We start from the raw sequence: 217,970 nt of genomic DNA, 5'->3' as shown, positions 1-217,970 counted from the left end.
TACTTTCTTATCAGTGTTAGAAAAACCGAGTGAAAAACGCCCGGTCCTTACTTTCACAGGATGTGATGACTTTCGCGTTGCTTGCAGGACATATGCGTACTTAGCGAAGGATCCTTACATACGAAAGCTCCTTTACTCCAAATGCCATTTTGAATCATCAACCTTTTACCGGACAAACCTTTCTTTTCGTTAAGGTTTCCGGTCCTTCATTAAGTAACGAACGAGGAAAATAAGCGGAAATTTTCCGGTTATATACCTCCTGGCGCTTGTTTCACAGGTACATAAGGGTAATTTTTCCGCTTATGCAAAGCAAAATCCTTCATTTTCACGTTTTTCGATTCGATAAGCGGAACTTCTCCGTCTATTTAAGCGATTTTTTCATTTATTTTCTATTTAAGCGGAATTTTTCCGTTTATTTCTTAGGTTAGACGCTTATCTTATCTGATCGCCCAACCGAATCTCATGACCATATCGTCGTACCAACAAGCCAATACGTAAATAGGGGATTTTCTCTTTTCATTCATGCGGGCCATGGATGTTTCTCTATTTGTAAAAAAGCACCGAATAGCCGGTGCCCGGACGTGTTGAGATAAATCACGATCGACTATTTTTACCAATCTGTTCTCTTTTTTCTTCAAGCAAGGCGAACCGATCACGGTCAATGCTGCGGGAGCCGGGAACAGAACCGGTATCTGTATAATAGCCGTGAAAGTCCGACCCGCCGGTTTGGGCGAGGTGGAACTGTTCGGCTAACTGTATTGCTTTCTTCTCGTCTGCTGCGCCGTGGAGCGGGTGAAAAACTTCAATGCCCTCCAGACCGGCTTCGACAAATTCGGGAACGGCGGAGAAGTTGTCGAATTGGCCGGGATGAGCAAGAACCGGAACGCCGCCGGCTCTGCGAATTGCGTGAATCGCGTCGACGGCGTCAAGGTAGTGAACAGGCACAAAGGCAAGCCCAGGCAGAGTCTGATGATCTCCTCTGAAAAATAATTTTTTATAAAGCGGGCCATAAATGGAATCGGTATAGCCATTCAAAATGAGTGCGTGCATAATGTGCTGCTTATAGACACCTGTTCCGTTTTCTGCCAGCTTGGATACTTGCTCCCACGAAATGTGATAGCCCGCCTGAATCAGTTTCCGTGTCATGAGACGGGATGCGTTATGCCGTTCTTCACGCATTGGGCGGCAGAGCGCTTCAAGTGCCGGGTGTCCGGGCGTGACAAAGAGACCGAGAATATGCGCGCGTCGATTCCGTTTATAGTCATAGGCGGAAATTTCAATACCGGGAATGATGTCAATGCCCATTTTATCACCCAGAGCAAGTGCCTGTTCAAGACCGAGTGTTGTGTCATGGTCGGTAATTGCGAGCTTCTCGACGTGCTGCTTATGAGCGATTTTAAGTACATCCTCAATTGAGTACGAGTTGTCGGAACAGTTTGTATGGCAGTGCAAATCGATAATCATGGGTTCAACTCCGTTCTAAAGCTGATGCCGTGCTGCTGAAATCCGAGGTGTTCATAAAACGCATGTGCACCTTGTCGCTTCAAGTCGCTGGAAAGCATCAGTTTGTAGCAGCCTTGATCCGATGCGCGTTTCATGGCGTCCTGCATCATTGTGGTACCGATTCCGAAGCCCTGCGCATCAGGCGTAACGACGACATTTTCCACAATGGCGATTTTAAGGCCGCCATGGCCGAAATTATCGAGAATGATTAAAGAATAAGTGGCAAGAATCTCTTGCGCGGACCATGCGCAAAAGATTTTGTAGTAGGGGTATTGTTTTATTTTCCGAAACAGTGTTTGCGCATCTCTGTGGGACATTGAGCGCTCGCTATCAAGCTCCTGAAGCAGTTCAGCGTAAGTCGGAATGTCAGCGAAAGCAAGTTCTTGAATGGCCACGGTCACTTTTTCTGTGCCTCCTTCATTAATCCATCCTGAAGCTTATACGTACGGTCAACGACGGATTCCATAAAATCCAAGTCATGAAAGATACCGATTAATGTGGTTCCCGCAGCTTTTAATTCATGAATTCGTTCTTTGACCGTTTCTTTCGATGCTTGATCAAGAGATGCTGTCGGTTCATCAAGAAGCAGGAGGCGTGATCTTCTCACCATCGCGCGAGCGAGATTAAGACGTAACTTCTCACCGCCGCTGAACGTTTTCGGATAGGTATCCCACAGCTCTTCCCGCAAATTAAAGTGCGCCAGCATTTCTTTGGCACGCTTGCGTGCGGTCAATCCGTTTTCGCCCATCTCAAGCAATGACTCCATAACAAATTCCAGAGCGGTCATACGCGGCATGATGCTGAGAAATTGAGAGACGTAGCCGATTTCTTCTTTCCGCAGCGTAAGAATCGTGCGATCCGGTGCTTCAGCAAGATTAACCAGTCCATAATGGTCAGAGCTATACCGGATAAGTCCGCCGGTAGGCAAATAAGTGCGGTAGATGCACTTGATTATTGTTGACTTCCCGCTGCCGCTCTGGCCGGTGATGCCGATAAATTCGCCTTTATTCACAGTGAAGGAAATGTCGCGGCAGCCGGTAATTCGTTTTTCCCCAAACTGATGCATCAGAAATGTTTTTTCTAATTGATCGACCTGAATCAGTGCAGTCATCGTCTTTCCCTCCATTTACGAATGAGGCGGATAAAAGCTTGGGGATCGCATAGTTCCTCATAATGTTCTTCAAGCGTTTGCCGATCCCAATCCCACCAGTGGCTGTCTGTGATTTCCTTGATCAGTTCATTGCTGAATCGTTTCCGAATCGGTTGAGCAGGTACACCGGCGACAATTGTGTACGGAGGCACATCTTTGGTGACTACGGCGCCGGCGCCGATGACTGCGCCATTTCCAATCGTTACCCCGGCCATAATGGTTGCTGAATGTCCAATCCAAACATCATGACCGATCGTTACCCAATGGGCACGCCGCCAGTCGAAGACGCGTTGATCGTTCGCGCTTGCTAGCCCGTAGCGGACGCGGCGGTAGGTCAAATGATGCTGGGTGACGCGATCCATTGGATGGTTTCCCGGATTAATCCGGACATGTGACGCGATCGAACAAAATTTACCGATGGTTGCATAGATGATCGTCGCGTCACCGTCGGTATAGCTGTAATCGCCGAAGTCGGTATCTTCCATTCGGGTGTTTGGACCGATGTCCGTCCAGGTGCCGAGTTTGCTGTTGACGATGACTGCACTCAGCGAAATCGTCGATTGTTCGGATAATGTTCGTTCTGCCATAGGGCTCACCTTCCCTCGACAGTTTGCTGCGGCTGTGGTGTCAGGTAATGCATGCGGCAGACCTCTGAGCCGTCGACAAAGACGTGAGTGAGCTGGGGCCTGCTGGTTTCACTGACGCCGACAACAAGCAAATCGGCTTTCTTTCCTAATTCAATCGATCCGATCAACTGGTCCAGATGTAAGGCCTTAGCCGGATTGAGTGTCACCGTGTTAAATGCCTGGGACGCGTGCATTCCGAGCTCATAATGTAATGTAAAGGCGGCATGCAGGAGCGAAGCCGGATAATAATCCGAGCAGAAGATGTCGACAAGTCCTTCTTTGACGGCTTCATGGGCGGATAAGTTATTGCTGTGCGATTTTCCAAGCACGAGATTCGGTGCGCCCATTACGGTGAGCATTCCGAGTTGCCGCGCGTATCGCGCCGCTTCAATCGTAATCGGAAATTCGCTAATGCCTGCCTGCCAGCTGCGGACAATCTCAAGCTTTTCAATCGTGTCATCATCATGTGAAGCGACGGGCACACCATATGCGCTGGCTAATTGTGTCAGCTTCGCAATGCTTTGCGGGTCGAGCTTAGGCAGCTTTTTCGTTTCGTCAATAATTTGCTCTGCTTCTTGTTCAGAATAGTGGCGATGCTCGACCAAGAGGCGCCGCTGAACTTCTAAATCGCGATACTGTCCCTGACCAGGCGTATGATCAGTCAGGGACAACTGATCGATCTTGCCGTTTTGGATCAATGCGGAAACCGCATCCAGTGCATCGATGTTGGCAATCTCGTAACGCAGATGCGTTTTGTGGCGGATCAAGTGCGGGCCACCGGCTAAACGATTCAGCGCTTCAATCAGTGTATATACGGTCTCGTTTTCCCGGCCTTTGCGCACGGTATTCTGCTTCATTAAAGAAACCGCGTGGAAGATGGTTGTGATCCCCTCAGCAGCCAGTTTCTTTTCCAGTTCGGCAAAGGAGAGTTCAATGCTAAAGCGGCTTGTCGGACGCGGTTCAATTTCTACTTCAATCGCATCACTGTGCGAATCAATCAGACCGGGAATCAGCCATTTGCCGCCCGCATCAAGATCTTCATCTTCCACAGTGTCCGGTTCCCCTGGTTCAATTTGAGCGATTCGGTCCTCTTCAATGGAAACATAGCCGTTCTCAATGACTTGATCGGGTAATACGATTCTTGCATGATAGATTTTCATTTTGGCACCTCACAATAAAGAGTGGACGAGCAGCTGAGTATAGGCATGATGCGGATCTTCGAGAATCTGGTCGGTTAATCCGGCTTCGATGCAGCGTCCTTCTTTCATCACCATCGTTCGATCACAGAGCATACGGATGACACCGAGATCATGCGAGACAACAATCATGGCTGTTCGACTTTCTCGTTGGATGCGGCGGATCAGATCAAGGACGCGCGCTTGAACCGATAGATCAAGGCCGGTGGTCACTTCATCCAGCAGCAGAATGGGTGGATGATTAGCCAGTGCCTTGGAAATTTGCACGCGCTGCTGCATGCCGCCGCTGAAGTGGAGCGGGGCTTCATCCATTCTTGTGACTGGAATCTCAACATGATTAAGCAGCTCTTTGGCGCGCGTGCGTATCTCATGTACATTGAATGTTCCGGCGGCAATCAGCTTTTCGGCAATATTTCCGCCGCTTGAGAAGTGCATCCTCAGCCCGATCCACGGATTTTGGTAAACCATCCCCATTAAATGATTGCGAATATAGCGCTTTTGCTGAGAGGATTCACGGAAGATATTGGCCGCCCCATCCTGATAGGTGGCAATAGCCGCTGATCCATCAGTGACCGTATTGTCAAAATAAAGGCATTGGACAAGCGAACTTTTCCCCGATCCGCTTTCACCGACGATTCCAAGAATTTCCCCTTCATAGAGATCAAAGGAAATGTCATTGACTGCCCAGACCGTACCGCAGTGCGGACAATGATTGCTCCCTTCAGGCAGCTGTTCCGAATGGCTGCAGGCAGCGCAGCCTTTGCCGAACTGCTTCGTCAAGTGACGAACGCTGAGCAGCGGGCGGCTTTCATCATGAATCATGGTGTGTGCCTCTTTTCTTGTCTTTTTTGGCAGTTGCCGGTATCGGAACATTGGTAGAATTTCTGTCCGGTTGTTTCATCAAAAATCTCATCGAGGAAGGTATCACTGCTGCCGCATAGCCGGCAGGTACACCCATCGAAATGTTCGACTTCAAATGGAAAATCGTCAAAAGCGAGCGGTTCGACGTCTGTATAAGGCGGAATCGCATAGATTTTCTTCTCGCGGCCGGCGCCGAACAGAAACAGCCCATCTGCACGGTTCAGCTTAGGCAGATCATAGCGGGGAATGGGGCTTGGCGCGAAAATGTAGCGTTTGTGTGCGAGTGCCGGATAGTCGGCGCCGATGCTGATTTTCCCCCATTTGACAATGTCTTCATATAGGCGCAGCCAAATTCCACTGTAATCCATTTCTGCATGCAGCTGCTTTGTTTTACGCTCCTTGGCTTCAACCATTCGAAGCGGTTCCGGCAGCGGTACTTGAAAAATGAGGATTTGATCGGCACGAATCGGCACCTCAGGAACACGGTGGCGGGTCTGAATGAGCGTCGCACGCTCGGAATCGGTTGTGACCTCAGCCTCTGTGCAGGACTGAATCAACTTTTTGATGCTGACGGCATTAACGCTGTCGTCGTTTCCCTGGTCGATCACTTTAAGACAGTCTTGATCGCCGATCAGTGATAGAGTCAGCTGCAGCCCGCCGGTCCCCCAGCCTCGGCCAATGGGCATTTCTCTGGAGGCAAACGGTACTTGATAACCGGGAATGGCCACCGCCTTAAGCGTTGTGCGACGAATTTCTTTTTTTGATCCCTCATCAAGAAAGGCATAATTGTACGTCTGTTTCAAATGTGCCTGCATGGTTGTGTCACTCCTTTGGCGTCTCCGTTTTTTCAGACTCAGCTAGTTTCTGTGTTTGCCGCAAGACATCCAGTTTCGATTGGAAGGTGATATAATGCGGCAATTTTAAGTGAGACACGAATCCGTTCGCCTCAATGCTGTCGACATGGAGAAGAACGAATTCTTCATCTTGGGACGGCGTTTCGCTCTTTGTTTCAAGGCCTTGTTCGAGAATGGCCATGGCGATGGCTTTCGTCTCGTTTTGCCCGAAGGTCACCCCGTAGCCAAGCCTCAGCTTCACATCGCCCTGATCATCACGTTCAAAAGCATTGATGGTTTCGACCTCGGTCAGCATGAACTCACCAAGACAGAGACTTTCGCTGGAGTCAAACGGATAGGCAATGGTGACTTCCACATAGCCGACCCGCAATTCACCGACGGTCGGATGGTTGGTAGTATGGCCGCGCATGCTGCTGTAAGCCAGTGCGGTCATCGCACCGGTCTCTCCGCGAGCCAGAATTTGCAGCTTAGCGGATCTCGGGGCCGGGAAGGTCAGCTTGTCTCGTGTAATATCGAACAAGGCACCTGATGATTTTGGCGGAAACAGCAAGCCTTGTTCGCGAAGCAAACCGGCGACCTTTGGAAAGGAGAGCGGCTGATTTGTATCAAAGTCCGGTATTTGCTTTTTCAATAGATCCTGCAGAACACGTGCCTGTTCATCTTCAAGGGCAAAGTTAAGCAGACGGTGCGTATAATCCATGGTCGGACCGAGCATTTGACCGCCCGGAATATCTTTAAAAGCGGAAGAAATGCGGCGAATGACACGCATTTGACCCGGATCTATGATTTCTGATTCATAGTTTCGCTCAAGTGTGGATCGATACGCACGCATGAGAAAGGCGGCTTCGCAAAGATCACCTTCTGCCTGTTTAATGGCAAGTGCAGCATATTCTGGGGCGTAAAGACCGCCCTCGCTCATCACGCGATCGGTAAGATGACGTAATTGTTTTTCGATCTCAATGGTCTCTAGGCTGTGCGCTGCATCTTTGATTCGGTACCATTGGTTGATCCGGTCGGCTGCCTCGATGGCCTTTTGTCCGCCGGTTACCGCAACATATCCCATTTAGAAACCCCTTCTTTCGATGCGCGTTGTTCTCGGCAGCGCAGCGATCTGTCCCTCATCGTCGAATAAGACGAAATCACAGCCGGTCGGATAGTCACGATTGCGTTCGGAACGTAAGCGCAGCCACTCGATGTTCATGCCTTCTGCGGAAAGCAGGTGCCAGCCATTGATGCCCGGACCGCGCAGGATCATTGGCAGCGCCAAATCATCAGCTCCGGACAGCTTGCGAACGTGAAGGGCGATCGTTGCACTTTTTTCAGGTTCGCTCAGCGTGCCGATGCGGACGGATTGCATGATCGAATCGATTTCATCCATTTCCGGAGGCGAGTCGATGAACAAGTAATCAGCAGCGTCTGAAGCCGTATGACGGCTCCCAGTTGTCCATTCGATCGCGCGCTCTGCATCTTCAGCGTTTAAGTCCTGCGAATAGTAATAGAAGCTGACCTGTTGGTCCAGCAGTGTTTGTGCAAGCGCATAGGTACCGGGTGAACATGGACAGGTTTCCGGGACTCCGCGGAGAAGGTCGGCAATGTCATTGATCTTTCCCGGTCTTGCCATACTGTCAAGTAAACGTCGATACAGTTTTCGCGTGTCGTGAACGTGATGAAAGGTGTTAGCGTTTGTCATTGTATTCCTCCATCGTATCGAAATGGACTTGGGACTGAGCGTTGCGCGCGTATTCCAAAGCTTGCTGCTCTTGAATACGCTGTTCTTCCGCATGAAATTGGGATTCCCATTGATCGAGCACCGGCAGTCCTGCGTTATGTGCTGCGTCGATGACGGCCATACAATAGGCGCGTAGTGGTTGTCTTCCGATAACGATGCCGATTCCCAGCTGTCCATCAACGGATAGGGTACATTCGGTGACGAGTACTTCACCGAGATAAAAGGGTTGACCGGAGACGGAGTCCTTGGCTTTGGTCATGATCAGTGAGGTTTGCGGCTCGCGCTCCACCCGTACTCTCTGTTCCTGTTCGATTTTGTGCGCGATTTCTTCTAATAGAGGAAGCGAGCAAGCGCTCGTGATTCGGCTGAGGTGTTGTTTAGTCATTGTCACCATTGAAAGAGCCTCCCTTTCTTTTTCGCCTACAAGAGCACTGTAACTTATCGATAAGTACGAATCATGAATGTAGTGTAAAAAAAGTGTAAAGTGCCAAGAAGCCTCGACGGACAAACTAATAGAGCGGTGACATGAACGCATAAAGTGAATGCATGCTAGAAATTGATCAAACACCGGCACATATCCCCGCGCAGACGGGAGCGGCTGATTTCAAACGGTTGGCTAGCAACCGGATCATTGGCGATACTTTCGATCTCAAGAATGGGTACATTTTCCGGAATGCCCAGCCATTCCGTATCCTGCCGGCAGGAGCTAACTGCCTGGAGGACAGATTTTGTGCGTAAAGGTTTGATGGTAAAGTGATCGTCAAGCAGTTGATAGAGGGAATGAAAGTCCGTTAAAAAGGTTTCGAGTCCGGTGACACGGCGTGCCGCAAGAATGGTTTGGGTTAAAGAGATGGGCTGTCCTGAAGCATAGCGGATGATGTGCAGATCATAGACTTGATCACTTGAGCGCAGCTGCAAAGTTTGGCATTCCTTTTGATTCGGTTGCCTGATCTGCCAACCGAGCAATTTACCGTCAGCGTGCACATCCTGTTTTTGGAGATTTTCTGTGAAACGGGTTTGCTTGGTAAGCGGATAAGAAATTTCGCGAATGCGCTCCGAAACAAAAAACCCTTTTCCCTGATGAGGAAAAATCAGTCCGAGATGAACCAGTCGCGCGAGTGCAAAACGAATGACATGGTGATTGACCCCGAATTGCGCGCACAGCTCGCGTTCTGATGGCAGTTTATCACCACTTTTAAAGCCGCCGTTGTTAATTTGTTCGGTTAATTTTTGTGCAATATCTGTGTAAAGACCCTGATTTTTGTTCACCTGAGCGAGCGCTCCAATCCTTGATCGACATGGGCTGTCGCTTATTTGCCTAATCATAATTTATCGCCATATAAGGAAGAAAAGCAACGCTAGTTGTTGAATTTTCTAAATCTTTACAATTCATTAAACCTGGGTTAACTTTCTTTACGTTGTTTTGCATTACACTATGTAGGGACAAAGGAACTGAGAGGGGGGCGAAGCTGGTCTCTATGGATGTGCAGCATATTGAGATTGCCGACTACTTTATTCAGGCAATTAGTCAAGGGCTTTATCAAGAGGGAGATCGTATTCCTTCAGAAGCAGAATTGCAGGTTTTGTTTGGCGCGAGGCGGTCGGTTTTGCGTCGTGCAGTCGCACGGTTAGAAGAGACCGGATGGGTGACAACGCGGCAGGGCAAAGGGTCATTCGTCACATCGAGAAAGGTGCCGATCGACTATGAACTTTCATCGAGAACAGCGTTTTCCTCAATCATGAAGGAAAAAGGAATCGTTCCTCGTGCTGCACTTCTGCACTGGGAAAAGCGAGCAGCGAAACAGCGTGAGCAAGATCAGCTGGCGCTGAGCATTGATGAAACCGTTTATGCTTTAGAAATTTTAAGAAGCACAGGCGATGTGCCTTTGTCGATCACGACCACGGTGATGCCGGCTTACTTAGTCCCTGACTTAGAAGCCCATTTAACCGGATTCCATTCTCTGTATGCGTTGCTGTCACGGAATTACCAGCTGCAGCCGAGACGATTAAAATCTATCGTACGTGCGGCGCTTCCGGAACCGCGGGATGCACAGATTCTAAACATTGCCGACCATGCACCCATTCTGCAAATTGAAAGCTTCGTGACGCATCGCGGCGTGGATTTAATGGAATACAGCATGTCCAGAATCCGCGGTGATCTCAATAAGAGTTGTGTTACCTTTTGACTAACTGTCGATTCTCAAGACGATCTAGGATCCTTTGTTTACGAAGTATACGTACCGCTCACTGAAAATGATTTCGGAGGGAACAAAAAGTGAAAAAAGCAGTCATTGGTTTTCTTGTATTGGCACTCCTACTCTTAACTGCCGCATGCTCATCAAATGGAAGCGGGTCAGGAAGCAGCGAGAAAAAAACGATTACGGTAGTTTGGTATCCTAATGAATCCGGTGCGGATATGAAAGATGCTCGCCAAGCACTTGATAAAGTGATTGCCGATGCAACGGGTAAAAAGGTTGTTGACAAATTAACGACGGATTACAACATTGCTATTGAAGCAGTGGCCAGCGGCAATGCGGATATTGGCTTCTTAGCTGCGCAAGGTTACATTGAAGCACATAAGAAAAATTCCAAAGTTGTACCGTTGGTTGTCAACAGTGGCGCTTCAGGAACCTTGAAAGATGCAGTCTACTACAGCTGGTTGGCCGTCAATGCGAAAGATGCGGATAAATACAAAAACGGCAGCAGCTACTCGCTTGAGGGAATTAAAGGCAAGAGAATGTCTTTCGTATCCACGAGTTCCACTTCCGGATTTGTTGTACCGTCATCACGTATTATCGCAAATTTTAAATCGGACAATCTGACTCAGGATGATCTCCAAACCGGCGGCAAGTTCTTCAAACAAGTACTTTTCGGCCAATCTCACCAGGGATCAGCAGTTAATCTATTAAGCGGGAAAGTGGATGTCGCGGCTTTCTGCGATACTGAACTGGAACGCTATGTTGATGTTGCAAGCGGAGAATTTGATAAAGAAGGAACTACTTATAAAGTGAAGAGCGGCGCTGCCGAACCCTTTAATAATCTCGCAGGCAAAGAATTTACCGTGCTCTCTGTGACACCGGTACTGAATGCCCCGGTTGTTATGAATACAGAAACGTTAAGCAAAGCAGACCAGAAAAAGATTCTTGATACGCTTACCTCAGACAAGGTGGCTAATGACAAGGGAATATTCGCTCCTGAAGGCTCTAAAGGAATGTATGCGAAAACAAAGGATGAACGCTTCCTGAAAATCGAGGATTCTTGGTTTGATGAAATCAGAAAACTGACCGAATAAGACTTAGCGAACGAAAAATGAATCGAGGAGTTAGCTATGACGACGTTATTGCAGTTTAAAAATGTCTCCAAGCAGTATGGCAATTCTACTGTGGCGTTATCTGACGTTAACTTCTCCGTAAATGAGGGAGAGTTAGTTTCCATCATCGGTCCTTCGGGAGCGGGGAAATCAACTCTCCTTCGTTGCATCAATCGTTTGATTGATGCAACAAGCGGAGAAATTATTTTTGACGGTGCAGATATGCTGAAAATCAACAAAAAACATGATTTAAGAGCCTTGCGGACGAAAATCGGCATGATTTTTCAAAACTATAACCTAGTGGAACGGCTGAGTGTGTTTGAAAATGTTCTGCATGGACGACTCGGTTACAAATCGGCTTTGGTTGGCGCTCTTGGATTATATAACGAAAATGAAAAAAAGCAGGCAATCAAAATCATTCAATCATTGGGCCTGAATGAACAAGTCTATAAGCGCTGTGATCAACTGAGCGGCGGTCAAAAACAACGTGTCGGCATAGCGCGAGCGCTCGTACAGGAACCAAGAGTCCTGCTTGCAGATGAACCGATCGCTTCGCTTGATCCGAACTCCTCAAAAGTGATCATGGATCATCTGAAAAATATATGTACGACTCTTGGAATTACAGTTTTGGTGAATCTGCATCAGTTGGATGTTGCCTTGAATTATTCGGATCGAATCATCGGTATCAGTGGCGGTCGCGTTGTCTATGACGGTCTGCCTGCCAATCTGACCGATGAGGATATCCGGAGAATTTACGGTTCGGATCCCGAAGCATTGAACCTCATCATTCAAAAGCCGAAAGAAGTGGCGCAAAAAATATGAGATCCAACTTTCTGATGAAAAAACGCCTCTACTCTGGTGGTATTTTGCTGGTCCTCGTGTTGCTTGCTTTTGGTGCCGCGTCAATGACAGAATTCAGCTTAGCCAAATGCTTCAGCTCGATTCCTAAAGCCATTGTGTGGTCGCTCGGCAATTTTTATCCTGTAGCCGACTCATTTGCAAAGCTTCCGGATATTCTCGCAAAATTGCAGGAGACGCTGTTGATCTCCATTGCTTCTGCTTCTGTCGCGGCCATTATTGCACTTGTTTTCGCGTTGATTGGGTCACGAGTGACCAAAATCAACAATTTTCTTGCGGCATTGAGCCGGTTGATTGCGAATATTTTTCGAAATATTGACGTCAGTATATGGGCGCTTGTGCTGCTCTTTTCATTTGGTCAAAGCTCACTGACCGGCTATTTCGCCCTGTTTGTTGCTTCATTTGGTTTTCTGACTCGCGCATTCATGGAAACAATTGATGAAGTTGGCGCGGATACTGTTGAAGCGTTGCGAGCGACCGGTGCAAACTTTTTCTCAATCGTTTTTCAAGCGGTGATTCCGATGAGTGTTTCTCAGCTGATCAGTTGGGTGCTTTTCATGATTGAAACGAATATACGAGCTGCCACTTTGGTAGGGATTCTTACCGGATCAGGAATTGGTTTTGTTTTTGATCTGTACTATAAGAAAATGGACTATCATTCGGCAAGTCTGGTGGTTCTCTCAATTGTTCTATCCATTCTTTTGATTGAACAAATTTCGAATTATGTCAGGAGGGCGATGCTGTAATGGCAATGACTAAAACAGCCGGATCTGTACTGACTAACGGAGGGGTGCCTCCTTTTCAAGGAGGAGAGGGACGGATTAAGATACGGGTCCTTTCAAAAGCCAACATCGCGATCCGCCTGACCATGCTCACTCTTGCCATCCTTACCATCGTTGGGTTTGCAACCTTTAACTACCAGGGCGTCCATTTATTAAAGGGATTAATGAGTACATTGGCTAATTTCAAAACCATTTTTTTTCAACCGCAGTTTGCGCATTTCACTCTGTCTGAAGCCATCTATCAGTTGTTCATCACGCTGTCATTAGGAGTTCTGACCACCTTGATCGGGGCAATTATCGCGTTATTCCTTGGCATGCTGGCTGCAGAAAATCTGTCAAATAAAACAGTGTCCAATAGTATTAAAGGATTTGTTGCTGTTATTCGCGCAGTGCCAACTGTGCTTTGGGTGCTGATTTTCGCAGTATCCGCAGGGCTCGGCAGTGTAGCCGCAGTTATCGGGATGTCTTTTCACTCAATCAGCTATCTGACTAAAGCGTATTCAGAGTCGTTTGAAGAGTTGAATCAAGGAACGATCGAAGCGCTGGAAGGATGCGGCGCGAGCTGGTGGCAAATTGTTTGCCAAGCGGTACTGCCTTCATCGCTTACTTCTCTGATTTCCTGGACGTTTATTCGCTTCGAAATAAACTTCGGTGTCTCAGTGGCCATGGGCGCTGCCGCAGGTGCAGGCGGTATCGGTTACGACATGTTCATGGACAGCGCGTTCTATTATAATCTTCATGAAATGGGCGTTATTACGTATTTAATCCTGATCGTCGCCATGCTTCTCGAATTCATGTCTATAAAAATTAAAAATAAAGTCCGCGCGTGACTGTCTGTAGATTCATCTGTTCAGATTATGTATAGATCCATACATTAAAGTAAACTGTGGGTAAGGCAAATGCATTTACCCCCGAGATTGGGCCTTATAGGCTCATTTTTTTTACCTCATTTCCAGCCATAAATCAGATGAATCTGTTCAGATTATGAACAGATAGAACGATCAGACTGGTTTTGGGTAATTATATGATCTCTATCCCAGAATTTGGGCCCTGTGAAGGGCTCTTTTTTCACAAGTTAAGAAAGCATAAAAAAATTAAAGACTCAAGGAAACGAGTGAAACTAAGTCTTTGCCGTCGCCGGAGACTTGGCAAAGCCAAGCTTTCTAATAAATAAAAAAGGTATAGCGTTTTGCCTTGCCGGTACGACGATAAGGTCATAAGATTCGTTGGGCGATCAGATAAGCGCCCAATCTGAGAAATAAACGGAAAAATTCCGCTTAAATAGAAAATGAACGAAAAAATAGCTTAAATAGACGGAGAAATTTCGCTTATCGCACCAAAAAACGTGAAAATGGAGGGTTTTTCTGTGAATAAGCGGAAAAATTACCCTTATGTATCTGTGAACCAAGCGCCAGGATACATATAACCGGAAAATCTCCGCTTATTTTATTCCGCTGTAAGGAACCTTCGCTAACAATAGAAGAACTTTCGCTAAGTGTAAGGGATCTTTCGTATGTAAGGATCTTTCGCTAAGTACGCATACGTCCTGTATGCAACGCGAAAGTCATCACATCCTGTGAAAGTACGTCCTGTAGGCAACGCGAAAGTCACCGCATCATGCGGAAGTAAGGACCGGGCTGTGCCCGATTTTTCTTACAAGTAAAGAAAGTTTATTATTTTGCACGTTTTCAAACCAATAGACCAGTGTCTTGGCCGAGAATCAAAGCGGAGGTACGAGACGCCTGCGGGATTAGCGTGCCAGCGAGACCCCGCAGATTTCTGCCTGTTTGAGGAGGCTCGCGGTGCGCCCGCGGCAAGCGAGTAACCGAAGCGACGATTCAGCACTGAAAAGACACAAAACCATCACACATGGCTGGAGATTAAGGACCGGGCTGTGCCCGATTTTTCTAATGCTTGTTTTTTCGTACTGCTTTCTGAATAGAAGTCAAGGCACCGCAACCTGAAGAGCCAAACGATAAATTAAATCTATTGTATAACGATAAATTATTATCATGAAAATATATTTGATTTTTGTATAGCCATAACTGATTATTTTTTATTATAATAACTGTGAGTATTATCAGAAGAGTCATAACTAAGAACGTTGAAACACTAGGTTGCACATGTAGGACGAGCCATCGGCTTGGCATCAGAAGATTTTTGAATGGGGGAGGATCCATTGATGAAAAAATTGGAGCAGTATCATTTTTCAAAACGTTTTGACGGTGTGCCGCTGATCGGATCAGCTTTCGCCGGTGAACATCCGGGGTTGATTCCGTTGGCATTTGGTTTTCCGTACCCCAACTCTTTTTCAATTGACGGGCTGGCAGAAGCCGCTGTAAAAGCGCTGAAATCCGAGGGAACAGAAGCACTCCAATATTCCGGCGGACCAGGTCAGAAAAGGATTCTGGAATGGATCAGCGAGCGATCAAAGCTTCGGTCTATCCAAGTTGATACGGATCAAATTATGGTGACATCCGGTTCCAACCAAGGCATTGATTTGGTGGCTCGGACGTTGACTGATCCCGGGGATTCGGTATGGGTCGAAGCACCGGTGTACTTCGGTGCGTTACGTGCATTCTATTTGGCGCAAAATGAGCTTACCGCTTTTCCTGTTGATGAGGCGGGACTGCGTGTCGACCTCATTGAAGAGGCGTTAATTGAGGCTTCCGAGGGTAAACGTCCGATGCCGAAATTTATCTATGTGCTGCCGAACTACCACAATCCGGCAGGAATTAGTCTTTCCGTTGAACGACGCAAGAAGCTGGCGGAGCTTGCCTACACGTACAATTTCTACATCATCGAAGACGACGCTTATGTGGAATTGAACTTTGACGGCGAGTTCTTGCCGTCTATCTATTCGTTCGGTCCGGAGCGGGTGATTTATATGAGTACGTTCTCGAAAATTGTCGCACCCGGTATCCGAATGGCTTGGATAATCAGCGATCCGGAAGTGCTCAACCGGATTAAAATCGTGAAGACAGAAGGACTGACCAGCGTCCTGATGCAGGAAGTAGTCAGCTGTTTCCTTGAAAAGGTGGATTTCGCAGAACATTTGAAACCGCTTGTTGCAGGCTATCGAATGCGTCGCGATGCAATGGTAGAAGCGATCAACGACTTTTTTGGCGACGAGGTATCCTTTGAAAAGCCGGAAGGCGGGTTCTTTCTGTGGCTGACATTCCCGGAGGAAATTGATACTACCCGACTGCTGCATGACGCAGTTGAAGCCGGTGTCAGCTTTGTCGACGGCAAATCCTTTTACTTGGATGGAAAACCGACAAATAATTTGCGACTTGCTTTCAGTTTCTGTGATGAAGCGCAGATTCGTGAGGCAATTCAAACGTTGGCCAAGGTTTACCAAAAGCAGAAGCGTAGCGTTTGTTAATTCAAAGGACTGCACGCATCCTATAGGCTGTTGTCACGAGAAACGCCACTCATCATATCTTAAAAGAGATGGAAGCTATTGATGAGGGGGCGGGTTCTTTATGTATGGTCATGATCCTGCGGACAGAAACATGAATCAGTATCCGAATGGGTATCGGCAGAGGATTACGGCGCAGCAGGCAGCGGAAATTGCTGTTGCCAGAGTTCCGGGCCAGATTATCCATGTCGATCTTGAACTCGATAATCATTTATTAAAGTATGAAGTGTATGTGCTGACTGACCAAGGTATTGTTTATGAAGTGGAGATTGCGTCAAGGGACGGGCGGATACTAAGCGTTGAAGTGGAAGACTAAAAAGGTAATTAGGAAACTTGGCTTTGCAAGCCTTGAAAAGAACGAAGCCAGCATAAAAAAGATGCCGACCCGGTAAAGGGTCGACATCTTTTTTCATTGCCCAATTTCACTTGATATGCGCCTGGTTTGCAGTGCCGACGGTTTGCTTAAGTGAACGTATCTTCTCAAGTTTTGCCTGATGGTTATCTGAGAACAGTTCCACGCAGGAACCGGCGAGAATGAGCAGAATTCCCGACAGAACATTTAGCGTGATTGCTTCTCTCAGAATGAATAAGGCGAGAATCGGTGCCAATGCCGGCTTAATGAAGAAGACCAGCGAAGCAGTCGACGCAGATGTTGCCTCCATTGCGAGAAAGTAAAAGCTGAAGCCGAGTCCGGTGACAAATACACCGAGATAGATCAAGGCCGGCACCGTGTTCCATGAAATGCCCTGCAATACCGGAATATTGCCGAATTGACCAAGACCAACGCTTTGCAGCCAATGAGCGACAAAACCAATCTTGGTAATCAACATCAATACTAACAACTCGGCACTGCCGGTCAGAAAGCTGAAACTGCTCTGAACGACACCATCAAAACCATAGGTCAAGCTTCCTTTTCGGCCGATAATCCCGTACAGAGCAAAAGTAATCGCGGCAAGAAGTGAAAGCGTGATGCCGGTAACATTCGTCAGATTTTCAGGATTGACAATGCAAATCATGCCGATCAGGCTTATCACAAGTGACAAGAGCGACAGTTTCGTCAACTTCTCTTTCAGAAAGAAATGCGCGAACGGAATGACAAATACTGCGTTGCAGCTAAACAAGATAGCGACCGTTGACGCTTTTGAATAAACAATCGCCATTTGAAAAAATGTCATACTGACCACGACGCACATAAACCCTGAGAAGAGAAAGTAGCGTATCTTGCTTTTATCAAGCGTAAATCCGCTTCCTTTCAAGTGCCGAAGAGCAAGCGGTGAAAGAATAATCGATCCGATTAAAAATCTCAGAAAGTTCAATTGCATTGGGTTAAAGTCCGTTGCCACCAGCTTGATGGCAATTTCCATCGTACTAAAGAAGAGTGTGGAAAAAGCAATAAAAATGAGACCTTTTTTCATGATAAAACCTCGATTTCTCACCGTATTTTTAAGGTGATCTGATCGCTTTACTAAGAGCCGCGAAAGACCGGCGTGAGCCACATACAATGAAAACGTTACCAACTAATACTTGCCACGTCTATTTCATCATCTACTAATATAACGCAGATATTAGAAAATGGTAAGTAGTTATCGTAAAATTGGACACTTGGAAAGCAATGGATTTCCTTAAAGAAAATTAGAGCCGAGCTGCATTATTTTGCACGCTTCTTAGCGGAACCTGTGGTAAAATAAGGGTAGCAGGGAATGTTCAAAGGATGTCATCATGAAGGTATAAATCATGGAACATCATTGAAAAACAGAGCTCGTGGTGATACGCTCTTTCGGAACAGACCTGTGCCTAAATGTGAGAAGGCGGTGATTTGATATGTTGTTCTCAAAAATTCTGGTATCCTACGATGATTCGGACTTGTCAAAGAAAGCGCTTCAAAAAGCGATTGATTTGGCACGGATCGACGAAAATACGGAACTTGACGTACTGAATGTGGTGACGGTGCCAACAAATCAGTTCATTGTCGGTGATGTCTATCGCGAAGTTCGCGAATCAACACTTAAGTACGGGCATGAAGTGGTTAAACGAACTGATAAAGTTCTTGATGAACTTCCGAACGCCACGCATACATTTGTTAAAGAAGGTCAACCAGTACGGACAATTCTTGACTTTGCAAGCCAAAATGGCTATGATCTCATCATCATTGGCAGTAGAGGATTGAGCGGGGTCAAAGAATTTCTTGGCAGTGTCAGCCATGGCGTTGTTCAGCGTTCAAAGATTCCTGTATTGATCATCAAGTAACAGGGTACAATGGTTTTAAAAACGAACGAAGCATCTTATCGAGAAGGCGCTCTCTTCTAAGAACAATGAGGGGGCGCCTTTTTCTGTCGCGTATTAATATCAAATTTTAAAGGATGGTTGTCGGTCATGTCTGAGGCAGAAGTGATTAAACGAAGCAAGCACGCGGTAACGCATTCCCTGCTGACAAAAGATTTACGGAAAATCGGGTTAGAGGAGGGGATGACTGTTATTGTGCATGCTTCATTAAGCCGGATCGGTTGGGTTTGCGGCGGGCCATCTACGCTTATCATGGCACTTCAGGATGTGCTGACTCAGGCAGGAACGTTAGTGATGCCGGCGCATAGTGCGGACGTGTCAGACCCGGCAGACTGGGAGAATCCTCCGGTGCCGCAAACATGGCTGCGTGATATCTATCATGAGATGCCGGCATTTGATCCACGCCGGACACCGACATGCGGGATGGGGCGAACGGCTGAGATTTTTCGCTCGTTTCCGGATGTACGGCGCAGTAATCATCCGATTTACTCTTTTTGCGCGTGGGGAAATGGACGGGACGCGCTGCTGGCCCATCATTCGCTCGACAACGGATTGGGAAAAAAATCGCCTCTTGGAAAAATTTACGAACAGCACGGCTATGTTCTGCTTCTTGGCGTCGGTTATGGAAACAACACGTCGATGCATCTAGGTGAATACCTGTCCGGCAAGCTCGAGATCGTCAAAAGATCAAGTCCGGTTCGAGTAAAGGGAAGAAGACAGTGGGTCACCTATCAAGATGGAGATTACCATGAGGAGAACTTTGAAACGATTGGTAAAGCGTTCGAAGCAAGCAGTCCTGGGGCGGCTGAACTGCGTGCCAGACATGTCGGTCAGGCACCTGCCATCCTGCTTTCGCAACGTGCGATTGTCGACTTCACGGCAGATTATTTAAAGGAAAATTATAGATAAAGCGGATATCCGTTTTACTTTTTACACTAACTTAAAAAAAGCGTTATGCTGGCTCAATATAGACGCCTTATTCTTAAGGTATCAAAAGAGTAACCACTGAGGGGATGAAAATCATGGGTGTTAATCAATCAAATGATTTTTCACAAAACGAAGTGTCTGTTAAGTTAAATCGAAAATTGCTGCTGACTAATATTATTCTGACTATATCCATAATCATCAACGTGAAGCTTTTCATTGGCTGATGGTCGATATGCTTTGATTGCTTTTATATAGGTCGCCAACTGAAGCGCGCGGCGTTTACTGCCGATGCAGTTCGCTAAATCCATTTTCAAAGATCCGAGTTTTGGATCTCTTTTTTTTTGCCACGATAATGAAATCACAACGTGTTTCGAATAAACTATATATGTACATGCTATAAATCGACATGTTTCTACCTCGAAGATCATTTCAAAAGGTTTATCAATTCAAAAATAAAAATAAATGGAGTAATAAATGAACTATAAAAAGGTATATGCCGCAGGAACAATGGCGGCTTTATTAAGTTTATCTGCTTGCGCGCAATGGCCATGGACGGATCAATCAAAACATATGCCGACGCAGCAACCAAAGAAGTCCACATCCCAGAGTAACAAGCCAAAAGCAAACGGTAATTCTTCTTCGTCTGAGAAAACCGTGTCTGCGATGAATCAAAGGGGTATCCATGTGGTTGCCGATCCGTCAAATACGCTTGTCTTAGTTAATAAGTACTTTAAATTGCCGGATGATTACGTTCCAAAGGATCTAGTTGATCTGAATGTCCCGTATATTTTCTCAGGACAGTCGGAAAAGAAGAAGATGCAATCGGTTGCTGCAAAACCGCTCAGAGAAATGTTTACTGCCGCAAAGCGCGATGGCATTCAACTTGCCGGCGTGTCCGCATACCGTTCGCATAAAACGCAGGTTGCGCTGTTTAATTATTATGTCCAGAGAGATGGTGAGAAAAAGGCGCTGGACTACAGTGCGCGACCGGGTACAAGTGAGCATGAGACCGGCCTTGCGATCGACGTCTCCGGAAGAAATGGGAACTATGCGGCGACACAGGAATTTGGCAAGACACCCGAAGCTAAGTGGCTTGCACGGCACGCGCAGGATTTCGGCTTCATTGTCCGCTATCCGGAGGGCAAAGAGTCGGTAACAGGATATGAGTATGAGGCGTGGCATCTTCGCTATGTAGGCCTACCCACATCGCAAAAGATGGCGGCAGCGAATCAAACGCTAGAGGAATACGTGAAGGCTGTTCCGGTCAGTGAATGACTTGGTAACGATTCACGCTCATTGAATCCTGCGCTAGGGATAATCTATAGATGTCCGGATCAAATGGACAAAACCTTTACGGTGGTGGACAAAATGAAACAAAGAAACGGACTAATGCCGCTGATCGCATCAATCGGTATCGGAGCAGCATGTTATCAGATGATGAAGCATAATCGGGCCGGACATGCAATTAAAGGCCGGATGGACAAAATGATGCATCAGAAACAAGTGTTTCCTGAGAACAGCTGACTTAGGGAAAAAAGGAATCCAAGTAAGATTTGGGTTCCTTTTTTCTAGTCAAGTACAGAAATGGTGTATTCGAAAATTGACTCGATACAGGTATGCGGAAAAAAAGGTGATGCGCGGCCGTTTGAGCCATGTTATTTTTACAGACGAATATTCTGAATAAAAAGGTTTCTTGTTTTCGCTTTACAAGGCTTGTCATTCTGTATATAATAAAAAACGTCGATTGCGACGGATAGCATGGCCCGTTCGTCAAGCGGTTAAGACACCACCCTTTCACGGTGGGTTCATGGGTTCGAATCCCGTACGGGTCACTTTGGAGGATTAGCTCAGCTGGGAGAGCGTCTGCCTTACAAGCAGAGGGTCATAGGTTCGAGCCCTATATCCTCCACTCCGCCGGTCTAGCTCAATTGGTAGAGCAACTGACTTGTAATCAGTAGGTTGGGGGTTCAAGTCCTCTGACCGGCACCATAAAGTTTACGTTTTTATTTCTGGAGGGATAGCGAAGAGGCTAAACGCGACGGACTGTAAATCCGTTCCCTTAGGGTTCGAAGGTTCGAAACCTTCTCCCTCCACCACTTATATATTTTATATGTGGGCCATTAGCTCAGTTGGTAGAGCATCTGACTCTTAATCAGAGGGTCGAAGGTTCGAACCCTTCATGGCCCATTATTTTTTTCTTTATTTTAGCTTTGCGGGTGTGGCGGAATTGGCAGACGCGCTAGATTCAGGTTCTAGTGCCCTTTACGGGGCGTGGAGGTTCAAGTCCTCTCATCCGCATTTCACTATTATGTATTCTATGAATTAAAATGGGCAACACTTTTTGTACAACCCTTATTTGCGGAAGTAGTTCAGTGATAGAACATCACCTTGCCATGGTGGGGGTCGCGGGTTTGAATCCCGTCTTCCGCTCCATAATATGGGGCCTTAGCTCAGCTGGGAGAGCGCCTGCTTTGCACGCAGGAGGTCAGCGGTTCGATCCCGCTAGGCTCCATCGGAGTATACATATGAAAAATGGGATTTTTGCTGAAGAGCAAAAATCCCATTTTTCATTCTGGTTAAAGGATTAAAGTCTGTTTATTTCATTAGTATCCGTTTACTCCGCATCGATTATTGTTTATTATCGAAAATAAGTCATAATGCGAGAAGGGCGGCGAAATGGTGAAACGGCTTGCAGTTATTGGCAGTAGTGGAGGAAACTTATTTTATCTGGGCGGGAATCAGCCGCTCAATTTATTGGAGGAAATCGATCAGCAATGCAAACGAAACGACTGCCAATTAATGGCTGTACAGTACATCGGCGCTGAGGAATCGCTGGACCGAAATAGGCCTGGGACACGGGCGGCACTCTATACACTGAAAAATGGAAAAATAATTGTGGGATCTCATGCGTATCTAGAGAATATCAACAAGGAAGCAAAAAAGTCAGATGGAGTGATCGCGGAAACTATTAGGAACGGTCAGATCGATGGGCTTATTATGGTTAGCGCAGATCCTTTAGGTGTTAATAGTTGTGCTGTAAAAGCTGCCATAGAAAAAACGATTCCAATCGTCGGCACAGGAGGAACGTCAATGGCATGGGTCGAATCAATCGGCGGTCATGTGGTTGGTTCGTCGGGAACTACAGGGACAACCAATCGAACACGCGCGCTTACCTTGGTTTCATATCTTTGTTCTTATTGGAAGATCACCAGTCGACCCGCCCATATTCAATGGAACAAGCTCAATCTGACCGGTATTTTGACGGCGGGTTTGCCTGCATTTATCGCCCTGGCAATGGTTTATACAGTTGCTGAACGTTTTCCTGCTCAAGAAACAGCTCAGTTGCTTCAACTGGCAATCGCGTGCATTCCTGCTTTGCTTGCTGTACTCTCCGCAAAGCAAATCAGTGATTTAAACGAAGTGACACTGATTGCTGCTTTGCTGGCCGGTTTTTTTGCAAACAATTCCGGTGTTCTGGGCGGAATTGCATCTGGACTGGCTGCAGGTGCTCTTTCCCAATATTTACTCGATGTCTGTACTCGCTGGAAAGTACCAATTACGACAAGTAATTTAATTGCCGGTGCTCTGTCAGGACTAATTCCCGGTGTACTTATTAATCTTGTGCTTGCTCCATTTTTATTGTTTATACAAAATGGACTCGTTCGATTCATTGAAGTGATGGTCAGTTGGAATGGATTGCTGATTGGTGCGCTTTCTGGTTTGCTTATTTGGATGTCTCTATTGAAAAAAGGATACCACGCGCTAATTTTGCCGATTATACTAATCGAAATCGCTCAGACGGGTACGAGTTTTTTTGGTGCTATTGACATGATTTGTCTGGTGGCGACTGCAGCGGGTGTGAATGCTGCAATTTCTGTATTAAACCGTTCGGAGAGAGCGGCAGCAAAAAAAGGATTGGTTATGAATGTTTGTTATGGTACTTTTGTGGAATCAGTCTATCCGTATTTCACAAACAAGGCGATATTTATCAGCACATTGGTATCTGCTTGTGTGAGCGGAATGCTGGCTGGTTGGCTAAACCTGCGAGGTGTTGCTTATGTACCGTTTGTGGTCGCACCCCTTCTATCTCATTCTTTTGTTGTATTCCTATTGGTAATGGTAACGGCTATGGCTCTCTCTTTTATTCTTGTCCTAATCGTGCTGCAAGTGGATAAAAGTACACACATCAATGACTGAAAAGAATGTTTTGTCTAAAAATTCCGTTGACAATTACTGCTGTTCATGAATATAATTATTCACATAATCTAGATTATGAATTAATTGATTAATAATGCGTAATTAGTCCAAGACAAGGGAGGAATATCTTTTATTATTTGTAATTTCAGAAAAATAAGTCAAGGAGAAAAAATAGGTGACTATTTATTTGAATGGTGCATCATTAGACTTTGTCCAGATTGATAAAATAATCACTCATCATGAGCTCGTTGCGATTGATCAAAAAGCAATCCAGCAAATTATGTCAAGTAGGCAGACGGTTGAACGGCATATTCTGGCCGGTGATGTGATTTACGGCATTAATACGGGGTTCGGTAAATTCAGTGATCAATTGATCTCAAATCGTAATATTGAGACGCTGCAGGTTCATTTACTTCGCAGTCATGCATGTGCCGTTGGGGAGGCTTTTTCGGATCGAGTGGTTCGCTTGATGCTTTTGTTGAGAGCCAATGCACTGGCCAAAGGGTATTCGGGTGTTCGCCCGGACATTATTCAAGCCTTAATTGATTGTTTGAATAAAGGAGTCATTCCCGTTGTCCCAAGCCAGGGTTCTTTAGGCGCAAGCGGCGATTTGGCACCGCTTGCTCATCTTGCGCTTGTACTTATCGGCGAAGGAGAGGCTATTTACAAGGGGGAGAAGCTGTCCGGAGCTGATGCGTTAAGCGCCGCAGGGTTATCTCCAATTCAACTAAAGGCTAAAGAAGGATTGGCACTCATTAACGGAACACAGGCGATGACGGCTACGGGTTGTGCCGCGTTCATGGATATGACTCGATTAATGGTGGCAGCAAATCGAACGGCAGCATTAACCTTTGAGGCGCTGCGTGGTGTTGAAGAAGCATTTTGGGATGAGTCTCATCAGGTTCGCGTTTTCCCCGAACAGATTCAGGCAGCGCAGACGATGATGGGCTATTTAAAGGGAAGTAAATTAACAACGCATCAAGGAGATCTTCGTGTACAAGATGCCTATTCACTCCGATGTATTCCGCAAGTGCATGGTGCGATTCAACGCGTAATGAATCGTGTTCAGGAGGATCTGCTGATTGAGATAAACGCTGCGACAGATAATCCGTTAATCTTTGCGCAGAGTGGTCACGTTATCTCGGGCGGGAACTTCCATGGTGAACCAATTGCCTTTGCTATGGACTTTCTTGGAATTGCGGCAGCAGAACTTGCGACTATTTCTGAACGACGTATTGAGCGCATGGTAAACCCTCAATTGAATAACGGTTTACCCGCATTTCTCAGCGCGGAGCCGGGACTACAGTCCGGGTTTATGATTACACAGTATGTTGCCGCTTCTCTTGTTTCGGAGAACAAAGTGCTAGCGCATCCGTCCAGTGTAGATTCGATTCCGTCATCAGCGAATCAGGAGGACCATGTAAGCATGGGAACAACTGCCGCTCGAAAGGCAGTGCAGATAATTGGTAATACACGAAGAGTTGTGGCTATCGAGGCGCTCTGTGCCGCCCAGGCCGCAGATCTCCATGGATCGGAATTCTTAGCAAAGGAAACACATGCTTTTTATCAAGAGATTCGTTCCTTGGTTCCTTTCGTCGTGCAAGATAAGTCTCTTTCAGCAAGTATTGAAAAGTTAGCAGAGGCAATCTAAGTTTTGCCTAAAAAAATGGACAGCCTTAGGAGGAAAAAAATGAAAAAGTCAATTGGATTGCTTGCTGCACTATGTATGGTTTTTCTGATGTTAGCCGGTTGTTCGAATTCAAGTCAAAGTGGAGGAGATTCGGGCAAAAAGTCTGTAGATGTCAAAATGGGTACTGAGGCTTGGATTGGTTACGGTCCGTGGTGGATCGCTGATAAGGCAGGTATTTTCAAGAAGAACGGTATAAATATTGATATCATTATGTTCAAACAGGATTCGGACATTAATGCTGCCTTTGCGTCGGACAAAATCCAATTTGCAAACATTGCTTCACATACAGCAATGAAGATGAAAGCGAATAACGACCTGAATTTAAAGAGTGTTGTTTTTCTAGATGAATCAAAAACAGCAGACGCAATGATCACAAAGAGTAAATACAAAAACTTGGAATCTCTTAAAGGCAAGAAAATTGCATACGAAGAAGGAACAACCTCTGATCTTTTGTTCCGCCAAGCGGTGAAAAGTGCCGGATTGTCCATGAGTGATTTTAAAGTAGTCTACATGGCTGCTTCGGATGCTGGTCTTGCGTTGATCTCTAACAAAGTAGATGCTGCGGTTACTTATGAGCCGTATATTTCCACAATTATTAACAAAGATAAATCGGTACACCGTATCTATTCCGGTGAAGACTCACCTGGCTTAATCAGTGACATGACGGTTGCAAAATCAAATTATCTAAGCAAGAATCCGAAAGTTAAAGCTGCAATGCAAAAAATTTGGGACGAAGCACTAGATTACTGGAAAGAACATCCTGAGGAAGGTAATAAAATTGTAGCTGAAGCTTCAGGTACATCAGCTGATGAACTGCCGACTATTCTTGACGGGATTAAGTTCTTTACTCTTGATGAACAAAAAGAAGATGTCGATTCTGGAAAGCTGAGTAAAAGCTTATCAACTATTAAAGAAATTCTTAAAGGGCAGAAACAGCTAAAGAAAGAAATCGATGTTGAAAAATTGATTGATATTAAGTAAGTGCATACCAGACAGGCAGTTAAGGGAAGCAATACTGTGAAAACGGGTTATGTCAGGTATTAAGAATGAGGATTTTTACGAAGAAAAGTGACACAGGGCATGTTGTGGACATGCCCTGTGTCTTTGGAGGGACATCATGCGATTTAAAATAATATCGGGTTCAGGAATTATCCTCGTCCTTGCTGTCTGGGCGTTTATTACTTATACGGGCATGGTAGGCAGTCTCTTTTTGCCAACGCCGACAGCGGTCATTCTTGAAGCAAGAAAACAGATTGAGGACGGTATTTTCTTTCAAGATATATGGATCAGCTTCTACAGAATTTTAATCGGGTTCTTGCTTGCAACACTTTTTGCGCTTCCGATTGGCGTTATGATGGGGACATCGAAAACATGGAAAGCATTCTGGGAACCGATTGTCGGTTTTGTTCGCTATATGCCCGTTGTAGCGTTCATTCCATTGTCTATCCTCTGGTTTGGCACAAGCGATATGCAGAAATTTTTCATTATCTTTTTCGGCGTGTTTTTTCAGCAGGTCATTATGATTGCTGACAACTGCAAAACCGTAAAAAAGTCAGTGGTTGAAGTCGGATTGACACTCGGACTCAATCGACTTGAAGTGATTAAAGATATTGTGGTAAAAGCGGCGATGCCAAGTATTTGGGATACGTTGAGGACAGTGTGGGGATGGGCTTGGACATATCTTGTTGTTGCCGAATTAGTTGCGGCAACGAGCGGCCTGGGTTTCAGAATTATGCAGGCACAACGCTATTTATCAACCGAAACCATTATTCTGGGCATTTTAACCATCGGCTTATTGGGACTGATTACAGATACTATATTCGGTTTGTTAGCAAAAATGATGTTCCCATGGCATGAAAAAGAAAAAATAAATAATTAATAATTGGAAAATGACCGTTCATCGGTTTATGACAGAACCTTGGAGGAAAATCATGAACGAACATCTATTGACTGCAACGAATATTAATAGAATTTTTCAAAGCAAACAGCGTTCATTCACCGCACTTGATAATATTAATCTAACGATTGGCAATCATGAATTTGTTTCTTTGCTGGGCCCTTCAGGATGTGGAAAGTCTACTTTTTTGCGCTTGGTAGCCGGACTTGACAGTGCGTCTTCCGGATCGTTGCAAATGAATGGAAGCATCCTCGACAAACCTGGGCGCGACCGGGGTGTTGTTTTCCAACAATATAGTTTACTTCCATGGCTCCTAGCTTGGCAAAACGTGGCTTTTGCACTTAAAAAGGAAAAGAACATGCGCAGCGCTGAGAAGAAAGAGCTTGCTTATCATTTTTTGGATCTTGTGGGACTGAAGGGTTTTGAAGAAATCTATCCGTCACAGATGTCCGGAGGTATGCAGCAGCGTGTTGCCATTGCTAGGGCTTTGGTAATTAAACCGCCACTTTTGTTGATGGATGAACCATTCGGTGCACTTGATGCACAGACGCGGCGTGATATGCAGGATCTTTTGGTAACTATTTTTAAAGAAACGCGTTCGAGTGTTCTATTTGTGACGCACGATGTTGATGAAGCGGTTTATCTATCTGACCGTGTTTATATTATGGCTACCAATCCGGGTAGAATTGCAAAACAGATCGATATCCACCTGTCCGACGATAAAGACTGGAGTATTCAGTTATCTGAACCGTTTATTAATTATAAAAAAGAAATTCTGATGGAGTTAAAGCAACAGAAAAAAAACGTATATCAATCTAAATAAGGAGAGGGGTTTCAGAGCAATGCTGACAAAGGAACAGCAACAAGTACTCTCCTGTCTCGATGAAAAAGGACTGATCCATTTTTTGCAACGTCTTGTACAGACAAATAGTGAAAATCCGCCTGGAAACGAACAATCGGTTGCCCAAATAATTGCTGATGAGCTGTATCACTCCGGAATTGATACGGTGAAACAAACAGTTGAAGATAATCGATTTAATGTCATTGCCGTGCGGGAAGGAATGGATAAAGAGAAACTTTTATTTAACGGCCATATGGATACCGTATTATGCGGTGATGTTGAGCGATGGAATGATCCGCCTCTAAGCGGAACCATTATTGGGGATAAGATGTTCGGTAGAGGTTCCGCTGATATGAAAGGTGGACTTGCCGCGCAAATTTTTGCATTTAAGGCACTGGCCTGCAGCGGTATCTCATTTAAACATGGACTGATGTTGACGGCGGTTGTTGATGAAGAAGTCGGGTTTAAAGGCACTCAGGCATTAATTGATAACCATTGGATTGATGACTGCGTCTACGGTGTGGTTGCTGAGCCTTCCTCTCTGCATATTGCCGATTGTTTAAAAGGTGGAATTGAATTTACACTTCGTGTGTACGGGCGGAGCGCTCATACAGGAGTTGCGTCAACAGGTGACAATGCTGTCATTTCAATGACCAAAATGATTGGTGCTATTGAAAAATACAGCAATCGTCTCAAACATCGACAGCATCCTTTGTTAGGCAATCCGACTTGCAATATTGGACGAATAGAAGGCGGGTACGGTGTCACGCTGGTTCCGGAATTTTGTGATATGGCTTTTGACCGTCAGCTGCTTCCCGGTGAACAAATTGCCGAAGTTGACTATGAAATTAAAGACTTGCTGCATCAAACGGCGTCTGAATTTGGGATTCATATGGACTTAGTTCGGACGCAAAGCTTTCCAGCTTGGCAGCTCAGTCACGATGCCGATGTAACTCATTTGCTGCATGGGGCCTATAAACAGTTATATGGTCGCCCGGCAGCATACACAGGATTTAACGGTTACTCAGAAGTGGAATTATTGGCAAGGCACGGGCTGCCGTCACTTATATTCGGACCAGGTGACCTTGCCGTTGCCCATGCACCGAATGAATATATTTCTCTTAAACAGGTGATTGAAGCAGCCAAGGTATATGCGCTGATGGGCTGTCAATTTGTTAGCAAATCATCAAATAAACAAAATTTTTAATTTGTGTAAATTTCTAAAAACTCGTTGACAGTACTGCTTTTCAAGAATATAATTATTCACAATGAAGATCCAATGAATGGATTCATTCATAAAAGCTGAGATTAAACAGATTTGGTACAGGTGATAACTATGGATTTTAAGACGAACAGCAAAGACTTTCATCAGTTGATGGACAAGATTGCCAAAGTGGCTCATGAATCGCCGACTTACGAAAAACTAGCATATACCATCGAGAAAGGGTATAAACATATTATTTTTATGACAGCGTCTGAGGTTGCTGAGCAGGCAGACGTAAGTCAGGGGAGCGTTTCACGTTTTTGCATTGCGTTGGGTTATAAAGGCTATAATGATTTTTTGCATCATCTTCAGCAGTTTGTCCGAAAGGAAATTACGGGACCACAGCGGCTTCAATTTACATCGCATTCAAATAAGAATATCTCAAACATTCTTAAGTTGGAGCATGAAAATATTGATGCACTGGAATCGCTACTTGAGCGTCCGGAGTATAAGAAGATGATTGACCAAATGATTCATGCTGATCAAATCATTCTTTTATCTGCACGAATGTCGGCAACTTTATTGTCTTATACCTACTATATATTGAACAAAATACGAGCCAATGTTACTCAGGTCACACCAGGCACTCCGGCATGGGAGACCCTGGAACTGATGGATCCGGCGCATGTGCACATTTTCTCGTTTGTATTTCCAAGATATCCAAACCAGCTTCTTGAAAAGTTAAAGCATTTGCACCATAAAGGATTTTCTATTTCATCGATCACCGACAGTATTACATCACCTGTTTATGCGGTCGCTGACCCTGTACTAAGTGTTCCGATTACGACATCATCTATTTTCGATATTTACAGTACGCCAATTCTCTTTTTAAACTTGCTGCTTCGGGAAGTGGCGACGGCCACGGACGGATTAGATAAGCGAATGGCAGCATTGGAAGCTTTAGAGAAAAGGGATCAAATTTATTATGAAACGTATCATTATGATGCAACACTAGATTAATTGTGAAACGTTTCATCGTAATAGATCTGCTTCGAAGTGAAAGGGAGGGTGTGTGAATGACTTATAAGACACCACAAGATCTTTATCCTGTTACGGTTAACGAAGAAAGGATTGCTAAGAACATTCAAAATCTGGCGCAATTTGGAATGAATAAGGAGGGGGGGATTGACCGCTCGCTCGGCAGCAAAGCGGATATTCAAGCGCGGGAATGGCTCAAGAAATTATGGGAAACAGAGCTGCAGGCCACAGTAGCCGTTGATCCGGCAGCTAACCTATGGGCGGAATGTGCTGGAAAAGAAACATTGAAACCCATTGTTCTGGGTTCGCATCATGATGCAGTCGCCAATGGTGGGAAATATGATGGAGCGGTCGGCGTGTTACTGGCAACAGAGGTGGTTCAATCCTTAAAGGAAGCAGGCTATAAGTTGCGCCACCCGATAAAAATTGTCTCATTTTCAGCTGAGGAACCTAATCCGTATAATATTTCAACGTTGGGTAGCCGGCTGATTACCGGCGTTCTCGATAGTAAACAAGTTGGGGAGGCAACGCATGCCTACACACACGAAAAATTATCAGAAACTTTAAAAAGATTAGGAGGTGATGTGGCTAACATAGCGAATCATTTACTAACAGACCACGATGTGGGAGCCTTTCTTGAATGTCATATCGAGCAAGGCAGGCGATTGTTAGATAATGGTTTGTCACTTGCTGTCGTTTCAACTATTACAGGCATTTATCGTGAAGAAATTACGATTTATGGTGAAGCCAATCACGCAGGAACAACGGTGATGGAGAACCGTCATGATGCACTGCTGGCAGGGGCGGAGTTAAGCCTAGCCGTCGAACAGGCAGTCATCAAGCAAAGGCGATCCGATGTTGTGGGTACCGTGGGACATTTTGAAATTTCTCCCAACTCGGCGAATATTATTCCGGGTCTGGCTCATTTGACTCTCGAAATGAGAGTATCGAATGATCAAGTGCTTAAGGAGTTACTGGTGCAACTAGCAGATAAGTTCGCCGAAATTGAAAACAAAAGACAGATTATTATTAAAAGACAGATTATTCTTGACCAAAAGGCTGTTCCTATGGACCCAATGATCCGGGCAACCTTGCAACAATCCATTAAAGCATCCGGCGATTCGTATTTAGACTTGCCGAGCATGGCCGGGCATGACTCGGTGCATATGGTTCCTATTGCAAAGACGGGTATGCTGTTTGTTCCCAGCCTTGAAGGAAAGAGCCACTGTCCGGAGGAAGAGACGAGGATTGAAGATATCGTTAAGGCAGGCAATGTACTCATTCGAACAGTGATTGCACTGGATAAGGAGCTCGATTGATATGAAGCTGTACAAACCGTTTTTACTATTTGAAGAAGGGCTGTTTAAACCGGATCGAGCGCTTGTAACCGATGGAGGGAAAATTGTATCCGTAGGAGCATACGAAGTGCTGGTCGCGCGGTATCCCGCTGCAGAAATTATTAGCTGGCCGGATGAAATTATTGTCCCCGGCACCGTCAATGCGCACAATCATTCCTTTCAAAGCCTGTTGCGCGGACTGGCTGCAGATCGACCGTTTCTGGAATGGCGCGATGAGGCACTTTATAAGTACTCGCCATATCTAAAAGCAAAAGATGTATATACCGGAGCCGTTTTTGCTTTTAGTGAGATGATGAAGTGTGGCGCGACGACCGTCAGCGATTATTTTTATGTCCACAATGAGGGGATCGAAAGTGACGAAGCGGTTATTCAGGCAGCTAAAGATGTGGGCATTCGCTTTGTGCTGGCGCGTACCATGTACGACTGGACGGGTGCGCCGACAGGTTATGTTGAATCGATTGATGAGGCTGTCAAAAATGTGAAGTATTTAGCTGAAAAATATGAGAATGATCCAATGGTGTCAATCGTACCTGCCCCGCACAGCTTGCATGCGGCATCCGTGGAGATGGTTAAAGCCGGTCATCGTCTTGCCCAGGAATTAGACTGTAAGTTCCATATACACGTTGCGGAAGAACCTTTCGAGGTGGACCAGGTGCTGCGTGAGCACCACATGCGGCCCGTTGAGCTGCTTGACAAGATCGGCGTCATGGAAGATGGCCGGATGACGGCTATTCATTGTGTTTGGCTAAATGATCATGAGAAACAACTAATGGCCAAAAATCATGCGTCACTAGTCTATTGTCCGTCGAGCAATATGTTTTTGGCAGACGGTATTACAGACATTCCCGCATTGATGGACGGCGGTGTGACGATCGGACTTGGATCTGATGGCGCCTGTAGCAATAATCGCATCAGCGTCTTTGAAGAGATGCGGATGTGTGCCATGCTGCAAAAGGTGAATAAGCTGGATTCACTTGCGGTGAATTATCATCAAGCGTTTGCCATGGGAACGAAGGGCGGTGCTGAAATTTTGCAGTTGCCGATCGGCGAGCTTAAACCGGGATTCAGTGCCGATTTTGTGGCACTGAATCAGAACGATCTTTCCATGCAGCCGATTTCGGAAACGCATGAACAGGTGCTTCCGAATATCGTCTATTCCATGCAGCCGACAGCCATTGATTATGTTGTGGTTAATGGAATGTGCACAGTTGATCAAGGTAATCTGAAAACGCTGAATGAGAAACAGATCGTCCTTAATGTTCAGAATCTTATGAACAACATTAATAATGAAGCGTCAAAATCGTGAACAAAAGAACAACGTGAACACATTTTTGAGGAGGCGATTCCATGCAGTTGACAGTTGAAGAACAAGAAATGCTTGATGGGAAATACGGTAAGGGTACACAGATTGCGATGAAAATTCAAGTTGCGCTCGGAGAAGTTTTTGATGCGCCGAAAATGGTCCCGGTCAGCCGGACGCATGTCGCATTGAGTAATCAGGAAGCGGATCTGTGGTTTGTTGAGAAGCTTGTGAATGCGGGAGCTAAATGCCGGGTATCGCCAACGGTCAACCCGGGCTTTAATCTTGAATATTTTCAATGTATCACGACCATTTCGAAGGAAGACGAGCAAACGATTCGCCGAACGAGACAGGCTTATAAGGATATAGGCGCGACGCTGACTTTTGACTGTACGCCTTATCTTGAAAAAAATGTGCCACGATTTGGCGAAATCACTGCTTTCTCTGAATCAAGTGCAACACCATTTATCAATTCGGTTTACGGCGCAAGAACGAATCGTGAATCGGCACAAAGTGCGCTATGTGCGGCGATTACCGGAAGAACACCGCTCTATGGATTCTTACTTGACGAGAATCGTAAAGGACAGGTACTTGTCGATGTTCAAGCCGACGTGAAAAATGATTTTGATTATCAGCTGCTTGGCTATGCCGTTCCGAAGAAGCTTCAGTTTAAAACGCCGGTTTTCGTAAACCTGCCTACAACCCCCTCTCCGGCAGCTTTGATGAATCTTGGTGCTCAGCTCAATACGGCAGGCAATGTACCGATGTATCATATTGTCGGTGTCACTCCTGAAGCGCGGACTATTGAAGATGCATTTCAAGGGGATGAGCCTGAACGCATCATCACGATCACGCAGGAAGATTTGGATCAAGTACACGCAGAGATTACTGATCCGGTTGGAAAAATTGACTTTGCCTTATTTGGTTGTCCGCATTTCAATCTGAATCAGGTGGCACAGGTTGCAGAATTGGTTAAAGGGAAAAAGCTTGAAGTAAAGCTTTGGATCATGACTTCGTCTTTGACAAAAGAATTGGCCACGCGCATGGGCTACCTTGAAACATTGCAAGCCGCTGGCGGAGATATTGTTGACGATACCTGTATGGACCAACCATGCTGGGAATTTCTTTATGGGAAGAAGGGCGTCACCGACTCCCCGAAATGCGCTTATTATACAAAAAGACGGAATATGCAGTTTGTCATTCGAAAGGTAGAAGATTGCATTGAAGCTGCGATGAGAGGTGAAGTGTCATGAGTGAGACTTATGCATGTCATAAAGTATCTGAGGGTGTCATTGAGGGTGACGTTCTGATCTCAACAGATGATTTCTGTTTTTATCTCGTTGATCCGAAAACGGGTGTCGTCATTGAGAAGAATCATTGCCTGGAGGGTCAGTCAATTGCGGACAAGATTCTTGTTTTTCCAAGTGGAAAAGGTAGTTCTGTTGTTCAGGCGGACGGAATGTATCAGTTGAAAATGACCGGAAAGGGACCGAAAGCTTTAATTATTAAATATCCGGATACGGTGCTCGTAGCCAGTTCGATTATCATGGAAATGCCTGTTGTCGACCGTGTGCCGAATAGTTTTTATGAGCAGGTCAAAAATGGCGACAAGCTCCGCGTTGATGCCGATCAGGGCACACTGACCATTCTATCCTGAACGGAGATGAGCATATGTCTGAATCGCCGCTTTTTCGAATAAAAGGGAAAATTGCGCTGGTTACCGGTGCCGGCAGAGGGCTTGGCAGGGGATATGCGATTGCATTGGGACGAGCCGGCTGCAAATGTATCTGCGTTGGTCGAACGCTTGACGATCTTATTGAAACCAAACGAATGATTGAACAGGAACAAGGCAAGGCAGAAACAGTTGTCCTTGATATTACACAATTTAACCAGTTAAAAGCAGCCATTGATCAAATTGAGGAGCGCTTCGGTCCTATAGATATTCTGGTGAATAATGCCGGGACCGAGATTGCCGAACCTTTTCTGGAGGTCACTGAAGCTCATTACGATACGATCATGGATGTGAACTTAAAGGCCGTTTTCTTTTTGACTCAAGCAGTAGCAAGAAAGATGAAAGTAAGAAAACGAGGAAAGATTATTAATATCGGTTCTCTTGGCAGTGTTATCGGCCTTGCCGGATCATCTGTCTATTGTTCCTCTAAAGGAGCCATTACTCAGTTGACTAAGACAGCTGCTTTGGAATTCGCATCCGAAGGCATTCAGGTGAACGCCATTTTTCCAGGCTATTTTCTAACGGAAATGACAAAGTCCTTCTTTGATGATCCTGAACACAGGGCGTGGATTGAAGATAAAATTCCGCTTGAACGAATCGGAACTGCTGATGATCTGGCAGGGACCCTATTATTTCTTTCCGCTCCCGCCTCTGACTACATTACCGGTCAGTCGATCAGTGTCGACGGCGGCTGGACGGCAGGATAAGAGGCGGATGACCAATGAAGGTATTAAGAAACTATGGAATAGGCGATGTGCGGGTTGAACAGGCTGAACTTCCGATAACGCAAAATGGAGAAGTGTTAATTAAGGTTCACTATGCTGGAATTTGTGGATCGGATCTGCACATTTATCGTAAGGGAATGTTTGTTCAATGCCTCAAGGAAATTATGGGTCATGAATGTGTAGGCGAAGTCGTATCAATGGATGCAGGCGCTTCACTAAAAGCAGGTGACTATGTAGTTTGTGATCCGCGTGTACCTTGTCTCAATTGCTCGGCATGCAAAGAAAATGCGTGGAATCGTTGTGCACATATAGGGTTTATTGGCGAAGTCAGACCAGGATGTTTTGCCGAATACATGGCTGTTCCTGCCGAAAAATTGATTCCGGTTAAAGAGATCAAGCATCTTGAATGGCTGACACTCACCGAACCTTTAGCGGTCGCCCTTCATCTTTGCCGAAGATCTGCGGTTCTCCGCAATGATCAGGTCATGATTTTCGGCGCCGGTCCTATAGGCTTAATGACTTTTTTGTTATTAAGGTATGTTTTTCATGTCACCCAGATTACCGTTATGGATTTGTCTAATCAACGTTTGTCGCTCGCGCAATCATTAGGGGCCGATACGATTTGCATGCTGGAATCATCAGACCAGGCATCCTATGATCTTGTGATTGAGACGACCGGGGCCCCTGTATGCATGGGACAGGCAGTTGGTGTTGCAAAATCAGGGGGCAGGATTTCCGTGGTTGCTTTATATGAGCAAAAAGTCACGATTGATGCAAACCAAATTACTGAAAAAGAGCTGACGCTACGTGGTTCAAGCACATACACCACGGATGAACTACGTGAGGCAGCACGATTAATTGAGGCAAGACATTTGCCGCTGGATAAGTTGATTACACGCATTTCGCAAATTGAGGAGGCACCAATCCTTTTTGATCAATTAGCTAAAGGCGCGCAAGATTGCAAGGTTCTGTTTCAATTATAAAAGGAGAGGATCGGTCTTTTATGGAATGGATCAAGAAAGCAACGGAGAAAACGTATGAACGTGACCAGCAATTAACTGAGTTGGTTTCCGGTATCATCACTAACGTTCGCGTGTCTGGAGATCAAGAATTGATTAAGCTGGCTGAACAGTTCGATCATGTTTCTCTTGAATCGGTAAAAGTAAGCAAAGAAACCGTAAAAGAAGCCTATAAGAAGGTTGACAGCAAAACCATTGATGCTTTGAAATTCGCGGCAAAAAACATTAGCTTTTATGCAGAAAATCAGTATCAATGTTTGAAAGCGATGGAGGTCAGCAGTCCGGTTCCCGGTGTCACTCTCGGTCATCGCCTCATACCGGTTGAACGATGTGGCGCATACATTCCGGGTGGGCGTTATCCGCTGCCAAGCTCAGCATTAATGTCCGTTATTACGGCTAAAATTGCTGGGGTAAAAAGTGTTGCCGCCTGCTGTCCGCCGGCGAAAGACTACGGTACCATTCATCCGGCTGTTCTGGTAGCTATGGATATCGCCGGCGCGGATGAAATTTATGCGGTGGGCGGTGCCCAAGCCATTGCAGCACTTGCCTATGGGACGGAGACCGTGCCGAAGGTTAACCTGATCGTTGGTCCCGGAAACCGTTTCGTGACCGAAGCAAAACGGCAGGTATTGGGTGACGTAGGAATAGATAGTCTCGCTGGTCCGAGTGAAGTGCTGATTCTGGCAGACGAAACATCAAATCCTGACTTTGTTGCCATTGACTTGCTCGCTCAAGCAGAACATGATCCGAATACAAAGACCATTCTCGTCTGTACGAATCGAGAAATGATTGAGGCGGTGCAGCAATCGCTTGAAAAATATTCGGTCGAGCTGGTTACCAACAAAATTGCCAGCCAGTCATGGAAGGATAATGGTCAAATTATCTTGGCAGACCATTTGGATGAAGCCATTGCCATTACTAACAGTATTGCTCCGGAACACCTGGAAGTGCAAACCAAGAATGCTAAGGAAGTAAGTGACCAACTAATTAATTTTGGTTCACTCTTTATTGGTTCGCATGCTCCGGTTGCATTCGGTGATTATGTGTCGGGTACGAATCATATTCTGCCAACAATGGGCACTGCAAGATATTCTAATGGCGTTTGGGTCGGTACATTTATCAAGACATCATTTTATCAAGAAATTACAGAAGAAGGCTGTCTGAATTTATCAGAAGCATGTATGCAACTGGCACAAGTTGAAGGTTTGCATGCGCATGGAAAGTCCGTTGCCGTCCGTGTAGACGCACTTAATAAAAAATTAACAGAATAAAAAAATAATTTAACGTGGGAGGTGATGTCTTGAAACCGCTGATTTGGATTATTGACGAGGAGTGGTCCGATTACACTATAGAACAAGAACGTCTGAAACAGGCCTTTCCAAACTGCATCATTAAGTATTCAGGAAATGATTACCAAAAAGATCTTGACGATTTCGGACGTTACGCTGATGCTATCCTTTGCCAAGTTTATGTCACCCTTGGAGAAGAGACCATTGAGAAACTGGAGAATTGTCGGATTATTGCCATTTATGGCGGCGGGTACGATCGAGTAGCTGTCAATGCTGCCAAATCGAAAGACATTACGGTTACCTATGTTCCGGGTTATTGTGTTGAGGATGTTTCTGATTACGTTATTTCAGCCATCTATTTCTTTAACAAGAACTTACCTTATTACTTGCAGGTAGCAAATAAAGGCCCGTGGGGAGCGCAAGCAGTATCTGTCCTTACCCCGCGTATTGCCTCATCCACCTTGCTCATTATTGGTTTTGGGCGAATTGGACAAAAAGTGGCTGAAAAAGCAAATGCTGCTCATATGCGCGTGCTTGTGCACGATCCGCGACTGAGCGATTCTGATGCCCTCAGCTGCGGGGTAACTAAAGTAACGCTGCATGAAGGTTTACCAGAAGCTGACTATGTGACGCTTCATACGACATACACATCTGAGACCGACAGCTTACTGTCTATGTCCGAATTTAAGCTGATGAAGCCGACCGCGCATGTTATTAATACATCGCGTGGGCGCGTCATGAATGAACAGGATTTAATCGAAGCGGTAAAAAGTAAATTCATTTCCGGAGCAATGCTGGACGTGATTGCCAATGAGCCGCCGACAGGCAGAGAAGCTGTTTTCTCCTGTCCAAATATTTATGTCACACCGCATGTTTCCTATTTATCAGTTGAATCACTGCACACACTCAAGGAACGCGCAGTTGCTAATGTCATCACTGTGTTAAACGGTGGACGATCCAAGGACGCTGTTATCTAAATCTATTTTATAGAATCACTTACTAATAGGAGGGAATTTCATGAAAAAAATCGTTGTGCTCATTCTTGTTGGTCTTATGTCCGCAGCTCTGTTGCTCTCTGGTTGTTCCTCATCGTCAAAAAGCGGAAACGGTGACAGTAAAAATAGCAAAAATCAGTTCAAGGGAACCGTGAAACTGGGCATTTCATCTTGGATTGGCTTTGCACCTATGTATCTTGCAGAAGAAAAAGGACTTTTCGAGAAAAACGGTGTAAAAGTGAAACTGCAGACTATTCAAAGTGCAAGCGACCGACGCACAGCGATGGCAGCAAACCGTATTCAGGGTTTCTTCACGACTGTTGATACACATGTCATGACGGCAGCTGCCAATATTCCTGTTTATCAAGTGCTGGCCCTAGACACATCCAGCGGCGGCGATGGTCTTGTTGCTAAGAAGGACATAAAGTCGTTCGCAGATCTAAAAGGCAAGAAGGTTGCTATTGATACAAGTGGCGGTGCAAGCTATTTCTGGTTTATGTATATGCTCGATCAAAACAAAATGACGATGGATGATGTGCAGATTGTCAATATGAGTGCCGGAGATGCCGGAGCAGCTTTTGTCGGCGGCAAAGTCGATGCAGCAGTTACCTGGCAGCCTTGGCTGACCAAAGCAGAAAAAACGTCTTTTGGTCATGTGCTCCTCTCTAGCGATAAAACCCCAGGATTAATTGTTGATTCACTTGGCCTGCGTAAAGACTTTGTTGATGAAAATCCGAAGCTTGTACAAGGTATTGTTAATGCTTGGTATGATGCGCTTGATTATGCAAAAGAAAATCCTGATGAAGCTGACAAAATTATGGCCAAAAGTATGGGACAGACCGTTAAAGACTTTAAAGCTACTGAACCGGATGTGACTTTCTATGATAAAGCGGGCAATAGTAAATATTTTGGCACAAAGAGTGATCCGGGTCTGATCTATGATGTTACAGACAAAGCAGCAACCTTTTGGAAGAAAGTCAAGCTGATCAGCAAACAGCCGAAGGCGACAGATCTAATTAATGGTGATTTTGTCGGTAAGTAAGACATTTGATTGATCATGATCTCTGTCCATTCTCAGTGGTGGACGGAACTTTTTTTGAGCTACTAATAAGGAGGTTCTTTTCATGCCTGTTCGTCCTGATTCACATTATTCTTTATCCATTTTGAGTGAAGGCCAACCGCTGCCTGACTATCCTGAATTTGTTGAAGGCATTCGGCGTGCACCAGACAGGGGTTATACGCTGAGTCCGCAACAGACTCGTGTCGCATTAAAGAATGCCTTGCGATACATTCCTGAGAACTATCATGAACAAATGATTCCTGAATTTCTTAACGAATTAAAGACCCGTGGCCGCATTTATGGCTATCGATTCAGACCTGTGGGTCGCATCTATGGAAAACCAATTGATGCTTATAAGGGAAAATGTACTGAGGGTAAAGCGTTCCAGGTAATGATCGACAATAATCTCGATTTTGATGTTGCACTGTATCCATACGAATTGGTGACCTATGGCGAAACCGGAAGTGTCTGCCAAAATTGGATGCAGTATCGTTTGATTAAAAAGTATCTCGAAAGTTTGGAAGCAGATCAGACCTTAGTGCTTGAATCAGGACATCCACTTGGCGTTTTTAAAACGAAGCCGGAAGCTCCGCGTGTCATCTTGACAAATGCGTTGATGGTTGGCGAATTTGACAATTTGAAAGATTGGGAGATCGCCGAACAAATGGGGGTGGCCAATTACGGTCAGATGACGGCAGGTGGATGGATGTATATCGGTCCGCAAGGAATTGTCCATGGCACATACAACACGTTGCTTAATGCCGGGCGTGAGAAATTAGGTATTCCAAATGAGGCGGATCTTTCTGGTTATCTATTTATCAGTTCAGGTCTTGGCGGGATGAGTGGTGCCCAGCCAAAAGCGGTGGAAATTGCTAATGGAGTGGGAATTATTGCCGAGGTCGATCAGTCGCGAATCGACACACGTCTCCGACAAGGATGGGTCAATACGGCTTCGGATGATCTCGATAAGATTTTTGCTATTGCTCAAAAACATTTGGACGATAAAACAACTGTGTCAATTGCTTATCACGGAAACATTGTCGATCTGCTCGACTATGTGGTTGACCATGACATCAAGGTTGATTTGTTATCTGACCAAACGTCCTGCCATGCGGTTTACGAGGGCGGTTATTGTCCCAAAGGGCTTACCTTCGATGAACGGACGAAGCTGCTTAGTGAGGATCGCGCACAATTCAATCAGCTGGTTGACCAATCACTGAAGGTCCATTACGCCTGCATAAAAGCTCTGGTTGACAAGGGCACTTATTTCTTTGATTATGGCAATTCCTTTTTAAAAGCTGTCTACGATGCAGGTGTGACAGAAATATCGAAGAACGGTCATGATGATAAAGATGGCTTTACGCTTCCGTCTTATGTAGAAGATATTATGGGGCCGCAACTGTTTGATTATGGTTATGGACCATTCCGTTGGGTTTGCCTAAGCGGAAAAGATGAAGACCTTCGGAAGACCGATGAGGCTGCCATGGCTTGCATCGATCCGGATAGACGCTATCAGGATCGCGATAATTACAATTGGATTCGTGATGCAGAGAAAAATCAACTTGTCGTGGGTACAAAGGCGAGAATTCTGTATCAAGATGCAGAAGGCCGAGTCGCCATTGCACTTAAGTTTAATGAGATGGTCAGAAAGCATGAAGTCGGGCCGGTGATGATCGGCCGTGATCATCATGATGTGAGCGGTACGGATTCTCCATTTAGAGAAACAGCAAACATCAAGGATGGAAGCAACGTAATGGCTGACATGGCCGTTCAATGTTTTGCAGGAAATGCGGCGCGCGGCATGAGCCTTGTTGCCCTTCACAATGGCGGTGGAGTGGGTATCGGCAAATCAATCAATGGCGGTTTCGGGTTAGTGCTCGATGGCAGCGCGCGTGTGGATGAAATCATTAAACAAGCAATCCTTTGGGATGTTATGGGCGGTGTTGCGCGGAGAAACTGGGCGCGAAACGAGCATTCAATGGAAACAGCCGTTGCATTTAATCAGAAATACCAGGGTGAAAATTATTTAACAATTCCTTATTTGGTTAATGAAGAACTGCTCACAAACCTGAGCGGATCTGAAGGCGGAAACAATGACTAAACGAATCATTCTCCATGCATCGGAAATTGCAACTCCGATGGGGACAAAAGCGCGAGCAGGAAAAGAAATGTCTCAGATTAAGATCATTGAAGACGGTGCAATCGTCATTGAAGACGGAATGATTGTTGCTGTCGATACAAGTGCTTCGATCTTGTCTCGATTTGATCTTAATCAATACACAGTAACTGATGCTTCAGGCAAGAGTGTTGTTCCGGGATTCATTGATTCTCATACCCATTTTATTTTTGGCGGCTTCAGACCTGATGAATTTTTGATGCGTTTGTCCGGCAAATCTTATATGGAGATCATGAAAGCCGGAGGCGGTATAGAAAATACGGTTCAGGCAACACGCGCAGATTCTTTTGAATCACTTTTTAATAGCGGCATCCAGCGTCTGAACGGTATGGCTCGTTTAGGCATCACCACAGTTGAGGGCAAAAGCGGATACGGTCTGGATCTGGAAACCGAGCTGCGCATGCTTCGCGTGATGAAAAAATTAAACGCGGATCATCCAGTTGACGTTGTACCCACATATCTAGGGGCGCATGCGCTTCCTCGTGAATTTAAAGCGGACAGTCAGGCGTATCTTCAATTTATGATCGATCAAGTCATACCGGAAGTAGCTAAGGAGCGTTTAGCAGATTTCTGTGATGTCTTCTGTGAGGAAGGTGTTTTCTCCATCGATGAATCACGCCGATTGTTGAATGAAGCAAAAAAATATGGATTTTTGCTGAAGATTCATGCGGATGAAATCGAATCGATGGGCGGAGCTGAACTGGCCGCTGAAGTGGGCACGGTTTCTGCTGATCATTTGCTAGAGGCTTCCGAACAAGGGGTACGAGCGCTTGCTGAACGGGGCATTGTCACGACCTTGCTTCCGGCAACCGCATTCTGTTTAAACAAGCCATTTGCTGATGCACGCAAGATGATTGATGCGGGCTGTGCAGTTGCTTTGGGAAGCGACTTTAATCCCGGCAGTTGCTTTACCTATTCTGTGCCGCTCATTTTTGCACTTGCAGGGATTCATATGCAGATGACCAGTGAGGAAGTGCTGACCGCATTTACACTTAATGGAGCGGCGGCACTGAATCGTTCCGAGACCATTGGCAGCATTGAACCTGGGAAAAAAGCTGACCTAGTCCTGCTCAATTATCCAAGCTACAAATATCTTATATACAATACAGCCATGAATTGTGTCAATACAGTGATTAAGAACGGACACAATGCATTTTGATATCGAACAATTCCCGAAAGGAGGCCATTTGATGGAACCTGATCGTCAAATCAGTAACAATGCGAAAAAATCAAGCACATCGTTGAAAAGACTATTTACGCCGATGGTAAACATCAAACACAGCTTGTATTTGACCTTAGGAGTGGTCGGCTTTGCCTTTGTACTTGCAGCATGGAGCATACTGACGTACGGGGGTATGGTTGACCCTATATTTCTTCCCACGCCAACGGATACCTTTAGAGCTGCAGTCGATCTGTTTACACAACTAAATTTTACTCATGATATATCGGTGACGATTGTTCGAGTTATTATTGGTTTTCTATTGGCAGCTGTGATCGCAGTTCCGCTAGGAATCATGCTTGGCACCTATAAGCCAATAGAAGGCTTTTTGGAGCCGCTCATGTCTTTTGTTCGTTATTTGCCGGCCTCTGCTTTTATCCCCCTTTTCATTCTGTGGATTGGGGTGAGCGAGTCGCAAAAAATAGCTGTCATTTTTATGGGCAGTTTTCCACAGTTAATCCTAATGGTTGCCGCTGCGACAAAAAGTGTCCAAACGGATCTTATCGATGTGTCCTACACGCTAGGTACGTCCCGAGCAGCGGTCTTATGGCGCGTGATTCTGCCGGCTAGTATGCCGAGTATTATGGACTCTTTGCGAATGGTGCTTGGTTGGGCATGGACCTACATTATTGTTGCTGAGTTGGTGGGCGCATCGTCCGGAATCGGATATATGATTATTCAATCGCAGCGAATGCTGAAGACCTCTAATATTTTTGTCGGTATCCTCATTATCGGATTAATCGGTCTGATTTTCGACTATGTATTCAAATGGCTGTCTAAACGGTTGTTTCCATGGCACTAAAGGAGGGGCACAGATGACTGAACAGGCGAAAAAACTGATCATTTCAAATTTGTCAAAGACGTTTAAACAAAAGGAACGGACAATTCAGGCGTTGAGCGACATAAACCTTGAGGTCAAGGATAAGGAATTTGTGTCTATTCTCGGTGCTTCAGGTTGTGGAAAGTCAACGCTGCTGCGTATCATTGGCGGGTTGGAAACGCCGTCCACCGGAAAAGTATCAATTAATGGAAGTGAGATTTCTGAACCGGGCGCTGATCGTGGGATGGTTTTTCAATCGTACACGCTTTTTCCATGGCTCACCGTGCAGAAAAATATAGAATTTGGTATGCGAGAAAAGGGTATACAGGCGAATGAACGAGAAAAGATAGCAAAGGACTATATCGAAATTGTTGGATTACAAGGGTTTGAAAATGTGTATCCGAAAGCGTTGTCTGGAGGTATGAAACAGCGCGTGGCGATTGCGCGCGCATTGGCCAACGATCCTGAAGTGATATTGCTTGACGAGCCGTTTGGGGCGCTGGATATGCAGACACGGAGTTTGATGCAGGAATTGCTTCTAGACGTGTGGCAGAAGTCACAAAAAACGGTCATATTGGTAACCCATGATATTGATGAAGCGATTTTTATGGCGGATCGAGTAGTTGTGATGGAATCGCGACCGGGAAAGATTAAAGAAATCATTAATGTTGCGTTTCCAAGACCAAGAGATTACCATATCAAAACGACGGAGCAATTTCTTAGCTATAAAGCTCAAGCTGTTGAACTGATTCGCAGTGAAACATTAAAAGGTATGAATGCTGTGTAACAAAATAATAAGTTTTAATTTGAATTTGTGATAAATTAGTTGAATCATTATGTCCTTCGATGTAGTATAAGCGCCTGCTTTGCACGCAGGAGGTCAGCGGTTCGATCCCGCTAGGCTCCATCGGAGTATACATAATGAAAGAAGCGATCATTTTGCCAAGAAGCAGATGATCGCTTTTTTATTTCGGGTAAAGAAAGTCGATAAGGTCATAAGATTCGATTGGGCGATCAGGTAAGCGCCCAATCTGAGAATTAGGCGGAAAAATTCCGCTTAATTAGAAAATGAATGAAAAAATTGCTTAAATAGACGGAGAAATTCCGCTTATCGAATCGAAAAACGTGAAAATGGAGGGTTTTTCTGTGAATAAGCGGAAAAATTACCCTTATTTACCTGTGAAACAAGCGCTAGGACGCAAATAACCGGAAAATCTCCGCTTATTTTATTCCAGCCCCACGTTACTTAATCAAGAATCAAAATGATTTATGAACTAGAAATGTCTGTTCAAGACAAGCTTGATGATTCAAAATCGCATTTGAAGCAAGGGAACTTTCGCTAATTACGCATACGTCCTGCAAGCAACGCGAAAGTCACCACATCCTGTGGAAGTATGTCCTGCAAGCAACGCGAAAGTCATCGCATCCTGTGAAAGTATGTCCTGCAAGCAATGCGAAAGTCACCGCATCCTGCGGAAGTAAGAACTGGGCTGTGCCCGGTTTTTCTAACAGTTAATAAAAAATCAAACTGGTAAGTTCTGCGTGCTTTGAGACTTCAAAGCGCGTTCACTCGATCAATTCGTTTGCCGACTTTCTAAATAATGGTGAATCAATCTGATTTTTAGTTATTGGGCGCTCATTTACTGATGAGATCCATAACATCCCGCCGCATGCTCTGGGGAACTTTCTCGGTTGGTTTTCCTATACGGACAAGCATTTGGATCGTTTGACCTTCCGGCGCATACGTGTTGTGAATGCTGTGGTACAACTTGCTCATCTCCGGATATTCTTCCAGAGCTTGGCTGACCGGCTGCACGGCCAAGCCGAGATTGTGTGCGGTTAGTGTTAATCGGCTGTATAGCATGCCGCTCTTCACTTGACTCGCGCGGCTGTTATCGCGAGAGGAAATCATTGCGTAAGCCGGTGTATGGTTAATGGATGTTTTGGTTGATTGAATCATAAGATCGGATGCTGCCTTCTCACTGTTCAAAAAAGGGAAAAGTGTGACAAGGCCCTGCATGAAATAGAGCGAGAATCCGGAAGTTCCTTGCCCTTCAAAAGAAAATCCATAGCGGTAGTTGTTTTTCTGATATTCGTTTGGGCGGAAGATGTCCGATGCCTCTTTCGTGACGCGAGGAACTCCAGCCTCAATGACCGCCCCGTCAATCGCGAAATTTCCAAGTTTTCGCACATTTGCCTTGTCCTGATAAATTTTTGTTGTGATTTGCTCGCCTTCGTTGAGTGATTCTAAAGAATCTACTTGCTGCTTGGTCAATGCGTCTGATTTATAATTCGCTCTGTTTGTATCCGGTAGATATACAGCGTTGAAGAGCGGACTGCGCTGTGGATCCGCCTGTTTTAAAACGACCCTGGCTACAGGCTTATCGGACATACTTTGTGCAAGCTGCTGCTCGTTGTAGTCACCTTTGGGAAACAGGGTAATTGTTACAGGATAGCCGATTTTCTGACCGGCAACCGCTACATAATCTAGAAAAGTGCCTTGAGTGACCATCAACTGGCGTGAGAGGGGATCGGCTTGAGGAGACATTCTTTGCGGATCAGCATACAAATAAAAGGTCATGGGATCATTTTTGTCGAGTTTAATGATCCATGGCTGCATGTTATGGCCGTTTGCCGCCAATAGTCCGAAAGCCGCAAGATGAACGCGCGGATCTTTGTGAAGCTTTGCGTAGCTTTTATCCCAAGGTTGAAGGTACTTTTGCGGCTGTAAAAAACCGCTTGCTAAGAACAGTGTGATGAACGCGAGTAAAAGAAGAGCTGCCGCACATGAAAAAATAATCATCATGACTTTTTTCATCCCTCGTTTTTTCATTTAATCACTACCTCCATTATCGTTGCGGATCGAACGAAGCATTAATTCGAATGCGTTGTGGATCAAAAAATCGGAAGAAATTGAATGATACTTTTGCAAATAGTTCTTTTTAATAAGTGAGTTGTTGAGGACGCCGCTCATACAGGACCACAAGACAACTGCTGTTTGCGTGGTGTCCAGCTCCTCGCGGAAAATTCCTTCGTCCTTTCCCTCACTGATCAGGGCTGCCAATTTGCCAAAGACGACCTCACCAAGCGCGTAACATTCTTCTCTTGATGAATCCGGAACGCTATTCCGGAAATCCGTCATAGCGTTCTCATACGAGAAAATAGTCCGAAAGTAGTCAGGGAAATCCTTGCGGAACCGGTAAAAGGCGTCCGCCATTTCCCTAAGCTTCGCTTCTGCGCGAACGTGTTCTTCACTCGCGTCATCAAGCAGAGCAATTAACTGCTTGTAGCCACGGATCATGATTTCGAAATGAAGCTGTTCTTTGCTGTTGAAATAGATGTAAAGCGTGCGCTTACTGAGCCGTGCTTCTTGGCACAAATCGTCCATTGTTGTACGGGCAAAGCCCTTGGAAAAAAACAGACGCTCTGCGGCATCAACAATTGCGGTTCGTTTCTTCTCCTTTTGCATCACTCTTTTTGATTGCACATGAATCGCTCCTGAATCATAAAAGTAAACTGTTGGTTTACTTTTATTTTCAAAGAAAAACTTGCCCCTGTCAAGAGGAACAAGTTGTTTTGTTAGTTAATCGATACAAAAATTATGGTATAATTTTAATGCTTGACTCAGTTAACAGACTGCACGCAAGCGTTATCGGATGAGCCGTTCATATTGATTCAATAATTGATCGAGGTGATGGCTCATATGCTGGATATTCGGAGAAATAAGAGGTTCATGGATGGCCGCATTCGTCATCATACTGCGCAAGATTTCAATTTTTCCGAGGAGTTCTTGTCTGTCCATATATCCACCTCCATGCTTAGTACTTGCTCATTATAGAATACCCCTATAGACGGATTTCAAACGATCAATCATTTAGGCGGACTGACCGCCGGATTCTTCATTTCTTGAACGAATAACAGCTCATGAACAAGGTAATGACTGAAACTGTTTTATAATTAACTCAACTTTCGCAGAGTGAAAATCCGAAATAACCCTTGATATAACGTACTTTGTGGCCTATTCATTATGTTTCTTGACAAAATAGAAAGACACCTCAACTTTTGGTATAGTGATTTTGACGAAATACACTACCAAACAGAAGAGGTGCCCTCTATATGATAGCGAAAAAAGGTCAAAATAATCAACTACCATTAGAAATAAAAGCAAAATTCGATGAGTTGAAGATTCTAAAACATTTACGTCAGGCAGGAATTCAAAAAGCCTTCGGCTTTTCCAGTGGTTATCTTTTTCAGCTTATTTTTCGTCTGATCTTTACCCAAAGAAATTGGTATCGTTTACTGGAGAGTAATAAAGCAGATGAATTACCAGGCAAGGATGCTGTTTATCGTTTTTTAAACTACCCGAAGTTTGCCTGGCGCCGCTTCCTGACGGCACTAAGCGTATTCACGATTATGAAAGTCAGCCGTTTGACGAGCACCTGCCACACTAAAGTACTCATTCTGGATGATTCATCTTTTTATCGCGACCGCAGTAAGCGCGTCGAACTTTTGGCTCATTGTTTTGACCATGCCAGGAGAAGACACTACAAAGGATTTCGTATGCTGACATTAGGATGGTCCGACGGATCAACGTTCCTGCCCATTGATTTTTCACTCCTTAGTTCAAGCAAAGAAAAGGCAAAAATTAATGATATCAATTCGACGATTGATAAGCGTTGTTCCGGCTATAAAAGACGAATCGAAGCTTTACAAACAGCTCCTGAACAAATCCCTGGGATGGTTAAACGGGCCTTGTTGAACGGAATTGATGCATCCTATGTTCTGATGGACAGCTGGTTTACCCAACAACCTTTGATCAAGGCTTTGACCGATCAAGGTATCGATGTTATTGGTATGGTGAAACCAACGAATCAGCGCTATCGAGTAGGCTCTCAATGGGTTGGATTAAGAACGCTGTATCGACTGTCGAAGCCCGTAACCAGTCACAAAGAAATTTTACGTTCTATTCGTACCACAATGGCTAATGGAGTCCCGGTCAAAGTTGTGTTCGTTCAAAACCGCAATAAACAAAGTGAATGGCTAGCCATCTTAAGTACTGACTGCACACTTACAGAACAGGAAATCATTCGTACGTACGGCATGAGATGGGACATTGAATTATTTTTTAAAGCAACGAAGTCATTTCTTAAGCTTCAAAAAGAGTTCCAGGGCAGATCGTACGATCTGCTGATTAGCCACACAACCATTGTCTTTACAAGGTTTATTCTCCTGTCTTGGCAAAACCGTTGCAGTACAGATAATCGAACCCTTGGTGGTATGTTTTATGAACTCTGTGACGAAATGAATGAACTGGATTGGGCTGTAGCACTGACGCAGCTCATGGATATTCTTCATGACGCCCTAACAAAAACAAAAAAATCAATCAAAAGATGGGTTACTTGTCAACTGACACAATGGATTGAGAGCTTACCCAACTATATCAAGGTTTATCTGCCCAAATTAGGGTGCGAAAGTTGAGTAATTAAGCGACATCATGAAAATCAGTATTATTTGAGGAAACGCCTTAAACTATCAATGAAACTTGGGGCGATTGACTTGCGTATTAAATAATGCTTCAAACGAGAGGTTAAAATGGATCAACAAGAGAAGCGATTGATCAAAAAGGTCAAAAAAGGCGATCAACAGGCATTTGCCGAGTTGGTGGAACGCTATAAAAACAGCGTGTTTGCGATCTGTTTACGCATGGTCGGCAACGCGCAGGAAGCAGAAGACCTGTCACAGGAAGCGTTCATTCGCGCATATAACCACATTGATCAATATGATCATGAACGTAAATTTTCGACATGGCTGTTCCGGATTGCGACCAATCTATCGATTGACTTTTTGCGCCGGAGGAAGAGCAATATTTCGCTTGACGCCGTTGTTCCGGGTACGGAAGGGCTTTCCCTGAACGCGATGCTTCCTGATCAAACAGAACAACCGGAAGAGCTGGCTGTGCGTAAGGAAACCGAGGAAATGGTACAAAATGAGATAAAAAAATTACCGGAAAAATACCGTTCAGCGGTGGTACTTAAATACATTGAGGATTTGAGCTTGAAAGAAATCAGTGAAATTATGGATATTCCGGTCGGTACGGTAAAGACGCGTATTCATCGTGGCCGGGAGATGCTGAGAAAAATGATGATGGCCGGGGGAGGCGATCGAGCATGAGCTGCACGAATAAGAAGTATCTGTCATTAATGAATAAGGTCTTGGATGAAGAGGCAACGGAACGGGAAAAGCATGAACTCTATGAACATCTGGATTCTTGTAATGAATGCCGTGTTCATTTTAATGAATTGACGTATTCGACCGAGTTGCTGCGGCGACTTGCCCACCCTCAATTGCCGGCCGCTTTTACGAAAAGTGTTCTTGATCAACTGCCTGCTGCAAAACGTCATGTGATTTTGCGGTGGGGCAGCCGCCATCCGGTACTGACCGCTGTAGCGATTTGCGCAGTACCTATGTCACTTGTCGTGATCGGCGCCAGACATCAAACAAGAGATAAGAACGACTATGTGCTCGTTAACGTGTCGGGGGATCAGAACTGAGAACGCCCGTTCATTTTTTAACCGCGCAACACATAAGATAGAAAAAGACGAGCCTTAGGTGCACAATAATTTTTTAAGAATGGGTTTACCTAGGGTATATACAGAAACACTAAGATTGTCGATGTAATGATAAGAATGGCTGATTTGGAGGATGAAAAATCATGTCTTTGTGGACTCATGTGAATATTTTAAACTACTTGACAGACATCATTGACATTTTGATTGTCACTTATGTGATTTACAAAGTGATCATGATTATTCGAGGCACAAAGGCAGTTCAGCTAGCGAAGGGTATTCTGGTGATCATCGCGGTCTGGTTTCTGAGCAGTCTGTTCCAGCTTCGAACGTTGGAATGGATTCTGAACAATGCCATAACCTACGGCTTATTTGCGATCATCGTGATTTTCCAACCGGAATTACGCCGCGTGCTCGAGCAGCTTGGGCGTGGGCGCCTGTTCTCAAGAGGAACGGTCGTTGAAGAAGAACATAAACAAATGGCTGAAGCGATTGTCAAAGCTTCTTCTTACATGGCGAAGCGAAGGATCGGTGCTCTGATGTCGATTGAGCGCAAGACCGGTCTCAATGATTATATTGAAACCGGCATCCAGCTGAATGGGAACTTAACTTCCCAACTGCTCATCAATATTTTCATCCCGAACACACCCTTACATGATGGTGCGGTTATTATTCGCGGAAATGAAGTGGCTGCTGCGGCATGCTATCTTCCCTTATCGGAGAGCCCGTTTATTTCCAAGGAACTTGGGACAAGGCACCGGGCGGCAATGGGTGTCAGTGAAGTAACGGATTCGCTGACCGTTGTAGTATCCGAGGAAACAGGGGGCATCACCGTGACGAAAAATGGTGAAATGTTCCGTGATATTAGTGAAGAACGTCTGAAGGAAATGCTCCAGCACGAGCTCGATGAATCGGATAATCAGACGACGATTCGCTGGAATTGGAGAGGAAAGCACAATGGATAAACTTTTGAATAACAATTGGTTTGTCAAAATTGTATCCTTTGTTATGGCGTTGATGCTGTATGCGATTGTCTCAGCCGGTGACGGCACGCCGTCGGGTTCTTCCTCCAATATCGCTGTGAATCCGACGCAGCAATCGGCGATTATAACGTCAAAGTTAGCGATCAAATATGACCAAAATAAATATGTAGTGAGCGGAGCGCCACAGACGATCAGTGTTCGCCTGAACGGGTCCAATGAATCCATTCTTAAGGCGAAACTTCCCAGTACGAAAAGCGTTTACTTGGATCTATCGGGTATGAAGCCGGGTACCTATGACGCTCACGTGCAGACACGCGGATTTCCGTCAGGTCTCACCGTCAAACCGAGTCCGAAGACGGTACGTGTCACAATACAAAAAAGAACGAGCAAAGAGCTTCCTATTGCCATTGATATACTAAATAAAAATTCGCTAGCAGAAGGATACACAGTTGGTGATCCTGTCATGGATACGCAGAATATTACGGTTACCGGCGGCGAGGATACTGTCGATTCGATTGCTTTCGTAAAAGGCGTCATTAGTGTCAAAGGCGCGGATGCGGCAGTAGAAAAAATGATCACCCTGCATGCATATAATAGTAATGGTGATCAAGTAAATGTGACCATTAATCCATCGTCGGTTCATGTCCGTGTGCCCATTGAAAAAGTATCGAAACAATTGAGCATCAATGCGGTGACAACGGGGACACCGGCCAAGGGGTACAGCATTGACTCTATTGATCAGTCCGCAAAAATGGTCACGGTGACTGCTCAAGACAAAGACGCACTTGACCGGATCACCTCTCTTGAACCGCTTTCCGTATCTGTTGACGGATTGAAAAAGGATAAAACAGTTACAGTGAAAGTGGCACTGCCTTCCGGAGCAACAAGGAGCGATCCGGAGAAAATTGATGTGACGGTGCATATCATAAAAGAAACGGATGCGGAAAGTGATGAAAGCAGTGCGGATTCAAGCGCTGATCCAAGTTCTGATTCTAGCTTGAGTACGGACAAACAAACAAAGAAGCTAACGAATATCCCAATTAAGGTGATTGGACTTAAGGATGGCTTGAATGCGTCTTTTGATAAAGAAGACCATGTAAGCGTCTCTGTAACCGGTTCGTCACAGGATCTTGACAAGTTGACAGCTGATGATGTTCACGCCGAGGTAGATCTGGATGGTTTGGATACGGGAGCGCATGAAGTCACTGTCGCAGTTAGTGCCGCAGATGGTCTCGTTGCAAAGGCGACCCCGGGTACGGTCAAGGTGAGCATCAGCTGATGGTGTTGTGAGGATTTCTGCTACTTTCAGAGTGGTTAGAACATCCTTTGACAGAATGCGGCCGTGAGTTTACAATAAAGCGGCGGAATTTGGACGAGGAAAGATAGGAGCGATCGATATTATGACAAAGTACTTTGGAACGGATGGAGTCAGAGGTATTGCGAATCTCGGCTTGACACCCGAATTGGCTTTTAAATTAGGGCGTGCCGGCGGTTATGCATTAACGAAGACGACTGAGCATCCTAAGGTTCTGGTTGGCAGGGATACGCGTATTTCCGGTTATATGCTTGAAGGCGCGTTAATCTCCGGCCTATTGTCTATTGGCGTTGAAGTCATGCGGCTGGGTATTATTTCAACTCCTGGTGTCGCTTATCTGACAAAGGCGATGGATGCTAGTGCAGGCATCATGATTTCTGCGTCACATAATCCGGTCGCTGATAATGGGATCAAGTTCTTTGGCAGTGACGGTTTTAAGCTGAGCGATGAGGTTGAAGAAACGATTGAAGCGTTGCTGGCGAAGGAAACAGACGATCTGCCGAGACCAATCGGTGGCGATTTGGGCACGTCAAGTGACTATTTCGAAGGAAGTCAGAAATATCTTCAATTTTTGAAGCAGACCATTCAGGAAGACGATTTTTCCACAATCAAGATTGCACTTGACTGTGCTAACGGATCGACGAGCGCGCTCGCTCCGCATCTTTTCGCTGATCTTGAAGCAGATATCGTAACTATTGGTACATCACCAAATGGGAAAAATATTAACGAAGGTGTCGGATCGACGCATCCTGAATCCTTATCCACACTCGTTGTTGAAAAAGCTGCGGACTGCGGGCTTGCTTTCGATGGCGACGGTGACCGTTTGATTGCTGTTGATGAACTAGGAAATATTATCGATGGCGACAAAATCATGTACATTTGTGCCACTTACTTGAAATCAAAAGGAATGTTAACTAAAGACACACTGGTTACGACTATAATGAGTAATCTTGGCTTATATAAAGCACTTCAAGCTGAACAGATTGAAACAAAGCAGACGAAGGTCGGCGACCGTTACGTTATGGAAGAAATGCGCGCGGGCGGTTATGCACTTGGCGGCGAACAATCCGGACACATCATCTTTCTTGAACACTCTACTACGGGAGATGGGATGCTGACGGCATTGCAGTTGGTCAGCATCATGAAGGCGACTGGAAAGAAGCTGTCTGAACTTGCGGCAGGGTTAAAAACCTACCCGCAGAAATTGGTGAATATTCATGTCGCTGATAAATTCCATGTGACAGAAAATCCGGAAGTAGCTCAGTCTATTAAAGAAGTTGAAGCGGATATGGCCGGTGACGGTCGGGTACTTGTCCGCCCTTCAGGTACTGAATCGCTGATCCGGATTATGGCCGAAGCACCTACAGCAGAAGCGTGCGATGCGTTTGTCGACAAAATTGCACAAAAAGTCGTTGATGCAGTGGGCGGGGAAATTCAATAAAATATGTTCAAAATATCCGGGGAACGGTAATGAGTTCCTTCTGCTGAACTATAGGACCTTCGAGAAAGAAGGATCTTTCGCTAAGAAAAAGGATCTTCAACTAATCTAGAGGAACTTTCGCTAAATGCGCATACGTCCTATATGTAACGCGAAAGTCATCACATCCTGTGAAAGTACGTCCTGTGAGCAACGTTGAAGTCACCGCATCCTGCGGAAGCAAGGACTGGGCATGCCTGGTTTTTCTAATGCCAATGCAGCAGTTAAGCAACGTTTGAACGGATCGCTGTTGAAATTTCATCAATGAAGTTTATGTTTGTCGGTTACGGGACATGGCATTGCTGAATAGATATATTGAGTAAGAAAAATCCCACTTCAGAGATGATTGACGCACCGATCAGATTAAAGTAGTATGTGGGTAACTCGAGAAGGAAAGTGAGGGGTGGATAACTGAATATGAAGCGCCTGGACTATTCCAACGGACGGACAAGTACGGAATAGTTGACGAGGAGGAGGTTTATCGAAGCATTCGGCGGATACCTCCCGGAACCTTGCAACCGTTAGCACGTGCTCAAACCAGAAAGGCAACTTTCTGTACAGAAGCCGTGCGGCAAGATATATAAGCATTAAAATAAAAAACAAGTGGGGCAAGACTGCCCTATATGATGACGGTGACAACATCTTAAAGTGCACCTTGCCTCACAAGGAGGACATCATCCTATGTGTGGTATTGTAGGCTATATCGGCAATGAAGATGCACGTGACATTTTGCTTAAGGGACTCAGCAATCTTGAATACAGAGGTTACGATTCGGCAGGCATCGCACTTTTAAATGCAGACGGTGTTCACATTTTCAAGGAAAAAGGACGGATCGCCGTTCTTCGCAAATCCGTGGATCCGACCGTTCACGCGACACTTGGTATTGGGCATACACGTTGGGCAACACATGGTGAACCGAACAAACGCAATGCGCACCCGCATCAGAGCATTTCCGGACGCTTCACCCTTGTTCACAATGGTGTGATTGAAAATTACAGCCAACTGAAGGCGGAATATCTGTCCGGTGTTACCATGAAAAGCGAGACGGATACGGAAGTGGTTGTGCAACTAATCGAGACCTTTGCAAACGATGGTTTGAGCACAGAAGCCGCTCTTCGGAAAACGCTGAAGCTGCTCGAGGGTTCTTACGCAATTGCGTTGGTTGACTTGGAAGACAGCGAAACCCTTTACGTTGCGAAGAACAAAAGTCCGCTGCTGATCGGTCTTGGCGACGGCTTTAATGTCGTAGCCAGTGACGCGACGGCGATGATTCAGAAGACGAAACGGTATGTTGAGCTGATTGATGAAGAAATCGTCGAACTGAAGCGTGACCGCTACACGATCATGGATCTCGACGGCAATGAAAAGACGCGTGCGCCTTATACGGTTTCCTTCGATGCGCATGACACGGAAAAAGGTGCTTATGCTCATTATATGCTGAAGGAAATTGATGAACAGCCGGCCGTAATGCGCCGCCTGTTGCAGGAATACAGCGGCAAGGACGGAGTCGTTACGCTCGATCCGACGATTACGAAAGCTGTCAATGCCGCCGATCGGATTTACATCATCGCCTGCGGCACAAGCTACCACGCCGGGCTTGTCGGCAAGCATCTGCTTGAGACGATTGCCGGGATTCCGACCGAAGTGCATATCTCGAGTGAATTCTCCTATAATATGCCGCTTCTGTCGAAAAAGCCGCTGTTCGTCTTTATCTCCCAAAGCGGGGAGACAGCGGACAGCCGTGCTGTCCTTGTCAAAGTGAAAAAGCTCGGTCATCCGACACTGACCATGACGAACGTCGAAGGATCGACCTTGTACCGCGAAGCAGATTACAAGATGCTGCTGTTCGCCGGCCCGGAAATCGCGGTTGCATCAACGAAAGCGTATACAGCCATGATCGCCGTCTTCGCCTTTATCGCGGTTGCTTCCGCTCAGAAGAAGGGAACGAAGTTCGATCTAGATCTTGTTCATGAGATGAGTATCGCGGCACAAGGTATGGAGCAGATGATCGACGAAAAAGCGCAGCTGAAGGAAGTCGCACGCGACTATCTCTCGATCACGCGCAACGCCTTTTACATCGGTCGCGGACTCGACTATTACGTTTGCATGGAAGCATCGCTGAAGCTGAAGGAAGTCTCCTACATCCAGGCGGAAGGCTTCGCCGGCGGCGAACTCAAGCACGGCACAATCGCATTGATCGAAGACGGCACACCGGTTTTCGCCTTCGCAACCCAGAAAAATGTCAACAACAACATTCGCAGCAATGTTGAAGAGGTCGCCGCTCGCGGCGCCCACACATGCATCATCAGCATGGACGGAGTCACGAACCACGCGGACGACCGCATCGTGCTTCCGAAAGTGCACCATGCTCTGACACCACTTGTTTGCGCCGTTCCTCTGCAGCTGATTGCGTACTATGCAGCCCTGCAGAACGAATGCGACGTTGATAAACCACGTAACTTGGCCAAATCAGTTACGGTGGAATAAAAAAGGAACAGGCAAGTACATACTCGTGTACTTGCCTGTTTTTTTTATTAAAATTATTTCCTGAAGATGTCTTTGTTGCGCAGTATAGATGGAGTGCGCAGTATGGAACGGGAAAAGTTAAATCAAACACATCTAAAGTTGGCGTATCCAACGATTTATATAGCAGGTTAGCTGATTATTCAACAGGTGAGCTACTTAATTCGTTATGACCTTTCTTCAATTTGATACGAGTTTCCGAATTCGTTACTACTTTCGATAAATTAGCTACGACTTTGAGCTCATTCATTGCGACTTTTTCGCGATTGGTTACGAGTTTGGGAATTGGTTACGACTTTCGATAAATTATAGAGTTAGTCTAAATAGTGGACATGTCAAAATGGGATTTCGTATGATTAAACTATCCTAAAAAGGGGCGTGTTCAACTATGGCATACGATCGGGAGTATCGGGAATATGTCGCAAAATTGATTGTGGATGACGGGAGGGTTGCCCGCGAAGTTGCCTATGAATTGGAACTGTCCAAGAGTACGGTCAGTCGCTGGGTGAGCGATTACCGAGAGTCGTTAAAACAGAAACATCAACCGTACCGGACACAAAAAGAAATAGAACAACTCCAGAAAGAACAGTTAAAAGAAATTGCACGACTTAAAGAGGAAAACGAAATCTTAAAAAAAGCCATGCACATCTTCACTCAAGGCCGTCAGTGAGGTACAGATTCATTGAAGCTCATCGAGATGAACATTCTGTAGTGTTGATGTGCACTGTCTTGAACGTATCGAAGAGCGGTTATTATAAATGGAGTCGGGGCGAGCGACAGGAAACGAATACCCAGCGGATGCGTAAACGAAAAGAATTACAGCGTCGGATCAAGCAAATCTTTTATCAGAATCACGGACACTATGGCAGTCCACGCATCCATATTGCCCTGTTGCGTCAAGGTTTTATTGTGTCGCAAAAAACGATTGCACGCGAGATGAAAGCAATGGGACTGAGGGCAACGCCAAAGAAGCGATATGTCGCAACCACTGATTCCAGACACGATCTGAAGGTCTATCCTAACCTATTGAATCGTCAGTTCCAACAAAAGGCGCCGAATCAAGCCTGGGTCACAGATATGACCTATATTCGGACACTGGCAGGATGGGTGTATCTGGCTTCGGTCATCGACCTGTTTTCACGGAAAGTGGTCGGATGGTATATGGACGCGACGATGACACAAGATCTTCCTCTGCAGGCACTCAAGTTGGCGATTGAGAAACGTCAGCCAGGTAAAGGACTCATTCATCACTCAGACCAAGGCTCTCAGTACTGCGCCAACGAGTATATCGCTCTGATGAAAAAGCACCAGATGCAGATCAGTATGAGCCGCAAAGGAGATCCGTATGACAATGCTTGCATGGAGTCATTCCATGCGACACTGAAGAAAGATCTCATCTATCGGAGACGCTTCAGATCGCGTGAAGAGGCTATACAGGCGATCAATCACTATATCTATCGCTATAACACATACCGGATGCATTCAAGTCTGGGTTACTGGTCGCCGAACCAATTTGAGAAGATGCATGAGCAAGCAGGGAGCGTCTCATAAATGACCCAAACGGGTTTTCTCATGGACAGTTGGTCCTTTCAACTTTCCATGAGAAAAGCCACACCAAGCGGAGCGCGGTAGGCATTTAGTTAAACTCAGTTTCACATTTTTGTGTCCACTTTATTGACAGAACTCCATTAGCTACGACTTTGAGCTCATTCGTTACGACTTTTTCGTGATTGGTTACGAGTTTGGGAATTGGTTACGACTTTCGATAAATTAGCTACGACTTTGAGCTCATTCGTTACGACTTTTTCGCGATTGGTTACGAGTTTGGGAATTGGTTACGACTTTCGATAAATTAGCTACGACTTTGAGCTCATTCGTTACGACTTTTTCGCGATTGGTTACGAGTTTGGGAATTGGTTACGACTTTCGATAAATTAGCTACGACTTTGAGCTCATTCGTTACGACTTTATCGTGGTTCGTTACGATTCTGGGAAATAGTTACAACTCGTATATTAATAATGTACTCAGTGAGAACTTGTATAAATCTGATCAAATGATTTGGACACCTGGTGATATTCCTAAGATAATGAGTTTAAGGATCATTTGGGTTAATTCCCGTTACTACTGTAGTTTGACTACTTTAAAAGACTGATTCCCGGTGTACGCAAGGGACTCCTTACTCGCAGGCTGTTCATCTCTGATTCTCATTGTCCTGTTTGAGTAGGCAGGACGCGGCTAATGAAGCAGAGAATAAGTTCCGATACGCGAGTGTGCTGGTCGGCGTTCACACTTAGGGATATCCCCAGATGCCCAAGTTATCCTAATTGAGAGGAGGATGGTTGTATCATGACCTATTTTGTTGGTTTGGACGTAAGTTCACTAGATATCAAAGTCTATATTGAAAATGAGAAAGGGAACAAAATAAAAGCTTACCCGATCCCAAACAATCGTCCAGGTGCTCTAAAACTGCGCGACGATCTCATTTCTTTAGCGGAGGATCAACGGGTTGATGCGTACACAATTGGCTTGGAATCCACCTCTGTGTACAGCTATCATCCAGCCATGTTTTTTCATACAGATCCTGAATTAAAGAAGATCGGCTGCACCGTCTATATGCTTAATCCTAAACAAGTGGCCAACTTCAAGAAAAGCTATGCGAATCTGGATAAAACAGATGAGATTGATGCGTTTGTCATTGCCGACTATCTGAGATTTGGCCGTTCGACACTCTCTGTAGTCAAAGAAGAACAGTATATCGCTCTTCAACGACTGACGCGTTCCCGTTTTCTCTTGGTTCAAGAGCTGACAAGAGAAAAACAACATTTTCTGCAGCACCTAAACTTTAAATTCAGCCAGTTTACTCATGACGTTAAAACTTCCGTTTTTGGACAGGCTATTTTGGACTTTCTCAGTGATGAATTCAGCTTAGATGATTTGGTGACTATGCCCTTGGAAAAGCTGGCACTGTACCTTCAGGAAAAGGGAAATCACCACTTTGGGGATCCCAAAAAAGTGGCCTCATCCATCAAAACAGCGGTCAACAATTCCTATCAGCTGAGCCGTTGTGTGGAAGATTCAGTGGATCTTCTCATGAGTACTTCAATTACTCTGATCAGAACGATGAAAGCCCAGATTAAAGCCTTAGAAAAGGGCATTGAGAACCTAATCAAAAGTCTTCCGGTAGCAACGCGAACAATTGATACTGTTCCAGGGATTGGTCCCGTCTTTTCAGCTGGAATCATCGCTGAAATTGGTCAGATTGATCGGTTCCCAAACGAAGCAAAGCTGGCAAAGTATGCCGGATTGTATTGGCATAAACACCAGTCGGGTACTTTTACTGCTGAGGATACCAGACTTTCACGAACCGGGAACGTCTATTTGCGTTATAACCTGATTGAAGCCGCCAATCATGTCATACGCTACGTTCCGGAATACCGAAGGTACTATGAGAAAAAGGCAAGTGAAGTCACCACTCATAAACACAAACGTGCACTCGTTCTAACTGCAAGAAAATTGGTCCGCATGGTTGACGCTCTACTCCGTCACCATGAAGTTTATGCACCGAGTAAAGGGATGACCGGATAAGTCAAAATGACTGTTTCCACTCCCTTATCTATTCCCAGTATTTTACATTTCACACTGGGCTTAGATTAGAGTTCGCCTTTTTATCGATCAATGAACAAATATACTTTACAAAGCACTTGACATAATACCGCAGGTCTTTTCCTCTTTTGGGTTGAAATTCCCCCAGGGATTCGTTCTAATCTCGACTCTTACGCGCTTGTCGCGCATCTTCCGTCAACTATGCAATGTATTTTCTTCAATTATAAGCAGTAAAGAACTTTTTTTGCCTGCAATCTATGGGCGAACAAAGAAATTATTGCATGAGTAAACCACTTTATTTGTATTTACTAATTTTTTCAACTAATAATTCATCATGGTGATGCCATATAATACCCTTTCAAGTAAACGATATCCTTTAAATGTTTACTTCTGAGATTTCTTGTTTGTTAAGAACAAAGTGGGAATAAGCAACACCAAACTAAGGATCAAGGCTAACATGAAACCATTGTGGTAAGCAGTAGTCATGAGTGGGATCGTTGGTGAAAACCTACGCAAAGGAAATCCGAGCGTTAATGGAAAGCGGTTTTTTTCTTCCATTGGTGAAAAGCGGCATATTTCCGGGCAGCATATCCATTGTGAAAAATGCTTCAAATGTAATGAACACGGATTTTGGTGAACTCGTTTCTCTTAGTGCAGAGGTCATACAAAAATTTCGTGAAGCCATGATTGATGGGCCAGAGAGTCTGGCGGCAGAAGCGGCGGTTAATGCTTATAGAGAACTGATAAATATAATATGGATTCCCTGTGATGATCAATCCTTTCGCAAAATCGGATGGGCGTATTTGGTTCACAAAGAAGCGTTGGACCAAAAGTCACCGGGAATTGCAGAGTTTGTATCTAAAGCTATTTTGCATGTGTATCAGTAACCATGCAGGGGGATGAGTACAGTGATATAGCAGAATCATGCTAAATCAATGGTCCTGTTTTTATCAAGTGCTCTGAGATGGAAATACACAGAAGCAATGGGGAAGGGAGATGTCTCTATATGATCGAAAAAATAGTATGGTGGATCCAATACATAATTAATTTCCTTTTTATGCTCTATTTGGCTAGGTATATTTCAAACGCATTTTATTCAACTCCAGGATCTTTTCTAATTAGCATTTTCCTAATCGTAGTTTCTATTATTTTGGCCTATCTTTTAACGATAAGGTTTAAAAACAATGGTTGAGACCCTACAGGCAGTCTTTTCTTTCAGTTTAGTCCTGTTTACTGCCCAGTCCGACATGATTAGCATGCCGACAAAAAACGCTTACTGCTAGCAATAAATCCACATGGAAACTACAAAGCGTTGTCTATGCAAAATTGAAGCATATAAGTACAAAGGGCAAGCATTGAGCAGACAGAGTTTTTGATAAAATATCGCTTTGTGTTTATGATGATCAATAGATCGAGGAGGTAAGTGCTTTGAGAAAATCAACCGCTGTTGTTTTGCTTATTTTTGCGAATCTTTTCTGGGCGGGTAATTATATCTGCGGTAAATTTGTGATTGGTGAAATGGAACCGATTCAAATCAATTTTTTACGTTGGCTGATCGCGGCGGTTATTCTTTTTCCGCTTGCGCAGCTCATTGAGAGACCGGATTGGAAAGCTATTTTTAAGGAGTGGAAGCTATTACTCGTTCTTTCCATACTCGGTATCATTGGCTATAATCTTTTACTCTATGAAGCTCTTTATTTTACGACCTCACTGGACGCAGCTTTAATTAATTCAGTCAATCCGGCCATGATTGCCATCTTTGCAGTATGGTTATTAAAGGAAAAATTAAGTAAAGTCAATGTTCTAGGTTTGATTGTATCGCTGGTTGGTGTGCTGCTGGTGCTTACCCATGGCAATCTTCTGCATGTGTTTGCGGTTGATTACAATGTCGGGGATCTCTTCATGCTCGTGGTGATCATTTCGTGGACCTTTTATACGCTGCTCAGCAATCGAATTAAAGACTTGCCTCCGATCGGGGCAACTGCTGTTACCGTAGCCTTCAGCGTGTTGGTGATGCTGCCGTTTTTCATGTATTCAAATTTCAACTGGTCATTTACTCCTGCAACGGCCACCGGTATTCTCTATCTAGCACTCTTCCCATCTGTGGGGTCGCTGTTATTCTGGAATATCGGCGTACCTATAGTGGGATCAAGTCACGCCGGCATCTTTCTGAATTTGATTACGGTGTTTACCGCGATCCTCAGTATTCTCTTAGGGAATGGAATCAATCTTTTTCAGATCATCGGCGGTCTCGTGGTTGTTCTTGGCGTCTACTTGACCAATAAGAAACCGGGTGAAAAATCTGTTCATCAAGAATTGAATGCGTAAGCCATTGTGACGGTAAGGTGATCAATCCTTAATTCTTGGATAAAGCTGTTGCATCACGTGCAGAAACCCTTCGACAATTGGCGCTATTCCTTTTCACTAGTTTTTCTTAGATCCCTTAAAAAAAATGTTATCTATTTCTTTAATTCCATAAGAAGTGGTTGCATTTTCTTCTGCTTTGGCAGCTGCTTCTCCATAGCGTTCATTGAGCTGATGATCTTCTCGCTCACTTTGTAATTCTTCTACTTGTGCATTTAAAAATTCAATACGATCGACCATTTGCTCATATTTATTCCAGCTCAATAAGGCAGCTTTAATCTCATCATTCATGATTATCGCTAATTTTTCATTTTGGCTTAATTTTTCCAATAAATTTTTTTGTGATAAAGAACGAAGATCCTTTGCGGGCAAAGTTTCCTTTTTTTCAAGTGACTTTGTTGGCATTTTAAATTCCCCTTTCGTAGTCAACAACCCCTTGATACTAATAGTATACAATCTTAGTGTATTATTTACTATATAATATGTGCAAAAAAACGAACAAATATGTATGCAAATAATCGCACAAAAATCTGTTGCTCAGAGGTGTGACTAATGACCGCAAATTGTGCAAGGGCCAATTTGTCTGTGAAGATCTGCCGCATGCTGAAATTCACCTTCTCGACACCGGACACTTCGCACTGGAGACACATGCGCATCAAATCTGGATGCTGATCCGCCATTTTTTAAATAAAATTGATTAAGAAGAAAAGAGTGAAGAGATCAGATACAGATCTCTTCACTCTTTTTGTATGCTCTATGATGTTTCGTTATTGAAGAAGCGCCAGCACCTCTTTAGTTGTTCGTACTTTGCCGATTCGCGGGAAGATACGGGTGATGCAGTGATCATGTTCTTCCTTAGTCGACGCAGTCATCGCATCTTCAACAAAGACTTGCTGATAACCGCGCGCGTACGCTTCCCGCGCTGTTGTATCAACGCCAATACCGGTTGAAATACCGCATAATACAAGGGTATCAATGCCGCGGCGACGCAGCTGCAAATCTAAATCAGTCCCAAAAAAGGCTCCCCATTGCCGTTTGGTTAGTCGATAAGTCTTTTGGAAAGCATCCAGCTCAGGTACATAATGATCCCATCCGTCAGGAAATCTCGATGCGGATCGGTTGGAATCGGTGTGCGGAACAAACCAATCCTTTCCATCAAAAGAAGAGACACGGACAAGTGCGACAAAGGACCCGTTTTTCGAAAATGCGTTCACCAGTTTCGTTGTTTTTTCCACAACTTGTGCACCTGTGTATGGGGCACGTTGGTTGTTCACAATCCCATTCTGCAGGTCAATCACCACTAAAGCTGTCTTATTTTTATTCATTTTCATCGCTCCTTATCCTATATGCTGCGCGCGACTGGGCTGTGCGGCGATTTGCCGGTAGACGCGCCAATAAACCCACAAACCATTCACGAGCAGCAGTGCGGCAGTGACAAAAAAGACCGCACGAATACTTAACCATGCGGCAATCTGACCACCAAAAACAGATCCACCGAAAACACCCAAATACATGGCGGACATACTAAAACCAAATACGCGACCGGTCAGTGCGGTGGGGGTAATTTTGCGAATCATAATATTCACTGAAGGCATTAACCCGCCGGCTGTAAGCCCGAACAGAAATCGGAGCACGATCAATTGCCAGGGCGCGGTGACAAAAGCTTGCGGGATAAAAAGCAGGCCTGCCGTAAAAAGCGCAATCACCATGACTTTATGTGCGCCAATCCGATCGGACAGCTTCCCTAGGCGCGGTGCGGCGATAATATTCGCGAGTCCCGACGCTGAAAAAGCAAGCCCGGACAGCAGTGCGAGATGGCTGCTGTTTGTCAGATGGCCCATGAACACCGTCACAATCGGTTCAACGGAATATAAAGCGATAGTTAAGATAAATGCGGTCACAAACAGGGTAACGGTCAACCCTTTTTCCGGAATTTGATTCCAAATGTCTTTGGCATGACGAACTTTTTTATCGGTTCGCTGGAACGATTCCTTTACAAAGAAAAGCGTGGTAAAAAAGGAAACCATCATCAGTGCACCGGTCATGAAAAACACATTTTGCAATCCAAAATGCTCACTAAGAAATCCGCCGATGAGCGGACCGAGAAGCGAACCAGCTATGTTGGCAGTCGACAAAGTGCCCAGCGCCCATCCGGCATGTTCCTGATCCGTTTGGGTAGCGATCAGCGTCGTACAGGCTGTGCTGTAGCCGGTGATCACGCCTTGCAGAAGACGAAGCCCAATCAGTACGGCGACATTGGGGGCAAACCCCATACAGCCGATCACCATTGCCATACCGAGACTGGCGCGCAGCAGCATAGGCTTTCGCCCAAACTTATCGGCCACCGATCCCCAAATGGGTGAAAAAATGGCAGATAAAATAAAAGTACTGCCAAAAGCAATGCCGGATAGTTGAGCGATTGCTGCCTCTTGATGAATACCAAGATGTCTGATGTACAGCGGCAGCACCGGTGCAATTTGACTCATGCCAATCCCTGTCGCAAACATGCCAAACCAGCATACCACTAAATTTCTTTTCCAAATCGGCATGATCCGAGCCTCCGAGGTTCAAATATAGGATGAATAATCACACCCATTAGTTTAAACGTAGATTGGCGGCTGATCCATGGTTGATCCTGTTATCCATGGACATTTTTGCTGTAATATTCATTTGGACTGATCCCTTCTGATCGTTTAAATAGCCGACTAAAATAAAATTCATCAGCAAAACCAAGCAGATGAGCGACTTCCTTGACCTTGTGATCACCGTCAAGGAGCAGTTCCTTTGCCTTGTCAATTTTCATCTGGTTAAAATAAGCAATAACTGAGTAACCGGTGCTTTCTTTGAAAATCCTAGTCAGGTATGTTGACGACAATTGGACGAGTGCGGCTAACTCTTGCAAAGTAATGTGCTTGGACAGATTTTTTTGCATATAGGCGATGATTGTCTCCACCTTTAATGAGCTTGAATCATTTTGATTTTGCCTTCTGAACTTTTCGCGAATAGTGATGAGCAGTTGTTGCAGCAGGGTCCGTGCGGCAAAAGGATATCCGGGCCTTTTGTTGTCCCAACAGGTGGTCAAGCGTCGAAACAGTGCCTCTATTTCGTAGTAATCGGTTAAGACTTTCCCGGTTTTCCTCATCAATTTTTTTGTGCCTTCATGGATCATCCATTGATTTTGATTCCATACCACTTCCGCGCAGCTGAAATGAACCGATAGAAAACCGCCGGGTCCCGCTTCGGCCGCGAACGTATGATGGAGCCCGGGCTGGATATAACAAAGCAAGCCCTTCTTGATTGAATAATCCCGTTGATCAATGGTTATCATTCCGGTTCCACCGGTAAAAAGAATGAGTTCGTGGTGGGACAGGGTACGACTGATCCTTCGTGGGGCATGCTTCTTATCATCAAATGATCGATGGTTGCAATAATGAATATGGAAAAAAAGTTGGTCGGACACCATGCACGCACCGGCTTTCCGGATTATTTGATTTTTTCCTTAATCGGATGCATGAGACCGCATCAGCGCGACGCGGTAAGGATAAAGTTCGGCAGTCATGATTCCGGCTGCAACAGCTGGATCGGTTTGCATGAACGTTTGCGCCTCTTCGAACGAAGACGTTTCTAAAATGACAATGCCAAATGTCTTTTCATCCAAGCCCTCTGTTTTTCCCGCAAGAATGAGCACTCTTTTTTTCAGTAGCTCTTGTAATCTTGAAAAATGCTGTTCAACCACATCGTTTTCCCGCTTTGTCCAATTTGTTTCATCTAACAAAGAAGGAATTAAACGTAACACATAGATATATTGCTTTCGCTTATCTGGCATTGATGCTTACTCCCTGCATTTGACTTCTGCGATGAATGGGTTCGATCATCGCTTAGATAGTTAACTGCAATTATCCTTTTTCATTATCGAGTCTTTCCTTGATCCACTGGTGAACGTGTTCATCTTTTTCCCTTGCAAGCAGATCTTCGAGTGATTGAACGACTTGCACGCGCATGTTGGAGTCAAATCGATCCCACATTTTCTGAAGCGCCCAAGTGACCGTGCGGCGGATCACGGGACGCGGGTCTTCATCGAGCAGGCGAAGCAGTTCCGGCGCGGCACTCACATCTTTATAATTGCCGAGCGCGACAATTGCATTGCGCTGAATGGGCTTCTTTCCCCGCCAAGAGCCTGACAGTTCGCCGAATGTCTCTTTGAAATCGCGATTAGACAGTGAGAGCAGCGGTATGAGCAGCGGACGGGCAAGTTCAGGATCCGCTTCCATCTCCTCATGAAAATGACTATCCACATCGCGATTGTATGGACAGACTTGCTGACAGGTATCGCAGCCGTAAATACGATTGCCGATTGCTTTTTTGTAGGGTTCCGGCAGTTCCTGTTTGGTCTGCGTGAGATAGGCGATGCATTTCTGACTGTTGAGTTGTCCACCTTGAATCAGTGCACCGGTCGGACAATGGTCGATACAAATTGTGCAGTCGCCGCACAGGTCAGTGGCTGGTTTGTCTGGAGGAAAGGGAATATTGGTCAGCATTTCGCCGAGATAAACATACGATCCGAATTCCTCCGTAATCAGGTTGGTGCTTTTTCCTGCCCAGCCGATGCCGGCACGTTCAGCAACTGCACGGTCTGACAGTTCTCCGGTGTCGACCATACTTTTACAGTGTGCGCCGGGGAGCATGGTAACAAGAAATTCTTCGAGCTTCTGCATGCGATCACGAAGAATGGCATGGTAGTCCTGTCCCCATGAGACTCGGGCAAAAGCGCCGCGGCGCTGGCCCTTCGTGTTTGCCAGGCGCTCGGCCATTTTTTTCGGGTATGCCATGGCGATCGAGACAATTGACTGCGCGCCGTCCATGAGCAGAGTCGGCTCGGTTCTTTTTTCGATATCCTTCTCCTCGAATCCGGACTGATAACCGAGCTCCCGCTGCTGGTAGAGCCGAGCCTTGAGTTCGGTGAACGGATCGGCCGTCGTGAAGCCGATCTTGTCCACACCTATTTCCTTGCTATATGTGATCAGCTGTTCTTTCAGCCTTTGAAAATCCGTCATTTCTTATAAATAATCCTTTCATTTTCTTCCGATAAACGTTTCGCAAGTCTTGCCATATTTATGATTTGGTTCTGAAAATCGTATTGTTGATTTTCGAACTGCTGATCTCATGATAACGTGATTTACGGAAGGTCGCAAATGATTGCCAAACGCCTTCTGTACCATCCATTTTTCGATGATTTCCACGAAAACGGAGTACACCAATAGTTAAAAGAATAGTTTCGAAACGGTGAAAAAGTTTATATTTTATAAATATTTGACTAAAGAAGTTTATAAAATACTCTATTATTATTTTGAATTTTAATTATAATCAATAATTAATCATTTAAATAGTTCAGCTTTTAAACGATCTGTTTCATTCGAAGGCGAAAGGGGTGTTCAGATGAAAACTGAAAGTCGTTATGAGATGTTGTCTTTTCCGGAAAAGATAAACTATTTACGGACTGTGGCCGAAGAAGCAAAAGCAAGATGGAGTTATCCACAGGCGTCAAAGCTAACATTAATAAATTTTACCGAAAATGCAACGTTTTGTTTAGAAGCCAAAAATAAAGAAAAAATGATTATGCGAGTTCAGCGCCTTGATTACACAACGTTAAATAGTGTAAAGACAGAGTTGAGCTGGATTACTGAGTTAGGACGAACGAACCGCCTTTTACTGAATTGCCCGTTACTTTCTCGAAACGGAAAATATGTAGAAGTCATTGAAAATCCCAAAATGAATGAACAGCGATTGGTTGTTTGTTTTAAATACGTTGAGGGGCAAACGCCGGCCGATTCAAGTGATGCGAATGATCAGATTGGCACATTAATTAGTAAAATGGATTGGATTCCGGATACAATCACCATACCTGTTTTTAAATTGGCCGCATTGTTACAACAGAAATTAGGTGGGTTGAAAAAAAGCCCGCTTCGAGTGTCAGATCGTCAGCTTTATCGCATGATTGGGAAGATCGCTGCGACCATGCATACGCGGGCAACCGAGTGGAAATATCCCGATTTTTTTGAAAGAATGGAGTGGAATTTCGATGGCACTTTCGGAAAGAATTGGAATAACTTCTATGGGGTGAGTTATCGCTCACGTCAGTGGTTGTCGCAAAAAGACATTTCAGTTATTGATCATTGTGTCGATTTAATCAAAAAAAGGGTTGAAATGTACGGAAAGACACCAAATCGGTACGGCATGATTCACAGTGATTTGCGAATGGCCAATTTGTTAAAAAAAGGGGATAAAATAACCGTCCTTGACTTTGATGATAGCGGTAAGGGCTGGTTTATGTATGATATTGCCAGCGTTGTTACCTTTATGGAACACCGGACGGATATACCTGAGGTTATAAAAGAAATAATTGACGGATATGAATCGGTGCGTAAGATATCGGATGAAGATAAGCAAGAGATCGGTACCTTTGTTATGATGCGAAGAATCGGTATGTTACAAAGCTTAATCTATCGAATCGGCAGCGTCATACCGGGAAGTGGTGAATCGCAGGTACTTACACCGGAAGTGCTGGCATTTTATGCAAAAGGCACTGCTGTTTTAGCAAAAAAGTATTTGAAAAATTTTGCACTTGGATCGAACCTCACTCCAGTACCTGCAAAGCATCATCGGGCTTATCAATAATAAAAAATAAATGACTGGGAGGATTCGACATGAATAAAACCACGCATGAAATCTATGATGAAGCCTATCAAATTTGGAATCCCGATAGAGTCAATACGTTTCGCCACTTTGGTGTTGAATTGGTCATGGGGGAACGAGAGGGGAGTTACTTTAAAGATTTAGATGGGCACCGTACCTATATTAATATGCACTCTAACGGGGGAGTCTTCAATTTAGGACATCGTAATCCGGAAATTAGAGAAGCATTAGTGAAGGGAGCTGAGGTGGTAGATGCAGGCAATCACTATTTTCCTTCACCGTATAAAAATGAATTAAACGAGAAGCTGCTGGCGGTATCACCGGATAATATGAAGTATGCTTTCGTTCTTAATGGAGGCGGAGAAGCCGTCGATGCCGCAATCAAATTTGCCAGACGGGCGACCAAAAGGTGCCGAGTGATCAGTTTATCATGCGCCTTTCACGGGGCGACGGGGATCGCGATGCAAGCCAGCAACCCCCAAATAGCCGAATCATTTAACATGAAACCGGATCCGGCTCTATATACCCACATTGAGTACAACAATCTTGAACAGTTGGAATCCATTCTTAAGAAAAATGATACTGCGGCTGTAATTATTGAAAGTATCCCAGCTACTGCCGGATTCCCAATGCCGATCAAAAATTATCATAAAAATGTTGAAACACTGTCCCATAAATATGGTGCATTATACATTGCCGATGAGATTCAAACCGGCTTGATGCGAAGTGGTGAAATATGGTGCTGCTGTAAATATGGCGCAACGCCGGATATGATTGTTACCGGAAAAGGATTGTCCGGCGGCTATTATCCAATGTCGGCCGTCATTATGAATGAAGAAGCTGCAAGTTGGATGAAAGATGATGGATTTGCTCATACCTCTTCGTTTAATGGGACAGAACTCGGCTGTATTGTTGCTTCAAAAGTGATGGATATCATCACACGAGAAGATACCATTGCCAATGTTCAAATGCTGACGAATTTCTTTGCTCAAGAATTGCCGAAGATTCAGCGGAAATATGCTGACTTCTTTACCGAAATTAGGCAATGCGGAGTCATTATGGGATTAAAAACGGCACATCCATTCGGCGGCGGAGCACTGATGCTATCACTGCTTAAGCATGGGATTTGGTCAATGATGGCCAACTTTGATCAATCGGTTTTGCAGTTTAAACCTAATTTGTTAATGAAAAAAGAGACGGCCGAAGACGTCATCAGCATTTTGGATCAGTCGATGTCGGACGCGATCAAGATGGTAACAGAAACAGCATCGAGAAATGAATGAATATTAGCAAAACCATTATATCCATAAACTAATTCCAAGTTTTTTTAAAGTAACGGAAAATCAGTCGCTGATTCAATCGAAGCAGAACTTCCGCCTGAAGAAAAAACTTATTCACGAAAATTGATTAATGAAAACTGCTTATTCCTTTTAAGATTTTACGTATGTGGTTCATATCAACCGACATTAAAAATCTGGGAAACAAGCAGTCTCTTAACAAATTGCTCTCATTACTCTGCTCGACCCACGGTTCGTTTTGGATAGCTGTGTTTTTGCCAATATGCCGCAAGATGGAGGAAGAATCGATGAACGGTAAAGTTAAAAAAGAATTATTCAGAACAGTCAAATATTTTTTGCTTGCCTCTTCAGCCGGTGTCATTGAGATGGGTGCATTTACGCTGTTGACGCAGTACGGCCGGTTTGATTACTGGGCGCGATACTTGATTGCACTTGTTCTATCAATTGTTTGGAACTTTACATTAAATCGTCGGTTTACATTTAAGTCGAATAATAATATTCCGGTTGCTATGACCAAAGTGTTTCTATATTACGCTGTTTTTACCCCCGTATCGACATTCGGCGGCAACCATTTGGTCGGCGTCATGCACTGGAATGATTATTTAGTGACGATGATGAATCTAATGATCAATGGTGTAACGGAGTACCTCTTCCAAAGATTTTTTGTGTTTGGCAATTCGATTGACTCACGGGAATTGAGCCATCAGCATGTGAGTACGGTCAATCGTCCATTCTGATTCCAATTCGCGGATAACGATATTGCTGCTCTGCTGAAAAAGCTGCAGAATAATTTTTAAAAGAATATTCGTGACTGATCAGTTCTTTCAACTTTAATTTTGGCAGGAGATTCCGGGTTTCGCAGAGCAACTGTTTGGTGTAGAGAAAAGAACTGGTAAGCGTAATATTCATGGCAAAGAATTTGACAGAATTAATAGAAATATTTTGATTTTGATTGAAATAAACCGTGGTCAATACCGTTCCACCTCTGGCAGCTACATTAAAGGCTGTCGAAATAAAATTCGGCTGACTGGAAGTAATTGCTACCTTTTGAAAGCCGATGAAATCGGAAATTCTAAATAGTTCCGTTTCAAGGTTTTCATTGAAAGCATCAATGACGTAATCGGCTCCGAACTGTTGAGCGAGGTCCCGGTTATGTTTTTTAGCGTCTACAACAGTAACCGTACGAGCACCGAGTGTTTTTATCAATTGAAGCAGCACCAAACCATTAAAATCACCGCCAAAAATGCAAACACTGTCATCAGCGATTATATGTAACTTTTGTACGGCCATGTATACGACTGCCACGGGTTCGAGAAGGCAGCCGATGTCAAAAGTCGCTGCCGGGGGAAGAGAAATAATTTGGTTGGCATTCCAGACGACTACATCACAGAGCGTGCCACTGTTTACATCCAATTGCAGACAATTATTTTCTTGCCCCTTTTCACAATAAAGACAATGACCGCAAAATTTCACAACGGTGCCCGTGACCTTTTGCCCGACATGGAAACCGTTTGCTCGTGCATGACCGCCCAAGTCTGTAATAACGCCGGCCATCTCGTAACCGGCAATGCCGCCTTTGGCATAAAAATCCCAGGAACGTTTCATCCTTAAATCTTGAATGCCGATTGTATTGTACATCACTTTAATTTTTACATCATCGTCGCCTTCAATCGATGGTTCCGGAACCTCTATAAAATTCATCATGCCGTTTTCGTTAAGCCAAAGTGCCCTCACAAGTAAAGCGCCCCTTCGAAATTTTTATTTTTACGAAATTCAACGGCTGTACAGCCAACATTGCTTTTGAAAAACTTACTGAAATATCCGACATTTGTAAAACCCAGCAATCTTGAAATATCCGAAACGGTGCGGCTGCTAAATGTCAAGTAATATTTAGCATATTGCAAGCGAAGCAGTTGAATGGTTTCCAATATTGTATAATTGAACTGATGTTTAAAAACACGATTCAAATAAATTTTATTTAAACAAAGATCTTTGGCAATTTGATCAAGCGACCATCCGGCAGAATAGTTTTTACATATTGATTGAACCGTTAAAGTTAGTGTTTTCTGCAGCACTGGCGACTGATAGTGAATCGGCAGCAGCAAATGAGAATGCAACAGGCCGTCCAATTCGCTTTCGACAGACTGGTATAGCGAGAAGTCAACACGAGCATGAATCAGTTTTCCCCAAAATTCAATAAAGGTCCTGACATATGCGAGTGCCTTTATACTCCAACTGTCTTTAATAAGGTGTAAATAAATATATTGCAGCAAATGTTCTGCTAAAGAAGTGTCGGCTGTAAGAAGCGCTTTGAGCAATTGACGGCACTGCTCATCTAAATGTTGCAAGGTTAATTTATGCATGTTCAAACTGGATTTATCTGATACATTTATCATTTTACCGCTGAAAAACGGACTGTTTTTTTGATAGACCTTGAGCATCGAACAATTCTCGCCAAATTGCTGCCAATTAATATTCTTTTGATAAATAAAGGCAGAATCCAAACCGAACAGGCTGGTACTCAATTGGCCGAGAAAATTTAAGCTAAAGTCCTTTGTGATACTAGAACGGCTGATATAAAATAAGGCTTCATTTGAGGTGTGAAAAATCTCCATAACTTTACAGGCCGGAGCTGCCTGATGAATGAATGATTGTAATTTGTTTTTCGTAATCGACTGATCGCTTGCGTAAGTTTTAATAAAAGCCAAGTAATAGGTATCCGGATGAACCTCAAGGTGATGGGTACCATGCCAGTTAATTGATAGTTTTAAACGATCTTGACGCATTGTTTCTGTATGAAGGACAATATGATTTAGAATATTGGCGAACATCTTTTTGTTAAAATATTTGTTGTCGAGGTAGATATACTGGTCGTCCTTAACAGGAGGTTGCTGCCTTTTATTACTTAAGAGAAGGATCGTATAATGCCAGCGACATTGTTTAAATTGCTCAATAATATTTTCGTACGGCAACAATACCGATGTATCCATAATCACAATGTCGGCGTGATTGCGGTAAAAAGAATCATAGGCGTCCGTGCTAAATGGTACGACATGGATGATCAGCAACGGATTATCTTGTAGCATTGTCCATAATCGTTTGAGCGTGATTCTATTTTCCGAAATGATGACCATATGATACATCTTAAATCACCCTATGATATTTCTATCATTTTAAAATTTTTAAAAAAATTATAACATAAATATTGGATTTTTAGTATTAACTTTTAACGTTCGCAAGTTTTAAAATGTTTGTGATCTTGCTCTGAAAATTGTATTGGTGATTTTCGAACAGAGACATGACCTTCGTTCATTACATGGAATACCAATGAATGCGTTGGTTATCGCACTATCGCACAGTAAAGCCAATATATTGTATATTGTAGCGAATACCGGAATTCAGAACGAACCAAATGAATGATCAAAAGGAATAGTGAAACAGCCTCTAGAGAACAGAGAATGCTCTTCATTGGGCAATGTACTTCGTGAAAGCTTATTCTCTAATGTCATTTGTTGAAGCTCATCAACCGTCTATTTGCTGCATTGAGTTCTTCTTCGATTAATTCGTGACCCATGTCAAAGTATTTAACGGTAATATCTGCTCCTGAATGTTTCAATCGTTCACTATCTTTTTTGATACGATCTAAAGGAATAAGAGGATCCTTTGTTCCATGGGAAACAAATATTTTTTTGTGATTTAACATGGGAATATTCAAATGAGTTGGAATGAGATCAGAAAGTATGATCAGTCCTGAAAACATCTCAGGGTTGTTTAAGAAAACGGATTAGGCAAACATGGCTCCTTGGCTCAAGGCGCCAAGAAACGGTTTTTGTTTTAGATGTACAAGACTTAAGAATTGGGAAAACAAGCGAATAGAAGAACACAGACTTTCTTTATTTGGCGCGATAGAATTTTGTTCAAGTTCAGATTTTAGCCTCATTTTTCATATTACTAGGATTGTGGTTGACCAATCTGTTATTCAAGTGAACCTTCAGCACTTGTTTTTTCTATATCAGCCAAAAAGCGTTCTGTTTCCAAAACCAGTTGTTCTGGGCAGCACCAGTGCAAATAATGATTACCGTCAAGGCTGACAAGTCTTGATAAGCTGTTTTTACTTAAATAACCGGAGTGTTTAAACGCTTGTGTTCTTTCTTTTGTTGAGAAGAGGAGCGTAGGAAGGATGCCGGATATTTTCTTACCCTTTATTTCTTTAAGACTTTCCAACAATCGTTGGGTTGCATCGATTAAATTTGCGTTGAACACTTTTTCTTTTGATAGTTCCAAATCTCGTTTTGCATCTTCCGCATTTAAATATGGATTCTGCATTCCTGTTGGATCTACAGCGGACAGTTCTTTTTCTTTTTCTTCAGTAGATAGTTGATTAAATGCCTCGGCAGCTTGTAAAAAACCTGCATTTTCTTGAGGGTTTGCTTGAAGGACTTCATATGTAGTGGGTTCAATGCCAACAAATCCGATGATTTGCTCCGGGAAGTGAAGATAATAATCAAATCCATAGAAGCCACCAATACTATGCGTGAACAGAACAATCTTATGTAAATTAAATGTTTTTATAACATTATTTAATTCAGCGCGTATGTTCTCGATTGTTCGAGGGGCTGTTGTTATTTCACTTAAACCGTAGCCAAGATAGTCCAAAGTTAAGATCCCATACTTTTTAGGAAGACGGTCAATGACGGCTTTAAAATTATAATAGGCATTAGTCCCTCCGAAGCCCTCTAGAAAGACAAGTGTTGTGGCATTTTCCTTTGCTTCTCGATAATAGTAGCCCATTTTTCCATTATCAGTTTCAATCATGTGATTCATGTAGGATTCTCCTCATAGATTGTCTTTTTTTAGTTGAACATACAAGCGGCTCAATATGTGTTCATTATACGCTTCTTTTTGCACGATACTGATAATGCTAAAGTTTCTTAATACTTATTATTCATCATGATCTGACAAAATCGCTAAAGGACTATTGACTTTGAATCTTGAATGGTACATCTAACAGGTATATGCGAGAGGTGATCGGATTTGAGGATAAAGCTTATCGTGATCGGAGTAATTTTTACTGTGTTCATCGTGACTCTCTATATCTTTGAGAGTGGAAAGAAAATCCATTCACAGGCTGCCAATGAAATACAAAAGAACAATACGAAGAAGATGCAACAAGTCTTCGTGCCAAAAAGTGTTCCTGCGGGGAATCAAAGCGATTATACGATCCATCTTTCGATGAAAAAGGGGGGAACGTTTCATGTTAATGCACGTGTAGAAATCAAAAACACGTCCTCGGATTCATGGGATAAACTGGTGTTTTACTTCATTCCTAATATGTTTACAAAGAAAAATGATCCTTCTGCGGTGCAACCGGCAACCAACCGTTTCAATACAATAAAAGTCAATGGCCTATCGAATTCATACCGTTTGGCCAGAGATAAATTAAGTATTCCATTAAAAACGAAGCTGCGCACAGGTGAACAAACGACTGTATCCTTTTCATATGTATTCACCGTTCCTAAAGGCGGAAAACGATTCACACAGCGGGATGGGAACTTTTATCTAGCACAATTCTATCCGATGATTGCAACTTATCGAAATCACGCCTGGAATGCTGCACCCTATCAATTGATCAATAATGAAACGTACCATACTACGTTCAGTGATTTTAATGTGACTTACGATATCCCCCAAAAATATACACTGGTCTCATCGGGCGAAAAAGACATGTTCCCAAGTAAAAGCAAAGGCACTTTTTCTGTTAGAAAAATCAAAGAAGTCTTTATTGCCCTGCTAAAAGAACCCTATGTGACAACGGTTAAAGAAGACAACACAATAATTCGTATTTTCGGCTTTAATAAAGAGGAATGTGAGGAAATAAGAACGGAAGCGGCTTCGGCGTTTAAGTATTATGAGCACAAAATTGGACGTTATCCATTCGGGCAACTTGACATCGTTCTAGGTGGACTAGGAATGGAGTATCCGGGAATTGTTACAGCGGGTTATTTGCATGATTTCCTTTTAGATTTGGATTCACTAAAACGAGAAGTCGATCACGAAATTGCCCATCAATGGTTCTATGGGGTCGTCAGCAATGATCCGTACCATGATGGTTGGCTGGATGAAGGCATGGTCACTTTTGCGCAAGGGCTGTTGACTGTCTATCGATCAAAGAAAGTCATTGACTACACGTACATTGACAAAATGGTGAAAGAATATAACAAATATCCAGTGAATTTGCCGTTGGATCAATATCCTCCCACCCTAAGGAGTACCTATATTTATGGAAAAGCGAGTTCAGCGCTTTTTGAACTGTTTAAACATCGCGGAGGGCGGGAAGGAGCAGAGAAATTTTTAAATACGTATTACCATTATTATCAATATAAAGAAGTGGATTCAAAAGAATTCATGCGCTTTGTGAGGTACTATTTTAATGTAAGAGACAATTCCATTTTTAAGAATTGGTTAACTTACTAGAATGATGAGCTCGCACCAATTTTGAAGCGGATCACGAATGCGGATTAATGCTCTAGCAATAAAAATTAGTCCAGTAACCAACTGGGCAGTCAAAAGTTCTAGGCTCTTAAGAAATCATTAATTCGTCCTGTAACTCAGGTGTTTCCTGCTTTTCTCGAATTATTTGCGTTATGGCTAAATGCTGATTTCGGGCAAACCGTTGAAAAATCGTCTGACGTAAATGAGCCATAATGGTTGCTTCTGAAGCTGCTCCCTTGGATGGGGTTCGTAAAAAGCGAAAAAGATTCTTTTGTCTCTTCGTGTCATGACGCAACGCAATCATCTGAAGCAAGCCCATCGCGATGCAGTGGCACATCATGGATCCTTCAATCGCTTTGACCGTTTGAACAATCCGTTTTTGTGCGCGGTCTTCGGTTATGTGATCCAGCGGATCGGGTTCATCCGATTTGCGATAACGGTTCAGTTTGGGCATCGAACGGCTCCAAAAATGATAGGCAAAAGCACCGAGTGACTGTTTCATCGCTCGAAAAGTAGTTTCGGTGGTAAAACGCCAGGCATAAAGCCGGATGATGGCCTCCGGTTCTAAGGATTGATCCGTGCTGGCAAGAATCGAACGGCGTCCACCCATCACAACGAGCACAAAACGCAGTTCTTGATACAGTCCTTGCCCCCAAAGCAGATCAAGGCAGAGATAAGAGACCGTCTCTTTTTTCCCATAAAGAGACAGACGGGTCGTTTGAAACTGGTTCTCCTGCGTTTCAAACAGTGTGCTTACATGCACTTTGGTTCCTTTTTTCCGTGGACGTCCCCGTCCGCCCGTTTGAACGGGGTGTTCATAAGCCACGCAGGAGGTTTTTGCTTTCGTCACCAGATCCAGTTGCGTGCTTCCTTCCTGATTCCGTTGATTCAACCGACGAAGTGCAGGTACAGACAAGAAATAACGGTCAAGTAGAAACAACGCACGTCCCAGCACCCGAGCGGCTGAAAATCCTTGATCAATCATTTGCACCACGTGGGAGTCTTGATTTTCATCGCACGTTTCCCATTGACGAATCGTCTGGACACCATCATGAAGGCGAAGAAAAAGAGGTAGGCAGAACAACTTTCCAGCGTTTCCGATCAGGATGCCCACAGAACCCCAGAGATGTCCAAAGATGAAGGCGGACTTGGATACATCCTCGGACTCTTGAAACAATTTCTTCACAGCGGGCATGTAGCGGGCTTCTTTCGCCTGTTTGACGCCATCGCCAACGAGAACCACGGCGCCCGCTTCATGCTTGAGCGGCGCAAACTTGAGCACCACGCGCAGCCACTGTTGCCGTAGTTCGCTCAAAGACCATGCGGAAGAACGAAAGAAATGAATCATGGACTCATAACCCTTCGGGTTTAGGGACAAGTCACGAATCACCGAAGTGATTCCGAGACAGTCAGAACGTATCATCAAACCGATAATGATCACAACAAACCATTGAAACGTAGCGAATCTATGGAAACAAGAACGGAAGAACAGAAGTACAGAATCAATAAATTTTAACATGGCACTAGTCAATCGCGAAGGAACACGATAGAATAAGAACTACGATAACCCTTGGCGATTTTATCCTCTCTTTTGTCGTAGAAATAGAGGATACCATAAAATCCCATTTAAGGGTTATCCTTTTGTTTATTCACACAGAACTTTTCACTCTCCAGTAACCAAATAAACCAAAATAATCGAATAAATAGAGAAAACTGGATTAGGCATATGAGCTTTATGCCTATCTTTGTTTATTAATGTATATAATAAAAATGGCAGTTATCTGTGCGCTAACACGGATAACTGTCTGGGCTCTAGAAGCTGCTTTAAGAGCAGCGCATCACCATACAGCTTAATGATCAGATAGTCCGCCTTCTAGCCTGCCAGCTTGTGGGACGGATTATTTTTTGTTGCTCTTTGCGATGTAGCTGAGTAATGCCAGGAAAAGTCATACCGATCGTGCAATCGGGTCGAGAATGCTGATGTCCGTACCGAATTTGCACATGGCGTCACAGTCGCATTGCAAATCTGAGAATAAAAGATAAGACATGACGGATTTTAAGGATTGTTCTTTAGCGAATGATGGGCGCATTAACTGCGCTTTAATTTCTTTTTCACGCTTGTTAGGGGCGACTAGGAAGAGTCTGCATGCTTGGTCGACGGACAATGACAAATCATAGAGTCGGAGGATGCCGGAATAAATGGGGGTGCTCTTTTCCACTTCAAATCCGCTGACAATCTGATCATTCTGATTCAGCCAGAGTACATCAATCAGTGATACGGTATCAAAAACGCTTTTACTTAGGTCCGTGATCGGCAGGGCGGGAAGCGAGTATTCGCCGAGCTTTTTACCGTTATATTCGCGCTTATGGTCGTTTTGGGCGATCCACACGTGATAGCCCAGTGCGCGTCCCAATCGTGCTAAATGGTATTGCATTTCGCTGTGCGTATTTTCTTCGATCTGGTCATCAAGGACTTGACGATGCCTTTTTTTCAATCCTTTTAACCGCTTTTCATTTTCCGCAGCCAGAACTGCGTCAACATTTTCGGGCAGGATGAGCCGACCCGATCCAATTTCAAACAGCAAACCGGCAAAAGCGCCTAAGTCTTTCGACAAGCGTACCTTTTGATTTGTCGCCAAGATGTCCTCTCTCATTTCAAGATAAGCCATCCAGGAACCGAGTTTAAGCTTTTTATGAAATAATGTATTGAACCCGCGAACGATTGCCGTATTGAAAGGTGGAAAAAGGGTGGGGTGAAGAAAGTAAATAATATTGGCAACCGCAGGACCGAGGCTTTGATCTTTAATTGATCGAGCTTCACGATCTCGTCAAAAATCTGGTTTGCATGATTGGCGTGCAGACAAGCATTAAGAAACCTTCCAAAAGCCAGCTGGTTCTCCGGGTTCTCATAGATATCGGGAATGCGCAGTTTCGGCTTCCAAAAAAACGGATGTGCCGCGCCTTCGAACACTTGCTTCTGCTCGGAGATCGCCGAAACGACTGTTTCCAAGCTCGATCCCTTGAAATCGTTGCCAAAAGTGCGTGCTTCCATTTCACTAATGACCTTTCTAAGTCCCTTCTTGATTGTACGGAAGGCCTTGAGGCGGTCTTCATTATTCATAAACCATGTATGATAGACCGATTCTCGATCTTCAATGTATGCCCCGGTGAGCTTATCCAGTTCTTCATGCCCCAACGTATTTTCCCCCAATAGTAGCTATGATTCTATTATACCTAATACCGTCTATGAGAAGAACGTTATTATTTTGTCATTATATTGTTATCGAAATAGGTCTATTTATGTCACATTCAATTGCTATGATGAAGACATAAGATCCCGCTAAGGCGATTTGCCTGAAGCGATAAAAATAGAGAAAATACATAGAGGGGAAAGGGATCCATGCATCGTAATTACATACATACAGCATTAGCGCTGGGGCTGATGCTTCCTTTAATTATGGGCTACGGCGTCACAGAGGTACATGCCTCATCGGATCAGCAGCTCTTTGAGAATCAACACCAACAAGATGTGGTGATCAAACAACTTAAAGCTGCGGACCATCAAGTGAAAAAGATCAAGGCAGCGGTGGACACCAAACAAGATCAACTCGCTGAAAATCGTGAAAAGTCAAAATGGATGGGGGAAGAAATCCAACGGCTGAACAAGCAGATTGATAGCAGAGACAAATTATTGAAAAAGCGGTTGCGAACCATGTATCTCAATCAAGGTTCCACGAATTACCTTGATGTTCTGCTCGGTTCGGAGAGCTTCGGAAATTTCATTGATCGAGTGTTCGCTCTAAAAACAATCACCGAAAACGATCAAAATATGCTGAGCGATCAAAAGAAAGACAAGGCGGATCGGACCACGAATCGGCGGGCACTGATTGAAGAAAAAAATCAGCTTGAGAACGGTTTGGCAGAATTAAAGGATTTGAAAACCAAGCTTCTCGAAAAAGAAAAAGATCAACGCAGTCAATTGGCATTATTGAAAGAAGAGGCATCGAAAATAAAAGAAAAAGAAATGGATAAAGATGAAGAGAAAGAAGTTGCGGAAGCGCAAAAGCAGTCAATAAATATTGATAATGTTTCTGACAGCGATGTCGCATTTATAAAACCGGCTCAAGGCTATATCTCTTCCGGATTCGGCAATCGTTCCTTTGACAACAGCTTTCATCCGGGGATTGATATCGCCAATAGCGAGGGAACACCGGTACAAGCAGCTGCCGACGGCGTCGTTTTCAGAGCGTACCATTCGTCCAGCTATGGAAATACAGTCATGATTTCGCATAAATTCAATGGAAAATTATTTACGACCGTTTACGCACATTTAAGCAGTTATCAGGTTGCAACAGGCGCGCGCGTTGCTAAAGGCCAGACGATTGGCAAGATGGGCAATACGGGCGAATCGTTTGGCTCGCATCTGCACTTTGAACTGTATGAGGGACCTTGGAATCCGCCGCCGCATAACGGCGCTGTTGATCCGATGACGTTTATTCAGTGAAATGAGAATGCGCGCGCATTATCGCGTATATCAAGTGAACGAATAGGTATGTTCATAGCGATCTATGAACAAAAAGCATCTCCGCGGCAGCTTAGCCGTCTGAGGGTGCTTTTTTTGTACGGATAAAAGCGTTGACAAATATATCGTCAAACGATATAACGTATTTCGATATAGAAGGAGTGGTTTGACTTGCCGGAAAGCAACGAACGAGGCGCACTGACCGAGGCGGTTTTTTATATTTTGCTGTCACTCTATACCCCGCTACATGGATATGGCATCATGCAAAAGGTAAAGAGTATGAGTGCGGGGCGCGTGGAACTTGGAGCGGGGACACTTTACGGTGCGATCAATACACTTCAGCAGAAAGGGTGGATTGAGCCGTTCTCACCTGAAAAATTATCTAGAAAAAAGGAATATGTGATTACGAGCCGAGGCAAAGAAATGGTCCGGGAAGAATTAGATAGACTTAAGGAACTGCTTGCAAATGGAGAGCGAATCGCAGGGGGGCGCAAAAAATGAAGAAAGTCATCTATAAGTTTATTTGGAACTACGAAAAAGAAGAACAGTGGTTAAACGAAATGGCTGATCAAGGTTGGGGACTCTCTCGTTTTTGCGCGGGACGTTATACTTTTGAGTCCAGTGAACAAGGTAAATATCGTTACCGGATCGAATTATTGCAAAACGGTCCAAAAGACCCGAAAAGCAGATCCTACCTTCAATTTCTCAAGGATGCCGGCATTACGTGTATCGCAACGAGTTTTAACTGGGTGTATTTAAGAAAAATAGCGGCTGACGGACCGTTTAACATGTATTCAGATATTGACTCAAAAATTACGCACTACAAAAGAGTCAATCGTTTGTGGATGACCTTGATGGTTGCGGAATTGATTGTTGCCGTCTCTAATTTGTTGATTGGGTTTGATGTTCAACGGTTAAGCTGGGTTAATTTTTCTAGCTGCATCCTGCTCTTTATACTCTCCGGAATATTTGCATGCCTCTGCGTTGGTCTAACCCGAAAAATAAAACGATTGGAATCCGAACGCATTGTGCATGAGTAGGTGGGGTTTTAAAAATATTTTAAAATGGGATCCCCCCCATGTTGCTTATGAATGAGAAAGAAGCCAGGTGAGAAGAACGGATACTACTGAGATCATCAAGGGAATGAGCAATTCCCTGATCAGCAGGTGTCGCTGTTCTTCTCGCTTTTTTTGTGTCAATCCCCGTGGTGCCACCTCTAGGTGCAGCAGAACGACTATACGCGTCATCCGCATGAAAAAAGCTGCCATCATCGATCTCCCCTCAAACTTTTGAGTTGAACATTATTTCAATTAGATTTAAAATGTACATACATTTTTAAATCCGGGGTGATGAAATGACTATTAACCGACCCACATTTATGAATAATTGTATCTACTTTACTGCGAGTCATTTATTTCGTGAACTTGAGCGGCTAGCCAGTGAAACTTTTGCGCCAACCGGTATGGCGCCTGCTTACACATACATGATGTTAATGATCAGCACAAATAATGGACTGAGCATGACGGAGCTGGCAGACGCATTCGATTATGAGCAGTCAACCCTTTCGCGAATGGTGCAAAAGCTTGTGTCACGTGGCTGGATTGAAAAGAAGCGCCATGGCCATCAAACGCACTTATATCTCTCGACAAGCGCCGCGGATATTTTACCTGTGATGGAAAGTGCACTGAATCATTTTCGTGAGCTAAGTGATGAGATGATGGGTGGACGTGCAGAAAAGCTGCAAGCTTCCCATGCAATGCTGACAGCTACCGAGCGAGCACGGACACAGCTCATCATTGAGAAACGAGGCTGTTAATGATGATTAAAGAACATCGCTCTTGGTATGGCACCATTTTGCTTATTGGTTTTTTGGTCTTACTGGTATCTTCCGGAGTCAGAGCTTTTCCGTCTACACTCGTTTTGCCATGGCAACAGGATTTTGGTTGGAGTCGTGGTGGGATTTCTGCGGTCATTGCTACAGGAACGCTATTGTTTGGTCTTATTGGACCATTTTCTGCTGCCTTTCTTCAGCGTTATGGTGCACGACGAGTGGGCAGTGCGGCATTGCTTATTCTTGCACTGGTAACCTTTGCTTTACCTTTTATGAAGACGATCTGGCAAGCCGAAATCTTAGTGGGATTGATATCGGGAACAATGACAGGAGCGGTGGCAGATGTTTACGGCATCTATATCGCAAACAACTGGTTCATGAAAAATCGCGGATTTGTGTTGGGAATCTTTACTGCCAGCTCATCAGTGGGTCAATTAATTGTATTGCCTATTCTTGCGGGAATGATCGACACGCAAGGGTGGCGTCAAACGGCATTAGCGGTAGCTGCTTTTATTGTTGTTGTCTTATTCATGATCTTTTGGTTGATGCGTGACTACCCGTACCAGGTCGGACTGTCACCATTTGGCAGTCGTGTTCAGGTGGCGCCTGTTTATCCAAAGATAAGTGTCCAAGCTGTCTTATTGCAACCCTTGCAAGCGTTGCACAATGCGGCTAAAAGTAAAGTCTTTTGGTTATTAGCAATCCCCTTTTTTGTTTGCGGGGCTTCGACATCCGGCTTAATTGGTGTCCATTTTATCGCAGCCGGTCATGATTACGGGATGTCAGAAGTGAATGTAGCCAACATAATGGCATTAATGGGTATATTTGATATTATCGGTTCGCTGACCGCTGGACTCTTAACGGAAAAATTTGATTCACGCTACATTCTCATGACCATGTATGGGTTAAGAGGGCTTGATTTATTTCTATTACCCATTGCGTTCACTCAAGGGGGGACTTTACTCATTGCTTATGCCATTCTATTTGGTTTTAGTTGGAATGCAACCGTGTCGCCGACCATTAAATTAATTGCGGACAATTTTGGTATTAAAGAATCCGGAATGCTTTTTGGCTGGGTCTTTGTCCTCCACCAAATTGGGGGTGCTTTAATGGCTTATACCAGTGGTGCGATGCATGACATGGCGCATACTTATGTGATGGCTTTTGGTATGGCTGGCATCATATGTCTGGTCGCAGCCATGATGGTTTTCATTGTACCCAAGCCTGTTAAGCGATTTTCATCTTTCAGTACACGTTAAAGTGCATGAATTGTTACTGATGATCGCTGAAAGTCAAGGCTAAGTAAACCTGCGAAGTCTAAAGAATTCGTCCTGTAGTTAAACGGACATCGAGGTGTGGGAAAGGAACTGAATGCAAATTGCCAAATAGCAATTGAAGCGTATAATAATATATAAATAAGATAGACTGGTGATAGGCATGGAGGCTTGTCTGACTCATGATTAGCGCGATCGCTTATGATCGATGCCTACTTACAATCGCCAATGATTAAAAAGGACGAACGTTTTAGTGAATAAAATTAGCGAAGCACGCGTAAAGATACGACCAAGACTAAGAGATCTGTTAAATGATCAAGAAATGACGCAAAAAGAACTGTCCCTTCTTACAGGAATTGCGCCAAGTATTCTCTCCAGATTTGATGATCAAAAAAGTCATAAAGATGAGCACTTGTTTTTAATTGCCGAAGCATTGGGACGAACGGTTGAGGAACTTTTCAAAATTGAGAAGGGGGCATCCTAATATGAGTTCAACGATTAGATCAAGCAAGCTATCTCAAGCCATGAGTGCAGCAAAACACTCGTTAGCATTAGAAGGACTGCATGTTACTCAAAAAGAAGAAGCGGATACACGCCGAGTTATTGAGGGAACCATGAGTATGGATGATCTTATCCAGAAGGTTAAAGAAGAGGCACATGCATAATCATCAATCCAGGTATTGTTATCCAGGTACGGATGTACTTATTAACAAACTGGATATACGTGATCAAGAAAAATTGGAACAGGCAGAACGACGACTTACTCACGTTCGTCTGACTCAATTACAACTCAATCCGATTAATGGACAGTGGGATCTATCCCATCTTCAGCACATCCATAATTATCTTTTTCAAGATATTTATCCTTTTTGTGGAGAAATTCGCAATGAAAGTATTTCGAAAGGAACGTTTACTTTCTGTGTTCCTCAATATATTGATCAACAAGGAAGCGTTTTATTTAAAAAGCTTAGGGACGATCACTTTTTAAAGGGATTAGTCAAAGAAGTAATGTGTAAAAAACTAGCTTTTTACTTTACGGAGATCAATATTTTGCACCCATTTAGAGAAGGAAATGGCCGTACTGAACGTGAATTTCTAAGAACACTCGCCTATAAAAACGGGTACACCCTTGATTGGAACAGGATTGATCGAGAAGAATTAATGCAAGCAAGTGTCGAATCAACCGTTCATGACGAGGCATTAATTCCAGTGATGAGAAAAATGATCGTCGAAAATAATCCAAGCCTTAAATTAATGGATGACTGGCTAACGATAAAAAAGTCCAATCGTTAACAAGTTGTATCCTTCAGATGAATGACCGTATGATTAATGCCTCTATAATGTTATCCGCCTGTTTGTTAGCGGTGGTTATCCTTTCTCGCTGTCCAGTCTTTCTTTCATCCACTGGTAAACCTTTTCATCTTTTTCTCTTGCAAGCAACCTTTCGAGTGATTGAACGACTTGCGCGCGCATGTCGGGGTCAAATCGATCCCACATTTTCTGAAGCGCCCAAGTGACCGTGCGGCGGATCACGGGACGCGGGTCTTCATCGAGCAGACGAAGCAGTTCCGGCGCGGCACTCACATCTTTATAATTGCCGAGCGCGACAATCGCATTGCGCTGAATGGGCTTCTTTCCCCGCCAGGATCCTGACAGTTCGCCGAATGTCTCTTTGAAATCGCGATTAGACAGTGAGAGCAGCGGTATGAGCAGCGGACGGGCAAGTTCAGGATCCGCTTCCATCTCCTCATGAAAATGACTATCTACATCCCGATTGTATGGGCAGACTTGCTGACAGGTATCGCAGCCGTAAATTCGGTTGCCGATTGCTTTTTTGTAGGGTTCCGGCAGTTCCTGTTTGGTCTGTGTAAGATAGGCGATGCATTTCTGACTGTTGAGTTGTCCACCTTGAACCAGTGCACCGGTCGGACAATGATCGATACAAATTGTGCAGTCACCGCACAGGTCAGTGGTTGGCTTGTCTGGAGGAAAGGGAATATTGGTCAGCATTTCGCCGAGATAAACATACGATCCGAATTCCTCCGTAATCAGGTTGGTACTTTTTCCTGCCCAGCCGATGCCGGCACGTTCAGCAACTGCACGGTCTGACAGTTCTCCGGTGTCGACCATACTTTTGTATCGAGCACCAGGGATGGTGTCAACCAGAAAGTCACCAAGCTTTTCCAACGCTTTGCGAAGAATCATATGGTAGTCCTGTCCCCATGAAACTCGGGCAAAAGCACCGCGACGCTGGCCCTTCGTGTTTGCCAGGCGCTCGGCCATTTTTTTCGGGTATGCCATGGCGATCGAGACAATTGACTGCGCGCCGTCCATGAGCAGAGTCGGTTCAGTCCTCTTTTCGATATCCTTCTCCTCGAATCCGGACTGATAACCGAGTTCCCGCTGCTGGTAGAGCCGAGCCTTGAGTTCGGTGAACGGATCGGCCGTCGTGAAGCCGATCTTGTCCACACCTATTTCCTTGCTATATGTGATCAGCTGTTCTTTCAGCCTTTGAAAATCCGTCATTTCTTATAAATCCTTTCATTTCCTATTGCGAAACATCGAGAGACTTGTCCCGATTGCTGTTCTGCCCCCATGATAGCGTGATTGGCAAATGCACGCAAATTAATGGGTGAAAATGCTAGCGAGCGATCATTTTGTAAGGATGGATGATTTTTAATCCATCCTTTTTTCTGTACCCTTTACTCGATGTTCTCTTTCATTTGTCATTATATTGTTATCGAATCATGTCTTGTTGTGTCACATTATGTTGTTATGATGTGACTATAAATCATGCTAAGGGTATTCGCCTGAAGCGATATAAATAGAGCAGAATACTAGAGGGGAAAGGGATCATGAATCGAAAATACATACACACAGTAGCGTTAGGACTGGTGCTTTCCTTAGTCATGGGCTATGGCATCCCCGAAGCACATGCAGCACAAGGTCAGCAGCCTTCTGAGAATCAGCGACAACAGGATGCGGTGATTAGCCAGCTTAAGGCTTCGGATCATCAAGTGAAGAAGATTAAGGCAGCGGTGGATGCCAAACAAGACAAACTCGTCGAAAGCCGTGAAAAATCGAAATGGATGAAAGAAGAAATCAATCGGTTGGACAAGCAGATCGACAGCAGAGATAAGTTATTGAAAAAGCGGATTCGAACGATGTACGTCAATGAAGGATCTGTGAACTATCTTGATGTTCTGCTTGGTTCAGAGAGTTTTGGTAATTTCATAGATCGAGTATTTGCTTTAAAAACAATCTCGGAAAACGATCAAAACATGTTGAACGATCAAAAGAAAGACAAGGTGGACCGGGCAGCAAACCAACAGGCGCTTATTGACGAACAAAGTCAGTTGAAGAATCGTTTGGCAGAATTAAAGAATCTGGAAACTGAGCTTCTTGAAAAAGAAAAAGATCAACGCAGTCAATTGGCGTTATTGAAAGAAGAAGCATCGAAAATAAAAGAAAAAGAAATGGAAAAAGATGAAGAAAAAGAAATTGCTGAGGATCAAACACGTGCGCTAAACAGGCAATCAACCGAGTTTGAAAATCTGTCTGACAGTAAAGCAGATTTCATAAAACCGGCCCAAGGCTATATCTCTTCCGGATTCGGTAAACGTTCCTTTGATAACGGTTTTCATCCGGGGATTGATATCGCCAATAGCGAGGGGACACCGGTAAAAGCCGCTGCTGACGGTGTTGTTTTTCGAGCGTATCATTCATCTAGTTACGGAAACACGGTCATGATTTCACACAAAATCCATGGAAAATTATTTACGACCGTTTACGCGCACTTAAACAGTTATCATGTCACAACAGGAGAACGGGTGATTAAGGGACAGGATATTGGCGGAATGGGGAATACAGGCGAATCGTTTGGCTCACATCTGCACTTCGAACTGTATGAAGGCCAATGGAATCCGCCACCGCATAACGGCGCTGTCGATCCGATGACGTTTATTCAGTAGAAGGATTTGGAAGAAACGAGAGGGATTTTTTCATTCCTCTCGTTTTTCATTATTCAAAGGAAAGAGTCGCAGAATCATTGATCTAAACAACTTATGGGTTTGAGGATCTTTTCTGAAGGGTATAATTTAGTTTTTAGGAGGGGGAACAACATGAACGTTTTCGCAGATTATTTATCGCATATTGATAACCCGCAGCACCGAGCCCGCACGGAAGAAGTGTTGACGTGGGTAACAAAGAAATTCCCCAACTTAGTGCCGGTAATAAAGTGGAATCAGCCGATGTTCACCGATCACGGAACCTTTATTATTGGCTTCAGTACATCCAAAAAACATTTGGCTGTCTCCCCCGAACTTGCGGGGATTGAGCATTTTTCTGCTGACATTGTACAGGCCGGTTACGATCATACCAAGATGTTAATTCGCTTCCCGTGGGATCGCCCGGTTGATTATGGATTGCTTGAGAAGATGATTGCATTTAATATCGCAGACAAAAAAGAGTGTACGACCTTTTGGTGAAAGTAACAAAATTGAATGGTCTTGTATAATCACTAAAAAAAGATCCCTTTTCTGCACTATATAGGTTTTTAGGCCATATTACTGAAAAAGGGATGAGTGGAAGATGCTCTTGATAAATAAACGTATTTTTTGATTGGTTGACAGTCGGTTTTAGTTCTCGTCATGAATGAACGGAACGCGGTGAAAGGGATAAATGTTCACTTCATCGGAATTCAGATTCTCATTAAATAAATGAACTGCTGAAATTTGCTGACAATCATACCCTTGATAATAGCAGGTGCCTGATTCGAGGCACATGGCCGAAGTGTAGAGGGTATAATCCTCCGCGTCTTCAGGGCTGACAACTGCCCCTTTAGGAAGAGAACAGTTTGATAATACATGAAACAGACCGGTAATTCCATTTGATTCATTGTCGATACCTGTAAGGTTCTGTTTTAAGAAAGCTGCTCGAACAAATCGGGATGGCGGCGTAAAGTCGCCCGGCAGTCCGAATGAACCTGATCCCTGGCTAAAGGCGCTTAATTTTAAATCAGCCCACTGAGCAGGATCAAACTGGTGCGATTGAAGTCCGATGTATTGTCTTAAATTTTGCAGATGCCAGTCAAATTCAGGGCTGTTTGTCATTACGCCAACCGGATTGTCATAGATTTGAACACCCTTGCCGGTCGGTTCGATGACGATGCATGATCCGGATTTATCCGATAAAATCCAATGCAGCGGAGGTGTAACACCCAATTCAGGCAGAGGAACATTTAAAAAGGTAACATTAGCCATGGCTTCTTTAACCGCTTGGACCGAATCAAATTGTGTCAGACACCAAAGCACAAAATCCTGAGGCGGAAGATTTGTTTTGTTTCTTACTGCTTCATTGCCATAGGACGCAAAGCCGGGTAAATAGAGTGTGGCACAGGATAAACCCGACTCATTCAATCCATCGGCTAGTGTGACTTTGCCTTGCTGATGGCTCCCCATACCGACGACTCCCTGCTTTGCTGTAATCGTCTCTTTCGTTGTATTGACCCATTTATAGCGGCGAGGAGTCACGATGACACTTTGGTTTAAATCCATCGTGAAATCCATAGTTCTACCAAATAAATGATTACCGTCTTTCGTTTGCAGCGTCAGACTCGTACACATGTGTTAACCGCTCCTTTGAGTTAGAATCTGTTCTCTTACTTAACAGTTTACATGGCCTTATTTGTTAAGTAAAATTAATATTAATTAATTTTTGATTAAGTAAAAGTTAATGAATAGGTGGTAATAGAGTGAATTTTGAACAATTGAAGATTCTAACCGTACTGGCTCAAGAGCGACAGTTCTCCAAAGCGGCGAACCGATTGCATATGACGACTTCAGCTGTCAGCCAGGCGGTAACCAAACTTGAAGCTGAGCTGGGAATGACACTGTTCCAACGCTCACGGAAGAATTCTTCTCCGACAACAGACGGTCAGTATATTATCAGAATCGCGCATATTATTCTCGAAAAGAAACAGGAGATTTATGACTATACTTTGGATCGGCACCAACTTTCCAAATTAAAAATAGAAATAGGCGCTATTCCGGGGATCATTGATCATTTGGTTCGCGCGCTTGAACTGCTTCAAAATGAATTTCCTCTAATAGAGATTGAAATAATTGAAATGAATACACAAGAGCTAATTAAGACACTGAGAGAAGGCAAACTTGATTTTGCCTTGCTCGGTTTTTCGGACTCGCTACCGAACTATCATCTGCCCTTTGGCCTGATAAAGCTGACTGACGGAGATTACTTTTTTGCCGTGAATCAGCAGTCACCGTTAGCAAAATATAAACAGTTAACCTATGCGCAGGTTGTTCACTATCCTTTTGCTCTTTATCGGGATAATTTTTTATTAAATTACGTGAGTCATATTGAAAAGAACACACATCAATCAGTTCGGGTATTATTCAAAACGAATAATATGAATGCCATTATCAAGTCGGTAAGTCAGAATATGACGATCACATTTGGGCCATATTATTCTCTATTTGACAGCTTTTATGATGGTTTGCAGCAGCACGTTAAAATAATTCCGATTGAGAAGGATTCTGAGGTGCTGCCCACCTATTTATGGTTTCTTTGTTCGAGAGATCCATCATTGGCATCTCTAAGCCAGACATTACTCACGCTAGTTAAACAGGAACTTCGGATTTTTCAATAAAATCCAAACTTCTTTCGATTAATAGTAAAATCAAACAATTTTCTTGCACTTTATATTCTGAATAGCTTGACAAGTGAAACAAACAAAAGCATAATGACTCTAATAACAAGGAAACTAAAAATACTAAATTAGTTTCCTTGTTATTATCTACGCTAAAATGAAAATCTGAGTGAATTATGTTCAGTTTAATGCGTGTCTTAGTACGCCATAAGCACATAAAAAGATAAAAAGTGAGGTAACTATGAAAAAAAATATTGTAGATGTAGCGGCACAACTTATCGCTAAACATGGCTTGAAGAAATTTACCGTGGACGAAATTGCTTCAGAACTTAAGATAAGCAAGAAAACGATTTATCAGCATTTTCAGAGTAAAAATGAAATTATTCATGCGTATTTTGCGGCTTACATTGAAAGTGACAAGAAGAGTACGGAAGAAGCACTTACCATGAATCACTCCATTTCTCAAAAAATTCATAATATTGTTTATACCAGTCATCAGTATCGGCTTCCTATCGCAGTATTAGAAGAAGCAAAACACTTTTATCCTGATGAATGGGCATCCATTGAAGAATTAAGGCAATTCAAATTGGATGCTACACAAACATTATTGAATCAAGGCATTAACACAGGGATATTCAAACCTGACCTAAATCTGGCAATATTATCAAAGCTGATTGAAAAAACCAGCACGATGTTTATGGATTATGAATTTCTACTAGAGAATCGCTTGAAACCAAGAGAGGCTATTGATGAGGCGCTAAATATGATTTTCGATGGAGTAATAAGGAATGAGCATCGCCTACAAAAATGAGTCGACCTGATCATTATCGTTACTAAGCCGCTAAAGTGGGATTTGTAAGGATGATTTTTAATAGATGATCCACCGATAGACACCACTTAATTACGAAATTCAAATTATTGGGGGTAGGAAAATGCATTCAAAGAAACTTTTTCCCGGCTGGCTGATCGTTGTCGGGGGATTCCTAATCATGGCCACTTGTTATGCGATTTTCGTCAACTGCTTTAATCTTTTTTTGGTACCTATCACAAAAGATCTTGGCATTACAAGAGCGCAGTTCAATGCCAACTCAAGCATTGCCGCAGTCGTAGGTGTGCTTGCCTCATTACTGGTAGGAAAACTTGTGGACAAACACAGCGCGCGTTCTATCGGTTTCTTCTGTGTTTTAATCACAGTCATTGCGATGATCTGTTGGGCATTTGTCACACAGCTTTGGCAGATGTATTTACTTTCTCTGGTGATCGGATTCAGCGTTGTGTCGGGGACGCGTTTATTGATTTCAATTCTTGTTGCCAACTGGTTTGATCAAAAACGTGGACTTGCCATTTCCATTGCGCTTAGTGGAAGTGGGGTCGGCGGCGCAGTCATGAGTCAAATTATATCCGTTATGATTGCCACGCATGGTTGGCGTCCAACATTTCTAATTTTAGCGGTGATCACACTTTTGTGCAGTATGCCGCTTACAGCGACGATATTCAGAAACAAGCCTTCAGATATCGGTTTAAAGCCGTATGGAGCAGATGGTAAGGAAGAGAAGGACATCGATCAAAAAAGAACGAATCAAGTTGTTACGGGTATTGATCAGAGAATGGCGGTTCGCAGTGTCGCATTTTGGATGCTGATGATTGGTTTCCTTTTAATGGGGTTGATCAACGGAGGAGTCATCATCAATATGTCAGCAAACTTTATTGATGCTGGTCATACGACAGCGTTTGCAACCAATATTGTTTCCATGCAGATGCTTGTTCTAATCATTGCGAAAATAGTTCTTGGTGCTTTGTATGATCGCTTTGGAATTCGTACCGCAACAATGGTTGGCAGCATAACCACAATTCTCGCAACTGTCTCATTGCTATTTGGCCATACGATGGTGGCGCCGTATCTGTTTGCTCTCTTCTTCGGGTTTGGCACATGTCTGGGCACGGTCGCACCGCCTTTGATGGTAGTTAATGAATTTGGAAAAAAGAGTCTTGGCACCTTGGTCGGCTACGTCACAGCGATTGAAATGCTGGGTGTGGCCATTGGTGCGCTCATTCTTGGCGCAATCTACGACGCTACCGGTGCTTATACTCTCGGTTGGATGATCCTGTCTGTGATTGGCATGTTTATGACGGCGGCATTAGTTCTTTCAATTGGAATGTCAAAAAAATTGATCACCGGATTACAAACAATAAGCGACTCACTGGAACAGTAAGGAACATCTACGATTACTCAGCATGAGCAACGCAATGAGATCATGGAGGCATAATAAAATGAAAGAACGCACTATACATGCGCTATGCTCGATCTATGGATGGCTTCTAGGAGACAGTGCCTATTATTCTCATGAAACAGAAGGCAATTTTCGATGCAGATTGCAGACAAGCTGTGGTGGGCCTATAAACGCTATATCCATCAGGTGGAACATGCACAGAAGGGAAAAGGAATCGAGGAGCATTTCGCTCGGCAAAATCTACATTTTGATCCGTCGAAGAGACTCGTTGAAGAATGTGCTGTTACGTTCTCGGCAGGAGGTGATCTCATGTCGAAGCCATTTCTTACCCGCGAGAGTGCTCAACATGTGTGGGATGAAATCTCCAACTTTTATTTCGATGCGGATATAGTCTACGCCAATCTTGAGTCCCTGATTACGCATGCTAATAGTAAGTATACGTTACCGCAACGAAAAACGACGCCGTCCATGAACAATTCTCCTGAGATGCTGGAGGTGTTTTATCGTGGTGGAAAGGGAATCACGTTCTTTGGAACAGCAAACGACCATTGCATGGATATGGGAACGGAAGGTCTTGTAGGCACACTTGATCTTTTAGATGCACACAATTGTGTGCATACGGGCACGGCGCGGACTGAATCTGAACGCGACGATCTATTAATCATTGAAAAAAATGGCGTGCGCATCGCTTTTTTAGCTTACACATTTTCACTTCACTTAATGGGAAAAACACGCCGTCTAACAAACCATATATGGCGAACTACATCCGTCTCAATACACCAAATGTGGATCTTTCGCTTATCCAAAAGCAGATCGAAAGGCGAAGCTGAACCGAAAAGCCGATGTTGTGGAGTCTGGAGTATGAGCTCTATCCAACCCAAACGGTCATGCGAACCGCGAGAAGCCTAGCTACGCTGGGTACCGATGTGATTATTGGAAATCATCCACACTGCATTCAACCGATTGAACGGCTGCGCGCTTTGGATCCACTTACTAATTGTGAAAAAGATTCTCTTGTCGTATACGCTCTGGGCAATCTAATCGGAGATGCGGGATGTCCCGGCAACTGGAATTTAGCTAACCTGATAAAACTGCGTTTTTCCAAAGGCAAACAACAAGGAAGACAATCGACTTTTATAACGGATTTAAATGTAATGCCACTGTATGCCACGGCCAGGCGAGAGGGAGAACGCTATGCAGATCATCGACTGTTATCAATGCAAAAATTGGTAAAGGACCTTCGCGCCGGCAGGAATCTGTACGGCTTGGATGAAAATGAAGTGTTTCGTCTGGAGTACAGGATGCTGCGTGTGCTCGGCCCCGCAATTATGGCAAGCAACACGTCAGCACTGCCAAAAGATACAGTGGATGAATGAACAAGAGAACATCTAAATTCGTCATCCAATGCCTGTTCGATTCACTTCTCGCTCATTTGTTCAGTGGGAAATTCTGTGATTCGGGTAGATGTGGACTTAACAAAAGAAATGTTTGTTTTTTTAGAGAGGAGATTAATTATGGACAGAGAAGAAAGAAAATCTATGGAACATTTGCTTAAATTTTTTACAGGGATGGATGAAGAAAATATTAAAACGGCATTGAACCCTTTCTGTAACGGAACTTGGGAACTGCCTGATACCAGTAATTATGAAGAAAAGAGGTTTGTGGAAAATCTGTTTAACCAACTAACAAAAGTGGATACAAAAGTGATTGCCGAGACACTGAAAGCTGTACTTAAAGAGGGCCAAAATGGGGAACCGGACGTTAGAATTCTTGATCCGGATTTTGGAATCCCGCCGAATAGCGATGTAGATAAGCGAAAACTGGCTAGGGCAGCGGTCCTCCTTTGCAGTTATATCTTTTATGATCAATTCCATTATCCACAGCCACAAGTTGGAGAATATGATATTGCAGGTAGTAAGTTCGAAAAATTGAAATGGCTGTATCGTTATTGGTTCAACCAATTGGAAGTTGCAGAAAGGGGATCTGGATTAGAAGAATATTTTAGAGTTCAAAACTTGGATTTTACACTGCAAGATTTCAATGTGGAATACGAAGTTTCCTTAACCTCAGCCGGTGATCTTCTCGCAGTTGATGTGCTAACTCCTGAGAATACGCCACATTTGTTTGACGGAATACAAGATTTCTATCGTTCCGCAGATATAGTCTGCGCAAATCTTGAATCGACTGTGGACAAAGATCGTCCGATTGGACGCACTCAGGAGAAAGGGCAGCCGGCAAGGATGAATACCAGTGAGGCAATGTTCTGGAAATTCCGCAAAGAAGGCGGCATCAACTATTTTAGCACAGCGAATAACCATGCTCTTGACTGGGGGGAGCAGGGAGTGTTAGCTACTTTGAATGTACTAAAGCAATCTGGAGCTTATCACTCTGGAACCAACAATAATTTGACGGAACAAGAGGATGTTCTGGTTATTGAGAAAAACGGCATCAGAATCGCCATGCTCTCGTACACCTTTGATGTAAATGGAAACAAATGTCCGGATGGTAAAACATATTTGGTTAATGAAGTTCGTTTTAACGATGAGGAATGCGACCTGTCAATGGTTAAAAAACACGTTGCTCGAGCCAAAGAAAAGAAAGCGGATCTCATTATAGCCTGTTGCCATTGGGGGTGGGAGTTTGAGATGTATCCGCATAATAATATTGCACGTGTGGCGAAAAGAATTCTGGCAAGTGGTGTAGACGTTATATTGGGCAATCATCCGCATGTCAGTCAACCGATGGAGCGTACCTCATTATTGGATAAATCCCTTGATTATCCCAACGGCCTAATCGTTTATGCTTATGGGGATTTTGTCAGCTACCACCCGGAGAGTAGAAACTCCAAGATCGCCTACATGACCAAATTTGATATTGTTAAAGGAAGATTTAGATCAAACGGGACTACAGAAACACGAATCACCAACTTAAAGATGCTTCCAATTTATATCCTTAACGAAAAGTTGGCCGATGGAAGCTATGACTGCCGTATTCTTAAATTTAAGGATGTTTATGAAAATCCCGAAAAATATAGACTGACAGAATTGGAAAAAAAACAGTTACCACATTTGAATGATGTTGTTCTTCATGATATTCTGCTGCCCAAGGAACATGATGGTTTATTAGTCGAGTAAAGGTAAGTATGTCACTAGCGTTGCTTCAAGTATTCTCGTGCAAAAATAGCTGAGGGATGGATAATTTCATTGATAAGGTAGTTGAATGCATAGAGAACAGGAAACGATTCACGAAGCTAAAGCAGTATAGTCCTAGCATTTTACCAGATGAGACCACGGGGGTGATCCTCTATGGTCTTTTTATTATCCGATGATTACTTTGAAAAGATTAAATCTCTATAGGGACAATCATAAGAAGGTGACCCTTGGAGAAAAGTTTGCTAGTTCAAAGATCAAGTGACAGATAACCTACAACAGTTTGTTATTCCTTCCTCCATTCCTCTGCCTGTTCTTTTACTAAATTGATGAATGCTTGGTTAGCGGGAGACAGCCATTTGTTTTTATGATAGATCATCTGCGTCTTAATCCGTTCGTCCTTGGTAAGAATACAGGTCAGTTCATGATTGATCCATTCTATTTTCACAGTAATTAAAGGTAAAAAAGAAACGCCTAATCCACACATGATGCACTGTTTCAATGCTTCGACACTCCAGAATTCAAGCGTATTCTTTGGAAGATAATCGTGGGCTTACAGCATTTCTTCGAAGATGTAGCGATAGGCACATCCGCGGTCGGTATATAAAATGACTTCATCAGCAGGAATAAAGTCTATCATGTTTTTTCCTGCTCTATTGGCTTGCTGATTTGAGAGGACGAGAGCCATCTTTTCAGTTACCAGAGGTACGCAGCATAAGTCTTCATTAGTGATCAACTTTTCCATGAGAAAAGCAAGATCCAATTGGGAGCTTGCAGGGATTGAGCATTTTTCTGCTGACATTGTGCAGGCTGGTTATGATCATACCAAGATGTTAATGCGCTTTCCGTGGGATCGTCCGCTTGATTACGCATTGCTTGAGAAGATGATTGCATTTAATATCGCAGACAAAGCAGATTGTGCAACGTTTTGGCGGAAGTAAAAAAAGATCCCTCACTTCAGCACGGAGCTATAGTGCTGAAAAGGGACGGTGAGTGAGTACATAGAGAACAGGAAACTATTCACTAAGCTAAAGCAGTATAGTTTCTAGTCCTCTTCCCGTTCACTCGAGTCCTCAATAAAATTACTCAACTGTCTCATCATCGTTCAATATTTCACTCAAGGTATACATAGTTAACGTCATTTGGCTCTTGCCCCGGAACAAGCAGGAATGATTCACCCTTCTGATGAAATTGTGCAGGCGGTTATGATCGCCCCTGCCACTGACTCACCTTGGTATAAAAAAAGATAGGGATGAGTCTTTTTCTCCGTTTTTAATGGATAACCTTAAAAGTTAGGAATTTGTTGATTCTCCACCATCTACATGAAGAACTTGCCCAGTAACATGCCGAGAATCATCGGATGCTAAATAAACAAAGGTAGGGACGACTTCGAATGGTTGAGCCATGCGGTTAAATAAATTCGTTCCGTGCAAGGCGTTTACATCAGAAGAAAAGCTCGCCGGAATAAGAGGAGTCCAAACACGACCAGGTGCGATGGCATTGACACGAATCTGACGTTTGGCAAGGCTTTTTGCTAAAGAACGGGTCCAGCCAACAATGGCTGCCTTTGTAGCCGAATAATCAATTAATAACGGTTCACCTGCGTAGGCGACCACAGAGGCAGTTCCAATAATTGAACTTCCTCCTTTTAAGTAGGGAAGTGCAGCTCTTGTTGTATAAAAATGGGAATAAATATTCAATTTAAAAGTTTCATCAAATTGTTCGTCCGTAATATCAGTAAGATCATTTTGCTGAAACTGAACCCCGACATGATTACACAATACATCTAGCTTCCCAAAGGTTTTAATGGTTTCGTGTACAATGTGCTCACATTGTTCTTTTTTTCGAAGATCTCCCGGTAGTAGTAGACAGCTTTGGCCAAACGCTTCAATTCTTCTTTTTGTTCGTTGGGCGTCTTCGTGCTCATCTAAATAAGCAATCACAACATTTGCCTCTTCTTTTGCAAAAGCAATCGCTGCTGCTGCCCCCATTCCACTGTCACCACCAGTAATAAGAGCCACTTTATTTTTTAATTTGCCACTTCCTTTATAATGGGGGTTTTCAATAATGGGTCTTGGAACCATTAAATCTTCAAGTCCAGGTTGTCTCAATTGTCTTTGCTCCGGTTGAGTCAAGGGTACCTCTTCATATCGAGTGATTTTTCCATACACAGGATAATGCGGATATGGATCTTGCTTTTTATTGTCTTCAAACCATTTTTGATAAGCACGAATTTGCTCAAGTTCTTCCGTAGATAATGAGTGATGGTGTTGCGGGTTATACTCATTTTGATTGTTCATAACGAATGCCTCCTCCATTTCATAGGCTATGATTAGCCATTTTCTTATGTGAAGAAAAGCTGGCTGACTGTTTATAAACGAAGGAGGTGACAATAAGATGCGCGTCGAATTTATGCCTCAGGTCACACGTTTATTGGAAAATGTAGAAACTGAATTATCGTTCGATTATTTACAGTATAGCTGGACCACCCCAACTATTGCTGTTAGACCCCCTTACTATAGCCATCCCGTCTATAAGCCATATTATCCAAACCTATAATGCGATCTATCAGTGGGCTCTTTCTGCTGTTAAGGTGAGGGAGTATTAGTTAATCCAAAACTGGGCTGAATCCATAGGGATTTAGCCTTTCTTACACGTTAAGAAAGTATAGCGTTTTGCCTTGCCGGTACAACGATAAGGTCATAAGATTCGGTTGGGCGATCAGGTAAGCGCCCAATCTGAGAAATAAACGGAAAAATTCCGCTTAATTAGAAAATGAATGAAAAAATTGCTTAAATAGACGGAGAAATTCCGCTTATCGAATCGAAAAACGTGAAAATGGAGGATTTTTCTGTGAATAAGCGAAAAAATTACCCTTATTTACCTGTGAAACAAGCGTCATGATGCAAATAACCGGAAAATCTCCGCTTATTTTATTCCGGCCGCGTTACTTAATTAAGGACCGGGCGCTTTTTGCCCGGTTTTTCAAATCACGATTGGTCTTAATCAAACGTTTGATTTATTCGGTGCAAATGATAGGGCACAAGTTACCTTTTTCCGCCCTTATGGTGACATAGGTGATCACCCGATTGAGAATGAGTCCGAACCCAATGCAAACAGCTGCAGTGATTCGTCCATTGCTGCTAGCCAACCAGTCTTCAATTAGAGGCAGTCTTGAAAGGATTCCGATCAGATCCATAATATAAACTGGGGGCAGAAATGACCACATCCTCTGCATTGTTCTTCTTTACATCATGCACTGCCAAGCGTATAATAACCTCGAAAATTAAATCATTCTTTATTCGCTGAATCCGTCAGGAGCGGGGGAACCAACTTTGTGATGCTGGGCATCACTTGGGGTGAATCCTTCAACGTAAGGACGGGCTACTCTCATGGTCCGAATCCGACAGCTAACTTCGTAAGCGTTAAGAGAGAGGGTGTGAACTGATGATCGAAAATTAATTCGACCGCGGGGATGATTCTCTGTGGTCTTTTTGTCGTTTCATTTTTTAATGAAGTGCCCGTGATTGGTACAGAAAAAAATATTTTTTCGAGGAGATCAATTAACTAATGGATAGTAAAATGAACCAACGCTTGTCGATGGGTGGGATGTTGGTTACTTTGGGGATTGTCTATGGTGACATTGGTACGTCACCATTGTACGTGATGAATGCGATTATTTCGGATGCTGGGAAAATGCAGTATGCCGTACCCGACTATATCATTGGCTCAATCTCATTGATATTCTGGACACTTATGATCATAACAACAGTAAAATATGTCCTCATTGCGATGCGCGCAGATAATAATCATGAAGGTGGCATTTTCGCTTTATATGCTTTAATTCGCAATCGCGCCCGTTGGCTGACCTTTCCTGCACTCATCGGTGGCGCTGCGCTCTTAGCGGATGGAACGTTAACACCGGCTGTGTCTGTAACATCAGCGATCGAAGGGTTAAAAGGGCAGCATATTGGTCCACTTGAATTTAGTGATCATCAATTCGTTGTCGTACTCATTGTGACGGCGATCTTATTAGGCCTGTTTTTGATTCAGCACTTTGGAACAGAGGTAATCGGGCGGTCCTTTGGGCCAATGATGCTTCTATGGTTCGTTTTTATCGGTGTCCTCGGTTTTATGAATATGCTGAGCCATTTAGAAATTTTAAAAGCACTGTCTCCAGTTTATGCGATTCAATTTCTCTTTAGTCCGGTCAATAAAGCAGGCATTTTTATTCTCGGCAGTGTCTTCTTGGCAACGACAGGAGCGGAGGCGCTTTACTCGGACATGGGCCATGTTGGAAAGAAAAATATTTATGGCAGCTGGCCTTTTGTGTCTCTTATGCTGATGCTTAACTATATGGGGCAAGGCGCGTGGGTGATCGGTCATTACCAAAGTGCTGCTTATCGTAATCTTCTTGATGTTAATCCTTTTTATGAAATGCTTCCGCATCAAATAAGATTATTTGCCATTGTGCTTGCGACCTTGGCAGCAATCATTGCTTCGCAAGCGTTGATTACAGGCAGTTATACATTAGTAAATGAAGCAATTGGCTTAAAGTTTCTGCCTCGAATGTTGATTAAACGTCCGAGTAACACGCGGAGTCAAATGTATATTCCAACTGTTAATTGGTTTTTGTGTATCAGTACACTCATTATTGTCTGGTTATTTCAAACCTCACAGCATATGGAAGCCGCTTATGGGTTAGCAATAACCATAACCATGTTGATGACCACCTTGCTGCTGTTTGCGTTTATCAAGAGCAGGCTTAATCAAGCAGTTGCTTTTGGGATGGTTCTATTCTTTGGTTTGATTGAGGTTCTCTTCCTGATGGCAAGCCTCGTTAAGTTTGTCCATGGGGGCTACTTGACACTTTTAATTACACTATTGATTCTTTCGGTTATGGTTGTTTGGTATTTCGGCAACAAGCAGCGTGAAAATTATGAACGCACAAGTGAATATGTTTCGTTATTGGATTATCGTAAACAGTTAGTTCAACTGAGTAAGGACAGCACGGAGCCGCTTTATAGTACGAACTTAGTTTATATGACCAAAATTGGTCCACATTACAGCATTAAACGGAAAGTCCTGTATTCAATTCTTGATAAGCGACCGAAACGGGCAAAAGTGTATTGGTTTGTAACGGTTAATGAAACGGATGCCCCGTATGAGAACCAGTATACGGTAGATATGCTGGGTACTCGTAATATCATTAGTGTACAGCTCTATCTGGGCTTTAAGAATTCACAACATGTTAATATTTATGTTCGGCAGATCGTTAACGATCTTATTGATGAAAAAGTCATTGATACGCAATATCCTAAATACACAACGCTTAAAAATAGGCGTGTCGGTGATTTTAAATTTGTTGTCACCACGGAGCAGTTAATGGATTTAGCGACAGATCCAAAGATGAATCGCTGGGATCGTTTATTGATCGGAGGTCGTATCTTTCTACAAAATATCACGACTTCCCCGGCTATTTGGTACGGGTTAAAATTTAGTGAAGTTGTTGAGGAAGCCGTTCCTTTAGTACTTTATAATCCGGAAGTTTTACGCTTAGATCAAAAAGGAATTCGCCATGCGGTTAAAGATACGAAAAAATAAGGTGAACTATGGCATTTGAGAAAAAGCCAAACTAATAAAAAACGAGAGGAATAAAAAATTCCCTCTCGTTTTTTTTAGCTTCTTTTACATGAAATCCTCTTACATCGTCTCAGAACAGCTTGTTTTTCAACGATGTGATCTCATCCGGATGCATACCAACTTGCTGAAGATAGTCTTGGACCGTACCATATGTTTCAAAGAAATGATTCAGTGTCGTTTCCATGTACTCCATATCGGAGCGACCGGTAAAATCCGGAAGCTCCGGGTGATGATACAGTAATTCGCGTATTCTGAGCCGCAAATAGGTATAGGAAATTTGATAGTCTGCGAGAATGTCGCTGATGCCGACACCGGCAATAAGAAGCAGCAATGCGGCTACAACACCGGTACGGTCTTTGCCGACATAGCAATGGATGAAAACGGCGCCTTTTTGCCGAATGATGATACTGAGAATCCGTTTGATCGCGGGAAAATCAGCAAGCATCTCTGCGTACAGCAAGGGGACTTCGGCTTTCGAAGCAGGATTGCGATTGCCAAATGCAAATGGGCAATGAAAATAATTAAAGTCGGCGGATCGTTCAAAGGCGCTTGGCAACCGCTCTATTTCCGGTTTTGAACGGAAGTCGAGCGCTGTTGTGACGCCAAAGTTTTTCAATAGCACTGCATCTTCCGGGCTGAATGACTCCGGTACATCACTGCGGATGATCCTTCCGAACGCTGTAATCCTGCCGTCATTTGTTAGATAACCGCCTAGATCCCGCGTATTCACCGTGCAGGAAAGGGGAATTCTTCGTGTTGGCATGACTGTACCTCACTGGTTCTTATCTAGATTAAGGTATTCCGTGCTCATTATATCACGGTGGGAGTAGTCCATTTATCAATCGTGTGTTTGGCAGTGATCTAGAAAACTAACTTTGCTAATCCCAAGAGAGCGTATCGCCCCTCAAAGGGGTTGTTAGAGATCCAATGAAAGATCCCCGCTCTGGGGCAACTCGTATGCTGTCACTAAATTAGAATCGTTACCTTTTATGGAAACGGGGTTTTTCCAGCAGAACAGAGAGAACTGGGCTATGCTAAAATAGCAACGAGGCTACTGGTTTATTTGGAGGTGTCTTGCCATGAAAAAAATAAATAGGCTCGTGCTTTGTGTTACGATCATTGCTTTAATCACGGGATGTGGACAAGATCATGCAAACGATGAAACAAAGTCCAAACCATCCGATTCGACAGCGAAGAAAGTCATGCAAGCGAGTCAAGAATCGTCATCATACAATAATTCCTCTGTCACGGAATCTTCATCCAGTCAAAAAACGACCATCGAAAGCTCAACTTTAACTGTTGCTTCGACAGGTGCATTGTCGGGCGAAAGTCAAGAAGGATCAGCGTCAAATGATTCAGCAACCAACAGTCAAACGTTCGTAGCCAATGCGGATGAAGCAGTTAATGTATTGAAGACCCATTTAAAAGAAGGACAAGATTCGGATATTCAGTTCGAACCGCTGGATGTGCATAAGAAAAAAGATTCAAGAGGCTACTATTATCTCATTCGAGAAGAATCGAAAGAACTTCTTGAAAAAGGCGGCTCCGGGACAGTCGGGATTTACAAGGTATATGATGACGACAATTATCAATTAAACGAATGACAATCGTTTGCTTACCGCCAACGAGGACATGAATTTGTATAGTCTGCGCCCCTTTGGTATTGTGAAAGCAAATCCCCAAAATTCCCCATAAATTAATAGAGGGAGTCCTTTCTTTGAAAACGGTAGTACTTAGTGTATGCGGGTTCATAATGATCGCCTTGATCATGACTCTAGTTAATTACGAAAATCTGATCAGCTTCATACCGGTACGCAGTCACAGTCAGGTCACTGGTGCGCAGGAAAAGCCTAAGCAACCGCAATCTGAGCCGCTGCGTCCTGTCACGAATGACACGATAAGCTACACGTTACAGAATAATGCGTTGAACATAACTTATGACAATGGGAAGAGCTGGGTCAAGGTTCCTGTTGAACAAGCTCAATTATTTGCCGGAGAATATAACGGAAACAAGCAGGAATTGATTGACGGGAGCTATCTGCTAACCAAATATCGAACGGCATTCCTGCATTCAGCAGGTTCGAACCCGAAAAATAAAAGAATTGTGTTCACCTATTCTCTTGATCAAGGAAAAACGTGGCACCATTCCACTGTAACGGCCTCTTTTACAGCTTTGCGATTTAGAAAAACAGCTTTTATAAATGAACACTTCGGCTATGTCATCATATCTGGTGATCGAACGATGTCTCAGGAAAGTTCAAGAGTCTTTTTAACACAGGATGGAGGACGCAGCTGGAAGGAAACCGCTTCTACAGGGGTTACGCAGTTAATTTCAGATGGCGGTTTTGTCAATGAATCTACCGGATTTTTGTCCTATGGAACCATTAATCCTGAAAATCCGGAGCTTTACGTGACAGAAGATGGAGGAAAGTCCTGGTCGAAGGCTGTGTTTACAATGCCCCAAAAATATCTCAAGATCTTTGTTACAGCGGAAATTCCAACAAGAGAAGGAAATCGCTTGGCCGTTCTCGTGAACCAAGGTCCAAATGGCGATTATGAAGGCGGAAAAGTGAACGGAAAGTTCATTTCAGAAAATAATGGACGAACATGGACTTTTTCCGAGGAGGTACAGCCGGATGAAAATCAACAGGAATAAATGGACGACGGTCTTGGGCTGGTGCTCATTATTGCTCGCCATCGGCTTTTTTGGTTTGCAGATTGGCTATTTAGTCATGCACCGTTTTTTTCAAGTAGAGTATATCGATAATCAACTCTTCTTTATTATCAACTGCTTGTGTTTTTTTGGAATCACAGTGTGCTCACGCGAAAAATGATATGGATTCTTTCCGGCGCGGCCATTCTGTTTTTCATTGTGAATGGAGTTCTGCTTGTTGAAAACAGTCAGGAAACCAACAACATAACCAGCATATCGCCTGATTGGAAGCATGTATTCGTTGTTAAAGAAAATCCGGCGACCGGAGCAGCTATTTATTATCGGAGCTACTATGGAATTTTTTGTCGACCTAAGCAGGTCCTTCCCTATAGAGTGAATGATCGGTATAAACTCAAATGGTTAGCGAATGATAGTGCCGCGCTGACGTACACAGGTGCAAATGATAAGATTCAGCAATTCATTGGTACGTACGGAGATCGCGGCGGGGGCAGATCTTACTATTATGTGGGTGCGGAAATTCATGGACAATGGCAGGGTGGAAGCGCATTAGTGATCAGCAACACAAAAGGCATTTCAGTTACTGAAGCTGGCACGACCGAATTATTTCAATGGGACAGTATCGTTCAGTTTGGCACTCTGGCTGTTGTGCTGAAGAGAGAGGATCAAGCCGTGTGGACGTTGTCATTAAATAAAGATTTTGAGATTCATTCGGACGCTTCTGAACCGGCCACCGGAACCATCCGTTTGTACCGCGCGACAATGGAAAACAATGAGCCGTTAACGCTGCGCAATGAGCCATTGAACTAGTATCCGTTCAAGAAATTCATTTGTGATAAATTTCCAATCTAGTAAAATGGTTTTTTACATCAATGATCTTATAGCTCAAATAACCTATGATCAATGGGGACAACTAGGGTTAAGCGGTCTTTAATAGAATGAATGTCAAAGTAATGGAAGAATAATTCATTGACAACCTTAAAACATACTATTACCATAGGGTATATAGTTTTTGCAGTGCTAAATCGTGATCAGAGGTGAGTGTAAGATGAAATTAGTTTCAATGATGCTAATGTGTTGTGTCCAATTCATGTGTATGAATCTAAATGGCTTTGTACGGCGCAGATCCATTGGTATCGAATTAACTGAGGCTGATTTCACTTGATAGTCACCCTTTACGAGTGAAAAAGTATTTTCGATTACAAACTATGGATGAATACGTCGTCTCTAAGCCCAATCAGCTTTAAGACGATTTTTTGTCCCATTGTTTAAGGAAACGATTAAAACATATCGTTTAAAAACTTATAATATTCAAAAAATAACTATCCGTTTTGATGAAATTTGTTTACAATAGTTAAAATAGACAGATTATTTTTTGGAAATGAACAGCGTTGCAGAAAAAGCGCTAGTGAGCGAAAAGAATTGATCGTACGCGATATGATAGTTCGTAGATAAGGCTAGCGTTCATCATGTTACTAAATATGTTTTCAATAAGTTAATTGTGGAGGGATATAGAGATATGACAAAGTCTTTATACGCCATTGGTGGCGGACAAATGGTTGAAGCGATCATTCGTGCGTCATTAAAGAACCAGGCGATTTCAGCGGATACAACACAGATTGTAGATATTAGCCCGAATCGGGTGCGCTACTTAGAGGAAAGCTACCACGTGACTGCAGACACAGAATTTCGACCTGAAGCGTTAGAAACTGCGGATGTTGTGCTATTGGGCGTTCGCCCGCAAGATGATTGGGCAGCAATTGCCAAACGGATTGGCGCGAGCGGCCTGAAGAAGCCGTTGGTCTCGATCATTGCCGGTGTCACGATCGAGCAATTGGAGCATGCACTGGAAATTCCTGATTATCCGCTTGTTCGTATTATTCCGAACACGCTCACGGATACAGGTTTTGGAGTTACTGGAGCAGCGCTGAACGCAGCAGCAAAGCAAGCGGACGTCGATGAATTTCTGAAGAGTTTCGGAAAAGTTGACTATATTCCTGAAGAACAAATTGATAGTTATACCGGTTATGCGATTGCCGGGCCAAATTATGTGTACAATTTCTATCTTGCACTGACCAATGCCGGCGTGCTTGGCGGACTATCGAGAAAACAAGCGAATGAAATAGCGCTGGAGAACCTTCAGGGCGCAGCGAAAATGCTCGAAATTACCGGCAAACACCCTTATGAACTTCTGGATATCAATAACTCGGCAGGCGGTGTAGGCATCACAGCGCAACATGAACTTGATGCAAGCGACTTTGCAGCAGGTGTTCAAAATGCTGTACTCGCAGCGATCCGAAGGACAACAGAATTAGGAAAAGGGGAGTAAACATGGCTGTTTTAAATTGGGACCATACGATGATCAACGTTCAAAATGTCGATCAGGCAGCCCGCTTTTTCGGAGATCACGGCATCGTGTTTGCTCGTGGAGGGCGCCATGAAAAGTGGGGTACCGAAAATGCATTAGGTTATTTTGGTCTGAATTATATTGAATTAATCTCTGTATATGATGAGGCACGTGCCAAGAACTTTCCACGTGCAGGAGCTTCCGCAGTGTATGACGCCGTTCACGATTACGAGCAAAACGTGCAGCGGATCAACACTCTCGCGATTCGAACATCGGACATCGAAGCGACACACGCACGTTTAAAGCAAGCCGGCGTTCCTGCCGGAGACATCGAGGTCGGCAAACGTCTGGACGAACAAGGGCATCTGATCACTTGGTCGATTTTCTTCATTGACGGCACCATTGATGGTTTGCCTTATCCGTTTTTCATTCAATGGCAGGGTAGTGATGAGACGCGCGAGCAGAAACTTAAAGATCAGGGACTCATCGTGTCGCATCCTGCCGGTGATTTGCTGGCGAGACAAGCCGTTTTCCATGTGCCTGATCCGGAAAAAGCAGCCACTATTTGGGGCCAGCTGCTTGATGGTCAATCAGAAAAAACGGCTGCCGAATACCGCATACAGCTGCAAGATCGGCAATTGATTTTTAAACAGGGTTCGGAAAACCACATCGTTCAGCTTAATTTTGACGGTGCTGGTGATTCATTAAAACACCAAACACTTGTGTTTGACCAAATAAAATTTGCATTTAATTGAGGAGGAACAACATGAAGAAGTTAGACAAGATTATCATCGGTGTAATCGCGGCAGTTGTCATTGTCGCTGGAGGTATTTATTTTCTAGGTGGATTGGGTTCGAATAAATCGGCATCTTCCAATAAAGCAGCAAGTTCCGACAAGCCAAAGGTAATTAAAGTAGCCTATGCGACCACGAACTTCCCGATCACGTATCAAAACGACAAGAAGCAAGGTGACGGCTATGACGTTGCGATCATGCGTGAAATTGATAAGCAATTGCCTCAATATAAATTCGACTATGTCGGTACAAGTGATGATGACGTTTTAATCGGTGTTAAGAGCGGCAAGTACCAAGTCGGTGTTAAGAATATTTTCTATACAGCAGACCGCGCGAAGACCTATCTCTTTCCAAAGAACTATTTCGGTGTGAGTGACTCCGGCTTTGTTGTACGCACAAAAGATAAGGATAAATTTGGCGGGTTGGCGAAACTAGCTAAGAATAAGGGTAAACTCGTTCCCATTGCTCCGCAAAACGGACAATATGCGGTTATCGCTGATTACAACAAAAAAAATAATCCGAAGATCGATCTGGGAAGTGCCGATACATTCGTAGTTTCCGATGCGTTGAAGTGGGTCAACGAAGGCCGTTACGATGCATTCTTCGCGATCCGTCCAATGTTTGAAGCCAATGTCGAAAAGAAAAACGGTGCCAATGCTGATTTGAAAGACAAGCTGACCTACGTTACTCTAGGCGGAATCAAGACGTATCCGTTGTTTAATAAGAATCAGAAAGAATTCGCTGCAGCCTACGACAAAGCCATTAAGAAGATTATTGATTCCGGAAAGGCATCAGAACTCTCAGAGAAATACTTTGGCCAGGATAACTTCAAGTTGCTCGATCAGCCATTTAAGTAATCAAAAAGTTGAGGGTATGTAAATGGACAATATCAAATTAATTATCAATTTTTTGGGTCAGTTGCTGCCGGCCATTAACATCACCTTAATTGTTTCGTTATCATCAATTTTCTTAGGCAGTCTGCTTGGTTTGTTGCTGGCAGCGGCAAGATTGAGTGAGTCGGTTGTATTGCGGGTACTCGCAGGTATCTATGTGAGTATCATTCGGGCGACACCTTCAATCATCATGATTTTCGTCGTTTATTACGGCATGCCGCTGCTCTTTAATAGCTGGTTCCATACGAATATTGACGGTTGGAACCGCATGTACTTTGTCATTATTGCTTTGACACTGTTGTTTTCAGCACCGGTTTCTGAAATTTTTCGTTCAGCGTATGAGTCGATTTCCAAGGGGCAGATGGAGGCCGGGCTGATGGTCGGTATGACGCCATTCCAAACGTTTTATCGGATCATTTTGCCGCAATCCTTTGTCGTCGCGCTTCCAAACTTTGCTAATTCAGTTGTCAATCTTCTAAAAGAAGGGGCATTGACGTTTACTATCGGGGTTGTTGACATGGTCGCCAAGGCACAAATGATTGTCGCCAATAATTCGGGCGGCTATGCTTGGCAGACGTATTGCGCTTTAGCGTTGATCTATTGGGTTATTTCACTGGCGGTTGACAAAGGCGTGTCTCTGGTCGAGAAATCCTATCAGGCAAAAAGAAAGACGATTGCAGTTTAAGGGGGGCAGCTTCAATGTTATTAAATACAGATTTCATGGTAAAAGTCGCCCATACGGCCATTCAAGGTGTTCCCGTCACATTGCAGATTGTCTTGGTTGCGTTACTGATTTCATTGCCGATCGGTGTCTTATTTGCATTAATCAGGATCTATCGGATCAAAGGTTTGGAACTGATTGTGAAATTCTATGTGTCCTTGGTCCGAGGTACACCGATTATCGCACAGATTCTGATTGTGTACAGTGCATTTCCAAGTCTGTTAAATATAATGATTGGCAAGGCAGCCTTCAGTATTAATCCGATTTATTACGCGTACATCGTCTTTACATTGAACAGCATTGCGACTTTGACGGAAGTATTCCGTTCAGCGCTGCAGACGGTTGACAAAGGTCAGATGGAGGCTGGTCTGATGGTCGGGATGCAGCCGCGTCAGACCTTTTGGCGAATCATATTGCCGCAGGCGCTCATCTCGGCGCTGCCTAATATCGCGAACGCGACGCTCTACCTGATTAAGAATTCGTCTTTGGCTTTTATCATGTCTGTTAAAGATATTACTGCGATTGCGAAAACGGAGGCGGCTTTTAACTATAATTTTCTGGAAGCCTACCTGGTTGTATGGGTTTACTATCTGATTATCTGCTACTGTGCGGAAATCATTTTCAACCTGCTTGAGCGTTATTTCAGCAAGTATCGACGATCAGCAAAGAAATCAACCGGCTTTAACTGGAATCCTTTTAGTATTAAGCAACCAAAATTAGTAGTGAAAACAGATTTAACAGAAAGCGAGAGGACCAACAATGCTCACAATTGAAGGCCTGAAGAAAGGCTATGCAGGTAATGAAATTCTAAAGGGCATCAGCATTGATGTGAACAAGGGCGATGTGATTTCGATTATTGGGCCTAGCGGTTCCGGCAAGACGACGCTATTACGAACAATAACCACTTTAGAAGCGGCTGATGGCGGACATATTACATTTGCCGGAGTCGATAAAGATTTCGAGAAGTTAAATGGAAAAGACATAAACACAATTCGACGCAATGTCGGTTTTGTCTTTCAGAACTATAACCTTTTTAACAATAAAACGGCTTTGCAGAATATTACGGAAGGTTTAATCGTTGCACGCAAAGTGAAGAAAAGTGAAGCGGAGAAAATTGCTTTGGATGCACTTGAGCGGGTAGGTCTCTCGGATCGTAAAAACCACTATCCGTCACAGCTTTCCGGCGGACAGCAGCAGCGCGTCGGAATTGCTCGGGCGATTGCGCTGAATCCGGAGGTTATTTTCTTTGATGAGCCGACATCAGCCTTGGATCCGGAACTTGTCGGTGAAGTGCTGAAAGTCATGCAGGATTTGGCAAATTCAGGGACAACGATGGTTGTGGTTACACACCAGATGAGTTTTGCCCGTGACGTTTCTAATCGTGTGATTTTTATGGCGGACGGGCACATTGTCGAACAAGGCGATCCGAAAAAAATATTTGAGAATCCTTCTGAAGAACGAACAAAGAAGTTCTTGACGGACATCTTGGCGAGCGTGTGAAACTGTGTGATTTAAGCCGAATAATGAAGGAGACAGATAGCAGAATGGCAAGCGATGAGAAACATGTGATTGTTACCGGAGCAAGCAGCGGCATTGGCCGGGCAGCTGCGGTTGCTCTAGCTGATAAAGGGTACAACGTGCACCTAATTGGCCGAAATGCGGGTCGTCTGGCTAAGGTACAGGAAGAGACAAGCCGCGATGGCGTTCAAAGCACAACGTATCAATTGGAATTGACCGATAAGACGGCGGTTCAACAGGTGTTTGATGAAATCTATTCCAAGACCGGACGTATTGACGGGTTGGTCAACTCGGCAGGTATTTTCTACACGACGGACGTATTCGACTATGATGATAAATCATGGAAGGAAATCATGGATGTCAACTTCTATGGAACGCTGTACCCAAGTCTGGCACTGCTTCCGAAACTGATCGCTCAAGGATTCGGCAGCATTGTTAATGTGACGTCTGTCGATGCTTTTGACGGAATCGCGAATTACGATGCGTATGCTGCCTCAAAGGGTGCAGTAACCAGCTTGACAAAGACATTGGCGCTGGAAGGAGCGCCAAAAAATGTACGTGTTAATGCGGTTGTTCCGGGGATTACGGATACGGAAATGACGCATGAGCGTCTTCTGGAAAACATTGAAAAGTACCGCAAAAAAGTGCCGATGCAGCGTGCGGCTCAAGCGTCTGAAGTTGCAAAGCCGATTGCTTTTCTGATTTCTGATGATTCAAGTTACATCACCGGTCAGAGTCTCCACGTCAATGGTGGATGGCGTCTCGCATAAGGCAAAATACAGGGAGTGACTGTTGTGGCAGAAAACAAACATCAGATTTTACTCGATACGCTCGATAATAAGCCGACAGCCCAAGTGTTGGCCGGATTTTGGCATCACTATCTGTCTGACGAGAAGAAACAAGTGCTTGGCTACCGTGATCAGGCGGTGATCGATGACGTTGTTGCGCGGCAACAACGTTTCTATGATCGCTATAAGCCTGATTTTACAAAGATTATGAGTGACGGATTCTTCCTGCATCCCAGCGTGATTGACAACACGTTTGAAACGCCGGAAGACCTGAAGAAGATTCAGCGCATTGATGCGAATGATCCATGGATTACGCGTCAAATTGTAGCGATTAAAGCAATCGTTGCACACTACAATGGTGAAATCGGCAGCTTTTACAATATTTTTTCGCCATGGTACCAGTTGCGCCTGCGTTTTGAGATCCTTGAACAGGATTCCCAGAAAATTTACCGCTTTTTAAGAGACGATCCTCAGGCGATTGCTGATGCATTTGCTGTTCTTGCCGATGACCTGATTGTTTTGAGTACCAAGTTGATTCAAGAGTCGGGGATTGACGGCATCTATCTGTGCGTGCAGCAGCCTCAGGACTCCGTCATTAGTACGAAAACGTGGCAGCAGTTCGTCCAGCCAAGCGAGGTTAAACTGCTGAGCGCAGTGCAAGATGTTCATGATTATAACATGATTCACATCTGCGGCTTTGAAGGCAAACGGAATCGCTTAGGCGACTATACGAACTATCCGGTCAAAGCGTTCCACTGGGCTTCTTATGTTGAAGAAGTTTCCTTAAAAGAAGGAAAGAAACTGTTTGACGGCCGCGCGGTGATGGGTGGTTTTGAAAATACGGAGAACGGTGTCTTCTATAAAGGAAGCAAAGAAGAAATTCAGGCGGAGACAAAGCGTCTGCTCGAAGAAAACGGACATCAAGGCATTCTGCTCAGCGCAGATTGCAGCATCCCGTTTGACACCGACGACGCGCATGCCGCGTGGGTTTCCGAAGCAGCGAACGAAGTGAATGTTCGTCGGTAAGTTGAAGAATGAAGCAAAAAAGCGATCCGAACGCCTTCGGATCGCTTTTTTGCGGAATTTCCTAACAAGAAAAGATTAGCATTGTACTTTGCTGATACGATGATAGGTCATAAAGTGCGAATTCCCAATTCGTACTGATCGGTTGGGCGATCAGGTAAGTGACTTAATCTGAGAATAAACGGAAAAATTCCGCCTATTTAGAAAATAAACGAAAAAATCGCTTAAATAGACGGAGAAATTCCGCTTATCGGATCGAAAAACGTGAAAAGGGAGGGTTTTTCTATGAATAAGCGGAAAAATTACCCTTATTTACCTGTGAAACAAGCGCCATGACGCAAATAACCGGAAAATCTCCGCTTATTTCCCTCGCTCCTTAATTAAGGACCAAAATGATTTATTAGAAGCTTGGTTTCAGCACGCAGACGTGTGGTCACAGCAGAGAGTTCTTTGGTGACGTATATGAGCAAGTCTTGTGCCGCAGCGACTTCAGTTTTTTTTTCCGCAGACACCAACTACTGTACAGCCTCTACCCCTTGCTGTTTCCTAAGAGCAGGAGAAGTTCGGCAGCTCGCGAGGCAGGTGTGGTACCTTTTATATGAATTCTAAATGACGCGTTCACCTATTTGTTTAGAGATGCAGCAAACACTTTTCTTGTCTCGTTTAGCAGAATAAATAATTGAAAGGCGGTAGTGAGCATATAGAGGAAGAGCAGGACGAAGAGGACGACGCCCGCGGTCTGATTAAGATTGAGCGTGCCTGAAGCATCTTTTGTGAATAAGATTCCTGTTGTAATGATGAGAAATGTGACGACACTATAGGACAAAAAGAGCCAACCGGTCCAATTCGCCTTTGAAGCGAGTTCGGCGTTCCCAATCCGTTGTGCCTCTTGCTCAATGCCTTTACATAAGTGATAGACGCAGTAGATAAGCAGAATGGTTGTTACTGCAGAAAAAGTGAGTGAAAAGAGTCTTCCGCTAAGCCGAGTGTTGTTGATGACACCATTTAGAACGGCGGAATGTCGGATGAAAAGGTCTAATGCTGATAGGGGAATCAAGAGCAGGCTTGAATGTTTTACATGCATAAACTGATCGTTCTGAATAGAGGATAGTAGTTTATTTGCGCCGATAAAAACCAAAATATAACCAACGACATCGGGTAGAATGTCGATTGAAGCAATATTAAATTGGAAAAATATAAAAATGAATCCGACTAGCAAGTGGCGAAAGCCCAAAAACTCATCCCCAATTCGATTTTTTAATGATAACTTGGTATCATTATACACTATACAGGCTGCGTGAAGGAGGGGATTTCCAATTAGTAGAAAGCTATTGATTTTGTTTTCTGTGATTATAGCGTTGTTGTTTGTTTACGCAGGTTATACATATCTGGATCAGCTTTATCAATCCGCTGTGATCGCAGACCCTGAAACGTTGCAAGTTCAGGATCAACCCTTGCGCCCGGGTGATCGTAGTCAGCAGCATTCAGATGCAATGGGGTTTCAGTTTGCAAATGATTCACTGGCAGGCAAATCAAAGATGAAACAGTTAACTGAAATGACCGGTCAAGTGGCGGATCAAGAAAATGTATATGTAAAAATGACATCGAATCATCAGCAATACCTGTCCAAAGAAAACTATAAATGCGCGCTTAACCAAGCATTTCATTCTAAATTTCCGCAGCGAACACAGTTCATGCGTATTCGTTTGACGCTTATTTACGAAGGACAGCGTAAATTTGCACTGATCGGCGACGAACAGGTAGACTATAGCCCGGCAAACTTGAAACCAACTTCAATAACCATTCAATATAGGCAAGAGTTTCGTTCACTATTCAGCACCGCGAAACAGACATGGGCGAGTGTTCCGGAATTTGAACCTCATCGTTTATCCATTGCCAGACGGTCCTATCGTCCATCTGATGTACCCAACGATCAGAATGAACCATTTTTTGATAACAGTAATCAAACGAGTATTGCCTACCATGTCGATTGGCAGCAGCCTGCCTTTCTCCAGGATCTTGTCGGGCTTAATTTTACCTATGTAACTGAATTTGAGATCCCGAAGAATAGTTCGCGTGCGGATGTCTATGTGCAGCAAGCACAACCCGTACTTTCCAAACAACTAACGTATTCACTTAACTAGTTATTACGTCGGAAATGCTGCCGAATTAAGTGTTGAAAAAAGAATCGAAGACGATCCGCAAAGGATACCTCCGATTCTTTTTGATGGTCAATTTTGCATTGCGAGGCACTGCGTTAAATTAGTTTCTCTGCGCGGTCGGGCGTATGATCACTTCGTTGATGGATACATCGTCCGGTTGGCTGATTGCGTAAGCGACAGCGTTGGCAATCGCTTCCGGCTTAATGCCGTTGAATTTCTCTTTTTCTTCAACCTGTTTCTTGAGTGTTGGATCTGTTATTGTGCTTGGAAGCTCGGTTTGAACAGCTCCGGGCGAAATGTCGGTGACACGAATCCCGCTGTACGGAGACTCTTCCAACCGCAATCCTTCGGCAATGGCCCGAACCGCAAACTTGGTTCCACTGTAAACCGCCCATCCTCCGGGATTAACGGCAAAACCAGCGACAGAATCGGTGTTAATAATATGGCCCGATTTTTGGCTGCGCATAATTGGGAGTGCGGCCGCAATTCCGTAGAGGACACCCTTGATATTGACATCAATCATGCGTTCCCATTCATCAACTTTCAAATCGCGAAGTGGGGACAGCGGCATCAGGCCTGCGTTGTTGTAGAGCACATCAATTCGGCCATATTTTTCAACGGCAAGATTAATCAGTGATTGAACGTCTTCTTTACGTGTCACATCTGTTTTTTGATAACAGGCGTCTCCGCCATTGTTGATGAGTTCAGAAACTAATGCGTCAAGTTTTTCCGTACGGCGCGCACCGAGAACGAGCTTGGCCCCTTTATTGGCAAGTTTTCGAGCAGTGGCTTCGCCGATACCGCTTGATGCGCCGGTAATGACAACAACCTTATCTTTAATCTGTTCCATCTGACTGACAGCCTCCAGTTTTCATGTGTGTAGTGGCAGAGCATGGATTACTAACAATTATGATTTTTGTGAACTGGGTTGTACAGCATCAATTGTGTAAAAATAGTGGTATCAGGGGAGTGAAGCTGATGCAAATGAATAGCAACAAAAGAGTACACCGCTTATTCATTAAATATGACAATATGTCGTCATATTTAATGAACTATAATAGCATTACAGTCATAAAGATTAAATCGGTAAGAAAGCAGTCGTTGAAATCAAATTATAAGGAGAAATTATGGAATCTACTTGTTCATGGGCAAAGACAAATGAACTCATGCGCCTCTATCATGATACTGAATGGTGCAGACCAAATCATGATGACCGCTATATATTTGAACTGCTCGTCTTGGAAGGCGCGCAGGCAGGTCTGTCTTGGTCAATTGTACTAAACAAAAGAGAAGAGTACAGGAAGGCATTCAATAATTTTGATATTCAGTACTGCGCGAATCTAACGGACCAAGATATCGATCATATACTATTGAACACCGGAGTCGTTAACTATAAATTGAAAATCAATTCTGTACGAAGCAATGCATTAGCGGCAATTGCCGTTCAGCGAGAATTCGGCAGCCTCTCAAATTATCTATGGACTTATGTTGATCATCAACCGATCATATCGAATTGGCGTAACGAGAACCAAGTGCCATCTCAGACGGATCTGTCAAAAAAAATAAGTAAGGACTTAAAGAAAAAGGGTTTTAAATTTGTCGGGCCTGTGACTATTTATTCGTTTATGCAGGCAATCGGTATGGTCGATGATCATGTGGCAAGCTGCTCCTGTCATACGAAAAACAGATTTTGCAATTAGGGGTGATGCGTTGTGCAAATGAACAGGCTGTTTGCGATCGTTTATCTTTTGCTTGATAAAAAGAAAGTAACAGCTAAGGAGCTGTCTGCTCATTTCGACGTGTCTATTCGAACGATCTATCGTGATCTTGATCTGTTATCAGCATCTGGGATACCCATTTATACGGATCGAGGAAAGGGCGGCGGGATTCGCCTTCTTGAAAATTTTGTGTTCAATAAAGCGCTTCTTTCCGATCAGGAGCAGAATGAAGTGTTGATGAGCCTGCAAAGTCTTAGCGCCTTGAAAGTTCCTGATGTCGATTCGGTTCTTAATAAGCTAAGCACACTCTTTAGCAAGCAAAGTGCGAACTGGATTGCTATTGATTTTTCTCATTGGGGCAATAGCGAAGATGAAAAGCGAAGATTTGCTGAGTTAAAGGCAGCCATTGTGACACGTCGATTCGTGATTTTTGATTATTTTAGTTCGTACAACGAGAAGACGCGGAGAGCAGTTGAACCTCTAAAGATCGTTTTCAAAGGCCAAAGTTGGTATCTTTACGGTTATTGCCGCCTGAAACAAGATTTTAGGATTTTTAAAATAACGCGAATGAGGAATCTCAATACGTTGAATCAATCCTTTGAAAGGGAAGTTCCAAACGATATTTGGAGTCAGTTCAAATCGGATCAAACCAGAGAGGTCACCCTAAAAATTAAATTTGATAAAGCGGTTGCTTACAGGATCTACGATGAATTCGATCCGACATGCATTCAGAAACATGAAGATGGGAATTTTACAGTTACTGTGACTTTTCCTGAAAATGAGTGGGTTTATGGCTATATCTTGTCCTATGGCTGCCATGCTGAGGTCTTAGAGCCAAAACGTATTCGGGAACTCATAATAACAAAATTCAAAGAAGGGGCTAATCGATATACTGAATATGACAGATAGTTGTCATATTAACGTTGCTATACTGAGTGCATCATTGAATGAAGCGAGGTATAGACAATGAATTATGAAGTTGTTCAGTTAGAAGAAAAAACGGTAGCCGGGCTGAAAATCCGAACAAATAATCAAAACCCGAATATGGGGAGAGACATCGGAAGAAACAAAAGGGTTTGGTAAAAACATTCATGTTCATACCATTCAGGCGGGAAACTATGCAAAATTTATTGTGCGCGGTGATGTGCAAACGGCTGTAGGAATTTTTTGGAAAAGCTTTGGTCTACGGACCTAGACAGAAAATTCAACTGTGTGATTTTGAAGAATATCAGAGCGGCTGCGATAAGGATCATGCTGAAATGCATGTGTATAGTTCATTAAATGAAAGTGGGGGAGCCAATGAATAAAGTAGATTACAAGAAGGACTTTAAAGATCTGTATCTTCCCAAACAAAAACCGGTCATTGTGCGCGTACCCAAGATTCATTTTGTCATGATTGAAGGCAGCGGCGATCCAAATGGTGACGGGTTTGCCCAAGCAACTGCTGCTCTTTACAGCCTCAGTTATGCGGTGAAAATGTCCTATAAAAGCAAGGTGGTTCCTGAAGGTTATTATGATTATGTCGTTTTTCCGCTTGAAGGCGTTTGGGATCTGGTGGATAAAACCTTGCCACCGACTGTAAAAAGTAATTTAAAATACACCTTGATGATCCGCCAACCTGATTTTCTCACAGATGAATTATTTGAGCGATTTTTGTCTGAAACAAAAAAGAAAAAATCCAATCCTTATTTAGATCAAGTGAGATTCACAGCGGCAGATGAAGGGTCTTGCTGTCAGATACTTCACAAAGGGAGCTATGATGACGAGCCGGAAAGTTTTAAGCGGATGGCTGAATTTTGCAGTGAACAAGGCTACAGAAGAATTTCAAAAACACATCGCGAGATTTATCTTTCTGATCCGCGGAAGGTTGTGCCCGAGAAACGTAAGACAGTACTTCGTTATCCAGTTGAAAAAATAAATCGTTAAAACATAGAGGCGTTTCGAATGGTAAAGGTTACGCGTTTTCTGGAAAATCCTCTGATTTGTCCCGAAGAGGTCAAACCGTATCATGATGGCTATGAAGTGATTGGCACCTTCAATGCCGGTGTGGCAGAGTATCAGGGGGAAACCCTGCTCTTGCTGAGGGTTGCGGAACGTCCGATCGTCCATGATCCTGCAATCGTGCCCTCTCCTTTTTATGATGTCATTGAGCATAAAATCCGGGTGGAAAATTATCATCGAAAGGATCCTGCATACAATTTTGAAGACAGTCGAACGGTCCGTCCCTCGAACAATCTGGATACATTTGTCGGTCTCACGTCATTGTCCTACCTTCGACTGGCGCGAAGTCAAGATGGGTACCACTTCACGGTGGATGATCAGCCGTTTATCTATCCGTCGAATCGGTATCAGACATTCGGCATTGAAGATCCGCGCATCACGCAGATTGGGGCGACGTACCTCATTTATTTCAGTGCCGTTTCGCCGCTTGGCATTGGCGATTATTTGGTGACGACAAAGGATTTTAAATCGTACGAGGATCAGGGACTCATCTTTTCACCAGAAAATAAGGATGTTGTCATTTTCCCTGAAAAGATTCACGGCCTTTACTATGCGCTGCACCGTCCTTCTTTGAAGAGCGTCGGTAACCCGGAGATTTGGATCGCAGAGTCGACTAATCTCAAGCATTGGGGCAATCATCGCCATCTGCTCGGCGTACGCGAACATTTTTGGGATGAAAGCAGAATCGGAGCCGGAGCCGTACCCATTCGGACCAAGAGCGGGTGGCTGGAAATTTATCATGGCATGGACGTGCAAAACCGGTATTGTCTCGGCGCGCTGCTGCTTGATCTGGACGATCCTTCGCGGATCATTGCCCGATCAGCCGAACCGATCCTTGAACCGGAAGCCGACTATGAGAAGCATGGCTTTTTCGGAGCGGTTGTTTTTACGTGCGGTGGCGTTGTCCAAGGATCTAAGCTGCGGCTTTATTACGGAGCTTCTGATTGCGCAATGGCCGGTGCGGAATTGGACCTTAATGAAATTTTGGGGGAGCTTGAGAAAGTGCCGCGCAACACTTAAGAAATCGGCAACGCACGAAAAGTCTGGTTCAATGCACGAAAATAGGTGGCCAATGCACGAAAATCGAGGATCAATGCATGAAACGGAGATAGAGATCAAGCCATGCGCGAAAACAGCGATCCAATGCACGAAAAATTTGGTTCAATGCACGAAAACAGCGATCCAATGCACGAAAAATCTGGTTCAATGCACGAAAAGTCTGGTTCAATGCACAAACGACGATGCGGAGATGATCATGTGCTTTATTACAGAGGCAAGTAGTGAAAAATCCGCAATAACGTTGATCGATACAGAGGCAGGTGAGTGCTATAATAGCTTCAGTTACTAACTGAGGAGTTTTGTCGATGAAAAACAATCAATTTGCACGAATAAGTGCCGATCACCAAACAGTGGTCGAAGAACTGCAACGGATTCATTTTCTAGATGATCAAATTAACCATGCATCGACGCCAGCTGCCTATCGTTTGCTGCTCAGAAAAGTATTTTTAAAGGTTCGGGGCGAGCATGAATTTGATATGAAACTGCGAAACTATTTAGCAACCCCCAATACCGATCTCAAAGACTACTTGGATGCCGGAGAGCCGATTACGGCGGAAGTTTTCTATTTAGTTGCGTTGCAGCTGTGCGGATTTTTGCCGGAGGATGATTTTTCGATTACTGATCCGGTTACCGCAATGAAAAAGATGCAGCTGCCGATGCTTGAAGCTGCGGGTGCATGGACTAAAGAGCAGATCTTGGACGCTTGGTATTTGCTGCTGACAACGCACACTAAAGATGGTCAGACATTCCTGGATCTGTTGACGAGTCAAGGCTATTTTGTTCCATTTTATGACCTGTCCGCGCAGCAGAAGCCGCTCTTTTTTAACGGCAAATCTCAAGCGGTATTTGATACAGCCAAGCTGATTCGTGAGGTTGTTTATGTGGAGTCTTCTGTGGATTCGGATCGTGACGGGAAACGGGATCTGCTGAAGGTTCAAATCATACGTCCGGCGGATACGGAAATGGGATTAAGGGTTCCGGCACTTTTTACGGCCAGTCCCTATAATCAAGATACAAATGATGAAGCCGGGGAAAAAGCGATGCACAATGTTCATGTACCGCTGACCGAAAAGCAGCCGAATGACCTCAGCTACGAGGATATTGCCTGTCATGATGAGAAGCCGGAACTGCCTGCTCCTCGTCCGATCAATGGGGAAACAAACTATGCGACGGAGACGTTCAGCCGTGAATATTCCTATACATTGAATGATTTTTTCTTGGCGCGAGGATTTGCGGCAGTCTACTCTGCCGGTATTGGTACGCTCGATTCAGACGGCATTCAAACATGCGGCGATCCGCAGCAAACGGAAGCCACAATTGACGTGATTGAGTGGTTGAATGGAAAGCGCCGCGCGTTTACCAATCGCACGGATAACATCGCGATCACCGCTTGGTGGTGCAACGGCTCTGTGGCGATGACCGGCCGCTCCTATTTGGGCACCTTGGCGACCGCTGCCGCCACAACCGGAGTTGAGGGATTAAAGACAATCATTTCCGAAGCGGCGATCTCTTCATGGTACGGCTATTACCGCGAGGGCGGATTAATGATTGCCCCAGATGGTTTTCCCGGTGAAGACGCCGATGTTCTGGCGATTGAAACAATGAGTCGGATGAAAGCCGCTGCTGATTATCATCTGCACATTAAAGATTATTTTGACACGCAGATGGAGAAGATGGCACGCGATATGGAGCGTGAATCCGGTAATTATAATACATTTTGGGATGCGCGCAATTACCTTAAAAAGGTAAAGAACATTAAATGCGATGTGCTGATGATTCACGGACTGAATGACTGGAATGTGAAGCCGGGTCAGGTGGAGCAGCTATGGCAGGCACTAAGGGATGTGCCGGTATCGAAGAAAATCATTCTGCATCAAGGGCAGCATATCTATATTAATGCCTTTCGCTCGATTGATTACACGGACATGATCAACCTGTGGATCAGTCATGAACTCTACGGTGTCCAAAATGGGGCGAAGGAACTTCTGCCTAATGTGATCGTGCAAGACAATGTGACTCCGGAAACATGGACGGCTTATCACGATTGGTCTGAACCGGGCGCAGCGAAGGAAATTTATCATTTCGCTTCCGGAAAACTCGTTTCAACTTCGACGATTCCTGAAGTGCTGTCCTTTAAAGATAGTCTTCCAAAGAACACGTTTGATCGTTATGCAGCGCACCATGATCAATGGGCACAGGACATTCTTGCAGAGGAACGGAATGCTTTGAGTGAAAACCGACTGCTGTTCAAAACAGATCCGGTGAATGAGGACAGGATCATTGATGGTCGAGCACGTGTTCATGTTCAGGTGGCTTCAAACCAATCCTTTGGTATGCTGAGTTTTCAACTGGTCGATTATGGGGACGCAAAACGGTTTAACGTTTCGCCGACACCGAATTCGATGAGAAAAATCGACTTGGGGTATCATTGGCGCGAGGATCAGCTTCGTGAATTCACCCTGGCTACGTTTGCCTCACCGTTTAAGATGATTTCAAAGGGGCATATCAACCTGCAAAATCGAGAAAATACATGGAAGGTTGACGCATTAAACCCAGATCAGTTCTATGATATCGATGTAGAATTACAGCCGACATTCCACCGATTAGTCGTCGGTCATCAGTTGGGACTTGTTGTTTACGCGACTGACTTTGGAATGACGGTGCTTGGCAATCAGGACTTGCACTATTCCTTACAATTAAACGGCTGCCGGTTAGATGTGCCTTTTCGGTAAAAAAGGAGGCCACTGATGGACATAAACATTTTGCTTTTTCCCGATTTTGAAACACTGGACGCCTTTGGTCCGGTTGAAGTATTGGGAAGAATCAGCGATTATGCGCTCCATTTTGTGTCAATGGACGGCGGGACGGTGACCAGCAGGCAGAAGACGCCGATTATGACCGAACCGATTGATCACACCAATGCAACTGGTATCCTTCTGATTCCGGGTGGACAAGGTACGCGCCCGCTCGTTCACGATGAAGATTTTATAGAAAAATTAAAGCATGCGGCAGAACAAGCAACCAATTGCTTAACCGTGTGCACCGGATCGGCACTTTTGGCACGGACAGGGCTTCTTGACGAAAGAAAAGCAACATCCAATAAGATCGCTTTTGATTGGGTGAAAGATGTAAACCCGGCGGTACACTGGGTGGAGCGCGCCCGGTGGGTTACGGATGGGAAGTATTACACGTCGTCCGGCGTCTCAGCGGGAATTGATATGACTCTGGGTTTCATCGCCGATCAATTCGGCTCCGATCAGGCTTCTGATATTGCTCATGGCATTGAGTATGTCTGGAATAACGATCAATCCCATGATCCATTTTCGAGAAAGAAGCATTGAAACAGTGATCATCTTTTTTGATTGGATGGGTTGCTGTTTGACAAGCGTAAGCAAATTGAGTACATTGAAAGTAATCGAATGAACGGAAAGGGTGAACCAAGGGCCGATGAAAAACTAATCCTATTTTTTGAAACCGCCAGTTGAAGGTACTGTGAAGCAGGGATACCGCACTGCAGTCATGCCTTCAAACGGAGTTCAGAATAGGATTGGTATCTGTAGTCGGCTTGAGAAGACCCAGTGTCTTTTTGGTGTTCGCCTATATACTTACAGCCTCCTAATCTGAACAACAGATAGGGGGCCTTTTTGTACGAATTAAATTGTACAAAAGATTAGCGGAAGCTAGTATAAGAAAAATTTAAGGATCAGCCTGTGTCAGAAGTATGGCTAAGCCAAGTTTTTCCTATGTCCCTGACTATGAAAAAATGGGGATGATTTTGTGATCTTGTTAGAAGCTTTGCACATAAAACATTACGTTAAGGACCGTTTGTTACTCGATATCGATCAGCTGCATATCCATCAAAAGGATCGAATTGCACTCGTTGGACAAAACGGGTGCGGGAAAACAACACTGCTCAACATCTTAGTGCAGAAAATCGTACCTGAAGAAGGAACCATTATTCAGCATGCGTCGTGTGAACTGCTGCCGCAGTTGAAGCGCACGGATACGACCAAAAGCGGTGGGGAAGTGACGCAAGAATATATCCAAGAAGCTCTGGTGCGGGATCCGGAGTTGCTGCTTGCGGACGAACCAACGACCAATCTGGATACGGATCATATTGAATGGCTGGAAAAGAAGCTGAAGGCATGGCAAGGTGCGCTGGTTATCGTCTCACACGACCGCGCCTTTTTGGACGCGCTTTGCACAACACTATGGGAGATCAATGACAGCAAGATAAACGTATATAGAGGCAATTACAGTGATTACGAGCAGCAAAAAGAGGCAGAGCTTGCTAAGGAACAGGCAGACTATGAAAATTATGAGAAAAAGAAGAAGCAGTTGGAAGACGCTTTGAAATTAAAAGAGAAAAAAGCGGAACGGGCGACAAAAAAGCCAAAAAACTTAAGTGGCTCCGAAGCACGAATTACAGGAGCAAAGCCGTACTTTGCCAAAAAACAAAAGAAATTGCAGGGAGCGGCGAACGCAATTGAAACACGATTGGAAAAGTTGGAAAAGGTAGAAAAAGTGAAAGATATTCAACCGCTTAAGATGAATTTGCCCAATGCGGAAACATTCAAGGGTCGGATTATTCTTCGTGCAGAAAACAGTTCCATGCAATTTGGTGAGCGCCGACTTTGGCATAAAGTGAGCTTCTTTGTTCGTGGGGGCGATAAGCTGGCCATCATCGGTCCCAATGGCAGCGGAAAGACAACATTGCTCAAAAAGATCATGAATCATGAATCTGGACTAACGCTGTCTCCATCTGTGAAGATCGCTTACTTCAGCCAAAATCTAAACATTCTTGATGAAAATAAATCAATCATCGAAAACGTTCGAGCAACGTCAAAACAGGAAGAAACGCTGATCCGAACGGTGCTGGCACGAATGCATTTTTTTCAGGATGATGTTTACAAGCCGGTTGGTGTATTGAGCGGCGGTGAGCGGGTAAAAGTTGCGTTAACCAAGCTCTTTCTAAGCGATATGAATACGCTGATTCTCGATGAACCCACAAACTATCTTGACATGGAAGCGGTCACCGCGTTAGAATCGCTGCTCAAAGCGTTTGAGGGAAGCGTGATCTTTGTTTCCCACGACCGCCGATTTATTGAGGCCATTGCCACTCGGATTGTGGAAATTCGAAATCAACGAATTCGCGTGTTTGAAGGAACCTACCGCCAATTCAAAAATGACAAACCGAAAAAGAAACGAGATCTCGAAAAGGACAAACGCCTCGTACTCGAAACAAAAATAGCAGCGGTGCTCAGTCGATTAAGTATTGAACCATCTGAAGAACTGGAAAGAGAATTTCAAGAGCTGTTGAAAGAAAAAAGGGGACTGGGTCATTAAAAAATAAAAGCCGATGATTTCTTCATGCAGGAGAAATCGTCGGCTTTTGTTGTTCCAAGATAAGAAAGTATAAGATTTTTCCCGCCAATACGACGATAAGGTCATGGGCTGCTGATTTCCCATCCGCACGGGTCGGTTGAGCGATCAGGTAAACCGCCTAGTATGATAAATAGACGGAGAAATTCCGCTTATTTCGAAAATGAACGAGAAAATAGCGTAAATAGACGGAGAAATTCCGCCTATCGAATGAAAAAACGTGAAAATGAAGGGCTTTTCGGTGAATAAGCGGAAAAATTACCCTTATTTACCGGCGAAACAGGAGCCCTGATGCAAATAACCGGAATATCTCCGCTTATTTTACTTGTTCCTTAATGAAGGACCAGGATGCTGAATGCAACGCGAAAGCCACCGCATCCCGCGGAAGTAAGGACCGGGCGCTTTTTGCCTGGCTTTTCTTATTCTTTCTTTTCAGACGTCTTTTCTGTATCAGAAGTTTCAACTAATGCTTTGATTTCAGGCGTTTCAGGTCGCTTGTGACCATACAGATGAACATAGAGTGCATCAATTTCTTCACCAGTGAGGTCGCCATGTGTCAATAGTTCTCTGGAAATGGCATGAACGAATTCAGTGTGGTCTTCAATTAATGACTTCACTTGGCTCATCTGATCGTTCAGCAGTTTGTTGATTTTCGGACGAAGCTGCTTGAGCGCATCCTGCTGTGAGCCGGTTGAAAGCCAGCTGAACAGTTCATCGCTCATGCCGACCGCTCCAATGTAGGCACCGGCAAGCTGGGTTGCTTGCTGCAGGTCGGATGTGACACCGTTTAGTTTTTTTCCTAAAAAAAGTTCTTCGGAAGCACGCGAAGCCAGGCACACTTGAATTTCCGCCAGCATCTCGCTGTCGCTTTGATTATAGCGCTCATGAGTCGGTTTTGTTGCCGCGAGGCCAAGCGCGCTGCCTCGACGAATTATAGTGACTTTCCAAACGCGTTCATGGGGCTTCAGCAGGTACTGGGCAACCGCATGGCCCGCCTCGTGATAGGCAACGTTTCGTTTTTCATCGTCGCTCATTGAGCGGAGCGGCTGTTTCAGCCCCCACTCATAGGTTTCCATGGCCGCTCTAAAATCTTCATAACTTGCACTGTGTGCACCGCGTTGATGCGCGAGGACAATTGCTTCGTTCACAATATGCTTGATTTGTGCCGGACTGTAGCCAATGGTGTCTAATGCCGCTTTTTGCGGAGTCAAGGTACTGTCCCGGTTGACTTTCTGGAGGTAATAATCAAACACATCGACACGGCCATCATAATCGGGTGGATAAACCCACAGCTTACGGTCAAAGCGGCCGGGACGAAGCAATGCGGAATCCAGCACGTCCGGCAAATTGGTTGCACCGATGGTCAGAACAGCGCGGCGCTCTGCTTTTTTGTGCCGGAGTCCAAGCGCACGGAACAGCTTGGCAAACCGTGAATGATCAATATTCGGCGGGTCCATTTGCAGCAGAAGTTCGTTGAGCAGACCGGATCCCCCCATGCCAAGCATCCCGCCAAGTCCACCGCCGCCTCCGTTTGCTTGCCGTGACATGCCGATCGCGTCAATCTCATCGATGAAAATAATGCAGGCACCATAGGTTTTTGCTAGCCGCCGAGCTTTCTTATAGAGGCTCATCACTTTAAGATTGCCAACACCGAAGAACATATTTTGAAAGCTTGGCGCTGAAGCATAGGCGAAAGGAACCTGAGCCTCGTTCGCGACAACCTGTGCGAGGTAAGACTTTCCTGTCCCCGGAGGACCGCAAAGCAGCATCCCGCGGATGGCCTGACCGCCCATTTTTTTGAAATCTTTGACACCCCTGAGCAAGGTGACAATGCGTTTGGCGTTCTCAACGACCTCAGGATTTCCTCGGTAATCATCCCAGCTCGATCCGGTTTCTCCGGGCATGATCCAATAGGTTCTTCCTCTGGCAAGGAACCAAAAGAGGGCAACAAACTGAATGATCATAAAGAGTACGGCAAAGAACAGTTGAAAAATCAGGTTAAATGCCGTCATAGCGACATTTTGGGCGACTTGTCCTCCTGCCCAAATCGCTGTGGCAATGGCCACTGCAATGATGAAGAAAATCAGTACTTTTCGCCACATGAGCCAGCGATATTTTTTCATAGTCTCACTCCCCAACTTTTTTCTCGTCCATTCTCAAGGAATGAGATGATAACAGAAAAAAATTTTTTCTTGTACTTGAAAGCTTTTTAGATCACTTCGATTGAAGAGACGCTGAAATGAGGCGAAATAAAGCCAAAATTCAGGCGTCAATTTATTATAATTGTAATAGATTAAAAAATAATTAACACTATTTTGAATTAAAATAGATGACTGCCAAAATCATTTGAATAGTATCAAGTAGTATTGGGTGAAAAAATGGTAGTGGACGAAGCGGTTGCAAATAGTTAAAGTAAATAAACAACAGAGTAAAAGTGTTAACCACCAAAGATCTACTGCGAACAATCTTACTGCTTTCTGATCATTAAAAAGGCATTCAAATTCCTCCTCGTTTAATTCTAAAATCATTTACATTTAAATTTTATTATTGTGTATTAAATACGGTTTTGCCAATTCTACAGTACAAGGAAGTGATTTGATGAGAAATCGAATAGTGAATACGTTAACTATTTTATGGTTACTGTTACTGCGTCAACCTTTATTCTTGTCTCTTTTGCTAGGTGGAATGATCTATGAGGGGTTGGGTTTACATCAAATAGTCAACCCAGGAGAATTTATGCCTAGGTCTAGCTTCTTAGTTCAAGGAGGAATTCTTGCTTTTCTTTTCATTGGGATCTGGATCGTTAGAATCGAAACGATTCATCAGCTTGATGATTTGTACCTTAGTATACATCACGCTTTTGTTCCAAGGCTATTTGCAAAATTGATCTTTGGTGCGTTCATTTCAATCTTTGTTGGGATCATTTTATACATAGAGTATGCCATTGTTTATTTGGCTGAGGGCTTTTCGTTTAATCATCTGTTCTTCAGTGCTTTTCTCTATGTCATGCTTTACTTTTCTTTTACCTTTTATATTAGTTATTTACTTGGCTTTTTGCTTGCTTTCCTGACAAAAGATCGGGTGGTTTATCTTTATTCAATAATTATTTGGGGATTGATCGGACCGGCAAATTTTATTTTTCTTGGACGAACACTGCGAAAACCTGCAGAGATTTTAAATCTTGGAGAACCGAATCCAACGATTGGTTATGATGGCCTTTATGGGTTTGCTATTGACGGTGTTTATTGGCAAAAGCACCTCTTATGGTTAGTTATTCTTCTTGGAATTTTTCTACTTGCTCTTTCGCTAAAGTATCGTGTGTTTACGCGAAGAAAAACAAATCTGCTTATGATTAGTTTGAGTGTCATCGTATTACTCCTCACAATTTCTTTGAACTTGGATCGACAGGTTTATTCAGCAGGGAATGCACGCACAAAGCCGAGAGAAATGGTAGAACAAAACTATTACTCTAAGAAACAAGTAGTTCCGAAACAGTACAAGATAAGAGCGACTTCATACACGATTGATCTGCGCGTAAAAAGATTGGTAACTGCACAAGTCAACATGACACTTAAAAATCAAGAGCAGCAATCTTTAGGTCATGTAAATCTATCTCTCTATCATGGATTTAAGGTCAGAACAGTCCGGGTCAATGGACAATCAGCTTCTTTTTCACAAAAGAAGGATCATCTGCATCTTACATTGAAAAATAAATGGGTGCCAGGCCACAAGCTTAAGGTTGAACTCAACTATCAAGGATTAAGTTCACCGCTCTTTTATGCGAATGGCCAATCCATTTATTTGCCCTATTATTTTAACTGGCTTCCATCCACACAATTAAGTCCTTCGTTTACGCTCGATAACGGGAATTTAACGCGAATGAATCATCAAAACATGCAAAAGGTCTCTTATGTGCTGCACTACAGGGGCAGAACGCCACTTTATACGAATATTCCAGAACGAACCCATAATTCGTGGTCAGGAAAAACGCGCGGTCTCACACTTGTATCCGGTGAAGTGCAGAACGAAAGCCAGAATGGAGAGAGCTACGTTCATACAACAAACTTGAAAAATCCCCAATCGAATGACCTGCATCAACAAACCGAAAAATTTATTGAAACAGCGAAACAGGATTTAGATCTAGGACATCGCGCAGTTCCAAAAACGATTTTTAGAATACCGATCCTTTCCATCTCGGACTTATCTTCTGAAGAGTTTGCCTGGTATACCGATGACACCTTGATTGTTAGCGATGCTTCCGAGTATTTGCTTAAAGAAGGGCTGGGTTCTTATGTGAGCTGGCTGGTACCTGCAGTCACTTGGAAATATGATGGTATCCGCGTGCAAGACCAGGATTATGTACGAGCGTTCGACATGACCTATGCCTATCTTTATAATCAATCGGAACATATTGGTAATGACTCAGAAGTATTGGATTGGTATCAAAGCGTAAAGAGTACAGGTGGAAAACAAGAGGTTCTAGAATGGTTGTCTCATTGGATGAAGGGACAAGTTGCGAAAAACATAGTTACGAGCGTTGCTAAGAAAAAAGACTTCTGTCGCTCTTGGTATCGGTTAATGAAATCCGGTGACACTTCGTGGGACTCGTTAAATCAGTTGCTTAAGAAAGAAATGGGGAGATCTTAAATGACTACATTAAAAATTAAAAATATCGTTAAAACATTTGGTAAGAAGCGTGCGCTTGACCATGTCTCATTAGAAATAACCGGTACATTTGGGCTCTTAGGACCTAACGGGGCCGGGAAGACAACCTTGATGCGCTTGATTGCTACACTAGATACTCCGGACAGTGGGGAAATAAAGTTAAATGGCTTATCTTGGACGCAGCCTCACCAGATACGGAAACTGTTGGGTTATTTGCCGCAACAGTTTTCCATTTATAAATCGCTAACCGTTTATGAAGTCATGAATCACTTTGCTGTCCTGAAAGGAATCAGTGAGAAAGAAGAACGTAAGAGGGAAATCGATCGCATTCTGGAAGCCGTTAATTTGCAGGACCAAAAAATTAAAAAGATTCGCGCGCTTTCTGGGGGAATGCTTCGCCGATTAGGTATTGCACAGGCCATTCTCGGTGATCCGAAATTGGTGATCGTTGATGAACCCACAGCCGGTCTGGATGTACAGGAGCGTGTCCGGTTTTGTAAGCTTCTGCGACGGTTAGCAGAAAATAGAATTATTATCCTATCCACGCATATTGTCGAAGATCTGGAAGCCACTTGTGATCATATTGCCATTATTAATGAGGGGAAAGTAATTACATCAGGGACACGGCGCGAGTTGACGAAACATGCAGACGGACATATTTGGGAAATGGATAGCCCGATGGATGTGGATCCGCCTATTCCGGAACAGGCAATTATTTCAACAGTGCAGCAGGGTGATCATTACCGTATTCGTTTTTACCATGACACGGAACTACCGGGTGCCGGACAAGCGGAACCTAATTTGGAAGATGCTTATCTTTATTACATGAAGGAGGCTGATCATGTTTAAGCAAATGGATTGGCCGTTTGAAATAAAGGCAATGGGTTACAATTTCTATGTTCCATTTTGTCCGTTTCTTGTGTTCCTCGCTACGTACTTTTTTGGTGATCAGACGCTTCCGGACGCGTTGCTGCACCAAATGGAATTTATCATCGCTCCTTTTTCAGCATGGTGGATTTCATTTTTATTCTATGGGTATTTCGAGGAAGGAGGGAGTACGTTCTTGTTCAGTTACCCGTTAAAGACCATAGAGCATGGAATTTTCAGGGTACTGCTCTTTTTTCTAGCTTATGCGTTAATAATTTTGGCTTGCAGCTTTTTATTGGCGGTGAGGCTTCACAACACGCCATTCATCATCTTGTTCTTTCAATTTGTATCTGAGGCTCTGGTCTACACGTCACTAAGTTTTATGATCATTATTTTATTTAAGCTGATCTGGGTGCCTCTGCTGTTTCTAGGCTCCTATGTGTCAACAGAATATCTGACTGGAGGGCAAATCATTCCCTACTACCATGTGATGGTATTTCAACCAGCTTCCATTCACGTCAGTGTTTTACCGCAAACGTTAATTAATCTAGGGATCTCACTCATTTTTTTCTTAGCTGGTCACTACTATTTGAAGTATAAATTGCATGCTTAAAATCCCATAGAAATTTACATTGGTTAGAACAGATATAGTGGGAAACAAGTATTTTCTCTTTGATTTTATGACGGTGTACTAGATCTGGAGTTAAATATTGTTCATAAACAAAACACGGGAAGCGGCGGCATCCCGTGTTTGAATAATTCCTATACGTAGCATTACATACTCGGTTGGGATCCCTCATCGTCGGAAAGAGATTTGTCATTTGTTAATAACAGATCCTTGTAATCAACTTGAAGACGATCCAGGTATGTCATCAGTGTCTGTTCCTCCGTCTCTTTAATAAACGAAACGAATGGCTCACGATCACCAGTGGTATCGCCGCTTTCCAGTGTCTGATAGTAGGCAACTTCTGATTCACCACTTGCTTTAACAATGACCGGTGGATAACCTTGTTGCATAAGCAAAAAATTCATTGCAAGACGAGCCGTGCGTCCGTTTCCATTAATAAATGGATGGATCGATGTCAAACGATGATGAAAGACAGCTGCACGTTCAATCGGATGCAGGACATCTTCATTTCTATGCAGCCAACTAAATAGATCAGTCATTTTCTCCTGGACAAGAAAGGGTTCCGGAGGCTGATGCTGACTACCGGATATCTCCACAGCGACACGCCGATACGCGCCGGCATCTTCTCTGCTCGTGCTTTTAAAAACGAGATAGTGTACCTGTTTTAAGTCATGTTCAGTGAACTGCTGTTTTTTAGAGACAAGATCTTCAATGTAATCCGCTGCCTCATTCAGATCAACGGCCTCTAGGTAATCTTTTAATGGCTTTTTGCCAACGGTAATTCCATTTTGCAAGACCATTTTTGTTTCAAATGGAGTCAGTGAGTTACCTTCGAGCGCATTGCTGTTATAGACCATGCTGATTCGGTCATCCGATGCGATGCGCGCAGCCTCCCCTTTGGTTAGAGGCCGTTGCTGATCCAAGAGATTTTTTAGTGATTCGGCCAATGTAAAGTCAATCATCTGATTTATCCCTCCTTCTAAACATAAAAGATTCCCTAAGAAAAAGGATGTTCTCTATGGCATCTTTTAATTATCATCGTTGGCGTCCTCAATTACTTCAAAGAGATCCTCAATCGACAAATTAAGAGCGCGAGAAATGCGGAACAGCGTATTATCCGGATGTTTAACCTGATTATCAAATCTTGAGATTGTACCTTGAGGAATAGAGCTAAGTCGACTCAGGTCTTCTTGAGTTAGTCCTTTTTCCTTTAATATTTTTTTTAGCTGGGGCTTAACATGCATAATAATAGTCACCTCGAATGCATTATACCATATGGAATAAATATATAAAATCCCTTGTATTCTATATTCCATAATGGATTTTAAAACGAGACTATATCTCCGGATACTTAACCGGACTAGCTACAAAAGTTAGGACACTAACGTCTCTTTGTATGGATTTTATTTCTAATATTAAATTGCACACAAATGAATATGATCCTTTAGCCATGCAATATTCCTCTTTAGCTTTTACCAATCAATAGGGCTAAAGAAAAATTAGTCCATTTAATTAGACTGTATAGCTCAAAAATCTTATTGGCAAAGTGCGTTGTAGTAATTTGCGGGCACGAACATTTATCTTTATTGTGAAATTGATAGAAAGGAATGATTGTCAGATGAAGAAACAAATAAAAATTATTTATTGTAACTCAACTTTCGCAGAGTAAAAGTCCGGAATAATCCTTGATGTAACATGCTTTGTGGCGTATTCAAGCGTCCTTGACCAAATAGAAAGACACCTTCCTATTTGGTATAGTGAATTTGACGAAAACACTACCAATAGACGAGGTGTCCCCTATATGATAGCGAAAAATGGACTGAATAATCAACTGCCAAAGGAAATAAAAGCGACTTTTGATGAATTAGATGTGCTCAAACAGTTACGCCATGCAGGCATTACGAAAGCGTTTTGTTTTACGTGTGCCTATTTATTCAGTGCTTTGAAAACCCTAGGCTAAAAGATCACATACACATGATGGTCAGTATACCGCCGAAGATAAGCGTTGCAGCTTTTATCGGCTATCTCAAAGGAAAAAGCAGTTTAATGATCTTTGATCGACATGCGAACTTGAAATACCGATATGGAAATCGAAAATTTTGGTGCAGGGGATACTATGTGGATACAGTAGGAAGAAATAAGAAAGTGATTGCAGAATACATTCGCAACCAGATACAAGAGGATGTAGTCGCAGAGCAATTAAGCATGTTTGAACATATTGATCCGTTTACTGGAGAAGAGGTCAAACGCAAAAAAAAGAAAAAATAGAAGTCCCCCTTTTAGGGGTGCCGGGGAAGTAGTGCGGTTGGCGGACGCCTCGGTGCCCTTTTAAGGGCTGGCCAGTAACAAAGGCTTTCAGCCGCAGAGCAAACCACCCGTTCACACGGGTGGTTTTGATTTGTGATTAAATAATACATCTTTGTAAAGAAAAAGGGGGGGATTCCAACTTCAAATCGATGCTGTTATTGGCTTGATCCCAATCACTCTAGTAGGGTGTCTGAGGTTGGACTTGTTTGGATTAAAACAAAAGGGACACTTTATTTTACATGAGTTAATTTATAGGAGCCCTTTTTTAGTAAGCGCAATGAACTCCTGGCAAAACAACAAATTTTGTGTTATCTAGTGCGTCTGCATGTCCCTCAAAATATGCAATTCCACCATTATTTTTATTCATAGTTACATAACCGCTAACGGATGAACCAAATACCCCTGAACCAGCTACATGTGCATCTCTTGCAAAACCTGAATAGTATCTTAATTTTACAGTTCCGTTAAATATATATGGCCATGCTGTATTGGGTTTAGCAGACCAATACACAATTCTTCCTGTATCGCCTGCCACGATACTCGCTCGTCCACCTGGACCACTTACTGATGACAAAGGACTGATAAGATTGTTATTTGAATTACTCACATCAAAAGGTGAAACCGAAGCGTTAGGAGCATTAAAAATAGCATTGGAAATCTCCTCATCATTGCCGAAAGTTCCTACAGTTATTTCCTTATCTTGATATACGATTTTTCCCTTCTTATACAGATTATCTAATTCCTGATCACTTTTGGAGTTGCTTGCAAATGTTAGTGATGGAGCGGTCAAAATTAATGTGAGGTTAAAATTAATACTGACAAAATTGACAAAATATTTTTTTCATATACTTCTCTCCTCAAGTTTATTTTATAATATTCTGTATAATATAATATATTATGCAGAATAAGGGGCGATAATTTTGGGAAAAAATGATTATTTTAAAAAATCAATAAAAATATCTTGTACAAGACAAGATATTTCTCCGAAAAGAGCGCGATTTGATGAAATTGAAAATTTGGTAACTATTAACATTAAAAATCATTTGAAAGAAGGAGTTGATTTAGAGTGTTTAAAAATTTTGAACATCATTCATCAGACGGTCATTCCTTTAGGTATAAAATATAGTGAACAACTTGATTTGTATCCGGGGGGAAATAGGTTAGATAGAGTAGTAGTTTCCTTTGACAAAAAAAGCTATACGCTTTTAAATCAAAAGCTAATAGGCGATAAATAACCCTATAAAAAACAGAATTTTTTTTTTCGAAAAAAGGATTCTGTTTTTTTTCTGCCGTAGCTAGAATGATTATCCTCTCAGAAGGAGCTCCCCAATAAGGAACTGCTTCTTCCATGAGTAAATATCTACTTACCATGCTTGTATAAATTACGTTTAAATCTTGCCAACGTGCTCTTACTGATCCCTGTCAGTTCAACCACTTCTTTATAAGAGTGAGTTTCAAGTAACTGCATCGCATGAAGGATTTGTTGATTACCAAATTTTTTTGGACGCCCTTCTCTAAAGTCATCATGTTCGCGCGCGATCGCTTTACCCTCCTGCGTCCTTGTGACGATTAAATCCCTCTCAAATTCTGCAAAGACACTGAATATTGTAAATGTGAGTCTGCCGGTTGGAGTATTTTTAATAATACTCATATTTAAAACGTTAACCTTTACTCCTTTCTCAAATAACGGTTTAACTATGGCCAGCGCATCCGATGTGCTGCGCGCAAAACGATCCAGTTTAGTAACTGTTAGGTGTCCCCTTGTTCCAAAACTGAAAGCAACTTTTGAAATTCCGGACGTGTTGCCTTGGTCCCAGTTAACTTTTCAGAATAGATTTTTTCACAACTGGCTTTTTCTAATTCTTCAATTTGTGATTCCAGGTGCTGCGCCCTAGTACTTACTCGTGCATACCCATAAATCACTTGAATTTCACTCCTGTTTATGACACAAGTTATGATAACGCCAAGCAATGCTGCATGAAATGAATACCAATCAACTCGAACAAATGATGTTACAGTTGCCATCATCTACCTCACTATATTTTTTGCCCATGAGGAGCATTTTTTTCGGTGAAAATTCCTGCGTGGGTAACCCGATAATACGAATAAAGATTCTTGTGTAATTGAGCATCCTTCTGTGTTATTTTAACTTTATGAGAATAATTTTTTTGCATCTTAGAACAGGAGGATATAACTTTGAAGTTTTCTAGTAAAGTGGCGGCGATTCAGTCTTCGCCGATTCGAGATATGATGGTGCGTGCGGCACGGATTGACGATGTGATTTCTTTTGCGGTTGGTGAACCGGATTTTAGTTCAGCACCAAATGTTATTGAGGCAGCGAAGCGATCCCTTGACGAAGGGGAGACAAAATACGCACCCGGAGCAGGCATGACCAGACTCAGAGAGGTCTATGTCAATTATTTAGAGAAGACAATCGGTGTTTCCTATGGCACGGAAAATTGCCTGGTAACGACCGGCGGCATGGGCGCTCTTTTTCTAGGTTTAACCACCTTGCTAAACCCTGGTGATGAGGTCATCTTCAGCTCACCGTACTGGACTAATTATGGCCAGCAGGTTGTCCTATGCGGAGGCACCCCAGTTGGTGTTGATGTAACGGAAGAAAATGAGTTCAATATGTCAGCGGATGATCTGCGCCGAACAATCACGCCAAAATCGAAAGTGATTCTGCTTAATTCGCCAAGCAATCCGACAGGCAGTGTGATGGATAAGAAATCTCTCTGCGAGATCGCAGAAATTGCTATAGAGCATGACCTTTTTGTCATTAGTGACGAGGTTTATCGCCACATTCTGTTTGATCACCAAGAATACACGAGCATTGCTTCTTTCTCCGGTATGAAGGAACGCACGCTCATTGTGGATAGCTGTTCGAAAACACATGCGATGACCGGATTTCGTGTCGGCTTTGCCACCGGTCCGATTGATCTCATCAATGAAATGACTAAAATTACCGAAGACGTTTGGAGCTGTGTCAATTCCTCTGCACAATATGCCGCAATTGAGGCGCTTACGAACGGTGCGAAATATCGAGAAATGATGGTCAAGGAATACGAAAAGCGGCGCAACTATATTTATGAACGGATTAACTCGATCAATCGAATCTCCTGCATTAAGCCGATGGGCGCTTTCTACATCTTTGCGAATATAAAAGATACGGGTCTTTCAGCAAAGAAATTCTGCGACCGCCTTTTGGACGAGCAGCATGTTGCTGTGGTTCCGGGAGACAATTTCGGCAGCAACGCTTCCGGATATGTCCGCATTTCCTATGCCACATCCATGGAGAAAATTAAGGAAGGCATGGATCGGATTGAGATGTTTATTGATAGCTTATAAATCTCAAAAATCGGGCATGGACCGTTAATGGGAAAATGAGGTGCAGAATATGGAAATGGCGCTTGTTACGGGCGTATCTAAAGGACTTGGGTTTCAAATTAGCAAGATTCTAACTGAACAGAATATAGAAGTGATTGGTTTGTCTCGGAGCACCAATGAAAAGGTGCAAAGTCTGATCACAAACAGCAAGGGTCGCTATTCACACATCTCAGCCGATCTAACTCATTTGGACGAGATTGAATCGCTCATGAAGCGGGTGTGCGAGCGGATTGCTGACGCAAAACCACATAAATTATATGTGGTGAATAACGCGAGTATGGTCGAACCTATTGAGCGTGTAGGCTTTTTAGATCATCATGCGATTCAAAAGGCGGTTCAATTAAATCTTCTGGCACCAATGCTGATCAACAATACACTTTTGAAAGAATTAAGGAATGAAGCGTTTGAGGTGATTATTGTCAATGTAACCTCAGGTGCGGCTGAACGTCCCATTCATGGATGGAGTGTTTATAATGCGACAAAAGCGGCAGTTAATATGCACACAGAAGTCGCGGGTCTAGAACAAGAAAATACAAAAGAATCAAATAAAATCGTGGCGTTCAGCCCTGGTATTATGGATACAGAAATGCAAGACACGATCAGAAGCGCTGAAGAGGACGCGTTTGCGGACATCAACACATTCTTAGGGTTTAAAACTAATGGAAATCTTCGGCAACCAAGCGAGGTAGCAAAAGCATTGATCGGCCTGATTTTGAATGAACAATTACAGAATGGAAAAATCTATCATGTAGATGAACTCATCTAAGGGTTGTCTTGTAATGTAAGTATTTATGTAAAACGCTTCGCTCTCAACAACAGTAGGGTACAATAAGTGGAAAATTAAGAAAATATCGCGATTGTTTTCTTTTTGGAGGTTAAGGTAGTGAGAATTGGATTTAGTGGGTGGATTCTTTATGGAGCAATTATAGTATTTATTCTTTTATTGCTTGTCATGAAACTGCTTTTCAAAAAGAGCTTTACCCATTTATTTCTCTTCTCAATTATGTACCTATACCTTTGTGTTGTAATAGATTATACGCAGTTTCCAATTTATACCACTGAAGACTTACGAAGAGATTTCGGGCCAACATTTTGGCATTCTTCCGTTAATTTAATTCCATTTAAAGGGTTTGCTGTAAAAACGAGTTTGTTAAACGTTTTACTCACAATGCCTTTTGGGTTTGGACTGTCTTTTATTTACAAGACAAATCTTAAAAGGATCGTGATCGCAAGTATCATGATTGGTGTAATCCTAGAGCTATTACAGTTATCCATAGGCATAATAAATGGTTTCACACTTCGCATTGTTGATATCAATGATGTAATTTTTAACTTCACTGGTTCAATGATTGGCTATGTGATTTTTGTTATTTTTTTTAAGATAGTCGAAGCTATACTCATGAAACAGACTGCATATAGGAATAACTTCATTGAAATTCAGGAAACTGAAACTGGAAATTTAGTTGAAAAAGGTGTAAAAAAAGTTTGCTTCTTTTTCAGAAATAAGAAATAATAGGAGTACATTTTCAGTCATATATAAAAAGTAGGGGTTGCCGGAATCATGAAGGTCGTTAAATTTGGCGGAAGCTCACTCGCTTCCGGAGCACAAGTCGAGAAAGTCTATCATATTATCGCATCTGATCCTGACCGGAAAATTGTGGTTGTTTCAGCTCCGGGAAAGCGGTATTCAGATGATATAAAAGTCACGGATTTGTTGATTAGCTGCGCGGAAAAGTATCTTAATGGTGAAGATGCACGTGAACTTGTTGAAACCATTATCAGCAGGTACAAAAGTATTGCTGAAGAATTGAATCTTTCAAACGCTATTATTAATAAGATATCGGATGATCTTTTGACCTTGCTGAGTGGTGACAAAACCAATCCGGCATCGTTTATCGAGGCGGTGAAAGCGAGCGGCGAGGACAATAACGCGAAGCTGGTCGCAGCTGCCTTCAAACATAAAGGAATGGACGCGCATTATGTGTCTCCGAAAGAAGCGGGCCTCTTGGTAAGCAACGATCCGGGAAATGCGCGCGTTTTGCCCGAGTCGTATGAGCGTTTATATGAGTTAAGAAGCCAAATCGGCATTATTGTTTTTCCAGGCTTTTTCGGCTACAACACGGATGGTGAAGTCGTGACCTTCTCACGCAGCGGCTCGGATATTACGGGGTCGATCCTGGCGAATGGGGTTAAAGCCGATCTCTATGAGAATTTTACAGATGTTGACGCGGTTTACGCAGTCAATCCGCATATTGTTGAGAATCCAAAAGAAATTCGTGAGTTGACGTACCGCGAAATGCGAGAGTTATCCTACTGCGGCTTTTCTGTTTTTCATGATGAAGCGCTCATTCCCGCGTTCCGCGCAAGTATTCCGGTTAATGTTAGAAATACGAACAACCCTGATGCACCCGGTACGCTTATCATGAGTACTAGGGAAAATAGAAACGGCCCGGTCGTGGGTATTGCGAGTGATGATAAATTCAGCAGTATCTATGTCGGTAAATATATGATGAATAAAGAAATCGGCTTCGGAAGGAAAATATTATTAATCTTAGAGGAATTCGGTCTGTCATTCGAGCATATTCCTTCAGGTATCGATGATATTACAATTATTGTCAGACAGAATCAGTTAAATGAAAAAATAGAGCAAGGCATTGTAGAACGAATCAAGAATGATCTGGATGCGGATGAAGTTCGGGTGGAACATAATTTGGCTCTGATCATGCTTGTAGGTGAAGGAATGCGTCAAGAGGTAGGAACGGCGGCAAGAGCGTCAAAGGCGTTGGCTGAAGCGAATATCAATATTGAGATGATCAATCAAGGGTCCTCAGAGACGAGTATGATGTTCGGTGTGAAAGAGACGGTTGAAAAGAAAGCCGTCCAAGCGCTTTATGAAGAATTTTTTGCGTCTGTAAGAGTATAAGAGAGTTAGACATAAAAAACGGATAGAGGGAGAGGCTCCTTATGGGGACTCTCCCTTTATCTGTTTGTGGATCATTTTATTGAATTCTATAACCGAAAATGAGCGTATCCGTAATTATTGATGCCCTGCCGGATCGAAAGGTAGATGGGTGCGGAATCGAAAATAGCTCCTATCGTCAGGTTCAAAAAATCACTTGATAATTAATACGGGACAATGCGCTCTTACAGCTGCTCTATGACTGACACTGCCTAGAACCAATTCTTGTACGGCATTTAATCCACGACTTCCAAGAATAACGAGATCAAACTTTTCTTCATTCACATGGGAAACAATCATTGTTCCTGGTTCTCCATGGACTACTTTTAGTTCAAAGGATACGTTCGCTTTTTGAAAGACTTCAGTCACTTCTTCTAAAGTTGTTTCTCTTACCTTTTTTAAGTCTTGATGGAGCACTTCTGATTTCACCTTTGCAATATCAATGACATTAATAATTTCCACACTGGAATCCTGCACGAGTGACGCCATTGCAACAGCATGCTCTGCGGCTCTTTTAGAATGTTCTGATCCATCAAAAGCTAATAAAATTTTCTTATACATCCCCAATCCCCCTCGATTAATGACTGGATAGTTTTGTATTCGGTTTATTAAAAATTAGCTAATTTTTTAACGAGTTGCTCACTGGACTCATTAAACCCTATTACTTTCACGTGGGCTGACGTTTGCTCTTTCAACTTAATCATTACTTTATCTATTGCTGCAACAGCAGAGTCATCCCAAATATGCGCATCCGAAAAATCAATGATAATCGTTTCTTTATCTTCTTTAAAAGAGAAAGCATTAATAAATTCTCCTACAGACGCAAAGAAAATTTGTCCCTGGACCTTATATACTGTTTGACTATTGGTAGAAGAGACCGTCACACGTACTTTCGAAATTTTAGCCGCAAAGAAAATAGCACTCAATAGAACACCAACGATTACGCCTTTGGATAAATCATTTGTTGCCACAACGACAATAACAGTGACAATCATGACGATTGTATCAGTTAACGGGACTTTAGTTAGCGTTCGAAGTGAAGACCAGTCAAATGTGCCAATGGATACCATAATCATGACACCCGCTAACGAGGCCATTGGAATCCTGACCACCCAATCTCCTAATACAAGGATGAGAAACATTAAGAACACACCGGCTACTAGCGTTGATAATCTCCCTCTTCCCCCGGATTTCATGTTCATTACAGTTTGACCAATCATTGCGGAGCCCGCCATACCTCCAAAAAAGCCGGCAATAATATTGGCGATCCCCTGTCCTCTAATTTCCCCATGCTTGTTGCTTCCTGTATCTGTTATATCATCGACAATAGAAGAAGTTAATAATGCTTCTAACAATCCGACAATAGATAACGCTAAAGCCGTAGGAAAAATAATAGATAATGTTTCAAAATTTAATGGGATATTTGGAAGAACAAACATCGGTAACGTTTGTTTGATTGCCCCTAAGTCCCCAACGGTTTGAAGATCGAATCCGCTTATAATAGCCACAATCGTCATCACGACAATTGCAACGAGCGGGGATGGCACCTTTTTTGTAAAAAGAGGGAATAAATAGATGATAAGAAGCGTAATCGCTACGAAAATATAGGTCATCGTCGAAATTCCTACAAAATGGGGGACTTGTGCCATAAAAATTAAAATAGCTAAAGCATTCACAAAACCGACCATAATGGAACGCGAAACAAATTTCATTAACCGTGCAATTTTAAAGACGCTAAATAGAACTTGAAGAACACCCGTTAAAATAGTGGCAGCAAACAAATAATCGATACCATGATTTTTCACTAAAGTAACCATAAGCAATGCCATTGCACCTGTGGCAGCTGAAATCATGCCTGGTCTTCCACCTATAAATGCCATCACAACTGCAATGCAAAATGATGCATAAAGGCCAACCATTGGATCAACGCCTGCAATGATAGAAAAGGCAATTGCTTCTGGAATAAGTGCAAGAGCGACGACAATCCCCGCAAGAATATCTGCTCTAACATTTCCAAACCATTCAGTTTTTAAATTTTTCAACACTACTAAAAAGCACCTCACTATTTATTTATGACAAAAACTATAAATATTTCCAAAAACGCCCTTTTTCATTCCTTCGTAATGATACCATGTGGATCATACAAATACGAAATAAATTTTCTGCCTTATACTCATTTCCATTCATCTCTAATTGATCACTCCAACCACGATTGCCCTTCGAGAGGTGCTTAACTTTCTGTTTGCGATCAAGCTTCATAAAATCAAGTATTTCTTCTGCTTTTTCATAATTAAAATCGCGAAACGTTTGGTGATAATAGCGCGAAAATTTCTGACGACACAATTGCTAGACTCAACCAAAAACATTTCTCTTAATAAACCGCCTCCATTTGTGTTGTATAATACGATACAAAAGAACGCTGTTGTAGATAGGGGAGGGCATGATGAAAAAAAGACATATTTTCGTTATTTCTGCTGCTGCGCTTGTCGTGATTTGTGCACTCGTGGGTTTATTTCTCTATCAATTCCACGGTTTTCATGATCGGAAGGTGTTTTCCGGCGATAAGGATCATGATCACATCGTCAATGAATTTGATGCGGATACCGATGGAGACGGTGCTGTCAATTTGAAAGACAGTGATGCCAATGGAAACGGAAGATCCAATAAGCAGGATGTTGTCACGGAAGCAAAACGTCTCGTAGGTGTCCTCTATGATCCGCTGAAGGGCGGGCATGGAAATATAGGCGGGAAGATGGGGTTTATCGTTTGTATTGATGTTCCGCGGATTGCCTATGCGGATGCGGGTATTTCCCTTGATCAGCTGCTTAAACAGGATTATGCGCAGAACCCGAGCCATTACGAGACGCAAGGTGGAACCAATACACCTGCGACGCCATATTTTTACCGCCGTGTGCGCAATGTTTATGACTATGCGCGTGCCAATAGAATGCTTGTCCGCAAGGCAACAAAACCAAAAGTCGGGGATATTGTTTTTTACAGCAGATATCATGCGACGCTCGTCGTTGGTACACATAAGGACGGCACCTATGACGAGGTATCCGCAAGTCCTGAAAAGATTTATACGAGGGAGAATCTGCACAAAAAATGGAAGATCCGTGATGTCGCGCGGTTGCTGAATTGAACATGTGAGCTATATATCCGTTTAAGCAGTGCGATGGGCCCGGAAATAAGTGAGACTGATGAAGGCAGCGGGAATGCTGACGGCAGCGAGTACCCAGGTCAGAATCAGGAAATCCGTTGATGTAATCGTTCTTGCGAAGACGACACCGAGCACAGCCGAAGCGCTGATGGAACCAATAAAACGACAGGTTTGGAACAGACCGGCGCTTGTGCCGACCATTTCTTCAGGAGATTCGCGTAACATCATCGTTTGCAATGCGACATTGCCGATACCGTAGCCGCAACCAATCAAGAGCAGGAAAAGGCCGATGAGAAGAAGCGAGCGATCAAAAGCGACGATCATGAGCAGCAGTGATCCACTCGCAGTCAGCAGAGCACCCAGTTTGAGCGGCGCGGCAGCTCCCAAATGATCGATTCGCTGTCCGGTGATCAGAGATGCGGCGACACTTGCCATGGACATGGTCAGCATCATGGCGCCGCTCGCGCGAATGCCGAGGTGCATACCGCTTTGAAAAAAAGCGGGCATTCCGTAAAAAAGACAATAGTTGGCGACGTTAAGCAGAATGAAAAGTAGGTAAACAAGCGTAAGACGATGATTCATTTTCAGCAAATGCAGATCAATAAAAGGATCACGTATTTTGCTTTCTCTCCAGATAAAAAGCACAGCTGCGATCAGACCCGCAAAGATTGCCCAGTAAGTCACATGTTCTTTGATTGTCAGCAAAAACCAAAGCAAGCCGATGATGCTGATGGAAAAGAGCATGATTCCGGGAATGTCAAGCTGCCGCATAAAATTTTTAAAACGATAGGAGCGATTTTTGATGTCTTTAGGAAAGACGATCAGACCGAGAACAAGGCTGACAACGATAAAGGGAAAATTGACGTAAAAAATAGTCGGCCAACCGCCCCAGACAATGAGAAAGCCGCCAACCGTCGGCCCAAACGCAGTCATAACCGATGCGCAGATCGCCAGAGCAGCGAGCGCAGACCCTTGTTTTTCATGACTGACCGACTGGTGTACCAGGGCGACATTGGATGGATAAATTGTGCTGTTGCCGACTGCTTGAAGCAGGCGCATGATTAGAAGCAGAAAAAAGGTGGATGCTATCGGGGCAAAAAAACAGGATAGTGCAGAGAGCATAAGTCCCCCGAGAAATAATTTTCGTCGTCCGATCAGATCGCCCGCTTTTCCTGCTACCGGCTGTCCGACAGCACTCACCAGATAAAAGGCGGAGACGAGCCAAGATACTGTCGCAAATGTGAGATGATAATCCTGCTGAATGCTGTGCAGTGCGAGCGCAATCATTGATGAGTTTAGCGGATTAAGCACAGATCCGGATAAAATGGCCGCCATAAAAGCTGTATGACTTTTCTTCACTGTAATCATTTACTCGCCCCCTGCTCTCATACTACGCTGCTCCGTGTTTGCTCACAAGCGACCGGCTCATCCATCAATAGCCGCGATAAGTGATCCTAATTCATGTGTATGTAAGTTCGATTTTTTCAGCATAAATTTTGCCGATCCTATAAATTCATGGAATACTCCGAAAATACTTTTGGTGATGGTCGAATTATTGTATAATAACAGAAACCACACGAAAGGAGGAGAATGTATGGCTAGTAAGGAAAGTGAATTTCATCAATTGTTCGAGGTACTCACGGACACGAGAAAAATACTGCTTGATTTTAAGGAAAGTGTAGACAAGCGCTTTGAATCGGTAGACAAGCGTTTTGATGAAGTAGACAAGCGCTTTGAACTGGTAGACAAGCGTTTTGATGAGATGGACAAGCGTTTTGAATCAGTAGACAAGCACTTTGAACTGGTAGATCAGCATTTTGTGTCAGTAGATCAACATTCTGAATCAGTAGACGCGCGCTTGGAATCAATGGACAAACGTTTTGACGAATTGAGTGCCGGACAATCGGTCATGAACCACCGTATCGGCAATCTGGAAACTGCTCAAATTGAAACCAATGTCCGCCTGTCAAAGATCGAAGCCAGTCAAGACAAGACAACGAAAGCGTTTATGGCGATTTCAGAACTATTTAATGAGCATTCCAAATGATGTCATTTAGTTTTTATTTTTTTCATTCGTATTGATTTTGTTCGGCATGAATTCTCACCATGTTTCTCTTCTCATTGTTAACTTCCAGTTAAATCAAAAAGTATTGAGAAATGCGGCTCGGATTATGAGTAGTAAGGTAGCCAAGTTTTGTGCAAAAGTTTAATCCCCTGTCTGATTTCATCTGGCGATAATCCGCCGAATCCAAGTAAAATAGACGAATAAGTCATATCTTTGTTTTGGACCAGGTAGGCAGAGGTCTCGTATACGCGTATGCCTGCCTTTTTTGCTTGCTTGATCAGTGTTCGCGACGGGCATTTGCTTTTTACATGAATGGCAATATGCAGTCCTGCATCTTGTCCGCTGACACGAACATGGCGGCCCATCTCCGTCCTGATTGTTTCTAAAAGTAACGCCTGCTTTTTCTTATAGATCGTCCGCATTTTGCGAATGTGCTGCTCCCATTGTCCGTTCTCGATAAAAAGTGCTAAGGTTTGTTGATGCAGGCGCGAAGCGGTTTGTCGCCATTCAAGACGCTGATAAGTCTCTAGTAAAGCAGGAGGCAGGACCATATAGCTCACTCGAATCGCAGGCATGAGGGATTTCGAAAACGTACCGATGTAAATCACACGATTGTGTTCATCAATCCCCTGCAAAGCAGGAATCGGTTTGCCTCGATAGCGGAATTCGCCATCATAATCGTCCTCAATCACCCAACCGTTATGTTCATTAGCCCAGGAAAGCAGCTTCATTCTCTTTGCAATTGGCATCACCATGCCAAGCGGATATTGGTGTGAAGGTGTGATATAGACCGCGTCTGCTTGAATCTTGTTCAGTTCATCTACCGACAGCCCGTCTTCTTCAACAGAAATAGGCGCTAATTGAATTTTCTTTCCCTGCAAGGACCGATGGACACCTTGATAACCTGGTTCTTCCATTGCTAATCGATGATGCTGCCAATTAATGAGCTGATAGAGAATGGTCAAAACAGACTGCGTGCCGGCAGCAATAACGATTTGTTCTGGTCTGCAATGGACACCGCGAGAACGATGCAGATAGTCAGAAAGTTCCTCTCTTAATCGCCGTTCACCTTGAAAATCGCCATATTTGAGCACATCCCGATTCGTGTTATTCAGCAGTTTACGTTCGCATTTTTGCCATGCATCCAGTGGAAAATGCGCGGTATCGATGTCCGACATAAAAAAATCGAAAGAAATCGGCCATTTTTTCTGAAGTGGAGCCGCCTCATGCATGCGAGGCGGATGAGCGGTGACCGATGCCTCGCTAAACGTGCTGTCCAGCTGTGCCACAAAATAACCACTGCGTGCGCGGCTTTCAATATATCCTTCGGCAAGAAGCTGTTGATACGCCATTTGCACCGTTGTTTTGCTTACTTTTAAACGATCGGCGAGATAGCGAATGGAAGGAAGACGCATCTCTTTGTGTAGGATGGATTCTTCAATTTCTTGTTTGAAGTAACGATACAACTGAATATACAAAGGGTCTTTTAAACGTTCATCAAGCTCGGGAATAATCTCCATTTTTCTTTCACCTCTGTACTGCCTCGAAAAACATAATCTGTGTCTTTCAAAAGATACAGTCCCTTTTATAATAAAGATTATAAACGACAAATGACAGAAAAGGTGGAAAATACTATGCGCCCATTGCGAAAAAAGATGCTCGAATGTCGCGACTCTGAGAAAATTAATGATTTTTTGACACAAGCACGGATTGGGTTTTTAGGACTTTCCGATAAGGAATACCCCTATGTGGTGCCGCTTAATTTTGTTTGGTACAACAATAAGATTTATTTTCATGGAGCGGATGAAGGCAAAAAAGCAGATTTAATGAAAGCAAATGCGGACATTTGCTTTACGGTTTGCGAAGAATACGGAACGATGGCTCATCCTGTACCCGCGCACACGGACACGGCATATATGAGCGTTATGGTTTTTGGCAAAGTGACGCATCTAACGGATTGGGATGAAGCGACAGGAGCGATGCAAAAATTGCTGGATAAATATGTTCCCGGCTACTACGATCGAGCATTGTCGCGAAACCATGTTGAAAAGTACCGCTCATCCATGGGCAGTGCGACGGCAGTATTCTGTCTGGATCCGGAGGTTCTGACTGCAAAAGAAAAACCGCTTGATCAAAGCCGAAAGTTTGAACCGGGAATGAAAGCGGGAAACCATGAAGCGTGATCGAGACGCAGTATTAGGGACAATCAAACAAAAGTTCTGTTCCGTTGATCACTGGAATTTCTGTGCGATTGATAAAAACGATCCGGAACGACGATTTATCTCTTCATCTCTATGCTACGATTTTGATATAGTTTTGTTTAGAGAGGTGTTTTTATGAACGAGTATTTTGTGAAAAAAGCGAACGCAGTTCTTCGCTATAACGACTTTCCAGGCACAGAGCGTCCGATTCTGTTTATTCATGGACTTGGTTGTGCCGGTTCCTTTGACTATCCGCAAGTGGCAGCTCAGGTGTCACTGAAAAATCACCGCTGCGTGATTGTTGATTTTTTGGGCGCAGGCTATAGTGATAAACCGGAAAACTTCAGTTATACAGTTCAGGGACATGCGGAGTATCTTAAAGAATTTGTTGAATCGCTGGGACTCGAGTCGTTTATCTTATTCGGGCATAGTCTGGGAGGAGCAGTGGCTCTATCTTTAGCAGATCAATGCAGAGGACATGTCGATCGAATCATTTTGAGTGAAGCGAATTTAGATAAAAGTAATGAAGGCTCGACCAGCAAATATATTGCGGATTTTGATCAAAATGAATTTCTGAAAAATGGATTTAGAGAATTAGTAGAGGAAAGTCGGAATAGCGGAAATCAAATGTGGGCAGCATCCTTATCTCTATGGTCGCCAATGGCAGCTTATTTAATCTCTAAATCCGCAGCAAAAGGACAACAGCCTTCAGGAAGAGAAGTATTATACTCACTTGATTGTCCGAGGACGTTTATCTTTGGTGAGCGTTCATTGCCGGACGCGGACACGCAGGTGCTTAAGGAACACGGTGTGTCCATTGAAATCGTAGAAAATGCCGGGCATTCGATGGCGTGGGAGAATCCACAGGGCCTGGCTGATGCGATTGAAAACGGTATTAAAACTAATTAATCAGAAGTGATTCCGTTCAAGGGTTAATCTACATGGACGTGTTGCTCCAGCCACCGGACGACACCATCTTCATCGTTTGATTGGATGATTCCGGTTGCTCGTTCTTTTAACTCGTCCACGGCATTTTCGACGGCATACGCTTGGTCAGAGATTGAGAACATGGACAGATCATTCACTCTATCGCCAAATGACACAATCTGATCGAAGCCCATAAGTTCTTTCATTCGGACAATGGCATTGGCTTTTGTCGCCTTGGTTGGCATCATTTCGCACCAGTATTCCTGACGGTAAAGTTCCTGTTGAAAAATACATTGATAGTTGCCTTCTCGGCTAAACCGTTGATGTACCTCGTTCAAGGGATCTTGATCACCGATACATGTAAAGTAAAAGACATCTCCAGTATATAGGTCATGAATGTTGGCAACAGATCGTAAGCGGGGATCGCCCTTTCTTGAATGAAGATAATGACGCATTCCGTCGTTTTCGTAACCTCTGAGCCAACTTACATGTTCTACGCCATCAATAAAAGCGTAGACTAGGGGATAAATTTTCCGTTCCGTAAGCCATTCTGCGACAGCGCGTATCTCTTGCTCATTGAATGAGGCGGAGTCAAGCCGTTCACCAGTTCGCGCGTCGACAATGAATGCGCCGTTATAGATAATGACCGGGATCGGCGTTCTCAGATTCTTCGTAACTACGGAAGCTGAAATGAGTGACCGCGCCGTTGCATAGGTAAAGGCCATTCCGTCATCAGTCAACTGATTCAGTGTTTCCGTACTGTATTCGGAGAGCATGGATTGACTGTTCAACAGTGTACCGTCAAGATCCGATACATAGAGTGTTTTCATGGGATACCTCACAGGAATAGTTTAATTGTGTAAGAGACCTTGAGATCTGTGCATTGTTATTATAGCAAGTTTTTAAAACAATCATGAACGATAAATCAAACGGACTTAATGAATGTGGCGATCTTCGGCAGCGGTGATTCCTTTGCCCACAATACATAATGCGCGCCGGGAACCTTAACAATGTCACTGTTTGATTGAGCGGTGAACGAGGCGGCATTTATCTGTTCAAATTGCTCTCTTTTATGATCAATGCCTTTATAGGTGGCGTAGCAGAGGCAGACGGGAAGCTGCCGCACTTGAGAAAGCATCTTTTTCACATTCGTCTGATAGTGACAGAGATGGAAGGGTAGCGCTTCTTGTTTTAAAGGGAGACAGGCATAATAAAAGCCTTTAGCAACATATTGATTTGAAGGATCAAGATGCATCCATTGGCAAAAGGATTTAAAATCATCCTCTGAATTATTGGCTTCCGAGTCTTCGATCGCCGGCAGGATAAAGCGTCCGGAAAATGTGTGCGTTTTTCGTTTGAAGATGCGGGAGAGCAGGCTAATGAGAGGCATGCAGATTGCCGCTTTGCCCATTTCCGAAGGCAGGCGCGGCAGATTAAAGTGGCAGGTATCGAGCAAGGTGAGGCTTTTTACTCGGTTCGGATAAAAGTAAGCCGCACAGAGACAGACGAAGCCACCGGCCGAATGTCCGATCAGATGAACGTGTTCTCTTTTTTCTTCATCAAGAAAAGTGATTAGCCAATCAGCAATATTTTTTGGCTTAATTGAGTGATCAAATCCGCTACTTTTCCCATATCCCGGTGTGTCACAGAGGTACACTTGATAATCATCTTGAAAAAAATCAGCGATTATTTCTCCTTCCATGCCTGAAAAACCGGCAGCAGGAAAAAACAAAATCGTTTCGTTTCCTTTTCCGAACTTCTTAAATGCGCAGTGTCGCATAAGAACAGCTCCTTTATTTATTAGGTTAGTCCAATGAGTGGATCAGTTCATCAGTCTAGGGATGGAATTGATCTTTTTTTGTTGCGCATAGAAGATGAACAAACGAACGATGAATCCTGTATACTTGAACCATACAAGTAATTTGAACGGGAGTGCTGATTGTGCGTGAGGTACGTAATACCCAGTCGATTCGCAAGATGCTGCGACCAGAATGTGAAAAATGTTTTGGTCTGTGCTGCGTGGCACTGCCCTTTGCCGACTCTGCGGATTTTGCTTTTAATAAACAAGCAGGTGAGCCTTGTCCCAATCTGCAACAAGATTTTCGCTGCCGTATCCATAGCGGATTGAGGGAAAAAGGATTTAAAGGCTGTACTGCTTTTGAATGCTTTGGAGCAGGACAAAAAGTTTCGCAAGTCACTTTTCACGGCGTGGACTGGCGTGAGCATGCGGAAACTGCCCGCAGTATGTTTGCTGTTTTTCCAAAAATGATCATGATTCATGAGTTGCTTTGGTATCTTCAGCTGTCGATGGCGCGGACAGCGGCGCAGCCTATTTATAGTGAACTTTACCAAGCATTCGATGAGACCGAACGACTGAGTCAACTCAGTTCAGATTCAATTATAGCTCTCGATCTCCAATCACAGCATGCAAAGCTGAATGATCTTTTTTTGAGAACGAGCGAACTCGTGTGGCAGGAAACGCAGCGGCAAGACCAAAAACTAAGCCGGAAAAAGCGGAAAAATTATCGGGGCGCCGATCTTATAGGTAAGAAGTTGAGCGGTGCTGATCTTGTAGGTGCGAATTTTAGAGGCGCCTACTTAATTGCCGCCGATTTGAGGGGTGCCGACCTAAGAGCGGCCGATTTTATTGGTGCTGATTTGCGCGACGCGGATCTAAGCGGTGCCGATTTAACGGGCAGCATTTTTCTGACGCAGGCGCAGCTGAATTCCGCAAAGGGTGACGCGGCTGCCAAGTTGCCGTCCGAGCTTAATCGCCCATATCATTGGCAATAGAAATCATTATTACAAGGGGCAGGGAACATGAAAAAATTAATCATGATCAACGGCACGATGGGAGTTGGAAAAAGTGCTGTGTCCGAGAAATTATCCGATCAGCTCATGCCAAGTGTGTATCTAGATGGCGATTGGTGCTGGAAGATGAATCCGTGGGTGTTCACGGAAGAAAATAAGCGGATGGTCATTAACAATATTACGCACCTGCTTAACGCGTATTTGGCGAATTCCGGCTTTCACTACATCATTTTTTGCTGGGTGATGCATCAAGAACAAATCTTCGAAGATATCTTGAATCGCCTCCAAGGTGACTATGAGCTTCACAAGATCTCGCTTATCTGTTCCGAAGATGTACTCAGATCCCACATCATGCAGGATGTACGAAAGGGAATAAGGGCCGTCGATTCAATCGAAGGCAGCATCGCTCGCTTGCGGCTGTATGAAAAAATGAATACCGTAAAAATGGATGTCAGTGATCTGACTGTGTTAGAGGCGGCTAACCAGATCGCCAACAGTGTAAGATGATTAGTGCCCGTCATTGGTTATCCCAGTGCAACGTCAAGGATCATCATCACGGAAAAACCAAGCATGGTTGCGGCGGTAGCTAAATCGGTCGAGCCTTCGCGCTGTGATTCCGGAATGAGTTCCTCGATGACAACGAAGATCATCGCACCGGCCGCGAACGCAAGAGCATAAGGTAAGATTGGAGACACGTGGACAACCAAATAAGCACCCAGGACAGCGAAAACGGGTTCCACAATGGCGGATAGTTGTCCGTACCAAAAACTTCTCGCTCGTGAGATTCCTTCCCCGCGAAGCGGAATGGATACAGCCGCGCCTTCTGGAAAGTTCTGAATTCCGATTCCAAATGCAAGAACAATTGCAGCAATCATTAATTCTGTGTCTCCAGAGACAATAGCGCCAAAAGCGACACCGACAGCCGCTCCTTCCGGAATATTATGAATTGTGATGGACAGGACGAGCAAAATGATTTTGCGCAGCTTTGTTTTCGGGCCCTCTTTTTCGGCTACGGGAAAACCAAAGTGAAGATGCGGGATGAGCCGATCCACAAGTCGCAAGAATGCGCCGCCAAGCAGAAAGCCGATTAAAGCGGGAACAAATGAAAATTTCCCCATTTCTTCGCTCAGATCGATTGCCGGGGCAAGCAGTGACCAGAAACTGGCGGCAATCATAACACCGGCAGCAAAGCCGAGCATAACGTTAGCCATCTTCTGGTCTAAATCTTTGAAGAAAAAAACGAGTGATGCTCCGGCTGCAGTGCAACCCCAGGTGAAAAGTCCGGCAAGCAAAGCAAGCAGCACCGGATTCAATGCAGACAATTCATGCAGCATTAGAAAACTCCTTTCTGAAAGCTATGATTTTTAACCACGCACAGATAATTCGTACTAGATGAATAACCACTAACTGATTGGACCATCTCTTAAGCCGAATCCATTTCATTTTTTTAACCACTTTATTAATGTATTTCCCTGATATGCTTTAGACTATGCCTTGCAGGCCGATGCTTTTTTTATGCTTCTGTTTCTAAAAGCTTATGACAGGTATATTGAGGTGTATGACTCTTCGAAACCGTCACTGCTTGCCCATATATTTCCATAACTGTTCCTAGATGTTAGTGATTCTAAAATATAGTCTGAATATGAACATGTTGATGCTTTTTGTCATCAGATTGTATTGGTGCTGTCAATAGGATGTTATTGGAATGCAACCTTCAAAGCCTATGATTAGGTGTGTTGGCAGGAGTTACATAGACAATCACTGAAAAAGAGAAATTTTGGAAGCATACATTGGAGGGAAACATGATGAAAAAAAGTATAGTATCACTTGCGCTAATCGGCGGATTAACCGTCACGGGGTTTGGATCTTATCAAGCAGATGCGGAATCGGCGACATCTGTGGTTAATTTAGCACAGCAAGGAGTCGGTTCAGCCTATTCTTGGGGACAAAATGATTGCTCTGGGTTTACAATGCGCGTCTTTTCACAGCTCGGTGTACAGTTGCCGCATAGCGCGGCAGCACAAGCGGGTTACGGTACGTCGGTCAGCCGTTCTGATCTTCGGCCTGGCGATCTTGTTTTCTTCAGTACATCAGGCGGAGGCATCTCGCATGTGGGCATCTATGTCGGCAATAATCGCATGATTAGTGCAGAAAATGAAAAAACCGGAGTACGTGAAACGCAGATTTTCGGTGGAGGGGCATCAAGTTATTGGGAACCGAAATTTGTCACTGCTCGAAGGATTGAAACAGGCAATCAACCAGCCGATCAGCAATCGTCATCGGCACAATCGGTTACGAACACGCAGACACAAAGCGATACGTCTAATGAACAGGCTTCCGTGTCTGTTCAATCAAAAGCGACAACGAGCGATCAAGCGCCGACAGATAATGCTCAGACGGGTGTGACACAAAGTGCCCCAGCATCAACTGCTGATCAGACAAAATCAACACAAACTAATGCGCAATCCTCAGCAAATGACAGTCAGGCATCTAAGGTGACCACACCTAAAATTGATAACTCAAGTTCTCGCTCAAATGAGACAAGCTCATCACAAACGATAAATAACGGTGTATACATTGTTCAGACAGGGGATACATTGTGGGCGATATCGAATAAAAATGGAATCTCTGTGCGAAAGATTCAGCAAATAAACAAACTCGAAGATACATTGATCCATCCGGGACAAAAGATAAATCTGCAGGACCCATCAGAGCAATACACGATAAAGTCAGGCGATTCACTCTGGTCAATCGCCAAGAAACATGGAACAACGGTAGAACAATTAATGAAAAAGAATAATCTGTCCTCTGAGCTCATCTATCCCGATGACAAGTTGACTGTTTCCGATAATTAATCATAGTTATAAATGAGGCTGCCGTTCATTTTACGGCAGCCTTTTTGTAAGTAAAGAAACATCCATGACCCGCTTGAATGAAAATATAAAATGCCCTATTTACGTATAAAAGTATAGCGTTTTGCCTTGCCGGTACGACGATAAGGTCATAAGATTCGGTTGGGCGATCAGATAAGCACCCAATCTGAGAAATAAACGGAAAAGTTCCGCTTATTTTGAAAATGAACGAAAAAATAGCTTAAATAGACGGAAAAATTCCGCTTATCGCATCGAAAAACGTGAAAATGGAGGGTTTTTCTGTGCATAAGCGGAAAAATTACCCTTATGTACCTGTGAAACAAGCGCCAGGATGCATATAAGCGGAAAATCTCCGCTTATTTTATTCCGGCCGCGTTACGCAGATTTCTGCCTGTTTGAGGAGGCTCGCGGTGCGCCCGCGGCAAGCGAGTAACCGAAGCGACGATTCAGCACCGGGCGCTCTGTGCCCGGTTTTTCTTAAGTTTGTCCTTAGTCCTCTTCAATTCCGCGCAGTACGACGTCCAGAAGGCCTGGAAAACGAACATTTAAATCCTTGCTGCGAATCGAGATGCAGCGCTGTGTGCCCTCTATTCTTGTGTGAATCACACCTGATTCCCTTAGTACTTTGAAATGGTGAGATAGGGTCGATTTTGGCCCTGAAAGATTTAATTCACTGCACGACTGCTCACCATGTTCTGATAATCGCTTAATGATCGTCAATCGAACCGGGTCGCTGAGTGCGTGAAGTACAGTTGGAAGATTAATTTCTTGGAGACTTGGATGGTAGAGACTCCTCATTTCAGATCACCTTCGTCATTACTTATTAATTGAATAATACCATGTTTTGCCTTACAATTTCTATTGTTCTATATTTATCGAACAACAGAAATTGATGGGGGAACAAATTATGAAATTAAAGATCAGCGTCTTTTTTTGTTTAACGTTTATCATAGGAACGGATACGTTCCTAGTCTCTCCATTACTGCCGACACTTCGGTATATTTATGGTATATCAGTTGAGCAGTCTGGTTGGATTATATCTGCCTATGCTTTAGGGTATGCCGTGTTTGCGCTGATCGTCGGGCCGCTTTCTGATCAGTGGAATCGAAAGACAGTTATGATTGCCGGCACAATTAGCTTTGCCTTCTTTACATTTCTCTGTGGATTTGCATCAACCTTTTGGTTAATGATTCTGTTTCGCATGCTAGCAGGAATGAGTGCGGCCATCACATCACCGCAAGTATGGGCCGCCATCCCGCAGCTTGTTCCGAGAGATAAAGTGCTGAAGGGAATGGGAATTGCTACAGCAGGACTTGCTGCGGCGCAGATGTTAGGAGTTCCCATTGGAAGCTATCTCGCTCTGTTCGGATGGAGAATACCATTTTTTTCAATTAGTGCGGGGTCTTGTTTGCTGGTCTGTCTTATTATAGCTCTCTTGCCGTCTCTACCGCCTGCACGTGAAGAGGGAGAGCGACGTTCTCTTCTGAAAAATTATTTGCTGCTGCTTAGAAACCCTGGATCGAAACAGTCATTTTTTGCTTATTTCATCTTCCAAATGGGGAACTTTGCAGCATTTTCATTTATCGGGATTTGGTTGTCTGATCAATTTCAGCTGAATGTGGCCGGTATTGGAACTGTGATTCTAGTGCTTGGATTTGGCAACATGCTCAGCAGTTTTTTCAGTAGCGGATTTGTTCATAGTATAGGCGTTTATTCTTCATTTATATTTGGAATGGGTCTGGTGATTCTGATTTATGGCGGACTTCCTTATTTGCCAAGCCTTTTTTATGTAACGGCAGCATATTTCTTTCTTTTTCTCATATTGGGCATGATCTTTCCAATTATGATGAACACATTGCAAAATCTGTCTTCAACGGTGCGAGGCACCATTTCATCATTGGCTAATGCGTCGATGTATTTGCGCACAACCATTGGATCATCGCTTGGCGGCTGGCTTTACGCGAATGCAGGAGGATTTAAAACGCTCAGCATATTCACAGTTGTTTGTTTTCTTCTTTCTTTCCTTCTATTTATGAGGAGCGGATTGTTTCCATCGATGAGGCGAGAATAAATGGGCAGAAGGGTATGATGTGCAGGGCTTTAGTTGATTTGAGGACTTCGCCATAAATTTTTCATTGAACATATGTCGAGGAAGAGTTAAGATGAAACGAATTGAGTGAAGAATATAGCGCCCTGCTGACTATTCTTCACCACCATCCTATGCATTCATGGGATAAGAAAGATTTAAGTAAAGGAAGGAAATGTTCGTGTACGCTAAGCATGTATTGCCCGCCCACACCCACAGTCATAATGAAAATCTAGTGTACTTTATGATCTCGATTATTTTTAACGCCTTTGGAAATGCGCTGACTGTCTCACTGAATCTGGGAAGTGCGCTTTGGACGGCGTCAGCAGTGAATTTCACTGCGCTGACAAGTATACCATTGAGTTTGATCTTGTTTGCCTCAGGCGTTCTTGTCATCATTATCAATGCCTTAATTATTGGTAAAATCGATTGGCACCGCATTATCGGTAATATGATTTTCATGGTTCCATTCAGTTATTTGATCGGACTAATCAGCGCATATCTCGTTGCTATCGGGATCAATGAATTGCCGCTTATTGTGCGTGTTGCGCTCGATATAGTTGGTGTATGCTTTATCTCGCTTGCCATCTCTATTTATCAGCGAGTGAATTTGATGCTTCATCCATGCGATGATTTGATGCAGATTATTCGCTTTAAATTTTTTAAAGGCAGTGCGACGGTCGCTCAGCTTGTAACTTTTTCCCCACCGATTGTAATCATCCTTATTTGCTGGATTGATGCACATCAACTCTATGCAATCAACATCGGCACTATTTTTGCACTATTATTTCAAGGTTCGCTGGTTGGTGTCTTTGATAAAACGGTGTTCCCGACACTCAAGCATCAGACTAGTGATCGTGGCCAAGTGAGCAGTAAGAGCCGAAAACATCATAGTCTGAACATGTAATAATGCATAATAAACAGTGAATCAAACCGATCTGTTGTCGTATTGATCCCTCGGAGCTTGCTAATACTAGTTCCGGAGGAGGTGAGCGACTTGGCTAAAGATGTGCTCTGTGAGGTAAACAATTGTACGTTTTGGGATGAAGGAAACCATTGCTCTGCGAACGCCATTTATGTCATTAGTCATAAAGGCAAGCAGGCATCAAATGTCGAAGAAACAGACTGTAAGACGTTTAAACCGGAAAAATGACAGGTGAAAAATGTAATGATGAAAAAGCGAGTGGGCGCTGTGTCCGCTTGCTTTTTCACTGTCAAATAAAGAATATCGGCAACACGGGCAGATGCACAAACAGGTAGTTAAATGACTTAATAAGCTATGGTATCAATGTGCGAGGCAGGTGGTATGTGTTGACCGATTTCTTTGACAGACCGGACGATTATAGCTTAAGGAAAAGAAAAGAAGTACCAGACCGCCGAATTCAAAAAACGAAGCTGCATTCAGAAAAAAGAGACATAAATACAAATACAAATTCAAATGGAGTTAATCAGACAATTACGATTAATTGCAGTGGATCAGTTCCTGTTCCGGGAAGCGTGCTCAAAGCGGAAACAACCTACTATATCGCAACCGGGGTTGAGGGAAAACAAACGTATACAAATACGGATGGATTAGCACAGTATGGGAGTCAGGATATACCTGATCCGGAACGTGTCAGTTATTTTAATTTGTTTGTCAATGGAATGCTTCAACCGTCCACATTTTACAAGGTATCCGCCGGATCTTTGGCCATTACGGGTCCCAATGATGTACTGACTACAGGTGCGCCAATTGTTCTTCAATCCATTAAAATTGAATCGGCATAGAAAAAGGGTGCTCAACAGTCAATGCTGGTGAGACACCCTCTTCTTCGTTATCCGTCACCGTGATCTATCAATTTTTTTGATAGTTCTTGCGGCCACTGTTGGGACGAATCGCTTTCATAGCCGATCATTATTAGTTGACGACAAAAGCTACTGTGATTGGCGTTGCGCCATCAAGCGTATCGCCGTCCGGAATTGTGATGGCGGTTGTTGTAACCGTAGAGGTATCAGAGGTTTGGATAACGCCATTAATGTAGAGCTCATAATAGGCGAAAGAGCTTGGGAACGCAGTTGCTGCGGCACCGGTGTCATCAGTAAAGCTGGTTGCTGTTACTGCAAAGGTTGCACCTGTACCTGTTCCTTCACCAAGCGTTGAAGCGAATTTTCTACTGGCCATAAAAGATTTAATGATAGGCATAAATAGTCACCCTTTTTGAATGAGTTTAACTGTGCGCGGAAACGTATTTCCTTTTGTACAGCTAATCTAATTTATGCTTGGTTGTCCTCTTGCGCTACGTATAGATGATTCAAGAGAAATGCGGCTTTTTGCAGAGAAGGAATACAAGAAGAAAGCGATCTGAATTACAGCCTTTTATTCATAGTAAACCACTGAATACCTCCATGCTGCGATTCTGAAATGCCCTGATTTACATAGCCGTTCTTCTCGTAGAAGGGGATAAGCGATTGACGACAGGTGAGTGTTACGGTTAATCGACCTTGTTCACGAGCCTGATTTTCAAAGGAGCGGAGCAGCTCGCCTGCAATACCCTTTCCTTGATGGCCAGGAGCGACGACAATGCCCAGAATACTTTGGTAACCGCCATTGTTCGGATTAGCTTTGGTTGTTTCGAATAAATCGTCAGTGATAAACGGAATCGGAATGACCGGACCGTTCACATAGCCAATGATCTTGTCCTTTTCTTCGGCAATTAAGAACGTATCGGGAATCGTTTCAATTCGATTGATGAACGCCTGCTTCGTTGCTGCTTCTTCGGGTGTAAAGCCTGTATTTTCAAGACTAATGAGCTGCTCCAAATCATTTATGCGGACCTGTCTGATTTTCATCTTGCCTTCTCCCCATTCATGTTATTTTCTTTAAAAAGTTCAATGAACCGGCGCGCCTTTTTCGTTACATAACGGTCCTTTAACCAGATAATGCCGACATCCGATTGAATGGTGATATCGGGAAGCTCAAACATCTTGATGTCCGCGACAGAAAAGGCGGACAACACAGATTTAGGCAGGATGGTTACGCCGATTCCGGCAATCACTAAGGAAATAGTAATCGAGACGCTGGAACATTCGCAAACAATATTTGGCTCAAACCCTAATCGTCGGCATTCGTTGACGATTTTTTCATTAAGCTGTACGGTTTTGTCGCTCTTCAAAGCGATGAGCGGTGTCGTTGCCAAATCCTTTAATAAAAAAGTGGATTTTCCTCCCAAGTTTCCACTTGTAGGCACGATCATCACAAACGGATCGGAGGGCAGTCTTAGCGTTTCGTATTTGCCTGGGTCATTATTGGATTCAAACGGCAATCTTGTGACAACCAGTTCAATGCTGCGGTTCTCCAAATAGTCCCCCAAAACGACATGATCGCCTTCTAGAATCTTGAAGGTGACCTGCGGATAACGCTGGCGGAAGTAGGCGATTTTCTCCGGCAACAAAGAAGCACAGGAAAACACGGATCCGATAGTGAGCATTCCTTTGATGCCGAGATTTAGTTCCTGAATCTCGGTAACGGTCTCGTCCATCTGCCCGAGAATGGCTTCCGCTTTGGCTCGCAGAACGACTCCGGCCTCAGTCAGTTTCATGCGTTTTCCTTGCCGATCAAATAGAACCGCGCCCAGTTCTTCCTCAATCAACTTCAATTGCCGACTCAATGGCGGTTGTTCAATAGTTAATTTCTTAGCAGCGCGCGTAATTTGGCCTTCCTTCGCGATGGCCAAGAAATAGCGGAGTTGCCGGATATCCATCGATGAACCTCCCTATACCTTATTGGTATGACAAACAAATAAAACAGATATTTTCTATATAGATAGACGAATGATATCATAAAACTTAGGAAGTAAAAAGGGGGAAGAAGATGAAAACCCAACGGATTTCGGTCATTGTTACTAACCAGCCGGGTATCTTAGCACAGGTTTCCCAACTTTTTAGCCAATATGGATTAAACATTGATGCATTAACGGTTGGCACTTATAAGGAAATGCATACTTCTAAAATGAAAATTTCGCTGAAATCTGAGCCTACTGTTCTTGAACGGGTGATCGGTCAGCTTAATGATTTGGTGGGTGTGCTCCATGTGAAGGTTGCGCGCCCTGTTCTGTCAGGAAATACAGTAAGCGGAAAATTGAGTGCGCTCTTTTCGAAACGCGCCGTCGCTTTTTGGCTTGTCGCATATAGTTTATGCATTACTCTTCTTGGGACAAATATACCCTCGCCACTGCTCGCTGTTTATCGCGCTCAGTGGCATTTGTCGCCGAGTTTGGTCACGTTACTTTTCGCAATCTATGCGGTTGTCGTCATTCCAACGATTATTATCTCCGGTCAGCTGTCCGATCAATTGGGACGGAAGAAGCTGCTGACTCCAGGTGTCTTTTTTATCATTGTCGGATCACTATTATTCGCACTTTCTACCAACTTTACGATGCTGCTCATCGCACGAATTTTTCAAGGACTATCCGTTGGGATGATGAATGGGGTTGCGGTTGCGGCATTAACGGAACTTGATACAAAACAGAATCGGATTAAAGCGGCATTTGTCGGATCAATGGCTGTGACGGTGGGTAATGCACTTGGCCCTGTTTTATCAGGAGCTCTGGGTGAATATGCGCCCTTTCCCATGCAGCTGGCCTATCTTTTTCACATGGTCCTAGCGATTCCCGGCTTTATCGGTCTATTTTACATGAGCGAAAAAGTGAAACGACCTGTCGCTATTCATGTACGCCGCCCGGCTGTTCCACGTGCCCTAATCGGTCGTTTTTATCTCTCCGGTATGACCTCGTTCATTGCTTGGTCAATCATGAGCTTGATGCTGTCGATCATCCCGAGCTATACGAACCAATTGGTGGGGAGCTCAAATTTAGCGGTTGCCGGTGCGATTGTCGCGCTTGTGCTCAGCATTTCGACCGTCAGCCAGATTGTTCTCAAACGCATAGCGCTCCAAAAGCTGTCAATTATCGGCTTTATCGTGATGATCGCCGGTCTTGCCTCGCTGATTGCCGTATTGGAAACGAAATCGTTGATCTTTTTGGTCCTGACCACTTTGTTGATTGGCTTTGGCCATGGTCCGGCTTTTGCCGGAAGTCTTGCGCTGACCAATCATATTTCACCGGATGAATCGCGCGGCGATATTATCGCGTCGTTCTATGTGCTTACCTATCTCGGCGTCAGTCTTCCAATCCTTGGACTCGGGATCGTTTCGCATTGGACGGGCCTGAACGGTGCTATTCTTCTCTACGTTCTACTAATGACACTGATGATGCTGGTTGGCATCGCATTTTGGCTTGCAGACCGGCAGCGTGAGCAAAAAGTGGAGCAATAAAAAAGGCTGTCCTGTGTCATTATGTACAGGGCAGCTTTTTACAGTTGTTAAGAACGTCGGTGTTTTAATACGGCAAAATAACGGAGCATTAATGACAGGAACAGGTAGCTCAGCACAACAAATGAGAGATAATTGATCCAAAAGTGATGCAGCTGAATCATGTGCAGGGCACTGAGCCCTTGCTGGATACCCATGACAACCAGAATGGTCACGGCCAGCATGAAAAACAGCTGAATGTAGCGTTTCAATGTAAATCCCCCTCTCTGCATTTGCTTCGGAATCTGTGCGCCAATCTTTTTGCATGCTTCGTATTTGGCGGGCGGCAAGGAATGGACGCCATATGTGTCCGTGCAGACCGCTTCAGAGAGACGATGCATACCTGCAGCGCTGAGTGGCAAGTCCATGGCTTTAAACGTTTGGTCAGTGATACCGCTGAGCCGATTGATCCATTTTTTTGCCATACAGCTCGTGATCAGCACATAGCCTTTTCCTTGATAGCTGCCGGGAAGCAGGTCGCCCTTTGAAGAATAATGGATCAATTCGGGACGCAGATTGTCCAAAAACTGTTTCATTGATCCGGAAATGTTGCCCCAATAGGTTGGAGAAGCAAGAACAAAGCAATCAGCCCCGCGGAGTACGGTGTTCAGCTTTTGACGCCTTTCGTGATCGCCTCCGGACTCCATTTGATTTAATGTATCGGCGTCCAAATAGATGTTTTGAACGGTGCACCCTTGTTCTTTTGCACCTTCCAAAACGGCGGCAAGCATTTGTGATGTCAAACCGTCAGGATTCATCGTACCGAGTATGCCGATCACGTTAATCGTCATCGCTGTTCTCCTTGTTCTTAATAAAATCAAGCAGTACCAACGCGTGATTGCACGTCGGACTTTTTGCCGCATAAAGCAGAGTGACCGGTTGCGTACGGCTAAGTTTCATTAATGTCTCGACACCACGCTGCTTCGCTTCATCCTCAGACAATTCCTTTTGATAAGCTTCTTGAAAGCGAGTGAATTTTGCCGGTTCATGATTGAACCATTTTCGCAGCTCCGGACTCGGTGTGACGGATTTCATCCAGTCATCAAGACGGGCATGTTCCTTTGACATGCCGCGCGGCCAAATACGATCAACGAGAATGCGCAAGCCGTCAGAGTCCTGCACCGGTTCATAAATACGTTTAATCTGAATGCTCATTTTAACTCGGGCTTTCTTATTCATTAGTGTCTGAATGACCAAGTGTGTCAAAAGGATGGTCGGATACCAGTATTGATTCGGTCGGGCAACCTTCATAAGCATCCTCGAGATCCATAAGCAACTCTTCCGGAATTGGTTTGATCCCTTTATTGTCGTCAATAATTGAAAAGGCAAGACCCTGATCGTCATAATTGAAAATGTCCGGAGCAGCCATTTCACATGCACCGCAAGAGATGCACGTATCACGATCGACTCGTGTGTACTTAGGCTTTTCTCCCATGGAAATCACTTCCCTATTTATTTTTCGAGTCAATCAGCATCCGCGTACGGGACCGGCGGTTGATTTAACGAGAATGACATCACTGTCTTCCTCGGCACGCACGGCATGCAGTTCCTGAGCGTTCAGGTGCACAAGCTTACCGGGTACAAGATGTTCCGATTGACCAGACGCGGTGAAAACAATGGCACCGCGCACGGGAATTACGGTCACTTCCGCATCGCCGCCGTGATGTTCGGGAATTTCCTGTCCTTTTTGCAGGGATAAATGCATAACGGTCTGGTATTCGTCATGATAAAGGCGTTCCTTTAAAGCTGTTTGATTTTGGCATGTAAGAAGTTGCATGGGTGTTCGCTCCTTTAATATATAGATACATTTTATCGTACTTTAATTGAGAAATTCTATCATCTATACTATATAATAACGCTAATCGATTTGAACATGACCGAGATCAAGTTTCGACTTATTCTATAGAAAAAGCCATTATAGCATGGAATGGTGATGAAAAATGAAAGGAAGGAGGGTGTTCGATGTCTGAATTAAAGGCGGCCGGCTGGTTTCAAGAGTTTACGGATGACGCGCTGAAGCAAGTGGTTTCAATGGGGGTAATGAAACAATACCGTGCTAAAGAGGCAGTGTTTGTTCAAGGGGAACCTCTGACCCATTACTTTTTTGTTGTGGATGGACTGATCCATGCCTATCATCAAAATAGGGAAGGGAAGAAGTGGATCGCAAGTCTGTTCTCGTGTGGTGACCTGTTTCCGCATACCGGTTTGGTTGATGATGAAAATCGATATCCGGCGAATGGTGAGACGATTACACCGTGTCTGCTTTTTGTAATCAAAAGGGAGAAGATGCATGAACTGATGCGCAGCTATCCTTCCCTCGAACGCCGACTCACGCAATTCTTTGCTAAGAAAAGTCAGGAGCTGATGAATCGATATGCTGATTCTGTTCTTGAGCCTGCGCTCGTTCAACTTGTTTCGTTGTTGAAGCGGCTCGTGCAGCAATCAGGCACTAAGGCGACGGATGGTTGGGTACTTATCTCGACAATGATGACAGAACAGGATATGGCGGGATATATTGGTGTCACACCGGAAACCGTCAGCCGTTTATTGAACCGCCTCTATCGTGAGAAGCGCGCTAAATCCGCCGGTCGGGGCAAAATTTACATTGATCTCGATAAGTGTTGATCAGCTTCAATACAAATCTGTTATACTTTTATAAATGAAAACGAGAATGCCTATGCAACTTACTTTGCGTAAGTAACACGAGCAAGAAAGGATGAGCAGAGGTGACTGCAAAGGAGATATTATTTGTACTTTTGGAAGAATACGCTGACTGGGAAGGTGCCTACCTTGCCTCCGAAATTATGAGAGGCTCAGGAGCAGGAACAAACGATTATTGTGTTAAGACAGTATCTTTAACAAAGGAGCCGGTTCATTCGATCGGAGGATTCACCGTTATTCCGGACTATGACATCGATTCGGTGGATGATCAGTTCTATGGATTAATTCTCATTGGTGGTAACTCGTGGCGAAAGGAATCCAGTAAAAAGATCATACCGCTCATAAAAAGGGCATTAGAAAAGAACGTTGTCTTAGGCGCTATTTGTGACGCCACGGTATTTTTGGGAATGCACGGATTTCTCAATGAAGGTAAGCATACAAGCAATCAGCTGGAGAAATTGAAGAAAGCGGCAGGGGAAAATTATAGCGGCGAAAAAGAGTATATAGATCAACAAGCTGTCCGTAGTGCTAATAGAATCACCGCTAATGGAACTGCCGCTTTAGAATTTTCAAAAGAAGTTTTAGTGGCGCTGGGCATGAAGGATGAAGCTGAAGCAGATGATTGGTACACTTTTCATAAACTTGGCTACTACGAATATATCAAACAATTGAATTAGTACTAGTTAATGAGGCGTCTGATTAGAGACAAACTTGGCGACTAGTGCAAACGGTAAAGGAGTGCTGCTGATGAACCAGGCTTTACTTGTTATTGACTCGCAACTGACGCTGATTGAGGGTGATTCACAGGAGCCCGGCGTATATAATAAAGAAGAGTTGTTTCGGAAAATCAATCTTGTAATCGAAAAAGCTGTGGGATCGAATATTCCCATAGTCTTTGTCCGCGACACCAGTGTATCCGGCGGTGAAGGAGAAGGATTCCAGGTTCACCCGGCAATTCATATACCGGATGATGCTGAGATTTTTAATAAAAGCGCAACAAGTTCTTTTTATCACACACCTTTATTAAAATTCCTTCAGGAGCATGGTAGTGAACATCTTGTTATTGTAGGATGTAAGACCGAATATTGTATTGATACCGCCGTTCGAATGGCTACGGTCAACGGCTTTGATGTCACACTGGTCGGTGATGCCCACTCGACTGCGGATACTCCGATATTATCTGCGGCGCAGATTATCCAACATCACAATCGAGTGCTGAACGGTTACGACAATGACGACCATTTCTCGCTGGTACTGAATTCAGACGAGGACGTGTTTCAACCGACGCATAACAACTATCGTTAATGTGGGTCATTTGAATCGAATAGGCAATGGCAGGAGGGATAGCATTGACGCTATCCCTCATTTTGTGTGCGTTCATTTGATGAGATGCGGAACGAAAGAAAGAATCGTGCGCCAGGGGAGACACCGCTGGCATGCGTCTGTTTGAGGAGGCTCCCAGATCGCCGCGGCAAGCGAGCAGCTGAAGCGACGCTCGTTCAAGTCACAAGGTTAACGGATCAAAGCTCCATACAGATTGACAGCAGAGGACCAGGCGCTTTCGCTCAATTTTTCTTACAAGTAAAAAATCTTATGATTTTGTCCCACTGGTACGACGATAAGCGTCATAAGAGGCTGATTCCCCATCCGAACTTATCGGTTGGGCGATCAGGTTAAGCGTTAAATCTGATAAATAAACGGAAAAATTCCGCTTAATTAGAAAATTAATGAAAAAATTGCTTAAATAGACGGAGAAATTCCGCTTATCGAATCGAAAAACGTGAAAATGGAGGATTTTTCTGTGCTTAACCGGAAAAATTACCCTTATTTACCTGTGAAACAAGCGTCATGATGCATATAACCGGAAAAACTCCGCTTTTTTTATTCCGTCCACGTTACTTAATCAAGGATCAAAATGATTCATGAACTAGAACTGTTTGATCAAGACAAGCTTGATGATTCAAAACCGCATTTAGTGAAAGTCACCGTATCCTGTGGAAGTAAAGACCAGGTTTGCCCCGTTTTTCTTATTGACACAGGTGGGAATAGTGCTATAATACAATAAATCACACCTAAATACTTGGTTATATGTTTGTTTATCCAGAGAGGGTAAAGGATCTGGCCTGATGATCCCTCAGCAGCGGACCTTGCAAAGAGGTACTGTGCTAAATCCAGCGGTAATCCCGGCAGATAAACAGAACCTGTAAAGAGGTTTTCTGAACACGGGAAATCTCTTTTTTATTTGCCTCAATAAATGGATAAATAGTCATCTGAGCTAGTCCGAGAAAAATTAAGGGTGATTAAAAAACGAAAAAGGGTGAATGAACATGGCAGAACACTATTTTGAAGTAGAGCCAGGTATTGAGTTGCACTATCGTGATGAAGGGAGTGGACGGCCGCTCATTTTTATTCCGGGTTGGACATTCAGTATTGATGTATTTGAAAAACAGATTGCTTACTTCTCCACGCGTTATCGCGTGATTGCGGTAGATCCACGAAATCATGGAAAATCAACGATCAGTGTAAACAGAAATACGTACGATGTGCAGGGAGCGGATCTTGGAAAATTGATCGATCACCTTGATTTAAAAAATGTCGTGTTGGCCGGTTGGTCGTTTGGTGGTTTAACCTTATGGTCTTATGTGGAACATTTTGGAACTCAAAACATTTCGGCTTCTGTCACCATTGATGTATCCCCGCGGACCCTTAGCTCGGATTCTGATGAGTGGGTAGCCGGGACACTTGAAGACCTCATCGCCGTCCACAACCATTCTCTGGATTCTGCCGAACATTATCGTCAGTTTATTGATTCATTTGCTGAAAATCTCCTATTCGATCACGCGATTACTGATGAAGAAAAGAGCCGATTTACAGCGCCAAGCTTGCGCATTCCGCATCAAATTGCCGATGCGCTCTATGTTGACGGCTGGCTTACAGACAAAAAAGCAGCAGCAAAAACGATTGATGAAGCAGTGCCCTCGTTAACATTTACTTCATCCGCGCGCTCAGATGCCGCTACGCCTTATATACAAAAAGAATTTCCAAATAGTGACGTGCATTCGTTTGGCAATCATCTGTTATTTTGGGAATATGCGGATCGATTTAATGAAATTCTAGATCAATTCCTTAGCAAACACCAACTTTCAGAGATTGTTTTACAGAGATAACAGGAAGAATAGTATAAAGCACATCAGGTTCCGAGAAACAGGTAAATGGAGAACCTATAAAATATTTTGTCTTCTTGAGTGCCTACAACTATAAAAACGTCCACAAGATTAAAGTGGGCGTTTTATTTTTTGACTATTTTCGCTGAACGGTAGGGTACTCTATATGTATCTCGTTAAGAACTATGAGCAGGTAAAAAAGGGAACATAAGATGCATATAAATGTTTGTTTAAGGAAAAGGAGCGGATTTGTCGATGAAATTTGTGGACACAGAGCGTAAAAAAGAAATTGATGCAAAGCTAAAATTGGTAAAACAACAGACAGCAGCATTATGGGCGGCTGTTTGCTCCGATCACGTCATCCGGTATTTTGAACAGGAACGTCCTCATGATGAGCGGCCTCGGCAAGCGATTGCAGCGGCTCGATCATTGGGGCGTGATAATCTATTATTGCGGGATTTTTTGACTAATCAAGCGCACAATAAAACACATTTTGATTAAGCGATTCGTCCATTTTGTGCTTTTGGCCATAATGAAGGCACATCGCTGCGAATTCTTGAAATCGAATAAATGATATAACTCAACTTTCGCACCCTAATTTGGGCAGATAAACCTTGATATAGTTGGGTAAGCTCTCAATCCATTGTGTCAGTTGACAAGTAACCCATCTTTTGATTGATTTTTTTGTTTTTGTTAGGGCGTCATGAAGAATATCCATGAGCTGCGTCAGTGCTACAGCCCAATCCAGTTCATTCATTTCGTCACAGAGTTCATAAAACATACCACCAAGGGTTCGATTATCTGTACTGCAACGGTTTTGCCAAGACAGGAGAATAAACCTTGTAAAGACAATGGTTGTGTGGCTAATCAGCAGATCGTACGATCTGCCCTGGAACTCTTTTTGAAGCTTAAGAAATGACTTCGTTGCTTTAAAAAATAATTCAATGTCCCATCTCATGCCGTACGTACGAATGATTTCCTGTTCTGTAAGTGTGCAGTCAGTACTTAAGATGGCTAGCCATTCACTTTGTTTATTGCGGTTTTGAACGAACACAACTTTGACCGGGACTCCATTAGCCATTGTGGTACGAATAGAACGTAAAATTTCTTTGTGACTGGTTACGGGCTTCGACAGTCGATACAGCGTTCTTAATCCAACCCATTGAGAGCCTACTCGATAGCGCTGATTCGTTGGTTTCACCATACCAATAACATCGATACCTTGATCGGTCAAAGCCTTGATCAAAGGTTGTTGGGTAAACCAGCTGTCCATCAGAACATAGGATGCATCAATTCCGTTCAACAAGGCCCGTTTAACCATCCCAGGGATTTGTTCAGGAGCTGTTTGTAAAGCTTCGATTCGTCTTTTATAGCCGGAACAACGCTTATCAATCGTCGAATTGATATCATTAATTTTTGCCTTTTCTTTGCTTGAACTAAGGAGTGAAAAATCAATGGGCAGGAACGTTGATCCGTCGGACCATCCTAATGTCAGCATACGAAATCCTTTGTAGTGTCTTCTCCTGGCATGGTCAAAACAATGAGCCAAAAGTTCGACGCGCTTACTGCGGTCGCGATAAAAAGATGAATCATCCAGAATGAGTACTTTAGTGTGGCAGGTGCTCGTCAAACGGCTGACTTTCATAATCGTGAATACGCTTAGTGCCGTCAGGAAGCGGCGCCAGGCAAACTTCGGGTAGTTTAAAAAACGATAAACAGCATCCTTGCCTGGTAATTCATCTGCTTTATTACTCTCCAGTAAACGATACCAATTTCTTTGGGTAAAGATCAGACGAAAAATAAGCTGAAAAAGATAACCACTGGAAAAGCCGAAGGCTTTTTGAATTCCTGCCTGACGTAAATGTTTTAGAATCTTCAACTCATCGAATTTTGCTTTTATTTCTAATGGTAGTTGATTATTTTGACCTTTTTTCGCTATCATATAGAGGGCACCTCTTCTGTTTGGTAGTGTATTTCGTCAAAATCACTATACCAAAAGTTGAGGTGTCTTTCTATTTTGTCAAGAAACATAATGAATAGGCCACAAAGTACGTTATATCAAGGGTTATTTCGGATTTTCACTCTGCGAAAGTTGAGATATAAGCAAACAATTGATCGCCAATTATTTGATTCGTTTGAGGGTATATGCTGTGTTTTTACCTTTTCCCACCTTTTCGATTAGTCCCTTGTTTATGAGCTGTTTGATAATGCGGCCGGACATGGTTTGAGAAATCTGTAAACTGTTCTCTACGTCCTTACGACTGATTCTTGTGCTTTTTCCGATCTGATCAATCACTACCTGTTCTTGATCAGACAGTAGATTTTTCTTAGATGTTGCATTCTTGTTAGGAAGCGTAATTTTAAATGCATTTTCGGAGACTTCGAATTTCGGTTTTAAGGGACAGTCATCGTAGTTGCTGATCATTTTAGGTACGCCCGTGCCATATGCTTCTACGAGTTTTAAACGATAGAAGATATGGGCTAATTTCTCGTTGCGTGTCATAGAAACGCCAAGCATGATATCGTCAATTGATAGGCCCTTGACCAAGCCGCCGATTGAAACGAATTCGATCCGGTCATCAAAAATGCTGATCAAAGTACTTGCGCTGTAAGCATAATCTCTATGAACTAAAGAATTAAGCAGAGCTTCACGCAAAGCGCCCGCAGGATAGTCCTTCATATCCACGCGGTGAAGCCCGGAAAATTCTGCTCGGGTACGATTGAACTGAGAAATATAGTCATAGACTTCGTTAAGTTGCTTGAGCAAGGAACCGTCAAATTCACGACGATCTTTAAATACCGCTTTGTCTGTCCCTTCGAAAACGGCTGCCTTAAAGGTATGCATGCATTGATCCGACAACAGCGCACCGAGATTCGTGTAAAGGCCATCCTCATTGACGATCCCCAAAGTTTTATATTGGCTTGTTCCAAAAAGAATTTGTCTCGTATTAAATTCTTTATTTGCAGCATCAAAAGTCAAATTTTGATGCAGTGAACGCATTGTCTCATAGCTGTCACCGTCTGTATCTTTTATCATTTTTCTTATCGCGCTTCCTGTGGCGGGAACGGAAGAGGGCCCTTGACGAACAAATACACCTTCCGGACGCATCCCTTTGGCAGTAAGGTAATAAGGGCTTTCCGTACCTTTCTGTACAGCTAACTTTATCACGAGCTTTCCTTCAATCATTTCCGTTTCGCAAGTGGTAAACAGTGTGACATCAGGCTTAATTGCATCTCTGATCATATTGGTCAACTTTAGCATTTCTTCATCTGGATTCGGAACACCAATGACTTCACCAGCATTTCCAATTCCTACATAAATTGTCCCTCCATCTGTATTGGCAAAAGCGACAACTGTTTTTCGAATATCATCGACAACCTGACGTTTCAGTTCAACAGTTAAGCCTTCTGCAAGCATGTTTCATTCCTCCCCTGGCTTTCTAACACATTCTAACACATTCTAACACATTCTATTCATGGGAAGTGTTAGAATAAAAGTAATAGAAAAAATTATTTGTATTGATTTCGACGGCTGGCTTGAGACAAAAAGGCAGCAGCAAAAATGATCGACGAGGCTGTACCGTCGTTACTAGTTACTTCATCCGCACGCGCAGATGCGAGAAATGAGGATCGAAGTGACGATACTGAAATGGGACCATAATTTACAAATCCGATTGTTAGGTGAAGCGATAGTTCATTTATTTTACTGGATGTATTTTCCGTTCCTGACGGTTTACTTCAGTCGGGAATTAGGCAATTCGATTGCGGGAATGCTGATGATGATTCCGCCGATTGTCAGTACTTGGGCAATTTGACCGGAGGAGGTCTCGTGGATCGAATAGGTCGACGGCCGATCATGCTGCTTGGCGCGGCTGTTCAAACGATAATGTTTGCGGCGCTTGCACTTTCTTCCTCCGCATGGATGAGTTACCTTTATTTTATTGGGGTCAGCTTGGGTTCCGCACTCTATTCTCCGCCCAGTTCTGCGATGGTAGCGGATTTAGTACCGAAAAAGGAGCGCCGTCACGTGTTCGCAACATTTATGACGGCGAATAATTTTGGTGCTGTACTTGGACTGGTGCTGCCAATAGGTGTTTTCAGCCTTCTGCTCCTCTTCTCGCTGATCAGCATGGCACTCTACCTCTATCTATTTAAGATTTATGAAAAAAGGAGCGGATTTGTTGATGAAATTTGTGGACACAGAGCATAAAAAAGTAATTGATGCAAAGCTAAAATTGGTAAAACAACAGACAGCAGCATTATGGGCGGCTGTTTGCTCCGATCACGTCATCCGGTATTTTGAACAGAAACATCCTCATGATGAGCGGCCTCGGCAAGCGATTGCAGCGGCCCGGTCTTGGGCACGCGGCAGAGTCAGCGTAGACGAAGCACGAAAAGCAGCTTTTGCGGCAGATGCCGCGGCGCGAGAAGCAACGGAAGATGCAACTGTCGCCACTGCTCAAGCGGCGGGTCAAGCTGCTGCGACTGCTTGCAGCGTAGATCACGCGCTCCATGCATCGACCTATGCGGCAAAAAGTGTATTTTATGCTACGGGTGGTGAACCGGCAGCGGTCGAAAAAGAGCGCAAGTGGCAGTACGACCGTTTGCGAGAACTTGCGATTTTGATTAACAAGGGAATTTAGCATCTGATCTTAACCCATAGCTGTAAACGAGAAAAAATAATTAAGAATTGGAGTCAAATAAAGCTTGTAGCAACCGTTACAGCAATATCAACGAACAAATAGATCCAGAATGCGAGCCAACTGTATCCGGGATGAGTTTGAAGGTAGTGAATGCGGTCGCTGCGATCCGGAATTTTTGTTTTTATTTTTCTAATCGCTCTCAAGGCGTTTACGAAGCAAAAATAGTTGCTAAATAAAGCGAACAAAACGCCAATTAGAAGGCCAAAAAACAGATTAGCAAGATCAGGTATACTGCTGAAGAGTAAGCTGAAAAGTGTAGAGAGTATTAAATATCCGTAGGACAAGTAATACATTTTTCGGTGTGCGGACCAAAAAGTGAAAGCAAAGAACGCCGACCAATTCCATGAGAAAAAACGGCGCTTTTCACTCATTTTCGTCCACCGTTTCTCATAGGTTTCGTCATTCTTGCCAAGATAGTGCAACAATTCTTCCCTTGTTTCTTCACTTAAATCCAGATAATGGGTGCCCCATTCAGCCATTAATAAAACAACTCCTCATTAGCTTGGCAAAGCCCGGTTTTCTTATCAGCACTTAAATGTGTAATCCCGTTCGACCTTGCTGATGCGCGTAACGAACGATTCGTACCAGTCACGTTTGCCTTTTTCCTGAGCCGTTTGGTGCTCTGCGTTCTTTTTCTACTGCTTGATGGCGTCGAGTGAGGACCAGTACGAAACGGTTATGCCGATGCCCTGTTCGTCCCGCGCACTTTCGACGCCAAGGAATCCAGGCTGTTCTCTAGCGAGCGCAACCATTCGATCAGCGACAATGTCGTATTCTTTTTCCTCAATCGCAGTTCGTTTTGAGGTGAAAATGACTGCGTAATAAGGTGGGGTAGGTGTTTCCGCGAAAGACATCCGCACTCGCCTCTTTCTAAAGCGTTTTTTGACTTTCTACGCCATATGACAACGACAATGATTATAAAAAACAACTTAAATGGATGAGCCTTTTCTCCCGATTAAAAGCACTGCATTCCCCAAAGCTTTCTTACTTTGAAGGACGCGGGGCAACTTTATCAAGGCACTGAGCTTAACCGCCTTAAATTCAGAAACCCCGAGTTTCTTCACTTCGGTTAAAAAGTCACTATAGTTTCCGTATGTCTTATTGTCCGTAAATAGATCCATAAAAACGAAGACACCTTCCGAATCTAAGACTCTGACAGCCTCTTTTAAAAGCAGAATTTTATTTTTTTCATCCTTAACTTCATGAAACGTCAAGCAACTAATAACTGATTGAAATGCATTATCTAAAAACGGAAGCTTCGATGCACTCGCTTTAATGAATGCAACTCGATCCGAAATGCCTTCTATTTCAGCATTACGCTCACATAACTTTTGGGAATACTCCCAGTTATTGCCCCAATAATCAATTCCTACAAATTGTCCTTTAGGAAATACTTTTGCCCCTTTGATCGTAAGCGATCCGCTTCCTGTACCGATATCGAGTAATTTTCCCTCTCCATCCCATTTTAACTTTTGTAAAATCAAATCATGGATGATCGATTGAAAATTATTCCCAAACGGTGCGAATTGATAGTATGTGTAGGAAACGATAAAGGAAATATAGCAAAACGGAAGTGCGAGCAGTCCCGACAAAATACGTATATACATGTTTATGGGACTAAAAGCAGCAGCAATAAGACAAACACTGATGACTAAAAATGTAATTAATTTATGTTTTCTGATCCATGTTTTGTAGACGGGTTTTGACCCCATATAGTTCCTTCTTTCTTAAATTAATACTTCACAAGCCCCTGACTTCTTAGTGTCTCCAACATGTTCTTCTTTTCTTCCGATTGTTTGCCGGAAACAGCTTTGGCAATTTGATTGGTAAAGGTATCCACACGACGGTTGGCATCGCGCAGATCGTAATACTGATTCACGTCATGGTCATAGTTTTCTAATTCTCCCAGCGCATTTTCCGTGGATCGATACTCGTTTTCAAAATAGACGGCTTCCTTAGGCAGACGCGGCTTAAGCTGTGGCGATTGATCCGGGTAGCCAATTGCGATTCCGAAGGCCGGAAAGGTGAACTTTGGCAATTTTAAAAGATCAATCACGGCCTGAGGATCATTCAGAATACTGCCGAGGTATACGGTGCCAAGTCCCAGACTTTCGGCTGCCGCAATAACATTTTGCGCTGCAATAACCGTGTCGCTAAATGCTCTGAAAAAGAAATCAGTGGAACTCAGTACATCGGTCGGCTGTTCTTTTGCTTCGGCAATCTTCGCGTTGCGGTGCATGTCGATGACAAGCACAAAAAGACGGTCTGCTTCCGCGATGTAATGCTGGTTGCCAATCTCAGCCAATGCTTTTTTCTTTTCCGGGTCGGTCACACCAATAATGGAGTATTGCTGAAAAAAGTTGCTTGTCGCTGCATGCTGAGCGGCACTGATGAGCAGATTGACTTGTTCCTGCGGGATATGTTGTTTCGTGAAGCTTCGAATACTGCGGTGGTTCAAAAGGGTCTTAATTGTTTCATTCATGGGACGTATCTGCTCCTCTGTATTGATGTCTTTATTTTGTTAATTCGTATGCACTGATTATAGCACGGTGCGTCCGCCGGCTGACATAATGAGTTGATTATTCATCCCTTAATTCGCTATCATATCAGTAGATATCTTATGAAAGGCAGCCAAAAAACCATGCTGACAAAAGGAGTTCCCTATGGTAACTATCAAAAAAATAGCCGAAATGGTTGGCGTTAGTCCGACAACGGTTTCGAATGTTATTCATGGACGGAAGAATAAGGTATCAGAAGAAAATTACAAGAAGGTAAAAGAGGCACTGTATCAAGCAAATTACGTTTCCAATATGAGTGGCAGAATCCTATCTCAAAATGGCTCGAAAATCATTGGCGTGATTTTAAATTATTCGCGACGTTCTGAAGTTAACGTTGTGTCTGATCCTTTTTACAACCAAATTATTGGGTATTTAGAGGAGCAGATACGGATGAATGGCTACTATATGATGCTGTACACATCTGGGAGTGTTCAAGAAAGCCTCAATCTAGCCTCAGCGTGGAAAATTGAAGGCCTTGTTATCTTGGGGGCGTTACCTGCAGATGCGGAAAAATTTAGTCAGGTCGCGCAGATGCCGATTGCTTTTATTGATACGTATGTTGACGAGCCTGCAATGAAAAAAGGATTTATAAATGTCGGCTTGCAAGATTATGAGGGTTGTTATGATGTGACTAACTATTTAATTCATTTAGGGCATAAGAACATTGGGTTTTGTGCTGATGGAAATCAGTTAATTGGTGTTGATGAGCAGAGACTTAGTGGTTTTAAACAGGCAATGGCGGATGCCGGTATTAATTTTGATCAAGAAAAAGACTTCTTTGGACTTCCTTACAAAGTTCATGAACGTCATGACTATTTAACTCAATTAATAAAAACACGATTTAAATCCTATACAGCACTCGTTTTTACTTCTGATTACTTAGCCGTTGACGCGTTGAATTTGCTGCAAGATAATCATTTTCGGATTCCAGAGGACATGTCGATTACCGGATTTGATCATAATATTTTTTCGGAGCAATCCCGGCCAAAGCTAACAACGGTTGAACAGAACGTGAAAGAAAAGGCTCAGTTGACCATTTACTATTTAATGCAGGAAATCCATCAACCAAAAGAGCAGATTGCAAACATCAAACTAAAGACGAAGCTGATCATTCAGGAAAGTACAAGGAGCTTGGAAAATGAATAGATGTTCGCAGAAAAATGGGTACGGATCCGTCTGTGATTGCTAGAGAGTGAACCTCCCACGACTAAAGTCGCGGGCTTCTGATCTCTCAATCAAAAGTTCCTGCGAACAATAAGCTTGCCCAACACGACTTATCATTGGGTAGCGGCTCATTTCTTTGAGCAGGCGAACCCCGTCGTTCCGACGGTTCTTAGCTTTTATTCAGCCCCCAATTGAGGGCTTTTTTAGCCCTTCATGCAAGATGTTGAGAGCTGCATTGACATCTCGATCGTGGTGAGCCCCGCATTGCGGGCAGTCCCATTTCCGGATGTGGAGCGCTTTCTTTCCATCCTGGTGCCCGCAAGTGGCACACCTCTGGCTAGAGGGAAAGAAGCGATCTATTTTTATCAGTGTTTTGCCATACCATTGGGCTTTATACGTGAGTTGACGCACAAATTCTGCCCAACTGACCTCACTAATGGTTTTGGCTAAATGATGGTTTTTTAGTAACCCTTTGACGTTGAGGTCTTCGACCACCAACTGGTCGTGATTTTTGACCAGTTTCGTGGACCATTGATGTAAAAAATCTGTCTTACGGTTACTGATTTTTTCTTTAAGACGAGCAACCTTAATCTTTTGTTTCTGATAGTTGCGCGCATCCCTTAAGGTAAGATTCTTTTGTTTTAGGATTCGCTTTTTCGCTCCCTCGTAGCGATGGGACAGCTTTCGCTGCTCACGGCGAAGCTTTTGTTCCATGGAACGCCCAAACTTGGGATTGGTGATTTTTTCTCCGGTAGACAAAGTCATGAAGTCCAGCAACCCTAAGTCAATGCCGACTGCTTTGCCGGTTTTCGGATGTTCTTTTACTTCCGTTTCCGCAACGAGCGAAATAAAATACTTGCCGCTCGGCACATGCCTGATAAAGGCAGATAAAAGGCGTCCTTTCACCTGACGAGAGCGGGCGTAACGCACCCAGCCCAGTTTAGGAAGTTTGATTGTTTGATCCGTCACCTCAATATTGTGATTGGTGAAGCAGGTCTTATACGCCTGATTCGGATTCTTTTTACTCTTAAAGCGAGGATGCTTGGCTTGTTTTTTAAAGAACCGGTCATAAGCCTTGGAAAGGTTCTTTAAGCTATTCTGTAAGGCAAACTTATCCGGCTCTTTGAGCCAAGGCAGCTCGGCTTTGAGCTGCGTCAGGGCTTTACTGCAGGTGTTATAGGTTAAGCCCTTCCCGGTTTGTTTATAGGTCTTTTCCCAACAGTCTAAAAAATGATTGTAGACAAACCGGCTGCATCCAATGGACTTATTGATTTGAACGGCTTGTTCTTCCGTAGGGAAAAGCCGAAACTTAAACGCCTTTTGGATGAGCACAGCCGTTCCTCCTTTTTTGTAAAAAATGGTTACCTTAAATATAGCACAAATGTTCGTTTTTTTACAAAAGAAGGGCGTCCTTACTCATGACTGAAGTCACGAGTGTGCGGACGCAGGAAATCAAACAGGTCGATAAAACGCATAAAGAGAGACCGATAAACTCCGGAAAAAGACCGATAAAATGCATAAACGGACCGATAAACTCCGCAAATAGGCCGATAAGATCAGAAAATCCGAACCACCGCAGTTCAGGTGTGCATTCATAGATGGCCACGTTCACCTGGTAAAATCCCCGTTGGCTTAAAAACTATGCCGCAAATACATCGAAAGTTAAGTATAATGAGACTATAAGCGAACTGTGAGCGGAGGTGCGCGTGATTGGATGAAGTGATAAAGCGTTTAACAGAATTTTCAAAGAAAACCGTTGAATTAGGCGAGCTTGAGAAACTGCTCACGCCGTTTTTTCAGACCTATGAAACGTTCGCGGACAGGATTCTTCAGTTCGAAAAAGAGAACGTATTGATCATGGTGCGATCCACCGGTCGGACGATACGCACGCCATCGCTTGCGCTCAAGTATCGGATTAATAAGAGCGCATTGAGTGGTGACTATCACCAAGAACTGCAGCATTATCGGGCGAAACTGCACACGGCAATCAATCTTGACGGGTATTATCGCGCGGATCCTTCATTGTGGGAGAACCATCTCCCGTATCTCCTCAAAATTGATCGTTATCTCAAAACACATGGTTTTCCGACAGATCTCGTTCCCGCGCCGGAGCGAAGCTATGAATTGGTTGAGGATGAGAAGTGGATTGACGAGAAGGGTGGGAAGGAACTATTAGAAAAAATCGGTTTGTATGCTCGCCTTACTATTATCCCCGTCTCAGATCCTTTAATGTTCGCAATCAATCCACTTAAACTAAATGAAAAAGAACAGTATCATCTTATTGTTGAAAATAAAACAACCTATCAAGGTCTTCTGCCGGTATTAAAAGAGACAAATTGTGCGACACTGATTTATGGGTGCGGCAAGGCAGTTGTTAAGAGTATCGAACAGTTTTCGATGCAATATCCGATCGATGCTGAGCATCACTTCTTGTACTTTGGCGATTTGGATCGGGAAGGGCTGTCAATCTGGTATTCTCTTAATCAGAAACAAGCAGCGCGACCGGCGTTGCCCTTTTATCTAGCTTGCTTGAAGAAGGCGCCGGCCGTTGGCAAAGCGTATCAGCGGTCTCGGAGCCTTGCGACGGAGCAATTCCTCGCCTATTTCTCAGAACAACAGGCCGAACGAATACGCACGATGCTTCATGATGGAAAGTACTATCCGCAAGAAATTCTGAAGACGAGAGAATTACAACACATATGGAGGGGAACGGATTGGAAGAGCTTGATCTGCGCGAAATCGTAAACGGCTATAAGGAACGGATACGTCGGCTCGCTCTGTTCGATCCCCTATATGAGCTGGAGCGCAAGCGCGAACAGGATCACGAGAAAAAAGATATCGACATGAAAGGCCTCGGTCTGCTTTCACTGTTATTTTTCTTTGAGCAGAAATTGATGCGCCAGTACAAGGCCGGGGTGAAACAATTGGCCGCTTTTTTGGAAAAGGTGATTGCGGCTCAGTATCAGTTGGATGAGACCGATTATGAACGTATCGCCCGATCAATTATTCAAACCTTCCGTCCCACAACCGGGAAAAAACGGCGTTATACCTTTTTTAATTGGGAAACAAATCAAGAGGACAGCATCGACTATTCGATCTTGAAGGCCAACTCATTTGACTTGAAAACGAACACACAATATTACACATTGGACGAAGACGGGCTTGAGCTTGTCTTTGCGACAAAGGAATTTTACAGTGAATTTCAACTGTCGATTAATCAGCTGATGCTTCGGAAACAGCTGGACAAGGGTGAGTTCAAAGGCGCGCTGCGGCAGATTAATGAAATGCGGATCGATGTCGAGAGTCTTGAGGAGCGCATGGGGCGGCTGAAGCATGAGATTCAGCGCAGTATTGTGTCGGAAGAGACCTTTGAGCGCTACAAGCAGCTGCTGGAAGATATCTATGGACGGCTCAAACGTGAGGATGAGGAGTTCAAGGAACTGCGCCAATTTGTTAAGGAAACACGTGATCGGCTGTATGCAAAGGATGTGCATAAGCGGGAGATCCGTACCTATGATTTGGTTTTGACGATCGCGCGCGAACTGGAGTCGGTACACTATGATCATTCGCGGCTTTTGGAGCAAACCCTAGATTTGAAAAATACGACGCTGCTGACCGCTCAGGAATCCCTGTACTACACCGGTATTCAAGCATTCAATTTTGATCAGGATCTTACCGCGAAAATCCTGGCTACGCCATTGCCTGCCGAAGCAATGATCGGAGTCCTGCAACCGTTTCTTAACGTAGAAGAGAATGAAACATGGTCGCCGCTCACGGTCCTTGCCGACCAAAAAATCAATGAAGAACGTGAGGAACGCGATGATCAGGGATTTGTTGAAGCGGACGAGCATGAAGAGGATCAATCTTACCGGCACGCGCTGGCTGAAAAATACAAACAGCTCATGGGTCTTTTTCTGAGTGCCTATGAACAAGGACAGGGGCAAAATTTGTCCCGGTTCATGAATTTTCTTGATGAACATGGGCATGCAGAATTATTGGAACGACGCTATTTTTACCAATTCTGGCTGATTCTTCATCAACGCTCGCCAATCAGATACGGCGAATCAGAGGATGAGGAAAGTAATGCCATCCTTGACGAAGCGCTCGCACTGCTCGAAAACCGAACGCTGCATGTGCGTGAGGGTAAAGGAATGATTCGAAAATCCAAGCGATTTTCCATCCAAGAATTGCAAATCCATTTGGAGGGCGAAGAAAATGAACTATTCTGAACATAAAGTTGTCAAGGCATTTCGCCTTTATACCGTGCTCGCCCGCGATGGCGTGGCGGGAGATGACGCGGTGCAAAGTTATCGGGCGGATGACGAGCTGCGAAGTCTTCTTGATACGTTCAGCCATGAGGTGGATTGTGTGATCATCAGTACAAGCGAGCAGCTGTTTCTTGTGCCGGAGACGAAGCTCTCGCCATTCCATGTCAGCAACGAATGGATCAAGCGCAACTATTTGCGCAGCGGGGCGACGAACGGAGATCTTTATCTACTCTATTTCGCGACACTGATCCTATTCGGCAGTTTCTACGACACGTACCAAAGCCAGGAGCCGACGCGTCTTTTCCTGCGCATGGATGAATGGATCCGTTTTATTCAGGAACGGATTGATCAGCTCAAAACGCATGACGAGGATGAACTTAAACAACTGGAAAATGAATTTTTCTATAACTGGCGATTGATTATTCAGAAATGGGACGACATGGATGATATTAAGGAACAGGCAAAAAAGCAGAGCGGCAATACAATCAGCCGAATGAGTTTTATTGATACGGTGAAACGATTCTTGGTTGATCAAGACTTGGTGCAGGACATCGGCAATGAGGAGATTCGGCTGACGGAAAAGGCGAAGACGATTATCCAACGCTATTTTATGGAAGTCGAATACAATAAGGGTATTTTTGAATTCATTTACGGCTTTGAAGGAGGTGCAGAGCATGCCGACGATCAGTAAAATTCGCTTGACGAACGTGATCTATGAAGAAGGAAACAAACGCTATAATGATGAGTTGTTCCTTTTTGACGGGCACAACGGCGCGATTCTGATTGAGAACGGCGGCGGGAAAACGGTATTCATTCAAACCGCGCTGCAGGCGATTCTGCCGCACACTGATCTGGCCGACCGCAAGATCAAAAATACGCTGATGCTGGAAAATGCCCCCGCGCACATCGCGATTGAATGGATCATGAATGAGCGGCCGAGACGCTACGTGGTCACGGCGGTCTCACTTTACACCGTGAAAAATGGCTTGGATTCGCTGCGCTATGTCTATGAATACAACGAAAATGACCCGAACGGAATCGAGGGCATTCCTTTTGTCCGAGAGACTCGTGAGGGTAAGCGGGCGGCCGAACGCGGCGAAATGCAAGACTACTACGCCGGCATGCGCGAGAAGACGCTGAGTGCGCAAACCTTCAAAACGATTAAAGAATATAAGACATTTCTCGAGGAACAGTACACCATTATTTCGAGCGAATGGGAAAGCATCGTTAAAATCAACAGTTCGGAAGGCGGTGTTGAGGCTTTCTTTGATGAATGTAAGAATACCAATCAACTGTTCGACCGCTTGCTGATTCCGACCGTGGAAGATTCGATTGTCGGTCACGACAGCCACCTCTTCGCCGATTTGTTTGAACAACAGCTGGCGAGTTTGAAGAATTACAAAAAACTGAAAGAAACGATTGAGGAAAATAAACAGATCAGCGGTGAACTGGAAAAATACAGCGAAACCTATGATACGCTGCATGAGTACCAAATGGACTACGAGAAAGCGAAGCAGCGGGCGAAGGGCGTCTGGAACGAAATTATTCTTGAGCAGCGCAAACAGATCGCTGCGCAGGAAGCAAACCGTTCGGATCTGCAAGAATGGAAGGCGGGCAGCTTCGCTCATGCGTTAAAGTCTGACTCATATACCATTTTTAGTGAACAGTCCGTGCTGAGCGCACGTGAAAGTAAGTATAAGAAGGCGCTCGCGGCACAAACACGAATTCAGGAGGCGCTGCAGCAAAACAGGCATGAACTTCATGCGTTAAAGTGGGCAAAAGCCAATCAGGAATGTCAGGAGCAGGACGACGCGCTGCGCTTGTTTGAGAAGCAGCTGGCACAATTTGATCAGAAGGACGATGCCGGCGATCTTCGTGATCAGCTGGAGACGGCGCGGCGGGAACTGCTCGGCTGCTACGAGCGAGATCTGGCAGAACTTGCGAAGACCGAGCAGGAACTAGGCGGACAGCTGCAGCCGATTCTTAAGCGGATTGAGGCGGACGAGCAGACAAAGAAGAATGCGTCCGACAAGGAAAAGGGGCTGCTTGCCCGTCTGTCGGAAACCAAGGGTGCTGTGAAGACGCGCCTTGAGCAACTAGAAAAATTAAAACGGGAACTGCTTTCGAATCCGGAACAAGAAACGGTTAAAGAACAGCTGGTTAAGTGGCAGGAACGCGATCAGCTCCTCGATGAGACGATCATCAAAGTGAATCAGCAGGAGAAGGATGCCCTTAGTCACAAAAAAGAGGCCGGGGAACGCAAGGCAGCAGTGCAAACAGAGCGTATCGAAACCAATCGGGCAATGGATCGGCTGCGCGCCGAGCTGGCCGCGATGGAGAAAGCGCAGCGCGCAGTGATTGAGCAGCTGTCCGCGCTGCGCCGTCAATGGTCCGCGCTTGAAACCGTCTATCTTGAGCCGGATTCCATTGAACAGCGGATGCTTGAGAAGATGAATCAAATCACGGCGGATCGCGAAGCACTTTTCCACAAAGAGCGGATCGCGCGACGATTTGTCGATGATCATGCCGATCAGGACGTCTTTTTCGGTGATACATTTTTAGAAAAACAGCTGTTCTCTTGGAAAAATCAAGTTGATTATCTGGTTAGCGGTGTAGACTATCTCCAGTCGATGAGTGAGGAAGAACGCAAACAACGCCTGCGTTACCCGCTCTGGCCATTGACACTGGTGACCACTAATACGGATAAGTCGAGAGTGGTCGATAAGCTGAACCACGTTGCCGATCGGCTGCAGTATCCAATCACGGTGCTTACAACTGAAGAAGCGCTTGAGGTGCATGAGCAGAGTACGATCCGTTCATGGGTTGCGCCAAGTCATTGGCGAGGAAATACGGACGCGGCGACCTTTGCTGAGTGGAAAAGGCAAATTGGCCTTGAGGCAGAAAAAGCGACCGCCGACCGCGTGGCAAAGGAGCAGGAGCTTGCCGAATGGAAGGACACGCTCCGGGCGTTCCGCCAATTTTTAACGGACTATCCTTATGAATCAACCGATAACAAGAAAACAGAGCTTGGTGAATTGAAAAATAAGGATGAGCAGCTTGCCCTGGAGCTTCGACGTGAAGAACAAACGATCATTGATTTGGATGCCCAGATCAGCAACGACCGCGATAAAGTCAACCAATATCGTGAGGAACGGCATGGTCTGGCTCGCTATATCGAAAAAGGGCATGACTACCTCCGCGTAGAACAGACGGTTGCAGAGGGACGCAGCCTTGAGCAGCAACTAAAAGAAAAATTGCAGCTTGTGGAGCAAGAACTCGACGCAGTGAACCAAAAACTGAACCGATTGAATGCTGAGCGCGGGACCCTTGAACGCAGGGCGGCAGATATCAAGTTGCAACTGCAGTTGCTGCGCCAGGATGATGACTACCAATCGTTGAGCGAGCTGACACCTGCTGCAACCAATGAAAGCAAGAAAGTAATTAAGGATAAGATTGACATTTTACGGTTGAAGCTGCGCGAAATTGATACGGCCCGAGGCGAATGGATCGCCAAACGTGACGAAGCTGTTCGAAATATAAAGCGGCTCACGGACGAAATGGATCTGCTGCGCCGCAGTGAGGGAACGATTGATGAATCGCGCGCGTTTCCTGTAGACGGCAAGCAGCAGATTCAGTCGCTGCAGGATCGTATTTCCGCCCAGATCAAGGAAGAGAAAACATGCGGCGATGACGTTCGGCAGGCGGAAACTGAAAAAAATAAGCAAGAAGGAAAGCTGGACACGCTCGTCATCCAGTTTGAAAAAAGTTATCCAAATGAAGAACGGATTGCTTTTGACACTTATGACGGTAATGCCAAAAAAGATTTGGCTGCGGAGAAAAAACACCTGAATGAACGGAAGACTTATATTGACCAGGAAGCTGTCCGGATCGAAAAGGAACGCGAAGTTATTGAGTCAGCGAAATATGAGCTTGAGATGTTTGAGGAAGCGCATCATTTTAAAGCGCCGGATGTTTCGCCAATCTCCTTGACGAATGAGGAGATTCTTGACTTCACGTATAACCGCAAGAATTTTGTTGCGACAACAAAGCACAGTCTGAAGGAAAATCAAGGGCGCGTCGCGGAAGGCACAACTGAGGTTGCAAGCGCGCAGCGAAGCTTCCGCACCTTCTGCCGCAAAAATATTTCCGATGTAAAGCTGCGGCAGATGGCAATCAGCGGCATTGAAACAAAACAGAGCTATGAGGCGATCATTGAATTCAAGAAAAATATGGCGACGCGTATTGAAAGTATCTCCCACTATGCGCACGAACACATCCGCCAAAGTGATAAGGATCTTCAACTTTTCATCGACCAGATTCACACACATTTGCGTACGTTGGCTGAGGAATTGCGGCAGATTCCAAAGAAAACCAAAGTGAAGATTCAGGACGATTGGAAACCGATCTATGCCTTTAAAATTCCTGATTGGAACGAAGAGGAAGGCAAAACGCGAATCCGAAATTACATTGAATGGATTCTGACTCAGCTCGAAGACGAGCGCTTCTTGGACGAAGAGCGTCGGCAGGACAGTGGCAAGGTTCGGAAGGAACTGGATATGTGGCTCCAATCCAAACAATTGTTGCGGATCGTCATGGACAATGAGGTGCTGAAGGTCAGCTGCCGCAAAGTGGCCAATGACAATACGGTAACGACACGCTCGTACTCATGGGAACAAAGCAATATCTGGTCAGGAGGAGAGAAGTGGAGTAAGAACATGACGCTTTTCTTAGGCATCCTCAACTATGTCGCCGAGAAAAAGAAACATATCCAATCAAGTGCCAAGCTGCACCGTGCCGTTATTCTCGACAATCCGTTTGGTCAGGCATCCAGCGATCATGTACTGAGTCCGGTTTTCTTTGTCGCCCAGCAGCTCGGTTTTCAGATCATCGCGTTGACCGCCCTTGCCGAGGGAAAATTCCTGCAAGACTATTTTCCGGTGATTTACAGCTGCCGCTTAAGAGGCTCGTCCGGATCGGGTAAACAAGTGATGACCAAGGAAAAATGGATTCGCAAGGCCTTTTTCGAAGATCATGATCCCCAGGTCCTTGAACGGCTTGGCGAAACCGAACAGCTCGGATTGTTTGATTGAACAAGTGAAGATGATAAGAAGAGCCTGATTCGGGGCTCTTTTTTGCTGTCTAAGAAAGCTGATTGGATGCTGAGCGATTAAACCCATAGGAAATGCATGAAAGGCAAGGGTCAATGCACGAGAAGGTGTGAAAGATGCACCAATTTTCAGATACACGTGACGGGATGATCAAGCAGCTGATCAAGGATGAGCAAAGAAACAGCTTCTTTCAAGGCATGTTCATGATGAACCTCTTTACCCGAAAGCTCGCCATCTTATCTGAGCGGAAAACGATTGCAACGTTAATTATCCCAGCGGCTCAAAACGTTTCCGCGTACTCAGGACATGGGCGAACAGATATAAAAAGAATTGAATGATCATGGAGTAGAGATAGTTCCAGCGCAGCGGCTGGTAAAGGCCGATCCATTGGATAACCAGAAGTGCGGCAAGAGAGAAAACAGAAAAAACCACTGCCTTTATAAAGGGATTTGCATGCGGCTTTATTTGCAATAAAAACATGATTGAAATGGGCAAAATCGTGAAACTGGTTGGAAAATAATTAGCTGTAAAGGGAACGACCTCGTAGTCATATCTCCAGAGTCTGAAAAAAATGCCGACGTAGTCTAAATAAGAGGAGACAAGCGCGACAAGTAAACCTGCGTATTGCAAACGATCCGCACTCTTTTTATCTCGGCATGTGATCCAAATAAGAATGGGTACAATGATGAAAACAACGCCGAGCCACCATCGCCAATTTAAAAAAGAATGTTCATACCAAATCGTTAACTTCTGTTGATTCAACGCGCTGACCTTATCGTCGAATTGACTGTAAATAGTTGCCAGTAGATACATACGTACGTACACCTCAATAACCTTTTTGTTACTAGTATTTGTTTATTTTTGAAAATGATTCTTTGTGATGCGTTTTTTTAAATCATCCATACTGAAGATAATTTGAAAATAGGCCTGATCAATAAAACGATGCAGTAGTGAATTTTTTTGAATGAGTGCAAAATAAAGTTGACACTTTTCGAAAAATTTGATATAAATATAATCACCAATTCAAAAGGAGTTTTTATGATGATTGATGAACGTAAACTCCAATTGAATAACTTTTATTACTACTTTGGTTTCTTTCGTTAGTGTTTGCATTCGCTTCAACAGGATGCAAACACTTCAGCAGAAGGTTGCATCCATGCGGAAGCCAAGGCGGTACGATTTGACTTGGAAAAATAACCACATGGATTAAGAATCAATAATCCGTGTGGTTTTTATTTATCGCGAGAAATTCCGATCACCCACGGTTATTGAAGCCGTGGGTGATTTTTTTCCCAAAAAATTAAAAGAGGCAGGTAACTGAAAATGACCCATTCATTAGTTGGCAAAATGAAAAAAGAGCTAAGTCTGCTCAAGCCTTCAGACATTCTGAAATTCGATCAGGATATTTCAGGAATCCCGGATATCATTAAATTAACGCTGGGCGAACCGGATTTTAACACGCCCGAGCATATTAAAGAAGCGGGAAAACGCAGCATTGACAACAATCGCAGCCACTACGCGCCATCTGCAGGCACGCCCGGCCTTAGAAAAGCGATCAGTAAATTCCTTGAGAAAAAATATAACTTGTTCTATAACCCGGATCATGAAATTCTTGTAACCGCAGGTGCAACTGAAGCGATCTACACCGTGCTCACATCGATTTTGAATCCTGGCGATAAGGTGCTGATTCCGACACCGATTTTTCCTTTATACATTCCGGATACGATTCTAGCGAAGGCGGAACCGGTATTCATGGATACCTCATCAAATGGTTTTGTTCTTTCGCCTGAATTACTCGAAGAAACACTGGCAAAGCACGGCGGAGCGGTTAAAGCAATTGTTTTCAATTTTCCAACTAACCCAACTGGTGTGACGTATCGCAGAGAAGATGTGAAGGCCCTTGCCGCGATTTTGGAAAAACATGATCTTTTTGTCATTAGTGATGAGATTTACAGTGAACTCACCCACGGCGAACACCATGTTTCCATGGCTGAATATCTGCCGGAACAAACAATCGTGCTTAACGGTGTATCCAAATCGCATGCGATGACCGGTTGGCGAATCGGCTTCATTTGTGCACCGGCCGCTATTACGACGGAATTGAGCAAGATTCATCAGTTCACAATTACCTCAGCGACAACGATGGCTCAGGATGCGGCTCAGGAAGCGTTTGAAAATGGAATGGATGACGGTGCGGAAATGCGTGCGGAATATGAAAAACGCCGCGACTTCGTTTATGAAGAAATGAGCAAAGCCGGCTTTGCTTGCGTGAAGCCGGAGGGCGCTTTCTATCTGTTCGCCAAAATTCCGGAAACCATGATTCAAAAAAGTCTTGATTTCTGTACGGATCTTGCATACAAAGCTAAGGTCGCTGTGATACCCGGCGGTTCTTTTGGCCCCGGTGGTGAAGGCTATATTCGAATCAGCTATGCGGCAAGTATGGAACAGTTGACGGAAGCGATGAGTCGGATCGCAAACTATGCGGCGACTATTAAAGTAGAACAAGGGAGCGTGCAGCGATGAAAATGATTATGTTCAGTGTACGAGACGATGAGGAAGCAGCAATTAGGAATTGGGAAAAGAAAACCGGTGTTCACGTCGACATTAACGATTTGGAACTGGGTGCGGAAACCGTGCAGAGGGTCAAGGGTTATGATGGCATCGTCATTCAGCAGCGTAATCGTATTAGTGATCCGGTGATCTATGAGACTCTGGAAAAATTCGGCTTGAAACAGCTCACATCACGAACCGCGGGTTTTGATATGGTTGATCTTGAACAGGCGACGGCGCATGGTTTGGCTGTGACGAATGTTCCGGCATACTCGCCGAATTCTGTTGCAGAATTGGCCGTAACGCAGACGATGCGGCTGATCCGCAATCTTCCGCTGTTCGACGCGCGAGGAGCCGAACAGGATTTTCGATGGGCAGGACTTCAAGCGCGGGAAATCCGCTCACTGACTGTCGGCGTTATTGGTGCCGGACGAATCGGCGGAACGGTTGCCCGCCTGTTTAAAGGGCTTGGCGCGACGGTGATCGCAAATGATATCGTTGAACGTGATGATTTGCGCGATGTACTCACCTATGTCTCAAAAGAAGAGCTTTTGAAGATAGCGGATGTTGTAACGCTGCATGTTCCGCTGATGGAATCAACCACCCATTTGATTGACGCGGATGCACTTGCGTTAATGAAGCGCGACGCGTTCCTTGTGAATGCATCACGCGGACCGGTCGTTGACACGGATGCTTTGATTGCGGCGTTGAATAATCAAAAAGTTGCCGGAGCTGCACTGGATACATTAAACGGCGAAGAACACTTCTTCAACCAAGACCTGCGCGGCAAGGACATTCCGAGTGACCAGCTGAAAACGTTGCGCGCGATGCCAAATGTATTAATTACGCCGCACATCGGTTTTTACACAAATCTAGCGGTGCAGAATATGGTTGAAATCAGCTTGAATGATGTGCTCGCAATTTTGAAAACAGGTCGGAGCGAGCATCAAGTTAACAAAGTGGCTGTTGAAAGCTAAAGAGAAGGCGAGCGCATGGAGATTGTACAAACAAAGGATGCTGCACTGATCGCCAGGATGAATGAACCGGTTCAAGCCTTGCATGCCAAGCTGTATCCTGAGTACTTTAAGCCGTATTGTTTTGATGAAATTCGTCAATGGTTTGAAAAGGTCATTGCGAGTGATCCTGATTCAACGTTCTTAGTGATTGAAGATGAAAGTCAAATCTCAGGCTATGCTTGGATTCAAGCTTTGAGTCGAAAAGAAAATCCGTTTATGATAGCTCGAACTGCGCTCGAGGTTCATCAATTCTGCATCATGCGAACCGAACGCAGAAAGGGTTATGGGACTTTATTGATGAACTATATCGGCCAATTGGCAAGAAACAAAGGGATAAATGAGATTGATCTTGATTATTGGTCGGCCAATGAAGCAGCAGAGCTATTTTACAGGAAGCAAGATTTCAAGGTATACAGAAAAGCTGCTCATCGGATCGTGTAAACAAACAACAACTATTTAAGTGAAGAAAAAATGCGTCACGCAGATCCTATACTGCGTGATTTTTGTATTCGAAAAAGTCTTCATATCCATTCTTGGACACTGAACGGAAGAAGCTCAGCAAGGATAGGTCGCATGATAAGATATTTACAGGAAAAAATGAAAGTAATACATGCACGAAAATCTGTGCTTATTCAATGCACGAAAACCAGGGCTCAATGCACGAAAATCAAGCTCCAATGCACGAAACCGCAAGATCAATGCATAAATAAGAGCCTGAGCTAAATTCATGCACGAAAACTGCAATTCAATGCACGAAAAATAGGACCCAATGCACGAAAACCAAGCTCCAATGCATGAAACCGCAAGTTCAATGCATAAATGAGAGCCTGAGCTGAGTTCATGCACGAAAACTAGGGCCCAATGCACGAAAATCAAGAGCCAATGCACGAAACCGCAAGATCAATGCATAAATAAGAGCCTGAGCTAAGTCATGCACGAAAACTGAAATTCAATGCACGAAAAATAGGGTTCAATGCACGAAAATCAAGCTCCAATGCACGAAACCGTAAGATCAATGCATGAATAGGAACCTGAGCTAAGTTCATGCACGAAAACTGCAATTCAATGCACGAAAACCAGGGCTCAATGCACGAAAATCAAGAGCCAATGCATGAAACCGCAAGTTCAATGCATATTTTTTTTGTTGTGCAGTCCATCTCCATCAGAACAAACAGAGAGGTTTCACAATTGGATTTACGAAGATAAATCCAATTGGATCTTTTCGGCGGACATTGGTATGGATATGATAAGAATAATCAATTTTCATACTAATAAAAAAGGAGGCAGCTATGAGACTGGAGATTAACCGAGAAGATCCGATGCCTGTCTATTTGCAAATGGCGAATCGAATTAAGGAACAAATACTGTCGGAAATTCTTCCGGAAGGCTTTGTTTTACCGCCTGAACGAAAGATGGCGGATGATCATCACGTCAGCCGAACAACTGTCATCAAGGCATATGAAGAACTCAAAGCATTGGGGCTTGTGATGTCCAGAGTTGGACAGGGGACTGTGGTCACTGACAGGAAACTTCCTGCAACGAATGGATCGGAACCGCTTATTTTCCCGATGTCTTGGTATCCGCTTTTCGATAAAAAAATCACCAATGTCAGCGATACGGTGAGTGAGATCATGTATATCGGCAATCAAGGCAATATGATTTCTCTTGCGGCAGGTATCGGTGATCCGAGTTTGTATCCAGTCGATGAGCTTCGAGAAATTCAAAATGAAATGCCGATTGACAGTGATCATCTGAACTTATGTCCTGTTGAAGGCTACTACCCGCTCCGTGAACGTATTTCCCAATTGATGCGTTTTCGCAACTTATCCGTTACTGCAAAAGAAACGATGATTGTGACCGGATCGATGCAAGGCATTGATTTCGCAGCGCGAACATTCTTATCTCCCGGTGATGCGGTTATTGTTGAAGAACCAACTTTTTTGCAGGCGATTCAATGCTTTAGGGCAACAGGCGCAAGGATTATTGGCATTCCTATGGATGAGGAAGGGATTCGGCTAGACATCCTCGAGGCACAGTTGGCACGGTACAAGCCTAAACTAATCTACACAATCCCTAATTTTCATAATCCAACGGGTGTTTCGATGAGCATGGAACGACGAATGGGTCTGCTAAAACTGGCTTATCATTTCCAAGTTCCGATTCTAGAGGATGATCCTTATGGAGATATTGCTTTTGATCAAGAAAAATTGACGCCGCTTAAAGCACTTGATCCGTATGGTTATGTGATCTATCTCAGTACCTTATCGAAGGTTCTTTTTCCAGGCTTAAGGATCGGCTGGGTTGTTGCACCGGAGCCGGTCATGAAAAAATTTGTGCTGCTCAAGCAGATTAGCGATTTGCATGTGAATACGGATAGTCAGATCTTGATTAACCGATATCTCAGAAAAGGACTTTATGAACCACATCTCAAAAAAATTCTGCCGATCTATAAAAAGAAAAGGGACACTGCGATTAACGTGCTGAGTAAAGAAAAAGGAATCGTTTATTTTGACCATCCTAAGGGCGGCTTTTACTTATGGTGCCGAATTCCTTACTCTGTACCGCAAAAGAAATTATTTGCATTATGCGCGGATCAAGGAATGATTTATACGCCGGGAACTGTGTTTTTTCCTCAAGAAAGCGATGGGGAGCACTGGCTGCGATTGAATTATTCCTATGAGACAATAGAACGCTTGACTGAAGGGCTGAACCTGCTTATTAAGGCGATAAAGAAGCTAAGTGTGCAGAATGAGCCATCAGATAAGGAAACCGGCGTACGCCCAATCGTTTAAAAAAGAGAGGAAGATCCCATGATGAAACTTAACTTTTCAGAATGCGCGAGAAGCGTATCCAATTCAGCAACACGAGAAATATTAAAAGTAACCGAGCAGCCTGAGATTATTTCCTTCGCAGGTGGGCTTCCGGCACCTGAGTTATTTCCGGTAGCAGGTATTAAAGCAGCATGTGAGGCGGTGCTCGATGAAGCAGGAGAACAAGCGCTTCAGTACAGTACAACTGAAGGTTATCTTCCGCTGCGTGAGGCTATTGCCGAGCGGATGCGTACTCTTGGAATTCGCGTGACTCCGGAACATTTGCTTGTTCTCACGGGATCCCAGCAAGGGCTTGATTTGACCGGTAAGCTGTTTCTGGACAAAGGAGATGTTGTGATCTGCGAGAGCCCTACTTACCTTGCGGCGATCAATGCGTTTAAGGCGTACAGCCCGCGATTTGTCGAAGTGCCGATGGACGATGGCGGTATGAGAATGGATGAACTTGAGCTGGCGCTCCAAGCAAATCCAAATGCTAAATTCATTTACACAATCCCCGACTTTCAGAATCCGACCGGACGAACGATGAAGCTTGAACGCCGAAGAAAGCTGGTCGAACTCGCGAATCAATACAACATTGTGATATTAGAAGACAATCCGTATGGTGCGATTCGTTTTGTCGGGAAGGATCTGCCGCCTGTAAAACATTTCGATACCGAGGGCAGAGTGATCTATTTGAGCACCTTCTCAAAGATCTTCGCTCCTGGCCTGCGTCTGGGATGGATCTGTGCTGATGAATCCATTCTTAACAAATACGTTGCGTTCAAGCAAGCGACCGATCTGCATACAGATAGCTTCGCGCAAAGAGTTACAGCAAAATATATGGAGCTTTTTGATCTGGAGGAGCATATTCAAAAAATTAAAGGTGTCTACCGCGCGCGTCGGGAAAAAATGATGGACTGCATTGAGGCGTATTTTCCAAAACAACTCAAGCACAGTGCTCCCGAAGGCGGACTGTTCATTTGGGTGGAGCTTCCTGAAGATATCGACGGTCAAGATTTATTTAAGAAGTGTCTGGACAACAAGGTTGCCTTCGTTCCGGGGGATTCGTTCTTCCCAAATGATGCAAAGATCAACGCATTCAGATTGAACTACTCGAACATGTCTGAAGAAAAAATTGTTGCAGGCATGAAGCGGATGGGTGACGTTCTAAATGAAATGCTGATGCTCGTGTGAACGAAAAAACAGCTCTTCCGCGGATTGCACCGCCTGAGAGCTGTTTTTTTACGCTTAGTTACGCTGTTGTTTGCTGATTTCCGGATTTCAATAGTCCGAATTTAGTCAGGCGCTGACGAACCTGAATGCCGACAACGCTGGCGATGACAGCTTTAACGACACCCACAATGAGGAATGGATAAACACCGGCAGCCAATGACTTCGCCCAAGAAAGGTCGAGGACATATTTCAATTGGATCGTGCCGATTGCTAAGGTGACGAACATGCCGACAATGTTGGCGATGATCGCCATGGGTGTAGTGAATTTCGTGTATTCGAGAATCAATCCGGTAACAAGTGCGGCAACGATAAATCCGGTAATATAACCTCCGGATGGCCCAAGAATAACGCCGAATCCGCCGCTCATTCCTGCGAAAACAGGAAGGCCGATGGCACCAAGTCCGGCGTAAACAATCATTGATACTGTGCCATATCTGCTTCCAAGAACAGTGGCGGTAAGTCCAACAGCCAGCGTCTGACCGCTTATCGGAATAATGGGCAGCGGAATGGTGATCTGCGCGAGAATAGCGGTAATCGCCGCAAATAGCGCGCATAAAATCAAGTTTTTTAGTCGTGTATGGTTCATTTTATAAGTCCTCCTGAATTAATGTTAACCTAAACAAATAATAGGTTAACATATGTTGGCGTAAATGGCTATCAAAATTTTTATCATTTTGAGTCACCAAAAAATTTCTGTGAAATTAGAAAACTTGGCTTTGCCAAGCCTCTGGCGAAGGCGAAGCCAAGTTTTCTAATAAATCATTTTGATCCTTAATTAGGTAATGCTGCCGGAATAAAATAAGCGGAGATTTTCCGGCTATTTGCATCATGGTGCTTGTTTTACAGGTAAATAAGGGTAATTTTTCCGCTTATGCACGGAAAAATCCTCTATTTTCACGTTTTTCGATTCGATAAGCGGAATTTCTCCGTCTATTTAAGCGATTTTTTCATTCATTTTCTAATTTAAGCGGGAATGTAATTTAATTTGTGTAAATGAATGACTTCTAGACTTATAGTTAACACTATTTTTGCTCTTACCTGACAGGGGGATAGAGCGCTGCTGGAGAGCAACTCGAGCACCGGTCAGGGTTCAGCTGAAAAAGGGGAGAGAACCACTCTCTTCTTTTATTTTGCCCTTTTTTAGGAGAACTTAAAGCGTTAAACTCAAACGTCACAACTCCTTGTCGAGAAGACTGGATGTAAAGCGTTCCCCAAACATGATTCGGAGTTGTGCCCGGCATTCAATCCATCCAGGGATCGCCAATGTCCATTTTTTGGTGATGTCCCTCGTAGCCAGATAGATAATCTTTCGCAGGGCGTCATCGGTCGGATAAGCATTCTTGGACTTGGTGACTTTTCTGAGTTGACGGTGGAATCCTTCGACGGTGTTAGTTGTATAGATCATCTTTCTGATTTCAGGTGGGTATTCAAAATAGGCTGTGAGTTCTAACCAGTTGGTCTCCCAGGAATCAATAACTCTAGGGTATTTTTCGCCCCAATTTTTCTTGACCTCCTCAAAGGCTAATTCAGCCTGCTCAATCGTAAATGCTTTATAGACTTTTTTCATATCGTCAAGAAAAGGCTTGCGGTATTTGGTCGAGATATACTTGATATTGTTACGGAGTTGATGAATCACGCATAGTTGAATACGCGTCTTTGGAAAGACAGTATTAATCGCTTCGGAGAAGCCGGAAAGCCCGTCTTTACAAGCAATCAAGATGTCTTCGACACCCCGGTTCTTCAAGTCAGTGCAGACACTGAGCCAAAAACTAGCACTCTCATTTTCACCAATCCAGAGTCCGAGGATGTCTTTCATGCCCTCAGTATTGATGCCAAGCACAGTGTAGGCTGCTTTATTAATAATCCGATGATCCTGCTTCACCTTGAAGTGAATGGCATCCAAATAAACGATCGTGTAGACCTTCTCTAAAGGACGGGAATGCCAATCGTAGATGAGCGGAATGACCTTGTCGGTCACCTTGCTCACCATGGCTGGTGACACACTGATTCCGTAGATATCACGCATATGGTCCTCAATATCACGAGTGGACATGCCCTTGGCATAAAGGGCAATAATTTGATGGTCAAGTCCGTTCAGGGCAGTCTCATGCCGCTTAATAATCTGGGGTTCGAATGCCCCATTTCGATCTCTTGGAATGTCGAGCGTTGTATTCCCAAGCTTCGACTTAATGGTTTTCTTACTGTAGCCATTCCGGCTGTTTCCGGTATTATTTCCTTCGATAGAATTTTTGGAATAGCCGAGATGGTGATCCATTTCAGCCTCAAAAATGACTTGAAGTGTGTCCTTGAATAAATCACGAATCATTGCTTGCACATCGTCTACACTCTCACATTGACTGGCGAGTTCACGAATGGTCATGTCGCCATAGTTACGATAATTTTGCATAAATGGTCAGCTCCTTTGATAAGGTAAGTATTTCCATTTACACAAAGTTAAATACGTTCTCAATTAAGCGGAATTTTTCCGCTTATTTCCCAGATTGGGTGCCTGGTGCCTACCTGATCGCCAATCGAATCTTGTGACCTTATCGTCGTACCAGCGAGCGAGACGAAATCATAAACTTTTGTTAAGCACTCAGTATTTTCATTCAAGCGGGTCATGAATGCTTCTTTACTTGTAAAAAAAGCTTGCCGATTGGCAGGCTTTTTAAAAGGTGATTGGTTAGCAAATAAGTTACAATTTGACAAAGAAACGGTGAATCCAGTTCCAGATATTCTGATCTCTCCTGACTGTCGTAAATCGTTCAGTAATCTTACAATCAAGATCGGCATCAATTGACATCTTTTGAAAATACCGATCAACGGCCTTAATCATTGATTGTTCGTCTTCACGATAAGACACCTGCAATCACTTACCCTCTTGTTTAATTTTCCTTGACTCACCAGCAGCACTCTCAATTTACCCGACATTATCTTTTGGCAGAAGGTGACTCGATGAATTTCTGGGTTCTCCGGTTTTCAGCCGTTCAATTCTTGCATGCACTTGGTTCAATGGAACATCTAATCGGTCCGCGATGTACGATTCTGACTTTTTATCCATAAGGCATCTGTTAAGAAAGTGCTCGGGAATCATGAGACAACGCGCGAACTCATCAGCTTCACATTCTTTGCGATTTAAGGTACCCGGATCGGAAGCATAGGTGATACGGCAATATCTGTGTACATTTTCGTTATGTGATAGATGAAGAAAGTAGTGGGCGAGCAAGTGAGCGAGAAAAAAGCGTTGATGTGTGAGATCCCAATTGCTGGCTAGGTAGAAAATAAACCGTTGATCTTTCGTATTGCGTATCATACCGAAACGGTCGGAAAACTCACAGTCTGTATGGAACACGGTAATCTTTTCTTTGGAAGCAATAAGAAACGGATCAACGGGTAAGTGGTTTTCAAGGCCATAACGCAGGGACAGTTCTTTAATTCGATGATCAAACATCTAAAAAATCTCCTCCATTCATTAACTAAATGAAACGGAACGCTCAGGGCATAGCAACCATCTAACTTAATATTGCTCTAAGGAAACATTGTTGTCAATAGGTAACAAAAGTTCGTTTAAGAAATCTAACCATCAGTCATAATGAGTTAATAGAGTCTGTTCAAAAAGGAGGACAAAAAGGGCCGAGGTCAGGCAGAGCGCCACGTCGCGCGTCATGCCTGACACTAGCTCGTCCTGAGCGTCGAAGATCAAGGAAGTGCAGTTTCGAGCACCGAAACGTACTTTCACAAGACGTGATGACTTCAACGTTGTGCACAGGACGTGCACGGTATTAGTTGAAGATCCCCTATTAATACGTGAGGAGCGAAGAAACAAGCTGACACAGAACTTCCGCAGGATACGGTGACTTTCGCGTTGCATATAGGACGTATGCGTACTTAGCGAAAGATCCTTCTTACCTTTTTCCCGGACTTTTTGAACACCCTCGAATAGCTAAATGGATAGTCAAAAAACAACCGTCCTCATTGCGAGGACGGTTGTTTTGAAAGTGAAGCTTAGTTACTTAATCCATCATAGATATGATCAATATTCCATTTGATCATAGCGTAGTACGTGTCACCAGGCTGACCTTCTTTTGCGAGTGAGTCGGTAAAGATTTTGCTGTAAATCTTAATGCCGGTTTCTTTTGAAAGAGTGTTCATGCTTTTCGGGTTGACACTGGTTTCAACGAAGAGATGAGGCACTTTGTGCTTTTTGATAATGGTAACAATGCGTTTGATTTGATCCGGAGTCCCTTGTTCCTCAGTGTTGATTTCCCAAATGTATTCCGGATGGAGACCGTAGGCGCGCGAGAAGTATTTAAAGGCGCCTTCACTTGTGATCAGATAACTTTGTTTTTCCGGTATGGCAGCCATTTTTTCTTTAGCTTCTTTATCGAGGGCCTCCAATTTCTTTACATATGCGTCCGCATTTTTATGATAGGCTTCTTTATTGTCCGGATCCTGCTTCACCATTTGTTTTTCCATATTGCGGATATACAAGATACCGTTTTGAATGTCGAGCCAGGCATGCGGATCAAGTTCATTTTCCTGACCTTTTGATTTCAAATGAATCGGATCGACACCCTTGCTGACGACAAAAATGTTCTTATCATAATCATTTCCGCGTCCTGCACTATCCAGTAATTTTTTGAACCATCCATTGCCGACTTCTAGATTCAAACCATTATAGAAGATGAGATCGGCTTTTGCGACACGCTTTGCGTCACTTGGAAGCGGCTCATATTCATGGGGATCTGTTCCAACCGGAACAATACTATGCACCGTGACATGATTTTTGCCGATTTCCTTAGCCATGTCATACAAAATGGAGTTTGTAACAACGATCTCTAGTTTATTTTTTGATCCGCCTGAAGAGCTGCTTTGGCACGCGGTTAGAGCGAACACCATGATGAGACCTAATGCGAGAACGAGATAACGACTGACCTTTTTCAACTAAATCACTGCTCCTTTTTAAAGATAAATTGATTCTTTTTAGAAAAGATGAATGCGATACCGAACAAAACGGTTGCACTGACCACGATGGTCGCACCGGATGCTAAGTTGTACGTGAAGCTGAAGTAGAGACCGATAACGGAGCTGATCACTCCGAACAGAGCGGAAAGAATAATCATTCGGCTCATTTTATCCGTGAGCAGATAAGCGGTCGCAGCCGGTGTGATGAGCATCGCGACAATAAGAATGACGCCAACGGTTTGAAGAGAGACAACCGTCATCAATGTTAATAAGACCATTAAGAAATAGTGGATCACTTGAGTGTTAAGTCCGTAGGTTTGCGCAATCGTCTCGTCAAACGAGCTCACGAGCAGTTGTTTATAGAAGAGTGCTACAAGAATTAGGACGAGAACGGTGACAATTAAGGTCAGGATGAGGTCATGCATGGTTACTGCAAGAATGTTACCAAATAAAATATGATAGAGGTTCGTTGAACTTTGAACAACCGTGATTAAGATCATGCCTAATGCCAAGAAAGAACTGAGGATAATACCAATTGATGTATCACTCTTAATCGGGCTTTTTCTGCTGATGAAACCCATGCAGAGTGCGGCAAAGACACCGCAGATGGTCGCGCCGATGAAGTAATCAATTCCGAGCAGGAACGAAATGGCGACTCCGGGGAGTACGGCGTGAGAAATCGCGTCGCCCATGAGCGACATGCCTCTCAGAATGACGAAGGAGCCGATGACCCCTGATCCGATTCCAACCAAAATCGATGTGATCAATGCCTGTTGAAGAAAACGATAGGTCATAATGTCTTGAAAAAATTCCATTTTTCTCCTCCTTTATATTTGGATTTCCGCACCATAGAATTGTTTGAGATGCTCTCCGGTGAACACCTTGCTGACTTCGCCGCAAACAATATGATTGGGATGAAGCATCACGATATCGTTGAAGTAATCTCTTACGGTGGCAAGATCATGATGCACAATCACGATGGTTTTTCCCGCACGGTTTATTTCGCGCATTAACTTCATGATGATTTTTTCACTGACAACATCAACTCCGGCAAAAGGTTCGTCGAGAAAAAAAGTATCGGTTTCTTGAACCAGAGCGCGTGCGATGATGGCGCGTTGCAGCTGACCGCCGGAAAGCGCGGCGATTTGCCGATCGCCTAAGTCATCCAACTCAACGGCTTTGAGCCATTTCCGCGCACGTTCTTTTTCTGCTTTTCCCGGTCTCTTAAATAGGCCGAGTGACGGATAAGTACCCATAAGCACCATGTCAAAAACGGTGATGGGGAAGGTCAAATCAATGGACTGTCTTTGCGGTACATAGGCAATAGATCGGCGCCATTTTTTGGCATCAGTCTCACCGCTAGCCACAGTAATGGTACCGCCGGACATAGGTATTAATCCGAGGACAGCTTTCATGAAGGTTGATTTTCCAGCTCCGTTCGGGCCGATAATACCGGTGATTGTTCCTTTTCGAAGGGTCACGGATACATCGTTCAGCACACGCCGTTTTCCGTAATAAACGACTAGATTGTTAATCTCCATATCATTCTCCTATGAAAATTTAGTAGTTAAGAGACAAACAGTTTCTTCAAGGAAACTTTGTTAGCTTTATTATAAACGATAATGATTTTCATTGTAAAGCAGAACTTTGGGAGTGTTCACGATCTGTACAAAAGGGAACGGCTAAAAGTCCCCTCTCATTTGAGACGGGACTGGGACATTAAGAAACAGTTACATGGAATGGTAGGAGATGACAAAGTGTAAGATCGCCAGTTTTGAAGAAGGGTTAATGTATTTATGATCCAGATCGCCTTTGAATTTAATCGAATCATACGCGTTTAGATGATACGTTTCGCCGCCCACTTCCAATTCCAATTCACCGGACATGACGGTGACGTATTCGTTTACGCCAAATTGATGTGCGGAGGACGAATACTCGGCATTCGGCTGAAGGTAACCGCGGTATAATTCATAGAGTCCATGCGATTGGAAGAGGGGTTCGGCAACAAAAATCTTATCTGAGCTGGTTAGCTTCATGCTGTCTTCTTTGCGTGCAATGGATACATCAGATTCTATGGACAGAAGCGCACTGACCGGGATATTCAACCCGTTCGCAATCTTCCAAATGACGGATAGGGTTGGGTTGCCGTCACCGCGCTCAACATTCATGAGTGTCAGTTTGCTGATACCGATCTTGGTTGCCAAATGCTCAAGGCTCATGCCGCGACTTGTCCGAAATTGGCGCAGATTGGCTCCGATTCGTTTCCCGGCATCTCCGTCTTCCCAAGGGTTGTTCTGCAAGACTATCATCTCCTTGGTACATTTTAATATACAAAAGATAAATTAATATATACTTGGTGTGGCGATTATATTATAATGTACAATAAGTTAATTTTAGTATACTATTTTCAGATAATATTCACACGGAAAAAATAGAGGAGCGAGGGAATGAAGATGCTTCAACGAAAAAAGTCGGTGTTGAAAACAGCGGGCGCGGAGGCACTGCCGCTGGCCATTGCGATTGCTGCCTACGGCATGTCCTATGGTGTCCTTGCCACACAAGTAAACTTTAATTTGCTTACGACCGTTGCTATGTCTGTATTTGTGTTTTCCGGATCTGCTCAGTTGGTTGCAGTGGCAATGCTGGCCGGTGGGGCAGGGACAGCGAGCGTTCTGCTGACCGTTATTTTACTGAATCTGCGCAACCTTCTTTATGGAGCGGCGCTCTCAGAGGGGCTCGCGCCTGCGAAAAAATGGACACGTCTGCTCGCTTTCGGCATATCGGATGAGCCGTTTGTCTTAGCGAGCGCGCGCTTCAAGAAAGTCGGCCCGGATCCTTTTTATTTCGCTGTCGTCGCCGGTATCTTTTACATTGCGTGGATCCTTGCGGCACTGTTCGGAGCGCTCATCGGCAATCAGCTTGATCCGCAGAAATGGGGTCTTGATCTCGCTTTTCCGGCAACGTTCGCGGCACTGCTTGTACCCGGATTGAAGGGAAAACCGGTCATTGGGACAGCGCTCGCCGCGGTGGTTATTGCGCTTGTCCTTGAATTTATTAAACCGGGGAATGAGCTCACAATTATTATGACCGGTCTTTTCGCACCGCTCGTCGGACTCTATTTACATAAAAGGGGGCAAGCGCATGCTTAATCAATGGATCTTGATCGGGGCGCTTGCGCTTGTCACCTATTTGTCACGTGTGATCGGACTTGAATTTATGTCGCGCTGGAAGATGAATGCGACGCTTCGTCTGTATTTCACCTATGTCCCAATCGCCATTATTTCGGCACTGCTCGTGAAGCAGATCGTGCTGCCTCTTCATGGCGGTTTAATCCTTTCGATTCCGGTTCTGCTCGGTTGTTTGAGCACTGCTGCTATGATCCTGATAACCAAACGCTTTTTGCCGTCGGTCATGATCGGTGTACTGATCGGCGTGCTGTTCAGATATCTTTTTCCCTAATAATCTATGGTTTGAAACCAATTTATTGCGTTTTGGATAAATGTACGTTAATATAAATCGTAACAATTACGATTTATATTAAGGAGGAGCCTTCCATGGCAAGCCAAAGCAAACTTTCGAGTGCGCGCAGGGAACTGAAAAGTCCAAATAAGAAAACACATCGGCGCGCGCTCAAAATGATTAAGCAAATGAAACACTTGAAAAAAGGATAACCCCTTTAACGAATACTTGGGAGGTTTCAGCATGGCTGTACCAAAACGAAGAACATCGACGACACGCAAAAAGAAGAGAAGGACCAATCAAGATTTAGCGATCCCGACGCTTTCGCGTGATCCACAGACAGGAGCGTATCATCTGTCCCATCGCGTCAGTAAAGACGGCACGTATAAAGGCGAGCAAGTGATTGAACCGAAAAAATAAGAAAATGCTAAGTAGAAAGGGCGACCGGTATAGTCATTTTTGACGATACGGATCGTTTTTTTCTTTTTCACAAAAGTCTTTATGAAAGCGCTTATAATATATAATGGAGGATATAGAAAACATAATGTAGAATCATCTAAGAGAGGTGAACTCAATGGGACGGCGACGTGAAAAGATTTATAGTGAATTAGCCAAACGATGCGCTCAGTTTGATAAGAAGGCACTTATGGAAACCTCAGGGATTACAGCTTCCGACCTTGCTGAGGCTCTTGGTATCATGCGCAGCAATGTCAGCTCAGAGCTGAATGAGCTGGTCAGAGAAAAACGCGTGATCAAGTTTGTCACTCGTCCAGTGCTGTATGTGCCTGCTGATCTCATCAGATCGCAGTTTGGCGATGTAGTCGGCGACTATGAAGTGAAGGCTGCCTCGCTCAAGGAATTGATGATTCAAGATAACGCTCATAATAAAAATGAGGATCCCTTTTCGCATCTTATTGGTGCAGATAAAAGCTTGAAAAACAGTGTCAAGCAGGCGAAATCAGCGATTGTCTATCCGCCGAGAGGGCTGCATACGCTGATCCTCGGTCCTACAGGTTCCGGGAAAACGCTGTTTGCACATATGATGTATAATTATGCGCAATCCATCGACCGAATCAATGAGAAAGCACCGTTTGTTGATTTTAACTGTGCGGATTATTACAACAATCCTCAGCTGCTGATCGGGCAGCTGTTCGGATATATAAAAGGCGCGTTTACAGGCGCGGCACGTGATCAGGATGGACTAGTCGCCAAAGCGGACGGCGGCATTCTGTTCCTTGATGAAATTCACCGGCTGCCTCCGGAAGGACAGGAAATGCTGTTCTATTTTATGGATACCGGCCGCTACAGTAAATTAGGCGAGACGGGAAATAAGCGGGAGGCACATGCCCTGATTATCGGTGCGACGACCGCTGATCCGGAGTCAGCGCTGCTGCAAACCTTTTTGAGACGAGTGCCGGTCATGATCAACATTCCGAATTTCCAAAGCAGAAGTGTAAGCGAGCAAATTGAGCTGACTAAGTTTCTGCTCTCCAGAGAAGCACATCGCACGAGCCATAAGTTTCATGTCAGCTCCGATGTGATCAAGGCACTGATCGGCAGCGTCACTTTTGGAAATATCGGGCAGTTGAAATCGAATGTGCAGCTGATTTGCGCGCAGGGCTTTCTCGATAGTATGCATAACGACTTTGTTCAGCTCGATGCAAAAATGCTGCCGGCGGAAATGCAAGAGGGCTTGCATCGAATCTCGCATCAGCCGCAAATCAACCAGCAGCTGAACAAACAGCTTCCGCTATTTCTTATTGTGACCGGAAGCAAGGATCCGCTGCTGACCGACATTGATCAGTACGAACCGCCTTTTGATTTGTATAAAATGATTTCGGGGAAATACGATGCACTGACGCAGGAAGGCTTGTCGGCGCGCGATGTTCGAAAATTTATTACCGAAGATATTAAAGATCAGGTTAAGAAGTTTTATCAGAAGACAGCAAAGGATATGCCGACGGCGGTTGTGGATCAGCGGATTCTGGGACTTTCAAAGGATTTGGAGATGATTTGCACGCAAGTACTTGGCGAGCACTTAAGCAGTCAATTTATTTCTTTACTAACTGTCCATCTTTCTTCGTTTCTCGAACATCCGCTGCGTAAACTGGACTGTTCACCGGATGTGAAGCAGACGATATTTACCTATGCGCAAAAGGACTATGAGGCAGCAGGCAAAATTGCCAAATTAATTGATGAGCGACTCCATGTGGCGCTGCCTGAGGTAGAAATTATTTATATTGCCTTTTTGCTTGGATCATTTGTTGAACTGTCACAGCAGCGCAATGTCGGAATTGTCGTTGCGGCGCATGGTCCGCATACAGCAAGCTCCATGGTCAGCGTTGTGAAAGAATTAATGGGGGACTATCCGATTGAGGCCGTAGATATGCCGCTCAGTTTAAATTTTGGTGACATCTTTGACAATATCATTCAAGCTGTGCGGTCGGTGGATCAAGGCGCAGGTGTCCTGATGATGGTCGATATGGGTTCGCTGTACTACTTTGAAGAGAAAATTGCACGTGGCGCAAAGGTACGCGTTAAAGCGATCGACATGGTATCGACACCGATGATTCTTGACGCCGTCAAAAACGCTAATTACTTGCACATGGATTTAAAAGGAATTGTCGATTCACTCTTCAAACTGCGCCGAACCGTCGGTATGGAACGGCAGGCGGTAAACAGTCTGCGCCAGAAAGCCATTTTGACGATCTGTACAACAGGAAGCGGTATCGCAAAGCGAATTAAAAACATTGTCGGCATGTATATTCGCAACATCACGGATGAAGAGATCAGTGTGATTCCAATCTCTATTGAAGGGTTATATGACGTTGCGCAAAAAATGCAGACAAAATATGATATTGTCGCGAGCATCGGCGCCAAAAATCCAAAACTTGAAGGCGTGCCCTATATCACACTATCTCAATTTGTTGGCGGTGAAGGGCAAAAAATACTTCAGTCTATTCTGACAGGCAAGGCTCTGCCGATTAAGGACAATCCGTCGCACGTCATTGTTAAGGGCGTCTGCGAAGACAGCCTGCAAGACATGCTGATGTATCTCAACCCGAAGCGTGCAGTAGCGGCCATTCTTGAATTTAATGACGCAGTACAAAAAACACTCAATCTTCATTTTAAAAATGCGACGCAAATCCGCATTATTATGCACTTAGCTTTCGCACTGGAACGCGAGGTCGCTCATACACCGCTTAAATATGAAGGTGAATTGAGCAACGAGAAGAAACTGTTGTTCCTCAGGCTGGAGAAAACACTTAATGTACTCAAATATAAATTAAATATCCAGCTGAGTGAAGGCGAATTTTATTATTTTATTGATATGTTGCTTGATGAACTGGGTAAAAACGTACTGTTTGCCCTTGTTTCACAAAACTAGTGTGTTGTTATGAGAGGCAGTCAAAACGTAGTGTATTGTTTTCGACCGTTTCATTTATTAGTGAGTTAGGAAATGATATAGTGTATTGTTTTCTATAATTAGTGTGTTGCTTTTTAGAAGTTTAAAATGAAAACCATTTGCCAGAGCCCCTTTTTAGGCTCTTTTTTTTAACACACAAAATTGGCACGGTACTTGCTTGTATAAAAGTGTACTGAGAGAAGGGAGGGAAAAAAGTGGTCGCAATTGTAATAGCTACACACGGAGATCTTTCAGATGCGTTGATTGGAACAGCCAAAATGATTTTTGGAAATTTAGAAAATGTCGCTCATGTCACGTTTAAACCTGGTGAGGGTATTGAGAATCTTTTAGAAAAATATCAAAAAGTCAGAGACGGCTTTGATGACGATCACATCCTGTTCCTTGTTGATTTGTTTGGTGGAAGCCCTTACAATGCAGCGAGCCGATTCGTTGCTCGTGAGCAACATATGGATATTGTCACAGGTGTCAATCTTCCGATGTTTGTGGAAGTCCTAAGTAAACGTTTGGCCGGGGGATCGCTGGAAGAGCTTGTAGAAACTGCTAAACACGCTGGAACCGATGGCATTAAATCATTCAAAGAAATTTTTTCACATCAAACGCTGGCAAATAGTGCTAAAGAAGACGAGGGAGATGAGTTAGGATGAAAATTAAATGGTTACGTATTGACTCGCGATTAATTCATGGACAGGTGGCAAACAACTGGGTGAACCATGTGGGTGCCGGAACGATTATTGCTGCAAATGACAGCGCTGCCAAAGACGACTTGAGAAAAACACTGCTACTTCAGGTCGCTCCGGGGCGAACTAAATCGTACGTTATGACAATTGATAAAACAGCTCGTTGCTACAAGAATCCATCCTATGACAATTTAGAAGTATTGCTCGTTGTGGAAACACCTAAAGATGTGCTTCGCCTGATGGATGCCGGGGTGGAAGTCAGTCAAGTCAATGTTGGCGGCATCACATTCAAGGAAGGAATGACGTTAATTTCCGAGGCGGTTTCGGTCAGCCCGGAAGATATTGAAGCGTTTAAAGAGTTAGACAAACGCGGTGTTAAGCTGATTCTTCAACAGTTGCCGAACACAAACGCGTCTGACTTTATGAATCGGCTGAAAAGCAAAAATCTATTATAAAAACAAAATAGAGGGAGGGTTTTAGACTATGAATACCATGCAATTTATTTTAGTTATTCTTGTAGCGCTGATCTGCGGTATGGCGAGTGTAATGGATGAACGTCAGTTTCATCGTCCGATTGTTGCGTGTACGCTTATCGGACTTGTATTAGGAGACTTGCATACTGGTATTATTCTTGGCGGTAGTCTTGAATTAATCGCACTCGGCTGGATGAACGTCGGTGCCGCAATGGCTCCGGATGCTGCACTCGCCTCAACCATTTCTGCAATTATTGTTATCGTTGGTAACCAATCCATTGGTGAAGGGATTGCGATCGCCGTACCGCTTGCTGCAGCAGGTCAGGTTTTAACGATCTTTGTACGTACAATTGCCGTGTTCTTCCAGCATCAGGCAGATCATTACGCAGCAGAGGCTAATTTTCGAGGTATTGAGTGGTGCCATTTTGGGGCGCTGCTTCTGCAAGGACTTCGTGTCGCGATTCCAACCGCCGCGGTTGCCGCCATTGCCGGAACAAGCATTGTTAACGAATGGCTGGACGCGATCCCTCCGGTTATCACACATGGCCTTCAAGTCTCCGGCGGATTCATCGTTGTTGTCGGGTATGCGATGGTAATCAACATGATGAAGGCGCGTTCACTGATGCCATTCTTCTTCATCGGCTTTACACTTGCTACATTTATGACAGGTATCAACCTTGTTGGTCTTGGTATTCTCGGTGCGTGCGCCGCGGTTGTCTATGTTCAGTTGAACCCGGATTTCCATGATTCGATTAAAGCGCCAGCAGCAGCAACGAATGTCGGATCCGATGACGACGATGTATTAGGATAAGGAGGGTGAAGAAAATGACTGAAGTTAGAAAAGTTGAATCATTAACGAAAAAAGATATCTTCAACACTTATTTTCGAAGCACATTCATGTTAGGTTCGTTCAACTTTGAACGTATGCAAGCCATTGGATTCTGTGTGACTATGATTCCTGCGATTAAACGCTTCTATCATAAAAAAGAAGATCAGGCTGCCGCATTGAAACGTCATCTTGAATTCTTCAATACGACGCCATGGCCTGCATCGGCAATCTTTGGTGTAACTGCTGCGATGGAACAGAAGAAAGCAGAAGGCGGCGACATTGATGAAGCTGCGATCACCAACGTAAAAATCGGTTTGATGGGACCGCTTGCCGGTATTGGTGATCCGATTTATTGGGGCACAGCGCGGCCGATCCTGGCAGCACTCGGCGCGTCACTTGCTCTAAGCGGAAGCATTCTCGGACCGTTGCTCTTCTTCTTTGGGATTAACATTATTCGTTTTCTGACCAGATGGTACGGATTCAAGTTCGGTTATACCCAAGGCACGGACATCGTACAGGACGTAGCCGGCAACCGCTTGAAGAAATTGACACAAATGGCTTCTGTTCTCGGGCTGTTCGTTATGGGCTCTCTTGTATCAAAATGGACCAGTATTAAGATGCCGCTTGTCCTTGTTTCGTACAAACAAGCAGGAAAAGTTGTTGACACAACCATGCAAGGCGTTCTCGATTCACTGCTTCCAGGACTCGTTGCCTTGCTGATGACCTTCGCATGCATGTGGCTGCTGAAACGCAAAGTCAACGCGATCTACATTATCTTCGGTATGTTCGCAGTGGGTATTCTCGGCTACTGGGCAGGAATTTTCGGACTATAAGATGACTGGTACGGCTGCGTCACTTGGGCATGAGTCATTCAGAACTTCTTTGTAAATCGGCTAGGAGGGGTTTCCATGTTAAACAGCTTAAAAACAGTTCTGCACCCGAAAAATAAACCGGAAGGCTATGTGTACAGTTCGTCAAAGTGGGTGACGATACTGATGCTGATCGGTATCCTGCTCTACACAATCACTGACGGGTGGGGAACATTGGTCGCCTTATCGCTTGCGGTCGCTTTACTGATCGGGCGCTACATGTTGGCAAAACAAGCCGCAGGAGATTTTCTTGATATGCACCAGGCCAAAAAAGGCTACGCTAAAACAAGAAATAAAGATTATCTGCGCTTTATTAAAGCACGCGGTGAGCAGATGCTAAACGACAACAAGGTACTCACGAAAGCTGCTAAGGAAGAAATTCATCAACTTCTAGCTTATGCAGAAAAATATCTCTGATTTTTGCAGCAGGTGACGCCGCCAATCTAAGTAGAAAAAGCGAGGAAATTTAGACTTCCTCGCTTTTTCTACTACATGGAGGCGATTTTGTGTCAGTGAATCGGCAACGCATCATCGTCCTATAGTGAACCGGACCCTAGGTTATTCGTGAGCGTCGCAATTAAATCTTCTAATGTTTAACTAGTGTAAAGGTGGGAACATTGCGATAACAAGGGCGATAAGAGCCAAAGATTCAAGCTTCTAATTTCGCAGGGAAGAGAAGCAGGTTGAAAATGAAACGAGGCATCAATATGGCTTAAACAAACGTTTGCTTTAACGCTTGACCGTATGCACCATGTGCGAGAGGAAAACTTGCTCGTTTCTTTCATTCTTGGCGGTTTACAGCCCCTTGTATACGTGAAAACAACCGTATCGGTGCGAAGCATCGATACGGCTGTTTTTATTGAATCAGTTTTGCGATCAGGATTTCCAGTTGACTGAGTTCCTCGTCGTCGAATTCCTGGAAGACTTTGCGTAAATAGTCTCTGCGCAAGACATTCAATTTCTGATACAAAGAATGGCCTTCATCGGTTACGGTCAAAAAGACAATTCGCCGATCTGTTTCGGAACGCTTGCGTTCAACGTATCCGCTGCGAATCAGTTTATCAATCACGGTTGTTGCATAACTTGGGGAAACCTCAAATTTTTTCGCGATATTGGAAGCTGTTTCCTTGTGATGTTTATTCAGATAGTACAGAAACGAAAACTCATGCGCCGTCAACGGACTGCCTTGAAAATCATTCATCGTGCGCTTGAAGCGCCGGATCAGGATTGCAAGATTGTTTTCAATCGTATGGATTTTGGCTTCTCTGTCCAATAAACGTCACCTGCTTCCATTAGTCTTTTACAGGAGATAATGCGGCCTGCCGCTTTTTGGCTTCATGTTTTTTCCGCGAAGGGGTTGCCCGTTTGATAAAGAAGGACAGCACCCATGCGGCAACTGTCAGCAGTGTGGCGACGATAAACGCATCATTAATTCCTTGAATGGTCGCCAATTGCTGAACCTTCACTTCAACCACTTGGAAGACGCCCTGCTGTGCCTGAATCGCCGATAAGTGTTCGGACCCGGAAAGCGCTGCACCGGAACTCTGCAAGTGATGCATCAGCGGCTGATTGCTCGATGTTATCTGGTTTGCATAGTCCCCAATATGATAAGTTGTCCGATTGGACATAACCGTAACTAAAAATGCGGTTCCAAGTGATCCGGCGACTTGCCGCATCGTATTGGACATAGCCGTTCCGTGACTGTTTAGTTCTCTCGGTAGATCGTTCAATCCTTCAGTCATGATCGGCATCATCAGCAGCGACATGCCGAACATGCGTGCCGTATACAGGAACATGATGTGTCCGTATGTTGTCGCATCGCTTAAATGAGCAAATGCCCATGTGGTGATGATGGTCACTGCAAGACCGATGATCGCCAGCGGGCGTGACCCGATCCGGTCGAAAAGCATGCCGGTGATCGGTGACATAACACCCATAAGCAGCGCACCGGGGAGCAGCAGCAGTCCGGACTGAAGCGGTGTAAATCCACGTATATTCTGCAAATAAATCGGAAGCAGAATCATCGCGGCAAACATTGCCATTGTCACCAGTATATTAACGATCGTCGTAAATGTAAATATTTTGTATTGAAAAACGCGCAGGTTAAGCAGAGGTGTTTTTATCCGCATCTCATGCCAAACAAACCAAATCAGTGAAAACATACCGATCACGAGCGTCGATAGCACGGCGAAGTCGTCCCAGCCGTTGTTGCCGGCTTCACTGAAAGCATAGAGAATTCCGCCAAAACCAATCGTTGACAAGATAACACCGAGCGCGTCCAGTTTTGGAAATGAGCGTCGGCCGACATTTTTCAGATAAGTGACGGCAAGCACGATATCCAAAATCCCTAATGGCAGAACGATCCAGAACAAAAGCCGCCAGGTGAAATGCTCGACAACATATCCGGAAAGCGTCGGTCCGATCGCAGGAGCGAAAATCATGGCGACTCCCATTAATCCCATTGCGCCACCGCGCTTTTCCGGCGGGAAGATGGTCAGAAAAACATTGGTCATCAGCGGCATAATGATACCTGCGCCAATCGCCTGAATGACACGGCCGACCATCAGTATGATAAAATTCGGAGAAAGCGCGCAAACGAGCGTTCCCACCGAAAAAAAGATCATGGCTGACAGAAACAGCTTACGTGTAGTAAAAGTTTCCATTAAATAAGCGGTAATCGGAATCAGCACACCGTTGACCAGCATGTACCCGGTCGTGATCCATTGCGCTGTATTTGTTGAAATATTTAAATCAGTCATCATTTTCGGCAGTGCCACGTTCATTAACGTTTGATTCAGTAAAGCGACAAAAGCGCCGAGAATGAGCACAAGAATAATCGAGACATGGTGACTTGAGTCTGCCTGTACATCCGCTTTCGGTCGAAGATTTTGCCGGCCTTCGGGTGACTGCTCCTGATCATTTGCCTTGCGGCTGATCGATTCAGCCGGTTTTAACACAGCGGTCGCTGCAGAATCCTGTGGTTCAGGACTGCGGCGGAAATCGTCCGCAGACGATTTGCCTTTCCTGCGCTTGATGCGTAAGAAAAGATTAAATAAGACAAGGAAAACAAGCGAACAGCCGATATAAACAGAAAGGAACGATGTCATCAAATCCCTCCTCTCAAATTAGATATGAATCTTCACCGTTACATTCATTCCAGGAAGCAACTTTTCGCCTTTATAACCATCGAGCTTAATTTTCACAGGAACAACTTGGCTTACTTTCGTGTAATTGCCGTTGCTGTTGGAGCTTGGGATCAGTGAGAACGTTGATGCAGTCGCTGTTCCGATTTGATCAACCTTTCCAGTGAATGACGTCCCTGGGAATGCATCAATCGAGATATCGACCTTTTGACCGGCCTTTACATTTTCAATATCCGTTTCATCGATATTCGCGGTAATGTAGAGTTCATGCAGATTGTATGCCTGAGCAAGCTGCGTGCCTGCAGCAACAAAAGTGTTCTTTGTGCCGGCATTTTGGGCGATCGTTGCCGTTTGCGGCATCTTTACAGCGGTTTTAACAGGCTTTCCGTCCGCACCCACTGCTTCTATATTGCCGACTGTATCATTTGCGTCGAAGTTTTTACCTTGGCTCGCGCTCCAGCTGGTGAGTTTACCGGATACCGGCGCAGCAATGGAAATCGCTTGGCCGCCAACGACCGCGTTGTCGGTCTTCACGTAATTGGTCGCTTGATCATAATAGTAGTAGCCGGCTGCCCCGCCGCCAATGAGAACGATGATCACAATAATGTTAATAATGAGCAGACGTGTAAAATTGCCCATGTGCAAAACCCCTTTCCAATTCAAAACTATTAATCAACTTAATTATTAACTTTGTTAACTATTTGCGCGCACTAGTCACATTAACACGTTTTATGAAGAGAATCAACAAAATTGAAAACTATTTTCGGTGTTTAAGAGGATTGAATGCTGTGCATTTCAGATGTATAATGAACCGATTAAATTGTGGAGGCGAATCGGGTTCATGACGTTGTCTTTATCCTGCGTGCGCACATTGATTGCTGCTTAAAACGGGAGATTTGCGCCTTTTTTTAAGCAGCGATTGCGGGATAATACATGATCAACGTTCATTTTCGTAGGTCAGGGCCAAATCAGGCAGGGTGGGTTCACAAATGCCGCAATCGTAATTTTTGGTAATGCGGAGGATGGATCATGAATACCCTGATGAAAAATAAGAATTTTACTTGTCTCTTTTTTGGCCGATTAATTGCCAATAGTGGAGATAGTCTCTATTATATTGCCGCGATGTGGCTTGCCTATGATTTAGGAGGCTCCGTTTTTTATTCGGGACTTGCCGGCTTTTTAACACTCCTCCCGGAATGTCTGTCTTTCTTGACCGGTCCGATTGTGGATCGGACGAATCTGAAAAAGGTACTCGTCATCCCCTCACTCATTCAAGGGCTTTTGCTCCTGCTCGTTCCTCTATTATATTGGGCTCACCTGCTTACGGTGGTTGGCGTGCTCGTGATCATGCCGTTGATTGCACTTATTGATCTTTTTCCCTATCCAGTTGAAAATGCTTTGATTCCCAGACTGGTTGGAAAAGATCAGCTGGTTGCTGCAAACGCCGCAATGACCTTTTCCTATCAGGGAACCGATCTTATTTTCAGTTTATGCGGCGGACTTTTGATCTTGCTTACCGGCGCAGTTAACCTGTATGTCATCAACTCGATCGCATTTTTCCTTGCGGCTGTCCTTTTTTCCCTTCTGAGCATTCATACAACGAACACGAACAGTCAGCCGAAAACGTCCTCATATCGGACCGATCTTGCGGCGGGATTTCGATTTATTTTTCAGCCGCTCACGCTCAACCTGCTGCTTCCTCTGCTTGCCGTTAACTTTTTTCTCAGCGCAGTGCTGGCGGTATTGCCTGCATTCTCGAAGCAATTAGGCGGACCGGCAGCATATGGAACGTTACTGACTTGCTATACTTTCGGTTTCTTACTCGGTACACTTGTGTCATCTTTCCTGGCAAAAAAAGTAAGCATGGGGAGAGCGCTGATCTATGGGTATGGCTGCTCCGCTGTCATGTGGGGATTCGTCGCATGGGCATCTTTCCATTCGCTAATAGTCTGTTGCCTTTTTCTTGTACTCGCAACTATTCCTTTCGGGGCGACAAACATTATGTTCAGCACATTTTTTCAGATGACGCCTCCTTCGACAATGATCGGAAGAGTTTCGGCGATCATTGATACGCTGATTGCGGCCGCGATGCCTTTAGGTGCATTGTTTGGCGGAATGATAAGCGCGTGGAAGGGAAATGCCGCTCTTTTCATTTTTCAAGGAGCTGTGTTGTTCATGACCGCTATGATTTGGCTGATGAATAAGAAGTTGCGCCGGCTGCCTCGACTTGAGCAACTAAAACCATTGTGATTGGGTCGAAGAATGCCGGAGAAAATATGCGGAGCAAGCTGGTTTTGTTCTGTCAGGGATCGTGAATATTAGGACTCAATGCACAATTCGACTCGATTCAGTTTAGTTCAGAAATAGAGATTTTATAATGAATTAAATTGAGATCATTTTTAGTTAGAACCCAAGGCTGACTTCTTCTTTGTCACCCTAATGAAAACTGGCTTATACACGTATTCTGTTACAGAGGCTGATCCAAGCCATCAGATGAAATGAGAAAGAGATATTCTTTAAATGTGATTCATTATCGAACAAAGTACCAGGTACAGCGCGGCTTTTTGTCTTAACCTTTTCAAGGATATATTGTATAATGAAGTCAGTTAAGAGAGCTTAATTGCAATACATAAGGTTAATTAGATTGCCTTGTGTATATAATAAAAGCGGCAGCTACCTGTGCGCTAACACAGATAACCGCCTAAGGCTTTAGAAGCTGCTTTAAGAGCAGCGCATCACTTTATAGCTGAATATCTCAAAGGATAACCGCTTTCTAGTTTGCCGACCAGAGCGGTTATTTCTTTTCCCTTGAGATATAACTGAGCAAAGCGATCATGAATGTGCCGCCCATAAAGAGCAACGCAATCATGCTAATTACTACTCCAATTATATCCATTGGTTAAAGAATGCCTCCTTCCGTTCTCTGTCGTCTACAGGAGACACTACGAGTAACAGGGTGTGACACACCGCTCTCTAAGCCGATCTATTGCCTTGTCCTTATTATACAATATCTCTCATTTGTGAGGTATAGGCTCTAAAAAGTTCTTGATCTGGCACGACCCATTACACAGAGATACCCATGCACAATTCGACTCGATTCAGTTTAGTTCAGAAATAGAGATTTTATAATGAATGGTTTCTTCCTTTTTACCCTAATAAAAACCGAATTATACACATATCATGATATAATATATCTATAATTATGCTACGGGGGGCTGATCCAATGAACATAAAACCATCGGCGTCAATACGAAATAACTATAATGAAATTGCGGACTTGTGCCGGGAAAGCGGCGAACCGGTTTATTTAACGAAAAATGGTGAGGGTGATCTTGTGGTCATGGACATTGATTCGTTTTCAAAACGTGAGCAAATGTTGCGTTTGAGGGAGCATCTCGTAGCTGCAGAGGAGGAGCGGTTAAAAGGTAAATCGGGGTATTCTACAGACCAGACGATTTCACGGATGCGTGAGGCAGCTGACGAGGTCCGCAATGGGAAACAGCAGTAAGCGGTATTCGATTGTTGTTTCTGAGCAAGCATTGGAGATGCTTGTCTCACATACTCGATTTCTAGCCAATGTTAGCATTGAGGCGGCGGAAAAATTAATTAAAGCATTTGAATATGCCGCAGATTTGCTGCAAATCATGCCTGAGCGAAATCCATGGCTTCATGACGAAAATCTGCCCATTCATAAATATAGGAAGCTTGTTCTCGATAAACACTATTTGCTGATTTATCAAATAAAAAATGAAAGAGTGTTTATTGATTATGTGGTTGATTGCAGGCAAAATTATCGCTGGTTATTGTGAACCGTTAACGGTTAATTCAGTGATTCTGTGTTCTATACTATTGGAGGTTTTGCTGCTGAAAGAAATTTTTTAATTTAGCATACAGCGAACCTGAACTAATCTTTTTTCATCTTCGCAATGCCAACCATTTTTATATGAGTTGGCAATACTTGCAATGCACGATTTATAAAACCGGGAATAACTACTGACTTATTTTTTATTAGCTGCCGATAGGCATACTTGGCAACTTTTTCAGCTGACATTGAGCTTTTGGGTAAGGTGGTGCCTTCTCTAGTAAAAAAATTGGTTTTTGTTGCGCCCGGACATAAGGTGCAGACGTGTACGCCGTGCTTTTGGGCTTCAAAGCGCACTGCTTTGCTGTAGCTTAAAACAAATGCCTTGCTTGCAAAATACGTGGATGTAAACGGTCCGGGTTGAAATGCACCTGTTGAAGCTATGTTCAAAATACTTCCATGTTGCTTTTTATACATAGCTGGCAAAAACAATTTGCATAATTTTACAAGGCTTAACATATTCAAAATCATCATTTTTTCATCGTCATCGAAATCAATCTGCTCCGTTGAGCCAACTAAACCGTAGCCGGCATTATTAACGAGTATATCAACATCAATGTTTTCAGCTTGCACCCTATCATAGAGCTGTTCGGCCGCTTTTAATTGGGACAAATCTTGCTCAAAAATCGTTACTGTAATAGGGAATTCTTCTTGAAGCTTTTTTTGTGTCCCTTTTAAACGTGCGCCATTTGAAGACACAATAGTAATGTTATAGTTATTTGCTGCAAATACTCGTGCAAGTGCGTAGCCAATGCCACTGGTTCCCCCTGTTATGAGAACATTCTCCATAAAAAATCACTCCTTTGTTTAAAGCAAGTATGACTTGAAGAAGTGATTTTGTAATTTACCTAGGTTAATTTTTATCGACTTTTTTTCTTATACGGCTCAATGAAGCAGCCCGTACCCCAATGTAGGAAGCGATATACTTCAAGGCAATTCTCTTGAGCAAATGCGGATAATCATTGTAGAAAGCAAGGTAACGTTCTTCTGCGTTCAGCAGCATGAGCTTTTTATTTCTGTCCTCTTGTTTACTTACTTCAGCTTGAAATAAGCAGCTTATTGAATCACTAATACGTTTATCAGAACTGACAATGCGCTTAAGTGTTCTATAAGGCAATTGCAAGCATTTGCAGCCCTCTAAGCATTCGATCGTAAATGTTGCCGGAGCAGATGTTCTAAAACCTTCTGTTGAAAAGAAATCGTCCTCTGCGCAAAAGCATTTTGTCATGTCATTTCCTTTACGGTCAATGTAATAACCACGCACAGCGCCCTTGATGATATAATACAGGTATGATGCAGTATCGCCTTCCCACAGAACAGTATGTCCGGTATGAAAGGATACAGTCTGTGCCTCACGATTTATCAGTTCTTCTACATTGTGGCTTAATGCCGTTTGTAACTTTCTTTCCAAATAGTCACTCGCTCTCACGATGATCATCTTTCCTAATCTGAATTTTTCGTTATTAATACCTATGTTATCTATTTATCACGTTTTCTCTTTTCTATCATAGCAAAAAGACAGAGGGGATTCTCTTTTATTTAGTGCGCTTGTTGAGAATGAGTGACCAGCACACAAAAAACAAGAAAATAGGGAAACATCAAAGGGGCATTTCCTGTAAAATAAGAGACAAAAGACAATGGCTTTACGGGGGCGCGGCTTGAATAAAATATTAATTGTTGAAGATGATTTGAAGATTGCTGCATTGCTACAAACCTATATGATGAAATACGATCTGAAGGCATGGATTGCGGATGATTTTAATCGAATCATCGACACTTTTGAAAATGTGCAACCAGATCTCGTGCTGATGGACATCAATCTGCCGAAATTCGATGGTTATTACTGGTGTCGAAAAATTCGCGAACGCTCGCTTTGTCCCATCATTTTTTTGTCGGCGCGGGACGGTGAGTTTGACCAAGTGATGGCTTTGGAAAATGGCGGTGACGATTACATCACAAAGCCTTTTTCCTATCAGGTCGTGATTGCCAAGGTTCGGGCCCAGCTGCGACGTGCTTTCGGGGATTTCGCGCGCAATGACCGAGAGCCGGAATACCGTGCGAACGGACTGATTTTTTACCCGCTTCGTCTGACGATCTGCAAAGAAGATCACAAGGCTGAACTTACGAAGAATGAGACCAAGCTTCTGGAACTGATTTGGCGATCAGCACCAGCTGTAGCAACACGTGACGTACTTCTCGGAGAAATCTGGGATGATTCGACCTTTGTCGATGACAATACACTCAGTGTCACTGTTGCCCGGCTTCGAAAAAAACTTGATCTGATCGGCGCGCCAGGAGCGATCAAGTCGGTTAGAGGAAGCGGCTACCGCTGGGTGTATCAAGGTGAAGGCTCATGAAGCTTTTTCTGAAAGATCATCTGTCTTACATACTTTTCGTTTTCATGATCGTTTGTTTATCAACCGGAATCTACTGGCTCGACGGTTATCACAACACGAGATTATTTTTCTACGTTCTTTTTCTGACCACACTTCTTTTGGCTGTCTTTCTTATTTTCCGTTATGTGACGCATCGTCATCTTTTCGTAAGATTAAGCACACCGCCGTCCGGAGAATCTGACTCCGAGTTCCATCCAAACGAGGGCAGTGAACTGAGCCGATCCGCTGAACAGTATCTCGCTTGCCAATATCAATTCTATCAAAAGCATATCCAGGAGCTCGCCGGGAAAAACCATGATCGCAGCATTTTCATCAATCAGTGGGTGCATCAAATGAAAACGCCGGTATCGGTGATTGATCTGATCGTTCAGGAAAAAGTCGATCCGGAGTTTCGCAGTATTCGAGAAGAAATCGACCGGATCAAGGATGGACTGAAGACGGTGCTTTATACACTTCGTCTGGATCATTTTGAATCTGATTTTGTTGTGGAATCAGTCTCTTTGAGGGCGGTCATTCATGAGACTGTCAATGACTGTAAGCGACTCTTCATCCGCAGCAACCTCTATCCGCAAGTGGAGAT

214 protein-coding genes, 9 tRNA genes, 7 pseudogenes and 2 riboswitches (1 of these 232 cut by a window edge) are annotated in these 217,970 nt (G+C 43.9%); of the genes and pseudogenes, 150 read left to right on the top strand and 80 right to left on the bottom strand.

The genetic code is table 11. From position 1 onward, the window contains the following. Window positions 1–594 precede the first annotated feature (594 nt). The 11 genes from ABWW58_RS12395 to ABWW58_RS12345 all read right to left on the bottom strand — a co-directional run bounded on the left by ABWW58_RS12395 (window position 595) and on the right by ABWW58_RS12345 (window position 9,188). Window positions 595–1,464: a PHP domain-containing protein gene (locus ABWW58_RS12395; RefSeq protein ID WP_353869421.1), complete on the bottom strand. Its 870-nt coding sequence runs from the start codon at window positions 1,462–1,464 to the stop codon at window positions 595–597. Beyond that, complete coding sequence (locus ABWW58_RS12390) at window positions 1,461–1,904, bottom strand: GNAT family N-acetyltransferase (RefSeq protein ID WP_353869420.1); 444 nt, start codon at window positions 1,902–1,904, stop codon at window positions 1,461–1,463. Before ABWW58_RS12390 ends, ABWW58_RS12395 begins: the two co-directional genes overlap by 4 nt. Continuing rightward, window positions 1,901–2,614 (bottom strand): phosphonate C-P lyase system protein PhnL, encoded by a 714-nt coding sequence (gene phnL, locus ABWW58_RS12385; protein ID WP_353869419.1) that lies wholly within the window; start codon window positions 2,612–2,614, stop codon window positions 1,901–1,903. Before phnL ends, ABWW58_RS12390 begins: the two co-directional genes overlap by 4 nt. Beyond that, window positions 2,611–3,240 carry a DapH/DapD/GlmU-related protein gene (locus tag ABWW58_RS12380; RefSeq protein WP_353869418.1) on the bottom strand — a complete coding sequence of 210 codons (630 nt, stop codon included), beginning with the start codon at window positions 3,238–3,240 and terminating at the stop codon, window positions 2,611–2,613. The genes phnL and ABWW58_RS12380 overlap by 4 nt, the downstream gene beginning before the upstream one ends. A 5-nt stretch (window positions 3,241–3,245) precedes the next feature. Further along, complete coding sequence (locus tag ABWW58_RS12375) at window positions 3,246–4,439, bottom strand: alpha-D-ribose 1-methylphosphonate 5-triphosphate diphosphatase (protein WP_353869417.1); 1,194 nt, start codon at window positions 4,437–4,439, stop codon at window positions 3,246–3,248. Window positions 4,440–4,448: 9 nt separating this feature from the next. Continuing rightward, entirely contained in the window at window positions 4,449–5,297 is an 849-nt protein-coding gene (locus tag ABWW58_RS12370) for an ATP-binding cassette domain-containing protein (protein WP_353869416.1), read from the bottom strand. Then, window positions 5,294–6,151: an alpha-D-ribose 1-methylphosphonate 5-phosphate C-P-lyase PhnJ gene (locus ABWW58_RS12365; RefSeq protein WP_445783436.1), complete on the bottom strand. Its 858-nt coding sequence runs from the start codon at window positions 6,149–6,151 to the stop codon at window positions 5,294–5,296. The genes ABWW58_RS12370 and ABWW58_RS12365 overlap by 4 nt, the downstream gene beginning before the upstream one ends. Window positions 6,152–6,158: 7 nt before the next feature. After that, a complete protein-coding gene (locus ABWW58_RS12360) occupies window positions 6,159–7,253 on the bottom strand; it encodes a carbon-phosphorus lyase complex subunit PhnI (RefSeq protein ID WP_353869415.1) in 1,095 nt (364 codons plus the stop codon). Then, window positions 7,254–7,880, bottom strand: a complete 627-nt coding sequence (gene phnH, locus ABWW58_RS12355; RefSeq protein ID WP_353869414.1) for a phosphonate C-P lyase system protein PhnH — start codon at window positions 7,878–7,880, stop codon at window positions 7,254–7,256. It abuts the gene before it with no gap. Beyond that, window positions 7,867–8,313, bottom strand: coding sequence for a phosphonate C-P lyase system protein PhnG (gene phnG / locus ABWW58_RS12350; RefSeq protein ID WP_353869413.1), 447 nt, complete (start codon window positions 8,311–8,313; stop codon window positions 7,867–7,869). The genes phnH and phnG overlap by 14 nt, the downstream gene beginning before the upstream one ends. Before the next feature lie 155 nt (window positions 8,314–8,468). Further along, window positions 8,469–9,188, bottom strand: coding sequence for a GntR family transcriptional regulator (locus ABWW58_RS12345; protein ID WP_353869412.1), 720 nt, complete (start codon window positions 9,186–9,188; stop codon window positions 8,469–8,471). Window positions 9,189–9,397: 209 nt separating this feature from the next. Here ABWW58_RS12345 and ABWW58_RS12340 point away from each other — a divergent pair, with 209 nt between their 5' ends. The 7 genes from ABWW58_RS12340 (at window position 9,398) to ABWW58_RS12310 (ending at window position 16,606) form a co-directional block, all read left to right on the top strand. Then, complete coding sequence (locus ABWW58_RS12340; protein WP_353869411.1) at window positions 9,398–10,105, top strand: GntR family transcriptional regulator; 708 nt, start codon at window positions 9,398–9,400, stop codon at window positions 10,103–10,105. Window positions 10,106–10,194: 89 nt separating this feature from the next. Further along, on the top strand, window positions 10,195–11,211 hold the full coding sequence (locus tag ABWW58_RS12335; RefSeq protein ID WP_353869410.1) for a PhnD/SsuA/transferrin family substrate-binding protein: 1,017 nt from the start codon (window positions 10,195–10,197) through the stop codon (window positions 11,209–11,211). 36 nt (window positions 11,212–11,247) lie between these two features. Continuing rightward, window positions 11,248–12,051: a phosphonate ABC transporter ATP-binding protein gene (gene phnC / locus ABWW58_RS12330; protein WP_093673498.1), complete on the top strand. Its 804-nt coding sequence runs from the start codon at window positions 11,248–11,250 to the stop codon at window positions 12,049–12,051. After that, window positions 12,048–12,833 (top strand): ABC transporter permease subunit, encoded by a 786-nt coding sequence (locus ABWW58_RS12325; RefSeq protein WP_353869409.1) that lies wholly within the window; start codon window positions 12,048–12,050, stop codon window positions 12,831–12,833. Before phnC ends, ABWW58_RS12325 begins: the two co-directional genes overlap by 4 nt. After that, entirely contained in the window at window positions 12,833–13,699 is an 867-nt protein-coding gene (locus ABWW58_RS12320) for a PhnE/PtxC family ABC transporter permease (protein ID WP_445783435.1), read from the top strand. Before ABWW58_RS12325 ends, ABWW58_RS12320 begins: the two co-directional genes overlap by 1 nt. 1,352 nt (window positions 13,700–15,051) lie before the next feature. Next, window positions 15,052–16,254, top strand: coding sequence for an aminotransferase-like domain-containing protein (locus tag ABWW58_RS12315; protein ID WP_353869408.1), 1,203 nt, complete (start codon window positions 15,052–15,054; stop codon window positions 16,252–16,254). Window positions 16,255–16,354: 100 nt separating this feature from the next. After that, entirely contained in the window at window positions 16,355–16,606 is a 252-nt protein-coding gene (locus tag ABWW58_RS12310; RefSeq protein WP_245734250.1) for a PepSY domain-containing protein, read from the top strand. A gap of 106 nt (window positions 16,607–16,712) precedes the next feature. Here the strand turns inward: ABWW58_RS12310 and ABWW58_RS12305 are convergent, their stop codons facing one another. Continuing rightward, window positions 16,713–17,705, bottom strand: coding sequence for a DMT family transporter (locus ABWW58_RS12305; RefSeq protein ID WP_353869407.1), 993 nt, complete (start codon window positions 17,703–17,705; stop codon window positions 16,713–16,715). Between the two features lie 406 nt (window positions 17,706–18,111). Between ABWW58_RS12305 and ABWW58_RS12300 the strand changes: the two genes are divergently transcribed. Both ABWW58_RS12300 and ABWW58_RS12295 read left to right on the top strand, forming a co-directional pair. Further along, the gene (locus ABWW58_RS12300; RefSeq protein ID WP_353869406.1) at window positions 18,112–18,537 is read left to right on the top strand and encodes a universal stress protein; all 426 of its coding nucleotides are present in this window, start codon (window positions 18,112–18,114) and stop codon (window positions 18,535–18,537) included. A 126-nt stretch (window positions 18,538–18,663) separates the two neighbouring features. After that, window positions 18,664–19,482: an AAC(3) family N-acetyltransferase gene (locus ABWW58_RS12295; RefSeq protein ID WP_353869405.1), complete on the top strand. Its 819-nt coding sequence runs from the start codon at window positions 18,664–18,666 to the stop codon at window positions 19,480–19,482. 164 nt (window positions 19,483–19,646) lie between these two features. On the opposite strand, the gene ABWW58_RS12290 is transcribed toward ABWW58_RS12295, so the two are convergent. Then, on the bottom strand, window positions 19,647–19,808 hold the full coding sequence (locus ABWW58_RS12290; protein WP_353869404.1) for a hypothetical protein: 162 nt from the start codon (window positions 19,806–19,808) through the stop codon (window positions 19,647–19,649). 262 nt (window positions 19,809–20,070) lie between these two features. On the opposite strand from ABWW58_RS12290, the gene ABWW58_RS12285 reads away from it, so the two are divergent. The 31 genes from ABWW58_RS12285 (at window position 20,071) to ABWW58_RS12135 (ending at window position 44,967) form a co-directional block, all read left to right on the top strand. Further along, window positions 20,071–20,775, top strand: a complete 705-nt coding sequence (locus ABWW58_RS12285; RefSeq protein ID WP_445783438.1) for a M15 family metallopeptidase — start codon at window positions 20,071–20,073, stop codon at window positions 20,773–20,775. Between the two features lie 93 nt (window positions 20,776–20,868). Further along, on the top strand, window positions 20,869–21,024 hold the full coding sequence (locus tag ABWW58_RS12280) for a hypothetical protein (protein WP_177184778.1): 156 nt from the start codon (window positions 20,869–20,871) through the stop codon (window positions 21,022–21,024). A 236-nt stretch (window positions 21,025–21,260) separates the two neighbouring features. Next, window positions 21,261–21,332: transfer RNA gene (locus tag ABWW58_RS12275), tRNA-Glu, on the top strand. Between the two features lie 4 nt (window positions 21,333–21,336). After that, window positions 21,337–21,409 (top strand) — tRNA-Val (locus ABWW58_RS12270). A gap of 4 nt (window positions 21,410–21,413) precedes the next feature. Further along, window positions 21,414–21,489: transfer RNA gene (locus ABWW58_RS12265), tRNA-Thr, on the top strand. A 22-nt stretch (window positions 21,490–21,511) separates the two neighbouring features. Beyond that, window positions 21,512–21,596 (top strand) — tRNA-Tyr (locus tag ABWW58_RS12260). Window positions 21,597–21,614: 18 nt separating this feature from the next. After that, window positions 21,615–21,687: transfer RNA gene (locus tag ABWW58_RS12255), tRNA-Lys, on the top strand. Between the two features lie 25 nt (window positions 21,688–21,712). Beyond that, window positions 21,713–21,798 (top strand) — tRNA-Leu (locus tag ABWW58_RS12250). Window positions 21,799–21,858: 60 nt separating this feature from the next. Continuing rightward, window positions 21,859–21,933, top strand: a tRNA-Gly gene (locus ABWW58_RS12245). Between the two features lie 6 nt (window positions 21,934–21,939). Further along, window positions 21,940–22,012, top strand: a tRNA-Ala gene (locus tag ABWW58_RS12240). A 164-nt stretch (window positions 22,013–22,176) separates the two neighbouring features. Next, window positions 22,177–23,697 (top strand): PTS sugar transporter, encoded by a 1,521-nt coding sequence (locus tag ABWW58_RS12235; RefSeq protein WP_353869402.1) that lies wholly within the window; start codon window positions 22,177–22,179, stop codon window positions 23,695–23,697. 175 nt (window positions 23,698–23,872) lie between these two features. Continuing rightward, window positions 23,873–25,348 carry a histidine ammonia-lyase gene (gene hutH / locus ABWW58_RS12230; RefSeq protein WP_353869401.1) on the top strand — a complete coding sequence of 492 codons (1,476 nt, stop codon included), beginning with the start codon at window positions 23,873–23,875 and terminating at the stop codon, window positions 25,346–25,348. Between the two features lie 39 nt (window positions 25,349–25,387). Then, on the top strand, window positions 25,388–26,368 hold the full coding sequence (locus ABWW58_RS12225) for an ABC transporter substrate-binding protein (RefSeq protein ID WP_353869400.1): 981 nt from the start codon (window positions 25,388–25,390) through the stop codon (window positions 26,366–26,368). Between the two features lie 136 nt (window positions 26,369–26,504). Further along, window positions 26,505–27,266 (top strand): ABC transporter permease, encoded by a 762-nt coding sequence (locus tag ABWW58_RS12220; protein ID WP_093673444.1) that lies wholly within the window; start codon window positions 26,505–26,507, stop codon window positions 27,264–27,266. A 52-nt stretch (window positions 27,267–27,318) separates the two neighbouring features. Further along, window positions 27,319–28,107 (top strand): ABC transporter ATP-binding protein, encoded by a 789-nt coding sequence (locus tag ABWW58_RS12215; protein WP_353869399.1) that lies wholly within the window; start codon window positions 27,319–27,321, stop codon window positions 28,105–28,107. Between the two features lie 19 nt (window positions 28,108–28,126). Continuing rightward, the gene (locus ABWW58_RS12210; protein ID WP_353869398.1) at window positions 28,127–29,332 is read left to right on the top strand and encodes a M20 family metallopeptidase; all 1,206 of its coding nucleotides are present in this window, start codon (window positions 28,127–28,129) and stop codon (window positions 29,330–29,332) included. Window positions 29,333–29,461: 129 nt separating this feature from the next. After that, window positions 29,462–30,349: a MurR/RpiR family transcriptional regulator gene (locus tag ABWW58_RS12205; RefSeq protein WP_353869397.1), complete on the top strand. Its 888-nt coding sequence runs from the start codon at window positions 29,462–29,464 to the stop codon at window positions 30,347–30,349. Between the two features lie 56 nt (window positions 30,350–30,405). Continuing rightward, window positions 30,406–31,686 carry a hydantoinase/carbamoylase family amidase gene (locus tag ABWW58_RS12200; RefSeq protein ID WP_353869396.1) on the top strand — a complete coding sequence of 427 codons (1,281 nt, stop codon included), beginning with the start codon at window positions 30,406–30,408 and terminating at the stop codon, window positions 31,684–31,686. A gap of 1 nt (window position 31,687) precedes the next feature. Beyond that, a complete protein-coding gene (locus ABWW58_RS12195) occupies window positions 31,688–33,031 on the top strand; it encodes an amidohydrolase family protein (protein WP_353869395.1) in 1,344 nt (447 codons plus the stop codon). Window positions 33,032–33,072: 41 nt separating this feature from the next. After that, the gene (locus ABWW58_RS12190) at window positions 33,073–34,278 is read left to right on the top strand and encodes an aconitase X catalytic domain-containing protein (protein WP_093673432.1); all 1,206 of its coding nucleotides are present in this window, start codon (window positions 33,073–33,075) and stop codon (window positions 34,276–34,278) included. Continuing rightward, window positions 34,275–34,682 (top strand): aconitase X swivel domain-containing protein, encoded by a 408-nt coding sequence (locus ABWW58_RS12185; protein WP_353869394.1) that lies wholly within the window; start codon window positions 34,275–34,277, stop codon window positions 34,680–34,682. Before ABWW58_RS12190 ends, ABWW58_RS12185 begins: the two co-directional genes overlap by 4 nt. Before the next feature lie 14 nt (window positions 34,683–34,696). Beyond that, entirely contained in the window at window positions 34,697–35,464 is a 768-nt protein-coding gene (locus tag ABWW58_RS12180; RefSeq protein ID WP_353869393.1) for an SDR family NAD(P)-dependent oxidoreductase, read from the top strand. A gap of 14 nt (window positions 35,465–35,478) precedes the next feature. After that, a complete protein-coding gene (locus ABWW58_RS12175) occupies window positions 35,479–36,465 on the top strand; it encodes a zinc-dependent alcohol dehydrogenase (protein WP_353869392.1) in 987 nt (328 codons plus the stop codon). A gap of 20 nt (window positions 36,466–36,485) precedes the next feature. Continuing rightward, window positions 36,486–37,772: a histidinol dehydrogenase gene (gene hisD, locus ABWW58_RS12170; protein WP_353869391.1), complete on the top strand. Its 1,287-nt coding sequence runs from the start codon at window positions 36,486–36,488 to the stop codon at window positions 37,770–37,772. 29 nt (window positions 37,773–37,801) lie between these two features. Further along, entirely contained in the window at window positions 37,802–38,767 is a 966-nt protein-coding gene (locus tag ABWW58_RS12165) for a C-terminal binding protein (protein WP_353869390.1), read from the top strand. Window positions 38,768–38,807: 40 nt separating this feature from the next. Continuing rightward, window positions 38,808–39,827: an ABC transporter substrate-binding protein gene (locus ABWW58_RS12160; RefSeq protein WP_353869389.1), complete on the top strand. Its 1,020-nt coding sequence runs from the start codon at window positions 38,808–38,810 to the stop codon at window positions 39,825–39,827. 82 nt (window positions 39,828–39,909) lie between these two features. Further along, window positions 39,910–41,946: a urocanate hydratase gene (gene hutU / locus ABWW58_RS12155; protein WP_353869388.1), complete on the top strand. Its 2,037-nt coding sequence runs from the start codon at window positions 39,910–39,912 to the stop codon at window positions 41,944–41,946. Next, complete coding sequence (gene hutI, locus ABWW58_RS12150; RefSeq protein ID WP_353869387.1) at window positions 41,939–43,180, top strand: imidazolonepropionase; 1,242 nt, start codon at window positions 41,939–41,941, stop codon at window positions 43,178–43,180. The genes hutU and hutI overlap by 8 nt, the downstream gene beginning before the upstream one ends. Window positions 43,181–43,211: 31 nt before the next feature. Beyond that, window positions 43,212–44,042 (top strand): ABC transporter permease, encoded by an 831-nt coding sequence (locus ABWW58_RS12145; RefSeq protein ID WP_353869386.1) that lies wholly within the window; start codon window positions 43,212–43,214, stop codon window positions 44,040–44,042. 13 nt (window positions 44,043–44,055) lie between these two features. Next, the gene (locus ABWW58_RS12140) at window positions 44,056–44,847 is read left to right on the top strand and encodes an ABC transporter ATP-binding protein (RefSeq protein ID WP_353869385.1); all 792 of its coding nucleotides are present in this window, start codon (window positions 44,056–44,058) and stop codon (window positions 44,845–44,847) included. Between the two features lie 35 nt (window positions 44,848–44,882). After that, a tRNA-Ala gene (locus ABWW58_RS12135) sits at window positions 44,883–44,967 on the top strand. 729 nt (window positions 44,968–45,696) lie between these two features. Here ABWW58_RS12135 and ABWW58_RS12130 read toward each other — a convergent pair. The 3 genes from ABWW58_RS12130 to ABWW58_RS12120 all read right to left on the bottom strand — a co-directional run bounded on the left by ABWW58_RS12130 (window position 45,697) and on the right by ABWW58_RS12120 (window position 47,862). Then, the gene (locus ABWW58_RS12130; RefSeq protein ID WP_353869384.1) at window positions 45,697–46,893 is read right to left on the bottom strand and encodes an Acg family FMN-binding oxidoreductase; all 1,197 of its coding nucleotides are present in this window, start codon (window positions 46,891–46,893) and stop codon (window positions 45,697–45,699) included. Beyond that, the gene (locus ABWW58_RS12125) at window positions 46,894–47,547 is read right to left on the bottom strand and encodes a TetR/AcrR family transcriptional regulator (RefSeq protein ID WP_353869383.1); all 654 of its coding nucleotides are present in this window, start codon (window positions 47,545–47,547) and stop codon (window positions 46,894–46,896) included. A 162-nt stretch (window positions 47,548–47,709) separates the two neighbouring features. Then, window positions 47,710–47,862 (bottom strand): aspartyl-phosphate phosphatase Spo0E family protein, encoded by a 153-nt coding sequence (locus ABWW58_RS12120; protein ID WP_093673412.1) that lies wholly within the window; start codon window positions 47,860–47,862, stop codon window positions 47,710–47,712. Between the two features lie 314 nt (window positions 47,863–48,176). Here ABWW58_RS12120 and ABWW58_RS12115 point away from each other — a divergent pair, with 314 nt between their 5' ends. The 12 genes from ABWW58_RS12115 (at window position 48,177) to ABWW58_RS12060 (ending at window position 62,856) form a co-directional block, all read left to right on the top strand. Next, window positions 48,177–49,538 carry an IS4 family transposase gene (locus ABWW58_RS12115; protein WP_353867754.1) on the top strand — a complete coding sequence of 454 codons (1,362 nt, stop codon included), beginning with the start codon at window positions 48,177–48,179 and terminating at the stop codon, window positions 49,536–49,538. Window positions 49,539–49,652: 114 nt separating this feature from the next. Further along, window positions 49,653–50,231 carry an RNA polymerase sigma factor SigW gene (gene sigW, locus ABWW58_RS12110; RefSeq protein ID WP_093673410.1) on the top strand — a complete coding sequence of 193 codons (579 nt, stop codon included), beginning with the start codon at window positions 49,653–49,655 and terminating at the stop codon, window positions 50,229–50,231. Then, on the top strand, window positions 50,228–50,611 hold the full coding sequence (locus ABWW58_RS12105; protein WP_353869382.1) for a zf-HC2 domain-containing protein: 384 nt from the start codon (window positions 50,228–50,230) through the stop codon (window positions 50,609–50,611). The genes sigW and ABWW58_RS12105 overlap by 4 nt, the downstream gene beginning before the upstream one ends. A 161-nt stretch (window positions 50,612–50,772) precedes the next feature. Beyond that, on the top strand, window positions 50,773–51,591 hold the full coding sequence (gene cdaA / locus ABWW58_RS12100; RefSeq protein WP_093673406.1) for a diadenylate cyclase CdaA: 819 nt from the start codon (window positions 50,773–50,775) through the stop codon (window positions 51,589–51,591). After that, a complete protein-coding gene (locus ABWW58_RS12095; protein ID WP_353869381.1) occupies window positions 51,584–52,888 on the top strand; it encodes a CdaR family protein in 1,305 nt (434 codons plus the stop codon). The genes cdaA and ABWW58_RS12095 overlap by 8 nt, the downstream gene beginning before the upstream one ends. A 121-nt stretch (window positions 52,889–53,009) precedes the next feature. After that, window positions 53,010–54,365 carry a phosphoglucosamine mutase gene (glmM, locus tag ABWW58_RS12090; protein WP_353869380.1) on the top strand — a complete coding sequence of 452 codons (1,356 nt, stop codon included), beginning with the start codon at window positions 53,010–53,012 and terminating at the stop codon, window positions 54,363–54,365. Window positions 54,366–55,082: 717 nt separating this feature from the next. After that, complete coding sequence (glmS, locus tag ABWW58_RS12085; protein WP_353869379.1) at window positions 55,083–56,888, top strand: glutamine--fructose-6-phosphate transaminase (isomerizing); 1,806 nt, start codon at window positions 55,083–55,085, stop codon at window positions 56,886–56,888. A gap of 424 nt (window positions 56,889–57,312) precedes the next feature. After that, on the top strand, window positions 57,313–57,594 hold the full coding sequence (locus tag ABWW58_RS12080) for a transposase (protein WP_353867365.1): 282 nt from the start codon (window positions 57,313–57,315) through the stop codon (window positions 57,592–57,594). Next, a complete protein-coding gene (locus tag ABWW58_RS12075; RefSeq protein WP_353867364.1) occupies window positions 57,591–58,475 on the top strand; it encodes an IS3 family transposase in 885 nt (294 codons plus the stop codon). The genes ABWW58_RS12080 and ABWW58_RS12075 overlap by 4 nt, the downstream gene beginning before the upstream one ends. Before the next feature lie 796 nt (window positions 58,476–59,271). Then, on the top strand, window positions 59,272–60,510 hold the full coding sequence (locus ABWW58_RS12070) for an IS110 family RNA-guided transposase (protein ID WP_353867580.1): 1,239 nt from the start codon (window positions 59,272–59,274) through the stop codon (window positions 60,508–60,510). 551 nt (window positions 60,511–61,061) lie between these two features. After that, window positions 61,062–61,415: a TipAS antibiotic-recognition domain-containing protein gene (locus ABWW58_RS12065; protein ID WP_353869378.1), complete on the top strand. Its 354-nt coding sequence runs from the start codon at window positions 61,062–61,064 to the stop codon at window positions 61,413–61,415. Window positions 61,416–61,956: 541 nt separating this feature from the next. Continuing rightward, window positions 61,957–62,856 (top strand): DMT family transporter, encoded by a 900-nt coding sequence (locus ABWW58_RS12060; protein ID WP_353869377.1) that lies wholly within the window; start codon window positions 61,957–61,959, stop codon window positions 62,854–62,856. Window positions 62,857–62,952: 96 nt separating this feature from the next. On the opposite strand, the gene ABWW58_RS12055 is transcribed toward ABWW58_RS12060, so the two are convergent. From ABWW58_RS12055 to queG (ABWW58_RS12025), 6 genes are all read right to left on the bottom strand, one after another. Further along, on the bottom strand, window positions 62,953–63,297 hold the full coding sequence (locus tag ABWW58_RS12055) for a hypothetical protein (RefSeq protein ID WP_353869376.1): 345 nt from the start codon (window positions 63,295–63,297) through the stop codon (window positions 62,953–62,955). Window positions 63,298–63,659: 362 nt separating this feature from the next. Next, entirely contained in the window at window positions 63,660–64,217 is a 558-nt protein-coding gene (locus ABWW58_RS12045; protein ID WP_445783434.1) for a hydrolase, read from the bottom strand. Between the two features lie 12 nt (window positions 64,218–64,229). Beyond that, window positions 64,230–65,441 (bottom strand): multidrug efflux MFS transporter, encoded by a 1,212-nt coding sequence (locus ABWW58_RS12040; protein ID WP_353869374.1) that lies wholly within the window; start codon window positions 65,439–65,441, stop codon window positions 64,230–64,232. An 89-nt stretch (window positions 65,442–65,530) separates the two neighbouring features. After that, the gene (locus ABWW58_RS12035) at window positions 65,531–66,355 is read right to left on the bottom strand and encodes an AraC family transcriptional regulator (protein WP_353869373.1); all 825 of its coding nucleotides are present in this window, start codon (window positions 66,353–66,355) and stop codon (window positions 65,531–65,533) included. Window positions 66,356–66,391: 36 nt separating this feature from the next. Then, window positions 66,392–66,718, bottom strand: coding sequence for a YciI family protein (locus ABWW58_RS12030; protein ID WP_353869372.1), 327 nt, complete (start codon window positions 66,716–66,718; stop codon window positions 66,392–66,394). Window positions 66,719–66,788: 70 nt separating this feature from the next. After that, a complete protein-coding gene (queG, locus tag ABWW58_RS12025; RefSeq protein ID WP_353869371.1) occupies window positions 66,789–67,946 on the bottom strand; it encodes a tRNA epoxyqueuosine(34) reductase QueG in 1,158 nt (385 codons plus the stop codon). Window positions 67,947–68,328: 382 nt separating this feature from the next. Here queG (ABWW58_RS12025) and ABWW58_RS12020 point away from each other — a divergent pair, with 382 nt between their 5' ends. From ABWW58_RS12020 to ABWW58_RS12010, 3 genes are all read left to right on the top strand, one after another. After that, window positions 68,329–69,567, top strand: coding sequence for a phosphotransferase enzyme family protein (locus ABWW58_RS12020; RefSeq protein WP_353869370.1), 1,239 nt, complete (start codon window positions 68,329–68,331; stop codon window positions 69,565–69,567). A 29-nt stretch (window positions 69,568–69,596) separates the two neighbouring features. After that, window positions 69,597–70,868: a class-III pyridoxal-phosphate-dependent aminotransferase gene (locus tag ABWW58_RS12015; RefSeq protein WP_353869369.1), complete on the top strand. Its 1,272-nt coding sequence runs from the start codon at window positions 69,597–69,599 to the stop codon at window positions 70,866–70,868. 302 nt (window positions 70,869–71,170) lie between these two features. Beyond that, a complete protein-coding gene (locus ABWW58_RS12010; RefSeq protein WP_353869368.1) occupies window positions 71,171–71,620 on the top strand; it encodes a GtrA family protein in 450 nt (149 codons plus the stop codon). Here ABWW58_RS12010 and ABWW58_RS12005 read toward each other — a convergent pair. The 4 genes from ABWW58_RS12005 to ABWW58_RS11990 form a co-directional block, all read right to left on the bottom strand. Further along, window positions 71,604–72,617, bottom strand: a complete 1,014-nt coding sequence (locus tag ABWW58_RS12005) for a zinc-dependent alcohol dehydrogenase (RefSeq protein ID WP_353869367.1) — start codon at window positions 72,615–72,617, stop codon at window positions 71,604–71,606. The genes ABWW58_RS12010 and ABWW58_RS12005 overlap by 17 nt on opposite strands. After that, window positions 72,614–74,026, bottom strand: a complete 1,413-nt coding sequence (locus ABWW58_RS12000; RefSeq protein WP_353869366.1) for a helix-turn-helix transcriptional regulator — start codon at window positions 74,024–74,026, stop codon at window positions 72,614–72,616. The genes ABWW58_RS12005 and ABWW58_RS12000 overlap by 4 nt, the downstream gene beginning before the upstream one ends. A gap of 362 nt (window positions 74,027–74,388) precedes the next feature. Beyond that, complete coding sequence (locus ABWW58_RS11995; RefSeq protein ID WP_353869365.1) at window positions 74,389–74,643, bottom strand: alpha/beta hydrolase; 255 nt, start codon at window positions 74,641–74,643, stop codon at window positions 74,389–74,391. 215 nt (window positions 74,644–74,858) lie between these two features. Beyond that, window positions 74,859–75,707, bottom strand: a complete 849-nt coding sequence (locus ABWW58_RS11990; RefSeq protein ID WP_353869364.1) for an alpha/beta fold hydrolase — start codon at window positions 75,705–75,707, stop codon at window positions 74,859–74,861. A 210-nt stretch (window positions 75,708–75,917) separates the two neighbouring features. Between ABWW58_RS11990 and ABWW58_RS11985 the strand changes: the two genes are divergently transcribed. Continuing rightward, complete coding sequence (locus tag ABWW58_RS11985; protein ID WP_353869363.1) at window positions 75,918–77,357, top strand: M1 family metallopeptidase; 1,440 nt, start codon at window positions 75,918–75,920, stop codon at window positions 77,355–77,357. Between the two features lie 106 nt (window positions 77,358–77,463). Here the strand turns inward: ABWW58_RS11985 and ABWW58_RS11980 are convergent, their stop codons facing one another. From ABWW58_RS11980 to ABWW58_RS11970, 3 genes are all read right to left on the bottom strand, one after another. Then, window positions 77,464–78,894, bottom strand: coding sequence for a transposase (locus ABWW58_RS11980; RefSeq protein WP_353867738.1), 1,431 nt, complete (start codon window positions 78,892–78,894; stop codon window positions 77,464–77,466). Window positions 78,895–79,321: 427 nt separating this feature from the next. Continuing rightward, entirely contained in the window at window positions 79,322–80,014 is a 693-nt protein-coding gene (locus tag ABWW58_RS11975) for a type II restriction enzyme NmeDI-related protein (protein ID WP_353869362.1), read from the bottom strand. An 11-nt stretch (window positions 80,015–80,025) separates the two neighbouring features. Beyond that, window positions 80,026–80,571 (bottom strand): hypothetical protein, encoded by a 546-nt coding sequence (locus tag ABWW58_RS11970; RefSeq protein ID WP_353869361.1) that lies wholly within the window; start codon window positions 80,569–80,571, stop codon window positions 80,026–80,028. 204 nt (window positions 80,572–80,775) lie between these two features. On the opposite strand from ABWW58_RS11970, the gene ABWW58_RS11965 reads away from it, so the two are divergent. The 8 genes from ABWW58_RS11965 to ABWW58_RS11930 all read left to right on the top strand — a co-directional run bounded on the left by ABWW58_RS11965 (window position 80,776) and on the right by ABWW58_RS11930 (window position 86,295). Then, window positions 80,776–81,879 carry a murein hydrolase activator EnvC family protein gene (locus tag ABWW58_RS11965; protein WP_353869360.1) on the top strand — a complete coding sequence of 368 codons (1,104 nt, stop codon included), beginning with the start codon at window positions 80,776–80,778 and terminating at the stop codon, window positions 81,877–81,879. 189 nt (window positions 81,880–82,068) lie between these two features. Beyond that, a complete protein-coding gene (locus ABWW58_RS11960; protein ID WP_353869359.1) occupies window positions 82,069–82,398 on the top strand; it encodes a PadR family transcriptional regulator in 330 nt (109 codons plus the stop codon). Next, on the top strand, window positions 82,395–82,937 hold the full coding sequence (locus tag ABWW58_RS11955) for a DUF2812 domain-containing protein (protein WP_353869358.1): 543 nt from the start codon (window positions 82,395–82,397) through the stop codon (window positions 82,935–82,937). The genes ABWW58_RS11960 and ABWW58_RS11955 overlap by 4 nt, the downstream gene beginning before the upstream one ends. 314 nt (window positions 82,938–83,251) lie before the next feature. Next, window positions 83,252–83,713, top strand: coding sequence for a MarR family winged helix-turn-helix transcriptional regulator (locus tag ABWW58_RS11950; RefSeq protein ID WP_353869357.1), 462 nt, complete (start codon window positions 83,252–83,254; stop codon window positions 83,711–83,713). After that, window positions 83,713–84,987, top strand: a complete 1,275-nt coding sequence (locus tag ABWW58_RS11945; protein ID WP_353869356.1) for an MFS transporter — start codon at window positions 83,713–83,715, stop codon at window positions 84,985–84,987. The genes ABWW58_RS11950 and ABWW58_RS11945 overlap by 1 nt, the downstream gene beginning before the upstream one ends. A gap of 268 nt (window positions 84,988–85,255) precedes the next feature. After that, entirely contained in the window at window positions 85,256–85,486 is a 231-nt protein-coding gene (locus ABWW58_RS11940) for a helix-turn-helix domain-containing protein (protein ID WP_353869355.1), read from the top strand. 1 nt (window position 85,487) lies between these two features. Further along, complete coding sequence (locus ABWW58_RS11935; RefSeq protein ID WP_353869354.1) at window positions 85,488–85,667, top strand: antitoxin VbhA family protein; 180 nt, start codon at window positions 85,488–85,490, stop codon at window positions 85,665–85,667. After that, window positions 85,660–86,295, top strand: a complete 636-nt coding sequence (locus ABWW58_RS11930) for a Fic/DOC family protein (RefSeq protein ID WP_353869353.1) — start codon at window positions 85,660–85,662, stop codon at window positions 86,293–86,295. The genes ABWW58_RS11935 and ABWW58_RS11930 overlap by 8 nt, the downstream gene beginning before the upstream one ends. Before the next feature lie 75 nt (window positions 86,296–86,370). On the opposite strand, the gene queG (ABWW58_RS11925) is transcribed toward ABWW58_RS11930, so the two are convergent. Further along, a complete protein-coding gene (gene queG, locus ABWW58_RS11925) occupies window positions 86,371–87,528 on the bottom strand; it encodes a tRNA epoxyqueuosine(34) reductase QueG (protein WP_353869352.1) in 1,158 nt (385 codons plus the stop codon). Between the two features lie 329 nt (window positions 87,529–87,857). On the opposite strand from queG (ABWW58_RS11925), the gene ABWW58_RS11920 reads away from it, so the two are divergent. Both ABWW58_RS11920 and ABWW58_RS11915 read left to right on the top strand, forming a co-directional pair. Further along, on the top strand, window positions 87,858–88,973 hold the full coding sequence (locus tag ABWW58_RS11920; RefSeq protein ID WP_353869351.1) for a murein hydrolase activator EnvC family protein: 1,116 nt from the start codon (window positions 87,858–87,860) through the stop codon (window positions 88,971–88,973). Window positions 88,974–89,123: 150 nt separating this feature from the next. After that, complete coding sequence (locus ABWW58_RS11915) at window positions 89,124–89,489, top strand: iron chaperone (RefSeq protein WP_353869350.1); 366 nt, start codon at window positions 89,124–89,126, stop codon at window positions 89,487–89,489. Window positions 89,490–89,639: 150 nt separating this feature from the next. Here ABWW58_RS11915 and ABWW58_RS11910 read toward each other — a convergent pair whose 3' ends face one another. Further along, window positions 89,640–90,626: a choloylglycine hydrolase family protein gene (locus ABWW58_RS11910; RefSeq protein WP_353869349.1), complete on the bottom strand. Its 987-nt coding sequence runs from the start codon at window positions 90,624–90,626 to the stop codon at window positions 89,640–89,642. Between the two features lie 128 nt (window positions 90,627–90,754). Between ABWW58_RS11910 and ABWW58_RS11905 the strand changes: the two genes are divergently transcribed. The 6 genes from ABWW58_RS11905 (at window position 90,755) to ABWW58_RS11880 (ending at window position 97,034) form a co-directional block, all read left to right on the top strand. Continuing rightward, window positions 90,755–91,669 (top strand): LysR family transcriptional regulator, encoded by a 915-nt coding sequence (locus ABWW58_RS11905; RefSeq protein WP_353869348.1) that lies wholly within the window; start codon window positions 90,755–90,757, stop codon window positions 91,667–91,669. Between the two features lie 241 nt (window positions 91,670–91,910). Beyond that, a complete protein-coding gene (locus tag ABWW58_RS11900) occupies window positions 91,911–92,480 on the top strand; it encodes a TetR/AcrR family transcriptional regulator (RefSeq protein WP_353869347.1) in 570 nt (189 codons plus the stop codon). 121 nt (window positions 92,481–92,601) lie between these two features. Next, entirely contained in the window at window positions 92,602–93,882 is a 1,281-nt protein-coding gene (locus ABWW58_RS11895; protein WP_353869346.1) for an MFS transporter, read from the top strand. 153 nt (window positions 93,883–94,035) lie between these two features. Beyond that, entirely contained in the window at window positions 94,036–94,809 is a 774-nt protein-coding gene (locus ABWW58_RS11890) for a CapA family protein (RefSeq protein ID WP_353869345.1), read from the top strand. Next, window positions 94,743–95,276 (top strand): CapA family protein, encoded by a 534-nt coding sequence (locus ABWW58_RS11885; RefSeq protein ID WP_353869344.1) that lies wholly within the window; start codon window positions 94,743–94,745, stop codon window positions 95,274–95,276. The genes ABWW58_RS11890 and ABWW58_RS11885 overlap by 67 nt, the downstream gene beginning before the upstream one ends. A gap of 138 nt (window positions 95,277–95,414) precedes the next feature. Continuing rightward, window positions 95,415–97,034: a CapA family protein gene (locus ABWW58_RS11880; RefSeq protein WP_353869343.1), complete on the top strand. Its 1,620-nt coding sequence runs from the start codon at window positions 95,415–95,417 to the stop codon at window positions 97,032–97,034. A 301-nt stretch (window positions 97,035–97,335) separates the two neighbouring features. Here the strand turns inward: ABWW58_RS11880 and ABWW58_RS11875 are convergent. Together ABWW58_RS11875 and ABWW58_RS11870 are read right to left on the bottom strand one after the other, a co-directional pair. Beyond that, window positions 97,336–97,581, bottom strand: a pseudogene (locus tag ABWW58_RS11875) (LysR substrate-binding domain-containing protein); the annotation flags it as partial. Between the two features lie 21 nt (window positions 97,582–97,602). Beyond that, window positions 97,603–97,794 (bottom strand): type 2 periplasmic-binding domain-containing protein, encoded by a 192-nt coding sequence (locus ABWW58_RS11870; protein WP_353869342.1) that lies wholly within the window; start codon window positions 97,792–97,794, stop codon window positions 97,603–97,605. Between ABWW58_RS11870 and ABWW58_RS11865 the strand changes: the two are divergent. Next, a pseudogene (locus ABWW58_RS11865) lies at window positions 97,757–97,990 on the top strand (iron chaperone); the annotation flags it as partial. The gene ABWW58_RS11870 and the pseudogene ABWW58_RS11865 overlap by 38 nt on opposite strands. A gap of 351 nt (window positions 97,991–98,341) precedes the next feature. Here ABWW58_RS11865 and ABWW58_RS11860 read toward each other — a convergent pair. After that, window positions 98,342–99,349, bottom strand: a complete 1,008-nt coding sequence (locus ABWW58_RS11860; RefSeq protein WP_353869341.1) for an SDR family oxidoreductase — start codon at window positions 99,347–99,349, stop codon at window positions 98,342–98,344. Window positions 99,350–100,342: 993 nt separating this feature from the next. Further along, a riboswitch (cyclic di-AMP (ydaO/yuaA leader) is annotated at window positions 100,343–100,490 on the top strand. A gap of 129 nt (window positions 100,491–100,619) precedes the next feature. On the opposite strand from ABWW58_RS11860, the gene ABWW58_RS11855 reads away from it, so the two are divergent. Beyond that, a complete protein-coding gene (locus ABWW58_RS11855) occupies window positions 100,620–102,653 on the top strand; it encodes a KUP/HAK/KT family potassium transporter (RefSeq protein WP_353869340.1) in 2,034 nt (677 codons plus the stop codon). Between the two features lie 109 nt (window positions 102,654–102,762). Here ABWW58_RS11855 and ABWW58_RS11850 read toward each other — a convergent pair whose 3' ends face one another. Continuing rightward, window positions 102,763–103,455 (bottom strand): tyrosine-protein phosphatase, encoded by a 693-nt coding sequence (locus tag ABWW58_RS11850; protein WP_353869339.1) that lies wholly within the window; start codon window positions 103,453–103,455, stop codon window positions 102,763–102,765. Window positions 103,456–103,771: 316 nt separating this feature from the next. Here ABWW58_RS11850 and ABWW58_RS11845 point away from each other — a divergent pair, with 316 nt between their 5' ends. The 12 genes from ABWW58_RS11845 (at window position 103,772) to ABWW58_RS11790 (ending at window position 113,450) form a co-directional block, all read left to right on the top strand. Continuing rightward, window positions 103,772–104,296 carry an LptM family lipoprotein gene (locus ABWW58_RS11845; RefSeq protein WP_353869338.1) on the top strand — a complete coding sequence of 175 codons (525 nt, stop codon included), beginning with the start codon at window positions 103,772–103,774 and terminating at the stop codon, window positions 104,294–104,296. Between the two features lie 113 nt (window positions 104,297–104,409). Further along, window positions 104,410–105,348, top strand: coding sequence for a WD40/YVTN/BNR-like repeat-containing protein (locus ABWW58_RS11840; protein WP_353869337.1), 939 nt, complete (start codon window positions 104,410–104,412; stop codon window positions 105,346–105,348). Further along, window positions 105,329–105,526, top strand: a complete 198-nt coding sequence (locus ABWW58_RS11835; protein ID WP_353869336.1) for a hypothetical protein — start codon at window positions 105,329–105,331, stop codon at window positions 105,524–105,526. The genes ABWW58_RS11840 and ABWW58_RS11835 overlap by 20 nt, the downstream gene beginning before the upstream one ends. Next, the gene (locus ABWW58_RS11830; protein ID WP_353869335.1) at window positions 105,523–106,173 is read left to right on the top strand and encodes a hypothetical protein; all 651 of its coding nucleotides are present in this window, start codon (window positions 105,523–105,525) and stop codon (window positions 106,171–106,173) included. Before ABWW58_RS11835 ends, ABWW58_RS11830 begins: the two co-directional genes overlap by 4 nt. 709 nt (window positions 106,174–106,882) lie before the next feature. Further along, window positions 106,883–107,692, top strand: a complete 810-nt coding sequence (locus tag ABWW58_RS11825) for a pyrroline-5-carboxylate reductase family protein (protein ID WP_353869334.1) — start codon at window positions 106,883–106,885, stop codon at window positions 107,690–107,692. Between the two features lie 2 nt (window positions 107,693–107,694). Continuing rightward, window positions 107,695–108,465, top strand: a complete 771-nt coding sequence (locus ABWW58_RS11820; protein ID WP_353869333.1) for a VOC family protein — start codon at window positions 107,695–107,697, stop codon at window positions 108,463–108,465. Between the two features lie 11 nt (window positions 108,466–108,476). Beyond that, window positions 108,477–109,361 carry a transporter substrate-binding domain-containing protein gene (locus ABWW58_RS11815; protein ID WP_353869332.1) on the top strand — a complete coding sequence of 295 codons (885 nt, stop codon included), beginning with the start codon at window positions 108,477–108,479 and terminating at the stop codon, window positions 109,359–109,361. A gap of 22 nt (window positions 109,362–109,383) precedes the next feature. Continuing rightward, window positions 109,384–110,082 carry an amino acid ABC transporter permease gene (locus tag ABWW58_RS11810; RefSeq protein ID WP_353869331.1) on the top strand — a complete coding sequence of 233 codons (699 nt, stop codon included), beginning with the start codon at window positions 109,384–109,386 and terminating at the stop codon, window positions 110,080–110,082. Between the two features lie 14 nt (window positions 110,083–110,096). Next, window positions 110,097–110,891, top strand: coding sequence for an amino acid ABC transporter permease (locus ABWW58_RS11805; protein ID WP_353869330.1), 795 nt, complete (start codon window positions 110,097–110,099; stop codon window positions 110,889–110,891). Continuing rightward, a complete protein-coding gene (locus ABWW58_RS11800; RefSeq protein WP_353869329.1) occupies window positions 110,878–111,618 on the top strand; it encodes an amino acid ABC transporter ATP-binding protein in 741 nt (246 codons plus the stop codon). Before ABWW58_RS11805 ends, ABWW58_RS11800 begins: the two co-directional genes overlap by 14 nt. 44 nt (window positions 111,619–111,662) lie before the next feature. Beyond that, window positions 111,663–112,406 carry an SDR family NAD(P)-dependent oxidoreductase gene (locus ABWW58_RS11795; protein ID WP_353869328.1) on the top strand — a complete coding sequence of 248 codons (744 nt, stop codon included), beginning with the start codon at window positions 111,663–111,665 and terminating at the stop codon, window positions 112,404–112,406. 24 nt (window positions 112,407–112,430) lie between these two features. Further along, entirely contained in the window at window positions 112,431–113,450 is a 1,020-nt protein-coding gene (locus ABWW58_RS11790; protein WP_353869327.1) for a uroporphyrinogen decarboxylase family protein, read from the top strand. A 377-nt stretch (window positions 113,451–113,827) separates the two neighbouring features. Here ABWW58_RS11790 and ABWW58_RS11785 read toward each other — a convergent pair whose 3' ends face one another. Together ABWW58_RS11785 and ABWW58_RS11780 are read right to left on the bottom strand one after the other, a co-directional pair. After that, a complete protein-coding gene (locus ABWW58_RS11785) occupies window positions 113,828–113,962 on the bottom strand; it encodes a hypothetical protein (protein ID WP_353869326.1) in 135 nt (44 codons plus the stop codon). Between the two features lie 107 nt (window positions 113,963–114,069). Beyond that, window positions 114,070–114,681, bottom strand: coding sequence for a hypothetical protein (locus tag ABWW58_RS11780; RefSeq protein ID WP_353869325.1), 612 nt, complete (start codon window positions 114,679–114,681; stop codon window positions 114,070–114,072). Between the two features lie 103 nt (window positions 114,682–114,784). Between ABWW58_RS11780 and ABWW58_RS11775 the strand changes: the two genes are divergently transcribed. Further along, window positions 114,785–115,591 carry a hypothetical protein gene (locus tag ABWW58_RS11775; protein WP_353869324.1) on the top strand — a complete coding sequence of 269 codons (807 nt, stop codon included), beginning with the start codon at window positions 114,785–114,787 and terminating at the stop codon, window positions 115,589–115,591. A 118-nt stretch (window positions 115,592–115,709) separates the two neighbouring features. On the opposite strand, the gene ABWW58_RS11770 is transcribed toward ABWW58_RS11775, so the two are convergent. Beyond that, window positions 115,710–116,459, bottom strand: a complete 750-nt coding sequence (locus ABWW58_RS11770; RefSeq protein WP_353869323.1) for an SDR family oxidoreductase — start codon at window positions 116,457–116,459, stop codon at window positions 115,710–115,712. A 277-nt stretch (window positions 116,460–116,736) separates the two neighbouring features. Between ABWW58_RS11770 and ABWW58_RS11765 the strand changes: the two genes are divergently transcribed. From ABWW58_RS11765 to ABWW58_RS11735, 7 genes are all read left to right on the top strand, one after another. Then, entirely contained in the window at window positions 116,737–117,309 is a 573-nt protein-coding gene (locus tag ABWW58_RS11765) for a DNA-3-methyladenine glycosylase I (RefSeq protein ID WP_353869322.1), read from the top strand. An 18-nt stretch (window positions 117,310–117,327) separates the two neighbouring features. Continuing rightward, window positions 117,328–118,236 carry a helix-turn-helix transcriptional regulator gene (locus ABWW58_RS11760; RefSeq protein ID WP_353869435.1) on the top strand — a complete coding sequence of 303 codons (909 nt, stop codon included), beginning with the start codon at window positions 117,328–117,330 and terminating at the stop codon, window positions 118,234–118,236. A gap of 390 nt (window positions 118,237–118,626) precedes the next feature. After that, window positions 118,627–119,253 (top strand): GyrI-like domain-containing protein, encoded by a 627-nt coding sequence (locus tag ABWW58_RS11755; RefSeq protein WP_353869321.1) that lies wholly within the window; start codon window positions 118,627–118,629, stop codon window positions 119,251–119,253. 18 nt (window positions 119,254–119,271) lie between these two features. Beyond that, on the top strand, window positions 119,272–120,348 hold the full coding sequence (locus tag ABWW58_RS11750) for a BtaManbiosPhlase (protein WP_353869320.1): 1,077 nt from the start codon (window positions 119,272–119,274) through the stop codon (window positions 120,346–120,348). 344 nt (window positions 120,349–120,692) lie between these two features. Beyond that, entirely contained in the window at window positions 120,693–123,119 is a 2,427-nt protein-coding gene (locus ABWW58_RS11745; protein ID WP_353869319.1) for a Xaa-Pro dipeptidyl-peptidase, read from the top strand. A gap of 15 nt (window positions 123,120–123,134) precedes the next feature. Continuing rightward, window positions 123,135–123,728 carry a DJ-1/PfpI family protein gene (locus tag ABWW58_RS11740; protein ID WP_353869318.1) on the top strand — a complete coding sequence of 198 codons (594 nt, stop codon included), beginning with the start codon at window positions 123,135–123,137 and terminating at the stop codon, window positions 123,726–123,728. 436 nt (window positions 123,729–124,164) lie between these two features. Next, on the top strand, window positions 124,165–125,733 hold the full coding sequence (locus ABWW58_RS11735; protein ID WP_353869317.1) for a Vga family ABC-F type ribosomal protection protein: 1,569 nt from the start codon (window positions 124,165–124,167) through the stop codon (window positions 125,731–125,733). A 455-nt stretch (window positions 125,734–126,188) separates the two neighbouring features. Here ABWW58_RS11735 and ABWW58_RS11730 read toward each other — a convergent pair whose 3' ends face one another. Next, window positions 126,189–127,892, bottom strand: a complete 1,704-nt coding sequence (locus ABWW58_RS11730; RefSeq protein ID WP_353869316.1) for an AAA family ATPase — start codon at window positions 127,890–127,892, stop codon at window positions 126,189–126,191. 475 nt (window positions 127,893–128,367) lie between these two features. Here ABWW58_RS11730 and ABWW58_RS11725 point away from each other — a divergent pair, with 475 nt between their 5' ends. The 3 genes from ABWW58_RS11725 to ABWW58_RS11715 are packed head-to-tail and all read left to right on the top strand — an operon-like array spanning window position 128,368 to window position 131,914. After that, entirely contained in the window at window positions 128,368–130,416 is a 2,049-nt protein-coding gene (locus ABWW58_RS11725; RefSeq protein WP_353869315.1) for a hypothetical protein, read from the top strand. After that, window positions 130,417–131,283: an ABC transporter ATP-binding protein gene (locus ABWW58_RS11720; RefSeq protein WP_353869314.1), complete on the top strand. Its 867-nt coding sequence runs from the start codon at window positions 130,417–130,419 to the stop codon at window positions 131,281–131,283. It begins immediately after the preceding gene. Beyond that, on the top strand, window positions 131,276–131,914 hold the full coding sequence (locus ABWW58_RS11715) for a hypothetical protein (protein ID WP_353869313.1): 639 nt from the start codon (window positions 131,276–131,278) through the stop codon (window positions 131,912–131,914). Before ABWW58_RS11720 ends, ABWW58_RS11715 begins: the two co-directional genes overlap by 8 nt. 161 nt (window positions 131,915–132,075) lie before the next feature. Here ABWW58_RS11715 and ABWW58_RS11710 read toward each other — a convergent pair whose 3' ends face one another. Both ABWW58_RS11710 and ABWW58_RS11705 read right to left on the bottom strand, forming a co-directional pair. After that, complete coding sequence (locus ABWW58_RS11710; RefSeq protein ID WP_353869312.1) at window positions 132,076–132,891, bottom strand: Fic family protein; 816 nt, start codon at window positions 132,889–132,891, stop codon at window positions 132,076–132,078. Between the two features lie 66 nt (window positions 132,892–132,957). Next, window positions 132,958–133,173, bottom strand: coding sequence for a helix-turn-helix domain-containing protein (locus ABWW58_RS11705; RefSeq protein ID WP_353869311.1), 216 nt, complete (start codon window positions 133,171–133,173; stop codon window positions 132,958–132,960). A gap of 557 nt (window positions 133,174–133,730) precedes the next feature. Between ABWW58_RS11705 and ABWW58_RS11700 the strand changes: the two are divergent. Next, a pseudogene (locus ABWW58_RS11700) lies at window positions 133,731–133,874 on the top strand (IS4 family transposase); the annotation flags it as partial. 17 nt (window positions 133,875–133,891) lie between these two features. Then, window positions 133,892–134,197, top strand: a pseudogene (tnpA, locus tag ABWW58_RS11695) (IS200/IS605 family transposase); the annotation flags it as partial. Between the two features lie 304 nt (window positions 134,198–134,501). Here the strand turns inward: tnpA and ABWW58_RS11690 are convergent. After that, window positions 134,502–135,026 carry a hypothetical protein gene (locus ABWW58_RS11690; RefSeq protein ID WP_353869309.1) on the bottom strand — a complete coding sequence of 175 codons (525 nt, stop codon included), beginning with the start codon at window positions 135,024–135,026 and terminating at the stop codon, window positions 134,502–134,504. 130 nt (window positions 135,027–135,156) lie between these two features. On the opposite strand from ABWW58_RS11690, the gene ABWW58_RS11685 reads away from it, so the two are divergent. Continuing rightward, entirely contained in the window at window positions 135,157–135,471 is a 315-nt protein-coding gene (locus ABWW58_RS11685; RefSeq protein WP_353869308.1) for a hypothetical protein, read from the top strand. Window positions 135,472–135,596: 125 nt separating this feature from the next. On the opposite strand, the pseudogene ABWW58_RS11680 reads toward ABWW58_RS11685, so the two are convergent. After that, window positions 135,597–136,159: pseudogene (locus ABWW58_RS11680) on the bottom strand (recombinase family protein). A gap of 273 nt (window positions 136,160–136,432) precedes the next feature. On the opposite strand from ABWW58_RS11680, the gene ABWW58_RS11675 reads away from it, so the two are divergent. From ABWW58_RS11675 to ABWW58_RS11660, 4 genes are all read left to right on the top strand, one after another. Beyond that, the gene (locus tag ABWW58_RS11675) at window positions 136,433–137,587 is read left to right on the top strand and encodes a pyridoxal phosphate-dependent aminotransferase (protein ID WP_353869307.1); all 1,155 of its coding nucleotides are present in this window, start codon (window positions 136,433–136,435) and stop codon (window positions 137,585–137,587) included. 40 nt (window positions 137,588–137,627) lie between these two features. Beyond that, window positions 137,628–138,392 carry a (S)-benzoin forming benzil reductase gene (locus ABWW58_RS11670; protein ID WP_445783433.1) on the top strand — a complete coding sequence of 255 codons (765 nt, stop codon included), beginning with the start codon at window positions 137,628–137,630 and terminating at the stop codon, window positions 138,390–138,392. Window positions 138,393–138,509: 117 nt separating this feature from the next. Next, window positions 138,510–139,139 carry a VanZ family protein gene (locus tag ABWW58_RS11665; protein ID WP_353869305.1) on the top strand — a complete coding sequence of 210 codons (630 nt, stop codon included), beginning with the start codon at window positions 138,510–138,512 and terminating at the stop codon, window positions 139,137–139,139. 48 nt (window positions 139,140–139,187) lie between these two features. Then, window positions 139,188–140,549: an aspartate kinase gene (locus tag ABWW58_RS11660; protein ID WP_353869304.1), complete on the top strand. Its 1,362-nt coding sequence runs from the start codon at window positions 139,188–139,190 to the stop codon at window positions 140,547–140,549. 189 nt (window positions 140,550–140,738) lie between these two features. Here ABWW58_RS11660 and ABWW58_RS11655 read toward each other — a convergent pair whose 3' ends face one another. After that, a complete protein-coding gene (locus ABWW58_RS11655; RefSeq protein ID WP_353869303.1) occupies window positions 140,739–141,146 on the bottom strand; it encodes a universal stress protein in 408 nt (135 codons plus the stop codon). Window positions 141,147–141,162: 16 nt separating this feature from the next. Continuing rightward, window positions 141,163–142,630, bottom strand: a pseudogene (locus ABWW58_RS11650) (SulP family inorganic anion transporter). 398 nt (window positions 142,631–143,028) lie between these two features. Between ABWW58_RS11650 and ABWW58_RS11640 the strand changes: the two are divergent. Next, a complete protein-coding gene (locus ABWW58_RS11640; protein WP_353869302.1) occupies window positions 143,029–143,727 on the top strand; it encodes a DUF1287 domain-containing protein in 699 nt (232 codons plus the stop codon). A 21-nt stretch (window positions 143,728–143,748) separates the two neighbouring features. On the opposite strand, the gene ABWW58_RS11635 is transcribed toward ABWW58_RS11640, so the two are convergent. Beyond that, window positions 143,749–145,113, bottom strand: coding sequence for an MFS transporter (locus ABWW58_RS11635; RefSeq protein ID WP_353869301.1), 1,365 nt, complete (start codon window positions 145,111–145,113; stop codon window positions 143,749–143,751). Window positions 145,114–145,339: 226 nt separating this feature from the next. On the opposite strand from ABWW58_RS11635, the gene ABWW58_RS11630 reads away from it, so the two are divergent. After that, window positions 145,340–145,792: a hypothetical protein gene (locus ABWW58_RS11630; protein WP_353869300.1), complete on the top strand. Its 453-nt coding sequence runs from the start codon at window positions 145,340–145,342 to the stop codon at window positions 145,790–145,792. Between the two features lie 122 nt (window positions 145,793–145,914). Here ABWW58_RS11630 and pdxR read toward each other — a convergent pair whose 3' ends face one another. Next, window positions 145,915–147,330 (bottom strand): MocR-like pyridoxine biosynthesis transcription factor PdxR, encoded by a 1,416-nt coding sequence (gene pdxR / locus ABWW58_RS11625; RefSeq protein ID WP_353869299.1) that lies wholly within the window; start codon window positions 147,328–147,330, stop codon window positions 145,915–145,917. 114 nt (window positions 147,331–147,444) lie between these two features. Here pdxR and ABWW58_RS11620 point away from each other — a divergent pair, with 114 nt between their 5' ends. Continuing rightward, complete coding sequence (locus ABWW58_RS11620; RefSeq protein ID WP_353869298.1) at window positions 147,445–147,993, top strand: pyridoxamine 5'-phosphate oxidase family protein; 549 nt, start codon at window positions 147,445–147,447, stop codon at window positions 147,991–147,993. Window positions 147,994–148,146: 153 nt separating this feature from the next. Continuing rightward, window positions 148,147–148,920, top strand: coding sequence for an alpha/beta fold hydrolase (locus tag ABWW58_RS11615; protein WP_353869297.1), 774 nt, complete (start codon window positions 148,147–148,149; stop codon window positions 148,918–148,920). 23 nt (window positions 148,921–148,943) lie between these two features. Here the strand turns inward: ABWW58_RS11615 and ABWW58_RS11610 are convergent, their stop codons facing one another. Together ABWW58_RS11610 and ABWW58_RS11605 are read right to left on the bottom strand one after the other, a co-directional pair. Then, window positions 148,944–149,768, bottom strand: a complete 825-nt coding sequence (locus ABWW58_RS11610) for an HAD-IIB family hydrolase (protein WP_353869296.1) — start codon at window positions 149,766–149,768, stop codon at window positions 148,944–148,946. 95 nt (window positions 149,769–149,863) lie between these two features. Continuing rightward, window positions 149,864–150,718 carry an alpha/beta fold hydrolase gene (locus ABWW58_RS11605; RefSeq protein ID WP_353869295.1) on the bottom strand — a complete coding sequence of 285 codons (855 nt, stop codon included), beginning with the start codon at window positions 150,716–150,718 and terminating at the stop codon, window positions 149,864–149,866. Window positions 150,719–150,915: 197 nt separating this feature from the next. Here ABWW58_RS11605 and ABWW58_RS11600 point away from each other — a divergent pair, with 197 nt between their 5' ends. Both ABWW58_RS11600 and ABWW58_RS11595 read left to right on the top strand, forming a co-directional pair. Beyond that, entirely contained in the window at window positions 150,916–151,731 is an 816-nt protein-coding gene (locus tag ABWW58_RS11600) for a pentapeptide repeat-containing protein (RefSeq protein WP_353869434.1), read from the top strand. A gap of 27 nt (window positions 151,732–151,758) precedes the next feature. Further along, entirely contained in the window at window positions 151,759–152,256 is a 498-nt protein-coding gene (locus tag ABWW58_RS11595; protein ID WP_353869294.1) for an ATP-binding protein, read from the top strand. Window positions 152,257–152,273: 17 nt separating this feature from the next. On the opposite strand, the gene ABWW58_RS11590 is transcribed toward ABWW58_RS11595, so the two are convergent. Next, the gene (locus ABWW58_RS11590) at window positions 152,274–153,083 is read right to left on the bottom strand and encodes a ZIP family metal transporter (RefSeq protein WP_353869293.1); all 810 of its coding nucleotides are present in this window, start codon (window positions 153,081–153,083) and stop codon (window positions 152,274–152,276) included. Window positions 153,084–153,554: 471 nt separating this feature from the next. Between ABWW58_RS11590 and ABWW58_RS11585 the strand changes: the two genes are divergently transcribed. Beyond that, on the top strand, window positions 153,555–154,604 hold the full coding sequence (locus tag ABWW58_RS11585) for a C40 family peptidase (RefSeq protein WP_353869292.1): 1,050 nt from the start codon (window positions 153,555–153,557) through the stop codon (window positions 154,602–154,604). A 507-nt stretch (window positions 154,605–155,111) separates the two neighbouring features. Here ABWW58_RS11585 and ABWW58_RS11580 read toward each other — a convergent pair. Continuing rightward, window positions 155,112–155,420 (bottom strand): ArsR/SmtB family transcription factor, encoded by a 309-nt coding sequence (locus ABWW58_RS11580; RefSeq protein WP_353869291.1) that lies wholly within the window; start codon window positions 155,418–155,420, stop codon window positions 155,112–155,114. 109 nt (window positions 155,421–155,529) lie between these two features. Between ABWW58_RS11580 and ABWW58_RS11575 the strand changes: the two genes are divergently transcribed. The 4 genes from ABWW58_RS11575 to ABWW58_RS11560 all read left to right on the top strand — a co-directional run bounded on the left by ABWW58_RS11575 (window position 155,530) and on the right by ABWW58_RS11560 (window position 158,475). Further along, window positions 155,530–156,693 (top strand): MFS transporter, encoded by a 1,164-nt coding sequence (locus tag ABWW58_RS11575; RefSeq protein ID WP_353869290.1) that lies wholly within the window; start codon window positions 155,530–155,532, stop codon window positions 156,691–156,693. A gap of 196 nt (window positions 156,694–156,889) precedes the next feature. After that, on the top strand, window positions 156,890–157,615 hold the full coding sequence (locus ABWW58_RS11570) for a YczE/YyaS/YitT family protein (protein ID WP_353869289.1): 726 nt from the start codon (window positions 156,890–156,892) through the stop codon (window positions 157,613–157,615). A gap of 90 nt (window positions 157,616–157,705) precedes the next feature. After that, window positions 157,706–157,861, top strand: a complete 156-nt coding sequence (locus ABWW58_RS11565) for a DUF1540 domain-containing protein (RefSeq protein WP_093673208.1) — start codon at window positions 157,706–157,708, stop codon at window positions 157,859–157,861. 158 nt (window positions 157,862–158,019) lie between these two features. After that, window positions 158,020–158,475 carry a DUF4183 domain-containing protein gene (locus ABWW58_RS11560; protein ID WP_353869288.1) on the top strand — a complete coding sequence of 152 codons (456 nt, stop codon included), beginning with the start codon at window positions 158,020–158,022 and terminating at the stop codon, window positions 158,473–158,475. Between the two features lie 130 nt (window positions 158,476–158,605). On the opposite strand, the gene ABWW58_RS11555 is transcribed toward ABWW58_RS11560, so the two are convergent. From ABWW58_RS11555 to ABWW58_RS11545, 3 genes are all read right to left on the bottom strand, one after another. Continuing rightward, on the bottom strand, window positions 158,606–158,890 hold the full coding sequence (locus ABWW58_RS11555) for a DUF4183 domain-containing protein (protein ID WP_353869287.1): 285 nt from the start codon (window positions 158,888–158,890) through the stop codon (window positions 158,606–158,608). Window positions 158,891–159,054: 164 nt separating this feature from the next. After that, window positions 159,055–159,537 (bottom strand): GNAT family N-acetyltransferase, encoded by a 483-nt coding sequence (locus tag ABWW58_RS11550; RefSeq protein WP_353869286.1) that lies wholly within the window; start codon window positions 159,535–159,537, stop codon window positions 159,055–159,057. Continuing rightward, a complete protein-coding gene (locus ABWW58_RS11545; RefSeq protein WP_353869285.1) occupies window positions 159,534–160,448 on the bottom strand; it encodes a LysR family transcriptional regulator in 915 nt (304 codons plus the stop codon). Before ABWW58_RS11545 ends, ABWW58_RS11550 begins: the two co-directional genes overlap by 4 nt. 110 nt (window positions 160,449–160,558) lie before the next feature. On the opposite strand from ABWW58_RS11545, the gene ABWW58_RS11540 reads away from it, so the two are divergent. Next, window positions 160,559–162,019, top strand: coding sequence for an MFS transporter (locus ABWW58_RS11540; protein WP_353869284.1), 1,461 nt, complete (start codon window positions 160,559–160,561; stop codon window positions 162,017–162,019). Window positions 162,020–162,066: 47 nt separating this feature from the next. Here ABWW58_RS11540 and ABWW58_RS11535 read toward each other — a convergent pair whose 3' ends face one another. From ABWW58_RS11535 to ABWW58_RS11520, 4 genes are read right to left on the bottom strand one after another with little or no spacing between them, the layout of a single operon-like run. Continuing rightward, window positions 162,067–162,846, bottom strand: coding sequence for a flavodoxin family protein (locus tag ABWW58_RS11535; protein WP_353869283.1), 780 nt, complete (start codon window positions 162,844–162,846; stop codon window positions 162,067–162,069). Beyond that, on the bottom strand, window positions 162,836–163,210 hold the full coding sequence (locus ABWW58_RS11530) for a DUF488 domain-containing protein (RefSeq protein ID WP_353869282.1): 375 nt from the start codon (window positions 163,208–163,210) through the stop codon (window positions 162,836–162,838). Before ABWW58_RS11530 ends, ABWW58_RS11535 begins: the two co-directional genes overlap by 11 nt. Before the next feature lie 16 nt (window positions 163,211–163,226). After that, the gene (locus tag ABWW58_RS11525; protein WP_353869281.1) at window positions 163,227–163,490 is read right to left on the bottom strand and encodes a ferredoxin; all 264 of its coding nucleotides are present in this window, start codon (window positions 163,488–163,490) and stop codon (window positions 163,227–163,229) included. A gap of 33 nt (window positions 163,491–163,523) precedes the next feature. After that, entirely contained in the window at window positions 163,524–163,832 is a 309-nt protein-coding gene (locus ABWW58_RS11520) for a cupin domain-containing protein (protein WP_353869280.1), read from the bottom strand. A gap of 185 nt (window positions 163,833–164,017) precedes the next feature. Here ABWW58_RS11520 and ABWW58_RS11515 point away from each other — a divergent pair, with 185 nt between their 5' ends. From ABWW58_RS11515 to ABWW58_RS11490, 6 genes are all read left to right on the top strand, one after another. Then, entirely contained in the window at window positions 164,018–164,680 is a 663-nt protein-coding gene (locus ABWW58_RS11515; protein WP_353869279.1) for a Crp/Fnr family transcriptional regulator, read from the top strand. A 101-nt stretch (window positions 164,681–164,781) separates the two neighbouring features. Beyond that, a complete protein-coding gene (locus ABWW58_RS11510; RefSeq protein ID WP_353869278.1) occupies window positions 164,782–165,393 on the top strand; it encodes a type 1 glutamine amidotransferase family protein in 612 nt (203 codons plus the stop codon). A 70-nt stretch (window positions 165,394–165,463) separates the two neighbouring features. Continuing rightward, window positions 165,464–166,021 (top strand): cysteine hydrolase family protein, encoded by a 558-nt coding sequence (locus ABWW58_RS11505; RefSeq protein WP_353869277.1) that lies wholly within the window; start codon window positions 165,464–165,466, stop codon window positions 166,019–166,021. A 141-nt stretch (window positions 166,022–166,162) separates the two neighbouring features. Then, a complete protein-coding gene (locus tag ABWW58_RS11500; RefSeq protein ID WP_353869276.1) occupies window positions 166,163–166,393 on the top strand; it encodes a hypothetical protein in 231 nt (76 codons plus the stop codon). 416 nt (window positions 166,394–166,809) lie between these two features. Beyond that, a riboswitch (SAM riboswitch) is annotated at window positions 166,810–166,913 on the top strand. A 130-nt stretch (window positions 166,914–167,043) separates the two neighbouring features. Further along, complete coding sequence (locus ABWW58_RS11495) at window positions 167,044–167,883, top strand: alpha/beta fold hydrolase (RefSeq protein ID WP_353869275.1); 840 nt, start codon at window positions 167,044–167,046, stop codon at window positions 167,881–167,883. 252 nt (window positions 167,884–168,135) lie between these two features. After that, window positions 168,136–168,381 (top strand): putative immunity protein, encoded by a 246-nt coding sequence (locus ABWW58_RS11490; RefSeq protein ID WP_353869274.1) that lies wholly within the window; start codon window positions 168,136–168,138, stop codon window positions 168,379–168,381. Between the two features lie 79 nt (window positions 168,382–168,460). Here the strand turns inward: ABWW58_RS11490 and ABWW58_RS11485 are convergent, their stop codons facing one another. Both ABWW58_RS11485 and ABWW58_RS11480 read right to left on the bottom strand, forming a co-directional pair. Next, window positions 168,461–169,822, bottom strand: a complete 1,362-nt coding sequence (locus ABWW58_RS11485) for an IS4 family transposase (protein ID WP_353867754.1) — start codon at window positions 169,820–169,822, stop codon at window positions 168,461–168,463. A 180-nt stretch (window positions 169,823–170,002) separates the two neighbouring features. Further along, window positions 170,003–171,298: an RNA-binding domain-containing protein gene (locus ABWW58_RS11480; RefSeq protein WP_353869273.1), complete on the bottom strand. Its 1,296-nt coding sequence runs from the start codon at window positions 171,296–171,298 to the stop codon at window positions 170,003–170,005. A 217-nt stretch (window positions 171,299–171,515) separates the two neighbouring features. Here ABWW58_RS11480 and ABWW58_RS11475 point away from each other — a divergent pair, with 217 nt between their 5' ends. From ABWW58_RS11475 to ABWW58_RS11465, 3 genes are read left to right on the top strand one after another with little or no spacing between them, the layout of a single operon-like run. Continuing rightward, window positions 171,516–171,695 carry a hypothetical protein gene (locus ABWW58_RS11475; protein WP_353869272.1) on the top strand — a complete coding sequence of 60 codons (180 nt, stop codon included), beginning with the start codon at window positions 171,516–171,518 and terminating at the stop codon, window positions 171,693–171,695. A 14-nt stretch (window positions 171,696–171,709) separates the two neighbouring features. Next, the gene (locus tag ABWW58_RS11470) at window positions 171,710–172,090 is read left to right on the top strand and encodes an MFS transporter (protein ID WP_353869271.1); all 381 of its coding nucleotides are present in this window, start codon (window positions 171,710–171,712) and stop codon (window positions 172,088–172,090) included. Then, complete coding sequence (locus ABWW58_RS11465; RefSeq protein ID WP_353869433.1) at window positions 172,065–172,523, top strand: putative immunity protein; 459 nt, start codon at window positions 172,065–172,067, stop codon at window positions 172,521–172,523. Before ABWW58_RS11470 ends, ABWW58_RS11465 begins: the two co-directional genes overlap by 26 nt. A gap of 53 nt (window positions 172,524–172,576) precedes the next feature. Here ABWW58_RS11465 and ABWW58_RS11460 read toward each other — a convergent pair whose 3' ends face one another. The 4 genes and pseudogenes from ABWW58_RS11460 to ABWW58_RS11445 all read right to left on the bottom strand — a co-directional run bounded on the left by ABWW58_RS11460 (window position 172,577) and on the right by ABWW58_RS11445 (window position 175,065). After that, window positions 172,577–173,062 carry a DUF2628 domain-containing protein gene (locus tag ABWW58_RS11460; RefSeq protein ID WP_353869270.1) on the bottom strand — a complete coding sequence of 162 codons (486 nt, stop codon included), beginning with the start codon at window positions 173,060–173,062 and terminating at the stop codon, window positions 172,577–172,579. A 45-nt stretch (window positions 173,063–173,107) separates the two neighbouring features. After that, window positions 173,108–173,437, bottom strand: a pseudogene (locus ABWW58_RS11455) (antibiotic biosynthesis monooxygenase family protein). A 75-nt stretch (window positions 173,438–173,512) separates the two neighbouring features. Further along, complete coding sequence (locus ABWW58_RS11450) at window positions 173,513–174,295, bottom strand: class I SAM-dependent methyltransferase (RefSeq protein ID WP_353869269.1); 783 nt, start codon at window positions 174,293–174,295, stop codon at window positions 173,513–173,515. Between the two features lie 20 nt (window positions 174,296–174,315). After that, window positions 174,316–175,065, bottom strand: a complete 750-nt coding sequence (locus ABWW58_RS11445; protein ID WP_353869268.1) for an NADPH-dependent oxidoreductase — start codon at window positions 175,063–175,065, stop codon at window positions 174,316–174,318. A 181-nt stretch (window positions 175,066–175,246) separates the two neighbouring features. Here ABWW58_RS11445 and ABWW58_RS11440 point away from each other — a divergent pair, with 181 nt between their 5' ends. Further along, window positions 175,247–176,287: a LacI family DNA-binding transcriptional regulator gene (locus ABWW58_RS11440; protein WP_353869267.1), complete on the top strand. Its 1,041-nt coding sequence runs from the start codon at window positions 175,247–175,249 to the stop codon at window positions 176,285–176,287. 198 nt (window positions 176,288–176,485) lie between these two features. Here ABWW58_RS11440 and tnpB read toward each other — a convergent pair whose 3' ends face one another. Next, window positions 176,486–177,637 carry an IS200/IS605 family element RNA-guided endonuclease TnpB gene (tnpB, locus tag ABWW58_RS11435; protein ID WP_353869266.1) on the bottom strand — a complete coding sequence of 384 codons (1,152 nt, stop codon included), beginning with the start codon at window positions 177,635–177,637 and terminating at the stop codon, window positions 176,486–176,488. Window positions 177,638–177,698: 61 nt separating this feature from the next. Continuing rightward, window positions 177,699–177,917, bottom strand: coding sequence for a hypothetical protein (locus ABWW58_RS11430; RefSeq protein ID WP_353869265.1), 219 nt, complete (start codon window positions 177,915–177,917; stop codon window positions 177,699–177,701). A 107-nt stretch (window positions 177,918–178,024) separates the two neighbouring features. On the opposite strand from ABWW58_RS11430, the gene ABWW58_RS11425 reads away from it, so the two are divergent. The 4 genes from ABWW58_RS11425 to ABWW58_RS11410 are packed head-to-tail and all read left to right on the top strand — an operon-like array spanning window position 178,025 to window position 185,663. Beyond that, window positions 178,025–179,050, top strand: coding sequence for a Wadjet anti-phage system protein JetD domain-containing protein (locus ABWW58_RS11425; protein WP_353869432.1), 1,026 nt, complete (start codon window positions 178,025–178,027; stop codon window positions 179,048–179,050). Next, entirely contained in the window at window positions 179,020–180,534 is a 1,515-nt protein-coding gene (locus tag ABWW58_RS11420) for a replicative DNA helicase (RefSeq protein WP_353869264.1), read from the top strand. The genes ABWW58_RS11425 and ABWW58_RS11420 overlap by 31 nt, the downstream gene beginning before the upstream one ends. Further along, the gene (locus tag ABWW58_RS11415) at window positions 180,521–181,264 is read left to right on the top strand and encodes a DUF6063 family protein (protein WP_093673247.1); all 744 of its coding nucleotides are present in this window, start codon (window positions 180,521–180,523) and stop codon (window positions 181,262–181,264) included. The genes ABWW58_RS11420 and ABWW58_RS11415 overlap by 14 nt, the downstream gene beginning before the upstream one ends. Continuing rightward, window positions 181,248–185,663 (top strand): coiled-coil domain-containing protein, encoded by a 4,416-nt coding sequence (locus ABWW58_RS11410; RefSeq protein WP_353869263.1) that lies wholly within the window; start codon window positions 181,248–181,250, stop codon window positions 185,661–185,663. The genes ABWW58_RS11415 and ABWW58_RS11410 overlap by 17 nt, the downstream gene beginning before the upstream one ends. 285 nt (window positions 185,664–185,948) lie before the next feature. On the opposite strand, the gene ABWW58_RS11405 is transcribed toward ABWW58_RS11410, so the two are convergent. Next, a complete protein-coding gene (locus ABWW58_RS11405) occupies window positions 185,949–186,494 on the bottom strand; it encodes a CBO0543 family protein (RefSeq protein ID WP_353869262.1) in 546 nt (181 codons plus the stop codon). A gap of 510 nt (window positions 186,495–187,004) precedes the next feature. Here ABWW58_RS11405 and ABWW58_RS11400 point away from each other — a divergent pair. From ABWW58_RS11400 to ABWW58_RS11380, 5 genes are all read left to right on the top strand, one after another. Then, the gene (locus ABWW58_RS11400) at window positions 187,005–188,204 is read left to right on the top strand and encodes a pyridoxal phosphate-dependent aminotransferase (protein WP_353869261.1); all 1,200 of its coding nucleotides are present in this window, start codon (window positions 187,005–187,007) and stop codon (window positions 188,202–188,204) included. Next, entirely contained in the window at window positions 188,201–189,208 is a 1,008-nt protein-coding gene (locus tag ABWW58_RS11395; RefSeq protein WP_353869260.1) for a D-2-hydroxyacid dehydrogenase, read from the top strand. The genes ABWW58_RS11400 and ABWW58_RS11395 overlap by 4 nt, the downstream gene beginning before the upstream one ends. A gap of 15 nt (window positions 189,209–189,223) precedes the next feature. After that, window positions 189,224–189,688 (top strand): GNAT family N-acetyltransferase, encoded by a 465-nt coding sequence (locus ABWW58_RS11390; RefSeq protein ID WP_353869259.1) that lies wholly within the window; start codon window positions 189,224–189,226, stop codon window positions 189,686–189,688. 848 nt (window positions 189,689–190,536) lie between these two features. Continuing rightward, window positions 190,537–192,039, top strand: a complete 1,503-nt coding sequence (locus ABWW58_RS11385) for an aminotransferase-like domain-containing protein (RefSeq protein ID WP_353869258.1) — start codon at window positions 190,537–190,539, stop codon at window positions 192,037–192,039. 18 nt (window positions 192,040–192,057) lie between these two features. Beyond that, a complete protein-coding gene (locus tag ABWW58_RS11380; RefSeq protein WP_353869257.1) occupies window positions 192,058–193,251 on the top strand; it encodes an aminotransferase-like domain-containing protein in 1,194 nt (397 codons plus the stop codon). 58 nt (window positions 193,252–193,309) lie between these two features. On the opposite strand, the gene ABWW58_RS11375 is transcribed toward ABWW58_RS11380, so the two are convergent. From ABWW58_RS11375 to ABWW58_RS11340, 8 genes are all read right to left on the bottom strand, one after another. After that, complete coding sequence (locus ABWW58_RS11375; RefSeq protein WP_255748261.1) at window positions 193,310–193,876, bottom strand: biotin transporter BioY; 567 nt, start codon at window positions 193,874–193,876, stop codon at window positions 193,310–193,312. A gap of 585 nt (window positions 193,877–194,461) precedes the next feature. Beyond that, entirely contained in the window at window positions 194,462–195,697 is a 1,236-nt protein-coding gene (locus tag ABWW58_RS11370; protein ID WP_353869256.1) for an IS256 family transposase, read from the bottom strand. Between the two features lie 288 nt (window positions 195,698–195,985). Continuing rightward, window positions 195,986–196,159: a hypothetical protein gene (locus ABWW58_RS11365; RefSeq protein WP_353869255.1), complete on the bottom strand. Its 174-nt coding sequence runs from the start codon at window positions 196,157–196,159 to the stop codon at window positions 195,986–195,988. Between the two features lie 51 nt (window positions 196,160–196,210). Beyond that, window positions 196,211–196,741 carry an ImmA/IrrE family metallo-endopeptidase gene (locus tag ABWW58_RS11360; protein WP_353869254.1) on the bottom strand — a complete coding sequence of 177 codons (531 nt, stop codon included), beginning with the start codon at window positions 196,739–196,741 and terminating at the stop codon, window positions 196,211–196,213. Between the two features lie 554 nt (window positions 196,742–197,295). After that, window positions 197,296–198,234 carry a metal ABC transporter substrate-binding protein gene (locus ABWW58_RS11355; protein WP_445783432.1) on the bottom strand — a complete coding sequence of 313 codons (939 nt, stop codon included), beginning with the start codon at window positions 198,232–198,234 and terminating at the stop codon, window positions 197,296–197,298. Between the two features lie 5 nt (window positions 198,235–198,239). Then, complete coding sequence (locus tag ABWW58_RS11350; RefSeq protein WP_353869253.1) at window positions 198,240–199,070, bottom strand: metal ABC transporter permease; 831 nt, start codon at window positions 199,068–199,070, stop codon at window positions 198,240–198,242. A gap of 12 nt (window positions 199,071–199,082) precedes the next feature. Next, entirely contained in the window at window positions 199,083–199,796 is a 714-nt protein-coding gene (locus ABWW58_RS11345) for a metal ABC transporter ATP-binding protein (RefSeq protein WP_353869252.1), read from the bottom strand. A gap of 189 nt (window positions 199,797–199,985) precedes the next feature. After that, entirely contained in the window at window positions 199,986–200,555 is a 570-nt protein-coding gene (locus ABWW58_RS11340; RefSeq protein WP_445783431.1) for a helix-turn-helix domain-containing protein, read from the bottom strand. A 153-nt stretch (window positions 200,556–200,708) separates the two neighbouring features. Here ABWW58_RS11340 and ABWW58_RS11335 point away from each other — a divergent pair, with 153 nt between their 5' ends. The 10 genes from ABWW58_RS11335 (at window position 200,709) to ABWW58_RS11290 (ending at window position 208,406) form a co-directional block, all read left to right on the top strand. Beyond that, a complete protein-coding gene (locus ABWW58_RS11335) occupies window positions 200,709–201,404 on the top strand; it encodes an AzlC family ABC transporter permease (protein ID WP_353869250.1) in 696 nt (231 codons plus the stop codon). Continuing rightward, entirely contained in the window at window positions 201,397–201,714 is a 318-nt protein-coding gene (locus tag ABWW58_RS11330) for a branched-chain amino acid transport AzlD family protein (RefSeq protein ID WP_353869249.1), read from the top strand. The genes ABWW58_RS11335 and ABWW58_RS11330 overlap by 8 nt, the downstream gene beginning before the upstream one ends. A gap of 95 nt (window positions 201,715–201,809) precedes the next feature. After that, on the top strand, window positions 201,810–201,926 hold the full coding sequence (locus ABWW58_RS11325) for a putative metal homeostasis protein (RefSeq protein WP_353869248.1): 117 nt from the start codon (window positions 201,810–201,812) through the stop codon (window positions 201,924–201,926). Window positions 201,927–201,957: 31 nt separating this feature from the next. After that, window positions 201,958–202,134, top strand: coding sequence for a 50S ribosomal protein L32 (rpmF, locus tag ABWW58_RS11320; protein WP_353869247.1), 177 nt, complete (start codon window positions 201,958–201,960; stop codon window positions 202,132–202,134). A gap of 154 nt (window positions 202,135–202,288) precedes the next feature. Continuing rightward, complete coding sequence (locus ABWW58_RS11315) at window positions 202,289–205,102, top strand: sigma-54-dependent transcriptional regulator (RefSeq protein ID WP_353869246.1); 2,814 nt, start codon at window positions 202,289–202,291, stop codon at window positions 205,100–205,102. Window positions 205,103–205,335: 233 nt separating this feature from the next. Next, window positions 205,336–205,785 (top strand): PTS sugar transporter subunit IIA, encoded by a 450-nt coding sequence (locus tag ABWW58_RS11310; RefSeq protein WP_353869245.1) that lies wholly within the window; start codon window positions 205,336–205,338, stop codon window positions 205,783–205,785. Continuing rightward, on the top strand, window positions 205,782–206,273 hold the full coding sequence (locus tag ABWW58_RS11305) for a PTS sugar transporter subunit IIB (RefSeq protein ID WP_353869244.1): 492 nt from the start codon (window positions 205,782–205,784) through the stop codon (window positions 206,271–206,273). The genes ABWW58_RS11310 and ABWW58_RS11305 overlap by 4 nt, the downstream gene beginning before the upstream one ends. A gap of 28 nt (window positions 206,274–206,301) precedes the next feature. Then, window positions 206,302–207,102 (top strand): PTS mannose/fructose/sorbose transporter subunit IIC, encoded by an 801-nt coding sequence (locus tag ABWW58_RS11300; RefSeq protein WP_353869243.1) that lies wholly within the window; start codon window positions 206,302–206,304, stop codon window positions 207,100–207,102. A 14-nt stretch (window positions 207,103–207,116) separates the two neighbouring features. Continuing rightward, the gene (locus ABWW58_RS11295) at window positions 207,117–207,953 is read left to right on the top strand and encodes a PTS system mannose/fructose/sorbose family transporter subunit IID (protein ID WP_353869242.1); all 837 of its coding nucleotides are present in this window, start codon (window positions 207,117–207,119) and stop codon (window positions 207,951–207,953) included. A gap of 75 nt (window positions 207,954–208,028) precedes the next feature. Then, window positions 208,029–208,406 (top strand): hypothetical protein, encoded by a 378-nt coding sequence (locus ABWW58_RS11290; protein WP_353869241.1) that lies wholly within the window; start codon window positions 208,029–208,031, stop codon window positions 208,404–208,406. 439 nt (window positions 208,407–208,845) lie between these two features. Here the strand turns inward: ABWW58_RS11290 and ABWW58_RS11285 are convergent, their stop codons facing one another. The 3 genes from ABWW58_RS11285 to ABWW58_RS11275 are packed head-to-tail and all read right to left on the bottom strand — an operon-like array spanning window position 208,846 to window position 211,771. Then, on the bottom strand, window positions 208,846–209,262 hold the full coding sequence (locus tag ABWW58_RS11285; RefSeq protein ID WP_353869240.1) for a MarR family winged helix-turn-helix transcriptional regulator: 417 nt from the start codon (window positions 209,260–209,262) through the stop codon (window positions 208,846–208,848). Between the two features lie 19 nt (window positions 209,263–209,281). Next, a complete protein-coding gene (locus ABWW58_RS11280; RefSeq protein ID WP_353869239.1) occupies window positions 209,282–211,096 on the bottom strand; it encodes a DHA2 family efflux MFS transporter permease subunit in 1,815 nt (604 codons plus the stop codon). Between the two features lie 18 nt (window positions 211,097–211,114). After that, window positions 211,115–211,771, bottom strand: coding sequence for an HlyD family secretion protein (locus tag ABWW58_RS11275; protein WP_353869238.1), 657 nt, complete (start codon window positions 211,769–211,771; stop codon window positions 211,115–211,117). A gap of 390 nt (window positions 211,772–212,161) precedes the next feature. Between ABWW58_RS11275 and ABWW58_RS11270 the strand changes: the two genes are divergently transcribed. The 3 genes from ABWW58_RS11270 to ABWW58_RS11260 all read left to right on the top strand — a co-directional run bounded on the left by ABWW58_RS11270 (window position 212,162) and on the right by ABWW58_RS11260 (window position 214,941). Next, entirely contained in the window at window positions 212,162–213,382 is a 1,221-nt protein-coding gene (locus tag ABWW58_RS11270; protein ID WP_353869237.1) for an MFS transporter, read from the top strand. Between the two features lie 973 nt (window positions 213,383–214,355). Continuing rightward, window positions 214,356–214,640 carry a type II toxin-antitoxin system Phd/YefM family antitoxin gene (locus tag ABWW58_RS11265; RefSeq protein WP_353869236.1) on the top strand — a complete coding sequence of 95 codons (285 nt, stop codon included), beginning with the start codon at window positions 214,356–214,358 and terminating at the stop codon, window positions 214,638–214,640. Continuing rightward, window positions 214,624–214,941 carry a type II toxin-antitoxin system RelE/ParE family toxin gene (locus ABWW58_RS11260; protein ID WP_353869235.1) on the top strand — a complete coding sequence of 106 codons (318 nt, stop codon included), beginning with the start codon at window positions 214,624–214,626 and terminating at the stop codon, window positions 214,939–214,941. The genes ABWW58_RS11265 and ABWW58_RS11260 overlap by 17 nt, the downstream gene beginning before the upstream one ends. A gap of 95 nt (window positions 214,942–215,036) precedes the next feature. On the opposite strand, the gene ABWW58_RS11255 is transcribed toward ABWW58_RS11260, so the two are convergent. Beyond that, entirely contained in the window at window positions 215,037–215,783 is a 747-nt protein-coding gene (locus ABWW58_RS11255; protein ID WP_353869234.1) for an SDR family NAD(P)-dependent oxidoreductase, read from the bottom strand. A 64-nt stretch (window positions 215,784–215,847) separates the two neighbouring features. Then, window positions 215,848–216,423 carry a Crp/Fnr family transcriptional regulator gene (locus tag ABWW58_RS11250; protein WP_353869233.1) on the bottom strand — a complete coding sequence of 192 codons (576 nt, stop codon included), beginning with the start codon at window positions 216,421–216,423 and terminating at the stop codon, window positions 215,848–215,850. 229 nt (window positions 216,424–216,652) lie between these two features. Between ABWW58_RS11250 and ABWW58_RS11245 the strand changes: the two genes are divergently transcribed. Together ABWW58_RS11245 and ABWW58_RS11240 are read left to right on the top strand one after the other, a co-directional pair. Continuing rightward, entirely contained in the window at window positions 216,653–217,351 is a 699-nt protein-coding gene (locus ABWW58_RS11245; RefSeq protein WP_353869232.1) for a response regulator, read from the top strand. Next, window positions 217,348–217,970: the 5' portion of a sensor histidine kinase gene (locus tag ABWW58_RS11240; RefSeq protein ID WP_353869231.1), read on the top strand. Its footprint extends 379 nt past the window's final position; 623 of the gene's 1,002 nt are visible here — the first part of the coding sequence; its start codon is at window positions 217,348–217,350; its stop codon lies beyond the right edge, outside the window. Before ABWW58_RS11245 ends, ABWW58_RS11240 begins: the two co-directional genes overlap by 4 nt.

The organism is Sporolactobacillus caesalpiniae (assembly GCF_040513385.1).
GTDB lineage: Bacteria > Bacillota > Bacilli > Bacillales > Sporolactobacillaceae > Sporolactobacillus.
This window is presented reverse-complemented; position numbering and strand designations above follow the sequence as displayed.

What these genes read in the sequence shown, in the direction of transcription:
- ABWW58_RS11870 (WP_353869342.1), bottom strand. Translation starts at nt 97,794, where the DNA reads ATGGAAAAGTTGATCACTAATGAAGACTTATGCTGCGTACCTCTGGTA.
- ABWW58_RS11260 (WP_353869235.1), top strand. Translation starts at nt 214,624, where the DNA reads ATGGGAAACAGCAGTAAGCGGTATTCGATTGTTGTTTCTGAGCAAGCA.
- ABWW58_RS12360 (WP_353869415.1), bottom strand. Translation starts at nt 7,253, where the DNA reads ATGGGATATGTTGCGGTAACCGGCGGACAAAAGGCCATCGAGGCAGCC.
- ABWW58_RS12310 (WP_245734250.1), top strand. Translation starts at nt 16,355, where the DNA reads ATGTATGGTCATGATCCTGCGGACAGAAACATGAATCAGTATCCGAAT.
- ABWW58_RS11770 (WP_353869323.1), bottom strand. Translation starts at nt 116,459, where the DNA reads ATGGAACAGATTAAAGATAAGGTTGTTGTCATTACCGGCGCATCAAGC.
- ABWW58_RS12105 (WP_353869382.1), top strand. Translation starts at nt 50,228, where the DNA reads ATGAGCTGCACGAATAAGAAGTATCTGTCATTAATGAATAAGGTCTTG.
- ABWW58_RS11325 (WP_353869248.1), top strand. Translation starts at nt 201,810, where the DNA reads ATGGCAAGCCAAAGCAAACTTTCGAGTGCGCGCAGGGAACTGAAAAGT.
- ABWW58_RS11995 (WP_353869365.1), bottom strand. Translation starts at nt 74,643, where the DNA reads ATGTTTTCAGGACTGATCATACTTTCTGATCTCATTCCAACTCATTTG.
- ABWW58_RS11900 (WP_353869347.1), top strand. Translation starts at nt 91,911, where the DNA reads ATGAAAAAAAATATTGTAGATGTAGCGGCACAACTTATCGCTAAACAT.
- phnG (WP_353869413.1), bottom strand. Translation starts at nt 8,313, where the DNA reads ATGGTGACAATGACTAAACAACACCTCAGCCGAATCACGAGCGCTTGC.
- ABWW58_RS11980 (WP_353867738.1), bottom strand. Translation starts at nt 78,894, where the DNA reads ATGTTAAAATTTATTGATTCTGTACTTCTGTTCTTCCGTTCTTGTTTC.
- phnL (WP_353869419.1), bottom strand. Translation starts at nt 2,614, where the DNA reads ATGACTGCACTGATTCAGGTCGATCAATTAGAAAAAACATTTCTGATG.
- ABWW58_RS11850 (WP_353869339.1), bottom strand. Translation starts at nt 103,455, where the DNA reads ATGCCAACACGAAGAATTCCCCTTTCCTGCACGGTGAATACGCGGGAT.
- ABWW58_RS11805 (WP_353869330.1), top strand. Translation starts at nt 110,097, where the DNA reads ATGTTATTAAATACAGATTTCATGGTAAAAGTCGCCCATACGGCCATT.
- ABWW58_RS11835 (WP_353869336.1), top strand. Translation starts at nt 105,329, where the DNA reads ATGAAAATCAACAGGAATAAATGGACGACGGTCTTGGGCTGGTGCTCA.
- ABWW58_RS11515 (WP_353869279.1), top strand. Translation starts at nt 164,018, where the DNA reads ATGTCTGAATTAAAGGCGGCCGGCTGGTTTCAAGAGTTTACGGATGAC.
- ABWW58_RS11410 (WP_353869263.1), top strand. Translation starts at nt 181,248, where the DNA reads ATGCCGACGATCAGTAAAATTCGCTTGACGAACGTGATCTATGAAGAA.
- ABWW58_RS11755 (WP_353869321.1), top strand. Translation starts at nt 118,627, where the DNA reads ATGAATAAAGTAGATTACAAGAAGGACTTTAAAGATCTGTATCTTCCC.
- ABWW58_RS11275 (WP_353869238.1), bottom strand. Translation starts at nt 211,771, where the DNA reads ATGGGCAATTTTACACGTCTGCTCATTATTAACATTATTGTGATCATC.
- ABWW58_RS11525 (WP_353869281.1), bottom strand. Translation starts at nt 163,490, where the DNA reads ATGGGAGAAAAGCCTAAGTACACACGAGTCGATCGTGATACGTGCATC.
- ABWW58_RS11720 (WP_353869314.1), top strand. Translation starts at nt 130,417, where the DNA reads ATGACTACATTAAAAATTAAAAATATCGTTAAAACATTTGGTAAGAAG.
- hutI (WP_353869387.1), top strand. Translation starts at nt 41,939, where the DNA reads ATGACTAAACGAATCATTCTCCATGCATCGGAAATTGCAACTCCGATG.
- ABWW58_RS11725 (WP_353869315.1), top strand. Translation starts at nt 128,368, where the DNA reads ATGAGAAATCGAATAGTGAATACGTTAACTATTTTATGGTTACTGTTA.
- ABWW58_RS11615 (WP_353869297.1), top strand. Translation starts at nt 148,147, where the DNA reads ATGAACGAGTATTTTGTGAAAAAAGCGAACGCAGTTCTTCGCTATAAC.
- ABWW58_RS11815 (WP_353869332.1), top strand. Translation starts at nt 108,477, where the DNA reads ATGAAGAAGTTAGACAAGATTATCATCGGTGTAATCGCGGCAGTTGTC.
- ABWW58_RS11405 (WP_353869262.1), bottom strand. Translation starts at nt 186,494, where the DNA reads ATGTATCTACTGGCAACTATTTACAGTCAATTCGACGATAAGGTCAGC.
- ABWW58_RS11280 (WP_353869239.1), bottom strand. Translation starts at nt 211,096, where the DNA reads ATGACATCGTTCCTTTCTGTTTATATCGGCTGTTCGCTTGTTTTCCTT.
- glmM (WP_353869380.1), top strand. Translation starts at nt 53,010, where the DNA reads ATGACAAAGTACTTTGGAACGGATGGAGTCAGAGGTATTGCGAATCTC.
- ABWW58_RS11895 (WP_353869346.1), top strand. Translation starts at nt 92,602, where the DNA reads ATGCATTCAAAGAAACTTTTTCCCGGCTGGCTGATCGTTGTCGGGGGA.
- ABWW58_RS11485 (WP_353867754.1), bottom strand. Translation starts at nt 169,822, where the DNA reads ATGATAGCGAAAAAAGGTCAAAATAATCAACTACCATTAGAAATAAAA.
- ABWW58_RS12115 (WP_353867754.1), top strand. Translation starts at nt 48,177, where the DNA reads ATGATAGCGAAAAAAGGTCAAAATAATCAACTACCATTAGAAATAAAA.
- ABWW58_RS12045 (WP_445783434.1), bottom strand. Translation starts at nt 64,217, where the DNA reads ATGAATAAAAATAAGACAGCTTTAGTGGTGATTGACCTGCAGAATGGG.
- ABWW58_RS11465 (WP_353869433.1), top strand. Translation starts at nt 172,065, where the DNA reads ATGAAATTTGTGGACACAGAGCATAAAAAAGTAATTGATGCAAAGCTA.
- ABWW58_RS11890 (WP_353869345.1), top strand. Translation starts at nt 94,036, where the DNA reads ATGCAGATTGCAGACAAGCTGTGGTGGGCCTATAAACGCTATATCCAT.
- ABWW58_RS11740 (WP_353869318.1), top strand. Translation starts at nt 123,135, where the DNA reads ATGGACATAAACATTTTGCTTTTTCCCGATTTTGAAACACTGGACGCC.
- ABWW58_RS11800 (WP_353869329.1), top strand. Translation starts at nt 110,878, where the DNA reads ATGCTCACAATTGAAGGCCTGAAGAAAGGCTATGCAGGTAATGAAATT.
- ABWW58_RS12295 (WP_353869405.1), top strand. Translation starts at nt 18,664, where the DNA reads ATGTCTGAGGCAGAAGTGATTAAACGAAGCAAGCACGCGGTAACGCAT.
- rpmF (WP_353869247.1), top strand. Translation starts at nt 201,958, where the DNA reads ATGGCTGTACCAAAACGAAGAACATCGACGACACGCAAAAAGAAGAGA.
- ABWW58_RS11710 (WP_353869312.1), bottom strand. Translation starts at nt 132,891, where the DNA reads ATGATTGACTTTACATTGGCCGAATCACTAAAAAATCTCTTGGATCAG.
- ABWW58_RS11910 (WP_353869349.1), bottom strand. Translation starts at nt 90,626, where the DNA reads ATGTGTACGAGTCTGACGCTGCAAACGAAAGACGGTAATCATTTATTT.
- ABWW58_RS11765 (WP_353869322.1), top strand. Translation starts at nt 116,737, where the DNA reads ATGGAATCTACTTGTTCATGGGCAAAGACAAATGAACTCATGCGCCTC.
- ABWW58_RS11990 (WP_353869364.1), bottom strand. Translation starts at nt 75,707, where the DNA reads ATGAATCACATGATTGAAACTGATAATGGAAAAATGGGCTACTATTAT.
- ABWW58_RS11855 (WP_353869340.1), top strand. Translation starts at nt 100,620, where the DNA reads ATGGATAGTAAAATGAACCAACGCTTGTCGATGGGTGGGATGTTGGTT.
- ABWW58_RS12225 (WP_353869400.1), top strand. Translation starts at nt 25,388, where the DNA reads ATGAAAAAGTCAATTGGATTGCTTGCTGCACTATGTATGGTTTTTCTG.
- ABWW58_RS12140 (WP_353869385.1), top strand. Translation starts at nt 44,056, where the DNA reads ATGACTGAACAGGCGAAAAAACTGATCATTTCAAATTTGTCAAAGACG.
- ABWW58_RS11375 (WP_255748261.1), bottom strand. Translation starts at nt 193,876, where the DNA reads ATGAACCATACACGACTAAAAAACTTGATTTTATGCGCGCTATTTGCG.
- ABWW58_RS11660 (WP_353869304.1), top strand. Translation starts at nt 139,188, where the DNA reads ATGAAGGTCGTTAAATTTGGCGGAAGCTCACTCGCTTCCGGAGCACAA.
- ABWW58_RS11545 (WP_353869285.1), bottom strand. Translation starts at nt 160,448, where the DNA reads ATGGATATCCGGCAACTCCGCTATTTCTTGGCCATCGCGAAGGAAGGC.
- ABWW58_RS11915 (WP_353869350.1), top strand. Translation starts at nt 89,124, where the DNA reads ATGAACGTTTTCGCAGATTATTTATCGCATATTGATAACCCGCAGCAC.
- ABWW58_RS11830 (WP_353869335.1), top strand. Translation starts at nt 105,523, where the DNA reads ATGATATGGATTCTTTCCGGCGCGGCCATTCTGTTTTTCATTGTGAAT.
- ABWW58_RS11580 (WP_353869291.1), bottom strand. Translation starts at nt 155,420, where the DNA reads ATGAGGAGTCTCTACCATCCAAGTCTCCAAGAAATTAATCTTCCAACT.
- ABWW58_RS12120 (WP_093673412.1), bottom strand. Translation starts at nt 47,862, where the DNA reads ATGGACAGACAAGAACTCCTCGGAAAAATTGAAATCTTGCGCAGTATG.
- ABWW58_RS11880 (WP_353869343.1), top strand. Translation starts at nt 95,415, where the DNA reads ATGGACAGAGAAGAAAGAAAATCTATGGAACATTTGCTTAAATTTTTT.
- ABWW58_RS11620 (WP_353869298.1), top strand. Translation starts at nt 147,445, where the DNA reads ATGCGCCCATTGCGAAAAAAGATGCTCGAATGTCGCGACTCTGAGAAA.
- ABWW58_RS11965 (WP_353869360.1), top strand. Translation starts at nt 80,776, where the DNA reads ATGCATCGTAATTACATACATACAGCATTAGCGCTGGGGCTGATGCTT.
- ABWW58_RS12015 (WP_353869369.1), top strand. Translation starts at nt 69,597, where the DNA reads ATGAATAAAACCACGCATGAAATCTATGATGAAGCCTATCAAATTTGG.
- ABWW58_RS11610 (WP_353869296.1), bottom strand. Translation starts at nt 149,768, where the DNA reads ATGAAAACACTCTATGTATCGGATCTTGACGGTACACTGTTGAACAGT.
- queG (WP_353869371.1), bottom strand. Translation starts at nt 67,946, where the DNA reads ATGACGGATTTTCAAAGGCTGAAAGAACAGCTGATCACATATAGCAAG.
- ABWW58_RS11955 (WP_353869358.1), top strand. Translation starts at nt 82,395, where the DNA reads ATGAAGAAAGTCATCTATAAGTTTATTTGGAACTACGAAAAAGAAGAA.
- ABWW58_RS11535 (WP_353869283.1), bottom strand. Translation starts at nt 162,846, where the DNA reads ATGACGATTAACGTGATCGGCATACTCGGTACGATGAATCCTGACGGT.
- ABWW58_RS11290 (WP_353869241.1), top strand. Translation starts at nt 208,029, where the DNA reads ATGTTAAACAGCTTAAAAACAGTTCTGCACCCGAAAAATAAACCGGAA.
- ABWW58_RS11745 (WP_353869319.1), top strand. Translation starts at nt 120,693, where the DNA reads ATGAAAAACAATCAATTTGCACGAATAAGTGCCGATCACCAAACAGTG.
- ABWW58_RS11330 (WP_353869249.1), top strand. Translation starts at nt 201,397, where the DNA reads ATGCTTAATCAATGGATCTTGATCGGGGCGCTTGCGCTTGTCACCTAT.
- ABWW58_RS12200 (WP_353869396.1), top strand. Translation starts at nt 30,406, where the DNA reads ATGACTTATAAGACACCACAAGATCTTTATCCTGTTACGGTTAACGAA.
- ABWW58_RS12375 (WP_353869417.1), bottom strand. Translation starts at nt 4,439, where the DNA reads ATGAAAATCTATCATGCAAGAATCGTATTACCCGATCAAGTCATTGAG.
- ABWW58_RS12370 (WP_353869416.1), bottom strand. Translation starts at nt 5,297, where the DNA reads ATGATTCATGATGAAAGCCGCCCGCTGCTCAGCGTTCGTCACTTGACG.
- ABWW58_RS12095 (WP_353869381.1), top strand. Translation starts at nt 51,584, where the DNA reads ATGGATAAACTTTTGAATAACAATTGGTTTGTCAAAATTGTATCCTTT.
- ABWW58_RS11590 (WP_353869293.1), bottom strand. Translation starts at nt 153,083, where the DNA reads ATGCTGCATGAATTGTCTGCATTGAATCCGGTGCTGCTTGCTTTGCTT.
- ABWW58_RS12395 (WP_353869421.1), bottom strand. Translation starts at nt 1,464, where the DNA reads ATGATTATCGATTTGCACTGCCATACAAACTGTTCCGACAACTCGTAC.
- sigW (WP_093673410.1), top strand. Translation starts at nt 49,653, where the DNA reads ATGGATCAACAAGAGAAGCGATTGATCAAAAAGGTCAAAAAAGGCGAT.
- ABWW58_RS12065 (WP_353869378.1), top strand. Translation starts at nt 61,062, where the DNA reads ATGGAAAGCGGTTTTTTTCTTCCATTGGTGAAAAGCGGCATATTTCCG.
- ABWW58_RS11730 (WP_353869316.1), bottom strand. Translation starts at nt 127,892, where the DNA reads ATGAAAAAATATCGCTGGCTCATGTGGCGAAAAGTACTGATTTTCTTC.
- ABWW58_RS11440 (WP_353869267.1), top strand. Translation starts at nt 175,247, where the DNA reads ATGGTAACTATCAAAAAAATAGCCGAAATGGTTGGCGTTAGTCCGACA.
- ABWW58_RS11415 (WP_093673247.1), top strand. Translation starts at nt 180,521, where the DNA reads ATGAACTATTCTGAACATAAAGTTGTCAAGGCATTTCGCCTTTATACC.
- ABWW58_RS11315 (WP_353869246.1), top strand. Translation starts at nt 202,289, where the DNA reads ATGGGACGGCGACGTGAAAAGATTTATAGTGAATTAGCCAAACGATGC.
- ABWW58_RS11335 (WP_353869250.1), top strand. Translation starts at nt 200,709, where the DNA reads ATGCTTCAACGAAAAAAGTCGGTGTTGAAAACAGCGGGCGCGGAGGCA.
- ABWW58_RS12190 (WP_093673432.1), top strand. Translation starts at nt 33,073, where the DNA reads ATGCAGTTGACAGTTGAAGAACAAGAAATGCTTGATGGGAAATACGGT.
- ABWW58_RS11810 (WP_353869331.1), top strand. Translation starts at nt 109,384, where the DNA reads ATGGACAATATCAAATTAATTATCAATTTTTTGGGTCAGTTGCTGCCG.
- queG (WP_353869352.1), bottom strand. Translation starts at nt 87,528, where the DNA reads ATGACGGATTTTCAAAGGCTGAAAGAACAGCTGATCACATATAGCAAG.
- ABWW58_RS11635 (WP_353869301.1), bottom strand. Translation starts at nt 145,113, where the DNA reads ATGATTACAGTGAAGAAAAGTCATACAGCTTTTATGGCGGCCATTTTA.
- ABWW58_RS11300 (WP_353869243.1), top strand. Translation starts at nt 206,302, where the DNA reads ATGAATACCATGCAATTTATTTTAGTTATTCTTGTAGCGCTGATCTGC.
- ABWW58_RS12175 (WP_353869392.1), top strand. Translation starts at nt 35,479, where the DNA reads ATGAAGGTATTAAGAAACTATGGAATAGGCGATGTGCGGGTTGAACAG.
- ABWW58_RS12180 (WP_353869393.1), top strand. Translation starts at nt 34,697, where the DNA reads ATGTCTGAATCGCCGCTTTTTCGAATAAAAGGGAAAATTGCGCTGGTT.
- ABWW58_RS11390 (WP_353869259.1), top strand. Translation starts at nt 189,224, where the DNA reads ATGGAGATTGTACAAACAAAGGATGCTGCACTGATCGCCAGGATGAAT.
- hisD (WP_353869391.1), top strand. Translation starts at nt 36,486, where the DNA reads ATGGAATGGATCAAGAAAGCAACGGAGAAAACGTATGAACGTGACCAG.
- ABWW58_RS11350 (WP_353869253.1), bottom strand. Translation starts at nt 199,070, where the DNA reads ATGGAATTTTTTCAAGACATTATGACCTATCGTTTTCTTCAACAGGCA.
- ABWW58_RS11860 (WP_353869341.1), bottom strand. Translation starts at nt 99,349, where the DNA reads ATGAACAATCAAAATGAGTATAACCCGCAACACCATCACTCATTATCT.
- ABWW58_RS11750 (WP_353869320.1), top strand. Translation starts at nt 119,272, where the DNA reads ATGGTAAAGGTTACGCGTTTTCTGGAAAATCCTCTGATTTGTCCCGAA.
- ABWW58_RS11935 (WP_353869354.1), top strand. Translation starts at nt 85,488, where the DNA reads ATGAGTTCAACGATTAGATCAAGCAAGCTATCTCAAGCCATGAGTGCA.
- ABWW58_RS11630 (WP_353869300.1), top strand. Translation starts at nt 145,340, where the DNA reads ATGGCTAGTAAGGAAAGTGAATTTCATCAATTGTTCGAGGTACTCACG.
- ABWW58_RS11460 (WP_353869270.1), bottom strand. Translation starts at nt 173,062, where the DNA reads ATGGCTGAATGGGGCACCCATTATCTGGATTTAAGTGAAGAAACAAGG.
- ABWW58_RS11820 (WP_353869333.1), top strand. Translation starts at nt 107,695, where the DNA reads ATGGCTGTTTTAAATTGGGACCATACGATGATCAACGTTCAAAATGTC.
- ABWW58_RS11550 (WP_353869286.1), bottom strand. Translation starts at nt 159,537, where the DNA reads ATGAAAATCAGACAGGTCCGCATAAATGATTTGGAGCAGCTCATTAGT.
- ABWW58_RS12235 (WP_353869402.1), top strand. Translation starts at nt 22,177, where the DNA reads ATGGTGAAACGGCTTGCAGTTATTGGCAGTAGTGGAGGAAACTTATTT.
- ABWW58_RS11555 (WP_353869287.1), bottom strand. Translation starts at nt 158,890, where the DNA reads ATGCCTATCATTAAATCTTTTATGGCCAGTAGAAAATTCGCTTCAACG.
- ABWW58_RS12035 (WP_353869373.1), bottom strand. Translation starts at nt 66,355, where the DNA reads ATGGTGTCCGACCAACTTTTTTTCCATATTCATTATTGCAACCATCGA.
- ABWW58_RS11360 (WP_353869254.1), bottom strand. Translation starts at nt 196,741, where the DNA reads ATGTTTGATCATCGAATTAAAGAACTGTCCCTGCGTTATGGCCTTGAA.
- ABWW58_RS12365 (WP_445783436.1), bottom strand. Translation starts at nt 6,151, where the DNA reads ATGCAGGCACATTTGAAACAGACGTACAATTATGCCTTTCTTGATGAG.
- ABWW58_RS12280 (WP_177184778.1), top strand. Translation starts at nt 20,869, where the DNA reads ATGAAACAAAGAAACGGACTAATGCCGCTGATCGCATCAATCGGTATC.
- ABWW58_RS12185 (WP_353869394.1), top strand. Translation starts at nt 34,275, where the DNA reads ATGAGTGAGACTTATGCATGTCATAAAGTATCTGAGGGTGTCATTGAG.
- ABWW58_RS11575 (WP_353869290.1), top strand. Translation starts at nt 155,530, where the DNA reads ATGAAATTAAAGATCAGCGTCTTTTTTTGTTTAACGTTTATCATAGGA.
- ABWW58_RS11265 (WP_353869236.1), top strand. Translation starts at nt 214,356, where the DNA reads ATGAACATAAAACCATCGGCGTCAATACGAAATAACTATAATGAAATT.
- ABWW58_RS12320 (WP_445783435.1), top strand. Translation starts at nt 12,833, where the DNA reads ATGGCAATGACTAAAACAGCCGGATCTGTACTGACTAACGGAGGGGTG.
- ABWW58_RS12030 (WP_353869372.1), bottom strand. Translation starts at nt 66,718, where the DNA reads ATGCCAGATAAGCGAAAGCAATATATCTATGTGTTACGTTTAATTCCT.
- ABWW58_RS12010 (WP_353869368.1), top strand. Translation starts at nt 71,171, where the DNA reads ATGAACGGTAAAGTTAAAAAAGAATTATTCAGAACAGTCAAATATTTT.
- ABWW58_RS11655 (WP_353869303.1), bottom strand. Translation starts at nt 141,146, where the DNA reads ATGTATAAGAAAATTTTATTAGCTTTTGATGGATCAGAACATTCTAAA.
- ABWW58_RS11255 (WP_353869234.1), bottom strand. Translation starts at nt 215,783, where the DNA reads ATGGAGAATGTTCTCATAACAGGGGGAACCAGTGGCATTGGCTACGCA.
- ABWW58_RS11400 (WP_353869261.1), top strand. Translation starts at nt 187,005, where the DNA reads ATGACCCATTCATTAGTTGGCAAAATGAAAAAAGAGCTAAGTCTGCTC.
- glmS (WP_353869379.1), top strand. Translation starts at nt 55,083, where the DNA reads ATGTGTGGTATTGTAGGCTATATCGGCAATGAAGATGCACGTGACATT.
- ABWW58_RS12145 (WP_353869386.1), top strand. Translation starts at nt 43,212, where the DNA reads ATGGAACCTGATCGTCAAATCAGTAACAATGCGAAAAAATCAAGCACA.
- ABWW58_RS12340 (WP_353869411.1), top strand. Translation starts at nt 9,398, where the DNA reads ATGGATGTGCAGCATATTGAGATTGCCGACTACTTTATTCAGGCAATT.
- ABWW58_RS11305 (WP_353869244.1), top strand. Translation starts at nt 205,782, where the DNA reads ATGAAAATTAAATGGTTACGTATTGACTCGCGATTAATTCATGGACAG.
- ABWW58_RS11450 (WP_353869269.1), bottom strand. Translation starts at nt 174,295, where the DNA reads ATGGGGTCAAAACCCGTCTACAAAACATGGATCAGAAAACATAAATTA.
- ABWW58_RS11605 (WP_353869295.1), bottom strand. Translation starts at nt 150,718, where the DNA reads ATGCGACACTGCGCATTTAAGAAGTTCGGAAAAGGAAACGAAACGATT.
- phnH (WP_353869414.1), bottom strand. Translation starts at nt 7,880, where the DNA reads ATGACAAACGCTAACACCTTTCATCACGTTCACGACACGCGAAAACTG.
- ABWW58_RS12290 (WP_353869404.1), bottom strand. Translation starts at nt 19,808, where the DNA reads ATGGATTTAGCGAACTGCATCGGCAGTAAACGCCGCGCGCTTCAGTTG.
- ABWW58_RS11595 (WP_353869294.1), top strand. Translation starts at nt 151,759, where the DNA reads ATGAAAAAATTAATCATGATCAACGGCACGATGGGAGTTGGAAAAAGT.
- ABWW58_RS12325 (WP_353869409.1), top strand. Translation starts at nt 12,048, where the DNA reads ATGAGATCCAACTTTCTGATGAAAAAACGCCTCTACTCTGGTGGTATT.
- ABWW58_RS11715 (WP_353869313.1), top strand. Translation starts at nt 131,276, where the DNA reads ATGTTTAAGCAAATGGATTGGCCGTTTGAAATAAAGGCAATGGGTTAC.
- ABWW58_RS12160 (WP_353869389.1), top strand. Translation starts at nt 38,808, where the DNA reads ATGAAAAAAATCGTTGTGCTCATTCTTGTTGGTCTTATGTCCGCAGCT.
- ABWW58_RS11885 (WP_353869344.1), top strand. Translation starts at nt 94,743, where the DNA reads ATGTTGTGGAGTCTGGAGTATGAGCTCTATCCAACCCAAACGGTCATG.
- ABWW58_RS12040 (WP_353869374.1), bottom strand. Translation starts at nt 65,441, where the DNA reads ATGCCGATTTGGAAAAGAAATTTAGTGGTATGCTGGTTTGGCATGTTT.
- ABWW58_RS12315 (WP_353869408.1), top strand. Translation starts at nt 15,052, where the DNA reads ATGAAAAAATTGGAGCAGTATCATTTTTCAAAACGTTTTGACGGTGTG.
- ABWW58_RS11950 (WP_353869357.1), top strand. Translation starts at nt 83,252, where the DNA reads ATGACTATTAACCGACCCACATTTATGAATAATTGTATCTACTTTACT.
- ABWW58_RS12300 (WP_353869406.1), top strand. Translation starts at nt 18,112, where the DNA reads ATGTTGTTCTCAAAAATTCTGGTATCCTACGATGATTCGGACTTGTCA.
- ABWW58_RS11445 (WP_353869268.1), bottom strand. Translation starts at nt 175,065, where the DNA reads ATGAATGAAACAATTAAGACCCTTTTGAACCACCGCAGTATTCGAAGC.
- ABWW58_RS12130 (WP_353869384.1), bottom strand. Translation starts at nt 46,893, where the DNA reads ATGAAAAAACGAGGGATGAAAAAAGTCATGATGATTATTTTTTCATGT.
- ABWW58_RS11370 (WP_353869256.1), bottom strand. Translation starts at nt 195,697, where the DNA reads ATGCAAAATTATCGTAACTATGGCGACATGACCATTCGTGAACTCGCC.
- ABWW58_RS12285 (WP_445783438.1), top strand. Translation starts at nt 20,071, where the DNA reads ATGCCGACGCAGCAACCAAAGAAGTCCACATCCCAGAGTAACAAGCCA.
- ABWW58_RS11795 (WP_353869328.1), top strand. Translation starts at nt 111,663, where the DNA reads ATGGCAAGCGATGAGAAACATGTGATTGTTACCGGAGCAAGCAGCGGC.
- ABWW58_RS11705 (WP_353869311.1), bottom strand. Translation starts at nt 133,173, where the DNA reads ATGCATGTTAAGCCCCAGCTAAAAAAAATATTAAAGGAAAAAGGACTA.
- ABWW58_RS11520 (WP_353869280.1), bottom strand. Translation starts at nt 163,832, where the DNA reads ATGCAACTTCTTACATGCCAAAATCAAACAGCTTTAAAGGAACGCCTT.
- ABWW58_RS11845 (WP_353869338.1), top strand. Translation starts at nt 103,772, where the DNA reads ATGAAAAAAATAAATAGGCTCGTGCTTTGTGTTACGATCATTGCTTTA.
- ABWW58_RS12195 (WP_353869395.1), top strand. Translation starts at nt 31,688, where the DNA reads ATGAAGCTGTACAAACCGTTTTTACTATTTGAAGAAGGGCTGTTTAAA.
- ABWW58_RS11930 (WP_353869353.1), top strand. Translation starts at nt 85,660, where the DNA reads ATGCATAATCATCAATCCAGGTATTGTTATCCAGGTACGGATGTACTT.
- ABWW58_RS11530 (WP_353869282.1), bottom strand. Translation starts at nt 163,210, where the DNA reads ATGAGCATTCAGATTAAACGTATTTATGAACCGGTGCAGGACTCTGAC.
- ABWW58_RS11385 (WP_353869258.1), top strand. Translation starts at nt 190,537, where the DNA reads ATGAGACTGGAGATTAACCGAGAAGATCCGATGCCTGTCTATTTGCAA.
- ABWW58_RS11600 (WP_353869434.1), top strand. Translation starts at nt 150,916, where the DNA reads ATGCTGCGACCAGAATGTGAAAAATGTTTTGGTCTGTGCTGCGTGGCA.
- ABWW58_RS11345 (WP_353869252.1), bottom strand. Translation starts at nt 199,796, where the DNA reads ATGGAGATTAACAATCTAGTCGTTTATTACGGAAAACGGCGTGTGCTG.
- hutU (WP_353869388.1), top strand. Translation starts at nt 39,910, where the DNA reads ATGCCTGTTCGTCCTGATTCACATTATTCTTTATCCATTTTGAGTGAA.
- ABWW58_RS11825 (WP_353869334.1), top strand. Translation starts at nt 106,883, where the DNA reads ATGACAAAGTCTTTATACGCCATTGGTGGCGGACAAATGGTTGAAGCG.
- ABWW58_RS12380 (WP_353869418.1), bottom strand. Translation starts at nt 3,240, where the DNA reads ATGGCAGAACGAACATTATCCGAACAATCGACGATTTCGCTGAGTGCA.
- ABWW58_RS11495 (WP_353869275.1), top strand. Translation starts at nt 167,044, where the DNA reads ATGGCAGAACACTATTTTGAAGTAGAGCCAGGTATTGAGTTGCACTAT.
- ABWW58_RS11490 (WP_353869274.1), top strand. Translation starts at nt 168,136, where the DNA reads ATGAAATTTGTGGACACAGAGCGTAAAAAAGAAATTGATGCAAAGCTA.
- ABWW58_RS11480 (WP_353869273.1), bottom strand. Translation starts at nt 171,298, where the DNA reads ATGCTTGCAGAAGGCTTAACTGTTGAACTGAAACGTCAGGTTGTCGAT.
- ABWW58_RS11505 (WP_353869277.1), top strand. Translation starts at nt 165,464, where the DNA reads ATGAACCAGGCTTTACTTGTTATTGACTCGCAACTGACGCTGATTGAG.
- ABWW58_RS12055 (WP_353869376.1), bottom strand. Translation starts at nt 63,297, where the DNA reads ATGCCAACAAAGTCACTTGAAAAAAAGGAAACTTTGCCCGCAAAGGAT.
- ABWW58_RS11380 (WP_353869257.1), top strand. Translation starts at nt 192,058, where the DNA reads ATGATGAAACTTAACTTTTCAGAATGCGCGAGAAGCGTATCCAATTCA.
- phnC (WP_093673498.1), top strand. Translation starts at nt 11,248, where the DNA reads ATGACGACGTTATTGCAGTTTAAAAATGTCTCCAAGCAGTATGGCAAT.
- ABWW58_RS12000 (WP_353869366.1), bottom strand. Translation starts at nt 74,026, where the DNA reads ATGTATCATATGGTCATCATTTCGGAAAATAGAATCACGCTCAAACGA.
- cdaA (WP_093673406.1), top strand. Translation starts at nt 50,773, where the DNA reads ATGTCTTTGTGGACTCATGTGAATATTTTAAACTACTTGACAGACATC.
- ABWW58_RS11585 (WP_353869292.1), top strand. Translation starts at nt 153,555, where the DNA reads ATGAAAAAAAGTATAGTATCACTTGCGCTAATCGGCGGATTAACCGTC.
- ABWW58_RS11295 (WP_353869242.1), top strand. Translation starts at nt 207,117, where the DNA reads ATGACTGAAGTTAGAAAAGTTGAATCATTAACGAAAAAAGATATCTTC.
- ABWW58_RS11270 (WP_353869237.1), top strand. Translation starts at nt 212,162, where the DNA reads ATGAATACCCTGATGAAAAATAAGAATTTTACTTGTCTCTTTTTTGGC.
- ABWW58_RS12210 (WP_353869398.1), top strand. Translation starts at nt 28,127, where the DNA reads ATGCTGACAAAGGAACAGCAACAAGTACTCTCCTGTCTCGATGAAAAA.
- ABWW58_RS12215 (WP_353869399.1), top strand. Translation starts at nt 27,319, where the DNA reads ATGAACGAACATCTATTGACTGCAACGAATATTAATAGAATTTTTCAA.
- ABWW58_RS12070 (WP_353867580.1), top strand. Translation starts at nt 59,272, where the DNA reads ATGACCTATTTTGTTGGTTTGGACGTAAGTTCACTAGATATCAAAGTC.
- ABWW58_RS11540 (WP_353869284.1), top strand. Translation starts at nt 160,559, where the DNA reads ATGAAAACCCAACGGATTTCGGTCATTGTTACTAACCAGCCGGGTATC.
- ABWW58_RS12020 (WP_353869370.1), top strand. Translation starts at nt 68,329, where the DNA reads ATGAAAACTGAAAGTCGTTATGAGATGTTGTCTTTTCCGGAAAAGATA.
- ABWW58_RS11920 (WP_353869351.1), top strand. Translation starts at nt 87,858, where the DNA reads ATGAATCGAAAATACATACACACAGTAGCGTTAGGACTGGTGCTTTCC.
- ABWW58_RS12220 (WP_093673444.1), top strand. Translation starts at nt 26,505, where the DNA reads ATGCGATTTAAAATAATATCGGGTTCAGGAATTATCCTCGTCCTTGCT.
- ABWW58_RS12305 (WP_353869407.1), bottom strand. Translation starts at nt 17,705, where the DNA reads ATGAAAAAAGGTCTCATTTTTATTGCTTTTTCCACACTCTTCTTTAGT.
- pdxR (WP_353869299.1), bottom strand. Translation starts at nt 147,330, where the DNA reads ATGGAGATTATTCCCGAGCTTGATGAACGTTTAAAAGACCCTTTGTAT.
- ABWW58_RS11760 (WP_353869435.1), top strand. Translation starts at nt 117,328, where the DNA reads ATGAACAGGCTGTTTGCGATCGTTTATCTTTTGCTTGATAAAAAGAAA.
- ABWW58_RS11640 (WP_353869302.1), top strand. Translation starts at nt 143,029, where the DNA reads ATGAAAAAAAGACATATTTTCGTTATTTCTGCTGCTGCGCTTGTCGTG.
- ABWW58_RS11395 (WP_353869260.1), top strand. Translation starts at nt 188,201, where the DNA reads ATGAAAATGATTATGTTCAGTGTACGAGACGATGAGGAAGCAGCAATT.
- ABWW58_RS12205 (WP_353869397.1), top strand. Translation starts at nt 29,462, where the DNA reads ATGGATTTTAAGACGAACAGCAAAGACTTTCATCAGTTGATGGACAAG.
- ABWW58_RS12080 (WP_353867365.1), top strand. Translation starts at nt 57,313, where the DNA reads ATGGCATACGATCGGGAGTATCGGGAATATGTCGCAAAATTGATTGTG.
- ABWW58_RS11945 (WP_353869356.1), top strand. Translation starts at nt 83,713, where the DNA reads ATGATGATTAAAGAACATCGCTCTTGGTATGGCACCATTTTGCTTATT.